The organism is Streptomyces sp. SDr-06 (assembly GCF_003324565.1).
Classification (GTDB): domain Bacteria; phylum Actinomycetota; class Actinomycetes; order Streptomycetales; family Streptomycetaceae; genus Streptomyces.
Genome location: NZ_QOLA01000004.1, coordinates 57,672 through 285,002 on the forward strand (window position 1 = coordinate 57,672; position 227,331 = coordinate 285,002).

General features: G+C 71.8%; 203 protein-coding genes, 6 tRNA genes and 2 riboswitches (2 of these 211 running past the window's edge). Of the genes, 116 read left to right on the forward strand and 93 right to left on the reverse strand.

What is annotated here, in order from left to right:
- From DT019_RS11135 to DT019_RS11175, 9 genes are all read left to right on the forward strand, one after another.
- Positions 1 to 1,083, forward strand: the 3' portion of a protein-coding gene (locus DT019_RS11135) for an acyltransferase family protein (protein ID WP_114036597.1). The gene continues 75 nt to the left of window position 1, outside the view; only the last 1,083 of its 1,158 coding nucleotides appear in the window; the start codon falls outside the window, past its left edge; its stop codon occupies positions 1,081 to 1,083.
- A 142-nt stretch (positions 1,084 to 1,225) separates the two neighbouring features.
- On the forward strand, positions 1,226 to 2,563 hold the full coding sequence (locus DT019_RS11140; protein WP_114036598.1) for a nitrate/nitrite transporter: 1,338 nt from the start codon (positions 1,226 to 1,228) through the stop codon (positions 2,561 to 2,563).
- A 104-nt stretch (positions 2,564 to 2,667) separates the two neighbouring features.
- Positions 2,668 to 3,825 carry a uroporphyrinogen-III synthase gene (locus DT019_RS11145; RefSeq protein ID WP_114036599.1) on the forward strand — a complete coding sequence of 386 codons (1,158 nt, stop codon included), beginning with the start codon at positions 2,668 to 2,670 and terminating at the stop codon, positions 3,823 to 3,825.
- A gap of 78 nt (positions 3,826 to 3,903) precedes the next feature.
- Positions 3,904 to 4,464 carry a CGNR zinc finger domain-containing protein gene (locus DT019_RS11150; protein ID WP_114036600.1) on the forward strand — a complete coding sequence of 187 codons (561 nt, stop codon included), beginning with the start codon at positions 3,904 to 3,906 and terminating at the stop codon, positions 4,462 to 4,464.
- 111 nt (positions 4,465 to 4,575) lie between these two features.
- Positions 4,576 to 5,163, forward strand: coding sequence for a sigma-70 family RNA polymerase sigma factor (locus DT019_RS11155; protein WP_114036601.1), 588 nt, complete (start codon positions 4,576 to 4,578; stop codon positions 5,161 to 5,163).
- Complete coding sequence (locus DT019_RS11160; RefSeq protein ID WP_114036602.1) at positions 5,160 to 5,921, forward strand: anti-sigma factor family protein; 762 nt, start codon at positions 5,160 to 5,162, stop codon at positions 5,919 to 5,921. Before DT019_RS11155 ends, DT019_RS11160 begins: the two co-directional genes overlap by 4 nt.
- A 129-nt stretch (positions 5,922 to 6,050) precedes the next feature.
- The gene (locus DT019_RS11165; protein ID WP_114036603.1) at positions 6,051 to 8,444 is read left to right on the forward strand and encodes a HelD family protein; all 2,394 of its coding nucleotides are present in this window, start codon (positions 6,051 to 6,053) and stop codon (positions 8,442 to 8,444) included.
- 408 nt (positions 8,445 to 8,852) lie between these two features.
- Complete coding sequence (locus DT019_RS11170; protein ID WP_114036604.1) at positions 8,853 to 10,286, forward strand: NAD-dependent malic enzyme; 1,434 nt, start codon at positions 8,853 to 8,855, stop codon at positions 10,284 to 10,286.
- Positions 10,287 to 10,658: 372 nt separating this feature from the next.
- Positions 10,659 to 10,940, forward strand: a complete 282-nt coding sequence (locus DT019_RS11175) for an HU family DNA-binding protein (protein WP_003968811.1) — start codon at positions 10,659 to 10,661, stop codon at positions 10,938 to 10,940.
- Positions 10,941 to 11,851: 911 nt separating this feature from the next.
- Here DT019_RS11175 and murA read toward each other — a convergent pair.
- Positions 11,852 to 13,192 carry a UDP-N-acetylglucosamine 1-carboxyvinyltransferase gene (murA, locus tag DT019_RS11180; RefSeq protein ID WP_114036605.1) on the reverse strand — a complete coding sequence of 447 codons (1,341 nt, stop codon included), beginning with the start codon at positions 13,190 to 13,192 and terminating at the stop codon, positions 11,852 to 11,854.
- 309 nt (positions 13,193 to 13,501) lie between these two features.
- Between murA and DT019_RS11185 the strand changes: the two genes are divergently transcribed.
- The 12 genes from DT019_RS11185 to DT019_RS11240 all read left to right on the forward strand — a co-directional run bounded on the left by DT019_RS11185 (position 13,502) and on the right by DT019_RS11240 (position 28,888).
- Positions 13,502 to 14,062 (forward strand): YqgE/AlgH family protein, encoded by a 561-nt coding sequence (locus tag DT019_RS11185; RefSeq protein WP_114036606.1) that lies wholly within the window; start codon positions 13,502 to 13,504, stop codon positions 14,060 to 14,062.
- Between the two features lie 55 nt (positions 14,063 to 14,117).
- On the forward strand, positions 14,118 to 14,405 hold the full coding sequence (locus tag DT019_RS11190) for a DUF3039 domain-containing protein (RefSeq protein WP_078966510.1): 288 nt from the start codon (positions 14,118 to 14,120) through the stop codon (positions 14,403 to 14,405).
- A gap of 191 nt (positions 14,406 to 14,596) precedes the next feature.
- Positions 14,597 to 15,895: an extracellular solute-binding protein gene (locus DT019_RS11195; RefSeq protein WP_114036607.1), complete on the forward strand. Its 1,299-nt coding sequence runs from the start codon at positions 14,597 to 14,599 to the stop codon at positions 15,893 to 15,895.
- A 5-nt stretch (positions 15,896 to 15,900) separates the two neighbouring features.
- A complete protein-coding gene (locus DT019_RS11200) occupies positions 15,901 to 16,851 on the forward strand; it encodes a carbohydrate ABC transporter permease (protein ID WP_223279422.1) in 951 nt (316 codons plus the stop codon).
- Positions 16,848 to 17,684 (forward strand): carbohydrate ABC transporter permease, encoded by an 837-nt coding sequence (locus tag DT019_RS11205; RefSeq protein WP_114036609.1) that lies wholly within the window; start codon positions 16,848 to 16,850, stop codon positions 17,682 to 17,684. Before DT019_RS11200 ends, DT019_RS11205 begins: the two co-directional genes overlap by 4 nt.
- Positions 17,685 to 18,512: 828 nt before the next feature.
- Entirely contained in the window at positions 18,513 to 20,213 is a 1,701-nt protein-coding gene (locus DT019_RS11210) for a beta-N-acetylhexosaminidase (RefSeq protein ID WP_114036610.1), read from the forward strand.
- Positions 20,214 to 20,557: 344 nt separating this feature from the next.
- Positions 20,558 to 21,457 carry an FAD binding domain-containing protein gene (locus DT019_RS11215; RefSeq protein ID WP_114036611.1) on the forward strand — a complete coding sequence of 300 codons (900 nt, stop codon included), beginning with the start codon at positions 20,558 to 20,560 and terminating at the stop codon, positions 21,455 to 21,457.
- Positions 21,454 to 23,097 (forward strand): 2Fe-2S iron-sulfur cluster-binding protein, encoded by a 1,644-nt coding sequence (locus DT019_RS11220; protein WP_411292699.1) that lies wholly within the window; start codon positions 21,454 to 21,456, stop codon positions 23,095 to 23,097. Before DT019_RS11215 ends, DT019_RS11220 begins: the two co-directional genes overlap by 4 nt.
- Complete coding sequence (locus DT019_RS11225) at positions 23,094 to 25,412, forward strand: xanthine dehydrogenase family protein molybdopterin-binding subunit (protein WP_114036612.1); 2,319 nt, start codon at positions 23,094 to 23,096, stop codon at positions 25,410 to 25,412. The genes DT019_RS11220 and DT019_RS11225 overlap by 4 nt, the downstream gene beginning before the upstream one ends.
- 151 nt (positions 25,413 to 25,563) lie before the next feature.
- Positions 25,564 to 25,923, forward strand: a complete 360-nt coding sequence (locus tag DT019_RS11230; RefSeq protein WP_114036613.1) for a hypothetical protein — start codon at positions 25,564 to 25,566, stop codon at positions 25,921 to 25,923.
- A 17-nt stretch (positions 25,924 to 25,940) separates the two neighbouring features.
- Entirely contained in the window at positions 25,941 to 28,247 is a 2,307-nt protein-coding gene (locus tag DT019_RS11235; protein ID WP_189389441.1) for a DUF6571 family protein, read from the forward strand.
- Between the two features lie 194 nt (positions 28,248 to 28,441).
- The gene (locus tag DT019_RS11240; protein WP_147267297.1) at positions 28,442 to 28,888 is read left to right on the forward strand and encodes a hypothetical protein; all 447 of its coding nucleotides are present in this window, start codon (positions 28,442 to 28,444) and stop codon (positions 28,886 to 28,888) included.
- Between the two features lie 12 nt (positions 28,889 to 28,900).
- Here DT019_RS11240 and DT019_RS11245 read toward each other — a convergent pair.
- Positions 28,901 to 28,975, reverse strand: a tRNA-Cys gene (locus DT019_RS11245).
- A 184-nt stretch (positions 28,976 to 29,159) separates the two neighbouring features.
- Between DT019_RS11245 and DT019_RS11250 the strand changes: the two genes are divergently transcribed.
- From DT019_RS11250 to DT019_RS11265, 4 genes are all read left to right on the forward strand, one after another.
- Positions 29,160 to 30,617: an MFS transporter gene (locus DT019_RS11250; protein ID WP_114036615.1), complete on the forward strand. Its 1,458-nt coding sequence runs from the start codon at positions 29,160 to 29,162 to the stop codon at positions 30,615 to 30,617.
- A 445-nt stretch (positions 30,618 to 31,062) separates the two neighbouring features.
- Positions 31,063 to 32,850: a DEAD/DEAH box helicase gene (locus tag DT019_RS11255; protein ID WP_114036616.1), complete on the forward strand. Its 1,788-nt coding sequence runs from the start codon at positions 31,063 to 31,065 to the stop codon at positions 32,848 to 32,850.
- 479 nt (positions 32,851 to 33,329) lie between these two features.
- A complete protein-coding gene (locus tag DT019_RS11260) occupies positions 33,330 to 33,974 on the forward strand; it encodes an IclR family transcriptional regulator (protein ID WP_114036617.1) in 645 nt (214 codons plus the stop codon).
- A gap of 58 nt (positions 33,975 to 34,032) precedes the next feature.
- Positions 34,033 to 34,821, forward strand: coding sequence for a S16 family serine protease (locus tag DT019_RS11265; protein ID WP_114036618.1), 789 nt, complete (start codon positions 34,033 to 34,035; stop codon positions 34,819 to 34,821).
- Here the strand turns inward: DT019_RS11265 and DT019_RS11270 are convergent.
- From DT019_RS11270 to DT019_RS11305, 8 genes are all read right to left on the reverse strand, one after another.
- Entirely contained in the window at positions 34,754 to 36,064 is a 1,311-nt protein-coding gene (locus DT019_RS11270; protein ID WP_114036619.1) for an MFS transporter, read from the reverse strand. The genes DT019_RS11265 and DT019_RS11270 overlap by 68 nt on opposite strands.
- Complete coding sequence (locus DT019_RS11275; protein ID WP_114036620.1) at positions 36,061 to 36,240, reverse strand: hypothetical protein; 180 nt, start codon at positions 36,238 to 36,240, stop codon at positions 36,061 to 36,063. The genes DT019_RS11270 and DT019_RS11275 overlap by 4 nt, the downstream gene beginning before the upstream one ends.
- Positions 36,241 to 36,253: 13 nt before the next feature.
- On the reverse strand, positions 36,254 to 36,862 hold the full coding sequence (locus DT019_RS11280; RefSeq protein WP_114036621.1) for an ArsR/SmtB family transcription factor: 609 nt from the start codon (positions 36,860 to 36,862) through the stop codon (positions 36,254 to 36,256).
- A gap of 99 nt (positions 36,863 to 36,961) precedes the next feature.
- Complete coding sequence (locus DT019_RS11285) at positions 36,962 to 37,945, reverse strand: glycine betaine ABC transporter substrate-binding protein (RefSeq protein ID WP_114036622.1); 984 nt, start codon at positions 37,943 to 37,945, stop codon at positions 36,962 to 36,964.
- Positions 37,945 to 38,817: an ABC transporter permease gene (locus DT019_RS11290; RefSeq protein WP_114036623.1), complete on the reverse strand. Its 873-nt coding sequence runs from the start codon at positions 38,815 to 38,817 to the stop codon at positions 37,945 to 37,947. The genes DT019_RS11285 and DT019_RS11290 overlap by 1 nt, the downstream gene beginning before the upstream one ends.
- Positions 38,814 to 40,016, reverse strand: a complete 1,203-nt coding sequence (locus tag DT019_RS11295; protein ID WP_114036893.1) for an ABC transporter ATP-binding protein — start codon at positions 40,014 to 40,016, stop codon at positions 38,814 to 38,816. The genes DT019_RS11290 and DT019_RS11295 overlap by 4 nt, the downstream gene beginning before the upstream one ends.
- Positions 40,017 to 40,092: 76 nt before the next feature.
- On the reverse strand, positions 40,093 to 40,740 hold the full coding sequence (locus tag DT019_RS11300; protein WP_114036624.1) for an ABC transporter permease: 648 nt from the start codon (positions 40,738 to 40,740) through the stop codon (positions 40,093 to 40,095).
- 26 nt (positions 40,741 to 40,766) lie between these two features.
- On the reverse strand, positions 40,767 to 41,252 hold the full coding sequence (locus DT019_RS11305; protein WP_114036625.1) for an Lrp/AsnC family transcriptional regulator: 486 nt from the start codon (positions 41,250 to 41,252) through the stop codon (positions 40,767 to 40,769).
- Positions 41,253 to 41,373: 121 nt separating this feature from the next.
- On the opposite strand from DT019_RS11305, the gene hppD reads away from it, so the two are divergent.
- Positions 41,374 to 42,516 carry a 4-hydroxyphenylpyruvate dioxygenase gene (gene hppD / locus DT019_RS11310; RefSeq protein WP_114036626.1) on the forward strand — a complete coding sequence of 381 codons (1,143 nt, stop codon included), beginning with the start codon at positions 41,374 to 41,376 and terminating at the stop codon, positions 42,514 to 42,516.
- A 108-nt stretch (positions 42,517 to 42,624) separates the two neighbouring features.
- On the opposite strand, the gene DT019_RS39505 is transcribed toward hppD, so the two are convergent.
- The gene (locus DT019_RS39505) at positions 42,625 to 44,265 is read right to left on the reverse strand and encodes a tetratricopeptide repeat protein (RefSeq protein WP_189389445.1); all 1,641 of its coding nucleotides are present in this window, start codon (positions 44,263 to 44,265) and stop codon (positions 42,625 to 42,627) included.
- Between the two features lie 98 nt (positions 44,266 to 44,363).
- Here DT019_RS39505 and DT019_RS11320 point away from each other — a divergent pair, with 98 nt between their 5' ends.
- Positions 44,364 to 45,731, forward strand: coding sequence for an FAD-binding oxidoreductase (locus DT019_RS11320; RefSeq protein WP_114036627.1), 1,368 nt, complete (start codon positions 44,364 to 44,366; stop codon positions 45,729 to 45,731).
- 10 nt (positions 45,732 to 45,741) lie between these two features.
- Here the strand turns inward: DT019_RS11320 and DT019_RS11325 are convergent, their stop codons facing one another.
- Both DT019_RS11325 and DT019_RS11330 read right to left on the reverse strand, forming a co-directional pair.
- The gene (locus tag DT019_RS11325) at positions 45,742 to 46,230 is read right to left on the reverse strand and encodes an SsgA family sporulation/cell division regulator (protein ID WP_114036628.1); all 489 of its coding nucleotides are present in this window, start codon (positions 46,228 to 46,230) and stop codon (positions 45,742 to 45,744) included.
- 200 nt (positions 46,231 to 46,430) lie between these two features.
- Entirely contained in the window at positions 46,431 to 47,597 is a 1,167-nt protein-coding gene (locus DT019_RS11330; RefSeq protein WP_114036629.1) for a glycosyltransferase family 39 protein, read from the reverse strand.
- A 279-nt stretch (positions 47,598 to 47,876) separates the two neighbouring features.
- Here DT019_RS11330 and DT019_RS11335 point away from each other — a divergent pair, with 279 nt between their 5' ends.
- Both DT019_RS11335 and DT019_RS11340 read left to right on the forward strand, forming a co-directional pair.
- Positions 47,877 to 49,220 (forward strand): RDD family protein, encoded by a 1,344-nt coding sequence (locus DT019_RS11335; protein WP_114036630.1) that lies wholly within the window; start codon positions 47,877 to 47,879, stop codon positions 49,218 to 49,220.
- Positions 49,221 to 49,321: 101 nt separating this feature from the next.
- The gene (locus DT019_RS11340) at positions 49,322 to 50,122 is read left to right on the forward strand and encodes an RDD family protein (RefSeq protein WP_114036631.1); all 801 of its coding nucleotides are present in this window, start codon (positions 49,322 to 49,324) and stop codon (positions 50,120 to 50,122) included.
- Here DT019_RS11340 and DT019_RS11345 read toward each other — a convergent pair.
- A complete protein-coding gene (locus DT019_RS11345) occupies positions 50,108 to 50,434 on the reverse strand; it encodes a hypothetical protein (RefSeq protein ID WP_114036632.1) in 327 nt (108 codons plus the stop codon). The genes DT019_RS11340 and DT019_RS11345 overlap by 15 nt on opposite strands.
- 420 nt (positions 50,435 to 50,854) lie before the next feature.
- On the opposite strand from DT019_RS11345, the gene DT019_RS11350 reads away from it, so the two are divergent.
- Together DT019_RS11350 and DT019_RS11355 are read left to right on the forward strand one after the other, a co-directional pair.
- Positions 50,855 to 53,245, forward strand: a complete 2,391-nt coding sequence (locus DT019_RS11350; protein WP_189389455.1) for an immune inhibitor A domain-containing protein — start codon at positions 50,855 to 50,857, stop codon at positions 53,243 to 53,245.
- 136 nt (positions 53,246 to 53,381) lie between these two features.
- Complete coding sequence (locus tag DT019_RS11355; protein WP_114036633.1) at positions 53,382 to 53,681, forward strand: hypothetical protein; 300 nt, start codon at positions 53,382 to 53,384, stop codon at positions 53,679 to 53,681.
- A gap of 8 nt (positions 53,682 to 53,689) precedes the next feature.
- Here the strand turns inward: DT019_RS11355 and DT019_RS11360 are convergent, their stop codons facing one another.
- Positions 53,690 to 54,277, reverse strand: a complete 588-nt coding sequence (locus tag DT019_RS11360) for an isochorismatase family protein (RefSeq protein ID WP_114036634.1) — start codon at positions 54,275 to 54,277, stop codon at positions 53,690 to 53,692.
- Positions 54,278 to 54,401: 124 nt separating this feature from the next.
- Positions 54,402 to 55,730: a nicotinate phosphoribosyltransferase gene (locus DT019_RS11365; RefSeq protein WP_114036635.1), complete on the reverse strand. Its 1,329-nt coding sequence runs from the start codon at positions 55,728 to 55,730 to the stop codon at positions 54,402 to 54,404.
- Between the two features lie 236 nt (positions 55,731 to 55,966).
- Here DT019_RS11365 and clpS point away from each other — a divergent pair, with 236 nt between their 5' ends.
- The 10 genes from clpS to DT019_RS11410 all read left to right on the forward strand — a co-directional run bounded on the left by clpS (position 55,967) and on the right by DT019_RS11410 (position 63,730).
- Positions 55,967 to 56,272, forward strand: coding sequence for an ATP-dependent Clp protease adapter ClpS (gene clpS, locus DT019_RS11370; RefSeq protein WP_114036636.1), 306 nt, complete (start codon positions 55,967 to 55,969; stop codon positions 56,270 to 56,272).
- Positions 56,272 to 56,853 (forward strand): DUF2017 domain-containing protein, encoded by a 582-nt coding sequence (locus tag DT019_RS11375; protein WP_114036637.1) that lies wholly within the window; start codon positions 56,272 to 56,274, stop codon positions 56,851 to 56,853. The genes clpS and DT019_RS11375 overlap by 1 nt, the downstream gene beginning before the upstream one ends.
- Before the next feature lie 319 nt (positions 56,854 to 57,172).
- Positions 57,173 to 58,630, forward strand: a complete 1,458-nt coding sequence (locus DT019_RS11380) for an amino acid permease (protein WP_114036638.1) — start codon at positions 57,173 to 57,175, stop codon at positions 58,628 to 58,630.
- Between the two features lie 85 nt (positions 58,631 to 58,715).
- Positions 58,716 to 59,138: a Mov34/MPN/PAD-1 family protein gene (locus tag DT019_RS11385; RefSeq protein ID WP_100578666.1), complete on the forward strand. Its 423-nt coding sequence runs from the start codon at positions 58,716 to 58,718 to the stop codon at positions 59,136 to 59,138.
- An 11-nt stretch (positions 59,139 to 59,149) separates the two neighbouring features.
- A riboswitch (cobalamin riboswitch) is annotated at positions 59,150 to 59,289 on the forward strand.
- Between the two features lie 37 nt (positions 59,290 to 59,326).
- Complete coding sequence (locus tag DT019_RS11390; RefSeq protein ID WP_114036639.1) at positions 59,327 to 60,307, forward strand: ABC transporter substrate-binding protein; 981 nt, start codon at positions 59,327 to 59,329, stop codon at positions 60,305 to 60,307.
- An 83-nt stretch (positions 60,308 to 60,390) separates the two neighbouring features.
- The gene (locus DT019_RS11395) at positions 60,391 to 61,383 is read left to right on the forward strand and encodes a FecCD family ABC transporter permease (protein ID WP_223279460.1); all 993 of its coding nucleotides are present in this window, start codon (positions 60,391 to 60,393) and stop codon (positions 61,381 to 61,383) included.
- A complete protein-coding gene (locus tag DT019_RS11400; protein WP_114036641.1) occupies positions 61,380 to 62,195 on the forward strand; it encodes an ABC transporter ATP-binding protein in 816 nt (271 codons plus the stop codon). Before DT019_RS11395 ends, DT019_RS11400 begins: the two co-directional genes overlap by 4 nt.
- Positions 62,196 to 62,261: 66 nt before the next feature.
- Positions 62,262 to 62,387: a putative leader peptide gene (locus tag DT019_RS40725; RefSeq protein ID WP_262985321.1), complete on the forward strand. Its 126-nt coding sequence runs from the start codon at positions 62,262 to 62,264 to the stop codon at positions 62,385 to 62,387.
- Between the two features lie 112 nt (positions 62,388 to 62,499).
- Positions 62,500 to 62,778 (forward strand): MoaD/ThiS family protein, encoded by a 279-nt coding sequence (locus DT019_RS11405; protein ID WP_114036642.1) that lies wholly within the window; start codon positions 62,500 to 62,502, stop codon positions 62,776 to 62,778.
- Position 62,779: 1 nt separating this feature from the next.
- Positions 62,780 to 63,730 (forward strand): PLP-dependent cysteine synthase family protein, encoded by a 951-nt coding sequence (locus DT019_RS11410; RefSeq protein WP_114036643.1) that lies wholly within the window; start codon positions 62,780 to 62,782, stop codon positions 63,728 to 63,730.
- A gap of 40 nt (positions 63,731 to 63,770) precedes the next feature.
- Here DT019_RS11410 and DT019_RS11415 read toward each other — a convergent pair whose 3' ends face one another.
- Entirely contained in the window at positions 63,771 to 64,232 is a 462-nt protein-coding gene (locus tag DT019_RS11415) for a type II toxin-antitoxin system PemK/MazF family toxin (RefSeq protein ID WP_114036644.1), read from the reverse strand.
- A gap of 337 nt (positions 64,233 to 64,569) precedes the next feature.
- On the opposite strand from DT019_RS11415, the gene DT019_RS11420 reads away from it, so the two are divergent.
- The gene (locus DT019_RS11420) at positions 64,570 to 65,322 is read left to right on the forward strand and encodes an MBL fold metallo-hydrolase (RefSeq protein ID WP_114036645.1); all 753 of its coding nucleotides are present in this window, start codon (positions 64,570 to 64,572) and stop codon (positions 65,320 to 65,322) included.
- Positions 65,323 to 65,399: 77 nt separating this feature from the next.
- Here DT019_RS11420 and DT019_RS11425 read toward each other — a convergent pair whose 3' ends face one another.
- Together DT019_RS11425 and DT019_RS11430 are read right to left on the reverse strand one after the other, a co-directional pair.
- Entirely contained in the window at positions 65,400 to 66,665 is a 1,266-nt protein-coding gene (locus DT019_RS11425) for a PTS transporter subunit EIIC (protein WP_114036646.1), read from the reverse strand.
- Positions 66,666 to 66,986: 321 nt separating this feature from the next.
- Positions 66,987 to 68,282, reverse strand: a complete 1,296-nt coding sequence (locus tag DT019_RS11430) for a PTS transporter subunit EIIC (protein WP_114036647.1) — start codon at positions 68,280 to 68,282, stop codon at positions 66,987 to 66,989.
- Positions 68,283 to 68,514: 232 nt separating this feature from the next.
- Between DT019_RS11430 and DT019_RS11435 the strand changes: the two genes are divergently transcribed.
- The 4 genes from DT019_RS11435 (at position 68,515) to rdgB (ending at position 70,776) form a co-directional block, all read left to right on the forward strand.
- Positions 68,515 to 68,748 (forward strand): glucose PTS transporter subunit EIIB, encoded by a 234-nt coding sequence (locus tag DT019_RS11435; protein ID WP_114036648.1) that lies wholly within the window; start codon positions 68,515 to 68,517, stop codon positions 68,746 to 68,748.
- A 150-nt stretch (positions 68,749 to 68,898) separates the two neighbouring features.
- Positions 68,899 to 69,636: a ribonuclease PH gene (gene rph, locus DT019_RS11440; RefSeq protein ID WP_114036649.1), complete on the forward strand. Its 738-nt coding sequence runs from the start codon at positions 68,899 to 68,901 to the stop codon at positions 69,634 to 69,636.
- A gap of 118 nt (positions 69,637 to 69,754) precedes the next feature.
- Complete coding sequence (locus DT019_RS11445) at positions 69,755 to 70,129, forward strand: hypothetical protein (protein WP_114036650.1); 375 nt, start codon at positions 69,755 to 69,757, stop codon at positions 70,127 to 70,129.
- A 44-nt stretch (positions 70,130 to 70,173) separates the two neighbouring features.
- Positions 70,174 to 70,776: an RdgB/HAM1 family non-canonical purine NTP pyrophosphatase gene (gene rdgB, locus DT019_RS11450; RefSeq protein ID WP_114036651.1), complete on the forward strand. Its 603-nt coding sequence runs from the start codon at positions 70,174 to 70,176 to the stop codon at positions 70,774 to 70,776.
- 43 nt (positions 70,777 to 70,819) lie between these two features.
- Here rdgB and DT019_RS11455 read toward each other — a convergent pair.
- Together DT019_RS11455 and bcp are read right to left on the reverse strand one after the other, a co-directional pair.
- Positions 70,820 to 70,906: transfer RNA gene (locus DT019_RS11455), tRNA-Leu, on the reverse strand.
- A gap of 96 nt (positions 70,907 to 71,002) precedes the next feature.
- A complete protein-coding gene (gene bcp, locus DT019_RS11460) occupies positions 71,003 to 71,470 on the reverse strand; it encodes a thioredoxin-dependent thiol peroxidase (protein ID WP_114036652.1) in 468 nt (155 codons plus the stop codon).
- Positions 71,471 to 71,605: 135 nt separating this feature from the next.
- On the opposite strand from bcp, the gene DT019_RS11465 reads away from it, so the two are divergent.
- From DT019_RS11465 to DT019_RS11475, 3 genes are all read left to right on the forward strand, one after another.
- Positions 71,606 to 71,926 (forward strand): DUF3618 domain-containing protein, encoded by a 321-nt coding sequence (locus tag DT019_RS11465; RefSeq protein WP_114036653.1) that lies wholly within the window; start codon positions 71,606 to 71,608, stop codon positions 71,924 to 71,926.
- A 43-nt stretch (positions 71,927 to 71,969) separates the two neighbouring features.
- Positions 71,970 to 72,302 carry a GroES family chaperonin gene (locus DT019_RS11470; protein WP_114036654.1) on the forward strand — a complete coding sequence of 111 codons (333 nt, stop codon included), beginning with the start codon at positions 71,970 to 71,972 and terminating at the stop codon, positions 72,300 to 72,302.
- Between the two features lie 45 nt (positions 72,303 to 72,347).
- Positions 72,348 to 72,418, forward strand: a riboswitch (guanidine-III (ykkC-III) riboswitch).
- A gap of 33 nt (positions 72,419 to 72,451) precedes the next feature.
- Positions 72,452 to 72,772 (forward strand): DMT family transporter, encoded by a 321-nt coding sequence (locus DT019_RS11475; RefSeq protein WP_053729493.1) that lies wholly within the window; start codon positions 72,452 to 72,454, stop codon positions 72,770 to 72,772.
- 21 nt (positions 72,773 to 72,793) lie between these two features.
- Here DT019_RS11475 and DT019_RS11480 read toward each other — a convergent pair whose 3' ends face one another.
- Positions 72,794 to 75,328, reverse strand: coding sequence for a transglycosylase domain-containing protein (locus tag DT019_RS11480; protein ID WP_114036655.1), 2,535 nt, complete (start codon positions 75,326 to 75,328; stop codon positions 72,794 to 72,796).
- 158 nt (positions 75,329 to 75,486) lie between these two features.
- Between DT019_RS11480 and DT019_RS11485 the strand changes: the two genes are divergently transcribed.
- From DT019_RS11485 to DT019_RS11500, 4 genes are read left to right on the forward strand one after another with little or no spacing between them, the layout of a single operon-like run.
- Positions 75,487 to 76,287, forward strand: a complete 801-nt coding sequence (locus DT019_RS11485) for an ABC transporter permease (protein WP_114036656.1) — start codon at positions 75,487 to 75,489, stop codon at positions 76,285 to 76,287.
- 4 nt (positions 76,288 to 76,291) lie between these two features.
- Entirely contained in the window at positions 76,292 to 77,113 is an 822-nt protein-coding gene (locus tag DT019_RS11490; protein ID WP_114036657.1) for an ABC transporter permease, read from the forward strand.
- A gap of 42 nt (positions 77,114 to 77,155) precedes the next feature.
- Complete coding sequence (locus DT019_RS11495; protein WP_114036658.1) at positions 77,156 to 78,184, forward strand: ATP-binding cassette domain-containing protein; 1,029 nt, start codon at positions 77,156 to 77,158, stop codon at positions 78,182 to 78,184.
- Positions 78,185 to 78,227: 43 nt separating this feature from the next.
- Positions 78,228 to 78,884, forward strand: coding sequence for a DUF1707 domain-containing protein (locus DT019_RS11500; RefSeq protein WP_114036659.1), 657 nt, complete (start codon positions 78,228 to 78,230; stop codon positions 78,882 to 78,884).
- Positions 78,885 to 78,950: 66 nt separating this feature from the next.
- On the opposite strand, the gene DT019_RS11505 is transcribed toward DT019_RS11500, so the two are convergent.
- Entirely contained in the window at positions 78,951 to 80,291 is a 1,341-nt protein-coding gene (locus tag DT019_RS11505; protein ID WP_114036660.1) for a DUF445 domain-containing protein, read from the reverse strand.
- A 273-nt stretch (positions 80,292 to 80,564) separates the two neighbouring features.
- Between DT019_RS11505 and DT019_RS11510 the strand changes: the two genes are divergently transcribed.
- Complete coding sequence (locus DT019_RS11510; RefSeq protein ID WP_114036895.1) at positions 80,565 to 81,824, forward strand: GDSL-type esterase/lipase family protein; 1,260 nt, start codon at positions 80,565 to 80,567, stop codon at positions 81,822 to 81,824.
- Between the two features lie 446 nt (positions 81,825 to 82,270).
- Here the strand turns inward: DT019_RS11510 and DT019_RS11515 are convergent, their stop codons facing one another.
- Both DT019_RS11515 and DT019_RS39125 read right to left on the reverse strand, forming a co-directional pair.
- Entirely contained in the window at positions 82,271 to 82,573 is a 303-nt protein-coding gene (locus tag DT019_RS11515; RefSeq protein ID WP_114036661.1) for a hypothetical protein, read from the reverse strand.
- Positions 82,574 to 83,222: 649 nt separating this feature from the next.
- Positions 83,223 to 83,477 carry a hypothetical protein gene (locus DT019_RS39125; protein WP_147267298.1) on the reverse strand — a complete coding sequence of 85 codons (255 nt, stop codon included), beginning with the start codon at positions 83,475 to 83,477 and terminating at the stop codon, positions 83,223 to 83,225.
- Between the two features lie 1,236 nt (positions 83,478 to 84,713).
- Here DT019_RS39125 and DT019_RS11525 point away from each other — a divergent pair.
- The 4 genes from DT019_RS11525 (at position 84,714) to DT019_RS11540 (ending at position 89,972) form a co-directional block, all read left to right on the forward strand.
- A complete protein-coding gene (locus DT019_RS11525) occupies positions 84,714 to 85,403 on the forward strand; it encodes a hypothetical protein (RefSeq protein WP_223279423.1) in 690 nt (229 codons plus the stop codon).
- Positions 85,404 to 85,471: 68 nt separating this feature from the next.
- Entirely contained in the window at positions 85,472 to 86,881 is a 1,410-nt protein-coding gene (locus DT019_RS11530) for a transcriptional regulator (RefSeq protein ID WP_114036897.1), read from the forward strand.
- Between the two features lie 6 nt (positions 86,882 to 86,887).
- Positions 86,888 to 88,723 (forward strand): DEAD/DEAH box helicase, encoded by a 1,836-nt coding sequence (locus DT019_RS11535; protein WP_114036663.1) that lies wholly within the window; start codon positions 86,888 to 86,890, stop codon positions 88,721 to 88,723.
- Between the two features lie 193 nt (positions 88,724 to 88,916).
- Positions 88,917 to 89,972 (forward strand): DNA cytosine methyltransferase, encoded by a 1,056-nt coding sequence (locus DT019_RS11540; protein ID WP_114036664.1) that lies wholly within the window; start codon positions 88,917 to 88,919, stop codon positions 89,970 to 89,972.
- A gap of 3 nt (positions 89,973 to 89,975) precedes the next feature.
- Here DT019_RS11540 and DT019_RS11545 read toward each other — a convergent pair whose 3' ends face one another.
- Positions 89,976 to 90,428: a very short patch repair endonuclease gene (locus tag DT019_RS11545; protein WP_114036665.1), complete on the reverse strand. Its 453-nt coding sequence runs from the start codon at positions 90,426 to 90,428 to the stop codon at positions 89,976 to 89,978.
- Positions 90,429 to 90,679: 251 nt separating this feature from the next.
- Between DT019_RS11545 and DT019_RS39130 the strand changes: the two genes are divergently transcribed.
- Positions 90,680 to 91,468 carry a hypothetical protein gene (locus DT019_RS39130; protein WP_147267299.1) on the forward strand — a complete coding sequence of 263 codons (789 nt, stop codon included), beginning with the start codon at positions 90,680 to 90,682 and terminating at the stop codon, positions 91,466 to 91,468.
- Between the two features lie 5 nt (positions 91,469 to 91,473).
- Here DT019_RS39130 and DT019_RS11555 read toward each other — a convergent pair whose 3' ends face one another.
- Complete coding sequence (locus DT019_RS11555; RefSeq protein ID WP_114036898.1) at positions 91,474 to 92,481, reverse strand: NaeI family type II restriction endonuclease; 1,008 nt, start codon at positions 92,479 to 92,481, stop codon at positions 91,474 to 91,476.
- Between the two features lie 19 nt (positions 92,482 to 92,500).
- Positions 92,501 to 93,514: an SEC-C domain-containing protein gene (locus DT019_RS11560; protein ID WP_114036899.1), complete on the reverse strand. Its 1,014-nt coding sequence runs from the start codon at positions 93,512 to 93,514 to the stop codon at positions 92,501 to 92,503.
- A 137-nt stretch (positions 93,515 to 93,651) separates the two neighbouring features.
- Here DT019_RS11560 and DT019_RS11565 point away from each other — a divergent pair, with 137 nt between their 5' ends.
- Genes DT019_RS11565 through DT019_RS11575 form a run of 3 tightly spaced genes read left to right on the forward strand, consistent with a single transcriptional unit; the run spans position 93,652 to position 96,158 of the window.
- Positions 93,652 to 94,419 (forward strand): class E sortase, encoded by a 768-nt coding sequence (locus DT019_RS11565; RefSeq protein WP_114036667.1) that lies wholly within the window; start codon positions 93,652 to 93,654, stop codon positions 94,417 to 94,419.
- Between the two features lie 9 nt (positions 94,420 to 94,428).
- Positions 94,429 to 94,662, forward strand: a complete 234-nt coding sequence (locus DT019_RS11570; RefSeq protein WP_189389458.1) for a DUF3311 domain-containing protein — start codon at positions 94,429 to 94,431, stop codon at positions 94,660 to 94,662.
- Entirely contained in the window at positions 94,659 to 96,158 is a 1,500-nt protein-coding gene (locus tag DT019_RS11575; protein ID WP_114036668.1) for a sodium:solute symporter, read from the forward strand. The genes DT019_RS11570 and DT019_RS11575 overlap by 4 nt, the downstream gene beginning before the upstream one ends.
- A 125-nt stretch (positions 96,159 to 96,283) precedes the next feature.
- On the opposite strand, the gene DT019_RS11580 is transcribed toward DT019_RS11575, so the two are convergent.
- Positions 96,284 to 97,654 (reverse strand): MFS transporter, encoded by a 1,371-nt coding sequence (locus tag DT019_RS11580; RefSeq protein ID WP_114036669.1) that lies wholly within the window; start codon positions 97,652 to 97,654, stop codon positions 96,284 to 96,286.
- A 265-nt stretch (positions 97,655 to 97,919) separates the two neighbouring features.
- Between DT019_RS11580 and DT019_RS11585 the strand changes: the two genes are divergently transcribed.
- The 5 genes from DT019_RS11585 (at position 97,920) to DT019_RS11605 (ending at position 102,726) form a co-directional block, all read left to right on the forward strand.
- Entirely contained in the window at positions 97,920 to 98,453 is a 534-nt protein-coding gene (locus tag DT019_RS11585; RefSeq protein WP_114036670.1) for a winged helix-turn-helix transcriptional regulator, read from the forward strand.
- Positions 98,454 to 98,585: 132 nt separating this feature from the next.
- Positions 98,586 to 98,909 carry a DUF6412 domain-containing protein gene (locus DT019_RS11590; protein ID WP_114036671.1) on the forward strand — a complete coding sequence of 108 codons (324 nt, stop codon included), beginning with the start codon at positions 98,586 to 98,588 and terminating at the stop codon, positions 98,907 to 98,909.
- A gap of 106 nt (positions 98,910 to 99,015) precedes the next feature.
- Positions 99,016 to 99,783, forward strand: a complete 768-nt coding sequence (locus tag DT019_RS11595; protein ID WP_114036672.1) for a YidC/Oxa1 family membrane protein insertase — start codon at positions 99,016 to 99,018, stop codon at positions 99,781 to 99,783.
- Between the two features lie 133 nt (positions 99,784 to 99,916).
- Positions 99,917 to 100,774 (forward strand): fumarylacetoacetate hydrolase family protein, encoded by an 858-nt coding sequence (locus DT019_RS11600; protein ID WP_114036673.1) that lies wholly within the window; start codon positions 99,917 to 99,919, stop codon positions 100,772 to 100,774.
- 377 nt (positions 100,775 to 101,151) lie between these two features.
- A complete protein-coding gene (locus tag DT019_RS11605) occupies positions 101,152 to 102,726 on the forward strand; it encodes a choice-of-anchor A family protein (protein ID WP_114036674.1) in 1,575 nt (524 codons plus the stop codon).
- A 3-nt stretch (positions 102,727 to 102,729) separates the two neighbouring features.
- Here DT019_RS11605 and DT019_RS11610 read toward each other — a convergent pair whose 3' ends face one another.
- On the reverse strand, positions 102,730 to 103,197 hold the full coding sequence (locus DT019_RS11610; RefSeq protein ID WP_114036675.1) for a heme-degrading domain-containing protein: 468 nt from the start codon (positions 103,195 to 103,197) through the stop codon (positions 102,730 to 102,732).
- 74 nt (positions 103,198 to 103,271) lie between these two features.
- Positions 103,272 to 104,369, reverse strand: a complete 1,098-nt coding sequence (locus DT019_RS11615; RefSeq protein WP_114036676.1) for a Gfo/Idh/MocA family oxidoreductase — start codon at positions 104,367 to 104,369, stop codon at positions 103,272 to 103,274.
- Positions 104,370 to 104,425: 56 nt separating this feature from the next.
- Between DT019_RS11615 and DT019_RS11620 the strand changes: the two genes are divergently transcribed.
- The 13 genes from DT019_RS11620 to DT019_RS11680 all read left to right on the forward strand — a co-directional run bounded on the left by DT019_RS11620 (position 104,426) and on the right by DT019_RS11680 (position 117,239).
- Entirely contained in the window at positions 104,426 to 105,526 is a 1,101-nt protein-coding gene (locus DT019_RS11620; RefSeq protein WP_114036677.1) for an ROK family transcriptional regulator, read from the forward strand.
- 211 nt (positions 105,527 to 105,737) lie between these two features.
- On the forward strand, positions 105,738 to 106,526 hold the full coding sequence (locus DT019_RS11625; RefSeq protein ID WP_114036678.1) for a hypothetical protein: 789 nt from the start codon (positions 105,738 to 105,740) through the stop codon (positions 106,524 to 106,526).
- A gap of 246 nt (positions 106,527 to 106,772) precedes the next feature.
- Positions 106,773 to 107,531, forward strand: coding sequence for a GntR family transcriptional regulator (locus DT019_RS11630; protein ID WP_114036901.1), 759 nt, complete (start codon positions 106,773 to 106,775; stop codon positions 107,529 to 107,531).
- A 332-nt stretch (positions 107,532 to 107,863) separates the two neighbouring features.
- Positions 107,864 to 108,985 (forward strand): TIGR03364 family FAD-dependent oxidoreductase, encoded by a 1,122-nt coding sequence (locus tag DT019_RS11635; protein ID WP_114036679.1) that lies wholly within the window; start codon positions 107,864 to 107,866, stop codon positions 108,983 to 108,985.
- 14 nt (positions 108,986 to 108,999) lie between these two features.
- Positions 109,000 to 109,695: a phosphonatase-like hydrolase gene (locus tag DT019_RS11640; RefSeq protein ID WP_114036680.1), complete on the forward strand. Its 696-nt coding sequence runs from the start codon at positions 109,000 to 109,002 to the stop codon at positions 109,693 to 109,695.
- Positions 109,692 to 110,759 carry an ABC transporter ATP-binding protein gene (locus DT019_RS11645; RefSeq protein WP_114036681.1) on the forward strand — a complete coding sequence of 356 codons (1,068 nt, stop codon included), beginning with the start codon at positions 109,692 to 109,694 and terminating at the stop codon, positions 110,757 to 110,759. Before DT019_RS11640 ends, DT019_RS11645 begins: the two co-directional genes overlap by 4 nt.
- Positions 110,752 to 111,675, forward strand: coding sequence for a 2-aminoethylphosphonate ABC transporter permease subunit (locus DT019_RS11650; protein WP_114036682.1), 924 nt, complete (start codon positions 110,752 to 110,754; stop codon positions 111,673 to 111,675). The genes DT019_RS11645 and DT019_RS11650 overlap by 8 nt, the downstream gene beginning before the upstream one ends.
- The gene (locus DT019_RS11655; protein WP_114036683.1) at positions 111,662 to 112,459 is read left to right on the forward strand and encodes an ABC transporter permease; all 798 of its coding nucleotides are present in this window, start codon (positions 111,662 to 111,664) and stop codon (positions 112,457 to 112,459) included. The genes DT019_RS11650 and DT019_RS11655 overlap by 14 nt, the downstream gene beginning before the upstream one ends.
- 79 nt (positions 112,460 to 112,538) lie before the next feature.
- On the forward strand, positions 112,539 to 113,615 hold the full coding sequence (locus DT019_RS11660; RefSeq protein ID WP_114036684.1) for a 2-aminoethylphosphonate ABC transporter substrate-binding protein: 1,077 nt from the start codon (positions 112,539 to 112,541) through the stop codon (positions 113,613 to 113,615).
- 145 nt (positions 113,616 to 113,760) lie between these two features.
- Positions 113,761 to 114,540, forward strand: coding sequence for an HAD-IIA family hydrolase (locus DT019_RS11665; RefSeq protein ID WP_114036685.1), 780 nt, complete (start codon positions 113,761 to 113,763; stop codon positions 114,538 to 114,540).
- Between the two features lie 101 nt (positions 114,541 to 114,641).
- Positions 114,642 to 115,217 (forward strand): hypothetical protein, encoded by a 576-nt coding sequence (locus DT019_RS11670; protein WP_114036686.1) that lies wholly within the window; start codon positions 114,642 to 114,644, stop codon positions 115,215 to 115,217.
- 1 nt (position 115,218) lies between these two features.
- The gene (locus tag DT019_RS11675) at positions 115,219 to 115,902 is read left to right on the forward strand and encodes a class F sortase (RefSeq protein ID WP_114036687.1); all 684 of its coding nucleotides are present in this window, start codon (positions 115,219 to 115,221) and stop codon (positions 115,900 to 115,902) included.
- Between the two features lie 335 nt (positions 115,903 to 116,237).
- The gene (locus DT019_RS11680) at positions 116,238 to 117,239 is read left to right on the forward strand and encodes a glycoside hydrolase family 6 protein (protein WP_223279424.1); all 1,002 of its coding nucleotides are present in this window, start codon (positions 116,238 to 116,240) and stop codon (positions 117,237 to 117,239) included.
- A 64-nt stretch (positions 117,240 to 117,303) separates the two neighbouring features.
- Here DT019_RS11680 and DT019_RS11685 read toward each other — a convergent pair.
- Positions 117,304 to 117,377, reverse strand: a tRNA-Lys gene (locus DT019_RS11685).
- Between the two features lie 193 nt (positions 117,378 to 117,570).
- Here DT019_RS11685 and DT019_RS11690 point away from each other — a divergent pair.
- From DT019_RS11690 to DT019_RS11710, 5 genes are all read left to right on the forward strand, one after another.
- Complete coding sequence (locus DT019_RS11690; RefSeq protein ID WP_114036902.1) at positions 117,571 to 118,914, forward strand: peptidoglycan-binding protein; 1,344 nt, start codon at positions 117,571 to 117,573, stop codon at positions 118,912 to 118,914.
- A gap of 17 nt (positions 118,915 to 118,931) precedes the next feature.
- Positions 118,932 to 120,083 carry an SPFH domain-containing protein gene (locus tag DT019_RS11695; RefSeq protein ID WP_411292700.1) on the forward strand — a complete coding sequence of 384 codons (1,152 nt, stop codon included), beginning with the start codon at positions 118,932 to 118,934 and terminating at the stop codon, positions 120,081 to 120,083.
- A gap of 168 nt (positions 120,084 to 120,251) precedes the next feature.
- Complete coding sequence (locus DT019_RS11700; protein WP_114036903.1) at positions 120,252 to 120,851, forward strand: lytic polysaccharide monooxygenase; 600 nt, start codon at positions 120,252 to 120,254, stop codon at positions 120,849 to 120,851.
- A 26-nt stretch (positions 120,852 to 120,877) separates the two neighbouring features.
- Complete coding sequence (locus DT019_RS11705; protein WP_114036690.1) at positions 120,878 to 122,611, forward strand: AMP-binding protein; 1,734 nt, start codon at positions 120,878 to 120,880, stop codon at positions 122,609 to 122,611.
- A gap of 52 nt (positions 122,612 to 122,663) precedes the next feature.
- Complete coding sequence (locus tag DT019_RS11710) at positions 122,664 to 123,596, forward strand: SGNH/GDSL hydrolase family protein (RefSeq protein ID WP_189389462.1); 933 nt, start codon at positions 122,664 to 122,666, stop codon at positions 123,594 to 123,596.
- A gap of 76 nt (positions 123,597 to 123,672) precedes the next feature.
- On the opposite strand, the gene DT019_RS11715 is transcribed toward DT019_RS11710, so the two are convergent.
- From DT019_RS11715 to DT019_RS11750, 8 genes are all read right to left on the reverse strand, one after another.
- Positions 123,673 to 125,262, reverse strand: a complete 1,590-nt coding sequence (locus tag DT019_RS11715) for an MFS transporter (protein ID WP_114036692.1) — start codon at positions 125,260 to 125,262, stop codon at positions 123,673 to 123,675.
- Between the two features lie 174 nt (positions 125,263 to 125,436).
- Positions 125,437 to 125,510, reverse strand: a tRNA-Lys gene (locus DT019_RS11720).
- Positions 125,511 to 125,583: 73 nt separating this feature from the next.
- Positions 125,584 to 126,342 (reverse strand): IclR family transcriptional regulator, encoded by a 759-nt coding sequence (locus tag DT019_RS11725; protein WP_114036693.1) that lies wholly within the window; start codon positions 126,340 to 126,342, stop codon positions 125,584 to 125,586.
- 210 nt (positions 126,343 to 126,552) lie between these two features.
- Complete coding sequence (locus DT019_RS11730) at positions 126,553 to 127,332, reverse strand: amino acid ABC transporter ATP-binding protein (protein WP_114036694.1); 780 nt, start codon at positions 127,330 to 127,332, stop codon at positions 126,553 to 126,555.
- Positions 127,322 to 127,972, reverse strand: coding sequence for an ectoine/hydroxyectoine ABC transporter permease subunit EhuD (ehuD, locus tag DT019_RS11735; protein ID WP_114036695.1), 651 nt, complete (start codon positions 127,970 to 127,972; stop codon positions 127,322 to 127,324). The genes DT019_RS11730 and ehuD overlap by 11 nt, the downstream gene beginning before the upstream one ends.
- A complete protein-coding gene (gene ehuC, locus DT019_RS11740) occupies positions 127,969 to 128,709 on the reverse strand; it encodes an ectoine/hydroxyectoine ABC transporter permease subunit EhuC (protein WP_114036696.1) in 741 nt (246 codons plus the stop codon). Before ehuC ends, ehuD begins: the two co-directional genes overlap by 4 nt.
- On the reverse strand, positions 128,706 to 129,584 hold the full coding sequence (gene ehuB, locus DT019_RS11745) for an ectoine/hydroxyectoine ABC transporter substrate-binding protein EhuB (protein ID WP_114036697.1): 879 nt from the start codon (positions 129,582 to 129,584) through the stop codon (positions 128,706 to 128,708). The genes ehuC and ehuB overlap by 4 nt, the downstream gene beginning before the upstream one ends.
- Positions 129,585 to 129,660: 76 nt before the next feature.
- Positions 129,661 to 131,061: an amidase gene (locus DT019_RS11750; protein ID WP_114036698.1), complete on the reverse strand. Its 1,401-nt coding sequence runs from the start codon at positions 131,059 to 131,061 to the stop codon at positions 129,661 to 129,663.
- 160 nt (positions 131,062 to 131,221) lie between these two features.
- Between DT019_RS11750 and DT019_RS11755 the strand changes: the two genes are divergently transcribed.
- A complete protein-coding gene (locus DT019_RS11755) occupies positions 131,222 to 132,319 on the forward strand; it encodes an LLM class flavin-dependent oxidoreductase (RefSeq protein WP_114036904.1) in 1,098 nt (365 codons plus the stop codon).
- Positions 132,320 to 132,603: 284 nt separating this feature from the next.
- On the opposite strand, the gene DT019_RS11760 is transcribed toward DT019_RS11755, so the two are convergent.
- Positions 132,604 to 133,161 carry an NADPH-dependent FMN reductase gene (locus tag DT019_RS11760; RefSeq protein ID WP_114036699.1) on the reverse strand — a complete coding sequence of 186 codons (558 nt, stop codon included), beginning with the start codon at positions 133,159 to 133,161 and terminating at the stop codon, positions 132,604 to 132,606.
- 271 nt (positions 133,162 to 133,432) lie between these two features.
- Between DT019_RS11760 and DT019_RS11765 the strand changes: the two genes are divergently transcribed.
- On the forward strand, positions 133,433 to 135,133 hold the full coding sequence (locus DT019_RS11765; protein WP_114036700.1) for a glycosyl hydrolase family 18 protein: 1,701 nt from the start codon (positions 133,433 to 133,435) through the stop codon (positions 135,131 to 135,133).
- 75 nt (positions 135,134 to 135,208) lie between these two features.
- Here DT019_RS11765 and DT019_RS11770 read toward each other — a convergent pair whose 3' ends face one another.
- On the reverse strand, positions 135,209 to 137,215 hold the full coding sequence (locus DT019_RS11770) for a putative bifunctional diguanylate cyclase/phosphodiesterase (RefSeq protein ID WP_388978689.1): 2,007 nt from the start codon (positions 137,213 to 137,215) through the stop codon (positions 135,209 to 135,211).
- Between the two features lie 339 nt (positions 137,216 to 137,554).
- On the opposite strand from DT019_RS11770, the gene DT019_RS11775 reads away from it, so the two are divergent.
- Positions 137,555 to 138,823 (forward strand): M6 family metalloprotease domain-containing protein, encoded by a 1,269-nt coding sequence (locus DT019_RS11775; protein ID WP_114036701.1) that lies wholly within the window; start codon positions 137,555 to 137,557, stop codon positions 138,821 to 138,823.
- Positions 138,824 to 138,894: 71 nt separating this feature from the next.
- On the opposite strand, the gene DT019_RS11780 is transcribed toward DT019_RS11775, so the two are convergent.
- The 7 genes from DT019_RS11780 to DT019_RS11810 all read right to left on the reverse strand — a co-directional run bounded on the left by DT019_RS11780 (position 138,895) and on the right by DT019_RS11810 (position 145,270).
- Positions 138,895 to 138,968, reverse strand: a tRNA-Lys gene (locus DT019_RS11780).
- Positions 138,959 to 139,675, reverse strand: coding sequence for a bifunctional DNA primase/polymerase (locus DT019_RS11785; RefSeq protein WP_114036702.1), 717 nt, complete (start codon positions 139,673 to 139,675; stop codon positions 138,959 to 138,961). The genes DT019_RS11780 and DT019_RS11785 overlap by 10 nt, the downstream gene beginning before the upstream one ends.
- Before the next feature lie 117 nt (positions 139,676 to 139,792).
- Positions 139,793 to 140,140: a hypothetical protein gene (locus DT019_RS11790; RefSeq protein WP_114036703.1), complete on the reverse strand. Its 348-nt coding sequence runs from the start codon at positions 140,138 to 140,140 to the stop codon at positions 139,793 to 139,795.
- Between the two features lie 265 nt (positions 140,141 to 140,405).
- Positions 140,406 to 141,737 carry an AAA domain-containing protein gene (locus tag DT019_RS11795; protein WP_114036704.1) on the reverse strand — a complete coding sequence of 444 codons (1,332 nt, stop codon included), beginning with the start codon at positions 141,735 to 141,737 and terminating at the stop codon, positions 140,406 to 140,408.
- Positions 141,734 to 143,320 (reverse strand): hypothetical protein, encoded by a 1,587-nt coding sequence (locus tag DT019_RS11800; protein ID WP_114036705.1) that lies wholly within the window; start codon positions 143,318 to 143,320, stop codon positions 141,734 to 141,736. Before DT019_RS11800 ends, DT019_RS11795 begins: the two co-directional genes overlap by 4 nt.
- Positions 143,311 to 144,462 (reverse strand): hypothetical protein, encoded by a 1,152-nt coding sequence (locus DT019_RS11805; protein WP_223279425.1) that lies wholly within the window; start codon positions 144,460 to 144,462, stop codon positions 143,311 to 143,313. Before DT019_RS11805 ends, DT019_RS11800 begins: the two co-directional genes overlap by 10 nt.
- Positions 144,383 to 145,270, reverse strand: a complete 888-nt coding sequence (locus tag DT019_RS11810) for a phosphatase PAP2 family protein (protein WP_114036707.1) — start codon at positions 145,268 to 145,270, stop codon at positions 144,383 to 144,385. Before DT019_RS11810 ends, DT019_RS11805 begins: the two co-directional genes overlap by 80 nt.
- Positions 145,271 to 145,473: 203 nt before the next feature.
- Between DT019_RS11810 and DT019_RS11815 the strand changes: the two genes are divergently transcribed.
- Positions 145,474 to 146,079 carry a histidine phosphatase family protein gene (locus tag DT019_RS11815; protein WP_114036708.1) on the forward strand — a complete coding sequence of 202 codons (606 nt, stop codon included), beginning with the start codon at positions 145,474 to 145,476 and terminating at the stop codon, positions 146,077 to 146,079.
- A 494-nt stretch (positions 146,080 to 146,573) separates the two neighbouring features.
- Here the strand turns inward: DT019_RS11815 and DT019_RS11820 are convergent, their stop codons facing one another.
- A complete protein-coding gene (locus DT019_RS11820; RefSeq protein ID WP_223279426.1) occupies positions 146,574 to 147,998 on the reverse strand; it encodes a tetratricopeptide repeat protein in 1,425 nt (474 codons plus the stop codon).
- Between the two features lie 324 nt (positions 147,999 to 148,322).
- Here DT019_RS11820 and DT019_RS11825 point away from each other — a divergent pair, with 324 nt between their 5' ends.
- Together DT019_RS11825 and DT019_RS11830 are read left to right on the forward strand one after the other, a co-directional pair.
- On the forward strand, positions 148,323 to 148,712 hold the full coding sequence (locus DT019_RS11825) for a hypothetical protein (protein WP_114036906.1): 390 nt from the start codon (positions 148,323 to 148,325) through the stop codon (positions 148,710 to 148,712).
- Between the two features lie 54 nt (positions 148,713 to 148,766).
- Entirely contained in the window at positions 148,767 to 149,624 is an 858-nt protein-coding gene (locus DT019_RS11830; protein WP_114036710.1) for a spermidine synthase, read from the forward strand.
- A gap of 38 nt (positions 149,625 to 149,662) precedes the next feature.
- Here the strand turns inward: DT019_RS11830 and DT019_RS11835 are convergent, their stop codons facing one another.
- A complete protein-coding gene (locus tag DT019_RS11835) occupies positions 149,663 to 150,229 on the reverse strand; it encodes a hypothetical protein (protein WP_114036907.1) in 567 nt (188 codons plus the stop codon).
- Between the two features lie 99 nt (positions 150,230 to 150,328).
- Here DT019_RS11835 and DT019_RS11840 point away from each other — a divergent pair, with 99 nt between their 5' ends.
- From DT019_RS11840 to DT019_RS11850, 3 genes are all read left to right on the forward strand, one after another.
- The gene (locus tag DT019_RS11840) at positions 150,329 to 151,018 is read left to right on the forward strand and encodes a response regulator transcription factor (protein WP_114036711.1); all 690 of its coding nucleotides are present in this window, start codon (positions 150,329 to 150,331) and stop codon (positions 151,016 to 151,018) included.
- Entirely contained in the window at positions 151,015 to 152,409 is a 1,395-nt protein-coding gene (locus DT019_RS11845; protein ID WP_114036712.1) for a sensor histidine kinase, read from the forward strand. Before DT019_RS11840 ends, DT019_RS11845 begins: the two co-directional genes overlap by 4 nt.
- Positions 152,410 to 152,696: 287 nt before the next feature.
- Positions 152,697 to 154,178 carry a cellulose binding domain-containing protein gene (locus DT019_RS11850; protein ID WP_114036713.1) on the forward strand — a complete coding sequence of 494 codons (1,482 nt, stop codon included), beginning with the start codon at positions 152,697 to 152,699 and terminating at the stop codon, positions 154,176 to 154,178.
- Positions 154,179 to 154,242: 64 nt separating this feature from the next.
- Here DT019_RS11850 and DT019_RS39510 read toward each other — a convergent pair whose 3' ends face one another.
- From DT019_RS39510 to DT019_RS11875, 6 genes are all read right to left on the reverse strand, one after another.
- Positions 154,243 to 154,395: a hypothetical protein gene (locus DT019_RS39510; RefSeq protein ID WP_189389464.1), complete on the reverse strand. Its 153-nt coding sequence runs from the start codon at positions 154,393 to 154,395 to the stop codon at positions 154,243 to 154,245.
- Entirely contained in the window at positions 154,392 to 155,159 is a 768-nt protein-coding gene (locus DT019_RS11855; protein ID WP_114036714.1) for a MerR family transcriptional regulator, read from the reverse strand. The genes DT019_RS39510 and DT019_RS11855 overlap by 4 nt, the downstream gene beginning before the upstream one ends.
- Positions 155,160 to 155,241: 82 nt before the next feature.
- Positions 155,242 to 156,645, reverse strand: coding sequence for a GH1 family beta-glucosidase (locus DT019_RS11860; RefSeq protein WP_114036715.1), 1,404 nt, complete (start codon positions 156,643 to 156,645; stop codon positions 155,242 to 155,244).
- A 39-nt stretch (positions 156,646 to 156,684) separates the two neighbouring features.
- On the reverse strand, positions 156,685 to 157,566 hold the full coding sequence (locus DT019_RS11865; protein WP_114036908.1) for a carbohydrate ABC transporter permease: 882 nt from the start codon (positions 157,564 to 157,566) through the stop codon (positions 156,685 to 156,687).
- Complete coding sequence (locus tag DT019_RS11870) at positions 157,524 to 158,519, reverse strand: carbohydrate ABC transporter permease (RefSeq protein WP_114036716.1); 996 nt, start codon at positions 158,517 to 158,519, stop codon at positions 157,524 to 157,526. The genes DT019_RS11865 and DT019_RS11870 overlap by 43 nt, the downstream gene beginning before the upstream one ends.
- A 2-nt stretch (positions 158,520 to 158,521) precedes the next feature.
- Complete coding sequence (locus DT019_RS11875) at positions 158,522 to 159,856, reverse strand: extracellular solute-binding protein (protein WP_114036717.1); 1,335 nt, start codon at positions 159,854 to 159,856, stop codon at positions 158,522 to 158,524.
- A 234-nt stretch (positions 159,857 to 160,090) separates the two neighbouring features.
- On the opposite strand from DT019_RS11875, the gene DT019_RS11880 reads away from it, so the two are divergent.
- Entirely contained in the window at positions 160,091 to 161,122 is a 1,032-nt protein-coding gene (locus DT019_RS11880) for a LacI family DNA-binding transcriptional regulator (RefSeq protein WP_223279427.1), read from the forward strand.
- 87 nt (positions 161,123 to 161,209) lie between these two features.
- Here DT019_RS11880 and DT019_RS11885 read toward each other — a convergent pair.
- The 4 genes from DT019_RS11885 to DT019_RS11900 form a co-directional block, all read right to left on the reverse strand.
- A tRNA-His gene (locus DT019_RS11885) sits at positions 161,210 to 161,282 on the reverse strand.
- A 134-nt stretch (positions 161,283 to 161,416) separates the two neighbouring features.
- Positions 161,417 to 162,019, reverse strand: coding sequence for an oligoribonuclease (gene orn, locus DT019_RS11890; RefSeq protein ID WP_114036719.1), 603 nt, complete (start codon positions 162,017 to 162,019; stop codon positions 161,417 to 161,419).
- 10 nt (positions 162,020 to 162,029) lie between these two features.
- Positions 162,030 to 163,280: a helix-turn-helix domain-containing protein gene (locus DT019_RS11895; protein ID WP_114036720.1), complete on the reverse strand. Its 1,251-nt coding sequence runs from the start codon at positions 163,278 to 163,280 to the stop codon at positions 162,030 to 162,032.
- Positions 163,281 to 163,667: 387 nt separating this feature from the next.
- Positions 163,668 to 164,003 carry a hypothetical protein gene (locus tag DT019_RS11900; protein ID WP_114036909.1) on the reverse strand — a complete coding sequence of 112 codons (336 nt, stop codon included), beginning with the start codon at positions 164,001 to 164,003 and terminating at the stop codon, positions 163,668 to 163,670.
- 445 nt (positions 164,004 to 164,448) lie between these two features.
- Here DT019_RS11900 and DT019_RS11905 point away from each other — a divergent pair, with 445 nt between their 5' ends.
- A complete protein-coding gene (locus DT019_RS11905) occupies positions 164,449 to 164,970 on the forward strand; it encodes a universal stress protein (RefSeq protein WP_114036721.1) in 522 nt (173 codons plus the stop codon).
- Positions 164,971 to 165,135: 165 nt separating this feature from the next.
- Positions 165,136 to 165,705 (forward strand): GPR1/FUN34/YaaH family transporter, encoded by a 570-nt coding sequence (locus tag DT019_RS11910; RefSeq protein ID WP_114036722.1) that lies wholly within the window; start codon positions 165,136 to 165,138, stop codon positions 165,703 to 165,705.
- Between the two features lie 104 nt (positions 165,706 to 165,809).
- Here DT019_RS11910 and glmS read toward each other — a convergent pair whose 3' ends face one another.
- From glmS to DT019_RS11925, 3 genes are all read right to left on the reverse strand, one after another.
- Positions 165,810 to 167,627 carry a glutamine--fructose-6-phosphate transaminase (isomerizing) gene (gene glmS / locus DT019_RS11915; RefSeq protein WP_114036723.1) on the reverse strand — a complete coding sequence of 606 codons (1,818 nt, stop codon included), beginning with the start codon at positions 167,625 to 167,627 and terminating at the stop codon, positions 165,810 to 165,812.
- 56 nt (positions 167,628 to 167,683) lie between these two features.
- Positions 167,684 to 167,965, reverse strand: coding sequence for a hypothetical protein (locus DT019_RS11920; RefSeq protein ID WP_114036724.1), 282 nt, complete (start codon positions 167,963 to 167,965; stop codon positions 167,684 to 167,686).
- 155 nt (positions 167,966 to 168,120) lie between these two features.
- Positions 168,121 to 169,008 (reverse strand): DUF4429 domain-containing protein, encoded by an 888-nt coding sequence (locus tag DT019_RS11925; RefSeq protein WP_114036725.1) that lies wholly within the window; start codon positions 169,006 to 169,008, stop codon positions 168,121 to 168,123.
- Positions 169,009 to 169,039: 31 nt separating this feature from the next.
- Here DT019_RS11925 and DT019_RS11930 point away from each other — a divergent pair, with 31 nt between their 5' ends.
- A complete protein-coding gene (locus DT019_RS11930; RefSeq protein ID WP_114036726.1) occupies positions 169,040 to 170,779 on the forward strand; it encodes a beta-N-acetylhexosaminidase in 1,740 nt (579 codons plus the stop codon).
- 59 nt (positions 170,780 to 170,838) lie between these two features.
- On the opposite strand, the gene DT019_RS11935 is transcribed toward DT019_RS11930, so the two are convergent.
- The 11 genes from DT019_RS11935 to DT019_RS11985 all read right to left on the reverse strand — a co-directional run bounded on the left by DT019_RS11935 (position 170,839) and on the right by DT019_RS11985 (position 184,990).
- A complete protein-coding gene (locus tag DT019_RS11935; protein ID WP_114036727.1) occupies positions 170,839 to 172,647 on the reverse strand; it encodes an IucA/IucC family protein in 1,809 nt (602 codons plus the stop codon).
- Positions 172,644 to 173,204 carry a GNAT family N-acetyltransferase gene (locus tag DT019_RS11940; protein ID WP_114036728.1) on the reverse strand — a complete coding sequence of 187 codons (561 nt, stop codon included), beginning with the start codon at positions 173,202 to 173,204 and terminating at the stop codon, positions 172,644 to 172,646. The genes DT019_RS11935 and DT019_RS11940 overlap by 4 nt, the downstream gene beginning before the upstream one ends.
- Complete coding sequence (locus DT019_RS11945; protein WP_114036729.1) at positions 173,201 to 174,496, reverse strand: lysine N(6)-hydroxylase/L-ornithine N(5)-oxygenase family protein; 1,296 nt, start codon at positions 174,494 to 174,496, stop codon at positions 173,201 to 173,203. The genes DT019_RS11940 and DT019_RS11945 overlap by 4 nt, the downstream gene beginning before the upstream one ends.
- Complete coding sequence (locus tag DT019_RS11950; RefSeq protein WP_114036730.1) at positions 174,480 to 175,922, reverse strand: pyridoxal phosphate-dependent decarboxylase family protein; 1,443 nt, start codon at positions 175,920 to 175,922, stop codon at positions 174,480 to 174,482. Before DT019_RS11950 ends, DT019_RS11945 begins: the two co-directional genes overlap by 17 nt.
- 905 nt (positions 175,923 to 176,827) lie before the next feature.
- Complete coding sequence (locus DT019_RS11955; protein WP_114036731.1) at positions 176,828 to 177,667, reverse strand: siderophore-interacting protein; 840 nt, start codon at positions 177,665 to 177,667, stop codon at positions 176,828 to 176,830.
- A 2-nt stretch (positions 177,668 to 177,669) separates the two neighbouring features.
- The gene (locus DT019_RS11960; protein ID WP_114036732.1) at positions 177,670 to 178,701 is read right to left on the reverse strand and encodes an ABC transporter substrate-binding protein; all 1,032 of its coding nucleotides are present in this window, start codon (positions 178,699 to 178,701) and stop codon (positions 177,670 to 177,672) included.
- A gap of 112 nt (positions 178,702 to 178,813) precedes the next feature.
- Positions 178,814 to 179,011, reverse strand: a complete 198-nt coding sequence (locus DT019_RS11965; RefSeq protein ID WP_114036733.1) for a hypothetical protein — start codon at positions 179,009 to 179,011, stop codon at positions 178,814 to 178,816.
- Positions 179,012 to 179,143: 132 nt separating this feature from the next.
- Complete coding sequence (locus DT019_RS11970; protein ID WP_114036734.1) at positions 179,144 to 180,304, reverse strand: acyl-CoA dehydrogenase family protein; 1,161 nt, start codon at positions 180,302 to 180,304, stop codon at positions 179,144 to 179,146.
- A 2-nt stretch (positions 180,305 to 180,306) separates the two neighbouring features.
- Positions 180,307 to 181,242, reverse strand: a complete 936-nt coding sequence (locus tag DT019_RS11975) for a hydroxymethylglutaryl-CoA lyase (protein ID WP_114036735.1) — start codon at positions 181,240 to 181,242, stop codon at positions 180,307 to 180,309.
- Complete coding sequence (locus tag DT019_RS11980; protein WP_114036736.1) at positions 181,239 to 183,182, reverse strand: acetyl/propionyl/methylcrotonyl-CoA carboxylase subunit alpha; 1,944 nt, start codon at positions 183,180 to 183,182, stop codon at positions 181,239 to 181,241. The genes DT019_RS11975 and DT019_RS11980 overlap by 4 nt, the downstream gene beginning before the upstream one ends.
- Before the next feature lie 170 nt (positions 183,183 to 183,352).
- Entirely contained in the window at positions 183,353 to 184,990 is a 1,638-nt protein-coding gene (locus DT019_RS11985; RefSeq protein ID WP_114036737.1) for a carboxyl transferase domain-containing protein, read from the reverse strand.
- Between the two features lie 110 nt (positions 184,991 to 185,100).
- Here DT019_RS11985 and DT019_RS11990 point away from each other — a divergent pair, with 110 nt between their 5' ends.
- Positions 185,101 to 185,697: a TetR/AcrR family transcriptional regulator gene (locus DT019_RS11990; RefSeq protein WP_114036738.1), complete on the forward strand. Its 597-nt coding sequence runs from the start codon at positions 185,101 to 185,103 to the stop codon at positions 185,695 to 185,697.
- An 83-nt stretch (positions 185,698 to 185,780) separates the two neighbouring features.
- A complete protein-coding gene (locus DT019_RS11995; RefSeq protein WP_114036739.1) occupies positions 185,781 to 186,548 on the forward strand; it encodes a phosphatase in 768 nt (255 codons plus the stop codon).
- A 269-nt stretch (positions 186,549 to 186,817) separates the two neighbouring features.
- Here the strand turns inward: DT019_RS11995 and tesB are convergent, their stop codons facing one another.
- From tesB to DT019_RS12010, 3 genes are all read right to left on the reverse strand, one after another.
- A complete protein-coding gene (gene tesB / locus DT019_RS12000; RefSeq protein ID WP_114036740.1) occupies positions 186,818 to 187,693 on the reverse strand; it encodes an acyl-CoA thioesterase II in 876 nt (291 codons plus the stop codon).
- Between the two features lie 24 nt (positions 187,694 to 187,717).
- Complete coding sequence (locus tag DT019_RS12005; protein WP_114036741.1) at positions 187,718 to 188,875, reverse strand: acyl-CoA dehydrogenase family protein; 1,158 nt, start codon at positions 188,873 to 188,875, stop codon at positions 187,718 to 187,720.
- Between the two features lie 69 nt (positions 188,876 to 188,944).
- Positions 188,945 to 190,627 (reverse strand): PucR family transcriptional regulator, encoded by a 1,683-nt coding sequence (locus tag DT019_RS12010; RefSeq protein WP_189389466.1) that lies wholly within the window; start codon positions 190,625 to 190,627, stop codon positions 188,945 to 188,947.
- Between the two features lie 188 nt (positions 190,628 to 190,815).
- Here DT019_RS12010 and DT019_RS12015 point away from each other — a divergent pair, with 188 nt between their 5' ends.
- The 6 genes from DT019_RS12015 to DT019_RS12040 all read left to right on the forward strand — a co-directional run bounded on the left by DT019_RS12015 (position 190,816) and on the right by DT019_RS12040 (position 200,992).
- The gene (locus DT019_RS12015) at positions 190,816 to 192,288 is read left to right on the forward strand and encodes a sodium:solute symporter (RefSeq protein ID WP_114036743.1); all 1,473 of its coding nucleotides are present in this window, start codon (positions 190,816 to 190,818) and stop codon (positions 192,286 to 192,288) included.
- A gap of 48 nt (positions 192,289 to 192,336) precedes the next feature.
- On the forward strand, positions 192,337 to 193,302 hold the full coding sequence (gene speB / locus DT019_RS12020; RefSeq protein WP_114036744.1) for an agmatinase: 966 nt from the start codon (positions 192,337 to 192,339) through the stop codon (positions 193,300 to 193,302).
- 93 nt (positions 193,303 to 193,395) lie between these two features.
- Positions 193,396 to 195,066: a thiamine pyrophosphate-binding protein gene (locus DT019_RS12025; RefSeq protein ID WP_114036745.1), complete on the forward strand. Its 1,671-nt coding sequence runs from the start codon at positions 193,396 to 193,398 to the stop codon at positions 195,064 to 195,066.
- 131 nt (positions 195,067 to 195,197) lie between these two features.
- The gene (locus DT019_RS12030; RefSeq protein WP_114036746.1) at positions 195,198 to 198,968 is read left to right on the forward strand and encodes an ABC transporter ATP-binding protein; all 3,771 of its coding nucleotides are present in this window, start codon (positions 195,198 to 195,200) and stop codon (positions 198,966 to 198,968) included.
- Positions 198,969 to 199,060: 92 nt separating this feature from the next.
- Complete coding sequence (locus DT019_RS12035; protein WP_223279429.1) at positions 199,061 to 199,453, forward strand: hypothetical protein; 393 nt, start codon at positions 199,061 to 199,063, stop codon at positions 199,451 to 199,453.
- A 132-nt stretch (positions 199,454 to 199,585) separates the two neighbouring features.
- Positions 199,586 to 200,992, forward strand: a complete 1,407-nt coding sequence (locus DT019_RS12040; RefSeq protein ID WP_114036747.1) for a S28 family serine protease — start codon at positions 199,586 to 199,588, stop codon at positions 200,990 to 200,992.
- Positions 200,993 to 201,484: 492 nt separating this feature from the next.
- Here the strand turns inward: DT019_RS12040 and DT019_RS12045 are convergent, their stop codons facing one another.
- From DT019_RS12045 to DT019_RS39135, 5 genes are all read right to left on the reverse strand, one after another.
- A complete protein-coding gene (locus DT019_RS12045; protein ID WP_114036911.1) occupies positions 201,485 to 202,096 on the reverse strand; it encodes a hypothetical protein in 612 nt (203 codons plus the stop codon).
- A gap of 118 nt (positions 202,097 to 202,214) precedes the next feature.
- Positions 202,215 to 204,038 carry a glycoside hydrolase family 3 protein gene (locus tag DT019_RS12050; RefSeq protein ID WP_114036748.1) on the reverse strand — a complete coding sequence of 608 codons (1,824 nt, stop codon included), beginning with the start codon at positions 204,036 to 204,038 and terminating at the stop codon, positions 202,215 to 202,217.
- 356 nt (positions 204,039 to 204,394) lie between these two features.
- Positions 204,395 to 205,063 (reverse strand): NAD(P)-dependent oxidoreductase, encoded by a 669-nt coding sequence (locus DT019_RS12055; RefSeq protein ID WP_114036749.1) that lies wholly within the window; start codon positions 205,061 to 205,063, stop codon positions 204,395 to 204,397.
- Positions 205,064 to 205,089: 26 nt separating this feature from the next.
- Complete coding sequence (locus DT019_RS12060; protein ID WP_114036750.1) at positions 205,090 to 205,545, reverse strand: carboxymuconolactone decarboxylase family protein; 456 nt, start codon at positions 205,543 to 205,545, stop codon at positions 205,090 to 205,092.
- A gap of 103 nt (positions 205,546 to 205,648) precedes the next feature.
- A complete protein-coding gene (locus DT019_RS39135; RefSeq protein ID WP_147267301.1) occupies positions 205,649 to 205,831 on the reverse strand; it encodes a hypothetical protein in 183 nt (60 codons plus the stop codon).
- 294 nt (positions 205,832 to 206,125) lie between these two features.
- Between DT019_RS39135 and DT019_RS12070 the strand changes: the two genes are divergently transcribed.
- Together DT019_RS12070 and DT019_RS12075 are read left to right on the forward strand one after the other, a co-directional pair.
- On the forward strand, positions 206,126 to 206,950 hold the full coding sequence (locus tag DT019_RS12070; protein WP_114036752.1) for a helix-turn-helix domain-containing protein: 825 nt from the start codon (positions 206,126 to 206,128) through the stop codon (positions 206,948 to 206,950).
- Entirely contained in the window at positions 206,937 to 207,233 is a 297-nt protein-coding gene (locus DT019_RS12075) for a DUF397 domain-containing protein (protein WP_114036753.1), read from the forward strand. Before DT019_RS12070 ends, DT019_RS12075 begins: the two co-directional genes overlap by 14 nt.
- Here DT019_RS12075 and DT019_RS12080 read toward each other — a convergent pair.
- A complete protein-coding gene (locus DT019_RS12080; protein WP_114036754.1) occupies positions 207,208 to 208,128 on the reverse strand; it encodes a LysR family transcriptional regulator in 921 nt (306 codons plus the stop codon). The two genes, DT019_RS12075 and DT019_RS12080, sit on opposite strands and share 26 nt — an antisense overlap.
- A gap of 97 nt (positions 208,129 to 208,225) precedes the next feature.
- On the opposite strand from DT019_RS12080, the gene DT019_RS12085 reads away from it, so the two are divergent.
- From DT019_RS12085 to DT019_RS12095, 3 genes are all read left to right on the forward strand, one after another.
- The gene (locus DT019_RS12085) at positions 208,226 to 209,203 is read left to right on the forward strand and encodes an EamA family transporter (protein ID WP_114036755.1); all 978 of its coding nucleotides are present in this window, start codon (positions 208,226 to 208,228) and stop codon (positions 209,201 to 209,203) included.
- Positions 209,204 to 209,295: 92 nt separating this feature from the next.
- Positions 209,296 to 209,664: a hypothetical protein gene (locus DT019_RS12090; RefSeq protein WP_114036756.1), complete on the forward strand. Its 369-nt coding sequence runs from the start codon at positions 209,296 to 209,298 to the stop codon at positions 209,662 to 209,664.
- Positions 209,661 to 210,341 (forward strand): nucleotidyl transferase AbiEii/AbiGii toxin family protein, encoded by a 681-nt coding sequence (locus DT019_RS12095; RefSeq protein ID WP_114036757.1) that lies wholly within the window; start codon positions 209,661 to 209,663, stop codon positions 210,339 to 210,341. The genes DT019_RS12090 and DT019_RS12095 overlap by 4 nt, the downstream gene beginning before the upstream one ends.
- A 35-nt stretch (positions 210,342 to 210,376) precedes the next feature.
- Here DT019_RS12095 and DT019_RS12100 read toward each other — a convergent pair whose 3' ends face one another.
- The 4 genes from DT019_RS12100 to DT019_RS12115 form a co-directional block, all read right to left on the reverse strand.
- Entirely contained in the window at positions 210,377 to 211,147 is a 771-nt protein-coding gene (locus DT019_RS12100; RefSeq protein ID WP_114036758.1) for a sugar phosphate isomerase/epimerase family protein, read from the reverse strand.
- A 221-nt stretch (positions 211,148 to 211,368) separates the two neighbouring features.
- Entirely contained in the window at positions 211,369 to 212,163 is a 795-nt protein-coding gene (locus DT019_RS12105; RefSeq protein WP_114036759.1) for a sugar phosphate isomerase/epimerase family protein, read from the reverse strand.
- Positions 212,164 to 212,225: 62 nt separating this feature from the next.
- Positions 212,226 to 213,380, reverse strand: coding sequence for a dihydrodipicolinate synthase family protein (locus tag DT019_RS12110; protein ID WP_114036760.1), 1,155 nt, complete (start codon positions 213,378 to 213,380; stop codon positions 212,226 to 212,228).
- The gene (locus DT019_RS12115; RefSeq protein WP_114036761.1) at positions 213,377 to 214,531 is read right to left on the reverse strand and encodes a Gfo/Idh/MocA family protein; all 1,155 of its coding nucleotides are present in this window, start codon (positions 214,529 to 214,531) and stop codon (positions 213,377 to 213,379) included. The genes DT019_RS12110 and DT019_RS12115 overlap by 4 nt, the downstream gene beginning before the upstream one ends.
- A gap of 252 nt (positions 214,532 to 214,783) precedes the next feature.
- Here DT019_RS12115 and DT019_RS12120 point away from each other — a divergent pair, with 252 nt between their 5' ends.
- The 4 genes from DT019_RS12120 (at position 214,784) to DT019_RS12135 (ending at position 220,508) form a co-directional block, all read left to right on the forward strand.
- On the forward strand, positions 214,784 to 215,827 hold the full coding sequence (locus tag DT019_RS12120; protein WP_114036762.1) for a LacI family DNA-binding transcriptional regulator: 1,044 nt from the start codon (positions 214,784 to 214,786) through the stop codon (positions 215,825 to 215,827).
- A 489-nt stretch (positions 215,828 to 216,316) separates the two neighbouring features.
- Positions 216,317 to 216,550 (forward strand): hypothetical protein, encoded by a 234-nt coding sequence (locus DT019_RS12125; RefSeq protein WP_114036763.1) that lies wholly within the window; start codon positions 216,317 to 216,319, stop codon positions 216,548 to 216,550.
- 257 nt (positions 216,551 to 216,807) lie between these two features.
- The gene (locus DT019_RS12130) at positions 216,808 to 219,030 is read left to right on the forward strand and encodes an ATP-dependent RecD-like DNA helicase (protein ID WP_114036764.1); all 2,223 of its coding nucleotides are present in this window, start codon (positions 216,808 to 216,810) and stop codon (positions 219,028 to 219,030) included.
- Between the two features lie 179 nt (positions 219,031 to 219,209).
- Positions 219,210 to 220,508, forward strand: coding sequence for a citrate synthase (locus DT019_RS12135; protein WP_114036765.1), 1,299 nt, complete (start codon positions 219,210 to 219,212; stop codon positions 220,506 to 220,508).
- Between the two features lie 433 nt (positions 220,509 to 220,941).
- Here the strand turns inward: DT019_RS12135 and DT019_RS12140 are convergent, their stop codons facing one another.
- The 5 genes from DT019_RS12140 to DT019_RS12160 form a co-directional block, all read right to left on the reverse strand.
- The gene (locus DT019_RS12140) at positions 220,942 to 223,380 is read right to left on the reverse strand and encodes a heavy metal translocating P-type ATPase (protein ID WP_411292701.1); all 2,439 of its coding nucleotides are present in this window, start codon (positions 223,378 to 223,380) and stop codon (positions 220,942 to 220,944) included.
- An 84-nt stretch (positions 223,381 to 223,464) separates the two neighbouring features.
- Entirely contained in the window at positions 223,465 to 223,773 is a 309-nt protein-coding gene (locus DT019_RS12145; protein WP_114036766.1) for a heavy-metal-associated domain-containing protein, read from the reverse strand.
- Positions 223,774 to 224,001: 228 nt separating this feature from the next.
- Positions 224,002 to 224,202 carry a helix-turn-helix transcriptional regulator gene (locus tag DT019_RS12150; RefSeq protein WP_114036767.1) on the reverse strand — a complete coding sequence of 67 codons (201 nt, stop codon included), beginning with the start codon at positions 224,200 to 224,202 and terminating at the stop codon, positions 224,002 to 224,004.
- A 271-nt stretch (positions 224,203 to 224,473) separates the two neighbouring features.
- Complete coding sequence (locus tag DT019_RS12155; protein WP_114036768.1) at positions 224,474 to 225,481, reverse strand: Gfo/Idh/MocA family protein; 1,008 nt, start codon at positions 225,479 to 225,481, stop codon at positions 224,474 to 224,476.
- Between the two features lies 1 nt (position 225,482).
- The gene (locus DT019_RS12160; protein ID WP_114036769.1) at positions 225,483 to 226,385 is read right to left on the reverse strand and encodes a sugar phosphate isomerase/epimerase family protein; all 903 of its coding nucleotides are present in this window, start codon (positions 226,383 to 226,385) and stop codon (positions 225,483 to 225,485) included.
- Positions 226,386 to 226,647: 262 nt separating this feature from the next.
- Here DT019_RS12160 and DT019_RS12165 point away from each other — a divergent pair, with 262 nt between their 5' ends.
- Positions 226,648 to 227,331, forward strand: partial view of a 5-dehydro-2-deoxygluconokinase gene (locus tag DT019_RS12165; RefSeq protein WP_114036913.1) — the 5' portion only. It continues 318 nt past the right edge of the window; the window shows 684 of its 1,002 coding nt (coding positions 1-684); it begins with the start codon at positions 226,648 to 226,650; its stop codon lies off the right edge, out of view.

A 227,331-nucleotide genomic window follows, 5' to 3' on the forward strand; every position in this document is an offset into this window, starting at 1 on the left:
CGGTACTTCGACTTCCTGCGTGCCCTCGCCCTGTTCCGGGTGGTGCTCTACCACCTGATGGGCTGGGCCTGGCTGCCGCTCGCCTTCCCGTCCATGGGCGTGATGTTCGCGCTCGCCGGGAACCTGATGGCGCGCTCCCTGAAGCGGCCCGCCGTCCAGGTGGTGCGCGGCCGCCTGCGCCGGCTGCTCCCGCCGATGTGGCTGCTCGGCGCGGTCGGCATCACCGGCATGCTCGCCCAGGGCTGGGGCCCCGACTCCGACGGGCACCCCGCCTGGTGGTGGGGGCACCTGCTGTTCTGGGTGGTCCCGCTCAGCGACCCGCCGTACGGGGCGGGCCTGCCCGGCATCCACCACGTCCTGGGCGAGAACTGGGGCGCCAACCTCGCCGAGCCGCTCTGGTACCTGCGCGCCTACCTGTGGTTCGTGCTGCTCTCGCCGCTGTTCCGGGTGCTCATGCGGCGCCTGCCGTGGCTGACGATCCTCGCTCCGGTGGCGATCGCCGCGCTGATGGACGCCGTGGACCTCGGGCTGCCCACCCGCGTCGACTCCGCGCTCACCGACTTCGCCACCTTCGGCGCCTGCTGGATCCTCGGCATGGCCCACCAGGCGGGCGTACTGCGGAAGTTGCCCGCCTACCTGGTGCCCTCGCTCGCCCCCATCGTGATGGCCCTCGGCTACTGGTGGGCGGTGCGCGGCGGATACTCGATCACGGGCAGCACCGAGCTCGACTCGATCCCGCTCGCACAGACCCTGTGGTCGCTCGGCGCCGTCCTCCTGCTGCTGCACATCAGCCCCTCGTGGCAGGTCTGGCCGGCCCCGCTGAGGCGATGGGACCGGCTGATCACACTGCTCAACTCGCGGGCCGTGACGGTCTACCTGTGGCACAACCTGTGCATCCTGGCCGCCGCCACGGTCTGGGACGACCTGTGGAGCATCGACGCACTGGCCGGCGCGGCCAAGTTCCTCAACAGCTCCTGGCCGGTCCTCGCCGTGACCTGGGTGCTGATCGGCCTGTGCGTGCTGTGCTTCGGCTGGGTCGAGGACGTGGCGGCCAAGCGCCGGCCCCGGCTCTGGCCCGCCTGAGGCGACCGGGCGGCGGCGCCTCACCGCCGCCGCCCGGATCCGGTGAAGACAAGGTTGCACCCCGGTCATCCGGCGGCACGCGACCGAAACCCGCCCTCCCTACGGTCGCCGGCACGACAAGCGACGCGACCGTGGAGGCGACATGGCAGGCCGTTGGATCGAGCGGTGGGAGCCGGAGGACGACACCTTCTGGCGCGAGACGGGCAGGAGCGTCGCCCGCCGCAACCTCTTCCTGTCCGTGTTCTGCGAACACGTCGGGTTCTCCATCTGGAGCCTGTGGTCGGTGATGGTGCTCTTCATGGGCCCGGCCTACGGGGTGGACCCGGCGGGCAAGTTCTTCCTGATCTCGGTGGCGACCCTCGTCGGCGCCCTGGTCCGCGTCCCGTACACCTTCGCCGTCGCCCGCTTCGGCGGCCGCAACTGGAGCGTCGTCAGCTCGCTGCTCCTGCTGGTCCCGGCGGCGGCCGCCTGGTTCGCCATGGAGCCGGGCACCTCGTACACCACCTTCCTCCTAATCGCGGCCGTCGCCGGGGTCGGCGGGGGCAACTTCGCTTCCTCGATGACCAACATCAACGCCTTCTTCCCGCTCCGCGAGAAGGGCTGGGCGCTGGGGCTCAACGCGGGCGGCGGCAACATCGGCGTACCGGTGGTGCAGCTCGTCGGGCTGCTCGTCATCGCGACCGCGGGCGCGGGCCACCCGCGCGTCGTGCTCGCCGTCTACCTGCCGCTCGTCGCCCTGGCCGGGCTGTGCGCGGCCCTGGGCATGGACAACCTGGCGCCGGTGCGCAACGACAAGGGCGCGGTCCGCGAGGCGCTGCGCGAGGCGCACACCTGGATCATGGCTCTCCTGTACGTCGGCACCTTCGGCTCCTTCATCGGCTACAGCTTCGCCTTCGGCCTCGTCCTGCAGACCCAGTTCGGGCGGAGTCCGCTCCAGGCCGCCTCGCTCACCTTCATCGGGCCGCTGCTCGGCTCGCTGGTCCGGCCGGTCGGCGGCCGGCTCGCCGACCGTTTCGGCGGCGCCCGCATCACCCTGGGCAACTTCGCCGCGATGGCGGCGGCGACCGGCGTCGTCCTGTACGCCTCGGTGGACGCGTCGCTGCCCGTCTTCCTCGCCGGGTTCATCGCCCTGTTCGCGCTCAGCGGCCTCGGCAACGGCTCCACCTACAAGATGATCCCCGCGATCTTCCAGACCAGGGCGCTCGCCCGCGGGCTGCGGGGCGAGGAGGCGGCGGCCTACGGGCGGCGCCTCTCCGGGGCCGCCATGGGCCTGGTCGGGGCGGTCGGCGCGCTCGGCGGACTCGCCATCAACCTCGCCTTCCGCCAGTCCTTCCGGGCCGCGGGCAGCGGCACCGCCGCCTTCGTCGCCTTCCTGGCCTGTTACGCGGTGTGCTCCGCGGTGACCTGGGCGGTATACGTGCGCCGACCCGCGCGAGCGGCCGCCTCCACCGCGCCCGAGCCCGCCTGGGCGAAGGTGTGATCCTGGCCGGCGGGGCCGGGACGTAACACCCGGGAAACCACGGTGAACCCCGGGCGTCACGCCCCGTTGGCACGCTCGGACGCCACCGCACCACCTGGAGAGTCATGTCCGCAGAACCAGAAGCGGTCGCACCGCACGGACCCCTCAGCGGATTCACCGTCGGGGTCACCGCGGCCCGCCGGGCCGACGAGCTCGCGGCGCTGCTCACCCGCCGCGGGGCCGCGGTGCTGCACGCGCCCGCACTGCGGATCGTCCCGCTCGCCGACGACAGCGAACTCCTCGCCGCCACCCAGGAGTTGATCGCCAAGACGCCCGACACGGTGGTGGCCACCACCGCCATCGGGTTCCGCGGCTGGGTCGAGGCCGCCGACGGATGGGGGATAGGGGATGCTCTCCTCGCCACCCTCAAGGGCGTCGAGCTCCTCGCCCGCGGCCCCAAGGTCAAGGGCGCGGTCCGGGCCGCCGGGCTCACCGAGCGGTGGTCGCCCTCGTCCGAGTCGATGGCCGAGGTCCTGGAGCGGCTGCTCGCCGAGGGCGTGGCGGGCCGGCGCATCGCGATCCAGCTGCACGGCGAACCGCTGCCCGGCTTCGTCGAGGCGCTGCGCGCGGGCGGCGCCGAGGTCGTCGGCGTGCCCGTGTACCGCTGGCTGCCGCCGCGGGATCCGGCCCCGCTCGACCGGCTCCTGGACGCCACCGTCTCGCACGGCCTGGACGCGCTCACCTTCACCAGCGCCCCGGCCGCGGCCTCCCTGCTCGGCCGGGCCGAGGAGCGCGGCATGCTCGCCGAGCTGCTGCTCGCCCTCCACCACGACGTGCTGCCCGCCTGTGTCGGACCGGTCACCGCGCTGCCGCTCCAGGCTCGCGGGGTGACCACCCTCGCCCCCGAGCGCTTCCGCCTGGGCCCGCTCGTCCAGCTCCTGTGCACCGAACTCCCCTCCCGCGCACGGTCGTTGCCGCTGGCCGGCCGACGCGTGGAGATCCGCGGCCAGGCCGTGCTCGTGGACGGCGAACTGCGCCCCGTGCCGCCCGCGGGCATGGCCCTGCTGCGCACTCTCGCCCGCCGCCCCGGCTGGGTGGTGCCGCGCGCCGAACTGCTCCGGGCGCTGCCGGGCTCGGGCACCGACGAACACGCCGTGGAGACGGCGATGGCCCGCCTGCGCACGGCACTTGGCGCGCCCCGGATCATCCAGACGGTGGTCAAGCGCGGCTACCGCCTCGCGCTCGATCCGGCCGCCGACGCGAAGTACGCGGACGGCCGGTAGGAGGGGTTCCGGGGGCGGCCGCGGGCGGGCACTCTGGGGGGAAGCACTCACCGGTAACCCCTAGGCGGTGACAGGCGCATGTTGCGGTTCGACTCCGGGCGGATCTGTCTGGATCTGGTGGCGACCGGGGCGTACGAGAGTGAACAGCTCGACACCGCCGCACAGGTGGGCCAGTGGCTGCTGGGCGTGGGCCTGGTCCCGCGCGGCACCCCGCTCGCCGGACTCGACGCCGACTGGCCCCGGCGATTCGTCGAACTGCGCCGCTGCATCGGCCAGTTGATCCAGGCCGAGCTGGGCGGGGCCCCCGGCGGGGCGCCCGCCGCCCTCGACCGGGTCAACGCCCTCGCGGCCGCCCCGCCCCCGGGGGTACGGGCGATCCGGAGCGCCGACGGCGGGCTCGTGCGCACCCTGAGCCGCGCCCCGGACTGCGGCGCGCTGCTCGCCGCCGTCGCCCGGGACGCCGTCGACCTGCTCACCGACCCCGAGGCCAGGGCCCGCCTGCGCCAGTGCGAGGGCGACAACTGCCGGCTGCTCTACCTCGACACCTCGCGCGGACGCCGGCGCCGCTGGTGCTCCAGCGAGGTGTGCGGCAACCGCGAGCGGGTGGCCCGGCACCGGCGCCGCGTCGCCGCCCTGTGACCTCCGGGGCCCCCGGGACGACCGCCGCGCGAAGAAAGTCGCCCGGCGTTTGAATGGATCCCGACAACCGCCCGTATGGAGAGACGAACCGGCTCGCAGCCGCGCGCCGGGATGGTCTCGACCTGGAGGTGCCGGTTGCGCAAGGATGCCGCCGTGGCCGATGACCGTCCGCGCGGGGCCCGGCACCGCTCCGTGCCCGACGAGGAACTGATGCGGGCGCTGTACCGCGAGCACGCGGGGCCGCTGCTCGGGTACGTCATGCGCCTCGTCGCCGGCGACCGCCAGCGGGCCGAGGACGTGGTGCAGGAGACGCTCATCCGTGCCTGGAAGAACGCCGGTCAGCTCAACAGGGCCACCGGTTCGGTCCGCCCCTGGCTGGTGACGGTCGCGCGCCGCATCGTCATCGACGGCCACCGCAGCCGGCAGGCCCGGCCGCAGGAGGTCGATCCGTCGCCGCTGGAGGTCATGCCCGCGGAGGACGAGATCGACAAGGCGTTGTGGCTGATGACCCTCTCCGATGCGCTCGACGACCTCACCCCGGCCCACCGGGAGGCGCTCATCGAGACGTACTTCAAGGGACGTACGGTCAACGAGGCGGCCCAGGCGCTCGGCGTACCCAGCGGGACCGTGCGGTCCCGGGTCTTCTACGCCCTGCGCTCCATGAAACTGGCACTGGAGGAACGGGGGGTGACGACATGACGACAGGCGACCACGCGGAGGACTCGCCGCACGAGGCGGTCGGCGCGTACGCGCTCGGCATCCTGGACGACGCCGAGGCCACCGCCTTCGAGGAACACCTCGCGGGCTGCGAGCTGTGCGCCGCCGAACTCGACGGCCTGGCGGGCATGGCGCCGATGCTGGCCACCCTCAAGGAGTTCCCCGGCCCCGCCGCCCAGCCGCTGCGGCCGGCCCCGCCCGGCATGACCACCACCCTGATCAACGAGGTCGCGGCCCAGCGCGCCCGGCGCCGGCGGCGCACCACGTACCTGGTGGCGGCCGCGGCCGCGCTGATCATCGGCGGTCCGGCGGTCGCGGTGGTGGCGACCTCCGGCGACACCGGCACCCAGCAGAGCGCCGAGGCGCACCCGACCAGCCCGGCCGAGGACGCCTTCTTCAACCACATGACCCGGAAGGTGTCGGCGACCGACCCGAAGACCCAGGTCACCGCGACCGTCGGCACCGAGGCCAAGGCCTGGGGCACCCACACCGTCCTGGAGCTGAAGAACGTCAAGGGCCCGCTGAAGTGCAGCCTGATCGCGGTCGGCAAGAACGGCGAACGGGAGACGGTGACCAGCTGGGCGGTGCCGAACTGGGGCTACGGCCTGCCCGACAGCCCGCACGAGACCGCCCGCTACCCGCTGTACGTGCACGGCGGCACGGGACTGGACCGCGCCCAGATCGACCACTTCGAGGTCCGTACCTCCGACGGGAAGGCGCTCGTGGACGTCCCGGCGTGAGCGCCGGGACGCGACGCGGGACGCGACAACCGTCCCGACATGCGGTTCGGCACCGAATTGTGGCCTGACATCGGGTCCCCCTTCGCGTACGGTTGACGGCTGCCCAATGCACGTCAGAAGGGGGCCTCGGTGGCCGCGCAGGATGCCGCTGTCGATTCCGCTGCCGGTACCTCCGAATCCGCTGTGGATTCGGTCCGGGAACGCGAAATCGCTGGGGAACAGGTACATCTCGATCAGGTGTACCGCCGCCTGGAGGAGAAGATCCACGAGGCGGAGTTCCTGATGAACGACGCCGCCAAGCGCGGTCAGGTCGGCACGCCCGGCGCCCTCGCCGAACGCGACGCCCAGGTCTTCCGGGCGGGGGTCCACCTGAACCGGCTCAACAACGAGTTCGAGGACTTCCTCTTCGGCCGGATCGACCTGCTGCTCGGCAAGGACGGCAAGAAGGGCCCGGACGGGGCGTACACCTCGGTCGAACCGGCCGAGGACGCCGTGCGGCCCGACCACACGGCCGACATCGCCGAGACCCTGCACATCGGCCGCATCGGCGTCCTGGACGCCGACTACTCGCCGCTGGTCATCGACTGGCGGGCGCCCGCGGCGGCCCCGTTCTACCGCTCGACGCCGGTCGACCCGGGCCGGGTCGTGCGGCGCCGGGTGATCCGCTCCAAGGGCCGCAAGGTGCTCGGCGTCGAGGACGACCTGATGCGCCCCGAACTCAAGGCGACCCTGGACGGCGCCGAGCTGCCCGTCATCGGTGACGGCGCCCTGATGGCCGCGCTCGGCCAGGCCCGCAGCCACAGCATGCGCGACATCGTGGCGTCCATCCAGGCCGAGCAGGACCTGGTCATCCGGGCACCCGCCGCCTCCGTGACGTACGTCGAGGGCGGCCCCGGCACCGGCAAGACCGCGGTCGCGCTGCACCGCGCGGCCTACCTCCTCTACCAGGACCGCCGCCGTTACGCGGGCGGCATCCTGATCGTCTCGCCGACCCCGCTGCTCGTCGCGTACACCGAGGGCGTGCTGCCCTCGCTCGGCGAGGAGGGCCAGGTCGCGATCCGCGCGGTCGGCAACCTGGTGGACGGCGCGGAGGCCACCGAGTACGACGATCCGGCGGTCGCCCGCGTCAAGGGCTCCTCGCGGATGCTGCACGTGCTGCGCCGGGCCGCCAGGGGCGCCCTGGAAGGCCCGGGGGAGCAGCCCAGACGCTCCCGGCGGCGCGGCGGGGAGCAGCTGGCCCTCGGCGAGGAGGCGCCCGCCCAGCAGCCCGCCCAGCGGCTCCGCGTGGTCGCCTTCGGCGCGCGGATCGAGCTGGAGGGCGAGGAGCTGCGGCGCATCCGCCAGACCGTCCTCGGCGGCACTGCCCCGGTCAACCTGCTGCGCCCGCGCGCCCGCAGGCTGCTCCTGGACGCGCTGTGGGCGAAGTCGGGCGCCGCCGGGCGCCACACCGACCCGGAGCTCGCCGCCGAACTGCGGTCCTCCTTCGACGACGACATCGCCTCCGAGGACGCCTTCGTCGACTTCCTCGCCGCCTGGTGGCCGGAGCTCACCCCGCGCGGGGTGCTCGCCGCGATGGCCGACGAGAAGCGCCTGGGCCGCTGGGCCCGCCGGGTCCTGAACCAGGGCGAGGTGCGCCGCCTGGCCCGTTCGCTGGCGCGCGCCGCCGACGGTGCCTTCTCGGTGCACGACGTGGCCCTGCTCGACGAGCTGGAGACGCTGCTCGGCGCCCCGGCCCGGCCGAAGAAGAAGCGCGAGTACGACCCGCTGGACGCGCTGACCGGCCTGGAGGAGCTGATGCCGCACCGCGAGGAGACCCAGCGCGAGCGCGCGGAGCGGCTCGCCCAGGAGCGCACCGAGTACGCGCACGTCATCGTCGACGAGGCGCAGGACCTCACGCCCATGCAGTGGCGGATGGTCGGCCGGCGCGGGCGCACCGCCACCTGGACGGTCGTGGGCGACCCCGCCCAGTCCTCCTGGTCCGACCCGGACGAGGCCGCCGAGGCCCGCGACGAGGCGCTGGGCAGCCGCCCGCGCCGCCGTTTCGAACTGACCGTCAACTACCGCAACCCCGCCGAGATCGCCGAACTTGCCGCCAAGGTGCTGGCGTTGGCGATGCCGGGCATGAAGTCGCCGGCCGCGGTCCGCTCGACGGGGGTGCGGCCGCGGTTCGCGGTGGTACGCGACGGCGACCTCGCCCGGTGCGTGCGGGAGGAGGCGGCGCGGCTGCTGGACCAGGTCGACGGAACGGTCGGCGTGGTGGTCGCGATGCGGCGCCGCGAACAGGCCGCGCGCTGGCTCGCGGGGCTCGGCGACCGGGTGGTGGCGCTGGGCAGCCTGGAGGCCAAGGGCCTGGAGTACGACGCCACCGTGGTGGTGTCCCCGGCCGAGATCGCGGACGAGTCCCCGGCCGGACTGCGGGTGCTGTACGTGGCGTTGACCCGGGCGACGCAGCAGCTCACGGTCGTCTCGGGGGAGCGGGACGAGCCCGACGCGGACGGGGTGGCGGACCTGCTCCGCGATTAAATTCGGGGTCAACTCGCGATGCGGGGATCACTTGGCGGGGTGGTTTGTTAGCCTGGGTGTGGCACCGGCTCGATCCAAGCCCCCGGGCCCAACCTTAGTCGCTCAGAGCGACCACTTGCCGCGAGGCGAGCATGGCGGGTCGGTGTCATTAACGTGAGCGACAGGCCCACGTCATCTTCGGATGACGTGGGCCTGTTGTCGTTGGTGCTCGGCCACGGCTCCAGCGGCGGGTTGTAGCTTTCGGGGCTTCCGCCGAAGCGACACTTTCTCGTATGGTGGAAACCACTTTCCGAAAAGGGTCGCCCATTATCGGCTACCAGCCAGTAGGTGCGACCATCGGATGGCGCCGCCACGCCACAGCCGGGGCGGTGCTAGCAACGAAGCTAGGGAAAGCAGAGGAACACGGTCATGGCAACGGCGCCCAGCGTCTCGTACTCGATGACGGTCCGCCTTGAGGTGCCCGCCAGCGGCACGGCGGTCTCGCAGCTCACCACGGCCGTGGAGTCCTCCGGCGGGTCGGTGACCGGCCTCGACGTGACCGCCTCCGGCCACGAGAAGCTGCGGATCGACGTCACCATCGCGGCCACCTCCACCTCGCACGCCGACGAGATCGTCGAGAAGCTGCGCGGCATCGAGGGCGTCACCCTCGGCAAGGTCTCCGACCGTACGTTCCTGATGCACCTCGGCGGCAAGATCGAGATGGCGTCCAAGCACCCCATCCGCAACCGTGACGACCTCTCCATGGTCTACACCCCGGGCGTGGCCCGGGTGTGCATGGCGATCGCCGAGAACCCCGAGGACGCCCGGCGCCTCACCATCAAGCGAAACTCCGTCGCAGTTGTGACGGACGGCTCCGCGGTGCTCGGCCTCGGCAACATCGGCCCGATGGCCGCGCTGCCCGTCATGGAGGGCAAGGCGGCCCTCTTCAAGCGCTTCGCCGGCATCGACGCCTGGCCGATCTGCCTGGACACCCAGGACTCCGACGCGATCGTCGAGATCGTCAAGGCGATCGCCCCGGGCTTCGCGGGCATCAACCTGGAGGACATCTCCGCGCCGCGCTGCTTCGAGATCGAGGCCCGTCTGCGCGAGGCCCTCGACATCCCCGTCTTCCACGACGACCAGCACGGCACCGCGATCGTGGTGCTGGCCTCGCTGACCAACGCACTGCGCGTGGTGGGCAAGGGAATTGGCGACGTACGCGTCGTCATGTCCGGCGCCGGCGCGGCCGGTACGGCCATCCTCAAGCTGCTGCTCGCGGCCGGCGTCAAGAACGCGGTCGTCGCCGACATCCACGGCGTGGTCCACTCGGGCCGCGAGGACCTGGTCGACGCGAGCCCCGGGTCCGCGCTGCGCTGGATCGCCGACAACACCAACCCCGAGGGCCTGACCGGCACGCTCAAGGAGGCCGTGGTCGGCGCCGACGTCTTCATCGGCGTATCCGCCCCCAACGTCCTGAACGGCGACGACGTGGCCGCGATGGCCGACGGCGCGATCGTGTTCGCGCTCGCGAACCCGGACCCCGAGGTGGACCCCGCAATCGCCCGCCAGACCGCGGCAGTTGTGGCCACCGGGCGCTCGGACTTCCCGAACCAGATCAACAACGTGCTGGTCTTCCCCGGCGTCTTCCGCGGCCTGCTCGACGCGCAGTCCCGCACCGTCAACACCGAGATGATGCTGGCCGCGGCCGGCGCGCTCGCGGACGTCGTCGCCGAGGACGAGCTCAACGCGAACTACATCATCCCGTCGGTCTTCAACGACAAGGTGGCCGGAGCGGTCGCCGGAGCCGTCCGCAACGCCGCCAAGGCCGCCGGTGGCGCTGTGACGGCGCCCACGTCGGCCTGAGCTCCGGCGCGTCGCGGGATGCGGGCCCAGTAACGCCCCCTTAGGGTGGCGGACCATGACCCGCCTGCACCGGCCCTGGCCCGGGAGTCCCCACCGTGTCGACGGAGCGTCACCTTGATGAGGCAGTGGCGCTTTTCGTGTGACTCGGTGTGACTCGGGAGGGTGCCGGATTGGCTTTCCCGCCGTAGGTGGGGGCAGGATGCTCCCCCAAGGACTTCGTCCAGGGGGGACCCCCAGGACGCGAGGTCGTGCAAGCGGACCCGGGTCCGGGGACTGTTCGAGGGCCCTGGCAGCATCGGCTTCGCTGTACTCAACATGCGGCTTCCGCCGCGTGGCACGCCTCACAGGCAAGAAGAACACGGGAGTAAGAACATGAACCGCAGTGAGCTGGTGGCCGCGCTGGCCGACCGCGCCGAGGTGACCCGCAAGGACGCCGACGCCGTGCTGGCCGCTCTCGCCGAGACCGTCGGCGAGATCGTCGCCAAGGGCGACGAGAAGGTCACCATCCCCGGCTTCCTGACCTTCGAGCGCACCCACCGTGCCGCTCGTACCGCTCGTAACCCGCAGACCGGCGACCCGATCAACATCCCGGCCGGCTACAGCGTGAAGGTCTCCGCGGGCTCGAAGCTCAAGGAAGCCGCCAAGGGCAAGTAAGCGTCCCTGGCTTTGCAAGGCGCTTAGCAGCAACAAGAAGGGGGCCACCCGTGCAGGGTGGCCCCCTTCCGCATCCCCCGGGCCCCTCATCTCCGGGCTTCCCCCGGGCCCTCGCATCCCCCTGGGCTCCGCCCCGGACCTCTTCAGCGATCCCTGGGCTCTGCCCCGGGCCCCTGCCGTATCCCCTGGGCTGGCGCCCCGGGCCCTTCCACATCCCCTGGGCTCCGCCCTGAGGCCCCCTGCGGGGACGGCGTCCCCTGGACCCCTCCCCGGGGCTCTGGCCCCGGCCCCTTCCGTGTCCCCTGGGCTCCGCCCCCAGGCCTCCTGCGGGGACAGTGGCACCTGCGCCCCTCCCCGGGGTGCTCCGGCCTGGGCCCCTTCAGCAACCCCCAGGGTCCGCCCTGGGCCTGCGCGGCTCCGGCCTCGTACCGAGCCTTCGAGGGGTTTCCCCGAGGTGGCCCTGCCAGCGTCTCCGCGCCGCCCTCGCTGGGGCCCTCCAGCAGCACTCCTGGGGCTCCGCCCCAGACCCCGCTCCTCAAACGCCGCAGGGGCTGAATTTGGCGCCTCCCCCTGCAACCGGCGCAGGGGATTTCGCGTACCGCATCCTTCGACCGCCGGGTGGGCTGGTGCCGCTCCCGTCACCCTCATCTGCCGGAGGGGCTGAATGTCGCGCCTGTCACCCTTCGACTGCCGGGCGGCCCCCCGGGCCAGTGCTCCTCCAGCGCTCGAACGAGTTCGTCGGGGTGTCAAAAAGCCGGGCGGGCTGGGGGATCCAGCCCGTCCGGCGTTTGAGGACGAGCGGCCTGAGGCCGTGGAGCAGCGACCGCGGGCCGCGGGTGGTGACCGGCCGGGAGGCCGTACCGGGTGGCGGCCGGAGGCCACCGAGGGGGCCGGGGCTGGGCCCCAGGGGGTTACACCAGGGAACCGTTGGGGAGTTCCACCTTCGCCCCGAGGCTCTCCAGCTTCTCCATGAAGTTCTCGTAGCCCCGGTTGATCAGGTCGATGCCGTGCACCCGGGACGTGCCCTGGGCCGCCAGCGCCGCGATGAGGTACGAGAAGCCGCCCCGGAGGTCCGGGATGACCAGGTCGGCGCCCTGGAGCTTCGTGGGGCCGCTCACGACCGCGGAGTGCAGGAAGTTGCGCTGACCGAAGCGGCAGTCCGAGCCGCCCAGGCACTCGCGGTAGAGCTGGATGTGCGCGCCCATCTGGTTCAGCGCCGAGGTGAAGCCGAGCCGGGACTCGTACACCGTCTCGTGCACGATGGACAGGCCGGTGGCCTGGGTCAGGGCGACCACGAGCGGCTGCTGCCAGTCGGTCTGGAAGCCGGGGTGCACGTCCGTTTCGAGGGCGATGGACTTGAGCGAGCCGCCGGGGTGCCAGAAGCGGATGCCCTCGTCGTCGATCTCGAAGGCGCCGCCGACCTTCCGGTAGGTGTTCAGGAACGTCATCATCGAGCGCTGCTGGGCGCCGCGGACGTAGATGTTGCCCTCGGTCGCCAGCGCGGCGGACGCCCAGGAGGCGGCCTCCAGACGGTCCGAGAGGGCCCGGTGGGTGTAGCCGCCGAGCTTGTCGACACCGGTGACCCGGATGGTCCGGTCGGTGTCCATCGCGATGATCGCGCCCATCTTCTGCAGGACGCAGATGAGGTCCTCGATCTCCGGCTCGACCGCGGCGTTGGAGAGCTCGGTCACCCCCTCCGCGAGCACGGCGGTCAGCAGGACCTGCTCGGTGGCGCCGACCGAGGGGTAGGGCAGCCGGATCTTGCAGCCGCGAAGGCGCTGCGGGGCCTCCAGGTACTGGCCGTCCGCGCGCTTCTCGATGGTCGCGCCGAACTGCCGCAGCACCTCGAAGTGGAAGTCGATGGGCCGGCCGCCGATGTCGCAGCCGCCGAGGCCCGGGATGAAGGCGTGGCCCAGGCGGTGCAGCAGCGGGCCGCAGAGCAGGATCGGGATCCGCGAGGAACCCGCGTGCGCGTCGATGTCGGCGACGTTCGCGGACTCGACGTGGGAGGGGTCGAGGATCAGCTCGCCCGGCTCGTCGCCGGGACGGACGGTGACGCCGTGCAGCTGCAGCAGGCCCCGTACGACGCGTACGTCGCGGATGTCGGGCACATTGCGCAGTCTGCTCGGGCCGCTGCCGAGAAGGGCGGCGACCATCGCCTTCGGCACGAGGTTCTTCGCGCCGCGGACGCGGATCTCGCCCTCGAGCGGGGTTCCGCCGTGGACAAGCAGTACATCGTCTGTGCCGGTCATGAATCTCGCGTTCCGGAGTGGTCGGGCAAGGGGCAGGGATAAAGGGTAAGGGGCTTTCACCCCTGCCCCATAAGGCCGAGGAGGGTTCAGAGACGTAATGAATTCGCTACAGCACGCTCCGCGCAGGGACTCCTGCACAGCGTCACGGCCCCCGGCCGCCGCTTCAGGGCGCGCCCGGCGGGCCGGTGGAGTGGCGTGCGCCCCACTGCTGCCGTGCGCCCTCCCGTCACCCGACCGCCGCCCCCTGGCGACGCTCTTCGCGCGGCGTCTTTCTTCCCGCGCCGCCCCGTTGTGCGGGATCATGTCCGCATGACCGAGGTGTCCTCGCTCACAGGGCGGCTGCTCGTGGCGACCCCCGCGCTCGCGGATCCGAACTTCGACCGCGCGGTGGTGCTGCTCCTCGACCACGACGAGGAGGGCACGCTCGGCGTGGTCCTGAACCGGCCGACGCCGGTCGGCGTCGGCGACATCCTGGAGTCCTGGGCGGAACTCGCGGGCGATCCGGGCGTGGTCTTCCAGGGCGGCCCGGTCTCCCTCGACTCGGCCCTCGGGGTCGCCGTCATCCCCGGTGACGAGGGGCCGCTGGGCTGGCGGCGGGTCTACGGGGCGATCGGCCTGGTCGACCTGGAGACGCCGCCGGAACTGCTGGCCGCCGCCCTCGGATCGCTGCGGATCTTCGCCGGGTACGCGGGCTGGGGGCCGGGCCAGCTGGAGGACGAGCTGAGCGACGGCGCCTGGTACGTGGTCGAGTCGGAGCCCGGTGACGTCTCGTCCCCCGAGCCCGAGAGCCTGTGGCGGGCGGTGCTGCGCCGCCAGCGCAGCGAGCTGGCGATGGTCGCCACCTATCCGGACGATCCCTCGCTCAATTGACGGTGTGGCGACGCCCTTCCGCCGCATCCGGTCGCCTTCAGTACCCTTGGTGGTTATGAGCACTCTTGAGCCCGAGCGCGGGGCAGGTACGGGGACCCTCGTAGAGCCGACACCCCAGGTGTCGAACGGCGACGGCGACCACGAGCGCTTCGCCCACTACGTCCAGAAGGACAAGATCATGGCGAGCGCGCTCGACGGTACGCCCGTCGTGGCGCTCTGCGGCAAGGTCTGGGTACCGGGGCGCGACCCGAAGAAGTACCCGGTCTGCCCGATGTGCAAGGAGATCTACGAGTCCATGGGCGCCGGTGGCGACAAGGACAAGGGCGGCAAGGACAAGAAGTAGCCCGCGGGGCGGTCCTTCCACCGAGGCGGTCCCTGGGGTGTGCGTCACGCACACCCCAGGGACCGTTCTGTGTTTCCGGGTTGTCCAGACCTCTTGCCGAGCGCTTTGCCTCCGCCATAACCTCCTCCCTGTTGTGCAGTATGCGAAACGCTCGTTGCGTATGTTGCAACGCGATGGAGGGGATCCCCGCCGTGAAGCTCTCTGCCCGAACTGCCCTGCCGCTGGCGGCACTTGCCCTCGCCGGCCTGACCGCCTGTGCCCCGGGGACCTCCGACAACAGCGCGAAGAGTGACGACAAGAGCGGCACGCTCCGGGTCTGGCTCTTCCAGGAGGTGAGCAACGGGCCCAAGCAGCAGGTCGTGGACAAGGCCGTGGCCGCCTTCAAACAGGCGCACAAGGGGGCCGAGGTGCAGGTCGAGTACATCCCCGTCGAGACCCGCGCGCAGAAGATCAAGGCCGCCTTCAACGACCCGGCGTCCGCCCCTGACCTGATCGAGTACGGCAACACCGACACGGCCGGTTACGTCAAGGACGGCGGACTCGCCGACGTGAGCGCCGAGTTCGCGGCCTGGCCCGAGGCGAAGGACACCGATCCGACGGCGAAGCAGTCCGTCACGGTGGGCGGGAAGGTGTACGGGGCGCCGCTGTTCGTCGGCGTCCGCGCGCTGTACTACCGCACCGACGTCCTCAAGGACCTGAACGTCGCCGTACCGAAGAGCCAGGACGAGCTGATCGCGGCGGCGAAGAAGATCCACCGGGCCAGACCCGACCTGTACGGGCTCGCCGTGGGCGGCGCCTACACCTACGGGGCGCTGCCGTTCCTCTGGGCCCATGGTGGCGAACTGGCCACCGAGAACGGCGGAAAATACACCTCGGCGATCGACAGCGCGGCCGCCCGCAAGGGCATCGAGGCCTACACCTCGCTCTTCGGGGACGACAACTGCCCCGCCGCCAAGTGCGCGCAGATGGGCGGCAACGCGACCGTCACCGCCTTCGCCAACGGCAAGGCGGCCATGGCGATCGGCGGCGACTTCAACCACGCCGCCGTCGAGGCGGGCACCGTCAAGGGCACGTACGCGGTCGTGCCGCTGCCGGGCCTGACGGCGGGCTCGGTCGCCCCCGCCTTCGCGGGCGGCAACAACATCGGCGTGCTGAAGAGCAGTTCGCACCGCACGCTCGCCGTGGGCCTCATGGAGCAGCTGGCCGGCAAGGCCACCCAGCGCGGGTTGTTCGACGCGATGGGCTTCCTGCCGACCTACACCGACGTGCGGGCGGACGTCGCGAAGAAGCAGCCGTTCGTCGAGCCGTTCGTACGCACCCTGGCGTCCGGCGCCAAGTTCGTTCCCGCGTCCCCCGGTTGGGGTCAGATCGACTCCTCGCTCGTGCTGCCGACGATGTTCCAGGAGATCGTCAGCGGCAAGAAGGACGTCGCGAAGGCGTCGACGGACGCCGCGAAGAGGATGAACGACGTGTTCGGGGCGGCGGGTTGAGCCCCGTGACCGCCGAGCCGGTCTCGGCCCCGCCGACGGCCTCGGCGCAGCCGCCCGGGCGCCCGCGCGTCCGCTCGCACCGGCAGGCGGGCTGGACCCCGTGGCTGTACCTGGCCCCCGCCCTCGTCGTCCTCGCCGCGCTCCTCGTCTACCCGATCTACCAACTCGGCCTGATCTCCTTCCTGGAGTACACCCAGGCCCAGGTCAGCGGCGGCGAGCCGACCAGCTTCCAGGGCCTGGGGAACTACGCCACGCTGTTCTCGGACGGCCAGTTCTGGTCGGTGCTGCTGGCCACCGTCGTCTTCGCGGCGGCCTGCGTCCTGAGCACCCTCGCCGTGGGCTGCGCGCTGGCCGTGCTGCTCACGCGGGTACGCACGCTGCCCCGGCTCGCGCTGATGCTGGCGGCACTCGGCGCGTGGGCGACGCCCGCGATCACCGGCTCCACCGTGTGGATGTTCCTGTTCGACCCCGACTTCGGCCCGGTCAACCGGGTCCTGGGCCTGGGCGACCACTCGTGGACGTACGGCCGCTCCAGCGCGTTCCTGCTCGTCCTGCTCGAAGTGGTGTGGTGCTCGTTCCCGTTCGTGATGGTCACGGTGTACGCCGGGATCCGCGCGATTCCGGGCGAGGTGCTGGAGGCGGCCGCGCTGGACGGGGCCTCGCAGTGGCGGATCTGGCGGTCGGTGATGGTGCCGATGCTGCGCCCGATCCTGACCGTCGTCACGATCCAGTCCGTCATCTGGGACTTCAAGGTGTTCACGCAGATCTACGTCATGACCAACGGCGGCGGCATCGCGGGCCAGAACCTGGTCCTCAACGTGTACGCGTACCAGAAGGCGTTCGCGTCCTCGCAGTACAGCCTCGGCTCGGCGATCGGGGTGGTGATGCTGCTGATCCTGCTGGCGGCGACGCTGGTGTACCTGCGGCTGCTGCGCGGGCAGGGGGAGGAGCTGTGAGTTCCGTACGGGTACGTCGTCCCGGGCGGCTCGCCGCCGAGGGGGTCGCGCTGGTGGTGGCGGGGGTCGTCGCCTTCCCCCTGTACTGGATGGTGCTCTCGGCCCTCAAACCGGCGGGGGAGGTGCAGTCGGCGCACCCCAGGCCGTGGACCCTCGCCCCCTCCCTGGACTCCTTCCGCCGTGTCTTCTCGCAGCAGGACTTCGGCCGCTACTTCCTCAACAGCCTGGTCGTGGCGGGGTCGGTGGTGCTCGCCTCCGCCCTCATCGCCTTCCTGGCGGCGACGGCGGTGACGCGCTTCCGGTTCAGGTTCCGCACCACGCTGCTGATCATGTTCCTGGTGGCGCAGATGGTGCCGGTCGAGGCGCTGACGATCCCGCTGTTCTTCCTGATGCGGGACCTGGGGCAGCTCAACACGCTGGGGTCGCTGATCCTGCCGCACCTCGCCTTCTCGCTGCCCTTCGCGATCTGGATGCTGCGGGGGTTCGTGAAGGGGGTGCCGGTCGCGCTGGAGGAGGCGGCGGCCCTCGACGGGGCGAGCCGTACGCGCTTCCTCTGGCAGATCCTGTTCCCCCTGGTCTTCCCCGGGCTGGTGGCGACGAGCGTCTTCTCCTTCATCTCGGCGTGGAACGACTTCCTGTTCGCGAAGTCGTTCATCATCAGCGACACGTCGCAGTCCACGCTGCCGATGGCCCTGCTGGTCTTCTTCAAGCCGGACGAGAACGACTGGGGCGGGATCATGGCGGCGTCGACGGTGATGACGCTGCCGGTCCTGGTCTTCTTCGTGCTGGTTCAGCGGCGGTTGGTGTCGGGGGTGGGGGGTGCGGTCAAGTGACCGGCTTGGCCCGGTTCCTGCGAGGGTGGGGCCCCTCGACCCCCTTCGGGGCTCGCCCCGTGGCGGGGGGCCGCCGACCCCGCGACGGGGGGTCGCCCTGGGCCCGGGGGGGTTTGCCTGCCCACCCGCCCGTGCAGGGGGTTGGTGGGTTCCGCCCCTGGGGCTCCGCCCCAGACCCCGGGGGGTTTGCCCACCCGCCCGCCCGTGCAGGGGGTTATGAGGACATTTCTGGGGCTGCGCCCCAGACCCCCGCGGGGGCTGCGCCCCCTGCACCCCTGCCGGGGGGGCGCCCCAGACCCCCTGCCGGGGCTTCGCCCCAGACCCCTGCGGGGGTTTCACCCCAGGCCCCTGCACCCCTGCGGGGGTTTCACCCCAGGCCCCTGCACCCTGCGGGGACTGCGCCCCCCTGCACCCCTGCGGGGGTTGCGCGCCCTGCACCCCTGCGGGGGTTCTCCCCCATCACCCCTGCGGGGGTTGTGCCCCAGACCCTGCGTGGGCTGTGCTCCCTGCACCCCCACCGGGGGTGTCGCCCCCTGCACCCCCGCCGGGGCCATGGCCCAGCCCCCACAGCGGTGCACCGCTGTGGGGGCTGGGCCATGGCCCCGTGTCTCTTGTGGCGCGCGCCGCTTCCTACGGCGGCCGACCACCCTCGGCCCCCGGCCCACCGATCCAGCCTCTCCGGTGTTTGAGGAGCCGGGAGTCGGGGGCGGCGCTCGGCTCCGGACCTCGGCCCGCTCGGCTCTCCCGGAGGGGCTCGGGTAGGGGTGGGGTGGGGAAGGAACAAAGTCGCAACCCAACCCAACGCATCGTCCAGCACGAAGGGACCCCATGAACACCGACGCCAGCAACCCTCCGACCCCCAGCCCCCTGGACACCAGCGCCCCCACCTTGATCCCCCACCCCCACACGTACCGCCCCGCCGGGCCCAACCGCCGCCCCCTGAGCCCCCGCACCACCCTCCACACCGCCCCCGGCACCGAAGCCCTCGCGCGTCTTGTGCGGGAGACGGTCGGGGCGGCGACCGGGTTCGGGTTGCCCGACGGGGACGCCGGGCCGGACAGCGTCGTGCTGCGGATCAGCGCCGAAGTGGGCGAGCGGCACGGGCCGGAGGGGTACCGGCTCTCCACCGACGGCTCCGTGGAGGACGTCGCCGCACTCATCGAGGGCGGCACCGCGGCCGGTGTGTTCCGCGGCATGCAGACGCTCCGTCAGCTGCTCGGCCCCGACGCCTTCCGGCGCGCGCCGGTCGAGGCCGGGCGCGCCTGGGACCTGCCGGAGGTCGTCGTCGAGGACCGGCCCCGGTTCGGCTGGCGCGGCCTCATGCTGGACGTCTCGCGGCACTTCATGCCGAAGGACGGCGTACTGCGCTACCTCGATCTCATCGCCGCCCACAAGCTCAACGTCTTCCACTTCCACCTCACCGACGACCAGGGGTGGAGGGTGGAGATCAAGCGGTACCCCCGGCTCACCGAGGTCGGCGCCTGGCGCGCCAGGAGCAAGTGGGGGCACCGCGCATCGCCCCTGTGGGACGAGAAGCCGCACGGGGGCTACTACACCCAGGACGACATCCGCGAGATCGTCGCGTACGCCGCCGAGCGGCATATCCGGGTCGTCCCCGAGATCGACATCCCGGGACACTCGCAGGCCGCCATCGCCGCGTACCCCGAACTCGGCAACACCGACGTCATCGACACCGCCTCCCTCTCCGTCTGGGACACCTGGGGCGTCAATCCGAACGTACTCGCCCCCACTGACACCACCCTCCGGTTCTACGAAGGGGTGTTGGAGGAGGTGCTGGAGATGTTCCCCGAGGCCACCTCGCCGTTCATCCACATCGGCGGCGACGAGTGCCCCAAGGAGCAGTGGCAGAAGTCGGACATCGCGCAGGCGCGGATCCGCGAGCTCGGGCTCGCCGGGGAGAACGAGCTCCAGTCCTGGCTCATCCGGCACTTCGACACCTGGCTCAGCGCCCGCGGCCGCCGGCTCATCGGCTGGGACGAGATCCTGGAGGGCGGCCTCGCCCCCGGCGCCGCCGTCGCGTCCTGGCGCGGCTACGGCGCCGGGATCGCCGCCGCCGAGGCCGGGCACGACGTCGTGATGTGCCCCGAGCAGTTCGTGTACCTGGACCACCGCCAGGCCGGCGGCGAGGACGAGCCCATGCCCATCGGCTACGTCCGCACCCTGGAGGACGTCTACCGCTTCGAGCCCCTGCCGCCCCGGCTCGCCCCCGAGGCCGCCGCCCGGGTGCTCGGCACCCAGGCCAACGTGTGGACCGAGGTGATGGAGAACCAGTCCCGCGTCGACTACCAGGTGTTCCCCCGGCTCGCCGCCTTCGCCGAGGTCGCCTGGAGCACCCTGCCCGCCCCCGCCGAGCGCGACTTCGCGGATTTCGAACGGCGAATGACCGCCCATTACCGGCGCCTTGACGCGCTCGGCGTCGACTACCGGCCACCCTCGGGCCCGTTGCCGTGGCAGCAGCGTCCCGGCGTGCTCGGACGCCCGATCGAGGGGGCGCCCCCAAACAGGTGAGCCCGGGCGCAAGGTGGGTGACCGGCGGCCGTGTCCCTGGGAGCGTGACCCCGGGTCACGGCCGCCCGGCCGCGACCGGCTGCGAGGAAGACCGCTGTGACGAACACCCGGCGTGCGGAACGAGGCGTACCGCATAAGTCGCACAAGCCGTGCAAGGCTTGCGAAACCGGCGCATTCCCCAGGTCGGGGACGGAAGCGCGCTTCGTGGACCCTGCCGTCGGCCGGTTCGGAAGATGTGCCAGAGTTGCCACGTCCGGGCTGTGAGCACGTACGGTACGGCCATCAGCAGGTGGCCACAGACGGCACAGTCGGTACGGCCGGGACACCGGGAAGGGGCAGCTGGGTTGACCACGCACGCACCGCAGGCGGCGCAGTCCGTGACGCTGCCTGCCTCACTGGACGAGGCCGTGGCGGCGCTCGCGGCCATGCCTGCCGCCGTGCCCGTCGCGGGCGGCACCGATCTGATGGCGGCGGTGAACCGGGGCCTGCTGCGCCCCGCGGGCCTCGTCGGACTCGGCCGCATCAACGAGATCCGCGGCTGGCAGTACCAGGACGGCCACGCCCTGCTCGGTGCCGGTCTGACGCACGCCCGCATGGGGCGCCCGGACTTCGCGGCGCTCATTCCGGCGCTCGCCGCGGCCGCGCGCGCCGCCGGGCCCCCGCAGATCCGCAACGCGGGCACCCTCGGCGGCAACATCGCCTCCGCGGCCCCGACCGGCGACGCGCTGCCCGTGCTCGCCGCACTCGAAGCCACCCTGGTCATCGCGGGCCCCGACGGCGCCCGGCGGGAGATCCCGGTGTCGCACCTGCTGGCCGGCCGCGACCTGCTCGCCCCGGCCGAGTTGATCGGATATGTCCGGGTGCCGCTGCTGCACGCGCCCCAAGTTTTCCTCAAGGCGACCGGCCGCACCGGCCCAGGCCGCGCCACCGCCTCGGTCGCGGTCGTCCTCGACCCGGCCCGGCGCGGGGTGCGCTGCGCGGTCGGCGCCATCGCGCCGATGCCGCTGCGCCCCCTGGAGGCCGAGCGCTGGATCGCCTCGCTCATCGACTGGGACGGCGAGCGCGCGGCTCTGGCCCCGGAGGCGCTCGGCGCGTTCGGCGAGTACGTGGCCGCCGCCTGCATCCCGGACCCGGAGCCACCGGTGGACGGCTCACCGCCCCCGCCCCTCTCGCCCGCCGTACTGCATCTGCGGCGTACCGTCGCCGCGTTGGCCCGACGAGCACTGGGGAGGGCGCTGTCGTGACTGACCAGAACAACGAGTACGAGTACGACCACGAGTCCGAGCGCGCGCACGAGCACGGCTACGGCCAGGTGCCCCGGCACGGCGGCTGGGAGCCCGTCCCGCACGGCGGCGAGTACGAGCCGGACGCCACGGCGTTCGTCCAGCTGCCCCCGGACATGGACATGATGGGCGCCCCGCTGGCGGCGCCCGGCCACGGCTACGTGCCGCCGATGATCGTGCCGCTCACCCCGGCCGCCGCGACCGACCCGGCCGCGACCGGCGTCTGGCGCATCCCGACCGAGCTGACCGGACAGACGGCGCCCGACGCCGAATCCGCGCCCGGCGCGCAGACCGTGGTGTGGCCCGAGCCCGCCGCGCCCGCGCCCCTGCCCGCGACCCCGTCGGAGCCCGCCCACGACCCCACCGCCACGGCCCAGTGGAACTTCGCCGACGAGCCCTCCCTCGCGGGCACCGGGCAGTGGACCATCCCCGTGGCCGAAGGGGAACTCCCGGAGGAATCGGGCGAGTTCACCACCTCGTCGCTGATCGAGCAGTGGGGCTCCACCCCGCCCGCCACCCTCCCCGGCGGCGCCCCCGCCCCCTGGGCGAACCACCTGCCCGACCCCGAGCCCCAGGAACCGGCCGCCCACGCCGCCGACCTCCCGGCCGTACGGGACGTACCGGAGCCCGTCGCTCCGGCGGACGCCGCCGCCCAGCCGCACCCCCACCCCGAGCCGCGGTCGGAAGCCTCGCCGGAGCCGGCACCGCACCCGGAGCCCGAGGCCGCGTCCGCCGGTGAGCCGCTGCCCCGGGCGTCCGCCGCCGAGGAGCCCGCCGCCGAAGCCGTACCGGAAGCGCACGTCGCGGCCGCAGCGCCCGAAGCGGTCGAAGCGCACGAGGGACGCGAAGCGGCCCCCACGGTCGAACCGGCCGAACCGGTCGAGGCCGTCGCGCTCCCCGAGCCGCGACCGGAGGCCGAGCCCGGAGCCCAAGGCCAGGCACAGCCCCACCCCGAGGCCGGACCGGAGACCGAGGGGGCCACCCCCTCCGAGCCCGTCTCGCAGACCCCGCCCGCCCCCGACCTGGAACACACCCGCGCCTCCTACGTGCTGCGCGTGAACGGCGCGGACCGGCCCGTCACCGAGGCCTGGGTCGGGGAGTCGCTGCTGTACGTGCTGCGGGAGCGGCTCGGGCTCGCCGGGGCCAAGGACGGCTGCTCGCAGGGGGAGTGCGGCGCCTGCAACGTCCAGGTGGACGGGCGGCTCGTCGCCTCCTGCCTGGTGCCCGCGGCCACCACCGCCGGGAGCGAGGTCCGTACGGTCGAGGGCCTCGCCACCGACGGCGAACCCTCCGACGTCCAGCGGGCGTTGGCCGAGAGCGGCGCCGTGCAGTGCGGCTTCTGCATCCCCGGCATGGCCATGACCGTGCACGACCTGCTCGAAGGCAACCACGCCCCCACCGAGCTGGAGACCCGCCAGGCGCTCTGCGGCAATCTGTGCCGCTGCTCCGGCTACCGTGGCGTCCTCGACGCCGTGAAGGACGTCGTGGCGGGCCGCGAGGCGGCCGGAACCCCGGTCGAAGAGGCCCGCATCCCGCACCAGGCACCCCCCGGGGCCGGCAGCGCCAAGCCCCCGCACACGCACGACGGAGGCATGGCGTGAGCAACGACGCAGCCACCGCGACGGTCGACGGCGCCCTCCCGGCGGCGGGGCCGGAGCAGCAGCCGCCCGCACACGGGATCGGAGCCTCGCTCGCGCCCGTCGACGCGCTGGCCAAGGCCGAGGGGACCTTCCCCTACGCGGCCGACCTGTGGGCCGAGGGTCTGCTGTGGGCGGCCGTGCTGCGCGCCCCGCACGCGTACGCCCGCATCGTCTCCATCGACACCTCGGCCGCCGTCGCCATGCCGGGCGTACGGGCCGTGGTGACCCACGCCGACGTGCCGGGCGACCCCGCGTTCGGCCGCCGCATCGCCGACCGGCCCGTGTTCGCCGCCGAGTTCGTGCGCCACCACGGCGAGCCCATCGCCGCCGTGGCCGCCGACCACCCGGACACCGCGCGCCTGGCGGCCGCCGCCATCGCGGTCGAGTACGAGGTCCTGGAGCCGGTCACCGACCCGGAGAAGGCGTTCGCCGCCGAGCCGCTGCACCCCGACGGCAATCTGATCCGCCACATCCCGCTCCAGTACGGCGATCCCGAGGTCACGGGCGAGGTCGTCGTCGAGGGCCTGTACCGGATCGGCCGCCAGGACCCGGCCCCGATCGGCGCCGAGGCGGGCCTCGCCGTGCCGCGCCCGGACGGCGGAGTCGAGCTGTACACCGCGTCCACCGACCCGCACAGCGACCGCGACCTGGCCGCCGCCTGCTTCGGCCTGGAGCCGGACCGCGTCAAGGTCGTGGTCACCGGAGTGCCCGGCGCGACCGGCGACCGCGAGGACCTCGGCTTCCAACTCCCGCTGGGACTCCTGGCGTTGAGGACCGGCTGCCCGGTCAAGCTGACCGCGACCCGCGAGGAGTCCTTCCTCGGCCACGCCCACCGCCACCCCACGCTGCTTCGCTACCGCCACCACGCGGACGCCGAGGGCCGCCTCGTCAAGGTCGAGGCGCAGATCCTGCTCGACGCGGGCGCCTACGCCGAGGCCTCCTCCGAGTCCCTGGCCGCCGCCGTCGCGTTCGCCTGCGGCCCCTACGTGGTGCCGCACGCCTTCGTGGAGGGCTGGGCGGTGCGCACCAACAACCCACCGTCCGGCCACGTGCGGGGCGAGGGCGCGATGCAGGTGTGCGCCGCGTACGAGGGCCAGATGGACAAGCTGGCCGCGAAGCTGGGCCTCGACCCGGCCGAGCTGCGGATGCGCAACGTGCTCGCGACGGGTGACCTGCTGCCCACCGGCCAGACGGTGACCTGCCCGGCCCCGGTGGCCGAACTCCTCGCCGCCGTACGGGACTTCCCGCTGCCCACCCTGCCCAAGGACGCGCCCGAGGACGACTGGCTGCTGCCGGGCGGGCTTGAGGGCGCGGGCGAGCCGGACGCGGTCCGGCGCGGCGTCGGCTACGCGCTGGGCATGGTCCACATGCTCGGCGCCGAGGGCACCGACGAGGTCTCCACGGCCACGGTCAAGGTGCAGGACGGCGTCGCCACGGTCATCTGCGCGGCCGTCGAGACCGGCCAGGGCTTCACCACGCTGGCCCGCCAGATCGTCCAGGAGACCCTGGGCATCGACGAGGTCCACGTCGCTCCCGTCGACACCGACCAGCCCCCGGCGGGCCCGGCCACCCACGGCCGCCACACCTGGGTGTCCGGCGGTGCGGTGGAGCGCGCGGCCAAGATGGTCCGCACCCAGCTGCTCCAGCCCCTGGCGCACAAGTTCGGCATGTCCACCGAGCTGCTCCAGATCGCCGACGGCAAGATCACCTCGTACGACGGCGTGCTGTCCACCACGGTGACGGAGGCCATGGACGGCAAGGAACTCTGGGCCACCGCCCAGTGCCGTCCGCACCCCACCGAGCCGCTCGACGAGACCGGCCAGGGCGACGCCTTCGTGGGTCTCGCGTTCTGCGCGATCCGCGCCGTCGTGGACGTCGACATCGAGCTCGGCTCGGTCCGCGTGGTCGAACTCGCCGTGGCGCAGGACGTCGGCCGGGTCCTCAACCCCCGCCGGCTCGCGGCCCGGATCGAGGCCGGGGTGACGCAGGGCGTGGGCGCGGCCCTCACCGAGAACCTGCGGACGGTACGCGGCCGGATCCGCCACCCCGACCTCACGGGCTACGCGCTGCCCACCGCGCTCGACGCCCCCGACATCCGCATCGTGAAGCTGGTGGAGGAGCGGGACGTGGTGGCTCCGTTCGGCGCGAAGGCGGCCAGTGCGGTCCCGGTCGTCACCTCCCCGGCGGCCATCGCCTCCGCGGTCCGCGCCGCGACCGGCCGCCCGGTCAACCGCCTCCCGATCCGGCCCCAGGCGGCGGTGGTCCAGCAGGCGTAGCCGGTCGAGCCCTGGGCCGGGTGACGTTCGGGACGTGAGTACGGGCGCGCATTCACCCCTGCGGGCCCGCCGTCCCCGGATCACCGCGGCCTCCCTGTCGTACGCTACGGCAAAGGTTCCGTAACGCACGCGTAGGGAACGGGAGTTGGGGATGGCGTCAGGGGCGGCGGCGCGGGGGCCGGGCGGCGGGGATCTCGTGGCGCACGCCGATGACCTCGGGGTGATCGGCGCGGACGCGTACAAGCTGTACGAGGGGTTCCGGCGCGACGGGGACCACGCGCGGGCGGCCACCTTCGAGGCGGCACGGGCGCTCGGCGCGGAGAACTTCACCAGCGGCGCGGCCCTCATGAAGGTCCACGACACCTGGCAGAGCCAGTACACGGCGCTCCGCGACGCCTGCGCGCAGATCTCCAACCACCTCGACCACTCCGCCGCCCTGCACGCCCAGGACGACGCCCGCGTCCAGGGTTCCCTGACCGCCGTCTCGGTGCTCAGCGGCTACTTCAACTAGCGGACGGGGAACGGTAGTTGCTGACGTACGCGGACGTCGTGAACGCGCCGGTCGACAAGCTCAGGACGGCGGTGGACGACTGGTCCGACATGGCGCTCCGGCTGCGGAAGCTCGCGGAGGAGGCCCACGACGGCCTGCGGGTGCACGCCGAGGCAGCCCGCTGGGCCGGGGTGAACGCCGGGGTCACCCGGGACTTCATCCGCAAGACCGTGAAGGAGTTCGCGGACGCGAAGCAGGAGGCCGAGGGGGTGCACCGGCTCCTGCTCGACGCGTACACGGAGTTCAAGAAGGCCAAGGACGGCTTGCGGGCCATCACCGACGGAGCCGGGCGCAGCGGCATCGCGATCGACGCGCGCGGCCGGGTCCTGGCCCGCCACACGCTCGCCGACGACACCGCGGCGCGGCACGACCCCGAGTACGCGGGGCTCACCGAGGACGTGCGGGCCGAGCGGGCGAACGTCGCCGCCTGGCAGCGCAAGGTCGACGCGCTGATCGCCGCGTGCGACGCGGCGGACGAGTCCCTGCGCCTCGCCCTCCTGGCGAACGTCCCCCACGCACACGATTTCACCGCGCCGCGGTACGCCTCCCTCGACGACGAGGAGGCCGCGCGGGCGGTCGACCTGGCCCAGCGCGTCACCGGGGAGGGCGGCACCGCCCGCAACGTCGAGGAACTGGCGCGGCTGCGGGCCCTGCTGGACGCCCACGCCCACGACCCCGGGTTCTCCACCGCCTTCTACCGGCGCCTGGGCGCGCAGGGCACGCTGGAGTTCTACACCCGGCTCTCCCTGGACGCGACGGCCCTCGGCCCGGCGGGCCTCGACCGGGCCGCCCTGGTCCACCACATCCAGGACGACCTGGGTCCGATGCTGGGCCTCGCCACCGACCCGCACACCCCCGGCCACCTCGGCGGCTCCTGGACGACCGACCTCATGCGGGCGGGCCGCCGGCCGATCGACGTCAGCGGTTTCGCGGGCGCGGGCGCGCGGGTGTACGGCTACCAGGCGCTGGGCGCGCTGCTGCGGCACGGGGCGTACGACAGGGAGTTCCTGCTGCCCGTAGCCCGTGACCTGGTGGGCTTCGAGCACCAGAATCCCGGGATCTTCGAGCGGGGCGTACCGCAGGTCCCCGGCACGGCGCTCAGCCTCGACCCGTCGGGCGGCCGGGGCTTCGACCCCCTCACGGGCCTCATGTCGGCCATGGCCAACAACCCGGATTCCGCCGCCCAGTTCTTCAACGAGCCGGTCCGTGCGGACAGCGACGGCAACGGCCTGGTGACGGCGGACGACGCGGCGGTCCTGGCCCCCGGGGGCGCCCCGCTCAGCATGGTCGACCACCTCCTGGACAGGCCCGCGACGGCCGACCTGTACGACGCCCTTCCCACCGCCCACACCCCCTACCAGTCCGCCCTGGGCAACGCCCTGGAAGCCGCCGCCACAGGCCGCACCCCCACCGACCCGTCGGCCCACCCGGTGGAGCACACGGCGGCGATGGCGAGCGTGATGGAAAAGGTCGTGGCGAAGATCGGCGCGGATCCTTCCCTGATCCTGGGGGAGGGGGACGTGCCGGGGAGGTTGAGCGGGCTTTCTGGGCACTTCGGGAACATGGCGGCGGAGTATATGGCGGATATGCAGGCGAGGGTGGAGAACGGCGCGGGCCAGGCCAAGCCATTCGGCGTTCTGGCCAAGTTCGCCGACAGCGGACAAGTGGCTCACTTCCTGGGGGCCGTGGCCCAGGACCCCGATGCGTATGGTGCGATCACCAATGCCCAGCAGGCCTATACGACGCTGCTGGTTCGTGACGTATTCGCCCACCCGGCAAATCATGGGTCCGATGTGGGCGAGGCTATTCGCAATGCGGTGTACCCGGGCGGGGAAATCGCGGGAATCATGACTCAGGCTCGCGTCGAGGCTATCTACGAGAAGCATTCGGCGGCAGACTCCCAGTTCAACAAGGCCGTCGAGGACACCGCAGAGTGGACGAACCGCATCATCGACGCGGTCGGCGCGAAGTACGTGGAGATGCTTCCGGTCGGAGGTGACGCCGTGGGTTGGTTCAAGGAAGAGATCACCAAGTCCGTCGTCGAGAATGCCCAACAGGACTCCTCTGGGGAGGCGGCCCAGGAAGCGGCGACCGCGTATTCGCAGGCGGAGGAGAGAGTGAAGCGCGCGGCGGCCGACGCCGTATCGACCGCCGGTCGAAGCGCGGGTGCCGCCGCCCATGACGTCCAGGAGTACAGGGGAACCGCCTCCACCGGCGCCGCCGCCGGGCATGTGGCGGGCCGGGGTTTCATGGCCAGTTCGACGGCCAGCGGCGCGGGTAAGTGACCCACCTTGCGCGGGGCGCTCGTTCTGCGGTCCTCTCACGTGGAGGCGGGAGAAGCAGGGGTGCGATCGCGCTTGCCCTTGCACTGATTGCGATCTCGACGGGCAGTGGGTGCTCGGGCATTGCGGAGGAGAACGACCAGTTCGTGCTTGCCCTGCCCCCTAAGGTCTGCTGGCGAGCATTCGATGGGGCCTCGGTGGTCGCTCTGCTGCCGAGGGCCAAGGTCCCGGACGCGGAGATCAAGGGCGACCTGGAATTCGACCTGTACGGACGCTTCAAGGCTGCGGGCTGCCAGGTCCAGCTCGACGGGGAGGCCCGGTTCACCGCGTGGGGTGATCGCTCGTGGTCCGACGGCAGCGACCTGGCGAAGAACGTATGGAACTCGCTGAAAACGCTTGAGCCCACCCCCATCGAGGCGGGTGACAAGGGCATCGTCTACCCCGGCGGCGCCAGAGCGTATTTCCGGTGTGAGCGTCCGAACCTGCCGCCTCTGCCGAGCAACGTCTCCCCAGCGGAGGCCGACATCGTCGAATTGGGGCTGAGCGCCAACAGTGCGCCCCGCACGCAGCGGGTTAAGGATCTGCTCGCCAGCCTGATGCAGCAATACGTAAAGTTCGCCAAGCGGCAGCTCAAATGCCGGTAGGCGGGAAGGAATTGGAGGCCGTGACCGGAATCGAACCGGCGTAACTCGCTTTGCAGGCGAGTCCCTCAACCACTCGGGCACACGGCCGTGTGCTGGTGCGTTGGGATGAACGTAGGCGGCCGGTCCCGGTGGGGGGAAGGGGGCGCGGGGGGTTGCAACGGGACTGCCATGGTGCGTTCATGTTCGGGCGCGGGGTCTACGACCATCGGTGTAGGCGTAGTCCCGTCCCTGGACAGGGGCCACGGCGCGGTACGGCTCCTACGCTGGGCGAATGAGCGCGCTTGAACCGTCCGATGCCGACATCGCCGTCCCCGTCGAGTTCCCCGCGGCGGGCGACGCGGGCGGGATCCTCGGCCGGGAGCATCGCGCGCTGAGCTTCGGGATCATCGCCGTCGTGCTGCTCATCGCCTTCGAGGCGACCGCCGTGGGCACGGCCATGCCCGTCGCCGCGCGGGAGCTCGACGGGGTCTCGCTGTACGCCTTCGCCTTCTCCGCGTACTTCACCACCAGCCTGTTCGGCATGGTGGTCGCGGGGCAGTGGGCCGACCGGCGTGGCCCGCTCGGGGCGCTCGCCGTCGGGATGTCGGCGTTCGCGGCGGGGCTGCTGCTGTCCGGGACCGCCCTGAACATGTGGACGTTCATCGCGGGCCGGGCCGTACAGGGGCTCGGCGGCGGGCTGGTGATCGTGGCGCTGTACGTCGTGATCGGACGGGCCTACCCCGCTCGGCTCCAGCCCACGATCATGGCGGCGTTCGCGGCGGGCTGGGTGGTGCCCTCGGTCGTGGGGCCGCTCCTGGCGGGTACGGCCACCGAACAACTGGGCTGGCGCTGGGTGTTCATCGGGATTCCGGTGCTCGTGGTGTTCCCGCTGGCGCTCGCGCTGCCCGCGACGCGGCGGATGGCGTCCGGGCCCGCCGACCCGTCGGCTCCCGTCGAGCCCTTCGACCGGCGCCGGATCAGGCTGGCCCTGGGTATCTCGGTCGGCGCCGGGCTCCTCCAGTACGCGGGGCAGGAGCTGAGGTGGCTGTCCCTGCTGCCGTTCGCGGCGGGGGTCGCGCTGCTCGCCCCGGCGGTCACGGGGCGGCGCGGACTGCTGCCGCCCGGCACGTGGCGGGCGGCGCGCGGGCTGCCCGCGGTGGTGCTGCTGCGCGGGGTGGCGGCGGGGTCGTTCATCGCGGCGGAGTCGTTCGTGCCGCTCATGCTCGTCAGCCAGCGCGGGCTGACCCCCACGATGGCCGGGCTCTCGCTGGCCGTCGGCGGGGCGACCTGGGCGCTCGGCTCGTACGTCCAGGCCCGGCCCCGGATGGAGGCGTACCGGGAGCGGCTGATGGTGGTCGGGATGGTGCTGGTGGCCCTCGCGATCGTGGCCGCGCCGAGCGTGCTGGTTCCGGTGGTGCCGGTGTGGGTGGTCGGGGTCGCCTGGGGCGTCGGCTGTTTCGGCATGGGCATGGTGATCGCCTCGACGAGTGTGCTGCTCCTGAAGCTGTCGGCGCCGCACGAGGCGGGGGCGAACTCGGCCGCGCTCCAGATCTCGGACGGGCTGTCCAATGTGCTGCTGCTCGCGGCGGGTGGGGCGGGGTTTGCCGCGCTGGGTGGGGGTGCGGTGTCGGGGGTTTCGGCTTCGCAGCCGGGGGCGTTCCTGGTGGTGTTTCTGCCGGTGGGGGTGGTGGCGTTGAGCGGGGCGGTTGTTGCTGCGCGTGTGCGGGCCCCCACCCCGCCCCTTCCCTAAACCCCTCCGGGGGTGGGGGCCGGTGCGGGTTGTGCGTGGTTTTGCGCAGTTCCCCGCGCCCCTGAAACCCGCTTTTGTCCGTCGGCCGTGCGTGGTTGTTCGCGCAGTTCCTCGCGCCCCTGGCGGGGTCGGTGCTGGGCACGCTCGTGGCCCCTGAAACCCGCTTTTGTCCATCGGCCGTGCGTGGTTGCTCGCGCGGTTCCTCGCGCCCCTGGCGGGGATGGTGCTGGGTGCCCTCGTGGCCCTGGGCGGCCCTGGCGGGGGCGGTGTGGGAGGGGTGTGAGGACTGTCTCAGGCGGGGGGTGGGGCGCGGTGTTCCGCCGGGGTTCGTCGAGGGGCCCCGGTAAGGTGGCCCGGTTGTCGTACGTAAGAGCAGCCGCCCCGCCGGGCCCCGCGGCCCGGATGATCGTGACCCCCGTACACCGAGAGCCCCGAACCGGAGACCGTGACTACTACCGCCTCCCACCACCTCTCGCCCGCCTTCCCGGGCCGCGCCCCCTGGGGCACCGCCAACAAGCTGCGTGCCTGGCAGCAGGGTGCCCTGGAGAGGTACGTCCAGGAGCAGCCGCGTGACTTCCTCGCCGTCGCGACGCCCGGCGCCGGCAAGACCACGTTCGCGCTGACGCTCGCGTCATGGCTGCTGCACCACCACGTGGTGCAGCAGATCACCGTGGTCGCGCCGACCGAGCACCTCAAGAAGCAGTGGGCGGACGCGGCCGCCCGCGTCGGCATCAAGCTCGACCCGGACTACAGTGCCGGGCCGTTGAGCAGGGAGTACCACGGAGTCGCCGTCACCTACGCCGGTGTCGGTGTGCGTCCGATGCTGCACCGCAACCGGTGCGAGCAGCGCAAGACCCTGGTGATCCTGGACGAGATTCACCATGCCGGGGACAGCAAGTCGTGGGGTGAGGCCTGCCTCGAAGCGTTCGATCCGGCCACCCGGCGGCTCGCGCTCACCGGCACCCCCTTCCGGTCCGACACCAACCCGATCCCCTTCGTCACGTACGAGGAGGGCAACGACGGCATCCGGCGGTCCTCCGCCGACTACACGTACGGCTACGGCAACGCGCTCGCCGACGGTGTCGTGCGGCCCGTCATATTCATGAGTTACAGCGGCAACATGCGCTGGCGCACCAAGGCCGGTGACGAGATCGCCGCGCGGCTCGGCGAGCCCATGACCAAGGACGCCGTCTCGCAGGCCTGGCGCACCGCGCTCGACCCGCGCGGCGACTGGATGCCCAATGTGCTGCGCGCCGCCGACCAGCGGCTGACCGAGGTCAGGAAGGCCATCCCGGACGCCGGCGCGCTCGTCATCGCCTCCGACCAGGACTCGGCCCGCGCCTACGCCAAGCTGATCCGCGAGATCACCGGCTCCAAGGCGACCGTCGTGCTGTCCGACGACACCGGCGCGTCCAAGCGGATCGACGAGTTCAGCGAGAGCGACGACCGGTGGATGGTCGCCGTCCGCATGGTGTCGGAGGGCGTCGACGTGCCGCGCCTGGCCGTCGGCGTGTACGCCACCACCATTTCCACCCCGCTGTTCTTCGCCCAGGCCGTCGGCCGTTTCGTGCGGTCCAGGCGGCGCGGTGAGACCGCCTCGGTATTCCTGCCCACCATTCCGATGCTCCTCGGCTTCGCGAACGAGATGGAGGTCGAGCGCGACCACGTGCTCGACAAGCCGAAGAAGGACGGCGAGGAAGAAGACCCGTACGCCGAGTCCGAACAGGAAATGGACGACGCGAACAAGCAGCAGGACGAGGACACCGGGGAGCAGGACATGCTCCCCTTCGAGGCCCTCGAATCCGATGCCGTCTTCGACCGGGTCATGTACAACGGCGCCGAATTCGGCATGCAGGCGCACCCGGGAAGCGAGGAGGAGCAGGACTATCTCGGCATTCCCGGGCTCCTCGAACCGGACCAGGTGCAGATGCTGCTCCAGAAGCGGCAGGCCCGGCAGATCGCGCACAGCCGCCAGAAGCCCGCCGAGCAGGCCGATCTGCTCGAAATGCCCGCCGAGCGGCGCCCGGTCGTGTCGCACAAGGAACTGCTGGAGCTGCGCAAGTCGCTCAACACGATGGTCGGCGCGTACGTCCACCAGAGCGGCAAGCCGCACGGCGTCATCCACACCGAGCTGCGCCGGGTGTGCGGCGGGCCGCCGAGCGCGGAGGCCACCGCGGGCCAGCTCCGCGAGCGCATCAAGAAGGTCCAGGAGTGGGCCACCCGCATGAAGTAGCGGGTGCGCACGGCGAACGGGGCCCGGCGTGCGTGGCCGGACCCCGTTCGATCCCATGGGATGGGGATGTGTACGAGGGTCGGCCCCCACGGACGCCCTCGAACGCCTGCCACAGTAATGTCCCGGCAAATCCATGCCGATCGCCCAAGGTCCCGGGTAAGACGGACTTAGGTCCCGAAGGTGATCGAACGGGATCAAATTCCGTCGCCCGTCGCCATTGTTTGTCCATCTGTTGGGTTCGTTCCGCCCATTCCATGGGGCGTGCAATTCTGCTCGCGCCCGGATTCTGGACGAGGTCTTCCGCTGAGCGGTGTCCGCTCGCTACTGTCCCCGCCATGCAAACGCCCCGTGGCAGCGTCGCCTCGGAGCGCAGCCGGTGCCTTGGCCTCGCCGGCGGGCTCTGCGCGCGATGCCGATGGGACCGGCGCCGCGAACCACGGAGAGCGCCGCCGCGACTCACCACTTAAGGAGTGGGTGTCGTGACCGCGGAGACCTCCCAGACGCTCGACCGGGGACTACGCGTCCTCAAGCTGCTCGCCGACACGGACCACGGTCTGACGGTCACCGAGTTGTCCAACAAACTCGGCGTCAACCGCACCGTCGTCTACCGCCTGCTCGCCACCCTGGAGCAGCACGCCCTCGTCCGCCGTGACCTGGGCGGCCGCGCCCGGGTCGGGCTCGGGGTGCTGCGCCTGGGCCGCCAGGTGCACCCGCTGGTCCGCGAGGCCGCGCTGCCCGCGCTGCGCTCGCTCGCCGAGGACATAGGCGCGACCGCCCACCTCACCCTCGTCGACGGCTCGGACGCGCTCGCCGTGGCCGTGGTCGAGCCGACCTGGACCGACTACCACGTGGCCTACCGGGCCGGGTTCCGCCATTCCCTGGACAAGGGCGCCGCGGGCCGGGCGATCCTCGCGGCCCGCCAGAACGGCGGCCTGGCCGAGCCCGGCTTCACCCTCACCCACGGCGAGCTGGAGGCCGGGGCGAGCGGCGCGGCGGCGCCCCTGGTCGGGGTCACCGGGATAGAGGGGAGCGTCGGTGTGGTGATGCTCGCCGACGCCGTGCCCGAACGGGTGGGGCCGCGCGTCGTGGACGCGGCCAGGGAAGTGGCCGACGCCCTGCGATGAGGGCGGGAGCGCGGGCCCGTGCCCCGGGCGGCCGGGTGCGTACGGCTAGATTGGAGCCGTGCTCACTCGTCACCCCCGCCTCCGCAACCTCGCCATCGGCGCCGCTCCGGTCGTCGCGCTGCTCGCCGTCGCCTGCTTCGCGCCGCTGCCGTTCGCGGTGGCCCAGCCGGGGCCGACCGCGAACGTGCTCGGTGACGACGGGGGCAAGCCGGTGATCACGATCTCCGGGGCGCCCACCCGCCCCACCAGCGGGCAGCTGCGGATGACCACCATCGTGGCGACCGGGCCCAACGCGGAGGTCGGCATCTCCGACGTGGTGGACGGCTGGTTCCGCACCGACCGCGCCGTGATGCCGCGCGAGGCGGTCTATCCGAGCGGCGGCAGCGAGAAGGAGATCTCCGAGCACAACCAGGCGGAGATGAAGCAGTCGCAGGACGCCGCCTCCGTCGCGGCCCTCGGCTATCTCGGCCTGAGCCCCGACAAGGTCAAGGTCGATCTGCACCTCGCCGACGTCGGCGGCCCGAGCGCGGGCCTGCTGTTCACGCTCGGCATCATCGACAAGCTGAACGGCGACGGCTCCGGCGGCGACCTCACCGGCGGCCGGAGCATCGCCGGTACCGGGACGATCACCGGCGGCGGCGACGTCGGCGCGGTCGGCGGGGTCGCCCTCAAGACGCAGGCCGCCGCCCGGGACGGGGCCACCGTCTTCCTCGTACCGAAGGCGGAGTGTTCGGACGCCCGGTCCGAACTGCCCAAGGGGCTGCGCCTGATCCCCGTGACTACGCTGAAGGGTGCGGTGTCCGCGCTCCAGGCGCTGCGGAAGGGCGGCCCGGTTCCGTCCTGCTGACGGCGTCCGGGTCCATGTCCTTCCAGGCGGGGAAGACCAGCGGGCTCAGCGTCGCGAGCAGGTAGATGCCGCCGACCGTGAGCAGCGCGCCCCGCACCCCGGCGGCCTCCACCAGGAAGCCCGCCGCGAGCCCGCCCAGCGGCATCGCCAGTTCGCAGCCCGCCGTGAGCACCCCGGCGACCCTGCTGCGCAGCGCGTCCGGCACCTTCTCGTAGATGACCGTCGTCAGGATCGGGTTGAGCGCCCCGCTCGCGAGCCCCGCGACCAGCATCGTGACGGCCAGCGGCATCGTGGTGCCGGTCAGCGCGGCCACCGCGTACCGGGGCGCCCCGCACAGCAGCACGCAGACGCTGAAGACCGTACGGCGCGAGAAGCGGTGGCCGAGCACGCCGTACAGGAGCGCGCCCGCCAGGCCTCCGGCCCCGAACAGGGCGGCCAGCAGGCCGAGTTGGGAGGCGCCGCCCAGGGCCCGCTCGGCGTGGACCGGCAGCAGGACGGCGGTCCAGCCCTGGTCGGTGCCGTTCATCAGCATCACCATCGTGACGACCGCGAGCAGCAGCCGGGTGCGCGCCAAGTAGGCGTATCCCTCGCGCAGTGCGGCCTTGTAGGTACGCATCGACACGGGCGGCGCGTCCCGCAGGGGCCGCGCCTCGCGGACACCGCGCAGGCCCGCCGCCACCAGCACCGCCGAGACGGCGAAGGTCGCGCCGTCGACGAGCAGGACGTTCCCGGCGCCGGTCAGCGCGATGAGCACCCCGGCCAGGGCCGCGCCGGTCATGCGGGCGCCGCGCGAGACGGCGTCGTACACGCTGGCGGCGCGCGCCAGGGTGGTGCCTGACTGCCGGGCGAGGTCCGGCAGGAGGACGTAGCGGGCGGTGACGCCCGGGGTGTGGGCGAGGCCGCCCACCGCCATCAGGGCGCAGAGCATCCAGAATTCGAGGTGCCCGGCGCTGTGCAGGAGCGGGATCGCGGCGACCGCGAGCCCGCAGACGACATCCGAGCCGACCGAGACCCGGCGGCGGCCGGCGCGGTCGATGACCGGGCCGCCGATCAGTGCCGAGACCACGATCGGCAGCGTCGCGCAGAAGGCGACGATCCCGGCCCGCCCGGCGCTGCCGGTGGTCTGGAGCACGAACCACGGCACCCCGATCAGGGTGAGTGAACTGCCGGCGGCCGAAACGGCGTTGGCGGTCAGTACGGCCGCGAGCGGCCTTCTGTCGCGGTGTCCCCCCGAGCCGCTCATGCGAGGCGGGCCTGCCGGTGCGGTGCCCCCTGCGTCAGCCGCAGCCCCAACTCGACCAATATCCAGCCCAGTTGAATCCGCAGGTCCCGGGCCTCGCGGGGGAGCGTCGCGCGGGCCCGCGCCTCCAGCTCGGCGGCGCGCAGGTGGTGCAGCAGGAGATGGGTGTCGCTGTGCATGGCGGCGGTCCTTTCAGCGGGGCGGGTTGGAGCGCGGGAAGGAGTGCAGATGGAGCCGGACCTGGGCGGCGTCGCCGGTCTCGGCGGGGGCGGCGGTGCGGTACGTCTCGACGACCGCGTGCAGCTTCTCGTTGAGCTCGTACAGCTGGGCGGCGGTGAGGTTCAGCGTGAAGTCGCTCAGGTCGCCGCTGGTGGACCAGGGCTCCGGCCAGTCGTGCCGGGTGCCGATCCAGGTCGCGAGCTCCTGGGTGTGGATGCTGGCGATCTCGTGCAGGAACAGGTCGGCCGCGCCCCGCGTCTCCGGGTCGGCGCTGGTGTGCAGGTCCTCGGCGAAGGAGGTGCCGTTGTGCAGCGCCTTCCACCACCGCTCCCGGCCCTTGCCGCGCCCCGGGTCGTCCTCGACGAAGCCGTGGGCGGCGAGCTGGCGGAGGTGGTAGCTGGTGGCGCCGCTGGACTCGCCGAGCCGCTCGGCGAGCTGGGAGGCGGTGGCCGGTCCGTCGTGGCGCAGCGACTTCAGGAGCCGGATCCGTAGCGGGTGGGCGAGGCCGCGCAGGGAGCGCGCGTCCAGGATGCGCTCCCCGGACGCGTTCTCCGGGTGCTGGGACTTGTTGCTCTCGGGCATGGTCCAAAGGTAGCTATGCAAAGACCAGGTTGCAACGTTTTCTTTGCATGAACCTCTTTGCATTGAGTTCTTTGCGAGCGCGGCCCCGGCGCGGCCCCCTCACCCCTTCTTGATGAACCCCTCCCGCACCAGCCAGTCGAGCGCCACGTCGTGCGGGTCGCGGCCGTCCACGTCGACCTGGGCGTTGAGCTCCCGGGCGACCTGGGTGGTGAGCTTCGCGCTGATCGGGTCCAACAGGCCCTTGATCGCCGGGTACTTGGCGTACGTCTTGCTGTGCAGCTCGGGCGCCGCGTTGTAGTTGGGGAAGAAGTGCCGGTCGTCCTGGAGGGTCGCCAGGTTCATCGCCTTGATGCGGCCGTCGGTGGTGAACACCTCGCCGAGCAGGCAGGAGCTGGACTTGGACACCTGGGTGTAGATGATCCCGGCGTCCATCTTCTGGATGTTGGAGGCCGGGATCGACATCCCGTACGCCTTCTCCATGCCGGGCAGCCCGTCCTCGCGCGAGGCGAACTCGTTCTCCACGCAGATCGTCACCGCCGCCGGGTCCTTCTTCGCCAGGGCGGCCACGTCGGACATCGTCCTGAGGTGGTACTTGGCGTTGTTGGCCTGGCTGATGCCGAGCGAATAGGTGTTGTTCAGGGTCGACTGCGGCAGCCAGGTCACCCCGTTTCGCAGGTCGGCGTCGTGCACCGCCTGCCACTGGGCCTGCGGATCGGTGATCGGCTTGCTGTTGCCCTGGTAGGTGATCCACGCCGTGCCGGTGTACTCGTACATCGCGTCCGCGTCGCCCTTGACGATCGCCTCGCGGGCGCTGATCGACCCGGGCAGGTTGGTCCGGTCGAGGACCTCGGCCCCGGCCGCCTTGAAGACCAGGCCGACCATCTGGCCCAGGACGATGTTCTCGCTGAAGTTCTTCGACGTGACCGTCAGGGAGGCCCCCTTGAGGGGCAGGCCCCTGCCGACCGAGCCCGGTGCCACGTCGTCCACCATCGGCGAACCGGACTTGAGCCCGCAGCCGGACACCGCGCAGAGCAGCGCCAGGGCGCCCCCGGCGGCGGTCAGTGTCGTACGGAGCCGACGCATCACCCCACCTCCAGTCCGCGCGGGGTCAGCGCCACCTCGGCCAGCGAGGCCAGCCAGTCCACGACCAGGGCGAGCGCGACCGTCAGGATCGAGCCGAGCACCAGGACCGGCATGCGCTGGGTCTGGATGCCGGAGGTGATCAGATCGCCCAGGCCGCCGCCGCCGCCGAAGGTGGCGAGCGTGGCGGTGCCCACGTTCAGGACGAGCGCGGTGCGCACGCCCGCGAGGATCAGCGGCACCGCCAGCGGCAGTTCGACCTTGCCCAGGGTGCCGAGGGCCGACATGCCGATGCCCCGGGACGCCTCGACGAGCTGGGGATCGATCGCCTTCAGACCGGCCACCGTGTTGGAGAGGACCGGAAGCACCGCGTAGATCACCATGCCGATGACCGCCGTGCCGGGCCCGATGCCGAGCCAGATCACCAGGAGCGCCAGCAGGCCGATCGCCGGGGTGGCCTGGCCGATGTTGGCGACGGCGGTGACCAGCGGCGCCGCCCGGCTCACCCCGCGCCGGGTCAGCGCGATGCCCAGCGGGATCGCGATGATCAGCACCCAGAACGTGGAGATCGCGGTCAGCTTCACGTGCTGCCACAGCCGCAGCTGGACGTTGCCGTTGTCGAGGGAGTTCTTCGCGATCGAGTCCAGGTGGGCGTTGGTGATCCAGAAGTACGTGATCACGAGGACCACCGCGATGACGAGCGGCAGGAAGACCAGCTTCTGCCAGGTGATCCGGCGGGCCGGCCGGCCCGGGGCCGGGCCCGGCTCCTCCTCGGGCTCGGCGAGCGCGTCGTCCAGCTCGTCACGGAAGGCGTGGCCCTTGACGTCGTGCTCGCCCGGCGGGCGCTCGGCGGGGGCGGGTCTCCTCGGCGTCATGACTCCTCCGCACCGCCCTCCAGCTCCTGTTCGGTCTGGTGGTGGCGGAGCTCTTCGAGGTCGTGCTGGTGCTCGATGGCGGCGAGCCGGTCGGCCTCCAGGAGTTCGTGCACGGAGTTCATCAGCGTCTCCATGTCGACGACGCCGATGTACTCGCCGCGCCGCCCGGTCACCGCGACCCGGCCGCCGGAGTCTGTGAGCACGGCCTCCAGGGCGTCGTGCAGGGTCGCGTCCCGGGTCACCGTGTCGTGCACCATCTGCCCGGCCCGCGCGAGCGAGCCCTTGGCGCGCATCAGGTCGCCGCGCCGCAGCCACTTGTAGGGCCGGTTCCTGCGGTCCAGCATGAGCAGCTCGTTGTGCGGGCCGCTGCGCAGCTTGTTGAAGATCGACTGGAGCGGGTCGTCGACGGTGACCGTGGGGAACTCCGCCATCTCCACGTCCCGTACGCGGGTGAGGTTGAGCCGCTTGAGGGCCGCGCCCGCGCCCACGAACCCGGAGACGAAGTCGTCGGCCGGGTTGGTGAGGATCGCCTCGGGGGTGTCGAACTGGGCGATGTGCGAGCGCTCGCGGAGCACCGCGATCCGGTCGCCCAGCTTGATCGCCTCGTCGAAGTCGTGGGTGACGAAGACGATCGTCTTGTGCAGCTCGTGCTGGAGGCGGATCAGCTCGTCCTGGAGGTGGTCGCGGGTGATCGGGTCGACCGCGCCGAACGGCTCGTCCATCAGGAGCACCGGCGGGTCGGCCGCCAACGCCCGTGCCACGCCCACCCGTTGCTGCTGTCCGCCGGAGAGCTGGCGCGGGTAGCGGCCGTGGAACTCGCGCGGGTCGAGGCCGACCAGATCGAGCATCTCCTCGACCCGGTCCTTCACCCTCGACTTGGACCAGCCCACCATCTTCGGTACGAGTGCGATGTTCTCGGCGACCGTCATGTGCGGGAAGAGCCCGGAGGACTGGATGGCGTACCCGACCTTGCGGCGCAGCTTGACCGGGTCGATGTCGGTGACGTCCTCGTCGTTGATCCGGATGCGGCCGGACGTCGGCTCGATCAGCCGGTTGATCATCTTGAGGGTGGTCGACTTCCCGCAGCCCGACGGGCCCACGAAGACGACGGTCTCGCCCGCCTTGATCTCCATGTTCACGCTGTCCACGGACGGGTTGGGGTTGCCCGGGTACCGCTTGGTGAGGTTCTCCAGCTGGATGGAGGCCCCCGAGGTTCTGGCGCCGTCGGGCGCGGACGCGGCGCCCGCGGGCTCGGGCCGTTCGGACGCGGATCGCTCAGACACGGATCCCCCTCGGGATGGTGAGACGGCCGATCAGTACGTACGCCGCGTCGAAGAGCAGGGCGAGCACCACGATGCCGAGGGTGCCCGCGAGCACCTGGTTGATCGCGTTGGCGCTGCCCAGCGAGGCGATCCCGCGGAAGATCTCGTTGCCGAGCCCCGGGCCGGAGGCGTACGCCGCGATCGCCGCGATGCCCATCAGCATCTGCGTGGAGACCCGGATGCCGGTGAGGATCGGCGGCCAGGCCAGCGGGAGTTCGACCCGTAGCAGGCGGGCGGCGCGCGACATCCCGATGCCCTTGGCCGCGTCCACCAGCGAGGGGTCGACCCCGCGCAGGCCCACGATCGAGTTCCGCACGATCGGCAGCAGTCCGTACAGGGTCAGGGTGACGACGGTCGGCGCGACACCCAGGCCCACCAGCGGGATCAGCAGGCCGATCATGGCCAGCGAGGGGATCGTCAGCACCGTCGAGGTGGAGGTGATGGCGAGGCTCGCCGCCCAGCCGCTGCGGTAGGTCACCACCCCGATGACGATGCCGAGCACGGTGGCGATCACCATGCACTGGAACACGGCGCTCGCGTGCTGGAGGGCGTCGGTGAGCAGTTGCTGGTGCCGGCCGGTCAGGTAGTCCCAGAAGCCCACGCCCGCTCACCCCTGTCCTGTCTCCGTCAGGCACCGCCGGGGACGGAGTCCTGAGCCGCCTGCTCCACCAGCGGGATGATCCGCAGCGGGACCGGGTTCTCCATGACGATCGCCGTGGAGGCCCGGACGATGCCATCAAAACCGACAACCCGGTCGATCACACGTTGGAGATCGGCGTTGGAGCGGGCCACCAGACGGCACAGCATGTCGCCGTGGCCGGTGGTGGTGTGCAGTTCGAGGACCTCGGGCACGCCCGCCAAGTGGGCCCGTACATCGGCCCCCTGGCCCTGTTTGATCTCCAGCGTGGCGAAGGCGGTGACCGGGTAGCCGAGCGCCGCCGGGTCGACGTCGGGGCCGAAGCCGCGGATGACTCCATTCGACTGAAGGCGGTCGAGCCGCGCCTGGACCGTGCCGCGCGCGACCCCGAGCCGCCGGGAGGCCTCCAGGACCCCGATCCGGGGCTCGCGCGCGAGCAGCACGATCAGGCGCCCGTCCAGATGATCGATCGACATGGCGGCCTCCGGATGGTCATCGTGTACAGAACGCCTCCTCATCCTGGCCGTTCGCTGTACGGATTGCCCAGTGAATGCGCGAACTATTGCGCAGCTTGCCTCCTGGGGCGACCCTCCCTCTATGACTGAGACCCTCGATCACACCCCCGGAACCGCGCGGCAGGCCGACCCCTTCCCGGTGAAGGGCATGGACGCGGTCGTCTTCGCCGTGGGCAACGCCAAGCAGGCCGCGCACTTCTACTCGACGGCCTTCGGCATGAAGCTGGTCGCCTACTCCGGACCGGAGAACGGCAGCCGCGAGACCGCCAGCTACGTGCTGACCAGCGGCGCCGCCCGCTTCGTGTTCACCTCCGTCATCAAGCCCGCCACCGAGCGCGGCCGCTTCCTCGCCGAGCACGTGGCCGAGCACGGCGACGGCGTGGTGGACCTCGCCATCGAGGTGCCCGACGCGCGCGCCGCGTACCGGTACGCCACCGAGCACGGCGCCACCGGCCTGGAGGAGCCCCACGAGGTCGAGGACGAGCACGGCACCGTCGTGCTCGCCGCGATCGCCACGTACGGCAAGACCCGCCACACCCTGGTCGAGCGCTCCGGCTACACCGGCCCCTATCTGCCGGGCTTCGTCGAGGCCGCACCCATGGTCGAGACCCCGAAGAGGTTCTTCCAGGCCATCGACCACTGCGTCGGCAACGTCGAGCTCGGCAAGATGAACGAGTGGGTGGCGTTCTACAACAACGTCATGGGCTTCACCAACATGAAGGAGTTCGTGGGCGACGACATCGCCACCGAGTACTCCGCGCTCATGTCGAAGGTCGTCGCCGACGGCACCCTCAAGGTGAAGTTCCCGCTCAACGAGCCGGCCATCGCCAAGAAGAAGTCGCAGATCGACGAGTACCTGGAGTTCTACGGCGGCCCCGGCGTCCAGCACATCGCGCTCGCCACCAACGACATCGTCGCCTCGGTGAAGGCCATGCGGGCGGCGGGTGTGCAGTTCCTCGACACCCCCGACTCGTACTACGACACCCTCGGCGAGTGGGCCGGCGAGACCCGGGTGCCGGTCGAGACCCTGCGCGAGCTGAAGATCCTGGTCGACCGCGACGAGGACGGCTACCTGCTCCAGATCTTCACCAAGCCGGTGCAGGACCGCCCGACCGTCTTCTTCGAGATGATCGAGCGGCACGGTTCGATGGGCTTCGGCAAGGGCAACTTCAAGGCCCTCTTCGAGGCGATCGAGCGCGAGCAGGAGAAGCGCGGCAACCTCTGACCAGCAACTGGTCACACCCGCACGGTAATTGAGTTACCGTCACTTGTCTGCGGCCCCACGGACCTGACCCGTGGGGCCGCGACTGCTTCACCCGGCCCGCGCGCTCCCTCAGCCGCGCCGCTTGGAAGGCCGGGGCTTGGCGGGCCGCCTCGACCCCGAGTTCGACGACGAACCCGAACCGCTCGACGAGCCCGATGAGGCCGACGAACCCGAGCCGGAGTTCGAGGAGGAGGAGCCGGCCGCGGCCTCCGCCCGGGCCGCCGCCACATAGCCGTACATGTCCCGGGGGCCGCCGTCCGCCGGCTCGCCGAGCGCCGCCAGTGCCTCCTTCGCCCTCGGCGCGAGCACCGGCGAGAAGTACGGGTTGGTGCGCAGTGCCTCCTGGTAGTGGCGCCGGGCCGCGCCCGAGCGGCCGAGATCCCGCTCGATGGTGGCCTGGTGGTAGGAGAACAGGGCGTCGCGCATCCCGGAGTCGCTCGCCTTGCGGGCGTGGGCCAGCGCCTCCTCCGGCTCGCCCGCCCGGTACATCGCCCAGGCCAGCGCGTCCTCCGCGGCCGGGCTCGGATGCGCCTTCCACTCCGCTTCGAGCCGGTCCACCGCCGTGTGCGCCGCCCCGTGGTCGGCCTCGAACCGGCCCAGCACCAAGGCGTCGTCCACCCCGTTGGAGCCGTCCCGCGCGGCCAGCTCGCGCAGCTTGTCGAACCAGGTCCGCGCGTCGCCGTCCAGGCCCTGCGCCTCGTACAACTCACCCAGTTCAAGGAGGTATTCGGGGCGCGGCAGCACCGCGACCGCCGCCAGGTAGTCCCGCTGGGCCTCCGCCCGCCGACCGAGCGCCGCCTTGGCCCTGGCCCGGCCCGCGAGCGCCGCGTGCGCGCCCGGATCGGCGCGCAGGGCCGCGTCGTAGTGGGCCACGGCCTTCTCCGGCTCGCCCCTCTCCCACGCCAGCTCGCCCACCGCGACCAGGGCGACCGCCTTCTGCACCGGCGAAGTGGCGTGCCCGACGGCCTCGTCGAGGGCCGCCGAGGCGTCCTCGCGCCAGCCGTGCTGCCGGTACACCTCGGCTGCCTGCGTCAACGCCTCCGGGCCGCCGCGCAGTTCGAGCACCTGCTCCACCGCCTTCGCGGCGGCCTTCGCCTCACCGAGCCCGTTGTACGCCTCGATCAGGACGGGGTAGAGCGTCCACCGGTCCGCCCGGCGGGCGCGTACCGACTCGGCCAGGGTGCGGGCCGCGGCGTAGTCGTGCCGGGCGTTGGCCAGGGCCGCGAGCCCGATCTCGGCGTCCAGGCTCTCCTTGCCGCCCTTGGGCCGCACCTGGAGCGAGCGCCGCAGTGCCCACTCGGCGCGCGGGTAGTACGAGGAGTCGGCGCCGCGCACGCCGCGTTCCAGATAGGCCGAGCCGAGCACCGCCCACTGCGCCTCGTCCGTGGGGTGGCCGCGCAGCCAGGCCGTCCGGTCGGTGATGAGGGCGCTCAGATCGCCCACCGCCGCGGGCGCCCCCGAGGCCACCGCGGTCAGGGCCCGCGCGGCCGGACCCGGCGCGGGCGGCGGCGCCTGCGGCCCCTCGGCGTCCGGCATGAGCAGCAGCACCCCGCCGACCAGCACGCTCGCCGCAAGGGCCACCAGCGCGGCGCGCTTCAGGACGGGCGGCGGCCCGGACCGCCGCGAGGTCCGCTGGGCCGCGGCCGAGGCCGACATCCAGGCCGCCCGCCGTGCCGCGTCCGCATCCTGTTCGGTCTTCGCGATCTCCATGGCGCTCACTGTGCGTCAATAGGAAGAGCGCGCCCGGCCCCGCCCGACCGACCGGGGAAAGGGTTCACACCGATGGCCCCGGGTGCCAGGCTGAAGACATGGACGATCTTCTCGAACGGCTGCGCGAGCACCTCCCGGCGGACGCCGTCATCACCGACCCCGACATCACCGCCTCCTACGCCCACGACATGGCGAGCTTCTGCGTGGCGGGCAGTCCGGCCGTGGTCGTGCTGCCGCGCACCGTCGAAGAGGTCCAGCACGTGATGCGCACCGCGACGGCGCTGCGCGTGCCGGTCGTGCCGCAGGGCGCGCGCACCGGCCTGTCCGGAGCGGCCAACGCGAGCGACGGCTGCATCGTCCTGTCCCTGGTCAGGATGGACCGCGTCCTGGAGATCAACCCGGTCGACCGGGTCGCGGTCGTCGAACCCGGCGTCGTCAACGCCGTCCTGTCGCGCCAGGTCCAGGAGCACGGGCTCTACTACCCGCCGGATCCCTCCAGTTGGGAGATGTGCACCATCGGCGGGAACATCGGCACCGCGTCCGGCGGCCTGTGCTGTGTGAAGTACGGGGTGACCGCGGAGTACGTCCTCGGCCTTGAGGTCGTACTCGCCGACGGGCGGCTCATGAGCACCGGCCGGCGCACCGCCAAGGGCGTCGCCGGATACGACCTGACCCGGCTGTTCGTCGGCTCCGAGGGCAGCCTCGGCATCGTCGTGAAGGCGGTCCTCGCGCTGCGCCCCGCGCCGCCGCCCCAGCTCGCGCTCGCCGCCGAGTTCGGCTCGGCCGCGGCCGCCTGCGAGGCCGTCGTACGGATCATGGAGCGCGGCCACGCCCCGTCGCTGCTCGAACTCATGGACCGTACGACCATCCAGGCCGTCAACCGCATGGCGAACATGGGGCTGCCCGACAGCACCGAGGCCCTGCTGCTCGCCGCCTTCGACACCCCGGACCCGGCCGCCGACCTCGCGGCCGTCGGCGAGCTGTGCATCGCCGCCGGGGCGACCGAGGTGGTCCCGGCCGTGGACGCGGCGGAGTCCGAACTGCTGCTCCAGGCACGGCGGTTGTCGCTCACGGCGCTCGAAACGATCAAATCGGCCACGATGATCGACGACGTGTGCGTGCCGCGGTCCAAGCTCGCCGAGATGATCGAGGGAACGTCGGCGATCGCCGCCAAGTACGGTCTGACCATCGGCGTCTGCGCCCACGCGGGCGACGGCAACACCCACCCCGTGGTCTGCTTCGACGCCGCCGACGAGGACGAGTCCCGGCGTGCCCGCGAGTCGTTCGACGAGATCATGGCTCTCGGTCTGGAACTCGGCGGCACCATCACTGGCGAACACGGCGTGGGCGTACTCAAGAAGGAGTGGCTGGCCCGCGAGCTCGGCCCGGTGGGTATCGAGATGCAGCGCGCGGTGAAGCACGCCTTCGACCCGCTGTGCCTGCTGAATCCGGGCAAGCTGTTCTGAACCGGGCTCCTCACGCACCCTCCTCCGGACGGGACTCGTCGGACGGCCACGGGTCGCGCAGCCACAGCTCGTCCACCCCGCGGCCGGTGGCCGGCGCGAGCAGCTCGGCGAGGCCGTCGTCGATGCCGAGCTGCTCGGTCTCGGAACCCGGCGGCACCGCCCGCAGCGTCCGCTCCAGCCACGCCGAGACCTGCGCGGCCGGCGCTTCGAGCAGCGCGTCGCCGTCCGGCGAACTGAGCGCCATCAGGACCACGCTGCGGCCCTCGACCTTGGTCGGCCAGATCCGCACGTCCCCGTGGCCGCACGGCCGGAACACGCCCTCGACCAGGAGCTCGCGCGCGAACGTCCAGTTGACGGGGGTCTCCGAGCCGATGTGGAAGGTGATGTGCACGGCGTAGGGGTCGTCGGTGCGGTAGCCGAGCCGGGCCGGCACGGGGATGCTGCGCTCGGGCGACAGCACCAGTTTGAGTTCGAGTTCGCGTTCCACCACGGTGTGCATGAGGGTCTCTCTTCCCTTTCCCGGTACGAGCTCACGGTCGAGCCCGTACGCGCGGTACGCGGCCCGGGAGCGGGCCGTCGAGGGTGAGAGCGCGTTCCCTCGCCGTCATTACGCGACTTCGGCAAGATTTTTTCGGCGAACTTCTCCCGGCGCCGGGCCGCGGCGGCGGCAGCCCGTGTCCGCGGCCCTCCCGGCCCGCCTCACGGCGGCCCCGAACCGTTGATCCAGCTCGCCCCGTACACCGCCGAGCCCACGGCGAGGACCGCGACCACCGGCACCGCGCGGGCCGCCCGCGTCCGCGCCAGCGCGAGCGCCACCGGCGCGAGCAGCGGGAAGGCGGGCAGCAGCAGCCGGGGCTTGGAACCGAAGTAGCCCGACGAGCACAGGGCCAGGGCCAGCACGATGCCGGTGTAGACGAGCAGCGGGAGCGGCTGGCGCCCGCGCACACAGGCCCCGTACGCCCAGAGGGCCAGTGCGGTGCCCGCGATCAGGCCGAGCCCGGCGAGCACCACGGGCCAGCCGCCGAGGTGGTCCACGATGAACTCCCCGTACGCCAGGCCCCCGTCGAAGCCGTTGCCCCACTCGGCCTGGACGTCGAGATAGCCGAGCGGGCCGCCCCGGTGGAGGCCCACCCACAGGACGTAGCCCGCCGCGCCGAGCGGGGCGAGCACCGCGCCGGTCAGCATCCGCGCCCCGATGTGCCGGGTGCGCCGGGCCTCGACGGCGGCCCCCGCCCACAGCGCGGCGGCGACCGCGAGCCCCACCGGGCGGGTCAGTCCCGCGAGGGAGGCGAGGACCCCGGCCTCCACCCAGCGGCGCCGCAGGATCGCGTACAGCGCCCAGGCGGCGAGCGCGACGAACAGCGCCTCGCTGTACGCCATCGACTGCACGATCCCCACCGGGACCGCCGCCCACAGCGTCACCAGGAGGAGCCCCGCCCGGTGGCCCCAGAGGTGATGTCCCATCAGATACATCCCCCAGGCGGCCGCCAGGCCCGCGAGCCCGCTGATCAGCAGGCCCGCGTCACCGGCGCCGAGCGGGCTCACCGCGGCGACGGCCTGCTCCAGCCAGGGCAACAGAGGGAAGAACGCCAGGTCGGACAGGACCCGGCCGTCGGGGGCGGTCAGCGTGAAGTCGTAGCCCGACTCGGCGACCCGCGCGTACCAGAGCGAGTCCCAGCGCGCGGAGAGCAGTTCGTGGGTGTCGTTGCCACTGGCCCGGGACCACAGGTCGAGGACCAGCAGGCCGAGCGCGCGGACCGCCGCGAAGGCCGCGACGGCGGACCAGGCCCGCCGCGGCGCGGAGACCGGCTCCGGGGAGCCGACGGCCGGTTCGTCGTGACCGGTCAGGCCGGGCCCCACACGCATTGCTCACTCACTTTCCCCGCCCGGTCCCGCCGGGTGCACCCGTTCGATGCGCCTCGACTGTACGCACTGGTGGGACCCCGCCGCTCCGCCCCGCCCCCGGCCATGGCACGGCGCCCGCCCGTCGCCCGTACGCGGGCTTCCTGTCCGGCTTCTTCCTACGGGCCCGGGGTTCTTCGTTACTGTCCTCCTGGGACAAGCGGAAGCGCCCGGTCGGTGCCAGGGCCGGGCGGCGTGCCGCGGCAGAGATCAAGTGTGCTGGATCGGAACGGAGTTGGAGACATGGCGACGGTTCCTCCTGACAGCGGCGGGAGCGTAGCCCGGGAAGGGTATTACCCGGACCCCTCCATTCCCGGATATGTCCGGTACTGGAACGGGGTCTCCTGGGTGCCCGGCACCAGCCGGCCCGCCCCCGGCCCGGGGGAGGCGCAGCCCGCGGTGCCGGCGGGCGCCGCCCCCGCGCCCGCCCCCGCCCTCGCCTCCGCGCCGCCCCTCCAGGTGCCGTCCGCCGAGGAGACCGGCCCGGTCTTCCTCGACGAGCCCGACCCCACGCCCGCCTCCACCGCGCAGGGCCAGGGCGCCCGGCCGCAGCCCGCCTGGCACGCGGACGCCGTCCACCAGTCGGGCTTCGGCGGCGACCAGGACCGCCGGGTCTCGTGGGGCCAGCCGGTCGATCCGCGCGGCCTGCCCGAAACGGCCGACCCGCGCCGCCTCCCCGACCCCCGCCGGCCCGACCCCGCGCGGCCCGCCGGACCGGTGCCGCACCAGCAGCGGTCCGCACGCCCGGCGGGGGCGGTGCCGCCCGCCGCCGTCGAGCCGCCGCCCGCGCGCGCCCAACTGCCCGCCCCGGCCGACCCGGTCCACCCGGCGCCCCTCCACCCGGCCCCGGCCGAGCGCGCGGCCGGTCCGTACGCCACGCCCGCCCAGGCCCCCGCCCCCGCGCAGCCGCAACCGCAGGCCGCCCCCTCGCAGGCCCAGCCCTCCGTGCCCGGTTCGCCGATGACGGCGGGGCCCGGGGGAGGGGCCGCGTCCTGGGCCCAGCAGGTGCACCAACTCGCCCGGCCCGACCCGCAGGAACCGGTCGTTCCGTGGAAGCCGCCCGTCGCCGACCCCTTCCTCCAGGCCGCCCAGGCCCAGGCCTCGGCCAGGCCCGCCGGGCTCGGCAGGCGCCTGATCGCGCGGCTCGTCGACAGCGTGCTGCTCGGCGCCCTCGTCGGAGGCCTCGCGGTGCCCCTGGTCGTGCAGGCCGCCGACCACATCCAGGAGAAGATCGACGCGGCGAAGCTGTCGGGGCAGACGGTCACCGTCTACCTCCTGGACGGCACGACCGCGGGCCTCCTCGGCATCGTGATCGGCGCCTTCCTCGTCCTCGGGCTGCTGTACGAGGCGCTGCCCACCGCCAAGTGGGGCCGCACGCTCGGCAAGAAGCTGTGCGGGGTGCAGGTGCGCGGCATCGAGTCGTACGAGCCGCCGACCTTCGGCCAGGCGGTCCGCCGCTGGCTGGTCTACGGGGTGCTCGGGCTGCTCGCGGTCGGCGTGGTCAACGTGGCGTGGTGCCTGTTCGACCGGCCGTGGCGCCAGTGCTGGCACGACAAGGCGGCCCGCACGTTCGTCGCGCAGGGCTAGCCGGACGGGGCGACCGCACCGTTGGCGCGATCGCGCCGGGCGGTACCCCGAACGGCGTCCGTACCGTTGCGGGCGCCTCGCGCGCGCGATGCACTACCGCCATGAGCACCGATCAGCCGCCGCCCGGTCAGCCGCCCGAGGACGACCCCTTCCGCAAGAAGCCGTCCGAGCCGCCGCCGAGCGGTTCGCCCTACGGCGGTGCGCAGCCGCCCCCCGGGCCGCCGCCCGGTGACTCGCCCTATGGTTCGGGGCCGCCGCCGGGCGGCGCGGGCCCCTACGGCGCTCCGCCGCCCCCGGCCGGTGGAGGCGGCGGTCCGTACGGCGGGCCGCCTCCCCCCGGTGGAGGCTCGCCGTACGGCAGCGCCCCGCCACCGCCCTCCGACCCCTACGGCGGCCAGTACGGCGGTGTCGACCCGCTGGCCGGGATGCCGCCGCTCGCCGATTTCGGCAAGCGGTTCCTGGCCCGTTTCATCGACTTCCTCATCATCGCGGTCCCGCTCGGCCTGATCGAGTGGGCGACCAGCAACCGCGTCGTCATCGCGACGGACAACGGCGACTCCGGCACCGAGGTGATCAGCAAGGCGTACTCCGGCAGCGGCCTGCTGTGGCTGCTGATCTCGCTCGCCGCCTACATCGGCTACGACACCCTGATGGTCTCCAAGTCCGGCCGGACGCTGGGCAAGAAGTGGCTGGGGCTGCGGGTCGCGATGCTCAACGACGGCAGTGTCCCCACCACCAACGCGGCGCTCGCGCGGGCCGCCGTGCTGTGGGCGCCGTTCGTGATCTGCTGCTACTGCCTGTGGGACATCGTCCTGATCATCACGATCGTGGCGGACAAGCCGTACCGGCAGGGCTGGCACGACAAGGCCGGCAAGACGGTGGTGGTCTCAGCCGCGCAGTGAGTGCTCGCGCGCCGGCCGCTGTTCGCGGGGGGCCGGAACGCGCAGGGCGGCGGAGGTCTCGACGACGGCCGCACGGTTCACCGGTGCCGCACCAGCGGCCGGGGCCGTGCGGTCGTTCGCGTCCGCCCGGGAGCGGCGGGGCAGGGGCATGGGGACCGTCACCGCGACGAGCAGGCCGAGCAGGAGCGCGGCGAGCACGATGACCGCGACCCCGACCCCGGACTCGGTGCGCGAGAGCAGCAGCATGGCGACGGTCGAGAAGACGACGGTGGCCGAACCGTAGGAGAGCTGTGCGGCTGTGGGACGCGGCATGGCGTTATCCGTCCTCATGGTTCGGATAGGGGTGGGCCTCTCAACCGTTCTCAACCGGCGGACGTGTCAGCCGGATCGCACTGTCAAGCGACTCTACGTCGGTCCATGCCCGAGGGGAACTGTTGGTAAGCGTGACCTAACCCACGGTGCCGGTGCACAGGGGGCGCACGGAGTCATTCGGCGAGGCGGCTCCGTCCGGATGCCGAGACGTGCGCACCGGATGTCCCGGTCTGTTAGCACAGTCTTTACGTTCGGATAGCGGAACTGGCCTACTGCATAATGTACTTGGCACGAACAAGTCAAGATCTGTCTTTTCTTTGGTAACTCCGGTCCAATGTCGTCACTTGAGACGCGTGTCGAGCACCGGAACCAGCCCCTCACCCCCCGGTTCCTGCCGGCCGCGGGGGAGGACATCATCAAGTGACCAGCAGCAGGAAGGCGGCAAGAGCCGCCGCCGTGCTCGTGGCTCTCGCCACGGCCGGCGCCACGGGCTCGGCATACGCCATGGCCCAGGCGGACTCGAAGGCCCCGGTGGCCGTCGTCCGCCAGGACCCGTCCACGGCCAAGGGCCAGGAGCACAACCTGAAGGGCCCGTTCAGCGACCAGCAGGCGCAGCAGCGCCAGGCGGCGCTGGAAGGGGTCATCTCCGGGAAGAACAAGGTCGAGAAGCGCAACGGCTCCGACGTCGTGAAGCTCGACGACAAGAAGTACGTCGAGCTGGGCCGCCAGAAGACCGACAAGATCTTCACGATCCTGGTGGAGTTCGGCGACCAGGTCGACAACACCACGATGTACGACCCGGACGGCCCCGACGGCCCCAAGCCGCCGCAGCCCAAGTACGGGGGGACGCCCGGTCCCGCGCACAACCAGATAGCCAAGCCCGACCGGGCGAAGGACAACTCCACGGCCTGGCAGGCCGATTACAACCAGAAGCACTACCAGGACCTGTACTTCGGTGCCGGCCAGGGCGTCAACTCGCTGAAGACCTACTACGAGAAGACCTCCTCGGGGCGCTACTCGGTCGACGGCCAGGTCACCGACTGGGTCAAGATCCCTTACAACGAGGCCCGCTACGGCTCCAACTACTGCGGCCAGACCAACTGCGCCAACGTGTGGGACACCGTCCGCGACGGCGTCAACGCCTGGGTCGCCGACCAGAAGGCCAAGGGCCAGACGGACGCGGAGATCAAGGCGACCCTGAGTCAATACGACCAGTGGGACCGCAACGACTACAACAACAACGGCAACTTCAACGAGCCCGACGGCTACATCGACCACTTCCAGATCGTGCACGCGGGCGAGGACGAGTCGGCGGGCGGCGGCGCCCAGGGCACCAACGCCCTGTGGGCGCACCGCTGGTACGCGTACGGCACGGACGCCGGCAAGACCGGCCCCTCGTACAACAAGGCCGGTGGCACGCAGATCGGCGACACCGGGATATGGGTCGGCGACTACACGATGCAGCCGGAGAACGGCGGCCTCGGCGTCTTCGCGCACGAGTACGGCCACGACCTCGGTCTGCCGGACCTCTACGACACCACCAACACCGCCGAGAACTCGGTCGGTTTCTGGTCCCTGATGTCGGCCGGCTCCTGGCTCGGCACCGGCAAGGACTCCATCGGCGACCTGCCCGGCGACATGACCGCCTGGGACAAGCTGCAGCTCGGCTGGCTCAACGCCGAGACGGTGAAGGCCGGTACGGACAAGACGGTCAAGCTGGGCGTCTCGGAGTACAACACCAACGACAAGCAGGCGCTGGTCGTGGAGTTGCCCAAGAAGGAAGTCACCACCACCGTCGTGAAGCCCGCCGAGGGCTCCAAGCAGTGGTGGAGCGGCATGGGTGACAACCTCAACAACACCCTGACCCGCGGCCTCGACCTCACCGGCAGGTCCAAGGCGTCCCTGGACCTCTCGGGCTGGTGGGACATCGAGAAGGACTACGACTTCCTGTACACCGAGGTCTCCACGGACAACGGCGCCACCTGGAACGCCATCGACGGCACCGCCGACGGCAAGGCCATCACGCGCGACTCCAGCAACAAGCCGGCCCTGACCGACGCCTCGGGCGCGTACAAGAAGCTGTCCTTCCCGCTCGACCAGTACGCGGGCCAGAAGATCCAGCTCCGCTTCCGCTACCAGACGGACGGCGGCGCGGGCGGCAAGGGCTTCACGGCCGACGCGATCACCGTGACGGCGGACGGCGCGGCGGTCGTCACCGACGGCGCCGAGGGCGACGACAACGGCTGGACGGCGAAGAACTTCTCCCGCATCGGCGAGTCCTTCACCAACGACTACCCGCAGTACTACATCGCGGAGAACCGCCAGTACGTCTCGTTCGACCAGACCCTCAAGACCGGCCCGTACAACTTCGGCTTCTCCAAGACCCGGCCGAGCTGGGTCGAGCACTACCCGTACCAGAAGGGCCTGCTCATCTGGCTCTGGGACACCTCGCAGAAGGACAACAACGTCTCGGCCCACCCGGGCCAGGGCCTGATCCTGCCGATCGACGCGCACGCCAAGCCGCTCAAGTGGTCCGACGGCACGCTGCTCCGCAACAAGGTCCAGCCCTTCGACGCGCCCTTCAGCTGGTACCCGACGGACAGCTTCACGCTGCACAAGGCGGACGTCGCCACGAAGATCAACTCCCAGATGGGCGTCCCGATCTTCGACGACCACCACGGCACCTACTGGTACGCCGAGAACCCGACCGGGAGCGTCAAGGTTCCTGACACCAAGACCCGCATCTCGATCGTCAACCAGCCGCTGGACGGCTCGACGATCACCGTGAAGGTCGGTTCCGCGATCAAGTAATTCTCAAAACCGCAGGTCAAACCATGATCGGCCGTCGCCCTCTAGCGGGGCGGCGGCCGGTCGTGTTTAGGTGCGTTCTACGAGTCCTTATTGACAGCGAGTCCAACGCGTCGTCCTACAGGGGGAGTGGTCCGGCATGCCCGGCGGAGGTTTCTGCAAGCTGCCAGGCGGCAGCGTGGTCGTCGCGCTCACGCTGCCGAACCCGGCCGCGCCCGGCACCGACGTGCGCGTCCTGGTGCACGCCGTCAACCGGGCCCGCGCCCTGACCAGGCTGCGGAACCTGGGGCTGCGGGCGGTGTACCTGCGCGGCCAGACCGAGCCGCCGACCCTGGACGAGATCACGGCCGTCCTGCACCATCCCGACGGCCTGCTGTGGCGCACGGCCCCGGAGACGACGGAAGAGCTCTGGCACCCTATACGCGCCCTGCTGAAGTAGCCGCGCGGCTACACCACGGGCTTGCCCGACAGCTCGATGCCCGCGGCCCGCATCTCCTCCAGGGCCGCCGAGGTGGTGTGCTCCGCCACCCCCGCCGTGAGGTCGAGCAGCACATGCGTGGCGAACCCGGCCCGCGCCGCGTCGAGCGCGGTCGCCCGCACACAGTGGTCCGTCGCGATGCCCACCACGTCGACCTCGTCGACCTGCCGGGCCCGCAGCCAGTCCGCGAGCGAGACGCCGTTCTCGTCGAGCCCCTCGAAACCGCTGTAGGCGGCCGCGTACGCGCCCTTGTCGAAGACGGCGTCGATCGCCCCGCTGGCGACCGCCGGCGCGAAGTTGGGGTGGAAGCCCACGCCCTCCGTGCCGGCGACGCAGTGCACCGGCCAGGAGTGCTCGAAGTCGGGGGCGTCGGAGAAGTGCCCGCCCGGGTCGATGTGGTGGTCGCGCGTGGCCACCACGTGGCGGTAGGCGGACCCGGCCGCCTGGCCCACCAGGTCGGTGATCGCGGCGGCGACGTCCGAGCCGCCCGCGACCGCGAGGGAGCCGCCCTCACAGAAGTCGTTCTGGACGTCCACGACGATCAAGGCGCGGTGCATGTCGGCTGTCCTTCGGTCTGCGGGCCCGGGATCTGGGGCTGTTCCTTGAGCGTAGAGACTTCGATCGGCGCGCGGCAGGGGGCAAACGGGGGCGGAAACCCTGCCGCGCGGACCGGGGCGGGGCTCAGACGTACTCGGTCGGGATGACCGGCTCGCCGCGCGAGAGCTGGCTCGCCGACATCGGCAGCGCGGCCAGCGCCTCGATGTGCCGCGCGCGGGCGCTGTCCAGCGGCTCGCGGGCCACCACCGCGCCGGCCTTGACCAGCTCGACCAGGAGCTGGCTGTCGGCGAGCGCGGTCGGCACCGCTCCGGTCCCGATGACCTCGGCCTCCGCGATCCCGTACGCGTCCGAGCGGCGCGCGGCCCACTTGCGGCCGCCCATCGACGACTTCGCGCCGAGCGACTTCTTGGCGACCGGCTGCAGCGGCGCCTTCGGGTCGGCGGACTGGGCGCGGGCGACCAGCTTGTAGACCATGGAGCAGGTCGGGTGTCCGGAGCCGGTGACCAGCTGGGTGCCGACGCCGTACGCGTCCACGGGGGCGGCGGCGAGCGAGGCGATGGCGTACTCGTCGAGGTCGGAGGTGACCACGATCTTGGTGTTGGTGGCGCCGAGCTCGTCGAGCTGCTGGCGCACCCGGTGGGCGACCAGGAGCAGGTCGCCGGAGTCGATGCGGACCGCGCCGAGCTCGGGCCCGGCGATCTCGACGGCGGTGCGCACGGCCTCGGCGACGTCGTACGTGTCCACCAGGAGGGTCGTGCCGCGGCCCAGCGAGTCGACCTGGGCCCGGAAGGCGTCGCGCTCGCTGTCGTGGAGCAGGGTGAAGGCGTGGGCGCTGGTGCCGACGGTCGGGATGCCGTAGCGGAAGCCGGCCGCGAGGTCCGAGGTCGAGCTGAAGCCGCCCACGTAGGCGGCGCGCGAGGAGGCGACCGCGGACAGCTCGTGGGTGCGGCGCGCGCCCATCTCGATCAGCGCGCGCCCGCCCGCCGCGGCCGACATCCGGGACGCGGCCGCCGCGATGGCGGAGTCGTGGTTGAGGATCGAAAGGATCACGGTCTCGAGCAGCACGCACTCGGCGAAGGAGCCCTCGACGCGCAGGATGGGCGACCCCGGGAAGTAGACCTCGCCCTCGGGATAGCCCCAGATGTCGCCGCTGAACCGGTAGGAGGCGAGCCAGCGCAGGGTGGGCTCGTCCACGATGTCGTGGTCGCGCAGGAAGCCGAGCACGCCCGCGTCGAACCGGAAGTTCTCGACGGCGTCCAGGACGCGCCCGGTGCCGCCCACCACGCCGTACCGGCGGCCCTCGGGCAGGCGGCGGGTGAAGACCTCGAAGACCGAGCGGCGCTCGGCCGTGCCCGCCTTGAGGGCGGCCTGCAGCATCGTGAACTCGTACTGGTCGGTGAAGAGCGCGGTCGACGGCACGTCCACCGGCAGCCCAAGGTCCGAAGCGTTCACAGCGAGCTACCTCGCACTTTCGTCCGGGCCGAGCACCGCTCGGCCGGGGTTCCGGGGATCGCCCCCGAGAGAAGGGGCATGTGGGGGATGCTACCCCGAATACTCGTCACTTTGACGATTTCTAGGGGCCCGTTTGTGCGATGACCCGTTCCGGGTGGCAGCATGGAGGCCGTGGCTGTGATTTCCGGGGGCGCCCTCCGGACCCCCGGCAGAAGAGACGAAGGTCGCCCAGCGCTGTGAGTGTTGCTCCCGTAGAGATCGAACGCCCCGAGTCGGCGGAGTCGAGCCGGCCCGTGGCCGAGCCCGATGTGCCCTGGGTGACGCTCGTCCACAACGACCCCGTCAACCTCATGAGCTACGTGCAGTACGTCTTCCAGACCTACTTCGGCTACTCGAAGGACAAGGCCCACAAGCTGATGCTCGACGTGCACCACAAGGGACGGGCCGTGGTCTCCAGCGGCAGCCGCGAGGAGATGGAACGGGACGTGCAGGCGATGCACGGCTACGGATTGTGGGCCACGCTGACCCAGGACCGCGGCTGATGGCCGGGCATTTCGAGGCTCTGCCGGGCGGCGGCGCGGCTGTCGCGCTCGACGAGGTCGAGATCGCCATCCTGCGTTCGCTCGCCGTGCAGCTGCTCGAACTCATCGGCCCGGGCGACGAACCGGCCGACGACGAGGACCCGCTCGCCGCGCTGTTCGCCGAGGGGCCGAGCGAGCCGCCCGCCGACCCGGCGCTCGCCCGCCTCTTCCCCGAGGCGTACGCGAGCGAGGAGAGCGACGAACTGCGCGCCAAATCCAGCGAGTTCAGGCGCTTCACCGAGAACGACCTGCGGGCGCGCAAGCGGGGCGACGCCCTGGCCGTCGTGCACGGGCTCGACGCGCTGAGCCCCCGGGGCGACGGCGGTGCCGTCCTGAAGCTGACCGCCGATGACTCGCGGCACTGGCTGGGCGCGCTCAACGACCTGCGCCTGACCATCGGCACCCGCCTGGAGATCACCGACGAGGACGAGAGCGGCGAGCTCTACCGGCTGCCGGACGACGATCCGCGCAAGCCGATGGTGATGGCCTATCTGTGGCTGGGTGTGCTGCAGGAAACACTCGTCGAAACGCTCATGCCCTGACCCGGTGACCCATGGATGGCCGTTCGCTCAGCGGACGCTCAAATCCGTATAACGATCCCATCACCACATCGACCTGCTTTGTCACGTCGAGGGACTTTTGTCCGCTTCTTCCTGTGGGGTGCGCCACAGTGGCCGGTGGGGATCACCCGTAAGGCCGTGATAAATCTTCACGACCACCCGGGGACGCCACCCATGTCCCCGGGGGCGCTTCGACCGGCTGACCGCCGGTGGCACTCCATCCACATCCGGGGGGATCAGGACCTGATCCGTCGCTTCGTGACCGAGGCGGACGGGTCAGCATGGAGAAAGGCGCACCACCATGACCTCAGCGCAGGTCGACAAGCACGACGACCGTCCTGCCGGCAATGAGGCCGCGGGGACCGCCCACGGTTCTGGCGAGGGCGAGGGTTACCAGCGGGGTCTCGGCGCCCGCCAGATCCAGATGATCGCGATCGGCGGTGCCATCGGCACCGGCCTCTTCCTCGGCGCGGGCAAGGCCATCTCGAAGGCCGGCCCCAGCCTCATCCTGGCCTACGCCATCGCCGGCCTGGTCATCTTCTTCATCATGCGCGCGCTCGGCGAGCTGCTCATGTACCGCCCGGTGTCGGGCTCCTTCTCGGAGTACGCCCGCGAGTTCGTCGGCCCGTTCTGGGGCTTCGTGACCGGCTGGACGTACTGGCTCTTCTGGGTCGTCACCGGCATCACCGAAGTCACCGCGGCCGCCCAGTACATGTCCTTCTGGACCCACGGCAGCATCCCGCAATGGGCCTACGCGCTGATCTTCACGCTCATCCTGTACGCCGTGAACCTCATCTCCGTGAAGCTCTTCGGCGAGCTGGAGTTCTGGTTCTCCATGGTCAAGGTGACCGCCATCGTCGGCATGATCCTGATCTGCGCCGGCATCCTGACCGTCGGCTTCTCGGACGCCGCGGACACCGCCACCGTCGCCAACCTCTGGAACGACGGCGGGTTCTTCCCCAAGGGCATCGGCGGCACGCTGATGACGCTCCAGATCGTCATGTTCGCCTTCCTCGCCGTCGAGCTGGTCGGTGTGACCGCGGGCGAGTCCAAGGACCCCGAGAAGACCCTGCCCAAGGCCATCAACACCGTGCCGTGGCGCATCGCCGTCTTCTACATCGGCGCCCTGATCATGATCCTCTCGGTCGTCCCGTGGCACGAGTTCCAGCCGGGCGTGAGCCCCTTCGTCGCGGCCTTCCAGAAGATGGGCCTCGGCATCGGCGCGGGCATCGTCAACTTCGTCGTGCTGACCGCTGCGCTGTCCTCCTGCAACTCGGGCATGTACTCCACCGGCCGCATGCTGCGCGACCTCGCGCTCAACGGCCAGGGCCCCAAGGTCTTCACCAAGCTGACCAAGAGCGGCACCCCGCTGGTGGGCACCTCGGTCTCCGCCGGGCTGATGCTGGTCGGCGTGTGGATCAACTACGTGGCGCCCGGCAAGGCCTTCGACTACGTGGTCTCCTTCGCCACCATCTCCGGCATGTGGGCCTGGATCATGATCCTGGTCTGCCAGATCCGCTACCGACGTCTGGCGAACACCGGCGCCCTGCCGCAGTCGAGCTTCCGCGCCCCCGGCGCCCCGTACACCAGCTGGTTCGCGCTGATCTTCATCTTCATGGTCATCGTGATGATGGGCATCGACAAGGACTCCCGCGTCTCGCTGTACTGCGCGCCGCTGTGGGCCCTGATCCTCGGCGTCTCCTACCTGGTCCTCAAGGCCAAGAACCCGGAGAACAAGGCGTTCGCGAAGCGCGCCTGAGTCTCTGACCTGGCGGTTCTCAACATCCGGGCCGTTCCGTATCGACACTCGATACGGAACGGTCCGTCTGCTTATCCTTGCCGACATGCTGACCATCACCCAGGCCCTGTACGACCAGCTCGTGGCGCACGCCCGCGCCGACCACCCCGACGAGGCGTGCGGTGTGGTCGCGGGTCCGGCGGGCACCGGCCGCGCCGAGCGCTTCATCCCGATGCTGAACGCGGCCCGCTCGCCCACGTTCTACGAGTTCGACTCGCAGGACCTGCTCAAGCTGTACCGGGAGATGGACGACCGCGACGAGGAGCCGGTGATCGTCTACCACTCCCACACCGCGACCGAGGCCTACCCCTCGCGCACCGACGTGACGTACGCGAACGAGCCGGGCGCCCACTACGTCCTGGTGTCGACGGCGGACACGGACGGCGCGGGGGAGTTCCAGTTCCGCTCGTACCGCATCGTGGACGGTGTGATCACGGAGGAAGACGTAAGGGTCGTAGAAGCGTACTGACGGATACTCGCGCATACTGTCCGTACGCAATCTTGATCATGGGGCGGCAGGACCCAGGAAGCCGGTGCGAATCCGGCACGGTCCCGCCACTGTGACCGGCGCCCTCGCGGGCGCCGGAAGCCAGGAACTGACCTGCCGCCTTCTCCCGACGACAGGGGACGTGGAAATCCCCTTGGAGGAGCTCCGTCATGCCCTGGCGCCGCGCGGCATTCGCCGCCGCCCTGCTGTTCCCGCTCGCCGCCTGCACCACCCAGGCGCAGCCCGAAGCCGCCGGGAGCACCGCCCCCGGCTTCCCGTACACGGTCACCAACTGCGGCGTGACCACCACCTTCACCGCGCCCCCGAAGCGCGCGGTCACGATGAACCAGCACGCCACCGAGGTGATGCTGGAGCTCGGCCTCGCCAAGTCCCTGGTGGGCACGGCCTATCTGGACGACAAGGTGCTGCCGAAGTACGCGGCGGACTACCGCGCGGCGCCGGTCCTGGCCGCCGAGTACCCCTCGTACGAGAAGCTCCTCTCGGCCAACCCGGACTACGTGTACGGCGGCTACGCCTCCGCCTTCGCGGCGAACGAGGGGCGCGGGCGCGAGGCCCTGGCCAAGAGCGGCATCACGTCCCGTCTCAACGTGGAGAACTGCCCCAAGGGCGCCACGACCACGATGGACGACGTGTACCAGGAGGTCCGCGAGGTCGGCCGGACCTTCGGGGTGGCCGACCGCGCCGAGTCCTGGGTGCGCGAGGCCGAGGCCACGAACGCGCGGACGCGCGCGGAGCACGCGGGCGCCGCGCCGGTCTCCGTCTTCGTCTACGACAGCGGCGACAAGACGGCGTTCACGGTGGGCGGCAAGGGCATCGGCAACGACATCGTCACCCGGGCCGGCGGCCGCAACATCGTGGCCGGTGACCTGAAGGACAAGTCCTTCGGCGACGCGAGCTGGGAGAACGTGGTGGCCCGCGCGCCCGAGGTCATCCTGATCCTCGACTACGGCGGCACGAGCGTGGAGGCCAAGAAGAAGCGCCTGCGCGACGACCCGGCCCTCGCCTCCGTCCCCGCCGTCAAGAACGGCCGCTTCGCCGTCCTGCCCCTCTCCGACATGGTGACCGGCGTCCGGGCGCCGGACGCGGTGGCCAAGCTGGCCGGGCAGCTGCGCGCCGGGGCGGGCCGGTGAGCGCGCCCGCGCCCGAGGACTCGGCACGCCGCCCCCGGAGCGGGCGCACGGCCTCGCGCCGGCGCTGCGCCACGCTCGTCGGCGTGCTCACCCTCGTGCTGCTGGCCGCCGCCGTGGCCGGGCTCGCGCTCGGGTCGGTGCGCATCCCCGCCGCCCAGGTGCTGGGGATCGTCACCGGGACCGCGGAGCCCGGCCCGTACCGGACCATCGTGCTCGACGTGCGGCTGCCCCGCGTCGTGCTCGGGGCCGTCACCGGCGCGGGCCTCGCCGTCATCGGCACCGTGCTCCAGGCCCTCGTACGCAACCCGCTCGCCGACCCCTTCCTGCTGGGGGTCTCCAGCGGCGCCTCCGCCGGGGCCGTCGCCGTCATCGTCCTCGGGGTCGGCGCGGGCGTGGCCACCACCGTCGCGCTGCCCGCCGCCGCCTTCGCCGGGGCGCTCGCCGCGCTGGTCCTCGTGTACGGACTCGCCGGGCGCGGCGGCGCCATGACCGGCGGCCGTCTCGTACTCGCCGGGGTCGCCGTCTCCTACGTCCTGTCCGCGCTCACCAGCCTGATCCTGGTCACCTCGGCGAGCGCCGAACACGTCCAGGAGGTCCTGCACTGGACGCTCGGCGGGCTCGGCGGCGCCCGCTGGGACATGCTCGCGCTGCCCGCCGCGGCCCTCACCCTGGGCACCCTCGTCCTGATCGCGCTGGCCCGCCCGCTCGACCTGCTGCTCGTCGGCGAGGAGGGCGCCACCGTGCTCGGCCTGGACACCGGCCGCTTCCGCGCGGGCGTCTTCGTGCTCGCCTCGCTGCTCACCGGCGTCCTCGTCGCGCACACCGGCGCGATCGGCTTCGTCGGCCTGATGGTCCCGCACGCCGCCCGCCTGGCCGTCGGCGCCGCCCACCGCACCCTGCTCCCGGTCGCGGCCCTCGGCGGCGCCGCCTTCCTCGTCCTCGCCGACCTCGCGGCCCGCACCGTCGCCGCCCCGCAGGACATCCCCGTCGGCGTGCTCACCGCGCTCACCGGCGGCCCGTTCTTCCTCTGGATGCTGCGCGGCCGCCGGGCCGGCGCGGAAGGCAGCCCCGCATGACGACCCTGCGCATCGAATCCCTCGGCCACACCACACCCCAGGGCCGCGCCCTGCTCCACGACATCACCCTGGAGGCCGCCGACGGCGAGACCGTGGGGCTTGTCGGCCCCAACGGCAGCGGCAAGACGACCCTGCTGCGCTGCGTCCACGGCACCCTGCGCCCCACCGCGGGGCGCGTCCTGCTCGACGGCGGCGATCTGCACGCCCTGCCGGTCAAGGCGCGCGCCCGGCGCATCGCGACCGTCCCGCAGGACTTCGGCGCCGGAGCCGTCGAGCTGACCGTCCGCGAGATCGTCGCCATGGGCCGCTCCCCGCACCACCGCTTCTGGGAGGCGGACACCGCCGCCGACGACGCCCTCGTGCGCGAGGCGCTGGCGAAGGTCGGGATCGCCGACCTCGCGGGCCGCTCCTTCCCGTCCCTCTCCGGCGGCGAACGCCAGCGCGCCCTGGTCGCCCGCGCCCTCGTGCAGCAGCCGGACGTCGTCGTCCTGGACGAGCCGACCAACCACCTCGACATCCGCTACCAGCTCGAAGTGCTCTCCCTGGTAAGGGAGTTGGGCACCCTCAACCTGTTCGCCCTGCACGACCTGAACCTCGCCGCGTACTACTGCGACCGGATCTATGTCCTGGCGGGCGGCCGCGTGGTCGCGTCGGGCCCGCCCGTCGAGGTCCTGACCGCGAGCCTCCTGCGCGAGGTGTACGGGGTGAACGCCGAGGTGAGCGTCCACCCGGCCACCGGGGCGCCGACCGTCGTCTACCTGCCGCCGACCCGGGCCGCGTCGGCGCCGACGGCGGCCACGACCACATCCTGAGCGATATCCGTCCAGAATCCGAGATCACATTCCGGGAAGCGGACCGGGAATCTATACGATGACCCCATGGTTTCGAACGACGTGAGCGACAAGACGCCGAGCAGCGGCCCCGCCCTGCTGCTCGTGGCGCGGCTGCACGTCGACCTGTGCCGTCTCGCCAGCGCGATCTGTACGGCCCGCGCAGCCGTCTGACGCCGCGCGCCACCCGCACCAACGCACCACCGCACGCCCCGGGCGTGCGGCGCGCGGACCCGAGCCCGACCCGCGCCCACCTGCCTCTTCCTTCCGATCAGGAGCCCACGCCATGGCCATCGAGGTCCGCATCCCGACCATCCTCCGCACCTACACCGACGGCGCCAAGGCCGTCGAGGGCAGCGGCGCCACCCTCGCCGACCTCTTCAACGACCTCGACGCCCGGCACGCCGGCATCCGCGAGCGCATTGTCGACGGCGACAACCTGCGCCGCTTCGTGAACGTGTACCTCAACGACGAGGACGTCCGCTTCCTCGACGGCATCAACACCAAGCTGTCCGACGGCGACAACGTCACGATCCTGCCCGCCGTCGCGGGCGGATCCGTCTGAGATGCGTTACGACTCCCCGCTCGCCGCGGTCGGCAACACCCCGCTGGTCCGCCTCCCGCGCCTGTCCCCCTCGGACGACGTACGGATCTGGGCCAAGCTGGAGGACCGCAACCCGACCGGTTCGATCAAGGACCGGCCGGCCCTCCACATGGTCGAACAGGCCGAGAAGGACGGCCGGTTGACGCCGGGCTGCACCATCTTGGAGCCCACCAGCGGCAACACCGGCATCTCGCTCGCGATGGCCGCGAAGCTCAAGGGCTACCGCATCGTGTGCGTGATGCCGGAGAACACCTCCCAGGAGCGCCGCGACCTGCTGGCGATGTGGGGCGCGGAGATCGTCTCCTCCCCGGCGGCGGGCGGCTCCAACACGGCCGTACGGGTCGCCAAGGAGCTGGCCGGGCAGAACCCGTCGTGGGTGATGCTCTACCAGTACGGGAACCCGGACAACGCGGGCGCCCACTACGCCACGACGGGCCCGGAGATCCTCACCGACCTGCCCTCGATCACCCACTTCGTGGCGGGCCTCGGCACCACCGGAACGCTGATGGGCGTCGGCCGCTACCTGCGTGAGAACGTCCCCGGCATCCAGATCGTCGCGGCCGAACCGCGCTACGACGACCTCGTCTACGGCCTGCGCAACCTCGACGAGGGCTTCGTGCCCGAGCTGTACGACGCCTCCGTGCTGACCACCCGCTTCTCGGTCGGCTCGGCCGACGCGGTGACCCGCACCCGCGAGCTGCTGCAGCAAGAGGGCATCTTCGCGGGCGTCTCCACGGGCGCCGCCCTGCACGCGGCGATCGGGGTCGGCAGGAAGGCCGTCAAGGCGGGCACCCCCGCCGACATCGTCTTCGTCGTCGCCGACGGCGGCTGGAAGTACCTCTCGACCGGCGTCTACACCGCGCCCACCACCGAGGCCGCGATCGAGACCCTGCACGGCCAGCTCTGGGCCTGAGGGCTCCGCGCCTTCCGGGTCCGGGAGGGGCCGGGGCGCGTCACCCCGCCAGGTGGCGCACCTGGTCCCACAGGGTCGGGTCCACCACCCCCACCCGGCGGCGGAACGCCCACGCCCCCACCTCGCGCAGCTCGTCGGTCTCCAGGAAGCTCGGCCGGCCGTGCGCATCGGCGACCGTGCCGGGCGGCAGCGGAATGACCCCGGCCCGCTCGTCGTGGTACTTGCTGGTGATCTTCGCGACGGTCACCGCGTCACCCCGCACCCGCAGCACCAGACACGGCCGGTCCTTGCCGCCCGGGACGTCCTCGTAGGGCACCTCCGCCCACCAGATCTCCCCGGCCTTCGGCAGCCGCCCGGGCGCCCGCTCCGGCCCGGCCGGACGGCCCGGCGGACGCGCCCGCCCGCCCGGCCGGCGCCGCGAACGCCCGCGCCCGTCCATCAGAGCCGCGACGGCCGCGAGGGCCACCACGGCCCCCAGCGCCAGCCACCACGACGTGTCCATACCCCAGACGTTACCGGCGCACCACCCAGCGCGCGCGCTCCATGGCAACACCATCCGAACCGGTGACAGCGCAGGTGAGTTCCCCCACAACGGCCCGCTCCAAAGGAGCGGGAGGCCTTGTGGCGCCTTACGCTCAACCCACCGCAGCCCTTCCCCGCCGCCACCCCGCCCGCCCCCAACGACAGGCTTCGCCTGTCCCACCCGTCGCCCGACCACCGCCCCTCAACGACAGGCTTCGCCTGTCCCACCCGTCGCCCGACCACCGCCCCTCAACGACAGGCTTCGCCTGGCCCCCCTTGTCTTCTTTTCTTTTGTTGCCTCCGGAGGTTCGCGCTCCATGAAGCTCACCGTCGTCGGCTGTTCCGGGTCGTTCCCCTCCGCGGAATCGGCCTGCTCCAGCTACCTCGTCGAGGCAGACGGCTTCCGGCTGCTCCTCGACATGGGCAACGGGGCCCTCGGTGAGCTGCAGCGCCACATCGGCCTGTACGACCTGGACGCGATCTTCCTGTCGCACCTGCACGCCGACCACTGCATCGACATGTGCGGCTACTTCGTCGCCCGCTACTACCGCCACGAGGGCGGCCGCTGCGCGCCGATGCCGGTGTACGCGCCGGAGGGCGCCGAGCAGCGCCTGACCACGGCGTACGCCGACACCCCCTCCGCGTCCTCGATGAGCGAGGTCTTCGACTTCCACACCCTGAAGCCGGGCTCGTTCGACATCGGCCCCTTCTCGGTGCGCACGGAGCGGGTCTGCCACCCGGTCGAGGCGTACGCCCTCCGGGTCGAGCACGCCGGGCGCGCGCTCACCTACTCCGGGGACACCGGGCCCTGCGCCGCCCTCGACGAACTGGCCGAGGGCACCGACCTGTTCCTGTGCGAGGCCTCCTTCACGTACGGCAAGGAGGACATCCCGGCGCTGCACCTCAACGGCCGCGAGGCCGGTGAGCACGCCGCCCGCGCGGGCGCGGGGCGCCTGGTCCTCACGCACATCCCGCCGTGGACGGACGGCGAGATCAACCTGGCGGACGCCCGAGCGGTCTACACCGGCCCGACGGAACTGGCCGCGGCGGGCGCGGTGTACGAGGTCTGAGCCCACGCCCTGTTTTCGCCATGCGAAAGGCCCCCGGAACCGTTCGGTTCCGGGGGCCTTCAGCAGGCTGCGGGGGCCTACTTCGCCTCGGCCTTGAGCAGTTCGGCCAGCTCCTCGTCGGACTCGCGTCCGGGCGTGGGCAGGTTGAACTTGGTGATCGCGAACCGGAAGATCACGTAGTAGACCACCGCGAAGCAGAGGCCGACGAGCGCCAGGCCCCACGGGTTGCTGGCGATACCCAGGTTGAGGAAGTAGTCGACCGCGCCGGCGGAGAAGCCGAAGCCGTCCTTCATGCCGAGGGCCCAGGTCAGCGCCATGGAGACACCGGTGAGCACCGCGTGGATCGCGTACAGGACCGGCGCGATGAACATGAAGGTGAACTCGATGGGCTCGGTCACGCCGGTCACGAAGGCGGTGAGCGCGAGGGACATCATCATGCCGCCGACGACCTTGCGGCGCTCGGGACGGGCGCAGTGGGTGATCGCGAGGCAGGCCGCCGGGAGGGCGAACATCATGATCGGGAAGAAGCCGGTCATGAACTGTCCGGCGTGCGGGTCACCGGCCAGGAAGCGGGCGATGTCGCCGTGCTTGCCGTTGTAGTCACCGGCCTGGAACCAGGGGAAGGAGTTGAGCAGGTGGTGCATGCCGATCGGGATCAGCGCACGGTTCGCGATGCCGAAGATGCCGGCGCCGACGGCGCCCGAACCGACCAGCCACTCACCGAAGTTGTGCAGGCCTGCGCCGAGCACCGGCCAGATCAGACCGAACACGATGCCGATGAGCAGGCCCGCGAACGCGGAGAGGATCGGGACGAGACGGCGGCCGCCGAAGAAGCCCGCCCAGTCCGGCAGCTTGGTCCGGTAGAACTTCTGGTACAGCAGGGCGACCACGACACCCATGACGACACCGCCGAGGACACCGGCGTTGACGGGCGCGTCATTCATGACGATCTTGCCGTCCACGACCGCCGCGACCTTCGGCAGCTTGCTGTCGGTGAACGTCGCCAGGACCTTCTGGAAGACGAGGTAGCCGGTGACGGCGGCGAGCGCGGTCGAACCGTCCGACTTCTTGGCGAAGCCGATCGCGATGCCGACGCAGAACAGCAGCGCCATGTTGTCGAGGATCGCGCCACCACCGGCCGCCATGTAACCGGCGATCTTGGTGATGACGGTCGGGAACGAGTCCCGGCCCAGCATGTCGTTGTTGCCGAGGCGAACCAGCAGCGCTCCGGCGGGCAGCACCGCGACGGGCAGCATCAGGCTGCGGCCGATGCGCTGCATGACAGCCATCACGCCGGAGCCCTTTTTCTTGGCAGCCGCGGGGGCGGCGCTAGCCGTACTCACAACATCCTCCAGTAGGCAAGGCGCCGCCCGGGGGCATGGGAAAATACGGGGGGACGGCGGCGTCTCGGGGGGAACGCGGTCAAGCCCGCGTGGTCTACACCAATGAGTGGTGTAGACCAGTTGTAGCACGGTGAGGGTTAGATAAGGAACCTTCGTTTTTTGTGGTGTGAGCCATATCTGGCAATACGGGCAACACCGACACCGCGCCGTGACCTTTCCGTGGCCGCGCCGAGGCGGGACAACGTGCCGAGGCCCCCGGACCGAAGGGGTCCGAGGGCCTCGCGGGACCGGGCCGGAAGGCCCGGCGCAACAGGGGGAGGGCTACGCCTTGACGTTCTCCTTCTCCAGCTCGTCCTCGTCCGGCTCCCGCCCCGGCGTCGGCAGGTTGAACTTGGTGATCGCGAAGCGGAACACCGCGTAGTAGACGACGGCGAAGCACAGGCCGACCGGGATGATCAGCCAGGGTTTGGTCGCCAGGCTCCAGTTGATGACGTAGTCGATCAGACCGGCCGAGAAGCTGAAGCCGTCCTTGATGCCGAGCCCCCAACTCACCGCCATGGAAACGCCGGTGAGCACCGCGTGGATCGCGTACAGCAGCGGGGCGATGAAGACGAAGGAGTACTCGATCGGCTCGGTGATGCCCGTGACGAACGAGGTCAGGCCGACCGAGAGCATCATGCCGCCGACCTCCTTGCGGCGGTGCGGCTTGGCGCAGTGCGCGATCGCCAGGGCCGCCGCGGGCAGCGCGAACATCATGATGGGGAAGAAGCCGGTCTGGAACTGGCCCGCCGTCGGGTCGCCCGCCAGGAAGCGCGGGATGTCACCGTGCACCACCGTGCCGTCGGCCTTGGTGAAGTCGCCGAACTGGAACCAGATGAAGGTGTTCAGGAACTGGTGCATGCCGATCACCAGCAGCGCGCGGTTGGCCACGCCGAAGATGCCCGAACCGGCCGCGCCCAGGTCGACGAGCCACTTGCTGAAGCTGGTCAGCGCGTCACCGACCGGCGGCCACACCCACAGGCACAGCACCGAGAACACGATCGCGATCCCGGCCATGATGATCGGCACGAGCCGGCGCCCGTTGAAGAAGCCCAGCCAGTCGACCAGCTTCGTGCGGTGGAAGCGCTGCCAGAAGTACGCGGTCAGCAGGCCCATCACGATGCCGCCGAAGACACCCGGGTTCTGGTACGTGGCCAGCACGGCCGAGCCGTCCTTGGCGACACACGCGCCGGCCGCCAGCGTCGACCCGGCGGCGCAGTCCTTGGGGAACTGCTGGAGCACCCCGTAATAGACGAGGAATCCGGCCACCGCGGCCAGCGCGGTCGAACCGTCCGCCTTCTTCGCCATGCCGATCGCGACACCCACGCAGAACAGCAGCGGCAGCCCGAGCGAGCCGTTGAGCAGGGCGCCGCCCGCGCCCGCGAACACCTTGGCCACGTCGTTCCAGCCGAGGCCGGTCTTGCCGAACACGTCGTCCTGGCCGAGCCGGTTGAGGATGCCCGCCGCGGGCAGCACGGCGATCGGCAACTGGAGGCTGCGGCCCATCTTCTGCAGCCCCTGGAACAGCCCGTTCCACCACTTGGGCTGCGGTACTGCGGCCGCACTGCTGGCGCTCATCGGCAACCTCCTGGCTTGCGGAACAAGCCGGCTCGGACGGTCGTTGCACACTGGTGTAGACCAGTTGCGGTATCGTCCGGAGGGACCCCTCGCGGGGGCATGGCTCCGGTGATCGCCATCCTTGGTCAGGCACAATGCGCTCGCGCGCATAGCTGGGCCAAACGTGGGTTACCGTGACAAAGCGGACCTACCGTGGGCCGACACAGCGTTCTTCACGAACCAGGAGAGACACATGGCCAGCAAGGCTGAGAAGATCGTCGCCGGCCTCGGCGGTATCGACAACATCGAAGAGGTCGAAGGCTGCATCACGCGCCTGCGCACCGAGGTCATCGACCCGAGCAAGGTCGACGAGGCCGCCCTCAAGGCCGCCGGCGCCCACGGTGTCGTCAAGATGGGCACCGCGGTCCAGGTCGTCATCGGCACGGACGCCGACCCGATCGCCGCGGACATCGAAGACATGATGTGAGCGACCCGCTCAGCGAAAGGCCCCCTCCCCGACCAGGAGGGGGCCTTTCGCGTCCAGGGACGCGGCCCCGCCCGGACCGACGGCCCACCATCGAACGGGTGCCCGGGCGCGGCCCCGGAGCCCGCGCCGCCACGGGCTAGGCTCAGGGGCATGTCTCGAATCGACGGCCGCACCCCCGAACAGCTCCGCCCCGTCACCATCGAACGCGGATGGAGCAAGCACGCCGAGGGCTCCGTCCTCATCTCCTTCGGTGACACCAAGGTCTTCTGCACCGCCTCCGTCACCGAAGGCGTCCCCCGCTGGCGCAAGGGCAGCGGCGAAGGCTGGGTCACCGCCGAATACTCGATGCTGCCCCGCTCCACCAACACCCGCGGCGACCGCGAGTCCGTGCGCGGCAAGATCGGCGGCCGCACCCACGAGATCTCCCGCCTCATCGGCCGCTCGCTGCGCGCCGTCATCGACTACAAGGCGCTCGGCGAGAACACCATCGTCCTGGACTGCGACGTCCTCCAGGCCGACGGCGGCACCCGCACCGCCGCCATCACCGGCGCCTACGTCGCCCTCGCCGACGCCATCACCTGGGCCCAGGGCAAGAAGCTCGTCAAGCACGGCCGACAGCCGCTGACCGGCACCGTCTCCGCCGTCTCCGTCGGCATCGTCGACGGCGCCCCCCTGCTCGACCTCTGCTACGAGGAGGACGTCCGCGCCGAGACCGACATGAACGTCGTCTGCACCGGCGACGGCCGCTTCGTCGAGGTCCAGGGCACCGCCGAGGCCGAGCCCTTCGACCGCAAGGAACTGAACGCCCTCCTCGACCTCGCCACCGGCGGCTGCGCCGACCTCGCCGCCCTCCAACTCCGCGCCCTGGCCGCGGTGTCGGGAGAGTAGACAAGCAACCCGGGGGAAGGCTCCCCGCGTCACCACGAGTACGGGCGCACGGACCGACCGCGCGCCCGTCCGTCGCTTCCGGAACCCTTTCCGGAACCCCTGGGGGAGGACCCGACCGATGCGCCGAACCGTGCTCGCCGCCGCCACCGCGGCCCTGGCCGTCACCGTCACCGCGGGCTGCGGAGCGGTCGACAAGGCCATGGACTGCGTCAAGACCGCGGACGCCATCGGCACCAGTGTCGACAACCTCGGCAAGGCGGTCGGCAACGCCACCGACGACCCCACCCGGGCCGACCGGGCGCTCGACGACATCGACAAAGAGCTGTCGTCCCTGAAGAACAAGACGGGCGACGCCGACCTGTCCAAGGCCGTCGACGACCTCAACAAGGCCGTCGGCAACGTCCGTACGGCCATCAGGAACGGCGACCACACCCCCGACATCAGCGGCGTCACCAGCGCCGCCAAAGAGGTCGGCAAGGTCTGCACGCCCTGAGGCCCCGGGGCGGTGCGATCCCGCGCTCCCCGGATACTGGGACCATGACGCGCCTGATCCTCGCCACCCGCAACACCGGCAAAATCACCGAACTCCACGCCATCCTGGCCGCGGCCGGGCTGCCGCACGAACTCGTGGGCGCCGACGCGTACCCCGAGGTCCCCGACGTCAAGGAGACCGGCGTCACCTTCGCCGAGAACGCGCTCCTCAAGGCGCACGCGCTGGCCCGGGCCACCGGCCTGCCCGCCGTCGCCGACGACTCCGGCCTCTGCGTGGACGTCCTCAACGGCGCCCCCGGCATCTTCTCGGCCCGCTGGTCGGGCACCCACGGCGACGACCGGGCCAACCTGGACCTGCTGCTCGCCCAGCTCTCCGACATCGCCGACGAGCACCGCGGCGCCCACTTCGCCTGCGCGGCGGCGCTCGCCCTGCCCGACGGCACGGAACGCGTGGTGGAAGGCCGCCTCCTGGGCACCCTGCGCCGCACCCCGGCCGGGACGGGCGGCTTCGGCTACGACCCGATCCTCCAGCCGGAGGGCGAGACACGCACCTGCGCGGAGCTGTCGGCCGACGAGAAGAACGCGATCAGCCACCGCGGCCAGGCCTTCCGTGCACTGGTGCCGGTGGTGCGGGAGCTGCTGGGCTGAGACACGGGAAAGGGCGCCCCGTTGTCCGGGGCGCCCTTCGCCGTGGTGCGGCCGATGGGATTCGAACCCACATGGGCGAAACGCCCAGAGGCACCTAAAACCTCCGCTTATACCATTCAGCAACGGCCGCCAGCCGCCTGCCATGGTACTGGCAAGCTGCCGATCCGGCGCAGGAGTTCCCGCCTCGGGGCGCTGCGCCGGAACGTACTGCCGCAGAGCGGTGGGCTCAGATGCCCAGGTCCTTGATGATCTTGGCTACGTGGCCGGTCGCCTTCACGTTGTACAGGGCGCGCTCCACCTTTCCCGCCTCGTCCACGACGACCGTGGAGCGGATGACTCCCGTGACCGTCTTGCCGTACAGCTTCTTCTCGCCGTACGCCCCGTACGCCTCCAGGACCTCCTTCGAGGGGTCGCCCACCAGCGTGACCTTCAGGGACTCCTTCTCGCGGAACTTCGCCAGCTTCTCCGGCTTGTCCGGGGAGACGCCGATGACGTCGTACCCGGCGCCCGCGAGCAGCTCCAGGTTGTCCGTGAAGTCGCACGCCTGCTTGGTGCAGCCGGGGGTCAGGGCGGCCGGGTAGAAGTAGACGATGACCTTGCGGCCCTGGTGTGCGGCGAGCGAGACCTCGTTGCCGTCGGCGTCGGGCAGGGTGAAGGCGGGGGCGGGGTCGCCGGGCTGAAGTCGCTCGCTCATGGGAATTCCTCCGGAAAGGCCGAGGGTGGGGCGTACACCGACAGAGCCTAATGGGGGCCTGTGACAGTGCATCGGCCACAGAGCTGACAGACTGTGGATGACGGATGACCCCATACGACCACCGGAGGCGGCGCAGTGTCGGATGCCAGGACCCCTGCGCAGATCGAGGCGGACATCAGGAGCCGGCGGGACCAGCTCGCCGTGACCCTCGACGAGATCGGGGTGCGGCTGCACCCGTCCACGATCGTCGGCGATGCCAAGGCCAGGTTCGCCTCGGCCGTGGACCACACGGCGGGCCGGGCCTACGTCGCGGTGAACCGCACGGTGAGCGACGTGAAGGCGCAGTTCGTGTCCGAGGACGGGGCGCCCCGCGTGGAGCGGATCGTGCCGGTCGCGCTCGTCGCGGTCGGCCTGGTGGGACTGCTCGCGCTGTCCGCGAGGAAACGGCGGGCCTGACCCTTCGGCGTACGTCCGGCGCCGGGCCGGGTAGGTTCGACCCGTGAGCGAGAACACCCACGACAAGCTGCCCATCCGGATGCTGCACGACCGTGTGCTGGTCCGGTCAGACACCCCCGAGGGCGAGCGGCGTTCGGGCGGCGGCATCCTCATTCCGGCCACCGCCGCCGTCGGTAAACGGCTGGCCTGGGCCGAGGTGGTCGCGGTGGGCCAGAACGTGCGCACCGTGGAGCCGGGCGACCGGGTCCTGTACGACCCCGAGGACCGGGCCGAGGTGGAGGTGCGGGGCGTCGCGTACGTGCTGATGCGCGAGCGCGACCTGCACGCCGTGGCCTCCGAGCGGGTGTCGGTGGACGCCACCGGGCTGTATCTGTAACCACGTCGCACGAAAGGGCTGGTGACCGCGGTCACCAGCCCTTTCGCATGCCCTTTGCTACCGTGGTGGGACCCCGACGAGACGCGTCGTACCGGGTCAGGACAAGACGACGCACCCCGTATGTGTTCGCGTCCTTCGGAGGTGCCGTCATGGCATGGGTCCTGCTCGTCGTCGCCGGTCTGCTCGAGGTGGGCTGGTCGATCGGGATGAAGTACACCGACGGTTTCACCCGGCTCGTGCCCAGTGTGCTCACGGGCGCCGGGATCGTCGCTTCGATGTTGCTGCTCTCGCAGGCCGCCAAGACGCTGCCGATCGGCACCGCGTACGGCGTGTGGGTCGGGATCGGCGCGGCCGGGGCGGCGGTGCTCGGCATGGTGGTGCTCGGTGAGCCGGCCACCGCCGCCCGGATCTTCTTCGTCTGTCTGCTCCTCGTCGCGGTCGTCGGCCTGAAGGCGACGAGCGGGCACTAGGCGCCGGGAGACATCCGCGGGCTACGGGTTGCGCGGACCGCGGGGGCGGTCGGCGAGGCCCGTGGTGGTGCCGCCCGTTCCGGCGGTCGTGCCCGTGTTGGTGGCGCCGCCGTTGTCGGTGCCCCCGGTGTTGGTGCCTCCGTCCGTGGCGCCGCCCTGGGTCTGCCCCTGCGTCTGGCCCTGGTTGAGGCCGCCGTTGGTGCTGCCGCCGTTGTCGGCGCCGCCCTGCGTCTGCCCCTGGGTGGGGCCCTGGTTCTGGCCCTGGGTCTGTCCCTGATCGCGGCCGCCGGTCCGGCCCTGGTCCTGGCCCTGGGTCTGTCCCTGGTTGCGGCCGCCGGTCCGGCCCTGGTCCTGCCCCTGCGTCTGGCCCTGGTTCTGCCCCTGGGTCTGGCCCTGGTTGCGGCCGGGTGTCTGCGACTGGAACGGGTTCGGGGCGGGCGGTTCGACGGGGGCGTTCGCGCCGTCCTGGAGTTCCAGGTCGAAGTCCTTGGCGTCGCTGCCCCGCAGGGCGCCCTTGGTGTACTGGGCCCAGATCTGCGCGGGCGGTCCGCCGCCGTTCATGCGAGGGAAGCCGAGGGCCCCGTACAGCGGCTGCTGCACCGCCGTGTCGGGGTCGGCGCCCATCAGCGCGACCACGGTGGCCAGGTCGGGGGTGTAGCCCGCGAACCAGGCGGCCTTGTCCTGTTCGGCGGTGCCGGTCTTGCCCGCGGCGGGCCGCCCCGCGGCCTGTGCGGCGGTGCCGGTGCCGCCCTCGACGACGCTCTGCAGCATGGACGTCGTGGTGTCGGCGGCCTCCCGGCTGACGGCCTGTTTGTCGTCCTGCGAGGGCAGTTCGGTCTTCTCGCCGTCCTTGGTGACCGATTCGACCATCGTGTACGTGCCGTGGCGGCCGTGGCCCGCGAGCGTCGCGTACGCCTGCGTCATGTCGAGCACGCTCGCCGTGGCCGGGCCGAGCGCGATCGAGGGGGAGGCGGTGAGGTCGGGGGTCTCGGCGGGGATGCCGAGGTCGACGGCGGTCTGCTTGACCTTGGAGGGGCCGACGTCGACGGCCATCTGCGCGTACACGGCGTTGACGGACTTGTCGGTGGCGGTGCGCACGGTGATCTGCCCGTAGGAGGCGTCGTCCTCGTTGGCGGGTGCGTAGGTGCCGCCGTCCCAGCCCTGCACGGGGCGCTTGTTGGTGCCGTCGTAGACGGTGTTGGGGGTGATGGTGCGGCCGTCCTGGGTCTTGGAGCCGTTGACGACCGCGGAGGTGAAGACGAACGGCTTGAAGGTGGAGCCCACTTGGAAGTCGCGCCGGGTGGCGTTGTTGACGTACTGCTTGGTGTAGTCGATGCCGCCGTACATCGCGAGGACCTTGCCGGTCGCCGGGTCGATGGAGGCGCCGCCCACACGGACGTTGCGGTCGGCCTTGCGGTCGGTGCTCAGCTTGGAGTTGACCGTGTCGTCGACGGCCTTCACGAAGGCGTCCTGCTTGTCCTTCTGGAAGGTGGTGGTGATGCGGTAGCCGCCGGTCGCGAGGGTGTTCTCCTCGATGATCTTGTTGCTGGTGAGGTAGTCCTTGACGGCCTCGACGAGATAGCCGCGCTGGCCCGCGAGTCCGGCCCGCGGCTTGACCTTTCCGGGAACGGGGAAGGTGGTCGCGGCCCGCTCGGAGGCGCCGAGCCACTTCTTCTTGACCATGCCGTCGAGCACGTAGTTCCAGCGGGCGAGGGCTCTCGGCTTGTTCTCCGGGTGCGCGATCACGTCGTACGCGCTGGGGGAGTTGAGCAGCGAGGCGAGGTAGGCGCCCTCGGCGGTGGTGAGCTTCTCGACGTCCTTGCTGTAGTACGCCTGGGAGGCGGCCTGGATGCCGTAGGCGTTGCGGCCGAAGTAGCTGGTGTTCAGATACCCGGCCAGGATGTCCTCCTTGGTCTCCTCGCGATTCAGCTTGATCGCGATGAAGAACTCCTTCACCTTGCGGGTGACGGTCTGCTCCTGGCCCAGGTAGTAGTTCTTGACGTACTGCTGGGTGATGGTGGAGCCGCCCTGGGTGCCCTTGCCGGTGAGCGTGTTCCAGGCGGCGCGGACCATGGCCTTGGGGTCGACGGCGCGCTCGGAGTAGAAGTCCCGGTCCTCGGCGGCCAGGACGGCGCGCTGCACGGTGAGCGGGACCTGGGAGAGCTGGACGTTCTCGCGGTTGATCTCGCCGTCGGAGGCGAGCTGGGTGCCGTCGGCGTACAGGAAGACGTTGGACTGGGCGGTGGCCCCCGCGTTGGCGGCCGGGATCGACACGAGCGTGTAGCCGGCGATGAATCCGCCGATGAGCAGCAGGGCGCAGAGCAGGACGAGGCCGAGCACCAGGCGCCAGCGGGGCACGAAGCGGCGCCATCCGGTGCGCCGGGGCGGCTTGCCGTCGCCCGGGGGAGGCCCGCCGGGCGCCGCTCCGTCCTGGCCGCCGTCCGCCGCGTCGGCGGCCCGCTGGGCGGGTCCTTCGGCGGCGGGGTCCCGGGGCGCCCACTTCCGCGGCGCCTCGTGTCCGGGCTGCGGGGGCTCCGGCTGCTCGTCGTCGCTCATGTCTCTCCGGCCGTGCTTCTCGCGTCGTGTGGGCGGTATGGGGTGATTCGTTCTGCAAGGACATCTTGCATGCCGCGCGGCGGAAATTCCGTCGCGAAGGGCCGTGGGGCTGGGCTAGGCTCCTGCGCTTTGGTGTCCATGGCGGGGAGGGGGCGTTCGTGCGGCTGTACGGAGTCGTGGCCGCGGGTGGGTTCCGGCGCTATACGACGTACCGGGTCGCCACCGCGGCAGGGGTGTTCACCAACACTGTCTTCGGCGTCATCGTGGCCTACACCTATATAGCCCTGTGGGACCAGCGCCCCAACCTCGGCGGCTACGACCAGTCCCAGGCGCTCACCTATGTGTGGATCAGCCAGGCCATGCTGATGACGGTCAACATGTTCGGCGGAGGCTTCGCGGACGAGCTGATGGAACGCATCCGTACGGGTGACATCGCGATCGACCTCTACCGTCCCGCCGACCTCCAGCTGTGGTGGCTCTCGGCCGATCTGGGCCGGGCGCTGTTCCACTTCCTGGGGCGCGGGGTGGCCCCGCTCGCCTTCGGCGCCCTGCTCTTCGACCTCGCGCTGCCCACCGAGCCGCTGACCTGGCTCGCCTTCCTCCTCGCGGTCCTGCTCGGCGTGGTGGTGAGCTTCGCGCTCCGCTTCCTGGTGGCGCTCACGGCGTTCTGGCTGCTCGACGGGACCGGCGTCGCGGCCCTCGTGTCGATCGCGGGCCTGTTCTTCTCCGGGATGATGCTGCCGCTCAACGCCTTCCCCGGGCTGCTCGGCGAGGTGGCCCGCGCGCTGCCGTGGTCCTCGCTGCTCCAGATCCCGGCGGACGTCCTGATGGGCCGGCACCGGGGCTGGGGCCTGCTCGGCGCGTACGGCTTCCAGCTCGGCTGGGCGGCGGCGCTGCTCGGGGCGGGCCGGATGCTCCAGTCCGCGGCCGTGCGCAGGGTGGTGGTGCAGGGTGGCTGACCCGATGACCGAACGGCGGCCCGCGCCGGGTGTGTGGGCGACATACCGGATGATCGCCGGCATGTGGATCCGCTCCACACTCGCCTACCGGGCGTCGTTCGCGATGATGCTGGTCGGGAACTTCCTGGTGACCGCGTTCGACTTCGTCGTGATCGCGCTGATGTTCTCGCAGGTCCGCTCCCTTGGCGGCTACTCCTTCGCCGAAGTGGCGTTCCTGTACGGGACGTCGACGACGGCGTTCGGCCTCGCGAACGCGGTGCTCGGCTCGATCGACCGGCTGGGCGCGCGGGTGCGCGACGGCACGCTGGACACCCTGCTCGTGCGCCCCGCGCCGGTGCTCGCCCAGGTGGCCGCCGACCGCTTCGGCCTCCAGCGCCTGGGCCGCCTTCTGCAGGGCGTCATGGTCCTGGTCGGCGCGGTGATCGCCCTGGACCTGCACTGGACGGTTCTGAAGGTGCTGCTGGTGCCGATGATGCTGCTCAGCGGCACCGTGATCTTCTGCGCGGTGTTCGTGGTGGGCGCGGCCTTCCAGTTCTGGGCCCAGGACGCGGCCGAGGTGCAGAGCGCGTTCACCTACGGCGGCCAGACGCTGCTCCAGTACCCGCCGACAGTGTTCGCCAAGGACATGGTGCGGGGCGTCACCTTCATTTTGCCGCTGGCCTTCGTGAACTGGCTGCCCGCGCTGTACGTCCTGGGCCGCCCCTACCCGCTGGCCCTGCCGCAGTGGCTCGCCTTCACGCCCCCGCTCGTCGCGGCCGCCTGCCTCGCGCTGTCGGGCCTCGCCTGGCGGCGAGGCATCCGCGCCTACCGCAGCACGGGAAGCTGACCGTGCCCCTCATCTCGCCTGCCCAGAACGGGAGTTGACCCGATGGACCACGTGACCCCGGACAGGGGAGCGGACAAGGACACGGACCTGATCGAACTCGACGGCGTGGAGAAGGTCTTCGACGTACGCCGCAAGGTGGGTCGGCTCCGCCGGGAGAAGCGGCAGGTCAGGGCGGTCGACGGGATCAGCTTCCGGGTGCCGCGGGGCGAGGTGGTCGGCTACATCGGACCCAACGGGGCCGGAAAGTCCACCACCATCAAGATGCTGACCGGCATCCTCACGCCGAGCGGGGGCCGGCTGCGGGTCGCGGGCCTCGACCCCTCGCGCGAGCGCACCAGGCTGGCCCAGCGCATCGGCGTCGTCTTCGGCCAGCGCACCACCCTGTGGTGGGACCTGCCGCTGTACGACTCCTACCGCCTCGCCCACCGCATGTACCGCATCCCCGACGCCCGCTTCCGCGAGAACCTCGACCGCTGCGTGGAACTCCTCGACCTGGGCAGCCTGTTGGACGTCCCCGTACGTCAGCTCTCGCTCGGTCAGCGGATGCGCGGCGACATCGCGGCGGCGCTGCTGCACGATCCGGAGGTCCTCTACCTCGACGAGCCGACGATCGGGCTCGACGTCGTCAGCAAGGCGAAGGTGCGGCAGTTCCTGCGCGACCTGAACGCCGAACGCGCCACCACGATCCTGCTCACCACGCACGACCTGACCGACATCGAGCAGCTCTGCCGACGCGTGATGGTCATCGACCACGGGCGTCTGATGTACGACGGCGCTCTGGCCGGGCTGCACGAGGCGGGCGAGAGCGAGCGCACCCTGGTGGTCGACCTGGAGCGTGAACTTCCGCCGGTGGAGGTCGAGGGCGCCCGCGTGGTGAAGGTCGAGGGCCCCCGCCAGTGGCTCGCCTTCCCGGCCTCGGCGTCGGCGGCGCCGCTGGTCGCGCGCATCGCGGAGGCCTATCCGCTGGTGGACCTGTCGGTGCGGGAGCCCGACATCGAATCGGTGATCGCCCGCATGCTGTCCTCGATGGAGACGGTCCCCCAGGCTCCCGACGACCGGGCCCTTCACTAGGCTTCGCGCTATGACGAGTGAACCAACGGGTGGGCTGCCGGAGATGCGTGCCTCGGACGCCGAGCGGGAGCGGGTCGCCGAGTCGCTGAGGGACGCGGTGGCCGAGGGGCGCCTCGACATGGAGGAGTTCGAGCAGCGCCTCGAGGCCGCTTACACGGCGCGTACGCACGGGGAGTTGGAGCCGCTCGTCCGCGATCTGCCGGCGCCCGGCACGGTGGCTCCGGCGGCCCCCGCCCCCCGCCGCACCGGGGACGAGACCGAGATCCACTGGCCGTCCCGCATCGGCCACCCGCCGACCTCCAAGGGAGGCTTCGCCCTCTGGAGCGGCTTCTCCCGCAAGGGAAGCTGGACGGTGGCGAAGAAGTTCACCGCGTTCGCCATGTGGGGCGGCGGCGCCATCGACCTGCGCGAGGCCCGCTTCGAGGACCGCGAGACCGTGCTGCGGCTCTTCACGATCATGGGCGGCATCGGCGTGACCGTACCGCCCGAACTGAACGTCCGCGTCAAGGGCTTCGGCATCATGGGCGGCGTCGACGGCAACAAGGCCAGCGGCGAGGGCACCCCCGGCTCCCCGAACGTCACGATCGTGGCGTTCGCCCTGATGGGCGGCATCGGAGTGGACCGCAAGCTCCGCAAGGCGCAGAAGGAGAAGCTGCGCCTGGAGAAGCGTGAGGAGAAGGGCCGCAAGGAGCTGGGGTGAGGCGGGGGCGGGTCTGGGCCCCTCGACTCCCCTGATCGGGCGGCCGGTTGACGGCGCGAGGCCGACCTACCCGCCCAGGGCGTGCGACACGGTGTAGATCAACAGGCCCGCCAGTGCGCCGACCACCGTGCCGTTGATGCGGATGAACTGGAGGTCGCGGCCGATGTTCGCCTCGATCTTGCGCGAGGTGTCGTTCGCGTCCCACGAGGCCACCGTGTCCGTGATCAGGGACGTGATCTCGGCGCGGTACGTCGACACCACGTAGGCCGCCGCGTCCTCCAGCCAGCCGTCCAGCTTGGACTGGAGGCGGGGGTCGGTGGACAGGCGGGTGCCCAGGGAGAGCAGTGACGCCCGTGCGCGCAGGCGCAGTTCGCTGTGGTCGTCCTCCGCCGCCGCGATGATCATCGACCGTACGGAGGACCACGCCGAGGCGATGATGTCCTGCACCTCGGGGCGGGCCAGTATCTCGGACTTGTAGCGCTCCACCCGGGTGCGCGTCTCGGTGTCCGACTGGAGGTCGGCCGCGAAGTCGGCCAGGAAGCGGTCCAGGGCGCCGCGCGCCGGGTGGGCCGGCATGTCGCGCATCTCCGTCACGAAGCGCAGCAACTCCTTGTAGACGCGCTCGCCCACCTTGCGGTCCACGAAGCGCGGCGTCCAGCCGGGGGCGCCGCCCTGCACCGCGTCCATCACCGAGTCGCCGTGCAGCACCAGCCAGTCGTGGGCCCGTACGCAGACGAGGTCCACGGCCCTGCGGTGGCTGCCGTCGGCGACGACCTTCTCCAGCGCCTTGCCGAGGCCCGGCGCGATCTCCGCGGCGTCCGCCCGGCGCGTGATGGCCTCGCCCACCACGGCCTGCACATCGGAGTCCCGGAGCACGGTGAGCGCGCCCCGCAGGGCCGTGGCCAGCTCCGATGTGACCCGGTCCGCGTGCGCGGGCTCGGCGAGCCAGGTGCCCAGGCGGCGGCCGATCCCCAGGGCCTGGAGGCGGGCGCGGACGACGGCCGCCGACAGGAAGTTCTCGCCGACGAAGGTGCCGAGCGAGGCGCCGAACTGGTCCTTCTTGTTCTGGATGATCGCCGTGTGCGGGATGGGCAGGCCCAGCGGGCGGCGGAAGAGGGCCGTCACGGCGAACCAGTCGGCCAGCGCACCCACCATGCCCGCCTCGGCCGCCGCCGCGACGTACCCCGCCCAGGGGCCCGCGCCCGAGCGGCCCGCCCAGGTGGCGAGGCCGAAGACGACCGCGACCAGGAGCAGCAGACCGGTGGCGGTGGCCTTCATGCGGCGCACGCCCCGGCGCTTCTCCTCGTCCGCCGCCGTGTAGGCGAAGGGCGACGAGCGGGGCGTGCGCGCGGCCTGGTCCACCGCGCCGGCCGCCTCGGCCTCGGGCCCCGTTCTCGTACGTTCCATTCGCTCCACCTGTCCGCGCGTACCCACGCCCTGACCGTCCCCGTCCCCGTCTGCGTACGGACCGGTCGTTCGCGTACCCACACCCCGACCGTTCACGTCCCCGTCCTGACCCGCCGCCAGGGCGGGACCACGGCCCCAGCCACACCCACGACCACGATCCATTCCGTACGACCTCTACAGGAAGTACTGATGGGGCGCACATTCAGTTCCCGTGCATCCGTACGACCACTCGTTCGCGTGGCCCCGCCGGCCTTCGCTCCGTACATTCGGATCATGTCCCTGCGGACGCTGAGGACGCACGCCGAGCGTGTGGCCCTGCTCGTGCTGGTGGTGGCGCTGCTGCTCGTCGCCGCCCTCTACGCCGTGATCGCGCCCGCCCGGGCCGGGGCGGGCGCGGGCGAAGACCGGGATGGCGCGTGGGCCGGGACGTGGTACGCCGCGCCCGTCGGGGCCGAGCCGTTCGGGACCTCGGCGGGGGCCGCGCGCGGGGGCGGCCCGCAGTGGACCGTACGCAATGTGGTGCACACCTCGCTGGGCGGCAGCCGGGCCCGTGTCACCGTCTCCAACCTGTTCGGCAGCGTCCCGCTCGACCTGCGCCACGCCACGCTCGCCACGGTCGCCGACCCGGGCCGGACCATGCGGACGCTGACCTTCCGTGGGCAGGCGCGGACCTCCGTACCGGCCGGAGGCCAGGCGGTCAGCGATCCGCTCGCCTTCGAGGTGCCCGCGCTCGCCGACCTGTACGTCTCCGTGTACGCGGCGGGGCCCGTCACCTGGCACCCCGGCGCGCAGCAGACCTCCTCCATCGCGCCGGGCGCGACCGACCGGGCCGCCGACCCCGGGGTGTTCACCCGGATCACCGGGGCCTGGCGGTATGTCACCGCCGTCGACGTCCAGGGGTCAGGGGCGGCGGACGGCAGCATCGTGGTGTTCGGCGACTCGATAACCGAAGGGGTCGGTTCCACTCCGGGGGCCGATCACCGCTGGACGGACATCCTGGCGAACCGCCTGAGCGGCCAGCACGCGGCCCTGGCCGCCGACGCCGCGCCCCGTGCCGTCCTCAACGCCGGGATCGGCGGCAACGCTCTGCTCGGCCGGCTCGCGGGACCGAGCGGGCTCGAACGCTTCGAGCGCGACGCGCTGGCGAGAGCCGGGGTGCGCACGGTGGTGGTCGAGCTGGGCATCAACGATCTGCTCGGCGGCGGACAGCGGGACCCGGCCGCGCTGCTCGCCGGGATGCGGGAACTGGTCCGGCTGGGCCACGCCCGCGGGGTGCGCGTCCTGGGCGCCACGCTGTCGCCCTGCGGCGGGCTGCACGCCTGCACGAAGGGCGTCCAGGAGGTACGCGATCGCGTCAACGCCGCGATCCGCGACGGCGGGGTTTACGACGGAGTCATCGACATAGACCGCGTTCTCCGGGACCGCTACAAGCCGCTCGCCCTGTGGGGCCCGTACGACTCGGGCGACCGGCTGCATCCTGGCGACGCGGGGTATCTGGCGATGGGGAGGGGGGTGGACCTGGGGGCGCTCTGAGGAGCCGAGCGCGCCCGGTCGCTCGCTGAGACCCTGGGGGCTCGTGGGGGCCCCTCGGCATGGGCATGCGGCCGAGGGGAATGGATCTGGGGGCCCTGTGAGGGGCTGAGCGCGCCCGGTCGCTCGCTGACACCAGGGGGCTCGTGGCTTCCCCTCGCCTCGGCACGGGCGCGCGGCCGTGGGCGGCGACCCCCTGGCCCCCTCGCGCGAAAGGCTGCGCGCCGGGCCCGCATCTCTCCCCGCCGGGCGCACGACCGACGGCGCCTGTCCGTCCCTGCCGCAGGTCATGCGCCCGACCACCATGGGGAGTTGCCCCTATGTACGGGCGGGGAGCGGGGTTTGCTCAGCGGGGGGCGAAGTTTCTTCGGCGGGGTTCAGCGGGTGGGCCGCCCGGCCGGGCGGGCCCCGGCGGGCTCGCGTCATGGACAGCGCCGAGCCCGGGCGCCTTATCGAGCCCGGCGCGTGACGGCCCAGGAGGCTACGGCGACGGCCCCGGCCACGCCGAACACGGAGGGCCAGGCGCCGACCTTCTTGGCCAGGGGATGCGACCCGGCGAAGGCGGCGACGTAGGCGGTGGTCAGCCCGACGGCCGCCTTGGTCCCGGCCGCCTGCTGCCACTGCCGAGCCGCCAGAGCCCCGGCCCCGGCAAGCGCCACCCCACCGAGCGGCCGCCTCTTGGTCCACCGGGCAACCCCATACCCCCCAATGAGCCCCCCGGCCGCGATCACAGTTGCGGGAACCTTCGCCATGGTTTGCCTCCTGAAGTGCGGTTTCTCCGAGGCTAACGCGGGGGGTTTGTGGGGGGTGGAGGGGGGCGGGGCTCCTGGGGGCGGGGCGGGGCCCCGTCAAGAGGGGCGCAGGGCCAGTCCGGCGATGGGCTGGCGGAGTTGCACGCGCCGCCAGCCCATCGCGTGTGTCATGCGTTATCGCCCGTGCTGGCTCCATGTGGCACGGGCCAACTGTGCAACCGCCAGGGCAACGAGGACCCACAGGGCGTTCGGGTCCTGAGGCGCGCATCCCGAGAGGATGGCGTAGCTGAGTGCGTGACTTCCCGCGGTCGATGGGTCTCGGGGAAATGCGGTGCGCGGGGAGGGCACCTGCAGGCTGACCTGGGCGACGATCACGCGCTTGTGCGGTAGCGGTGGGGAAGCCGGTTCGTGCCCGTCGGGAGAGGCCTCTCCCCGAGGCATGTCATTGTTGGTCATAGCGTCCTTTCCTCTGTGCACTCGGATGGAAATACGGGGCGCCGTGCCCGCTGCTCCGTGCGTCTCCAAACCTCGGAGCAGCGGGTCACTCTTGGTGGGACGTCCCAAGGGGGCAGTTGTGCGGCCCATGGGCGGGTCTCTGCCGCTGAAGTCGGCCACCGTGGGAGTCAGCCAGTACTTGCGCATGGCCAGGTCAGTCGAGGCGCTGGATCGAGGCCTGTACAAGGGCGGCCGCGTCCTCGTAGCACTGCGCTTCCAAGAGGGAGGCGGTGATCCGCAGGACGTCTTCAGCCTGTCGCTCCGAAGCGCTGGCCAGGACAGCATCGGCCGCGTCCCGTTCCTGCGAGATGGTGTAGGAGGCGACGACGTCCCGGATCTCGGCCGGTGTGTGTGTCTGACCGATATGCCAGAACAATGTGAAGGCGTCGTTCTCACGCCCTGCCTTCAAGTGCCGTATGGCATCGTCCGCTCCAGGGGGAGCCGGCCGTAAAGCGACGGTGCCCTCTCCTCTCGGCACCGCGGTGTTGTGCCCACGCCGGGCAGCCTGGAGGCGGGCGATCTGCGACCGCACCGCGTCGTCCCCCAGGCCTCGCCGCGAGACTGATGCTGCCCTCCAGGTCTCGAGGACCCTGTCCAGCGGCGGTAGACGACGCGGGTCCTCGCCTTCACAGTCGAGGGCGATCTCATAGAGCCGCCTCATCACGTCCGGCGGTGGCACAGAGCGCCCGCGAACGTACGCTGACAAGGCGGAACGGGCGGTCGGCACCTCCCGCGCGATGGCGTTGTGGCTGCCGTGGGTATTGAGCGAATGGTCGCATAATTCGCGCACCAAGACAGCGCATTCCCGCTCCTCGGGCGTTGCGGTAGCGCAGAAGCCGAGAGCGATCTTTCCTCGGGGGGGCACCAAACCTCTTTTCCTCGGACGGACAGCAGACCGCCTGTCCGCTTTGCTGGATTTCCCTGGTTATGCACCTTGAGTGTGCCCGGGGATGACCTTTTTCCTTTCCTTATGATCACTAAGCATCGCCCTGCTGCGAAAAAAGTCAACCGCATGCATGTTCGTGGAGCTGCGGCCATGCGATTCGCAGTTTCGACCGCTCCGTAGCGTGCCCATGTGGTAATGGAGAGCGAGCCGCATAAACGGAATTTATTCCTCCGTTTCCTGCTGTGGCAGGCACTGGAAGGCGCTAAGCCGGCCGATTCGCGCTTCAGTGCTGAAGCGGGACGGGGCCGACCGGCCCTACCGGCCATAAATCGGCGGGCAGGATCCCTGCCGGTCCGGCAGAGAACGCCCGCCGGTCGGTCTGCGCGGCCGGACTCGTAGCACGCCCCGCAGAGCAGACGTGCGGGCGACCTGTTCTTCGAGCGGCGGCCAGCGCGTCCGGAGCGCCTTGATCGCGATACGTCCGGCTGGCATCGCCGGTCGGGCAGAGAAAGGGGGGCGGCAGCCCGTTGCCGCAGCGCGACCTGTGTCGATGTGAGCCAATCTCGTTACGCTCCGTGGCGAATGCGGCACCTCGAATACAGGATTCTTGATGTGTAGTCAATAGTTCCGTGTGCATGGATCGGTGAACACAAATCACCGGTAAAGAGTTGCCGCCGACCGGCGGCCTAGGGGTAAATGGGGGAGCCTGGGCCCGGGTGTCGTGTCTGTGGCCTGCAATTCTTCCGAAAGGTGACTGTCGTGGTGTTGCCCTCGTGGACAGATGAGAAGTTCGGCACCATGAAGCGGGCCGGGCTTTGGCTGGTGAGTGTCGTAGGCGAAGGCAGCATTTTCACGAAGGATGAGTTGCGGCAGGCGTTTCCCGGCGTCTCTCAGATCGACCGGCGCATGCGGGACCTTCGCGACCACGGCTGGCAAATCGACACAAACCGTGACGATATCGCGCTCGAGCCCCATGAGCAGCGTTTCGTCAGGCAGGGAGAACCGGTCTGGGAGCCAGGAAGAGGGCGAGCCAAGTCCACGGTCTCAGTCACCGCCACGCAGCGCCGGGAGATCATGACCAGAGATGGCAATTTCTGCAGGTCATGCGGGATCTCTGGGGGGCAGACCTACGCCGGCACATACGAGATCGCACAGCTGGACATCGCCCGTCGGCAAGTGAGGCAGCCCGGCGGTGCAGTCACGGTGGAACTGGTGACGGAGTGCAACCGGTGTCGCATCGGTGGCCGTCAGCTCACAGCTGAGCCCGCCGACGTTCTCGCCCAGGTGCGCCAGCTCGGACGCCTGGAGCGCCGGGTTCTGGCCGGCTGGATCGCCGACGACCGACGCCCCTTCAGCACGGTGGAGCGACTGTGGGCGGAGTACCGGTCGCTTCCAGAAGAGTCTCGGATCAAGATCCGGCAGGCGCTGGAGACTGAAGGCACTGACTGAACGCGGTCGGCACAGCTGCGGTGGCTGAGCTCGCCGCCCTGTTCCTCGCTTCGACCCGAGAGAGAGAAATGAGCAAGGATTTCGGAAGGCCGCCGCGGGCGGAGGAGAACCAGGACCTGGTCCGTCAGCGCCTCGCGGAAGTTGGCACCGCAGGCGGCGCGCAAGAGACGCTGACGGTTGAATGGCGAGGCGTCCCGCTGCACGTGGAAGTCATCAACATGCCGGTGACTGCGCTGTACTACAACCCGGGTACTCACCGCGTCCGTGCTCAGCGTAGTTATGACCTTGTGCGGGACCGTCAGCTGGACGAGGACCCCTGGAGCGCTACCAGCCAGTCGTACCTCCACCACTTGCTCAAAGCCCTGCCGGCCGATCCGTCCAAAGAGGACCCGGACTACCAAGTCCTGAAGGAGAGCCTTCAGGAGTTCAAGCAGAACGATCCTGGCCTCATCACGCGCGACGGGGTGCTGGTTAATGGCAACACGCGCCGGGCCGCGCTCGCAGAGCTGGGCATCGCTCACATCCGGGTGGGCGTGCTACCGGAGTCGTGTACCTGGGCCGATATAGACGCGGTAGAGCTGTCTCTGCAATTGCGCAAGGACCACCGTCGTGAATATTCGTACGTCAACAGACTTCTTGCTATCGACGAGCAGTTCAGCCTGGGACGGCAGCCTGCGGACATCGCCCGTGACTTCCGTATTCGTACGGCGACATGCGAGCAGGACCTGTGGATCCTCACCTGTCTCCGCGACTTGATCGAGCGCAGCCGGGATGGAGACGTAGCGCTGCGGCTCCTTGACTTCGAAGACCACCAAGAGAAGCTGCGCGAGCTACACCGGCGTTACGTGAAGGAATCGGCTGTCAGCAGGGAGAACGCAGATCTGCTCAAGGAGAACCGCCTTACCGCGATCTTGCTGGGCTTCTCCAAGACGGATGTCCGCCTCATTGAGCCCGACTTCAAGGCGAGGTATCTCGACAAGCGTTTGCCTGCGGAGCTGAACCCTGTCACGACTGCGCCTGCGGTCACAATCCCCGGTCTAGGCCGGACCGTTCGCGCGGCAGATCCCAAGGTAGGAGCTGCGAGAGCGCTTACGGACTCAGTCCTTAAGGCCAAGGCGGTCGAGGGAGCGTCAGAAGTGGTTGCCGCTGCCCGGGTGGTGGCTGCCAGTACGACGTTCCGGGCGGCACGTGAAGCCGTCGAAAGTGCGCTGGAGCCGGCGGGTAAAGACGCACGGGTTCGCAAGCGGAAGCAGGCGGCTCCGGACCGGATCAATGACGCATGTCAGGATCTGGAGCAATGCATCACGGACCTGGTGATGTCCCGGGCGTCCCGCAGCCTGGACGAGGAGGCCCTAGATGAAGCTGTGGTCAAACTGCGGGACACCCTCGGCAAGCTGGCCGCGCAGTGTGCTCGGAGCATCTCTGAGCCTGGCGAAGGTGTCCTGTGGCTACTCGATGCGACGACTCAGAAGGAATGAGGGCTGATGGCTGACGGGGGTGCGCCTTCTCTGCGTATCGGGTTCGACGTGACGCGGACCAAGGCCGTCCTCCGTGCCGAGCCCCGGTACCAGAAGGACCTTGCTCAGCTGGCAGCTCAGTTCCCCGCGGTTGGCCAGCGCGAGCTGCTGGCGACAGAGGTCGCTCTCGATGACTTCCTGGTGGGACTCGACGCTTTGGGAGCGTGGCCTTCTCCGCAGGACGTTGAGTGGGAGGAAGCCCTCGCCGAGTTGGTCGGAGGCGTGCTCGATGATGCGGCGAGCGCTGAACGGTCGCTTCATGAAGGAGGCCTCGACAGCCGGGATCAGGTGGCTGAAGAACAGGTACCGACCCTACTCGGCTCAGGGTGGCGAGCAGGGCTGACATCTTTCCAGCAGCGCGATATTGCCCACCTGCTCTCCATGCGCCATGGCGCTAACTTCAGCGTGCCCGGTGCAGGCAAGACCAGGGTCGCACTCGCTGTCTACGCCGCGTTGCGGGAACGGGGAGAGGTCAGTCGCCTTCTGGTCGTGAGCCCGAAGTCGGCCTATGAGGCATGGCACTTTGAGACGGCAGAGTGTCTCAACCAGCCCTTGGCTTCTGAAGTGATGGGAAAGAGGCCTCAGCTGGGTACTGAAGTGCTGATCGTTAACTACGAACGCCTCGACCGATCGCTTTCCACGCTCGCGTCGTGGCTGCGAGCCGCCCCTTCCATGATCATTCTGGATGAAGCGCACCGGATGAAGCTGGGTGTACAGGGGACTTACGGAAGCGCCTGTATGGCTCTCGGGCCACTGGCTCGCAAGCGGTTGATCCTGACTGGCACTCCTGCCCCGAACGGCGCTCGAGACCTGGAGAATCTGCTGTCCTTTGTCTGGCCAGGCCATGGCCGACGTGTAGTCACCAGTGCCGTAGACGGCGGCGACCTGAGCCATGCCAGTAAGGTGCTCCGTCCGTTGTTCACCCGGACTACGAAGCGTGAGCTGGGCCTGCCAGCGATCACGACGAGGATCCGGTACGTGGACTTGCCGCCGTTGCACCGCGAGATCTATGACGCACTGGTGGGACGGTTCACGGCTAGGGCGGCGGCCTCGCGCGATGACTTCGATGCGCTCGGTAAAGCGCTCCTGCGTCTTTTGATGGCGGCCACGAGCCCTGCTCTCCTCAGCAAAGGCACCAGCCGGTACGAGCCCCTCTCCTACCAGCTGCCACCGCTGGAGGTCCCGCAAGGCGACTCCTTGTACTCGCTTCTGCATGAGTTGCCGAGCTATGAGCTGTCCCCGAAGTATGCGGAAGCATTGAGTCTGGTAGCAGCGAACGCAGCGCAGGGCCACAAGACGCTGGTGTGGACGACCTTCGTGCGAAGCCTGACCACGATGGAAAAGATGTTTGCGGACTACAGGCCGGCGGTCGTGCACGGGGGGACACCCGACCGGGACGAGCAGATCAGGCGTTTCCGGGAGGACCCCGACTGTCTGGTATTGCTCTCCAATCCAGCCACGCTCGGAGAGGGCATCAGCCTCCATCAAGTCTGCCATGACGCCGTCTACGTCGACAGGGACTTCATGGCCGGACGATTCCTTCAGAGCCTCGACCGCATCCACCGGCTGGGCCTCGCCCCCGGAATAGAAACGCGTGTGACGGTCCTTGCGGCGGCGGGCACGATCGATGAGGTAGTCGCGAACCGCCTGGAGGAAAAGGTCAACTTCATGGGACGCATCCTGGACGACCCATCGGTACGCCAGCTGGCCGACCTGGAGGAAGAACCCTCGGTGGCCGGGGGCATGGACGCCTTGGACATCCAGGCTCTACTCGGGCATATGAAGGCCCTCAGCACCGGTTGAGGCCGATCACCCTGGTCCGCCACGGCCCGCACGGGAAGACGGGTCTGGCGAGAGCATGGATGCTCCCGAGTGTTCAGGGAATGGTGCGGCGTGCGGCAAACTGGTCCGGTCTCGTTGTCAGTGGGTTCTGTCACCCTCTGTGATGGTGGATCGCTTGGAGTGTCCACCGTTGTCGATCGGAAAGTGAGGGGACATGGTCCGCACGAATGAGCTCAAGTACTCGTCGGTGGAGATCTGTGCGGGAGCTGGCGGGCAGGCAGTCGGCCTCCACCAGGCAGGCTTCAGGCACGTTGCCTTGATCGAGATCGACAAGGACGCGTGCCAGACGCTCAGGGACAACACGAACGAAGACGCAGAGTGGTCGGGCTGCCGGGTGATCCAGGCTGACCTCAGGGAGTTCGACTCGCAGGAGCTGGGGCTTCGGCCCGGCGAGCTGGACTTGCTTGCAGGCGGAGTCCCGTGCCCTCCGTTCTCTGCTGCAGGCAAGCAGCTGGGTGCGGACGACGAGCGGGATCTTTTCCCCACCATGCTGGAACTCGTTGATCAGCTGGAACCAAAAGCTGTGATGATCGAGAATGTCCGAGGCTTGGTCGATCTGAAATTCGCTGAATATCGCGCCGATATTGTCAAGCGTCTGGAATCACTGGGCTACGAGAAGTGCTACTGGGAGGTGCTGGAGGCGAAGGCGTATGGCGTTCCCCAGCTGCGTCCGAGGGCCATCCTCGTCGCGATGAAGCCTGAGTACGCGCAGCACTTCGAGCACCACAGGCCTGAGCCTGTTGCAGAGGTCACCGTGGGCGAAGCCCTGCACGACTCGATGCGGGAGCGCTTCGACGCGGTGGCTGACGACCCACGCACGGAGAAGGCGTTCAAAGCCTGGTACGAGAAGGCACTTGAAGGAGTAGCGCCGACACTGGTCGGCGGCTCGAAGAAGCACGGGGGGGCCGACCTTGGTCCCACCAGGGCCAAGCGGGCCTGGCAAGATCTTGGGGTGTGTGGGCTGGGCGTTGCCAACAACCCCGAGGATCTCAAGGACAAAGAGCGTGACCTTTTCGCGGAAGCCGGCCCCAAGCTGACCGTTCAGCAAGCAGCGATTATCCAGGGCTTCCCGCCAGAGTGGGACTTCGCCGGCCGTAAGACTGCCGCGTACCGGCAGGTTGGTAACGCCTTCCCTCCGCCGGTTGCGAGGGCAGTCGGCGAGCAGATCTATGCGGCGTTCGAAGCTGCTGCCCGGCAGCGGAACGGCTGACGGTTACCTCTCCTGCTGAGCCCTCAGCCGGTTCACCGTGGCCGCGATCTGGACTGCGCACTCCTGGGGCGGCTCGTGCTCCCAGAACCGGAGTACGGTCCACCCCGCAGAACGCAATTTTTGATCAGTATCGCGGTCACGGCTCACATTTCCGGCGACTTTCTGGGACCAGTAGCCGGGGTTTGTCTTCGGGGATACATAGTGCTCCGGGCACCCATGCCAGTAACAGCCGTCAATGAAAACGGCTACCTTCGTGGGGCGGAAGACCAGGTCGGCGGTCCGGCGCAGTTCGGGCAATGGCTTCGCTGAGACCCGATAGCGGAGTCCCTGGGCGTGTACCAGCCTGCGAATCAGCTGCTCGGGCTTGGTGTCCCTGCCACGGATCGCCTGCATATTCCGGCGCCTCCCTGCAGAGGAGGCCCAGGACCCGGGAGGGGGGATCCAGTCGTCTGTCATGTTCGGTGCTGCTCGCTTTACCGGCTTCGCCCCGAGGGGGCGGACTTCACTGAGTGGTCGACCGGGCCCATCATCGCAGCGATACCAGCCCAGAAGGACGTGAGCTCGCTGCTGGACCCAGCCTCCGGCGGTGCAGGCGCTCCGTCCCCATGCGGGGCGCCGCCGCCCCATTCTGGCATGCTGAAGCAAGCGATGGGGTCAACTGCCCGCCGAAGCAAGGCGGTTTAAGGTGGCTGAGGAGGGGCGTAGTCATGGAGACGACGGCTGATGATGTGCTTCTGCAGTTCTGCAGGTCGCCCAGGACGCACAACGAGTACAGGCAATGGGAACAGGACAGCCGTCGGCGTGAGGTAGTGCCGGTGGTGCGGGGGCATGTTGTGCGCGTGGTCTACGAGGCGACGAGCGCTGATGTGGAACGCATCTGCAGGCGGACGGAGCACGCCCTTGGTGAGGTGCGCAGAAAAGATGGCGAGGCCGTTCGGTCGATTGTGGACTGGCATCCTGACTTCGCGTTCACTCAGATGTTCCACATATGCATGGAACGATTAGGCACGCCGCCCACTTATCAGGATTTTAGAAGCTTTGCCGAGAATGACCGCCTTGGGAACCGTATGATCTCAACGCCTGCCCGGGCTAAGGTAAGCGAGGTTATTCGTTCCGGAGTTCCTGAGAGCTTAGCGAAGGATGCCATGCGGTGGCGTATTGGTAACGCCTATTACAGCTTTCTTCGAGAGATATACAGTGTTGTGGAGCTGCGAAAAAGAGGAGTGCCTCTCCAGATGCACCCCCTTGCAGACGCTCTCTTCCGTGTGGATGCGTGGACTCGGCAGGTGGCGCTCAGCCTTCGCGTGAAGAACGAAAAATTCCGGGAAGGACAGCGAGGTCGGAAAAGGCCCGCCGCCGATCTTCTAGCGGATCTGCGGCCTCCGATTGAGTTCACGGATGTCGAGTTACAACCTGCCGCCGTGTATGGCCGCGTGCACCTGCCGACGCAGGAGCAACTCGATGAGACGGCGGTAGCCCTGCTCAGCAGGGAGTGAGACGGTTACCTGGGCTGTCGGGTGTGGGCGGGCAGGTCGGGGGCCGGCTGCGGTGCTTCTGAACCGGTCGCTACCACCCAGCGGCGCCCGTCGAGGCTCACACTGGGCCGGGAGTCCATTCCGGGAACGGCTTCGGCTACCCGTACGCTGACGAATTCCCCTTCCGCTGGCACTGGGACTCCCAGCTGGGCGGCGATCTGCTTGTGACTCTCGTAGTCACCCATAATCAGGATCCCCTCGTCGCGGAGAGCTGATCTGGAGCCGCCATTGCCGCGCACACGCTTCATGTAATCCTTCTGCTGGGCGACAGTGCGCACCACATTGCGCCCGATGCGCCGCTGCTGGACGCGCCGGAAGAGCTCATTGAGGCGGCCCTGGCCTGACGGAGGAGCAAAGACAGCGATGCGGTCGCTCTCGCTCAGGTGCAGAAGCACATTCTCTGGAAGCGGCGCGCTGTGCCAGAGCCAGAGAATCTTGTTCCGGTGCTCCGCTCTGATGGTGAGTTTCATGTCCCGGTTATTACCCCGGTTGAGCCACTCGGGCTTTATCCGCAGGAGTCCGGCGCTCCACTGGCTCTTGTAGTCGTCCGCCCAGACAAGCAAGCAGAGGTGACCCAACGCCTCCGGTGGAATCATCCATCCGCCGAACTGCTGAGAGTACTTGCAGTCAACGTCCGTGCCAGCGATGCGGTAGTCCATGTCCACGCCATCGTCGAACCTGAACTCGCGCTGGAGATTGATCTCGACAACCGTTCCGGCGTGGGTCTTCTCGGTCTTGAAGAGCGTTTTCCAGTCGTACCTGCCAGTGACTTCGCCGTTGAGCAGTTGGTCAATCGTGTCGCGAAGCACCGTGGCGAAGCGCTGACCGGCAGGGTCGAGCTGGCGGAGGCGCTCGTACACGGCGGCTAGCTCGGCGTCTTCTTGTAAGAAGGCCTGCGAGTGGATGTTGGCCGCGGCAGCGACGTCAAGCGGGAGCAACGGGTAGACCTCGTTCTTCTTGGCGTTGGTTGTCATAACACTGCGGAGGAGGGCCTCAGGCCGCCCCGTGGCAGTCCCCATAGTTGATTCCCGAGCCGCACCAGCAGTCCGCGCCGCGGCCGGGGGGCCAGGCTGTGGCTCGGCCTCGGGCTGCCAGGGTTGTTGCGTATTGGGGGAGGAGGTCCGCGTTGGCGGGGGAGGAGGATTCCGAGGCCGCGAAGGCTTCGTAGGAGGGGACCGTCGCCGTCACGATGCCCAGGTTCGGGGTGCCCGCCGTCGCCAGTTCGCGCAGGGACGCCTCGATGTCGAGCAAGTGGGCGGTGTGGGTGGGGTATTCGGACTGGAGCTCCGGGTACGCCGTGAGGAGTTCGTCCAGTTCCGGTTCCGGCCAGTGCAGGACCGCCACCGGGAACGGGCGGGACAGGGCCGCGCGGTAGCTGCCCAACTCGGCGCGCAGGCGGGCGAGTTCGGCCCGGAGCTCGGCCGGGTCCTCCGAGCCGAGGGACCACAGGCGCTTCGGGTCGTGGAGTTCGTCCAGGGAGATCGGCGCCGTGTGCAGCTCGTCGGCCAGGGTGTCCCACGTGTCGTGGGCCAGGGCGAGGAGGCGGCGCACCCGGTGGCGCGTGGTGAGGAGGGACTGGGTGCTGTAGGGGATCGCCGTCGGGTCGACGGCCGCCTCCGCAACTCCCAGGAGCGTGAGGGCGGTTGTCAGGGAGGCGTGGGCCAGGTCCAGCTCGTCGTGGGCCTCCAGCGTCTCGGCGACGATCTCCCAGGCGGCCGGGTCGAGCGGGGCCGCCGTGCGGATGCCCTGGATGATGGCGCGGGCCTCCGGCTCGTGGCCGTACTCCCACAGGTTCGCCGCCTTGAACGCCTTCACCAGGTGGGGGTGGTCCACCTTCGAGGCGAGCAGGCGGTCGTAGAGCGTGGTGGCCCTGGGGCGGTCGCCGGCGAGCTCCAGATGGGCCGCGGCCTGCAGAAGCAGGGGTTCGTGGTCCTCCGGGTACTGCGCCGCGGTGCGCAGCAGACGCTCGGCTTCGGCAGTGTGATCGGCAGGCGTGTCGGGGCGCATGAGGGACACCGTACTGCTGTACGGCGGCCCGGCGGAGGGGGCTTCCGGTCCTGGTGGGTCGAGGCGGTTGTGTTGCGGGCCTGGTGAGTTGTGGTCCCGGCACCTACCCTGCGCCCGTGCGCACAGGGATACCGGTGATGGTGCAGGGCGGGCGCGGGCGTCGGGCCTGGGCGGCCCGGGGGCTGTGGACCGGTGCCGAGCTCGCCGTGACGCTCGGGCTCCTGGTCCTGCTGCTCGTCGTGCACCAGCTGTGGTGGACCAACCGCGAGGCCCGCGCCGCGGCCGGGCACACCGTCCAGTCGCTGGAGCGGGAGTGGGGCGGATCTCCTCGCCCCGCCCCCACCTCCGCCACGGTGCCCGACGAGCAGGTGGCCGTCGGGGACGGTCCCGCGCTCGACGGGCCCCAGCCCACCGGGGCAAGGGCCGCCCCGGCGACCCGAAGCACCCCGCGCGGCGACCAGGCGTACGCCGTGATCCGGATTCCCCGGATCTCGGTCACCGCGCCCGTCGCCCAGGGGATCAGCAAGGCGGGCGTCCTCGACAAGGGATACGTCGGGCACTACGTGCAGAGCGCCCAGCCGGGGCAGGCCGGGAACTTCGCGCTCGCCGGGCACCGGAACACGCACGGGGAGCCGTTCCGCCACATCGATGAGCTGGAGCGCGGTGACCGGTTGATCGTCGAGACCCGGGACACCGTCTTCACGTACGTGGTCGATTCCACGCTGCCTCAGACCTCCGCCCGTGACGGCGGGACCATAGCCGCCATTCCCCGGAGCGATGTCAAGCCCTCGTACGGGTACAGCGAACCCGGGCACTACATCACGCTCACCACCTGCACACCCGAGTTCACCTCCACCTACCGTCTGGTCGTGTGGGGCAAGTTGGTGGCGAGCCGTCCGCGCTAGCGTTCGGGGATGCGTCGTCGTCGATCCCATGTGCTCTGGCTGGGGGTGCCCTACCTCCTGTACCTCGGGGCGCTGCCCTTCGTGAACAAGGTGCGGCCCGTGGTCTTCGGGCTGCCCTTCCTCTTCCTCTGGCTGCTGATCGCGACGCTGGCCACGCCGCTCGCCATCTGGCTCACCTGGCGGGGAGACAAGCGGGCCAGGAGCAAGGGCGCCCGGACCGGGGCTCGGGGAGGCGTGCGATGAGCGGTGCCGCTGTGGCCACCACCATCTTCGGCGCCTTCATGGTGGGCACCGTCGCGCTCGGGCTCTTCGCCGTACGCGGGCGCGGGGGCGGAGGCGGCGGGCTCACCGAGTGGTCCGTGGGCGGGCGGAGCCTGGGGACGGGATTCATCTGGCTGCTGATGGCGGGCGAGAGCTACACCAGTTTCAGCTATCTGGGTGCCGCGGGCTGGGGATACAACTACGGCGCCCCCGTGCTGTATGTGGTCGCCTACCTGTCCTGCGGCTACGCGGTGGGCTATGTCGTCGGGCCCATGTTGTGGGCGTACGCGAAGAAGCACGGGCTTGTGGGGATCACCGACATGGTGGCCCACCGGTACGGGCGGCCGTGGGTCGGGGCGCTCGTCGCGCTGCTCGCGACCGTCTTCCTGCTGCCCTACATCCAGCTCCAGATCACCGGCATGGGCGTGGTCGTCTCGACGATCTCCTACGGTGCGGTCTCGCTCAACTGGGCCTATTTCATCGCCTTCGCCGTCACCACCGGGTTCGTGGTCGTCAGCGGGCTGCGCGGCAGCGCCTGGGTGTCGGTGCTCAAGGACGTCCTCGTGATCGCCACCCTGGCCTTCCTCGCGATCTATGTGCCGCTGCACTACTTCGGCGGGTACGGAGACTTCCTGGACCGGGTCGTCAGCGAGAAGAGCGACTGGCTCACGTTGCCGGGACACGGTGGAGCCTTTGGACAGGCGTGGTTCGCCACCACCTCCGTCCTCAACTCCCTCACCGTGGTCATCTTCCCGACGACCGTGGCCGGGTACCTCGGCGCGCGCAACGCCGATGCCCTGCGGCGCAACGCCATGCTGCTGCCCGCCTACAACGTGCTGCTCTTCGTGCCGATGCTGCTCGGGATGGCGGCGATCTTCGTGGTCCCCGGACTCGCCGGCGCCGACTCCAACCTGGCGCTGTTCAAGCTGGTGGTCGACTCCCTGCCCGCCTGGACCGTCGGGCTCATCGGGGTGGCCGCGGCGCTGTCGTCCATCGTGCCGATGGCCGTGTTCATGCTGGTCATCGGCACCATGTGGGGCCGCAGCGTGCTCTCCCTGGTGCCCCGGCTGCGGGAGCGGCAGAAGGCGGCTTCGCAGGTCGTGGTGGTGGTCGCGGGGGCGCTCGCCCTGCTCATGACCTACACCGTGCCCAACACCCTCGTACGGCTCTCGCTCATCTCGTACGAGGGGATGGCACAGCTTCTGCCGATGCTGCTGCTGGGGCTGGTGTGGCGGAGGCTGACGCTGGTGGGCGGGCTCGTGGGGCTCGCGGTGGGGGTCGGGACGGTCTGCGGCTTCGTGTTCACCGACCACGACCCGGTGTGGGGGGTCAACGCCGGGATCGTCGCGCTCGGCCTCAACCTCCTTGTGGCGCTTGCCCTTTCCTGCCTCGGGCCGAAGGGAGAACCGGTCGGTGACGAGGTGCTGGCCCGGGACCCCATTCATGAGGAGGCGGAATCGGACTCCCTGCGGGTCTGAGCACCACCAGGGACCCGGGATTCCGGGCAGGTCTGAGCACACGGACTCGTGCGGGTCCGAGCGCCATCGAGCATTCCGGGACATTGCGAAGGCTCCCCGCACTTCCGCGGGCGCCGCCCCTGCCCTCAGCGGCGGGTGCGCAGGACCGTCGTCAGGGCGGCGGCCACCGCCGCCAGGGCCGCCGACAGCACGATCACCGTGTCCGGGCCCGCCGGGGCCACGGCGATCGTCAGGGCGACGCCCGCCGATGAACCGATGTAGCGGGCCGTGTTGTTGGCGCCCGAGCCCATCGCCGCGCGCTCGGCCGGGACGGACTCGACGGCGAGGCGGGGGAGCGCGGCGTTCAGCAGGCCGCTGCCGATGCCCGCGATCAGGAGGCCGGGGAGCAGGCGGGACAGCGGGCCCGCGGCGAGGGCGCCGAGCATCGCGAGGACCCCGGCCGCGTGCAGGGCGAAGCCGATGGCGAGCTGGTGCCGGGCGGGGACGCGGCCCGCCAGGCGCCGGGCCTGGAGCGCCACCACGAACGCGGTGCCCGACCACAGGACGAACAGCCAGGCCGCGTTCATCGGCGAGATGCCGAGCGACTGGGCGAGCAGGGCGGGCAGATAGCTGAAGAAGCCGATCACCGCGAGACCGGTGAACAGGGCGCCCGCCGACGAGGCCAGGAACTCCGCGCGCCGGAAGAGCGCCAGGTCGATCATGGGGTTCGTGGCCCGGCGCTCCACGTGGACGAACGCGGCTGTCAGCACGGCGGCGGCGAGCAGCAGGGCGAGCACGCCGGGGCGCAGCCAGCCGTCGCGGCCGAGGGTCAGCGCGCCGATGAGGGCGGTGAAGGCGAGGCTCAGGGTGATGGCGGCCGTGACGTCCGGGCGGCCGCCGCGCGGGGCCCGGGACTCGGCCAGGGCGCGCACCGCGAACCCGGCCGTGGCCAGTGCGGGGACGGCCAGGACCGCGTACACCAGGCGCCAGTCGAGGGTGGCCAGGCTGCCCGCGAGGAGGGGGCCGAGGGCGATGCCGCCGCTGACGAAGGCGCCCCACACGCCGGTGGCGCGGATGCGGGCGGCTCCCGCGGGGAAGGCGGCGACCAGCAGGCCGAGGCTGCTCGCGAGGACGGCTGCGGACGCCATGCCCTGGGCGACCCGGGCGAGCGTGAAGGTCAGGGTGGTGGGGGCGAGGGCGCCCAGCGCCATGGTGATGCCGAGGGCGAGGGTGCCGGCGAGGAAGACCCGGCGGCGGCCGTGGTCGTCGGCGAGGCTGCCCGCGATCAGGAGCAGCGCGGCGAGACCGAGCGGGGCGCCGTTGAGGAGCCAGGCCTGGGCGGAGAGCGCGGTGTGGAACGACGCGGTCATGCCGGGCAGCGTCAGCATCGGGGCGGTGTAGTTCATCAGCGCGACCGCGGTCGCCGCGCTGGTGACGGCGAGCGTGGCGCCGGGGCGACCGTCGGCCCCGGGGACCCGGGCGGGCCGCTTCGTGGTGGTGCGTACTGCCTGCGTCATGGCATCCCTCATGGCTGGCCCCGGAGTGCTGCCCCCCTGGGGGGCGGGTTCTGGGCGTACGGGTCACGGAATCGGGCGGGGCTTCGTCGGTGGGCGTCCGTCCGTGCGGGAAGCGCGGTCGCCGCCCCTGGCAGGGGCGGCTGTCGGTAGGTGTCCTCGCCGGCAGGCGCCCCGGTTGGTGGGTTCGGTGAATGAACCTGCTTCCTGTGGCCGACCCTAGCACTCAAGGTTCGTTCAGTGAACCCACCCCGGTAGGCTGGGGCACATGGCTCTCGGCAAGGACTACGACTACGCGGCGCAGGAGTGCTCCATCGCCCGCGCGCTGGAGATCGTCGGCGAGCGCTGGACGCTGCTCGTCGTGCGGGACGCGCTCTACGGGGTGCGCCGCTACAACGACTTCCTGGTCCACCTCAAGATCCCGCGGGCCGTGCTCGCCGCTCGGCTCGCCTCGCTCACCGAGGCCGGGGTGCTGGAGAAGCGCCGGTACCAGGAGTCGCCGCCGCGGGACGAGTACGTGCCGACGGAGCTCGGGCGGGCGCTGTGGCCCGCGCTGCGTGCGCTCGGGCTCTGGGGGCGGGCCTTCAATCCGGACGCGCGGCCGATGCGGACCTTCCACCATGCCGAGTGCGGGACCGAGCTCGGGTCGTACGGGCAGTGCCCGGCCTGCGGGCGGGCCGTGGCCCCCGAGGACGTCGAGATGAGGCCCGGGGCCGGACTCGGCCCGGCCGAGGACGCGGTGAGCCGCGCGCTGCGAGCACCCAGGCGGCTGTTGCAGCCACTCGAACTCCAGGCGCCGTGACGTCACCGAATTCCGGGGGCGTCGAGGACATTCGCTCGGCCGGCGGCCGTTGTTCGGGCATCGTGTATAACGGCTGGAGGGAAAGAGGCGGCGCCTGAGGGACGGGCGCGCGAGGGACTGAGGGAGGGCGGCATGGGCGGCGTACTCACGCGGTGTGCCCGGCTTGCCCGGCCGTTGTTCGGTCTCTTCCTCTTCCTGCTCGCCCAGGCCGTCCTCGTCGAGGGCGGCATGCTGTCGGCCGCCGTCGCGCTCGCCGCGACCGCCGCCGCGGGCTCCGCGCTCGCCGTGTGTGCGTCGCTCGCCTCGCGGGCGGTGCCGAAGGTGGCCCGGACGCGGGTGCGGACCGCGATCCGCGACCGGGAACGGCGCACCGCCTTCCTCCCGCAGCGCGACCCCGACGCCTCCGGGCGGCCCCGCCCCCGAGCGCCCGGGGCTCTCGTCCCGACGGCCGCGTAGGGGCACTTCCGTACCTCCGCACCTCGCGGCTCGTCACGCCGGTAGCCGTGCGCCTCAGGCGCACGCCCGTGTCACTCCCTGACGAGACGCCCCGGAGGGCCTCCTCATGTTCACGTCCCTTTTCAGTGCTTTCGCGAACCTCACCGAACACCTCGCCGGACTGCTCGACCCGGTCTTCCACGGCGCTTCGACGGCTGCCGCGATCGTTCTCTTCACTGCTTTTGTACGTCTCGCTGTGCACCCACTGTCGCGGCAGGCAGCGCGGGGTCAGAAGGCGCAGGCCCGGTTGCGGCCGCAGCTGGCCGCGCTGCGCGAGAAGCACGGCAAGGACAGCAAGGCACTCCAGAAGGCGGTCATGGAGCTGCATGCCGCGGAGAAGGTGTCGCCGCTGTCCGGCTGCCTGCCCAGCCTGCTCCAGATGCCCGCGTTCTTCCTGCTCTACCACCTGTTCTCCAGCACGACGATCGGCGGGAAGGCGAACGCCCTGCTGGACCACACCCTCTTCCGGGCGCCGCTCGGCGGGCGCTGGGCGGACGCGCTCGCGCACGGCGGGATGTTCGGGACGCAGGGGCTGGTGTATGTCGCGCTGTTCGCGGTCGTCGCGGTCGTGGCCACCTTCAACTACCGGCGGACGAAGCGGCAGATGGCGGCCACGCCCGTGGTCGCGCCGGGCGGGCAGGACGCGGTGCCCGGGATGGCGGCGATGGGCAGGTTCATGCCGCTGCTGTCCTTCGCCACGCTGTTCACGGTCGCCGTGGTGCCGCTCGCCGCCGCGCTGTACGTGGTGACCAGCACCACCTGGTCCGCCGTCGAGCGGGCCGTCCTCTACAAGGACATGCTGCCCGCGCCCGCCGCGCTGGCGACCGCCGCATAGCAGGCCGGACCCTGGTTACGGTCCAGTTTGTGAACGGGGTCTTGCGGAGTGGACGTCTTCCTTGGAGGATCGGACGATCCTCCGATGGCCGCTACCCATCGGCCGGGCCCGGCTCGACCAAGGGAGACTGACCATGAAGCTGCTGCGTGTAGGCGACGCCGGCGAAGAGCGTCCGGCGCTGCTCGACGCCGACGGGACCCTGCGGGACCTGTCCGGCCTGGTGACGGACATCGACGGTGAGCTGCTCGCCGACGAGTTCGCCCTGGACCGGATACGGGCCGCGGCCGACACCGGCGTGCTGCCCGCGCTCGCCGACGCCGGAGCGCGCATCGGGCCGCCGGTCGCACGGATCGGCAAGGTCGTGTGCATCGGGCTGAACTACCACGACCACGCCGAGGAGACCGGCGCCGCGATTCCGGCCGAGCCGGTCGTCTTCTTCAAGGCGGCGGACACGGTGGTGGGGCCCAACGACACGGTGCTCGTGCCGCGTCGCTCGGTGAAGACGGACTGGGAGGTCGAACTCGCCATCGTCATCGGGCGCACCGCGCGGTACGTGGCCGACGACGAGGACCCGCTGGCGTACGTCGCGGGGTACGCGGTCTCGCACGACGTGTCCGAGCGGGAGTTCCAGATCGAGCGCGGCGGCACGTGGGACAAGGGCAAGAACTGCGAGACGTTCAACCCGCTCGGGCCGTGGCTGGTCACCCGGGACGAGGTCCCCGACCCGCAGGCCCTCTCGCTCAAGCTCTGGGTCAACGGGGAGCTCAGGCAGGACGGGTCGACCGCGCAGCAGATCTTCCCCGTCGCGGAGGTCGTGCGGTACGTCAGCCAGTTCATGACGCTGTACCCGGGGGACGTCATCAACACCGGGACGCCCGCGGGGGTGGCCATGGGGCAGCCGGAGCCGAAGCCGTATCTGCGGGCGGGGGACGTCGTGGAGCTGGAGGTTTCCGGGCTGGGGCGGCAGAGGCAGGGCTTCAAGGACGCGTGAGCCCTCCGGGGGTGGGGGGTTGGGGGGGGCTTGGGCCATGCGGCCCTCGCCCTTTCCCGCCCGCCCGCCCGTTCGGCGGCGTGGGATGGCTGAGGGACCTGTGGCGGGTGGCCGCTTCGTGGCGGCCGCCCGCCGGTGGTCGTGGCACCCGCCTGGCGGCGGGTCGCTTCTTTCCCGCCCGCCCGCCGGTGGTCGGGGCACCCGCCTGCGGCGGGTCGGCGCTCGTGGGGAGGAGGGGTGGCCTCCATGCCCCGGAGCCCCTCGCACCGGCGTGATACTCCCACCGGTGCTGCGCCGGATGGGGTTCACGCTGTGCGTGTCTCAGGGCTGTCGAGTGGACGGGTTCGCATATTGCGTATATGCGAAATATGCCAGGAATGCGGAAAAGGGCGGCGACCGCCTCCGCCGTCGTCGTCGGGGCGGCCGTCGTGGTCGGGGTGCTCGCCTCGTTCGGGTTCGCCGATCCGCTGCCCGACGGGCTCGGGCCCTGCAAGGGGAGCAACTGCCCCGTCGACCCGTATCCGGAGCCCCACAACGGCTCGCTCGCCGGGCGCGACAACAACATCAACGTGTTCGTCGGCGGCGACTTCCTCGTGCGGCAGGCCGCCGCCGAGGCCGAGGGCAAGGTCGTCGTGCTCGGCGGCTTCGACCAGCACAAGGCGACCGGCGTCTCCCAGGTCTACAACGTGGGCGTGGCCGGTGTCGGCTCCCGCGTCCCGCCGGACAACGGCACCGACTTCCTCACCGCCGGCCAGAACGTCACCGTCGCCCCCGGCCAGCGCCTCCTCGCCGAGGAGGGCTCGGTCTCCGGCGTCGTCCGCTACGGCGGCACCCTCAGCGGCACCGTCCTGCCGAAGGCCGTCCACGACCCCGGCGCGGCCACCCCGTACGCCCGGCTCAGGCCCAACCTCGCCGCCGCCAGCCAGTGCTACGCCTACGTCGACGGCAAGCCCCGGCCCGCCACCGGCACCGCCCGCAACAACGGCAGCGAGACGGTGTTCACCGGGGACGGGACCTCCGCGATCCAGGTGTTCAACGTCGACTTCGATCTCGCGAGCCCCAGCGGCGGGGCCCAGGGGTTCCGGTTCACCGGGATTCCCTCCGGGGCCACCGTGCTGGTCAACCTCACCGGTGACGTACGCGAGATCAACACCTACATGGGCATGCTCCCGGCCGCCCTCCGCGACCGGCTCCTGTGGAACTTCCCCGACGCCGACACCGTCCGGCTCCGGGGCAGCGGGCAGTTCTCCGGCAGCATCCTGGTCGGACAGACCGACAGCACGACCACCGTCACCCTGCCCGGGCTCAACGGGCGCTTCTTCACGGTCGGTTCGCTGATCCACACCTCCGTCGTGGGAGGCGGCGGCGGGCAGGAGATCCACGCCTACCCCTTCAACGGCGATCTCCCCGCCTGCGGCGGCGAGGAGCCCACGCCCTCTCCGACACCGCCCACCCCAACGCCCACGCCCGAGCCCCCGACCCCGACACCCGAGCCTCCGACTCCCACGCCCACCCCCGAGCCTCCGACGCCCACCCCCACTCCGGAGCCCCCGACCCCGACCCCGACACCCGAACCCCCGACCCCGAGCCCGAGCCCCACGGACGACGACGGCGGGACCACGACCGGAGGCACCACCGGCGGAAACACGGGGGGTACGTCCGGAGGCAACACGGGCGGCACGTCCGGCGGAGACAGCGGTGGAACCTCGGGAGGTACCAGCGGCGGCCACACCAATGGTGGGACCTCCGGTGGGCACACCAACGGTGGGCACACCGGCGGCACCACGGGCGGAGGCGACTCCGGGTACGGGACCGACGGCGGTGGCGGTGAGCTGCCCGACACCGGCACGCCCTCCGAGACGATGATCCTCGTCGGCGGGCTCGCCGTGACCCTCGTCGCGGCCGGCGGCATCACGCTCGCGGTGACCCGCAAGCCCAAGGGTCTGAGCTAGGACTCAGCCTCCGTGGTGGCCGGGGCGCCCGACGAGTCGGGTCAGCGCCTCGGCCACCAGCGCGTGGTCCTCGGCCTGCGGCAGGCCGGACACCGTCGCGGTCCCCACGACCCCGACCCCCGCGACCGTCACGGGATACGAACCCCCGTGCGCGGCAAAGGAGTCGGGGTCCAGGCGGGAGGATTCCTCGAACGTCGTGCCCTTGGCGCGGAAGCGCGCGCCGACCAGGAACGACGGCGCCGCGTAGCGTTCGGCGACCCGGCGCTTGCGGTCGATCCAGGCGTCGTTGTCGGCGCTGGACCCGGGCAGCGCGCAGCGGAACACCTGACGCGCCCCGTGCCGTACGTCGATGACGACGGGCGCCCCGCGCTCGACGGCCAGCGTGCGCAGCAGCATGCCGAGCTCCCAGGCGTCCTCGTATCCGAACCGGTCGAGCACCAGCCGCCGCTGTTCGGCCTCCAGGGCGGCCACACTGTCGGAGGCCGGGCTCCCTCCGGCCGACGCCGCTCCCGGCGTCTCGGGGTGTGTCGCCGTGTCCCGGGCCCTCACAGCGCCAGCTCCACCGTCACGCCCTCGCGGGCCGAGCGGCGGGCCGCCTCCAGGACGTCGAGCGCGGCCGCGGCCTCGTGCGCGGTGACCGGCGGCTCGCCGCCCTCGCGCAGGGCCTTGGCGACGGCCGCGTAGTACGCCGGATAGTCGCCCGGCACCGTCTCCAGCGGGCGGCCGCCGCCGGTCAGCGGGGACTCGCCCGAACCGACCCGGCCCCACATCGACTCGGGCTCCACGCCCCAGGGTTCGCCCGTGGAAGGCCGCTTGCCGTCCCGCAGCGCCGCCTCCTGCGGGTCGAGGCCGTACTTCACGTAGCCCGCGGACGATCCCAACACCCGGAAGCGCGGGCCCAGTTGGGCGGTCGTGGCGCTGACGTGGAGGTGCGAGCGGACGCCGCTCGCGTGCGTGATCGCGATGAAGGTGTCGTCGTCGGCCTGGGCGCCCGGTCGGCGCACGTCGGCCTCGGCGTAGACGCGCAGGGCCGGGCCGAACAGGACGAGCGCCTGGTCGACGAGGTGACTGCCGAGGTCGTAGAGGAGGCCCCCGATCTCGACCGGGTCGCCCGACTCGCGCCAGCCGCCCTTGGGCTGCGGGCGCCACCGCTCGAAGCGCGACTCGAAGCGCTGGACCGCGCCGAGCTCGCCGTCCGCGAGGAGCCCGCGCAGGGTCAGGAAGTCGTTGTCCCAGCGGCGGTTCTGGAAGACCGAGAGCAGCAGGCCGCGCTCCTCGGCGAGCGCGGCGAGCGCGCGCGCCTCGGCGGCCGTGCCGGCCAGCGGCTTGTCCACGACGACCGGCAGACCGGCCTGGAGCGCCTCGGTGGCGATCGGGACGTGGGTCTTGTTCGGCGAGGCGATCACGACCAGGTCGAGGCCCGCGTCGAACAGCTCCTGGGGGGTCTCCACGAGGCGCAGGCCTTCGCCGTACTCGGCACGGGCCTGCGCCTGGCGCTCGGGGTTCGAGGTGACCACGGCGTCGAGGACCAGGCCCTCGGTCGCGGAGATCAGCGGGGCGTGGAAGACGGAGCCCGCGAGGCCGAAGCCCACGAGTCCCACGCGGAGGGCGGCGGTCTGGTCAGCGTTCAGGGGATCCTTCATGGGATCCACTTAAGCAACGCTGTTGCCAAAGTGCAAGCAAGAGGGACAATGGGTCGGTGAACAGGAGCAATACGGGTGCGAACCTGCCGGCGCTGCGCCACCACAACGCCGCGCTGGTCCTCGACCTGCTGCGGGCCGCGGGCGAGAGCGGCATCAGCCGTCTGGAGCTCGCCGAGCGCACCGGGCTCACTCCGCAGGCGGTCAGCAAGATCACCGGACGGCTGCGCGACGAGGGCACGGCCACCGAGGCGGGCCGCCGCGCCTCCACCGGCGGCAAACCGCGCACCGTGCTCAAGCTGGTGCCGTCCGCCGCGCACGCCATCGGCCTGCACCTGGACCGCGACGAACTGACCGCGGTCCTCGTCGACCTCGCGGGCACCCTGGTGGGCGCCAGGACCGTGCCGCTGGACCTCGGCGCGGAGCCGTCGGACGTGGTGGAGACGGCCGCCGCCGAGGCCGAGGCGCTGACCGGCCGGCGGCGGGTCCTCGGCGTCGGCGTCGCCATGCCGGGCCCGCTCGACCACGACAGCGGGGTGCTGCACCGCGTCACCGGCTTCCCGCACTGGAACGGCTTCCCGCTGCGCGACGCGCTCGCCGAGCGGCTCGGCCGGAAGGTGTTCCTGGACAAGGACACCAACGCCGCCGCACTCGGCCTCGCCCTCCGCGGCGCGGGGCGGGCGGGCTCCTTCGCGTACATCCACCTCGGCAGCGGTCTCGGCGCGGGGCTCGTGCTCGGCGGGTCCCTGCACCGCGGTGCTCGTACGGGCGCGGGCGAGTTCGGCCACCAGACGATCCTGCTCGGCGGGCCCGTGTGCGGCTGCGGCGGGCGCGGCTGCATCGAGGCGCTCTGCCTGGCGGCCGTCGCCCGGGGGGACATCGCGGCCGCGGCCCGCTTCCTCGGGGTGGGCGCGGCCAACCTGGTGGGGCTGCTCGACATCGACGAGGTCCTGCTCGGCGGCCGCACGGTCGGCGCGGACCAGGACACCTTCGTACGGGGCGTGACCGCGGTGGTCGAGGAACGCGCCCGGCGCGGCGGCTCCCCCGAGGTTCCGGTGCGCCCGGCCGCGGGCGGTCCGCACGCGGTGGCGGAGGGCGCGGCCCAGCTCGTCCTCGTCCCCGTCTTCGGCCGGGCGGACGTGGCCTACCCGCAGCCGTAGGGCCCGCGCCGGAGCGCTGATATGACGGCCCGATATTGGGCTGATAGGGCGGTCTTCGGCCGCCGGTCCGGGCATGGCGGGCGGGGCGTGCCCGGTGGGCGGCCCGGGACGTGGCAGGCTCGCGGGCCACGACCGGGTCCGATCGGGAGGCGCCGACTCCGGACGGGCAGCGGCCCCTGACCCCGAACGCCGCGAGCAGCAAAGGCCCCTCATGCGACTGCGCACTGCCCTCGTCACCGCGGTGGCCGCCGCCACGATCACCGCGCTCGCGGGGGTGGCCGCGGCCGACGACGGCGGACGGCCCCCCGGCCGCCACGACCTGGCGCCGCGCAAGCCGGTGGTCGCGGTGCCCGTCGACCCGCCGCTCCAGCTGAAGCTGCCCCTCTGTGCCGGCCGCACCGGCTCCGCGTTCCCGCTCGACACGAAGATCCACGGCGGGCCCGCCGCGTACGTTCCCGGCGGCGGCAGCCGGGCCTGGTCCCTGGACCTCACCAACACCTCCGGCGAGACCTGCGACAGCATCCACCCCGTCCTCGTCCTGGTCGACCGGGACCGCACACTCAGGAACTCCCAGCTCACGATGGAGTTCGACGACCCGGCCACCGGCCGCAGGCACCCCGTGACGTTCCTCAGGACCGACGAGGACGAGCACATCGGCGTCTTCGACGACGGCTTCCCCGGGTTCGTCATCGGTCCCGGCAAGACCCTCACCGTGCCGGTGCGGCTCGGCTTCGCCGACGACACCGTGCCCGGGCAGATCACCGCCAACGCCGCGATCGTGCAGCGGCGGGGCACCAATGGCCAGTGGGTGGGGGAGTCCGGCGACTACCGCTTCGAGGTGGTGGCCGAAGGCGATCCGCCGCACGAACCGGCCCCCGAGCTCGCCGCGACCGGCCGGGGCAGCGCCCTGGCCCCCCTCGGCCTCACCGCGGGCGCCCTCCTCCTGGCGGGCGGCGCCCTGCTGGCCGTGTCCCGCCGACTGCGTACGCGCCGCGGCTGACCGGCTCCGCGTGAACCGGTGCCGGGTATGCCGGTGCCGGTCCGCGTGCCGGTCTCCTGAGGGCGGCTACGCCCGACTCCCGTGCGAGCCGCCCCGCGGGTCCGGCCCCGGGAGTACCCCGGCTGTTCACGTGCCCGTGCGAGCATCGGGCCCGTGGAAAACCCGAACGACTCCCTGAGCGGCGCCTCGAACAACGCCCCGGGCGGCACCCCGAACGACTCCCTGGCCGACACCCCGTACGACTCCCTGACCGGCTACCCGGAGAACCAGGCGCCCGGCGCCCCCATCCGCTCCGGCATCCCGGAGCACGGACGCATCCCGAAGTACTACGCCGTCAAGGCTCAAGTTTCCCTGCTCATCGACGAGTTGGGGGTGGGGGGCCTGCTGCCGACCGAGCGCGATCTGGCCCTGCGCTACGAAGTCGCCCGCGAGACGGTCCGCCAGGCGCTGCGGGAGCTGCTGCTCGAAGGGAGGCTGCGCCGACAGGGCCGCGGCACCGTGGTGGCCGGGGCCAAACTGGAGCAGCCCCTCTCGCTGGCCAGCTACACCGAGGGCGTGCGCCGCCAGGGCCGTACGCCCGGACGTCACCTCATCACCCTCGAACGCTTCCCCTGCCCGCCCGCGCTCGCCGCCGAGACCGGGCTCGGGCGGGGCGAGCCCGTCTGGCACATGGAGCGGGTGCTGCTCGCGGACGACGAGCGCATGGGTCTGGAGAGCACGTACGCGGCGGTGGCCCGGATGCCCGACCTGGACAAGGAGTTCACGCCGGACTCCTCCTTCTACGCCTACCTGCGCGACCGGCTCGGCATCACCCTCGGGGACGTCGACGAGCGCATCGAGACGGTGCTGGCCACGCCTCGCGAGGCGCTGCTCATCGGTACGCCGCCGGCCTTGCCGATGCTGCTCATTCATCGGGTTTCGCGGGATTCTTCGGGGGGGCCGGTTGAGCGGGTCCGGACGCTGTACCGGGGGGACCGGTTCTCCTTCACCACCCACCTCGGGTAGGCGGGGTTCGACTGCGGGCGTCGGGGCCGTTTGCGCCGTTCCCCGCGCCCCCCTTGGTTCGCTTTCGGCTGCGGGCCGTGCCGCTGTTCGCGCAGTTCCCCGCGCCCCTCAACCCCCTTTTGTCCGTCCGCCGTGGGGGGTTCTCGCGCCGTTCCTCGCGCCCCTCAACCCCCTTTTGTCCGTCCGCCGTGGGGGGTTCTCGCGCCGTTCCTCGCGCCCCCTGGGGGGTGTCACGGATAGGTAACGGGTCTAGGCCAAGTTTGGGCGGTCGTTCACCGGCTCGTTGCTGGGTGGACCGGTGTGGGACACCGGTGCCGAGGAGCGTGACCGGCGTGAGAGTCATCGTCGTTGGAGCCGGCGTGGTGGGAACCATGCACGCCTGGCACGCAGTGGAACGCGGCCACGAGGTCGTACACATCGAGCGCGAGAGCGAGGCGCGCGGGGCATCGCTCCGCAACTTCGGCCAGATCTGGGTCAGTGGCCGCGCGGGCGGCGAGGAGCTGGACACCGCGCTGCGGGCCCGCGAGCTGTGGGAGGGGATCGGCGCGCGCGTCCCCGGGCTCGGCTTCCGCCCCAACGGTTCGCTGACCCCGCTGCGCACCGGCCTCGAACTCGCCGTGGCGGAGGCCGCGTTGGCCCGGCCGGACGCCGCCGCCCGGGGCTACAAGCTCCTGACCGCCGACGAGGCCCGCGCCCTCAACCCCGCCCTGCGCGGAGACTTCGAGGCCGCCCTGTGGTGCGAGCGGGACGCGGCCGTCGAGCCGCGCACCGCGCAACTCGCCCTGAAGCAAGCTCTGTTGGCTTCCGGCCGGTACACCTTCCTGGGTGGGCGGGAGGTCCGCGACGTCGTCGGCGCCGGAGCCGTCCGTGACGACCACGGTGACGTGCACACCGGTGACGTCGTCGTGCTGTGCACGGGGGCGTGGCTCGGCGGGCTCGTCCGCGAGCTCGTGCCCGACCTGCCCGTGCGCCGCGTACGGCTCCAGATGATGCAGACCGCGCCGCTCGGCGAGCCGCTGACCACGTCCATCGCCGACGCCGACAGCTTCCGCTACTACCCGGCGTACGCGAGTGAGGCGCTCGACGCGCTGAACGCCGGGCAGGCGCAGGACCCGACCGCCGCCGCCCACAAGATGCAGCTCCTGATGGTGCAGCGCGAGGACGGCGGGCTGACCATCGGCGACACCCACGAGTACGAGCACCCCTTCGCCTTCGACGTCCTGGAGGAGCCGTACGAGCACCTCGTCCGGGTCGTCGAGTCCTTCCTCGGGCGGCCGCTGCCCACGATCCAGCGGCGCTGGGCCGGGGTCTACGCCCAGTGCACCGACACCTCGCGCGTGGTGCACCGCCAGCGGGTGCGGGACGGGGTGTGGCTGGTGACCGGGCCGGGCGGGCGCGGCATGACCTGCTCCCCGGCCATCGCCGAGCAGACCGCGAACGAGCTGGGCTGGTGAGGGAGTTGACCACGATGAACGCGTACCACCTGGTGGTGCTCGACATGGCGGGCACCACGGTCGCCGACGGCGGGCTCGTCGAGCGGGCCTTCGCGAGCGCCGCCGCCCGGCTCGGCGTCGAGCCGGGATCCGCCGAGCACGCCACCATGCTCGACCACGTCCGCGCCACCATGGGCGAGTCCAAGATCTCCGTCTTCCGTCACCTCTTCGGCGACGAGGCCAAGGCGCGGACCGCGAACACCGCCTTCGAGGAGGCGTACGGCACGCTCGTCGACGGCGGGCTCATCGCCCCGGTGCCGGGTGCCCGGGAGGCCGTCGAGCGGTTGAGGGCCGAGGGCCGGACCGTCGTCCTGTCCACGGGGTTCGCCCGCGTCACCCAGGACGCCATCCTCGCCGCGCTGGGCTGGCAGGACCTCGTCCCGCTGACGCTGTGCCCGGCCGACGCGGGGGGCCGCGGCCGCCCCTACCCCGACATGGTGCTCAGCGCCTTCCTGCGCACCGGCGCGGTGGACTCGGTGCGCGACATCGCGGTGGCCGGCGACACCTCGTACGACATGCTCAGCGGGGTGCGGTCCGGCGCGGGCATCGTCGCGGGCGTGCTGACGGGGGCCCACGACAAGGAGGTGCTCGCCGGGGCGGGCGCCACCCATGTCCTCGGCTCGGTCGCCGAACTCCCGGACCTGATAGCAGAGTTGGAGGCCGGGAGGTGACCGGCGCCGCCCCGCGCAGCGGCATCCGCTTCGACGGCGTCAGCGTCGCCTACCACGGCAACGTGGTCCTCGACTCGCTCGACCTCGCCGTCGAACCCGGCGAGGTCATGGCCCTGCTCGGCCCCTCGGGCTCGGGCAAGACCACCGCGCTGAGGGCCGTCGCCGGGTTCGTCCAGCCTGCCCGGGGCCGGGTCTTCATCGGCGACCGCGACGTGACCCACCTGCCGCCCCATCGGCGCGGCATCGGCATGGTCGTCCAGCAGTACGCGCTCTTCCCGCACATGCGCGTCGAGGACAACGTGGCGTTCGGCCTCAAGGCCCGGAAGGTCCCCAAGGGGCAGATCCCCGGCCGGGTCGCGGAGGCCCTCGCCATGACCGGCATGGACGCCTACGCCCGGCGCTTCCCGCGCGAGCTCTCCGGTGGCCAGCAGCAGCGCGTCGCCATCGCCCGCGCGCTCGCCATCCGCCCCGACGTCCTCCTCCTCGACGAGCCGCTCTCCGCGCTCGACGCACAGCTGCGCTCCGGCATGCTCACTGAACTCGCCCGGCTGCACCGCGAGTTGCCCGACGTCTCCATCCTGTACGTCACCCACGACCAGGTCGAGGCGCTCACCCTGGCCGACCGCATCGCCGTCATGGACAAGGCGCGCCTCCAGGACTGCGGAACCCCACAGGACCTCTACCGGCGGCCCCGCACGGAGTTCACGGCGTCGTTCGTCGGCAACGCGAACCTCCTGCCGGTGCGGGTCGGCGCCGGGTCCGTGCTGTTCGGGGACACCGAACTGTCCGTGGCCACCGACGAGGCCACCTGGGGCGCGATGGCCACGCTGTGCGTGCGGCCGCACCTGGTCGGGCTCGGGGCGGGCCCCAACGCGCTGCGCGGAAGGATCGTGGAGGTGCAGTGGCGCGGAGCCACGCACCGGCTGTACGTCGAGGTCGCCGGGCACCGCGTGAAGGCGGACGTCCGCGAGCTCCGGGTCACCCCGGCCCTGGGCGACGAGGTCACCCTGCACTTCGCCCGCGAGGACGCGGTGCTGCTGACGGCGGGGGTGTCGGATGGCTAGGCGCGGCCCGGCGGTGCTGGGCAGCGGCCCGGCGCCGAGGGCGGTGCCCAGCGGTCCCGCCCCGCGGAACGACGCCCCGCACCAGGGCGGTGGGCGTCAACTCCCCACCTCTGTCTGGGCGTTGCCGCCGGTGGCCGTGCTCGCCGCCGTCTTCCTCTACCCTCTCGTCCTCGTCGTCCAGCAGTCCCTCTCGCCGGACTCGGGGGGAACCTCCCTCCAGCCGTACGCCGACGTCTTCGGCTCCGCGGCGTTCCGGGACGCGCTCGCGACCACCGTCTGGCTCGCGGTCGGGGCGACCGCCGGGTGCCTCGTGCTCGGGTTCGTGCTCGCGCTCGTCATCGCGTTCGTGCCGTTCCCCGGCGGGAAGGCCGTCGCGAAGTTCATCGACGTCTTCCTCTCCTTCCCGTCCTTCCTGATCACGCTGGCCCTGCTGTTCGTCTACGGCACGGTCGGCATGGCCAACGGGCTGTGGACGGACGTGACCGGCGCGCACAGCGGGCCCTTCCAGTTCCTGACCACGCCCTGGGGCGTGCTGCTCGCGGAGATCACGTACTTCACGCCGTTCGTGATGCGCCCGCTGCTCGCCGCGTTCTCCCAACTGGACACCGCCCAGCTGGAGGTGGCGTCCTCGCTCGGCGCGCGGCCGGCCAGGATCGTCCGGCGGGTGATCCTGCCCGAGGCGCTGCCCGCGCTCGCGGCCGGCGGCTCGCTCGTCCTGGTGATGTGCCTCAACGAGTTCGGCATCGTGCTGTTCACCGGTGCCAAGGGGGTCACCACGCTCCCCATGCTCGTCTACAGCAAGGCGATCCTGGAGTCGGACTACCCGGCCGCCTGCGTCGTCGCCGTCGTCAACATCGCGATTTCCGTGGGCCTCTACGGCCTCTACCGGGTGGTGAGCCGTCGTGTTGGTGCATAGCCGGGGCGGCCGCTGGGCCACCTGGACCGTCTTCTTCGTCCTGTTCCTGCCGATCTTCGCGCTGCCGCTGCTCGTCATCGTGGCCGCGTCGTTCGCGACCAGCTGGTCGAGCGCCTTCCCCTCCGGGTTCACCACCGGCCACTACGCGGCCGCCACCGGCGGCGACTCGCTCCGGGCGCTCACCACGAGCCTGGTGACCGCCCTCGCGGCGAGCGTCCTCGCGCTGACGGTGGGCTCGTGGGCCGCGCTCGCGGCGGCCGCCCTCAAGAAGGGCGGGCGGCGGTTCATGGACGCCCTGTTCGTGCTGCCGGTCGCCGTGCCGTCGGTGGTCGTCGGCCTCGCGGTGCTCGTCGCGTTCTCCAAGCCGCCGGTGCTGCTCAACGGGACGCGCTGGATCGTGATCCTGGCGCACACCATCCTGGTGATGGCGTTCGCCTACCAGTCGGTCTCGGCCGCCGTCCTGCGCCTCGACCCGATGTACGAACAGGCCGCCGCCAGCCTGGGCGCCCGGCCGCACGTGGTGCTGTGGCGCGTGAGGCTGCCGCTCCTGCTGCCGTCCCTGACCGCGGCCGCCGGGCTCTGCTTCGCCCTGTCCATGGGCGAGTTGAGCGCCACCATGATGCTCTACCCGCCGGACTGGACCCCGCTGCCGGTGCAGATCTTCGCGGCCACCGACCGCGGCTCCCTCTTCACCGGAGCGGCCGTCGCCGTGGTGCTCATGGGCACCACGCTGCTCGTCCTGCTCGCCGTCTCCCGCATCCGCACCAGAGCCTCCTTCCGCTGACCCGGAACGCCACCGATCCGCCACCCCGCAGACCCAGCTGAGCCCTGCCGACCCGAGAACCTCAGGAGCCCCGAACGTCATGCCCAGAAACACCCTCACCGCGCTCAAGCCGATCGCCGCCGTCACCGGCAGCCTCGCCCTCGCCGCCACCCTCTCCGGCTGCGGCGGCGACTCCTCCGCCGACTCCGGCGCGAAGACCGTCACCGTCTACAGCGCCGACGGCCTCAAGGGCGAGAAGGGCGACGGCTGGTACGACAAGGTCTTCAAGGACTTCGAGGCGAAGACCGGCATCAAGGTCAAGTACGTGGAGGGCGGCTCCGGCGAGATGGTGCAGCGCGCCGTCCGCGAGAAGTCCAACACCCAGGCGGACCTCCTCATCACCCTGCCGCCGTTCATCCAGCAGGCGCAGAGCAAGGGGCTGCTCCAGAAGTACGCGCCGGCCGGCGCCGACAAGGTCGACGGCGGCGCCAAGTCGCCCGACGGCATGTGGACCTCGGTCGTCAACAACTACTTCGGGTTCATCTACAACAAGAAGGAACTGAAGGACGCGCCCAGGAACTGGGACGACCTCCTTGAGGCCAAGTACAAGAACAAGATCCAGTACTCCACGCCGGGCGTAGCGGGCGACGGCACCGCCCTGGTCATCAAGGCCATGCACGACTTCGGCGGCAAGGAGGCCGCCATGGAGTACCTGCGCAAGCTCCAGGCCAACAACGTGGGGCCGTCCGCCTCCACCGGCAAGCTCGCGCCCAAGGTCGACAAGGGCGAGCTGCTCGCCGCCAACGGCGACGTGCAGATGAACTACGCGCAGGCCAAGACCATGCCCAACCTCGGCATCTGGTTCCCGGGCACCGCGAGCGGCACCAAGCCGTCCTCCTTCGGACTGCCGTACGCGGCCGGCCTGGTCAGCAAGGCCCCGCACAGCGCCAACGGCAAGAAGCTCCTCGACTACATGCTGAGCGACGACGCCCAGAAGGAGGTCAGCGCGATCGGCGGCGGCTTCGCGGCGCGCACCGACATCAAGGCCACCGACGCCAACGCGGTGTCGCTCGGAAAGCTGATGCAGGGCGTCGACGTGTTCCAGCCGGACTGGATGGACATCGCCAAGAACCTGCCCGAGTACGTCGACGCGTGGAAGAACGCCACCGCGAGCTGATCGGTCCCGATCGGTGATCGACCGGGCCGGGATCGGCGGATCCTGACTAGGCTGGGGGCGCCGGCAACGCACAGTGCGGTGCGCCGGCGTCCCAGCTCATCGCTCAGCAGCGCGAAGACCGCGCAGAACGCAGGAGTCCGCACCCATGGCAGAGCGCAAGCCGATCGAATCCTGGCTCACCGACATGGACGGTGTCCTCATCCACGAGGGCACCCCCATCCCCGGCGCGGACGCCTTCCTGAAGGGCCTCAAGGAGTCCGGGAAGCCGTTCCTGGTGCTCACCAACAACTCCATCTACACCCCGCGCGACCTCCAGGCCCGGCTCTCGCGGATGGGGTTGCAGGTGCCGGTCGAGAACATCTGGACCTCGGCGCTGGCCACCGCGAAGTTCCTCGACGACCAGCGCCCCGGCGGCACCGCCTACGTCATCGGCGAGGCGGGCCTGACCACCGCGCTGCACGACATCGGGTACGTGCTGACCGACCACGAGCCCGACTACGTCGTCCTGGGCGAGACCCGTACGTACAGCTTCGAGGCGCTCACCAAGGCGATCCGGCTGATCAACGGCGGAGCCCGGTTCATCTGCACCAACCCGGACGAGACCGGACCGAGCCAGGAGGGCCCGCTGCCCGCCACCGGCGCGGTCGCCGCCCTGATCACCAAGGCGACCGGCAAGAAGCCGTACTTCGCGGGCAAGCCCAATCCGCTGATGATGCGCACCGGTCTCAACGCGATCGGCGCGCACTCCGAGACCAGCGCCATGATCGGCGACCGGATGGACACGGACGTGCTCGCGGGCCTTGAGGCGGGCATGCAGACCTTCCTGGTCCTGACGGGGCTGACCCGGCCGGACGACGTGGAGCGGTACCCGTTCCGGCCGTCCAAGATCGTCGACTCGATCGCGGACCTGGTGAAGCTGATCTGACCTCCGGCCGGGCGGGCCGTTGGTCCGTCCGGCCGAGCCGCCACGCCCTCGGGATGCGGAATGCGGCGCCACGCGTGAATCTCGGTTGCAGGAGGTTCACGATGCGCATCCGTCCCATCACCTTGTGTGCGGCCCTGGCGGCCGCCGCCCTGACCGTGCTGCCCGCGTCCCCCGCGGCGGCCGAGTCCGAGCCGCACGGATCGGTGCGGGCGACCCCGAGCACCACGGCCCCCGGCGGGGAGGTGGACCTGCGGGTCAGCGTGTGCAGCGGCCGCGAGGCGACCGGCACCTCCGACGCCTTCGTGTCGGAGGCCCGCTTCACGCCCGCGGCCGACGGCGGCCTCTTCGCGCAGGCCCGCATCCGCTCGGACGCGCAGGACCGCGACTACGACATCTGGGTCAACTGCAAGGACAGCTCCGGCAAGGCGAGCGGCCGGCTCACCGTGGTCCACGGCGACTCGCACCGCGACCGGGACCATGACCGCGACCACTCCCGGCCCACCCCGTTCCGGCCCGTGCACGCGGGTGGCGGAGGCACGGCGACGCTCGCCGCGGACGGCGCCGAGGAGCAGGGCCCGGGCATCCGGCACGAGATGATCGGTCTCGCCCTCGCGGCCGTCGCGGCGGTGGCCGTGGCCTCGCGCAGCGTGCGGCGCCGACGCGGCGGCGGCGACTGAGATGTCCTCGGCACGGGGCAGTGGGCGGCTGGTCACCGGCCTCGCCTGGGCCGTGCTGCTGCTCGGCCTGTGGCTGTGGGGCCGGGACGTCTCCGGCGGCTCGGGCAGTACGTCCGGGCCCATCACGGGCGACATCGCGGCCGTCGGCCGGCCGCTGGGTGCTCCGCTGCCGCCCGCGCACGACCCCCTGCGGGGTGCGGCGCCGCAGCGCGTGGAGATCCCCTCCATAGGCATCGCCGCGCCGGTCGTCCCACGCGGCCTGGACGCGGAGGGCGCGGTCGACCCGCCGCCCTACAACCGGCCCGGCACCGTCGGCTGGTTCGACGGCGGGGCCCGGCCCGGTGAGGCGGGCGCGGCCCTGCTGGTCGGGCACGTCGACACCGAGAGCAAGCCGGCCGTCTTCTACGGCCTGAGCGCGGCCCGCGCCGGTCAGCAGGTCAAGGTGACCGCCGCCGACGGCACGGTCGCGGAGTTCACCATCGACGACGTGCGGGTCTTTCCCCGCAGCCACTTCGACGCGGCCACGGTGTACGGGCCCCGGCAGCGGGGCCGCGCCGAGCTGCGCCTGATCACCTGCGGCGGAACGTACGACCGCAGGACGAAGGCCTACACCGCCAACGTGGTGGTCTCGGCCTATCTGACCGACGCGAGGGAAGCGGCCCCTTCGAAGCCGCCGAAGCCCTGACCGCGCGGCGCGGGTGGCCGGGCCCGGGCTCCGGACGGCCGCCGGGCACCTGGCCCGGCCGACGGCCCGCTCCCCCCGGAGCCGCCGGCCGGGCTGGTCCTCGACCGCGCGGGCACGGGCTGCGGGAGAAGCCCGGCACTACCGCGGGAGGTTCAGTGGGGTCGAGAGGTCGTGGGGCGAACCGGGCTTCGGTCGACACCCCCACTCTAGAGCCGATGGGCGTCCCTGGCCTAGGTATGGATAACGCCAAGTCGCCTTGCGGCTGCGCTGCGTTGAGGGCCCGGGGCGGTGTCGATCCGGGCCCGGATCCGGCCCGCCGGTTCAACCGCCTTGCCGTGTGCGGCAGGTGGGCGCTGGTCGCGGCCCTCTCGCTGTCGGCCGCGGGCTGCGGTGCCTCCGGTGGCGGGTCGGCGCCCGCCCCGAACCCGAGTCCCTCCGGTGCGGTCCGGCAGGCCGACCCGGCGAGCCCGTTCTGGGTGAACCCCCACACCAACGCGGCGCGCCAGCTGGCCGCGTACACACGGGCCGGTGACGGCGCGAAGGCCGCGCTCATCAAGAAGATCGCCGAGCAGCCGGTGGGCGAGTGGATCGCCGGGAACAACCCCGAGGCGACCGTGCGCGGCTACACCGAGGCGGCGGCGAGCCAGGGCCGCACGGCGCTGCTCGTCCTCTACAACATCCCGCACCGCGACTGCGGCCAGTTCTCCAAGGGCGGCGCCCCCGACAGCGAGGCCTACCGGGACTGGGTCGACCAGGTCGCCCGGGGCATCGGGCAGCGTCCCACCATGGTGGTCCTGGAGCCGGACGCCGTCCTGCACCTGGTGGACGGCTGCACCCCGGCGGCCTTCCACGAGGCGCGGTACGCCCTGCTGAAGGGCGCCGTCGAGCGGCTCAAGCGCCAGCCCACCACCAAGGTGTACGTGGACGCGGGCAACGCCGGGTGGCGCTCGCCGGGCGCCCTGGACGAGCCGCTGCGGCGGGCGGGGATCGACAGCGCCGACGGGTTCGCGGTCAACGTGTCCAACTTCCAGACGACACGGGCGAGCCGGGAGTTCGGCGAGCGCCTGTCGGCGAAGGTCGGCGGCAAGCACTTCGTGATCGACACCAGCCGCAACGGCAACGGTCCCTACACCGGGGGCGACCCGGCCGAGAACTGGTGCAACCCGCCGGGCCGGGCCCTGGGGGAGCGTCCCACGACGCGGACGGGGGGCGGCGCGGTCGACGCCTACGTGTGGGCGAAGCGGCCCGGGGAGTCGGACGGCCCGTGCAAGGGCGGCCCCCCGGCGGGCGCCTGGTGGCCGGAATACGCCCTGGCCCTCGCGGGCAACTCGCGCTGAGCGACCCGCCGCCCGGGAACGACCGAGGCCCCCTCGCGCTGGGCGAGGGGGCCTCGGTGGTGCGTGCGCCGCCAGGGACTCGAACCCCGGACCCGCTGATTAAGAGTCAGCTGCTCTAACCAACTGAGCTAGCGGCGCCTGCTGACCTGGAAAACCTTACCGGACTCCAGAGGGTGGTTTTGACCAGCGCCACGCTGTCAGATGTTCGTTTTATCCCTTCCGTTCCGTCAAAATGCGACGAGTTAGGACAATCGCGGCGCCGCTCTCCGTGCGGCAGCCCGCAAAAGATCTTCGAAGTCTCCGAGAACGGAACGAACGGGAGGGGATGCGGATGAAGGCCAGTACGCCGGGGCCGGTGTTCGAGGACTACGAGCCCACGGGGGAGTGCGGCTGTCCCGGCTGCGCCGACCGCAGGCGCTCGCGGCTGCTCCCCGTGCGCGACGGCGGCCTGCCCGCGGCGAACGGCGGCGCGCGCCGGGCGCTGGTGGCGGCCACCGCGGCCTCGATGGTGCTCGGCGGCGGCACCGTGGCCGCGGCCGCCCCCGCCCCGCTGCCCGAGGGAACCGGCGCCAACTCCGCCGCCGACCCCGGGCCGCCCACCGAGCAGGGCGCCCGGACAGGACTGCACGGCGCGCCCGGCCAGGCCGCGGTCGCGCCCACCAAGCTGCGGCCCATCACCCGGGCCGAGATCATCAACCGGGCCAAGGTCTGGGTCGCCGCCTCCGTCCCGTACAACATGGAGGCGTACTGGACGGACGGGTACCGGCAGGACTGCTCGGGCTATGTGTCCATGGCCTGGGACCTCGGCACCAACGAGTGGACGGGGAGCCTGGACCGGTTCGCGGTGCGGGTGACCCGCGACGAGCTCCAGCCCGGCGACATCCTGCTCTTCCACAACCCGACCAACCCCACCAAGGGCTCGCACGTCGTGATCTTCGGGGGCTGGACCGACTACACGCACACCTACTACACCGCCTACGAGCAGACCCCGCCCGGCACCCGCAAGCAGGCCACCCCGTACGCGTACTGGAAGAACTCGGCGAGCTACCTGCCCTACCGGTACAAGGGGCTCGCCACCGGCAGCGGGGGCGGGGAGCCCGGCAACGACAGCGAGGGGGCTGAGTCTGTTGCGTTCCCCGGCGCGGACAAGTTCGGGCCCGGCGCCGACAACAGCTACGTCACCCGCCTCGGCCAGATGCTGATGCGGCGCGGCGGCAGCCGCTTCTACACCGAGGGCCCGGGACCGCGCTGGGGCTCGGCCGACCTCAACGCGACCCGCGCCTTCCAGCAGGCCCAGGGCTGGACCGGCGCGGACGCCGACGGGATCCCGGGCGCGCGCACCTGGGCGCTGCTGGTGCAGGGGACCGGCAAGGACATCGCCCCCGCCACACCCGCGCCGCCCGCGACCCCGGCCCCGGGCGGACCGGGGGCGGCGCGGCCCGCCTACCCCGGCATGAGCCACTTCCGGCCGGGCCAGGACAACCCGTACGTCACCCAACTCGGCCGGCAGCTCGTGAAGAAGGGCTTCGGCAGGTACTACACCTCAGGTCCCGGGCCGCGCTGGGGCGAGGCGGACCGGCGCAACGTCGAGGCGTTCCAGCGGGCCCAGGGCTGGTCGGGCGCGGAGGCCGACGGCTACCCGGGCCCCGAGACCTGGCGGCGGCTCTTCGCATGACGGAGGCAAGGACGAGCATGCAGACCCCCATCGAAGGCGCCGGAGCGCCCCGGGACCCCGCGTTCGGCGGGGACGCCGGGCGCAGGGTGGCCGTGATCCGCAGCGAGAACACCGCCGAGATCCCGGTCCACCTGCTGTTCCGCGACGACACCGGCCCCAACCCGGTCGTCCCCGCCGCCGCCCCGGCCGCCCCGCGCCCGGGGCCGCCCCGGCAGGCCGGGACCCGCCCGGTCGTCAAGCCCCCGGTCAGACCCGCGACCCCGGCCGACCCGCGCATCGCGGAGCGGCCCGGCCCGGTGCTGCCCGGCCGGGCGGCCCTGGGGGCCGGGATCCTCGCGCTCGCCGGGTGCGGGGCCGTCCTGTGGTGGGCGGGCGTCCTGCCCCGGCGGGTCACCGCGCCGCTGCGGCTGCCCGCGTACCCGTACCACGGGATCGCCCCCGAACAGTGGGGGCTGCTCGCCCTCGGGGTGAGTGCGGCGGTCCTCGCCTTCGGCGGGCTCGGCCGCGGCCAGGTCGGGCACGCCTGGGTGCTGTCGCTGTTCGGCGACTACCGCGGCAGCGTGCGCCGCACCGGTCTGGTGTGGATGAGCCCGCTGCTCCTGCGCCGCCGCGTCGACCTGCGTCTGCGGCACTGGCGCAGCGAGCCGATGGGCGCGGTCGACGCGAACGGCACCGCGCTGCGGGTCGTGGTGCTGGTGGTGTGGCGGATCCGGGACACCGCGCGGGCCACGCTCGCCGTCGCCGACCACGAGACGTATCTGCGCCAGCAGGTCGAGGCGGCGATGGCCCGGGTCCTCTCGCAGCTCCCGGCCGACGCCTTCCACGAGGACGCGCCCACCCTGCGCGACGCGGAGGCCGTCGGCGACGCGCTGACCCGGATGCTGAAGGCGGAGGCGGAGCCGGTCGGCATCGAGCTGTACTCGGCGCAGCCCACCGGGATCGAGTACGCGCCCGAGGTGGCGGCGGCGATGCGCAGACAGCGGATCGCGGCGATCGACGCCCGCCACCGCGACCAGGTGCTGACCTCGGTGGTGGACGCCGTGGACGACACGGTGCGCCGGCTGACCTCACGCGGTCTGGTGGACCTCGACGACTACGAGCGCAAGGCCCTGGTGAAGGACCTGACGGTCGCCTTCTGCACGGGACGGGGCGCGGGGGAGAGCGCCTGAGCGGGCCGCGCCGGACGGAACGGGGCCGCCGGACCCGATCGCGTACGGGGCCTGGACACGGCCAAGTCCCGTCCATAGTCTGGGAGTTGGTCTAGACCGGAACATGAAATACCGCACGCGTGCAGCTCCATCCAAGGAACTCCCCCACGTTCTCCAGGAGTGGTCAGCATGCGACACAAGCAGCGGCTCGGTGCCGCCGTGGTGGGGCTCGCCGTCGTCGGCGCGTCCCTGCTCGCGACCGGCAGTGCGAGCAGTCACGGCTACACCGACCAGCCGATCAGCCGACAGAAGCTGTGCGCCAACGGCACCGTCGCCGACTGCGGCGAGATCCAGTGGGAGCCGCAGTCCGTCGAGGGCCCCAAGGGCTTCCCGGCCGCCGGCCCCGCCGACGGAACGATCTGCGCGGGCGGCAACGACAGATTCGCCGAGCTGGACGACCCGCGCGACGGGACCGGCTGGCCCACCACGCAGCTGACGGGCGGTCAGACCTACACCTTCCGCTGGCAGTTCACCGCCCGCCACGCGACGACCGACTTCCGCTACTACCTCACCAAGCAGGGCTGGGACCCCACCCAGCCGCTGACCCGGGACGCGCTCGACACCCGGCCGTTCCTCGTCGTGCCCTACGGCGGCAAGCAGCCACCGGGCACCGTCTCGCACCAGGGAACCATCCCCACCGGCCGCACCGGTCACCACATCGTCCTCGCCGTGTGGACGATCGCCGACACCGGCAACGCCTTCTACGCCTGCTCGGACGTTCAGTTCTGACGCTCCGTCAACTACGGTGCGGCGCCATGACCAGAGTCGCGTCGACCGTGTCGGAGTACGTACAGCGCCAGTGGGGCGACGGGCGCAGGGGACTGCGGTACGGCGGCCTGGAGCTCACCCACCACCAGGTCGCCGCGGGCTCCGCCGCCCGTGCCGCGCTCCTCGCCGAGCTGCTGCCCCGGGGTGTCGAGCCGCACCTCGGGGTCCTGCTCGACAACACCCCCGAGTTCCCGCTCTGGCTCGGCGCGGCCGCCCTGGCCGGGGCCGCCGTCGCGGGCATCAACCCCACCCGGCGCGGCCCCGAGCTGGCCCGCGACATCCTGCACACCGAGTGCCGGGTCCTGGTCACCGGACGCGTCCACCTTCCCCTGCTCGACGGGCTCCATCTGCCGGGCGTACGCGTCCTGGTGACCGGCACCGAGGAGTACGAGCGGCTCCTCGCCCCCTACGAGGGCGCCCGGCCCGGGGAGTGCGCGGTCGGTCCGGTCGGCCCGGCCACCCGCCTGCTGCTGTACTTCACCTCCGGCTCCACCGGCGCCCCCAAGGCCGCGATCTGCACCCAGGGCCGGCTCGCCGCCGCGGGCGAGGCGCTGGTGAGCCACTTCGGGCTCGGACCGGACGACGTGCACTACATCTGCATGCCGATGTTCCACGGCAACGCGGTGATCGCCAACTGGGCCCCGGCCCTGACGTCGGGCGCCACCGTCGCCCTGCGGGACCGCTTCTCGGCGTCCGGGTTCCTCGACGACGTACGGGCCTACGGCGCCACGTACTTCACCTATGTGGGCCGGGCCGTCCACTACGTGCTGGCCACGCCCGCCCGGCCCGAGGACCGCGAGCACCGGCTGCGGATCGGATTCGGGACCGAGGCGGGCGCGGTCGACGCGGACCGGTTCGCGCGGCGGTTCGGGGTGGAGCTGGTCGAGGGGTACGGATCGTCCGAGGGCGGCGCCGCGATCCAGCGCACCCCGGGCACCCCGCCGGGCGCGATCGGCAGGCCCGCGCCGGGCGGCGACCTCGCGGTGGTCGACCCGGAGACGGGCCGCGAGTGCGAGCGGGCCCGCTTCGACGAGGCGGGCCGCCTCCTCAACGGGGGCCGCGCGGTGGGGGAGTTGGTGAACCGGGGCCCGAACCCCTTCGAGGGCTACTGGCGCAACCCGGCGGGCGACGCGGAGCGCCGCCGGGGCGGCTGGTACTGGACGGGCGATCTGTTCTTCCGCGACGAGGACGGCTTCCTCTACTTCGCGGCCCGCGCGGACGACCGCCTGCGCGTGGACAGCGAGAACCTGGCCGCCGCGCTGATCGAGAACATCCTGGCGCGGTGGGAACCGGTCACGGGCGCCGCGGTGTACGCCGTCCCGGACCCGGTCACCGGCGACCAGGTCATGGCCGCCCTCTCGCTGCCGGACGCGCCCTTCGACCCGGCCGCCTTCCTCGCATTCCTGTCCGCGCAACGGGACTTGGGCACCAAGATGGCGCCGCGCTTCGTACGGGTGATGCCGCGCCTCCCGGTGACGGCGACCAACAAGGTGCACCGGGCGGTGCTGCGCGAGGAGGGGTTCTGGTCCCAGGGAGAGGTGTGGTGGCGCCCGCCCGGTGAGGCCGCGTACCGGCCCCTGTCGCCGGTCGACCTCACGCGGCTGCGCGAGGAGTACGCGGCGCACGGCAGGGCCGTGGTGCTCGGCGCGCAGGCGGACGGGGGCAGGGCGGGACGGCCGGAAGGGGCCGGGCCCGGGGGACCTGGTCACGCGAGCGGGTGAATCACCGGCCAGGGTCCCCCGGCGCCCCGCCCCGCGATGGATGGATGGGCCCGTGAACTCCCGCCTCCTGCTCACCACCCTCGCCCTGGCCTCCGTACTGTTCGCCGCCCCGGCCGCCGCCGCGGACGCCGCCGCCCGCCCCGCGCCGCCCAGGACGGCCGCGCGCTTCCACGAGTACGTGGCCCTCGGCGACTCCTGGTCCGCGGACGTCACCGTGCTCGGCATCGACCGCACCTACGCCCCCTTGGGCTGCGCCCAGAGCACCTGGAACTACCCCAAGCAGGTCGCCGCCCGGCTCGGGGTGCGGGTGTTCCGGGACGCCACGTGCGGCGGCGCCACCACCGCCGAGATGACCAGGCCGCAGGACGTCGGCCGCGTACCGCTGCTCGGGCCGGGCGTGAACCCGGCCCAGTTCGACCGGCTGACGCCCACCACCGACCTGGTCACCGTCGGCATCGGCGGCAACGACGTGGGGCTCGCGGACGCGGTGCTCGGCTGCGTCAACCCGCTGCCCGTCCCGTTGGCCGCCCCGTGCCGGAACAGGTTCACCGGCCCCGGCGGCACGGACCTGGTGGCGCGGCGGATCGCCGCCACCCGGCCCCGGATCGCCGGGGTGCTCGCGGGCATCCACCGGCGCTCGCCCCGGGCCACCGTGCTGGTCGTCGACTATCTGGCCGGGGTCGCCGCCGACCGCGGCTGCTACCCGCGGGTGCCGATCCTCGACCAGGACCTGACATGGCTCGGCGCCCGTCTCAGGGAGCTGAACGCCATGCTCGCCTCCGCCGCCGAGAAGGGCGGGGCCGAGTTCGCCGACACCTACCGCGGAAGCGTCGGGCACGACATCTGCGAGCCCGCCGGAACGCGGTGGGTCGAGGGCCTGGTGCCGGTGTCCAGCAACCCGCCGGGGCCCGCCGTCCCGTTCCACCCGAACCGCCTCGGCGCCGACCACCAGGCCGCGACCGTGCTGTCCGCACTGGGGAGTTGACCCCTTCCGCGGAACCCCGGAGGGCCGGTCATCGGGACGATGGCCGGCCCTCCGCTCGCGCGGGGAGAGGTACGGGTCACACCACCGGTTCCGCGACGCGGGCCGGAGCGCTCGCGCCGCTCTCGTCCTCGGCACCTCCCGCCTGCGCCTCGGCCTCGGCCCTGGCCGCCGCGGCCGGGCCCCGCAGCATCCCGGCCGCCAGCACCGCGGCGACAAGGAGGACCACGGCGCCGCCGACCGCCGCGTCCTGCATGCCGTGCACGAAGGCCTGCTGGGCGAGGGAGGCCAGGGCCCGGTCGGCGCCGGCGACGGCCGCGCCCAGGGTCTCGCGGGCGGCGGCGGGCGCCGAGGCCGGCAGGTCGGAGCGGTAGACCGCGGTGCCGATCGAGCCGAGCACCGCCATGCCGAGCGCCCCGCCCAACTCCTGCCCCGTCTCGAGCAGCGAGGCCGCCGAGCCCGCCTTCGCGACGGGGGCCGAGGCCAGCGCCATGTCGGAGACGAGGGCCATCACCGTCACGATGCCCATGCCGATGACCGCGGCAGCGGCCAGCACCGTCCACAGCGAGTCGGTCCCGGCGAGCGCCAGGAGCGCGTATCCGGCGGCGCCGAGCACGCAGCCCGCGGCGACGACGTAGGCCCGGTTCACCTTCTGCGCCAGGGCGGACGCGGTGGGGGCGGCGGCGCCGATGGCGAGCGAGGGGGCGACGCTCCACAGCGCGGCCCGCAGGGTGCTCATGTCGAGCACCGACTGGAGGTACTGGGTGGTGAAGTAGGCCGAGCCCATCATCGCGAAGGCGGCGATCGTGTTGAGGGAGATCGCGGCGCCGAACCCGCGGCCGGGGCGGAACAGTTCACGGCTGATCATCGCGTCGCGCCGGGTGCGCTGACGGCGTACGAAGACCGCGCCGAGCAGCAGGCCCGCCACCACACAGAGCGCGCTCGGGGTGGAGAAGCCGTCGGCCGCGAACTCCTTGAGGCCGTACACCACAGGCAGCACCGCGCCCATCGACAGCGGCACGCTCAGCAGGTCGAACTTCCCGGGCGCCGGGTCCTTGAACTCCGGGACCAGCAGCGGCGCGAGGACCAGGAGCAGCACCATCGCGGGCACGTTGATCAGGAAGACGGAGCCCCACCACAGGTGCTCCAGCATGATCCCGCTCATCACCGAGCCGAGCGCGATCCCGCCCGCCATCGCGCCGGACCAGACGCCGATGGCCCGGCTCCGCTGCTTGTCGTCGCGGAACATGGTGCGGACCAGGCCCATCGTCGAGGGCATCAGGGTGGCCCCGCCGAGGCCGAGCAGGGCCCGGGAGGCGATGAGCATCCCGGCGCTGGTGGCGTACGCGGCGGTCACCGAGGCGATGCCGAAGGCGGCGGCGCCGAACAGGAGCAGCTTGCGGCGGCCGATCCGGTCGCCGAGCGAGCCCATCGTGATCAGCAGCCCGGCGAGCGCGAAGGCGTACACGTCGATGATCCACAGCTGCTGGGTGGCGGAGGGGGCGAGTTCGCGGCTGATGGAGGGGAGCGCGAAGTAGAGGACGGAGACGTCCATCGAGACGAGGAGGAGGGGCAGCAGGAGGACCACGAAGGCGGTCCATTCCCGGCGCCCGGCGCGGCGGGAGGCGCCGCCGGTGGTGCTCGCTGTGGTGTGCGTCGCGTTCGTCATGACAGCAATGTACGAGCGTCTTAAACGTCTGTCTAGTACTAGCGTTTAATACGTCCGTATAAATTTCTGGGCAGGGGTGGGCGCGATGGCCGGGCCCGTGCGGGTGCGCTGCTCGCGAGGTCGCCGGGGGGCACGAAAAAGCCCCCCGCTTTCGCGAGGGGCTTTCTCTGTCTGTGCGCCGCCAGGGACTCGAACCCCGGACCCGCTGATTAAGAGTCAGCTGCTCTAACCAACTGAGCTAGCGGCGCCTGCTGACAGAGAAAATACTACCTGGTCCTCCGGGGTGCTCATGACCACCCCGGGGCCGGGCCGCGCGGGCGGTCAGATGGCCAGCGAGAGCACCACGGGGGCGGCCCGGCGGTTGAGGGTGTCGGCCGCAGCGCGCAGCCGGTGGGCGTGCTCGATCGGCATCGACAGGGCCAGGCAGCCGACGGCCGAGCCCGCGGTCAGCGGCACGGCCGCGCAGACCGTGCCCACCGCGTACTCCTGGAGGTCGAGCACCGGCACGGTGGCCGGCTGGCTGTCGAGCTTGGAGAAGAGGACCTTCTCGCTGGTGATCGTCCGGGAGGTGAGCCGGGCGATCTTGTGGCGCGAGAGGTGGTCGCGGCGGCCGTTCTGGTCGAGCTGGGTGAGCAGGCACTTGCCGACCGCGCTCGCGTGGGCCGCCGACTTGAAATCGACCCACTCGTTCACCTTCGGCGCGGTCGGCCCGTCCGCGTACTGGGTGATCTTGACCTCGCCGTCGATGTAGCGGCTGATGTAGACGGCCGCGCCCACCGAGTCGCGCAGCGACGTGAGGGTGTCCTGGAGCTTGGTCTCCAGGGCCTGCTGGCGGGCGGCGCCCGAGCCGAGCAGGACCATCGAGTCGCCGATCACATAGGCGCCGTCGGCCACCTGCTCCACGTACCCCTCGCGCCGCAGCATGAGCAGCATGGAGGTCAGATGGGCGGTGGGCAGACCCGTCTCCCGCGCGATCTGGACATCGGTCACACCCCCGCCGTGCCTGGAGATCGCCTCCAGGACCCGCAGGACGTACTGCACCGAGTGGAACGGCGCGGTCGGCTCCGGCTTCAGCGCCACGGTTTCCCCCTAGCAGGTCGAACTGCGAAGGTGGCAGGTCTGCCCTTCCACGATAGCCGCCAAGACCCGTTTCCGGTGGGGATGTTGACAAGATTGGTGGCGCGCTTCAGGGCTCTGTCCTGGGGCGCGCCACCATGGCATATGCCAGAGTCATGATCGGGGGCGCTTAGATGGCCGGAACGTGAGGTCAGCGTCGCGCACGGCGCGTGCTCAGGCGATCGCGCCCAGGAACTCCCGCGTACGCTCGTGTTCCGGTTCGCCGAAGATCTGCTCCGGCGAACCGGCCTCGATGACCTTGCCCGCGTCGAACATCATCACCTCGTCCGAGATGTCCCGCGCGAAGCTCATCTCGTGCGTGACGCAGAGCATCGTGATGTCGGTCGTCCGGGCGATGTCGCGCAGCAGGTCGAGCACGCCGGCCACCAGCTCCGGGTCGAGCGCGGAGGTCACCTCGTCAAGGAGCAGCACCTCGGGCCGCATCGCGAGCGCCCGCGCGATGGCGACGCGCTGCTGCTGCCCGCCGGACAGCTGCGCGGGCTTCGCGTCGCGCTTCCCGTCCAGGCCCACCAGGTCGAGCAGTTCGCGCGCCCGCGCCTCGGCCTCGTCGGGGCTCATGCCCAGCACCCGCACCGGCGCCTCGGTGATGTTGCGCAGCACGCTCATGTTGGGGAACAGGTTGAACTGCTGGAAGACCATCCCGATCTTCTTGCGGGCCTCCCGGCGCTCCTTCTCACCGGCCGGGTACAGCCGGGTCCCGTTGACCTGGATGATGCCGGAGTCGGGCGTCTCCAGAGTCATGAGGAGCCGCAGGATCGTGGTCTTGCCGGAGCCCGACGGGCCGATCAGGGTGACGTGCCTGCCCTTGCGGGCGGTGAAGCAGAGGTCGTCGAGGACGGTGTTGTCGCCGAAGCGCTTGGTGACGTTCTCGAAGCGGATCAGCTCGGCGCCGGTCTGCCGGACGGGGTTCTCGATCTGGGTTTCAGCGGACAAGGCGGCGCTCCAGGGCTCGTACGAACAGCGAAGCCGGATAGGCGATGAGGATGAAGGCGACGCCGACGACGGTCAGCGGCTCGGTGTACTGAAAGGTGCTCGCCCCCGCCAGGCGGGCCTGCTGGAGCATCTCCAGGACGCTGATCCCGGCGAGCAGCGGAGTGTCCTTCAGCATGGAGATGACGTAGTTGCCGAGCGCGGGCGCGATGCGGCGGACCGCCTGCGGCAGGATCACCGCGAACCAGGTGCGGTGCGCGGGCAGGCTCAGCGCGGTCGCCGCCTCCCACTGGCCCTTGGGCACGGCCTCGATGCCGGCCCGGTAGACCTGCGCGGTGTACGTCGAGTAGTGCAGGCCGATGGCGAGGACGCCGGTGGTCAGCGCGGAGAACTTCACGCCCCACTCCGGCAGCACGAAGAACAGGAAGAACAGCTGCACCAGCAGCGGCGTGGTGCGGACGAACTCCGTGATCAGGTTGACGGGCCAGCGAACGAAGCGGGTCGGGGCCCGGAAGGCCAGCGCCCACACCAGGCCCAGGCTGAAGGAGATGAGCGAGCCGAGCGCCAGGATCTGCAGCGTGGTGAGCACGCCCTCCCAGAAACGCGGCATGAAGTCCCAGACGGCGGACCAGTCCCAGGTCATCGGAGGTCACCTCGCGCTGTCGTGCCGCCCACGGCGACGGGCTTGTTCGCCTTCACGCCCGGTGAGCCGCCACCCGGGGGCGCGGTGCTCACCCCGAGGTTCGCCTTGGTGCGGCGTTCGAGCGCCTTCATCCCGCGCGTGATGCCGAAGGCGAGCACGAAGTAGATGAGCAGCGTGAGGGAGTAGATCTGCGCGCTGTCCTGCGTCGCGAGCCGCACCAGGTACGCGGCGAACGACACGTCGCCCACGCCGAGCAGCGAGACCAGGGCGGTCCCCTTGAGCAGCTCGATCAGCAGGTTGCAGAACGGCGGGATCATCTCCGGCACCGCCTGCGGCAGCAGCACCAGACGCATCCGCTGCCACGGCGTGAAGCTGAGCGCGATGCCCGCCTCGCGCTGGGCCGGGGCCACCGAGTTCAGCGCGCCGCGCACGATCTCCGCGCCGTACGCACCGTAGGACAGGCCCAGCGCGAGGACCGCCGCCCACATCGGGACCAGCTGCCAGCCCGCGAGCGGCGGCAGCACGAAGAACAGCCAGAACATCAGCACCAGGGCCGAGGTCCCGCGGAAGATCTCCGTGTAGACGGCCGCCAGGAAACGGACCGAGCGGGAGCGGTGGGTGCGGGCGATGCCGACACCGAAGGCGACGGCCGCGGCCAACGCGGCGCTGTACACGGTCAGTTGGACCGTGATCCAGATTCCCGGCAGCACCCAGTGCTGCCACAGTCCCGCCGTCATCGGCACAGCTCCTTGGCGGTCAGGGTGGTCATCTCGTCCTGGGTGAAGCCGAAGGGCTTCAGGATCCGGAACAGCTCGCCGCTCTGCTTCATGCGGTGGATCTCGGCGTTGAACGCGTCGCGCAGCTCACCGTCGGTGGGCCGGAAACCGAAGCCGCCGCCGTCGATCTTCTTCTTGCCGTCGACGACCGCCGCGAACGGCTGGGTGGCCTCGGCCTTCGCGCTCTTCTTCACGACCTCCCGCACGGTGAGGGAGGTGCCCGCGAACACGTCCACCCGGCCCGACTCGACCGCGTTCAGGCCCGCCACCTGGTCCTGGAGGATGACGATGTCGCCCTCGGGGTAGCCGGCGGCGGTGGCGTGGCCGATCTCCGCGTAGCCGGTGCCCGTCGCGAACCGCGCCTTGGCGCGGACCACGTCCTCGTAGCTGTGCAGGTTCTTCGGGTTGCCCTTGCGGACGATGAACGCGTCCAGCATCTGGTATTCGGGGTCGGCGAACAGGACCTGCGCGCAGCGTTCCTTGTTGATGTACATCCCGGCGGACACGACGTCGAACTGCTGGGAGTTGAGCCCCGGGATCAGCGAGGAGAAGTCGGTGGCCACGGGCTGCACGCGGTCGATGCCGAGCCGCTTGAAGATCACCTTGGCGAGTTCGGGAGCCTCGCCGGTGAACTCGCCCTGCTCGTTCACATACCCGTACGGAACCTCACCGGCGATGCCGAGGCGCACCGTCCCCTGCGACTTGAGGCGGGCGAGGGCGCCGCCCTGGGGGACGCGTGAGCAGGCGGCGGCGCCGGTGAGCGCGACGGCGGCGGCGCCGGTGAGCAGGGTTCGCCTGGGTATGGAGGGTCTGGGGCGTGAGGTAGCTCGGGCCATGGCGGCGCGGCTACCCCCCTTTATGCGGCCCATGCCCCCTATTTTTCGAGACGCGGCCCGGCGCCGCCTCCGGGACTCACCCCCTCGGGCGCTCCCCGAACGCCGCGGCGGCCCGCAGCGCCACCTCGTCCCGGTGGCGCGCCGCGATCAGCTGGAGGCCGATGGGGAGGCCGTCCGCGTCCGTGCCGACCGGGACCGACACCGCCGGCTGCTGGGTCAGGTTGAACGGGTACGTGAACGGCGTCCACCCCGTCCAGCGGCGCGGCCCCGGGCCCGCGGGGGTCTCCCGGCCCGCCGCGAAGGCGGTGATCGGCAGGGTGGGCGTCGCCAGCAGGTCGTAGCGCTGGTGGAAGCGGGCCATCCGGTGGCCCAGACCGGTGCGGGCGGTCTCGGCGGTCAGGAGCTCCAGGGCGGACAGCCGGGCGCCCTGTGCGGCGATCTCGCGCAGCCCGGGGTCGAGCAACTCCCGCTGCCGTGCTCCCAGTCGGGCGACGATGTGGGCCGCCCCCGCGTTCCACAGGGTGTGGAAGACGTCCACCGGGTCCGCGAAGTCGGGGTCGGCCTCCTCCACGTACGCCCCGAGGTCGGCGAGGCGGGTCACCGCGGCCCGTACCGCCGCCGCCACCTCGGGGTGCACCGCCACCTGTCCGCCGAAGGAGGGCGAGTAGGCGACGCGCAGCCCCTTGACGCCTGCCGCCGGGTCCTCGGGAAGGGCCGCCGCGTACGACCGGGCCGGGGGTTCGAGCGCCGTGGGGTCGCGCCAGTCCGCGCCGCTGATCACGTCGAGGAGCAGGGCCGCGTCCGCCGCGTCCCGGGCGATGGGGCCCACGTGCGCGAGGGCGCCGAACGCGCTGGCGGGGTGCAGCGGGACCCGGCCGTACGTCGGCTTGAGGCCGAGCACCCCGCAGAACGAGGCCGGGATGCGGATCGAGCCCCCGCCGTCGGTGCCCAGCGAAAGCGGCGCCGCCCCCGCCGCGACCGCCGCCGCGCTGCCGCCACTGGAGCCGCCCGTCGTGCGTGCCGCGTCGTGGGGGTTGCGAGTGATGCCGGTACGCGGCGAGTCGGTGACGCCCTTCCAGCCGAACTCGGGGGTCGTAGTCTTGCCGACCAGGACCGCGCCGTGCTCGCGCAGCCGGGCCACCGCCGGAGCGTCCTCCTCCCAGCGCCCGCTCGTGGAAACGGTGTTGGACCCTCTCAGGGTCGGACCGCCCGCCTGGAGGAGCAGGTCCTTCACGGACACCGGAACCCCGTCGAGGAGCCCCTGCGGTTCCCCGGCGCGCCAGCGCTCGGTGGCGGCGCGGGCCTGGGTCAGGGCCGCTTCGGTGTCGATGCGCACGAACGCGTTCAGGCGGGGCTCCACGGCCTCGATCCGGGCCAGTACCGCCCGGGTCGCGTCGAGGGGGGAGAAGGTGCCCGCCCGGTAGCCGGACAGAAGTTGACGTGCCGTCAGGTCGGGAAGTTCGCTCGGCTCGGTCATGAACGATGTCGTACCCACCTTTCCGTCCCGCCACGTGGCCGGGCGGCGGGGCTTCCGGAGAGGGTTCACCTTCGGCCCGGCGGCCGGGAATAAAACGGAGACAGCCTCCTGTTCAGCCCCACGGACGCGGAATGCGAAGGACGCGACGCACGTGAACGACATGACGAACTGGAGGCGCGGACCGGTGGACGTGGATGCGATTCGAGGGACGGCGGCCGGCACCGCACCCGTACCCCTGTCGGTGCTGGACCTGGTGACGGTCGGCAGCGGATACACCGCGCACCGTGCGCTGCGGACCAGCGTGGAGATCGCGCGGCTGGCGGAGCGGCGCGGCTTCCACCGGCACTGGGTCGCCGAGCACCACTCCATGCCCGGCGTCGCCTCGTCCGCGCCGGCCGTGATCCTCGCCCACCTCGCCGCGCACACCAGCCGCATCCGGCTCGGCTCGGGCGGGGTGATGCTGCCCAACCACGCGCCGCTGGTGATCGCCGAGCAGTTCGGCACCCTGGAGGCGATGGCCCCGGGCCGCATCGACCTCGGGCTGGGCCGGGCGCCCGGCACGGACGGCGCGACGGCCGCGGCCCTGCGCCGCACCGACCGGCTGAACGAGGGCGCCGAGGACTTCCCCCAGCAGCTCGCCGAACTGACCCGCTTCCTCGACGACGACTTCCCGGACGGGCACCCCTACGCCCGCATCCACGCGGTGCCGGGCCCGGTGCAGGGCCCCTCGGCCCGCCCGCCGATCTGGCTGCTCGGCTCCTCCGGCTTCAGCGCCCGCCTGGCCGGTGCGCTGGGCCTCCCGTTCGCCTTCGCGCACCACTTCTCCGCGGCGAACACCGTGCCCGCGCTCGACCTCTACCGCGACTCCTTCCGGCCCTCCGAGCTCCTGGACGCGCCGTACGCCCTGATCGGCGTCTCGGCGCTGGCCGCGGACGACGAGAAGGAGGCCAGGCGGCAGACCCTCACCAACGCCCTGTCGATGGTCCGCCTGCGCACCGGCCGCCCCGGCCTCGTGCCGACTCCGGAGGAGGCGGAGGCGTACCAATTCAGCGCGCTGGAGCGGGAGTTCGTCGACAGCTGGCTCGCCAACGTCATCTCCGGCACGGCCGAGGAGGTGCGCGCCGGACTGGACGCCCTCCAGAAGCGCACGGGCGCGGACGAGCTGATGCTGACGGCGAACGCGCACGGCCCCGAGGTGAGGGTCCGCTCCTACGACCTGATCGCCAACGCATACGCCCTGCCCACCCTGACCCCCTGACCCCACCGACCCGGCCGCCCCGAACCCCGCCAGGGATGCGGGTAGCCAATCGGCGCGCCTGCCCCGAACCCCGCCAGGGGCGCGGGGAACTGCGCGATCGGCCCCTACGGTCCGCAGGTGATCGGGCAGGGGCGGGAGCGCCTGGTCCCAACCTCCGCGGGGGGACCCGGGGTCGCACCCCGCTCCCGCGTCGCCGCGTGCGCCCGCGGACCGTGCGTGGCTCGTCGCGCAGTTCCCCGCGCCCCTGGGGATCGGGGCCCGGCCCGGCCGGAGAGGTGACCCAACTACGCTGAAAGCGGGGCGGGGTCGGCCGAGAGCAGGGTGGTGAGCACGCCGGTCAGGGCGCGCCGCAGGGCGGGGTCGGTGATGAGCCCGGCCGGGCCGACGGCGCCCCGCGGCACCGGAACATGAACCGTCGCGGCGTCGACGACGTACGCCCCCGTGTAGCCGAGCACCGTCCGCAGCGCCGCATGCGCCCCCGCCGCCCCGGTCGGGTTGACCGAGGCGTTGACCCAGCCGACGGGCTTGTCGGAGATCTCGGTGCCGCCGACCGTCCAGTCGAGCAGGTTCTTGAAGGAGCCGGGCAGGTCACCCGCGTACTCCGGGGTGCAGATCAGGATCGCGTCCGCCGAGGCGATGAGGGCGCGCAGACGGGCCACCTCCGCGGGCAGCGGATCGATGTCGTCGTCCGGGTTGAAGTGCGGGAGCGAGCCCATCCCGTCGTACGTGACGGGCTCCGCGAGGCCCTCGGCGAGGTCCGCGACCGTGCGGACCACGGCCGAGTTGGTGGAGGCGGCGCGCAGGCTGCCGCTGATGAGCGCGAGGGTGGGGAGACCGGCCATGGCGCCGATCGTACGTCGGTAAAACCTGGGTCACCGCGGCGGACTGGTCCAGCGCCGTTCCCGATGCGCGGGCGGGCCGCGGATGGCCTGTCGTGACCGGTCGCGGACGACCCAAAGCATCCCAACTCGGCCCCTGACAAGCACGTTCACCGCCAGATTGGTCTAGTCCTCAATTTGGTTCAGACCATTGACGTGGCCGGGATCCGATCGCTATCACTTCCTCAACCGCCTTCCCCGCACCCCCTGTGCCCCCATCCCCCCGGAGGTCGTCTTGCAGCGCCGCAGACCCCTTGTTGCCGCCTTGAGCACCGCCGTGCTCGCCGCCGGCGCCCTGGCAGCCTTCGCGGGCCTCGGCACCGCGTCGGCCGCGACCACCACCCAGAACGCCGCCGCACCCTCGACGGGCGGCGTGAAGATCGCGTACTACGACCAGTGGAGCGTGTACGGGAACGCCTTCTACCCCAAGCACCTCGACACCCGGGGCATCGCGGGCAAACTGGACGTCCTCAACTACTCGTTCGGCAACATCGACCCCACCAACCTCACCTGTTTCGAGGCGAACAAGGCCGCGGGCGACGACAACAACCCCAACGCCGGTGACGGCGCGGGCGATTCGTTCGCCGACTACCAGAAGTCGTTCTCGGCCGCCGACAGCGTCAGCGGCGTGGGCGACACCTGGAACCAGCCGATCGTGGGCGTCTTCAACCAGTTCAAGGAACTGAAGGCGAAGTACCCCAAGCTGAAGATCAACATATCGATCGGCGGCTGGACGTACTCCAAGTACTTCCACGACGCGGCCCTCACCGACGCCAGCCGCAAGAAGTTCGTCTCGTCCTGCATCAACCAGTACATCGCCGGAAACCTGCCGGTCGACGGCGGGTTCGGCGGCGCGGGCACGGCGGCCGGGATCTTCGACGGCGTCGACATCGACTGGGAGTACCCGGGCTCGCCCGACGGTCACCTCGGCAACCACTACGGCGCGGAGGACAAGGCCAACTACACCGCCCTGCTGGCCGAGTTCCGCTCGCAGCTCGACGCGTACGGGGCCGCGCACGGCGGCAAGCACTACCTCCTGACGGCGGCGCTCCCGGCCGGCCAGGACAAGATCAAGAACATCGAGACGGACAAGGTCGGCGCGTACCTCGACTACGCGAACATCATGACCTACGACATGCACGGCGCCTGGAACGCGACCGGCCCCACCTACCACCAGTCCCCGCTGGTCTCACCCGCGAACGACCCGACGGACGTCATCAAGCCCGGCACCCAGAAGTACTCGGTCTCCAACGCGATCGACTCCTGGATCGACGGCAACGCGGCCTACGGCATCGCGGGCGGCTTCCCCGCCAACAAGATCACGCTGGGGTACGAGTTCTACTACCGCGGCTGGAAGGGCGTCCCGGCCACCAACAACGGGCTCGCGCAGACCGCGACCGGCCCCTCCAACGCCCGGCCCACCAGCCAGGTCGCGGGAACCGCGCTCTACAAGGAGCTCGGCGGCCTCGTCGACAACCCGGCGACCACGTTCTGGGACGCGGACGCGAAGGCCTCGTACTTCTACAAGGACGGCGAGTTCTTCACCGGCCTCGACAAGCAGTCCGTCCAGGCCCGCGCCGACTACGCCCACCAGCGGGGTCTGGCGGGCGCGATGATGTACAGCCTGCTCGGCCTCGACGACAACACCACGCTGCTCAACTACATCGTGGACGCGGTCGGTTCGTCCCCCTCCTCCTCCCCGGACCCGAAGCCGACGGCCACCGGCTCCCCGTCGCCGACCCCGACCGCCACCAACAGCCCGACCCCGACGCCGGGCGGCTGCACGGCGGCGGCCTGGGACAGCGGCGCGACCTACACCGGAGGCAACCTGGTCTCCTACGGCGGTCACACCTGGAAGGCGCAGTGGTGGACGAAGGGCGAGCAGCCCGGCACCACCGGACAGTGGGGCGTCTGGCAGGACCTCGGCGCCTGCTGACCCGGCCTCCCCGCACAGCCGGCCGCCCCGCCCCTCCGCAGTGGAGGGACGGGGCGGCCGTCGTCGTGGGGAGCCTCAGGCGTTCTGCGGGCTGGGGGCGATCATCCGGGCGATCCGGTCCGGCGCGACCGCGCGGGAGTAGAGCCAGCCCTGGCCGGTGTCGCAGCCGATCCGGGCGAGCCGGCCCGCCTGCTCGGCGGTCTCCACGCACTCGGCGGTCACGGTGAGCCCGAGCCGGTGCGCGAGCTGGACCATGGCCTCGACGATGGTCTCGTCGGCCGGGTTGGGATGGGCGCCGCCCTCGTCGTACTGGAAACCGCGCACGAACGACCCGTCCAGCTTGAGGACGGAGACGGGCAGCCGGCTCAGATAGGCGAGGTTGGAGTAGCCGGTGCCGAAGTCGTCGATCGCGATGTGCACGCCCATGTCGGACAGCGCCTGGAGGGCCTGGAGCGGGCGGCCCGCCGAGCCCATCACCGCGGACTCGGTCAGCTCCAACTGGAGCAGGTGCGGTGCGAGTCCGGTCTCCGCGAGGATCTCCGCCACGTCCGCCACCAGGTCGGAGTCCCAGACCTGGCGGACGGCGACGTTGACGCTGACGAAGATCGGCGGCACGTCCGGGTGCTCGATCTGCCAGCGCCGGGCCTGCCGGCACGCGGAGCGCAGCACCCAGCGGCCGAGCTGGACCACCGAGCCGTCTTCTTCAGCAATTCCGATGAACCGATTCGGCGGAAGCAAGCCGAACTGCGGGTGGTTCCAGCGCACCAGCGCCTCGACCCCGTGCACGACCCCGTCGGCCATCCCCACGAGCGGCTGGTACTCCAGCGTGAACTCCCCGCGCTCCACGGCCGGGCGGAGCGTGGAGGACAGCGCCTGGCGGGTCATGCGGTGGGCGTTGCGCTCGGGGTCGAAGAGCGTCCAGCGAGCCTTGCCGTCGGCCTTCGCCCAGTACAGCGTGGTGTCGGCGGCCTGCATCAGACCGGTCGCGGTGGTCCCGGCGCTGGCCCGCTCCACCACCCCGATCGACGCCGAGACCGACAGGCGCTGGCCCGCCAGGTCGAAGGGGCGCTGGAGCGCGTTCAGGACGGAGCGGGCGAGCTCGGCCAGCTGCTCGGTGCCCGTGGAGTCCTCGACCAGGACGGCGAACTCGTCGCCGCCGAGCCGGGCCACCAGGTGCCCGCCGCCGCGCGCGTACCCGGACTGGTCGGCGCACTCGGTCAGGCGGGCCGCGACCGCGCTGAGCAGCCGGTCGCCGACCCGGTGGCCGAGCGTGTCGTTGACCGCCTTGAACCCGTCGAGGTCGAGGTAGCAGATCCCGATGCGGCCGGTGCCGCCGTTGTCGTACGCGGACGCTTCGAGCGCGGAGTTGAGCCGCTCGAAGAACAGGGTGCGGTTGGGCAGGCGGGTCACCGGGTCGTGCATCTGGAGGTGGCGCAGCCGGGCCTGGAGCTCGCGCCGGTCGCTGATGTCCGCGATCGAGAGCAGCACGCTGGGGCTGTCGGGCACGGGCGCGACGGTGACCTCGGCCCAGAGCGAGTGGCCGTCGGGGTGCTTGAGGCGGCGGGTGCAGCGGAACCGGGTGCGGGCGCCGCGCAACACCTCGCGGTAGGCGTGCCAGGTGCGGTTGTCGGCGGCGAGGTCGACGAGGTCGGCGGCGTCCTGCTCGTGCAGTGCGGCCGGGTCGGTGCCGAGGAGTTCGGCGAGCGCCTCGTTGGCGGCGACCACGGTGCCCTCGCGGTCGACGACGGCCATCGCGAGGTGGGCGGCGTTGAACGCGGCCTGGTAGTCGCGCAGTTCCCAGGCGCCGCGCCCGGCCGTGTGCCGCGCGGTCTGCTCGGCGCGCTCGGCCCGCAAAGCGGCGAGGAGCTCGGCGGCCCGGGTGGCGAGCGGGCCCGGACGCGGGGGTGCGGGGGTGTCCGGGGCGGGGTCGCCCTGCTGCGGCGGGTGCTCGGGCAGGGGGTTTCCGGCGTGTTCCGGAGTGCGCTCCGCCACGGCGCCCGCGGTGCGGTCCGTATGACGCTCTGTGACGGGCGACCGGATGGTTCCGGGCGCTTGGCCCGGTCCTTCGGGGGTTCCGCTCACCGCTGGCTCCCGCAGTGCGATCGAGTTGTGCAGAGGTAGTACGGAGTTGCTCGGGTCTTCGGTTGGGGTGGACGACAGCCTCGGGAGGCCGCTTCCACGCGGGAAAGTGTGCCGATCATAGAGGCTGGCGCGAGCCACGATCCAGCTTCGTCTTCGTGATCAAGAGCACCCGGAGTTCCGGGTCGATCGTTGGCCGATCGTTTCTGCGCGGCTGTGGCCGGGCTCGGCCCGTCGGTGATCGGTCGTGACTTTGCGTAAGTCATCGGGGTGTCGGGCGCCTCACCCTTCTGGGGCAGCGGAACAGGGCATTTCCGTATAAACCTGCACAAAGTGGGTGGGATGTTCCGCATCCCGCTCCCGGAGGTCGACGTGCAGCGTCAGCAGACACCCGGGGGAGTGGAGCGTGTCCGGCTGCGCAGTGCGGCGGCGGCGCTCACCTCCCTCATGGCGCTCGCCGCCATCTCGCTGGTGTCGGGTCCCGCCGTCGCGGCGGACTCCGCGGTGCCGTGCGCGCTGCCCCGGACCAAGGCCCACCACTCGCTCGGCGTCGACACCTGGAACGCCGCCTACCCGCGGCCCGTCCGCTCCCTCAGCGCGGTGATGGTCTTCCTGTCCTTCCCGGACTCCAAGCCGACCACCGCCCCCGCGGACCTGGCCGCCGACTACTTCCCCGCCACGAGCCGCTTCTTCGAGCAGGCCTCGTACGGCAAGTTCCGGCTCGACGCCGAGCCGCAGCGCCAGTGGGTGCGGATGCCCGCCGCCTCGACCTCGTACCGCATGGAGCGCGACTGGGACCCCGACCAGCGCACCCGCTATCTGCAGGACGCGATCCGGGCGGCCGACCCGACCACCGACTTCTCGAAGTACGACATCATCTACCTGGTCGCCGACCCCGACGCGCCCGGCGTCGACTCCGACGCCACGAAGGTCGTCAACTTCGACCGGCCCGTACGCGCCGACGGGCGGGACATCAACCGGGTGGTGACGGTCTTCGAGCACCACCCGCCGGACCGCAACGTGCTGGCCCACGAGACCGGGCACGTCTTCGACCTGCCGGACCTCTACCACCGCCCCCAGGACGGCAAGAACGGCGACTGGGACACCTACGTCGGCGACTGGGACGTCATGGGCAGCCAGTTCGGTACGGCGCCGGACCTGTTCGGCTGGCAGAAGTGGAAGCTGGGCTGGCTGGACCGGCAGGAGGTCAGCTGTGTGACCGGCGACGGCACGACCCGGCTCACCCTGGAACCGCTGTCCGCGTCCCCCGCGAAGGCGGGCACGGGCAAGCGGCTCGCGGTGATCCGCACCGGCGAGGACCGCGCCATCGTCATCGAGGTACGGGACTCGGCGGGCCTGGACCGGGCGAGCTGCAACCAGGGCCTCCTGGTCTACCGGGTCCGCAGCGGCTCGGCCTCCGGCGGGGGACCGGTCCAGGTGCTCGACGCGCACCCGGACACGGCGGCGTGCTGGGAGAAGTCGGTGTACCCGCCGCTCGCGGACGCGCCGGTCGCGCTCGGCGAGACGTACACGGTGCCCGGCGAGGGCATCAGGATCGAGGCCGAGGGCCGGACGAAGTCGGGCGCCTGGACGGTCAAGATCTCCCACTGACCGGCCCCGCGGCGCTTTCGGCCCCGGACACGAAGAAGCCCCCCGCTCGCGCGAGGGGCTTCTTCCGTCTGTGCGCCGCCAGGGACTCGAACCCCGGACCCGCTGATTAAGAGTCAGCTGCTCTAACCAACTGAGCTAGCGGCGCCTGCTGACGTCGTAGACATTAGCATCCTGATCGGCGCGAGGAAAAATCGATATCCCGGGGACGTCCGTGGACTCGTTCCTGGCCGCCCGCACGCAGGCCCACAGCAGTACGTCGGGCCCCGGCAGCCAGGGGCGCCGGGTGTCGGGGGCCACCAGCCAGCGGGCCGCGCCCGCGTTGTCCCGGGCCGGGCGGACCAGGGCCGGGACCGTGACGGCGTCGCCCGCGCCGTGGCACAGGAGCGGCGGGACCGGCACGTCGGCGCCCTGCCACTCCTCCCACTCCAGGAGCGAGGGCAGCCGCTGCGCGGTGCCGGGCGCGGCGAACAGCAGCATGCGGCCCCGGTGCACCGCGACCGGCCCGGAGCCGGGTCCCTCGGCCCACAGCCGGTCGAGCATCCGGCGCCCGAAGATCGACGGCACGTTCACGACGTCGAAGACCGTCCCGCAGGGCAGCACGCCGGGCGCGGTCGGCCGCGACTCCCAGAGGGCGAGGGTGCTGCGGGGGTGGGTGGCCGCCGACGACAGCCAGGCGGCGCCGGCCGCCGTCACCTCGCCGACCTGGTGACCGCCCTCGTCGCGCAGCGCCCGGAAGATGTCGTACGCGTCCTCGCCCCGGGCGGGGCCGCCGGGGCGGCCCACCGTCGAGAGCGGGCCGCCGCCCGTCCTGGTCACCCGGGTTCCGCCGCCCGTGCCGTTGTCGCTGCTCATGCTCTACGTTTACCGGCTGGACAGGTTCCGCTTCGGCGGCTTGGCGGAAACCGGGACAGGGCCGGGCGGGAGGGCGTATCTTGCCCCCCGGCATATGCCCGAGGCTCTTGGGGGCCCCTACGGCACTTCCCCCGCCCGCAGCAGGTCCCGGCCGAACTCGATCATCTTCTTCGCGTAGTCCTCGGTCCACTGGGCCCGGTCCGCCACGTCCGCGGGGGTCAGCCGGTCGAAGCGGCGGGGGTCGGCGAGCTGGGCCGCCGCGACCGCCTGGAACTCGACCGCCCGGTCGGCCGCCGCACGGAAGGCGAGGGCCAGCTCGGTCGCGCGGGAGAGGAGCGCCCGGGGGTCCTCGATGGACTCCAGGTCGAAGAAGTGCTCCGGGTCGGCGGTGGCCTCGGAAGGCTCGAAGAGCAACGGCGCGGGCCTCAGCCGCTGCCGCTCCTCCTTCCGCTCGTGCTCCGGCATGTCTGTCCTCCCAGGGCAGGTCGTGGTTCACGGTCCGGGCGCCCGGGCCACCGTCCATTCTCCCGCCCCGGCGCAAGGGGGCCTTCGGAAGCTTCGCGCCGGGGGTGGCGGGATGTCCGGCGGCCTGGATGGATGTCCGCCGTGGCGGTCAGGGGCGCCAGGGGATCCGGTGTTCGGCGAGGTGGGAGAGGACCGCGTGGTTCGCCTCCCACCCGTCCGGGCTGTGTTCATGGGCCGCCTCCGGCGGCGTGCCGGACTCCGTCCGTCAGGGGCGCCAGGTGATGCGGTGTTCGGCGAGGTGGGAGAGGACCGCGTGGTTCGCCTCCCACCCGTCCGGGAACTTCACCGTCACTCCCAGTTGGACCGGCTCGGTCGAGGGGTGGTCGTCCAGGAGGTCGGCCACCCCGGCCCGGGACACCACGATGCAGGCGTGCCGGTGGCGCGAGGCCAGGACGCACAGGCGGCCCGTCTCCAGGTGGAAGGCCGTCGCGTCCGGGCGTCCCGAGAGGGGGTGGAGCACGACCGTCACGTCGAACTCCCTTCCCTGGAGCCGGTTCGCGGTGTCGACGGCCACCCCCGTCACGCCGAGCTCCGCGAGCTCCGCCCGGATCGCGGCCGCCTGGTCGCGGTGCGCGGTGCCGACCGCGATCCGGGCGGCGGTGAGCGGAACCGGCTCGGGCGAGCGCTCGCTCGTCGCCGCCCCGCCCCGGTCCAGGAGGCGCCGTACGACGTGGGCGACGGCGCGGACCGCCTCCGGGTCGGTGCGCGGGGTGTGCCGGGCGGGCAGTTCGAGCAGGGCCCAGCCCGACTCCGCCGCCTCGTCGAGCGCCCGGTCCGCCGCCGAGCCGTCCGGGGCGACGCCGAAGGCGAGCCGCCGGTCACCGGGGCCGGTGCCGCTGCGGAACGGCGTGAACGGATAGAACGCGTCCGAGACCAGCGGCGCCGCCGACGCGGGCAGCCGCCACGAGACGGGCAGCCGGTGCTGCGGCAGCTCCGGGTTGTGCGCGAGCAGCGTCGAGACCGCGCTCGCCGACGGGTCGTAGGAGAGCCCCGCCCACTGCTCGGCGTCGGCGATCGCGAAGGGATCGAGCTGCCCCGGATCGCCCACGAACAGCGCCCGCTCGAAGAGCCCCGCCACGGCGAGCAGCGCGTCGGAGCGCATCTGGTACGCCTCGTCGACGATCGCGTGCCGCCACGGCTCGACGTCATTCACGTGCGCCCACTTCGCCGCCGTCGAGATCACGACGTCCAGCCCCGCGAGGTCGCCCGCCTTCGACGACTTGCGTACGTTCTCCAGGTCGTCGAGGGCCTTGTCGTACGGGTCGCTGTCGCTGCTGTGCAGGCGGCCGACCGGCAGGTCCGGGGCCTTCTCCGCGAGGCGGACCACCAGGTCGTCGACCTGCGAGTTGGTCTGCGCGACCACCATCAACGGGCACCCCGCCGAGGCCAGTTCGAGCGCCGCGCGCACCACGAGCGTGGACTTGCCGGCGCCGGGCGGCGAGTCGACGACGACGCCGCGGGCCGAGCCGTGCAGGGTGTCGGCGAGGATCGCGTCGGTGGCCCCGGCCGCGGCCGCGCTCGGATCGAAGGCGGTCACAGGAGGTCCTCGGGGGTCAGCGGGTCGGGCGGTTCGGCGGCGCCGCCCGGCGGGCCGCCGTGCGTCCACGGGGTGGCCTCCGGGTCGGGCAGCCTGGGGGCGCCGCGCTGCTCGTGCTCGAACAGCGTCCAGCAGATCCGGTCGCCCTTCTCGGGCACGGAGCCCGGCGCCGGGTCCTTGCTCCGCCCCATCTTGTCCAGGAGGCGCAGCACCAGCACGCCCTCCGCCTCGTACGCCACGAACTCGGCCTTCTGCGGTTTGCCGTCCAGGGCGCGGTAGACCTTCGCGCCCTCGGCCAGGTGCGGGGCGTCGTCCGTGCGCAGGGACACCAGCGGGCGCGGGCTCGGGCGCTTGGACTCCGTCCACGCCTGTGTCACCTCGACGACCTCGCCCACGAACGCCTCGCCCGCGAGCCTGCGGGCCGCCATCACGAGCGGATCGTCCAGCGCCTCGCCCGCCTCCAGCTCGGCCTGCGCGCGCTCGCGCCGCAGCAGCTTGGTGGCGGCCGTCACCGCGTCGTCGCGGCGGGGCTGCGGCGGCTCGCCCGCGGTGACGCGGTCCCGGTGGCCGGTGAACGACCAGCGGTCGCTCGTCCAGCGCGCGGCGGCCCGCTCGCCCTCGGGGAGCTCGCGCAGCAGGTCGAGCGCGTGCCACACCGCCGTCCAGGTGGGCATGAGCTGTGCCGCCAGCAGACGCCGTATCTCCCTTTCCGCCGCGGTCAGTTGGCCCAGGCGCTCGTCCGCGGCCAGTCCGTCCTCGGCCGACTGCAGGGCCTGGCGGGCCCGGTCGTAGCGCTCCACGGCGGGGGCCAGCAGGCGGTTGTCGAAGGCAGGGTCGGTGGCGGGTCCGGCCGGTGGGCACAGCAACTGGCCGTCCGCGCCGCGCGCCAGCTCGGCCCGCAGTGCCGCCTGCGCCCCGGACTCGCCCGCGGGCGGGTCGATCCAGGCGAGCAGCGCGCCCAGGTGCTGGTCCTCCAGGCTGGACTGGCCGGTGGCCCAGTGCCGGTTCAGCAGGTCGGTCGCGGCCAGCAGCAGCGCGGCGCCGGGGGTACGGGCGCGCTCGGCGTAGTGCGTGAACCAGCGGCCGAGCAGCGGGACGCGGGGCGGCGCCGGATAGGGCGCGTCCGGGTCCTGCTCGGCGGTGCGGCGGAACCGCATCGAGCGGCCCAGCAGGCGTACGAAGTCGATGCCCGCCCGGCCGGGGACGATCAACTGCGGCGCGTCCGCGCACAGTTCGACCTCGACCTTGGTCTTCTTGCCGGTCTCCGGGTCGGTCTCGGAGCGCTCGGTGAGCTCGACGTCACCGGCGTACGCCTCCAGGTACGGCAGGACGGCTTCCGCGAGGTCGGCCAGGAACGTGAAGCGCAGATCGCGGTCGCGGGGCTGGGGCACCACGAGCAGGGTCGGTGCCTCGCGGTCGGTGCCGACCAGGGCGCCGAGCGGGGCGCCCGCCTCGCCCGCCGTGGTGAGCGGCACGAACACGAGGGGCCGCTCGGACAGATGGCGGTGGCGGACGGTGGTCAGCGGCCGGGCCCGGCCGGACTCGACGGCCTCGAGGCGGGCCAGGGTGGCGATCAGCGACATGGCACACCCGCCTCCGCGCGCAGGGCGGCCGCGCGCCGCACCGCCGCCACCGTGGGATCGGCGGGGTCGCCCGACTCGCCGCGCGCGGCCGCGAGGACCTCGCCGATCGTCGTCAGGCCGCCGAGCTCACCGCGCAGGGAGCGGCCGAGCGCGGTCACCGCGCCCTCCTCACGGGCCCGGCCGCGGCAGTGGAAGGCCAGCTCGCAGGCGGCCAGGCACTCCGGCGCGTACACCGCGGGAACCGCCTCGACAGCGGCGGCCAGGGCCTCGCCGGACTGGCCGTCCAGGTCGAAGGTGGTGCCCGGCGGCAGCGCGTCCGCGATGTCCTCGATGCGGGCCAGGCGGTCCAACTGGCGCCGGGTGACCGACCGTTGCTTGCGTACGTCGACGACGGAGGCGGTCGGCAGGTTGGAGAAGTCCTTCGGGCCGACCAGCAGGACCGAGTGGTCCACCGAGGCGCCCTCGGTGCGCGCCGCGACCCGCTCAAGGGCCAGCACGTACACCGCGGACTGGCGGGCGGCGGCGCCCACCTTCGACGGGTCGGCCGCCGCGTCGATCAGCGGGAAGGACTTGATCTCGACGACCGTCCAGCGGCCGTCGGGGTGCACCACCACCGCGTCCGGCTCCAGGTAGGCGGGGGAGCCCGCCACCTCCAGGGCCAGCATCGGATGGTCGAGCAGCGCCCAGCTCCCGGCCGCGGTGGCCTCGCGCAGCGCGAGCGCGGTGCGGGCCGCGCGGCCCTCGGGACCGGCCGCCGCGAGATCGGGGGCCGTCGCCTCGCCGGGCGGCTCGGAGCCCGCCGCGCCCATCCGCTCGTGCAGCAGACGGAGCAGCTCGGTGCCGCCGTCACCCTTCACCTTCGCCTCGAAGGCGTTGCCCCGCATGAACGCGAACTGGGACTGGCCGAACGCCGCCGAGGGCGCGCCGATCGCCTCGGCGAGCGCGCCCTTGTCCACCCCGGCGCCGTCGAGCAGGGCGCGTCTGCGGCAGCCCGGGTTCGCCGCGAGGGCCGCCAGCGCGCGAGCGTCCAGCGGCCGGGCCGCCAGGGCCGGGCCGCGCAGCTCAGCGAGCCGTCGACGCAGTGCTGTCGTCGGCTTCTGCGGGGGTGTCGGAGGAGGTCCGCTGCCCAGGGATTCGCTCACCCGCCGAAGTCTCGCATCCGGCACTGACAATCGAGGCGCGGGTGGAGGAAGAGACGGGTGCGAAACGGGTGCGGACGCGCTCGGCGAGCCGCATCAGCGGCTTCGAGAGCAGCAGTCCCAGACCCATCACCGCGGCGCCCGCGACCGCGTCGAGGAGGTAGTGGTTGGCCGTGCCCATCACCACGAACGTGATGGTCAGCGGGTACGCGACGGCGACGGTCTTCGTCATGCGGCTGCCGCCGAACCGCCACAGCATCACCCCGCACCACAGGGCCCACCCGACGTGCAGGCTGGGCATCGCGGCGAACTGGTTGGTCATGCCGCCCATGCCGCGCGGAGCGCTCGCCTCGCCGCCCCACCAGCCGTACGAGCTGTACTGGGCCATCGTGTCGGTGAAGCCGTGCACCGCCGGGAGCAGTCGGGGCGGGCAGGTCGGCAGGAAGGTGAAGCCGATCAGGCCGAGCAGGGTGGAGGTCATCAGCCAGCCGCGGGCGGCCCGGTACCGGGTGGGGCGCCGGTGGAACAGCCAGATCAGAACGGCCGGGGTGACCAGGTAGTGCAGTGACCCGTATATGAAGTCGGCGGGTATGCCCAGCGCCGGGGTGTGCGTGAACAACCGGTTCAGCGGGTGCTCGGCGTTGAGGTGGAGGGCCTTCTCGATGCGCAGGATGGACAGGCCGTGCTCGACGGCGAGCGGTTCGTTGCCGCGTACGATCAGGCGTCCTGCGGTGTAGGCCCCGTACACGAGCGCGATCAGCGGGAGTTCGGTCCACCAGCGTGGTCGCGTGGCGTGCTGCGGTGGCTGCATCCGGCAGGTTCCCCCAACTGGTTCTCGGGCTGCCCGCTCGGGGCCTCCGGTTTTTTGGCGTGCGTTCAACCGTACGGTGTAAGTGATCGCCTTCACGCAGCACCCCGGTGTTCGGTCAGACGTTGGGATCCGGCTCGAGGTTGCCTCAAGCGATACGCGATGATGGTGAGGGAACATTTCGTACAGATCGGGAGAGAACACTCATGGCAGCCGCCGCACCGCGCATCCTGCTGGCCCGGCACGGGCAGACCGAGTGGTCGCTCGCCGGCAAGCACACCGGCCGGACCGACATCCCGCTCCTGGACGAGGGCCGGCGCGGCGCGAAGCTCCTCGGCGAGCGGCTGCACCGGGAGCCCTGGGGCGGGCTGCCCGGCGTCGAGGTCCGCACCAGCCCGCTGGTGCGGGCGTCCGAGACGTGTGAGCTGGCCGGGTTCGGGGACCGGGCCGAGCCGTGGGACGCGCTCATGGAGTACGACTACGGCGCCTACGAGGGCATGGCCCCGCCCGAGATCCAGGCCGTGCGGCCCGGCTGGTTCATCTGGCGCGACGGGGTGCCGGAGGGGGAGACCCTGGCGCAGGTCTCCGCGCGGGCGGACGAGGTCGTCGCCTGGGCGCGGTCCGCCGGGCGGGACGTGCTGGTCTTCGCCCACGGGCACATCCTGCGGTCCATCGCGGCGCGCTGGCTGGGCGAGGACATCTCCTTCGCGGCCCGCATCCGGCTCGATCCGACGTCGCTGTCGGTACTGGGGTGGGCGTACGGGGCGCCGGCGCTGGAGCGCTGGAACGACACGGGCCACCTCGAGCGGTAAGCCCCGGGAGCTCCGCCCCCGCCCCTCTGGCCTCTGGAGCGCCGCCCGGCCCCGACCTCGTGGGGCTCCGCCCCAGACCCCGATCGCGCCTGAAGGGCGCTCGTCCTCAATCTCCCCCAAGGCCTTAAGGGCCAGGGGGCCCCCCATGACGGGCTGAAGACGCCAGCACTGGCCCGCACCTGTACTGCCAGGGGCGCGGGGAACTGCGCGATCAGCCACGCACGGTCCGCGGGCGCCCCTGGGGCTCCGCCCCAGACCCCGTTCGCGCCTCAAGGGCGCTCGTCCTCAATCGCCGGACGGGCTGAGGGTGTCCATGCTGGCCCCCTTGAAGGGGCGCGGGGAACTGCGCGGGAAGGGGGCACGGTCCGCGGGCGAAAGCGGGGTTGGGGGCGCGAGCACGTGCGCGCGGGCCGCGGATGGGGGGCACTCCCCGTGCTCAGCGCCCGGCCTTCCTCGCCCCCGCCCCGAAGGGTTTCGTGGGGGACGGACCCGGGTCAGACCGCTACCGCGGCCCGCCGTTCCAGGAAGGCGGCGACCTCCGGGGAGGCCCGGTGCGGGGCCAGGATGCGCGACGTGTCCGCCAGCATCGCCTGGATCCGGGTGGACTGGACCTGGTTCAGCAGGTCCAGGACCTGCTGCCCCGCCGCGGCGGATTCGGCGGGCGCCCCCGCCCGCGCGAGATCGTCCGCCAGCTCGGCCCGGTACAGCGCGAGGTTGCGGGCGAAGTGCGGATCCTGCAGCGCCGCCGCCCGGTGCGCGTGCCGGGCCGCCCGGGACCAGTCGCCGAGCGCCGAGAAGCACTGCGCCTGGAGCATCTCCAGCTCGGCCTCGACGAAGAACGTCATCCACTCCGGGTCGGCGGGCGAGGCGCCCCGGGCGAAGTGGTGGTGGGCGCGCGCCAGCGACTCCTCGCACGCCGAGCGGTCGCCGAGCCCCGACCAGCCCCCGGCCTCGCGCAGCGCGAGCAGCGAGAGGAGCCGGGGCGAGCCGAGCGGGCGCGCCGCGCGTTCGCCCGCCTGCGCCGCCCGCATCGCCTCGCGCGGCCGGCCCATGTCCCTGGCCAGGAAGGACATGTTGCAGAACGCGTGGGCCTCCAGGCCCGGATCGCCCGCGAGGCGGGCCGTGGCGAGGGCCTCGGCGTAGTGCGAGCGGGCCTCGCCGAAGCGGCCCGAGTCGTGCGCCAACCAGCCCACGGAGATGGCCAGTTCACCCGCCCCGGTGTGCAGCCGCTCCTGCGTCGAACGCCGGGCCGCACTGGCGTCGAGCAGCGCGTACGCGGTGCGCAGCGGCTGGGCGGCGCGCTGGTAGAGCCCGTCCGCGCCGTGCCGGTCGTCCAGCAGCCTGATCCGGCGCACCGCCTCTTCGACGGCGCTCACCTCGGCCTCGCCGACGCGCTGGATGGCCTGTGCGGGTACCGGGCCGATGCCCAGCGAGACGGCCGCCACCGTGGCGGTGGAGCCCGTCATGAATGCGCGACGCAGCACGTCGCTCTCCTCGTGGTTCTGGGGGTCGTGATGGTCGGGCGAATCGTGGTCCGGATGCTCGGGGCGGGGTGCGACCTGAAGCAGGGGCGCACCGGAGAGGGGGCGCGCCCCTCGGCCCCGTACCGCCTCCCTTGCCGAGAACCCCAGATCGGCCAGGGTCAAACCGGGGAACATGTGCCGGAAGACCCTTTCGTACGCATAGTTGGGGCAGCGGATCTCGCCGTTCTCCACGCGTCCGATGTACCGGGCGTCGCAGGCGACCTGTTCGCCGATCTCGCGGGCGGCCCGGCGGACCGCGGCCGCGAACTCGCCCGGTGACCGGGCGCCCCTCAACTGCCGGAAGGCCACGTTGGGTTCCCGCGTGAGCCGGCGCGGCGTCCGGGGGGTCCGCGCGTTCACCGGGGGGTCTGCCTGGGGATCGGGTGACGGCGCCATGGCTCGACAGCTCTCTCTGGCGGGGTGGTGCGGAGCAAGAACGTACCTGCTGTGACGAGGCGTTCACACAGTGTTTGGCTACAAACCGGATATCTCACCCGCGATCCGCCATGAACTGCCATCCTTTGCGGCGGCGCGGCGCCGTTCCCCTTGACGCCCAAGGGCGTTGAACCATGTGGAGAGCGCCAGACACCGCAGAGACGCGGAGGGCTTGCCTTGTTGGAGGACTGCGTGAACACCGACACCGACATCGACTTCACCGGCTCCGGTACGCAGACGACGGCCGTCCGGCATCCGCACTCGCCGCAGGCCAGCGCCCCGCCGGTGCTCGGATGCCCGGTCGAGGAGCCCTGCGACCTGGTCACGGTGCCCGCCCGCCAGGGCCTTGAGGCCGTGGACATCATCCGCCGCGGCGCCGCCCCGGCCGCCGTCGGCCCCGTCCTGCACGACGGGACCTGCGACACCCTCGGCTTCCTGGTGCCGTCCGGCACCGCCGCCGCCTGGGACGTGCCCGGCAGCGCCTGTACGGAGACCAACGGGCGGGGGCTGCGCATCGAGGGCCTGCCCGTCGCGCCCCCCGTCACCGGCTCGGGCTGGCTCCTCCCCCCGGACACCACCGAGGTCACCGACCCCGGGCTGCTGCGCGCGGCCCTCGGCGAGGCGGCCCGCATGATCGAGGCGGCCGACGGCATCCGCGAGGCCGAGGGCCGCTGACCGGCGCCGCGGCGCGGGAAGGCGGCACCCGTCCGGCCGGTCGATAATGGCCGGATGGCGAAAAGCAGCAGGCGGCGCGGGCCCGAGCCCGTCGTCGAGACGGTGGACGGCGGACTCGCCGAGCTCATACCCGACCGGGACGGGACCGGCGGGTGGACCCTGCTGCTCGACGGGGCGCCGCAGTCGCACGTGGACCTTGATGCCCCGGAGCGGCTGACCTTCGAGTACCAGCGCCGCCTCGGCCATGTCATCGACCTCGCCGCCCCGTCCGGTCAGGCCCTGAACGTGCTGCACCTCGGCGGCGGCGCCTTCACCCTGGCCCGCTACATCGCGGCCACCCGCCCCCGCTCCACCCAGCAGATAGTCGAGCTCGACGCCGCGCTCGTCCAGCTCGTACGCCGCGAGCTGCCGCTCGACCCCGGGGCCCGGATCCGGGTGCGCGGCGGCGACGCGCGGGCCGGGCTCGCCAAGCTCCCGGACGGCTGGGCCGACCTCGTCATCGCCGACGTGTTCAGCGGGGCCCGCACCCCGGCCCACCTGACCAGTGCCGAGTTCCTCACGGACGTGCGCAGGGTGCTGCGGCCGGGCGGCACGTACGCCGCGAACCTCGCCGACGGGCCGCCGCTCGCGCATCTGCGGGGCCAGATCGCGACCGCCGCCCAGGTCTTCCCCGAACTCGCGCTCGCCGCCGACCCGACGGTGCTGCGGGGCAAACGGTTCGGCAACGCGGTGCTCGTCGGCTCGGCCGTGCCGCTGCCGGTCGCCGAGCTGACCCGGCGGATCGCGGGCGACCCGCACCCCGGCCGCGTCCAGCACGGGCGGGAGCTCGCCGGCTTCACGGGCGGCGCCGCCGCGGTGAGCGACGCCAGTGCCAAGCCCTCGCCCGCGCCGCCGGCCGGCGCGTTCCGCTGAGGACGCGAGGGCGGTGACGGGCCCGTTCGCTCCCCGCGTCAGGTGTTGTTGATCTCCACCGAGGGCGGGTGGCCGTTCCAGGTGCAGAACACCGAGACCGTCTCGCTGCCGCGCGTGAACGTGACCCGGATCCACTGCGTCTGGATCCAGCGCTCCATCTGCCAGCCCGACGCGGGCGTCGCGGAGACGAGCTGCGCGGAGGTGTCACCGAGGTCGAACACCACCCGGCCGCCCGAGACGTTGTACCCCTGCACCGCGCCCGAATTGGCCGGATTGCCGGAAGGGGTCGATGTCGAGGGCGACTTGGCGCCGGACGGGCCGGACGACGGCGCGTGGCTGTCCGAAGCCTTGCCGTCCCCGGTGTCCTTCGACGGTTTCCGCGCGGGCGAGGACGAGGGGGAGGGCGGTGGCTCCTGGGGGCGCTGGGTCGAGGAGGCGTCCGGCCGCGAGCCCTGCGCGATGTGCGCGTCGCCACTGATCGGCAGGGCGCGGGGCGGGTCGTACACCGTGCCCGCCATCACCGTGTGGACACCCCACCAGGACAGCGTCACCGCCGCTCCGGTGGCGAGCGACCACGCCAAACCGTGTACGAGTCCTCTGTGCATCCGGGCCATACTGCACCACGGGCCCCATCCGTGTCCCGCCACCGCCGGCTCCCCTCCCACGAGGGACTCCGCTCCTGCGGATGGCGTACGGTGCGGGCCATGGCAAGTGTGCTCGTGGTCGAGGACGACCAGTTTGTCCGCTCCGCCCTCATCCGCCACCTCACCGAGGCCTCCCACACGGTACGGAGCGTCGGCACGGCACTCGAGGCGCTGCGCGAAGTGGCCCATTTCCGTTTCGACGTGGTCATCCTGGACCTCGGACTGCCCGACCTGGACGGGTCCGAGGCGCTGAAGATGCTGCGCGGCATCACCGACGTACCGGTGATCATCGCGACCGCGCGGGACGACGAGGCGGAGATCGTCCGGCTGCTCAACGACGGCGCGGACGACTACCTCACCAAGCCGTTCTCCGTGGAGCACCTCTCCGCGCGGATGGCCGCCGTGCTGCGCCGGGCGCGCGCCACGGCCGGGGCCGAGCCGCCGTCCCGGGTGCTCCAGGTCGGCGGGCTCCGGGTCGACCCGCTGCGCCGCCAGGCCGAACTCGACGGCGTCCAGCTCGACCTCACCCGGCGCGAGTTCGACCTGCTCGCCTTCCTCGCCGGGCGGCCCGGCGTCGTGGTCCCCCGCAGGGAACTGCTCGCCGAGGTGTGGCAGCAGTCGTACGGCGACGACCAGACCATCGACGTCCATCTGTCCTGGCTGCGGCGGAAGCTGGGGGAGACCGCGGCCCGGCCGCGCTATCTGCACACGCTGCGGGGCGTCGGCGTCAAGCTGGAGCCACCGCGGTGAGGTGGGCGCTCGTCAGGGTCTGCCTCGCCGTCACCGTGATGGTCGTGGTCGCCTTCGCGGTGCCGCTCGGCATGGTCATCAAGGAGATGGCCCGCGACCGGGCGTTCTCCAACGCCGAGCGGCAGGCCGCGGCGATCGGGCCGACCCTGTCCATCACCACCGACCGCGACGCGCTGGAACGCGCCGTCGCCTCCACCCAGTTCGGCGCCGAGAACCGGATGGCCGTGCACGTTCCGGCGGACCCGGCGGTCCCCGGCAGCGCGCCGGTGGAGATCGGCAAGCAGCGCGCCGCCGACCGGGACCTCGAAGCCACCCGCAAGGTCATCAAGGCCTCGACCACCGACGTGGCGGGCGGTTCCGCGCTGCTCCAGCCCACCGCGCTGAGCTCCGGCCAGATTGCCATCGTCGAGGTCTTCGTGCCGGAGGCCGAGGTCACCAACGGCGTGACGACCGCCTGGCTGGTCCTGGCCGGGGTCGGCATCGGCCTGATCATCGGCTCCGTGGCCGTCGCCGACCGGCTCGGTGTACGCATGGTCCAGCCCGCCCAGCGCCTCGCGGGCGCGGCGCAGGACCTGGGCGAGGGCAAGCTCGGCGCGCGCGTCCCCGAGGAGGGGCCCACCGAACTGCGCTCGGCGGCCGTCGCCTTCAACTCCATGGCCGACCAGGTGGTCCAACTCCTCGCGAACGAAAGGGAGTTGGCGGCCGACCTCTCGCACCGGCTGCGTACGCCGCTCACCGTGCTCCGGCTGAACGCGGCCTCCCTCGGCGACGGGCCCGCGGCCGAGCAGACCCGCGCGGCGGTCGAGCAGTTGGAGCGGGAGGTCGACACGATCATCCGCACCGCGCGCGAGGCCAAGCCCAAGACCCAGCCCGCCGGGCCGGGGGCGGGGTGCGACGCCTGCGAGGTCATCCTGGAGCGGATGGAGTTCTGGTCGGCGCTGGCCGAGGACGAGGGCCGCGAGGTGCGGCTCGCGGGGGTCGACCGGCCCGTGCGCATTTCGGTGGCGCGGGCCGACCTCGTGGCCGTGCTCGACGCGCTGCTCGGCAACGTGTTCCGGCACACGCCGGAGGGGACGGCCTTCTCGGTGGACGTCCACAACGGGGAGGACGCGGTGATCGTGCTGGTCTCCGACGCGGGGCCCGGCATCTCCGATCCCCGGGCGGCGCTGGCGCGGGGCAACAGCGGGGGGCGGCCCGGGTCCACGGGGCTGGGGCTCGACATCGTGCGGCGGGTCGCCGAGTCGACGGGGGGTGACGTCCGGATCGGGCATTCCGTGCTGGGCGGCACGGAGGTTCGCCTCTGGATCGGGCTCGGGCCGGCGTCGCCGGGGCGCCGCGGTCACCGGGTCCGCGGCCGTTCCCGCCGCCCCCGCCGGGGCGCAACGGCCTGACCTTTTCCCCGCCGGGGTGGAAGGACCCTGGGGCTCCGCCCCAGACCATGCCGGCCAGCACCAGTACCGCCAGGGGCGCGGGGAACTGCGCGACCAGCCACGCACGGTCAACAGCCGAACCCCCTGGGAGTGCCGGGCTTAACCTCCCCCCATCGCATCCTTAAGCCCACCCTAAGATCCCCAACCCCCGCCCTGAACTGGGCATTTGTCCGGTTCGGCCTCGCTAGCGTGCTCCCGCACCCCGGAAACGGAATCCCGCACCCCCGCAACGCAGAGGCAGGCACGGCATGGGCAGCAGTACGCATCGGCGCAAGGCGAGCGGCACGACCAAGGTGATCGGCACGGTGGCCGCCGCCGCGGTCGTCGGCGGCGCGGCCTTCGCGCTCACCGGCACCGCGCAGGCCGCCTCGGTCGGCGCGGCGTACACCAAGACCAGCAGTTGGACCGGTGGTTACACCGGGCAGTACGTCATCACCAACGACACCGCCAAGACGCTCCCCGACTGGACCCTGGAGTTCGACCTCCCGGCCGGCACCACGCTCTCCTCCCTCTGGAACGGCGACCAGAGCGTGCGGGGTCAGCACGTCACCGTGAAGCCGCCCAGCTGGGACAAGGCTGGACTCGCCCCGGGCAAGTCGGTCACCGTCGGCTTCGTCACCTCGGCCCACGGCACCGCGGGCGACCCGACCGGCTGCCTCATCGACCAGGAGAAGTGTTCCGTCGACACCGGGGCCACCCCGCGGCCCAGCGGCCGCCCCACCGGACAGCCCACCCCCCAGCCCTCCGGCCCGGCGAGCACCAGGCCGACCGCCCAGCCGTCGAAGCCGCCCACTGCGATACCCACCCCCAGCAAGAGCACCGGCGGCGGTAGCGCGAGCGGCGCCGGGTTCGCGCCGTACGTCGACACCTCGCTCTACCCGGCGTACGACCTGGCGGGCACCGCCGACAAGACCGGCGTGAAGCAGTTCAACCTCGCCTTCGTGACCTCCGGCGGCGGCTGCGCCCCGCTGTGGGGCGGCGTCGGCGACCTCGGGAGCGACAAGGTCGCCTCGCAGATCGGCGCGCTGCGCGCCAAGGGCGGCGATGTGCGGGTCTCCTTCGGCGGCGCCTCCGGCTCCGAGCTCGGCCTCGTCTGCAAGAGCGCGGACGAGCTGGCTGCCGCGTACGGCAAGGTCATCGACGCGTACAAGCTCACCAAGGTCGACTTCGACATCGAGGGCGCCGCGCTGCCCGACACCGGCGCCAACGCCCGCCGCGCGCAGGCCATCGCGACGCTCCAGCGGTCCCACCCCGGGCTCGACGTCTCCTTCACGCTGCCCGTGATGCCCGAGGGCCTCACCCAGCCCGGCGTCGACCTGGTCGCCGACGCCAAGAAGAACGGGGTGAAGGTCTCCGCCGTCAACATCATGGCGATGGACTACGGCCCCTCCTACAGCGGTGACATGGGCGACTACGCGATCCAGGCCGCCAGGGCGACCCAGGCCCAGATCAAGGGAGTTCTGGGTCTGTCCGACGCCGCCGCGTGGAAGGCCGTCGCCGTCACGCCGATGATCGGCGTCAACGACGTCGGCGTGGAGAAGTTCACCGTGGCCGACGCCGCCAAGCTGGTGGACTTCGCGAAGTCCAAGGGCCTCGGGTGGCTCGCCATGTGGTCCGGTGCCCGTGACAAGGAGTGCCCGGGCGGCGCCAAGAACTCCGCCGACCCGACCTGCTCCTCGATCGCCCAGGAGCCGCTCGCCTTCACCAAGGCGTTCGGCGCCTACAGGTAGCCGTCCGTCCACCCCTCAGCTCCCCGGCCGGGACCGCCCTTCCCCCACCCCGGCCGGGGCCCGCTCATTTCCCCGCCGATCTGGCAGCGAGCGCCAGGACCCCGGCCGCGATCAGCACGGCGAGCACCACGCCCCACCCGATCACCCCGAACGCGGCGAGCGCGGCCGTCAGCGGCACGACGATCAGCAGGAACGGCAGCACCGAGTACCGGTTCATCCCTCGGCCCCCCGCCGTGCCGCGTCCAGGTAGGCCGTCAGCCCGTCCCACCGGCCCGGCCGCGCCGAGGCGTCGCCGGACAGCGCCGCCGGGTCCTCGCGCCAGGCCTCCCGCACGCCGGCGGAGAGCGACCGGTCGCCGCCGCTGAACAGCGTGCCCAGCTCGTCCATCCGGGCCGCGATCCGGCGTACGCGCGGATCCGTCGGCGGGGTGTCCGCTGCCCTCAACTCCTCGGCCCGCCGGTACAGTTCGGGCCATTCGACCTCCAGCAGGTAGTGCGCGGCCGGGCCGAGGGCCGCGGTGTGGGCGCCGAGCGCCCGTATCTGGTCGTCGTCGAGGTGGCGGCGCACGGCCTGTTCGGCCGCCGGTCCCGCCGTGCCGGTGGCGCGCAGCGCGTCGAGCACCGCGGAGGTCGTCGGCGCCCGGCCGTCCGCCACCTCCCGCTCGATGTGCACGAGCCGGTCGCGCAGGGTGGTGAGGGCGGCCAGCCGCGCCTCGACGCTCTCGCGGTGGTCGCGCAGGACACGCGCCGGGTCGACGCCGGAGTCCAGGCAGACGGCGATGGATTCCAGGCCGAGGCCCAGGCCGCGCAGGGCCAGCACCTGGTAGAGCCGGGCGATGTCGTCCTCGGTGTACTCCCGGTGCCCGCCCGCGGTGCGGCGCGATGGCGAGAGCAGTCCGATGGTGTCCCAGTGGTGCAGCGTGCGGACGGTGAGCCCGCTGGCCTCGGCCAGGGGGCCCACCTTCCAGGTGGATGCGGTCATGGCTCCACTGTGCGTCCTCACGCGGCGTGAGGTTCAAGCCCGGCGCCGGGTCGGTCCGCCGGCGCCCCCGCCCCTCGGGGTGTCACGTCCCGGGCAGCTCCCCGGTCCGGGCCAGCTCCGCGTACCAGCGGGCGCTCGACTTCGGGGTGCGGGCCAGCGTCTCGTAGTCCACGTACACCGCGCCGAACCGCTTGCCGTACCCGTACGACCACTCGAAGTTGTCCATCAGCGACCAGAGGTAGTAGCCCCGCACGTCCGCGCCCGCCTCCATCGCCCGGCGCACCGCCGCGAGGTGGTCGCGCAGATAGCGGATGCGGTCCGGGTCGTGCACCGAGCCGTCCGGGCCCGGCTTGTCGTCGCAGGCCGCGCCGTTCTCGGTGACCAGGAGCGGCAGCCCCGGGGCCTCCTTGGTGTAGCGCATCAGCAGGTCGTACAGGCCCGAGGGGTCGATGCTCCAGCCCATCGCGGTCCGCTCGCCCGGCGGCTGGTGGAAGGCGATGCCGGTGGCGCCCGGCCAGGGCGAGTGCGCGCTCGCCCCGTGGCCGTCCGCGCGGGCGTCGGCCCGGCCCGGGTCGGACGCCGAGACCAGGGAGGTCGTGTAGTAGTTGAGGCCGAGCGCGTCGAGCGGCTGGCGGATCGCGCGCAGGTCGCCGTCGTGCACGAAGGACCAGTCGGTGACCGAGGCGGTGTCCGCGAACAGCCGCCTGGGGTAGGCGCCGTGCAGCATCGGGCCGTGGAAGACGCCGTTGGCCAGGTCGTCGATCCGGCGCACCGCCGCCAGGTCCTCCGGGTCATCGGACAGCGGCCTGATCACCGCCGAGTTGAGGCTGACCGCGATCTGGTCGCGGGCGGGCAGCACCGCTCGCAGGGCCGAAGCCGCCTGTCCGTGACCGAGGTTGAGGTGGTGGGCGGCGCGCAGCGAGGCCGCGGGGTCGGTGCGGCCCGGCGCGTGGACGCCGGAGGCGTACCCCAGAAAGGCGCTGCACCACGGCTCGTTGAGCGTGGTCCACCGCTCCACCCGGTCGCCGAGCGCGGCGCCGACCAGTGCCGCGTACTCGGCGAAGCGGAAGGCGGTGTCCCGGGCGGGCCAGCCGCCCGCGTCCTCCAGCTCCTGCGGCAGGTCCCAGTGGTAGAGGGTGAGCGCGGGCGCGATGCCGTGGTTCAGCAGCTCGTCGACCAGGCGCCGGTAGAAGTCGAGGCCCAGCTGGACGGCGGGCCCGCGTCCGGTGGGCTGCACCCGCGACCACGAGACGGAGAAGCGGTACGAGGTGAGCCCGAGCTCCGCCATCAGCGCGACGTCCTCGCGCATCCGGTGGTAGTGGTCCACCGCGAGGTCCCCGGTGTCGCCGTCGGCGGTCCGGCCGGGCGTGTGGCTGAAGGTGTCCCAGATCGACGGGGTGCGGCCGTCCTCCGCCACCGCCCCCTCGATCTGGTAGGCGGAGGTGGCGGCGCCCCAGAGGAACCCGGGCGGAAAGCGGTCCAACATACGACACTCCCAACGAGCCGAAGAATGAGGGGACTTGGATCAGCCCTTGACCGCGCCCTGCATGATGCCGCCGACGATCTGCCGCCCGAACAGCACGAACGCGAGCAGCAGCGGCAGCGTGCCGAGCAGGGCGCCGGCCATGATGACCGACTGGTCGGGGATGTAGCCGCGGCCGAGCCCGGTGAGCGCCACCTGGACGGTGGGGCTGCCGTTCTGGGTCAGCGCGATGATCGGCCAGAAGAAGTCGTTCCAGGCCATCACGAACGTCAGCATCCCGAGCACCGCCATCGCGGGCCGGGCGACCGGGAACACGATGTGCCACACCACCCGCCAGCTGCTCGCCCCGTCCACCCGGGCGGCCTCGACGAGCTCGGTGGGCAGCGCCTCGACGAGGTACTGCCGCATGAAGAACACCCCGAACGCGCTGACCAGGGTCGGCAGGATGACGGCCTGGAGCTGGTCGGTCCAGGACAGCTTGGCGACCATCATGTACAGCGGTACGACACTGAGCTGCGGCGGCACCATCATCGTGCCGATCACCAGGAGCAGCAGCAGGTTCTTGAAGCGGAAGCGGAGCTTGGCGAAGGCGAAGCCCGCCAGGGTGGAGAAGAACACGGTGCCCGCGGCGATCGAGCCCGCCACGATCGCCGTGTTGAGCAGGGCCGTGCCCATGTTGGCGTCGGTCCAGGCGATCCGGAGGTTCCTGAACAGGTTCCCGCCGAACCAGAACGGCGGGGGTGTCTGGGCGAGCCGGGTGTTGGTGCGGGACGCGGCCACCGCCGTCCACACCAGCGGGAACAGCGATCCCGCGGTGAACACGATCAGGACGGCGTAGGTGAGGCGGCCGCCGTGCAACTGACGGCCGGCACGCTGGGCCCTCAACTCATCTCCCCCTTGCGCAGCTTGTGGGAGACGAGCCAGTTCACCGCGCCGATGAGGAGCAGGATCAGGAACATCGCCCAGGCGATGGCCGAGGCCCGGCCGAGGTGCAGGTTCACCCAGCCCTGTTCGTACAGATACAGGCCGAGCGTCTGGAACTGGTGGTCCGAGCCGCCGGTGGCGCCCGCCGAGCCGTTGAACAGGAGCGGCTCCCCGAACAGCTGGGTCGCGCCGATCGTGGAGACGACCGCGGTGAACAGGATGGTCGGACGCAGCGAGGGGATCGTCACGTGGCGGAACTGCTGCCACCGCGAGGCCCCGTCGAGCGCGGCCGACTCGTACAGATCGGCGGGCACCGCCTGCATCGCGGCCAGGTAGATCAGCGCGTTGTAGCCGGTCCACCGCCAGATGACGATGGTGGAGACGGCGAGCTGCGAGGTCCAGCCGCCGTTCTGCCAGTCGACGTGCCCGAACCCGACGAGCCCGAGCGCCCAGTTGACCATGCCGTAGTCGCGCCCGAAGAGCAGCACGAACACGAGCGTCGCCGCGGCCACGCTGGTGGCGTACGGGGTGAGCACGGCGACCCGGAAGAACATCGAGCCGCGCAGCTTGTAGTTGAGCAGGTGCGCGATGCCGAGCGCGACGAGCAGCTGCGGCACGGTGGACAGGACGCCGATGGTGAAGGTGTTGCGCAGCGCGTTCCAGAAGAAGTCGTCCGACAGGAGCCGCGAGAAGTTCTTCAGGCCCACCCACGTCATGTCGTTCGGCGAGGTCAGCTCGACCTGGTGCAGCGAGGCCCAGCCGGTGTAGAGGAGGGGGAAGAGGCCGAAGGCCGCGAAGAACACGAAGAAGGGCGCGACGAACGCGTACGGGCTCCAGCGCACGTCGCGCCGGTAGCGGCGGCTGCGCCGCTCCTCGGCGCGGGCCCGGCCGGGGGCCGTGCCCTCCTGCCCGGGACCGGGGGAGGGCACGGCGGCCGTGGTGTCGCTCGCCATCGTCACTGGTCCAGCGCGTTGTCGATCGCCTTCACCGCGGCGTCCCAGCCCTGCTGCGGCGACTTGCCCTTCTGCTCGACCTGGAGCATGCCGATGTCCGAGAGGTTCTGCTGGATGATCTGGTCCTTCGGGCCGAGGGGCTGCACCGGGGTGCCCTCGGCGGCCCGCGCGAAGATCTGGCCGATGGGGGCGTTGCCGAAGTAGGCGTGCTTGGCGTCGGCCACGGCGGGCAGCGCGTAGGCGGCCTTGGCGCTCGGGAAGCTGCCGCGCTTCTCGAACAGGACGGCCTGCTGGGCGGGCGCGGTCAGCCAGGCGGCGAGCTTGGCGGCCTCGGCCGTGTGCTTTCCGGCCGACGGCACGGTGAGGAAAGAGCCGCCCCAGTTGGAGGGCTGGGGGGCGGCGGCCACGTCCCACTGGTCCTTGCCGGAGGCGCCCGCCTTGTCCTGGATGTAGCCGAGCATCCACGCCGGGCAGGAGACGGTGGCGAAGGAGGCGTTGGCGAAGCCCTGGTCCCAGGTGGGCTGGAACTGCTGGAGCTTGGCGGTGAGCCCGTCGGTGGCGAACGCGGCCGCGGTGTCCCAGGCCTGCTTGATCGCCGGGTTGGTCTTGTAGACGACCTTTCCGTCGGCGTCGTAGTAGCGGGTGGCGCCGGCCCCGGTGATCGAGTTCAGCACGCCGGACGCGGAGTCCACGAAGGCGGCGCCCTGGGGGGCCTTCGCCTTGTACTGGCGCCCCACCGCGAGGTACTTGTTCCAGTCGCCCGCCCACAGCTTGCCGACGGCCTCGCGGTCGGTGGGCAGTCCGGCCTTGGCGAACAGGTCCTTGCGGTAGCAGATGCCGGTGGGCCCGGTGTCGGTGCCGAGGCCGACCGTCTTGCTGTCCTTGGTGGTGGCCTGCGCCCACTTCCAGGGCAGGAAGTCGTCCTTGTTCACCCCGGGCGCCTTGGACAGGTCCTCCAGCTTGCCGCTCTGGGTCGCGGTGACCTCGGCGATGTTGCTGACCTCGACGGCCTGGATGTCGGCGAGGCCGCTGCCGGACCCGAGGTGGGTCAACAGCTGGGGGTAGTAGTTCTCGTTCCGCTCGATCGAGGTCTGCTTGATCTCGATGTCCGGGTGGAGCTTCATGTACGCGTCGTAGAGCCCGGCCTCCTTCAGGCCGAAGGCGCCGAAGACGCCGACGGTGAGGGTGGTCTTCGCGCCGCCCCCGCCGCCGGCCGACGGACCGTCGGCCGCCGGGGCCTTGCCGTCGTCGGCGCAGCCCGCGAGCAGCCCGGTACCGAGCGCGGCCACGGCCGCGAGGGCCGCCAGCCGCCTGGACATACGTGTACGCGTGCGCATGTGCTTCCTCCAACTGTCGTCCGGGCCAAGCCAGTTGAGGCGCGTCGGCGCGGGCGGAAGGTATGCGAAAGGTGTAGGGACCTACTAGTGTGGGAGCGCTCCCAGCTGTGATGTGTTGAAGGGTCGCGGCTGACTGTTGGACTGTCAAGGGACCGCGCAATGACTGTGGATGAGGTTCCCCGCCCGGCCGGGACTGTTACTTTCAGCGGAGTTGCGCGAGTGGGGGAGGCAGACGTGACGGCAGCTCGCACGATCAGGGGCCGCGGTGCGGGGCGGCCCACTCTCGAAGAAGTGGCGGCCAGGGCCGGGGTCGGCCGGGGCACCGCGTCCCGGGTGATCAACGGTTCGCCGCGGGTCAGCGACGAGACCCGGGCCGCCGTCGAGGCGGCCGTCGCCGAGCTCGGCTACGTGCCCAACCGGGCGGCCCGCGCCCTCGCCGCCAACCGCACCGACGCCATCGCCCTGGTCGTCCCCGAGCCCGAGGCCCGCTTCTTCGCCGAGCCGTACTTCTCCGACATCGTGCGCGGGGTGGGCGCGGCCCTGGCCGACACCGAGATGCAGCTCCTGCTCACCCTGGTCGGCGGCGACCGGGAGCGGCGCAGGCTCGCCCAGTACCTCGCCTCGCACCGCGTCGACGGAGTCCTGCTCGTCTCCGTGCACGCGGACGACCCGCTGCCCGACCTCCTCGAACAGCTCGGGATTCCCGTGGTCATCAGCGGCCGGCGCAGCGAGGACGAGCCGCTCGCCTCGGTCGACTCCGACAACTACGAGGGCGCCCGCACCGCCATAGCCCACCTCGTGGCCCGCGGTCGGCGCACCATAGCGATGATCACCGGTCCGCTGGACGTGTACGGCGCCCGCCGCCGCCTCGACGGCTACCGGGCGGCCCTGGCGGAGGCGGGCCTTCAGGAACTGTCGGTTCCCGGCGACTTCACCGAGGAGGGCGGCCGCCGTGCGATGACCGAGCTGCTGGCCCGCCGCCCGGAGCTCGACGCGGTCTTCGCCGCCTCCGACGTCATGGCCTCCGGCGCCCGCCAGGTGCTGCGCGAACAGGGCCGCCGCATCCCCGAGGACATGTCCCTGATCGGCTTCGACGACTCGGTGATAGCCCGCCACATGGACCCGCCGCTGACCAGCGTGCGCCAGCCGATCGAGGAGATGGGCCGCACGATGGCCGAGCTGCTCCTCGCCGAGATCACCGCCACCGAGCCGAGCCGCCCGAGCCTGGTCCTGCCGACGGAACTCGTCGTACGCGCGTCGTCCTGACAAGCCTGACGAGGGGGAGGGCGTCGGGTCGGGCCGGGACGCGAAGAAGGCCCGCCCCGCTCGCGCGGGACGGGCCTTCTTCATCAGGGTGAGTAACGGGACTCGAACCCGCGACATCCTGGACCACAACCAGGTGCTCTACCAGCTGAGCTATACCCACCATGCATGACCGGACTGTTGTGGTCTTGGGAAGTCCCTGGGGGCTTTCCCTACCGGCCGAGAAAAAGTGTACAGGGTCCGGGAGGGTGCTCGCGCACATGTTTCGGGGCACCCTCCCGGACCCCCTGCGCAGGGCTACTCCGCAGGCAGGACGTACTTCGCCGCGATGGCCTTCGCGGTGTCCGAGTCCGGGCCCGGCTGCGGGACGAAGACCGCCTCGCGGTAGTAGCGGAGCTCCGCGATGGATTCACGGATGTCCGCGAGCGCCCGGTGGTTGCCGTTCTTGTCCGGGCTGTTGAAGTACGCCCGCGGATACCAGCGGCGGGCGAGCTCCTTCACCGAGGAGACGTCCACGATCCGGTAGTGGAGGTGGGACTCCAGGCTCGGCATGTCCCGCAGCAGGAAGCCGCGGTCGGTGCCGACCGAGTTTCCGCACAGCGGCGCCTTGCCGGGCTCCTTGACGTGTTCACGTACGTACGCGAGGACCTGCTCCTCGGCGTCGGCCAGCGTGGTGCCGCCGGCCAGCTCGTCGAGGAGCCCGGAGGTGGTGTGCATGGCGCGCACCACCTCCGGCATGGTCTCCAGCGCGGCGTCGGGGGGACGGATCACGATGTCCACCCCTTCGCCGAGTACGTTCAGCTCCGAGTCGGTGACCAGTGCGGCCACCTCGATGAGTGCGTCGTCCGTCAGCGAGAGCCCGGTCATCTCGCAGTCGATCCACACCATGCGGTCGTTCATGTGTCTTACCCTACGGGGCGCTCCGCTGGCCGGGCAGACTCGGACGGCCACCGGTGTAGCCGGAGGCGTACAGATCGGAGCTGGGCTTCCCCGGCTCCGGTGCGGTGTGCGAGGTCGCTGTCGGCCCCACCACCGCGCTGGCCGCCGCCGTCCGCCGGGCCTGGGGGAGCGCCTGGGGCGGAACGGTCTCCGGCACCGGAGCGGGCATGGGCACCGCGATGGGGCCCGCACTCGGTTCCGGTTGCGGCCGCCGTGCCCGGTAGGCCGCCCGGTAGGACGCCGGGGACGAGCCGAGCTGGCGGCGGAAGTGCCCGCGCAGCGCGACCGGGGAGCGGAAGCCGCAGCGGCCCGCCACCTCGTCCACGGAGTAGTCGGACGTTTCGAGCAGGCGCTGGGCCTGCAGGACCCGCTGGGTGATCAGCCACTGGAGCGGGGCCGAGCCGGTCAGCGAGCGGAAACGGCGGTCGAAGGTGCGACGGCTCATGTACGCCCGCGCGGCCAGGGTCTCCACGTCGAACTGCTCGTGGAGGTGTTCCAGCGCCCAGGCGACGACCTCGGCCAGCGGGTCGGAGCCGATCTCCTCAGGTAAAGACCTGTCGAGATAGCGCTCCTGGCCTCCGCTGCGGCGGGGCGGCACGACGAGTCGGCGGGCCAGCGCGCCGGCCGCCTCACTGCCGTGGTCCGTCCGCACGATGTGGAGACAGAGATCGATTCCGGCCGCGGTTCCGGCCGAGGTGAGGACGTCCCCGTCGTCGACGAAGAGCTCCCTCGGATCCACGTGCACCGATGGATAGCGTTTGGCCAGTGTCGGCGCGTACATCCAGTGCGTCGTCGCCGGGCGGCCGTCGAGCAGACCGGCCGCGGCGAGCACGAACGCGCCGGTGCACAGCCCGACGATCCTTGCCCCTTCCTCGTGTGCCCGGCGCAGCGCTTCGAGCGCGGCGGCGGGGGGCGGTGAGGTGATGGAACGCCACGCGGGCACCACCACCGTTCCCGCCCTGCTGATGGCTTCCAGACCGTAGGGCGCGGTGAGTTCGAGTCCCCCTGTGGTCCGCAGGGGGCCTTCCTCGCCGGCGCACACCAGCAGTCTGTAACGCGGAACTCCCGCGTCCTGACGGTCGATTCCGAACACGGAGAGCGGAATGGAACTTTCGAAGATGGGGCCGCCACTGAACAGCAGTACGGCGACGACTTCTCGGCGTCGGCGGCCGGCCAGCTTCCTTGCGGTCTCCGGTGATGCGGCAGCGGAGTCCTGGCTCATGGCGCTAAGCCCCCCTCGGTGTTCGCGGCTCCCCGTTCTTGTCGGGCCTGTCGCTCCTGCACTTTTCCCCTCGGTTTTGCACGAGTCCCCAGCCTTCGATACGCATGATCGAATCTACTGCGTCCCGTGGTGCCGGCGTGACAAGTCCGGCACCCAGCGCTATGTCGACAAGGCAACTTGGCGCGAAGCTTTCGATCACGAAGCGTTTCACCCGTGGGCCCCGCAGGGGAAGTGCGCCTTCTGGGGATGGCCCGTACCCGTATGGTGCCAGAGGCCGCAATGGTCCTTTCATCCCTGGTGGCAAGGGGGTTGGCAGGCCATTTACCCAAGGAATCCGCCACCAGGGGAACTTGGCCGAAAACATATGGGTCCAGGTGTGCGATCGCCTCATCCGGCGGGTGTACGTCCCCCTCCGTGACGCCCACCGCGCTGCCCCTCGCGGCCCCCTTCGGGGGCCCCTCGGCCGTGCCGCCCGGGCGCCGGGAGCGACCGCCGCGCGCGTTCCTCGGCGGCCGCTCGCTCGGACTGCCGCAGCAGCAGCCGGCACACCGCCGTCACGGCCGTCAGGCCCAGCGCCGAGCCGGCCGCCCCCGCGAACGACGACCCGTACACGACGAGCACCACGGGCACGAGCACGCAGCTGAACGCCGCCCAGCGGACGACGTCGCCGGCCGGGTCGGCCGGGGGCCGGCCGGTCGCCGCCCAGAGTGGTTCTGCGTTCACGGACCGGTTGGTACGTACGGTTTCGGCCGCGGACGGCGGTCCGGGCGTCCGGCGGCGGGAGCCGGGCCGCGCGAGTCGGGCGGAAGGGTGGGCGACCGGGGGAGGGGGCACGAGGAGGTGCTTCCTTGATCGGGGTCGGGGTGATCACGCGTCTAACGCGGAAGCGGCCGATCCGGTCACTGGAAGATCATCGCCGCCCGGCCGGGACCGGCCGCGAGGGGGACGGCTGTAGAGGGCACCGGGCATTGCCATCCGGGGCGGGCTCGTGCATGCTCCGGGGAACGCCGAGTAGCTTCGGCGGCTCTGGGCAGGAGAGGAGTGTCGCCGTACCCTTGGGGGTATGGGGTTGGGAAGATGATTCCCGGACACAGCTCCGCCGCCGACTCGTTGTTGCTCACTCGTCCCCGCTGTCCCCCGACTGAGGACCTCCTTCGCCGAGACACCCATGGCCGGTCACGAATTCTCCGAACCCGCGGACCGCAAGCAGGTAGCCGACCCCACGTCGGACCTCCAAGCGGCGACAGAACCACGACACTCCTGCGATCCCGCATTCCGGCACGGCGTCGTCGTCGGCTTCGACGGCTCGACCTCCAGTGAGCGGGCCCTCGCCTATGCCATCGGCATGGCCAAGCGCTCGGGTTCCGGGCTGATCATCGTGCATGTCGCCAACCGGCTGCCCACCACGGTGTGGGCGGGCTGCGAGCCGCCCGTCTTCGTGGACGTCCCGGACCACCGCACCGAGGTCCTCGGGCTCGAACTCGCCTGCGCCGACTACCTCGCCGAGGTCCCCTGGATCCTGGTCGAGCGCGGCGGCGACATCTGCCACGAACTGGAAGAAGTCGGGCGTGAGTACGCGGCGGACGCGATCGTCGTCGGCTCCACGCACGGCCTCGTCGGGCGGATCTTCGGCTCGGTCGCGGGCCGGCTCGCGCGGCGTGCGCAGCGGCCCGTCGTCGTCATCCCGTAATCGCGCGTTGTCCCAGTCGAGACCCGGTCGGCGTTTGCCTGACGTGGCGTCAACTTCCTTGCCCGGCAAGTGAATCTACCCACGCGTAGGGGTGGATTGTGCCCTTGTGAAGGGTACGTAAGTATCGCTGGGAAGCAGCACAAACGCGCACGAAGGGAGCCCGCCGTGGACAACGAAGTCTCCGCGGGAAGCACCACCTCCACGCTCGGTCACCTCGCACTCGGACTCACTCTGCTGGCCTTCGGCCTCGGCAACACCCGCGTGATCGACGGCGTGACGGTGGCCGACTCGGTCTCGATCGCGACCTACGTCGGCGGCATCGGCCTGTTCATCCTCGGCGTCCTCGCCTTCCGCGATCAGGACGCGTTCACCGGCACCGCCTTCGCGGGCCTCGGGGCCTTCTGGTTCACGTGGGCCGCGGGCGCGAACACCAAGTTCTCGGCCAACGCGGCCGGCCTCTTCCTGGTGCTCTTCGCTCTCCTGGCGCTGAGCCTGGCGGCGGGCTCGGCGGGTGCCGGGCTCTTTTGGCAGGGCACGTACGGCCTGCTCTTCCTGGCCCTGGTGCTGCTGGCCATCGGCCAGTTCGCGGACAGCGGCTCGCTCGGTAAGGCGGCGGGCTGGGTCGCCGCCGTCGCGGGCGCCGTCGCCTGGTACGGGGCGACCGCCTCGCTCGCCAAGTGGCCGACCGCGATGCCCCGACGCGCTGCCGGCCGGGGGGTGACGGCCACCGGCTGATTCGGCAGCCGCGGGCCCGGTGCCTGGGCAGCGCCCGGCCCGCAGAAGGGCGACCCCCGCCGATGGCAGGGGTCGCCCCTTTCTGTGCGTACGGAGCGTACGGACTACTCGACCGTGACCGACTTGGCCAGGTTGCGCGGCTTGTCGATGTCGCGGCCCATCGCCAACGCCGTGTGGTACGCGAAGAGCTGGAGCGGGATGCCCATGAGGATCGGGTCCAGCTCGTCCTCGTTCTTCGGCACGACGATGGTGTGGTCGGCCTTCTCCTGGTTCTGGTGGGCGACCGCGAGGATGCGGCCGCTGCGGGCCTTGATCTCCTCCAGGGCGGCGCGGTTCTTCTCCAGGAGGTCGTCGTCGGGGACGATGGCGACCGTCGGCAGCGCGGGCTCGATGAGCGCGAGCGGGCCGTGCTTCAGCTCGGAGGCGGGGTAGGCCTCGGCGTGGATGTAGGAGATCTCCTTGAGCTTCAGGGAGGCCTCCAGGGCGACCGGGTAGCCGCGCACGCGCCCGATGAACATCATCGACTGGGCGCCCGCGTACTCCTGGGCCAGCTTCTCGATCTCCGGCTCCATGGCCAGGATCTCCTCGATCTGGCCGGGCAGCTTGCGCAGGCCCTCGATGATCCGCTTGCCGTCGGCCACCGACAGGTCGCGGATGCGGCCGAGGTGCAGGGCGAGCAGCGCGAAGGCGACCACCGTGTTGGTGAAGCACTTGGTGGAGACGACGCAGACCTCGGGCCCGGCGTGCACATAGGTGCCGCCGTCCGCCTCGCGGGCGATGGCGGAGCCGACGACGTTCACGACGCCGAGCACCCGGGCGCCCTTGCGCTTGAGCTCCTGCACGGCCGCCAGCACGTCGTAGGTCTCACCGGACTGGGAGACCGCGATGTACAGGGTGTCGGGGTCCACGACCGGGTTGCGGTAGCGGAACTCGGAGGCCGGCTCGGCGTCCGCGGGGATGCGGGCGAGCTCCTCGATGAGGCCGGCGCCGATCAGGCCCGCGTGGTAGCTGGTGCCGCAGCCGAGGATCTTGATGCGGCGCACGCCGCGCGCCTCGCGGGCGTCCAGGTTCAGGCCACCGAGGTGAACGGTCGAGAACCGGTCGTCGATGCGGCCGCGCAGGACCCGGTCGACGGCCTCGGCCTGCTCGCTCATCTCCTTGTGCATGTACGTGTCGTGGCCGCCCATGTCGTAGGAGGCGGCCTCCCACTCGACGGTCTCGGGGGTGGCGTTGGTCTGCGTGCCCGAGGTCGTGTACGTCCGGAAGTCGTCGGCCTTCAGGGTCGCCATCTCGCCGTCGTTGAGGGTGACGACCTGGCGGGTGTGGGCGATGAGGGCGGCGACGTCGGAGGCGACGAGCATCTCCTTCTCGCCAATGCCGAGGATGACCGGGGAGCCGTTGCGGGCGACCACGATGCGGTCGGCGAAGTCGGCGTGCATCACGGCGATGCCGTAGGTGCCCTCGATGACCTTGAGCGCGTCGCGGACCTTCTCCTCCAGGGAGTCGGCCAGGGAGCGGGCGATCAGGTGGGTGATGACCTCGGTGTCGGTCTCGGAGGCGAAGACGACGCCCTCGGCCTCCAGCTTGGCGCGCAGGTCGGCGGCGTTGTCGACGATGCCGTTGTGGACGACGGCGACCTTGTTCTCGGGGTCGAGGTGCGGGTGCGAGTTCTCGTCGGAGGGGGCGCCGTGGGTGGCCCAGCGGGTGTGGGCGATGCCCGTGGTGCCGGCGAAGCGCTTGGGGACCCGGGCCTCCAGGTCACGCACGCGGCCCTTGGCCTTGACCATCTTCAGGGCCGCGGACTTGGGGCTGTTGACGACGACGCCCGCCGAGTCGTAACCCCGGTACTCCAGCCGCTGCAGGCCTTCCAGCAGCAGCGGAGCCACATCACGCTTGCCGATATAACCGACGATTCCGCACATAGAGTCTCTGCCCCTCCATCGACGTACAAAAGTTCCGGTGTGCCCGGCCGTGGCGCTCAGCCGTAGACGATGCGGCGCAGCTGCCGGAGCGAGAGCTCCGGTGGCGCCACGGCGCGATGCGGCAGCTCGGCCGCGATCCGCTCGAAGATCTCCGTGTTCACGGCGCCGCCGGACTGCAGTTCGCGGTGGCGCCGGCGGACGAATTCCTCGCACGTCTCGTCGAAGTACGCCAGCACATCGAGGACCACCCGGGCCGCCTCACCGCGCTGGAGCGCGGTGCTGCGCACCAGATGATCTACGAGGTCGTCGTGCGACGACGGGCTGCGGCGTTCGAGCACCCGTCGATACTGCGGGGTCTCGCGGCCGTACGCAAGAATCCTGCCCGATTCCGGGCAGGATTCGCATGATCATCCTTCTGGTCTGGACCAGGAGGGTGTCCCAGTGCGCCGCCCGCCGAGCCGCCTGCGCATCCCAGGGGCGTCCGGCCCCGGATTCACAGGCGCTTGAGGACCGCCTGCTTGGCCGCCGAGAACTCCTCGTCCGTCAGGATGCCGCTCCGGTGCAGCTCGCCGAGCTCGCGCAGGCGGCGCAGCAGCACGTCGTGGTCCTCCGCCGCCGGGGCGGCGGCGGGCCCGGCTTCCAGGACCTTGGGCGCCGCGGCCTCCAGCTCGCGGTGCGGTGCGTGGGGATGCGGCATGCGGGCCACGACCGCCGAGGCGAGCAGCGCCATCAGCGGGTCCTTCTTGAAGCCGTTCAGCTCCACCGCCAGCGGGTCGTGCTTGGGGGCGAGCCGCGGGGCGTTCGGCATGGTCACGAAGCGCAGGTAGCCGTCGGCAAGACCGCGCGCGGGCTGCCACACCACCCCCGTCAGATCGTCGAGGTCGAGGGTGACCGGACCGGCCGCCGTCTTCTTCTCGTCGGTGTGCCAGGTCCACTCCAGGTGCACGGTGCGCCCGTCGAATGTGACCGTGGCGTCGCCCGCGCCCACCGTCATCGGCAACGCGGGTCCCGGCAGGAGATACGCATCGACCGGGCCGTCCGGCACCTCGTCGAGCAGCAGGGCGTTGCGGACCTCGTCCACCATGTACTCGGCCACGGCGGCCGTGCGGGTCTCCACGGTCAGGACGTACGGGTCCGAGCCGTCCGGCAGCTTTCCGGCGGTGACCTGGAGCAGCGGATCGGCCCCGTCCCGCAGCCGCAGCCTGAGCCGCCCCGACTTGCGCCCCGGCTCGTACGCGATGCCCGCCACCGCCCGCAGCGGCACCACCGTCTCGCCGAGCGTCCTGCGCAGCAGGCCCACCGACTTGTCGCTGCCCGGCACGATGCGCAGCGTCTCGCCGTCGAAGGTCCAGGTGCCGTCCTTCTGGATGATTTCCGCCATGCGGCGATTCTTTCACCGACCCACTGGTGTGATGATCGACTTGCGGACTTCCCGCCGTACCGTTCCGGCCCGTCGTGCCGGTCCCCGCCTTGACCACGGCTGGGGTCCCCGGGTCCCATGGGAAGTGTTCGGTTGCTCAGCCCCCACAGTTGCGCGACCCCTTGGAAGGGAACCGCTTGTGAGACAGAGACAGCGCAGGACATTCGCCCGGCTCCTCGGCTCGCTGGTCCTGGTGACGGCCGCCGGGTTCGCCGGCATCGGCGCCTCGGCGGCCCCCGCGGCTGCGGGCGCGCCCCGCCCGCTCGGCCAGATCGTGCCCGCCCCCGCCTCCGTCTCGCCCGGCGGCACCCCGTACACCATCGGCTCGGCCACCCGGATCAGGGTCGCCCCGGGCTCGGCCGACGCCCGGCGGATCGGCGACTACCTCGCGGGCGTGCTGCGCCCCTCCACCGGATACGCCCTGCCGGTCACCGACGCGGCGGGAAGCGACGGGATCCGGCTGCTGCTCGGCGCCGGTGACAGCGGCCTCGGTGACGAGGGCTACCGGCTCACTTCGGCAAGCGGCGCGCTCACCGTCACCGCCAGCAAACCCGCCGGGCTCTTCCACGGCGTGCAGACCCTGCGGCAGCTGCTGCCCGCGGCCGTGGAGAAGCGGACCCGGCAGACCGGGCCCTGGAAGATCGCGGGCGGCACCGTCACCGACTCCCCGCGCTATGCCTACCGGGGCGCGATGATCGACGTCTCGCGGCACTTCTTCACCGTCGACCAGGTCAAGCGGTACATCGACCAGCTGGCCCTCTACAAGATCAACGAGCTGCATCTGCACCTCAGCGACGACCAGGGCTGGCGGATCGCCGTCGACTCCTGGCCCAAGCTGGCCACGTATGGCGGCCAGACCCAGGTCGGCGGCGGCAAGGGCGGCTCCTACACCAAGGCCGACTACCAGGCGATCGTCACCTACGCCTCCTCCCGCTATCTGGAGGTCGTCCCCGAGATCGACACCCCGGGACACACCAACGCGGCCCTCGCCTCCTACGCCGAGCTCAACTGCAACGGCGTCGCGCCCCCGCTGTACACGGGCACCAACGTCGGCTTCAGCTCGCTGTGCGTGCCCAAGGACGTGACGTACCGGTTCTTCGACGACGTGGTGCGCGAGGTCGCCGCCCTCACACCCGGCCGGTACGTCCACATCGGCGGTGACGAGGCGCACTCCACCTCCCACGCCGACTACGTCACCTTCATGGACAAGGCACAGCCGGTCGTCGGCAAGTACGGCAAGACCGTGATGGCCTGGCACCAGATCGCCGGGGCGAGCCCGGTGAAGGGGGCCGTCGCCCAGTACTGGGGGACGCTCGGCAACGAGGCGGACGTCGCCGCCGCCGCGCAAGCCGGCACCCGGCTCGTGATGTCGCCCGCCAACCACGCGTACCTCGACATGAAGTACGACGCGAAGTCGCCGCTCGGCACCAGCTGGGCCGGGTACGTCGAGGTCGACAAGTCGTACGCCTGGGACCCGGCCACCTTCGTCAAGGGGGTGCCCGCCCAGGCCGTGCTCGGCGTGGAGGCGCCGATCTGGTCGGAGACGCTGACGAACTCCTCCCAGATCGAGTACATGGCGTTCCCGCGGCTCCAGGGGATCGCGGAGATCGGGTGGTCGCCGGCGTCCACGCACGACTGGGCGTCCTACAAGACCCGGCTCGCCCAGCAGGGGCCGAGGATGACCGCGCTCGGCATCAACTTCTACCGCTCGCCGGTGGTGCCCTGGGTCTGATGCCCCGCAGCCACCGGGGCCGGTCCGGGCGGGACCGGCCCCGGTGGCGGGGCGCCGCGTCAGGCGATCGGGTTCCGCAGGGTCCCCACCAGTTGCAGCGCACCCGCCGGGTCCGCCAGGTCCACCATCTGCTCGTTGTTGCGCAGCTGGAGGCGGTTCAGGCAGGACAGTGCGAAGTCCGGCGCGAACAGGTCGTACTGCTTGAACCGGTCGGCCAGTTCCGGCTTGGACTCCTGGTAGGCGGTGACGCACTCGGCCACCGTCCCCCAGAACGCGGACTCGTCGAGCACGCCCTCCGTCACCAGCGCCGCGTTCAGGAAGCGCAGGAAGCAGTCGAAGACGTCGGTGAAGACGGACAGCAGCTTCATGTCCTCGGGGACGTCCGCGCGGATCCGCTCGACGGCCGGCGGGAGCGCCGCGTCCGGGTCCATCACCGCGATCTCCTCCGCGATGTCCTTGAAGATCGCCCGCGAGACCGTGCCGTCCTCGGCGAGGACCAGGATCACGTTCTCGCCGTGCGGCATGAACACCAGGTCGTACGCGTAGAACGAGTGCAGCACCGGCACCAGGTACGCGTCGAGATAGCCCCGCAGCCACTCGGCGGGGGTGCGGCCCGACCCGGCGATCAGGGCGCCCGCGAAGGAGGCGCCCTCGCGGTCGGTGTGCAGCAGCGAGGCCATGGTGGCCAGCCGCTCGCCGGGCGCGAGGGACGGCACCGGGCTCTCGCGCCACAGCGCCGCCAGCATCTTCCGGTACGGCGAGTAGCGGTCCGTCGCGCGCTCGTACTGCTCGTGGCGGTAGCCGATCGCGGCCCGCTCGCGGATGATCGAGAACCGGGCGGCCCGGAAGGTGTCGTCGGCCGCGACCAGGTCCGCGAGCCAGTCGTTGATGGCGGGCGTCGCCTCCATGTACGCGGCCGAAAGTCCGCGCATGAAGCCCATGTTGAGGACCGAGAGGGCCGTTTTGACGTAGTGCTTGGCCGGGTCGCTGGTGTTGAAGAAGGTGCGGATCGACTGCTGGGCGAGGTAGTCGTCGTCGCCCTCGCCCAGCAGCACCAGGCGCTCCTGGGCGATCTCGGCCGCGAAGGTGACGGACAGCTTGTTCCACCACTGCCAGGGGTGCACCGGCAGGAGGAGGTAGTCGGCCATGTCCAGACCGCGTTCGGCGAGCCGGGCCGCGAACCGGTCGAGGGTGTCGGGGCCGAGTTCGTCGCGCATCAGCGTCTCGTGGTCCAGGCCCGCGCCCGCCGTGAAGGTGGCGCGGTCGCGGCGGGCCGCGAGCCAGAGCAGCCGGACCGGGCTCGCCGTCTCGGGGGCGTACGCGAGGTACTCGTGGATGCCGAAGCCGAGCCGGCCGTTGTTGGCCACGAAGCAGGGGTGGCCCTCGGTCATGCCCGTCTCGATGGCCTGGAAGCCGGACCGGGCGAGTTCCCCGGAGCTGATCTGAGGCTTCGTCAGCTTGTAGGCGGTGCCGGAGAGCGTGGAGGAGATCTCCTCCAGGTACACCGGCAGGATGGCGTCGCTCAGGCCGAGCGCGCCCCGCAGATCGAGCAGGAAGTCCAGCGCGTCCAGCGGGAGTTCACCCTCCGCGCCGTGCCGCGTTATCGACTCCGCCGACACCTGCCAGTGGTCGAGGGCGAGCCGGTCGGCGGTGAAGCGGTACTCGACCGAGCCGTCGTCGGAGCGGACCCGGAATGGGGTCCCCCCTGCTCGAGCGGAGCCGAGAGCTTGGGGAAGGTCGTCGCCGAGCGGCTCGGGGGTCAGCAGGCGCTCGTGGGCGAACTCGGCGAGCGCCTTGCGGACCAGCAGCCGGTTGGCCTCGGCCCACAGCTCGGGGGTGAGGTGGGTGACCGTGGTGTCGGGGGTCATCGTGCTGCGGCCTCTCGGGATCGAACCGTACGGAACTGCTGTCGGGTGCAGAAGGACAGGTAGGCGTCCTTCTCGGGCTTGGTGATCCGCTCGGCGACCTCGAAGCCGACGGCCGCGTTCAGCGCGTGCACCGCCTTGTTGCCGACGTCGGGCTCGACCACGACGCGCTCGGTGGCCGGGTCGGCGAACAGCTCCTCCATCACGGCGGTGATGACGGCCCGGGTGAAGCCGTGCACCGGGGTGTCGGTCGGGGCGACCAGGAAGTGCATGCCGACGTCGCCGGGCAACGGCTCGTACAGGCCGACGAGTTCGACGTGCGCGGGGTCGTAGCGCTCCATGAGGAAGGCGGGCTCGCCGTCGTGGAGGCCGATGAACGCGTGGTGGTGCGGATGGGCGGCGATCGCCATGTACTCGCGCTCGACGTCCTGGAGCTTCGCGTCCTGCATCAGCCAGAACGCGGCCTTGGGGTGGGTCACCCAGGAGTGCACGAGCCCGGCGTCGGACAGGGGGTCGAGCGGCCGGAAGGTGAAGGCTCCGAGGTCGGTCCGGGGACTCATATGGCGAACTCCTGGAAGGCGATGGACTTCTCGACCGGGTAGTACGCGCGGCCGAGCAGCTCGCCGATGATGTACGCGTTGCGGTAGGCGCCCATGCCGAGGTCGGGCGAGGTGATCGAGTGGGTGTGCACCGCCGCGTTCTGCAGGAAGACGCCGCGGCCGGTGGTGTCGATGGCGTAGTTGCGGGCCACGTCGAAGCGCCCCCGCGCGTCGCGCCGCAGCCGGTGGGAGACGGGCCCCAGGAACTCCGGCTCGGCGTAGCGGTAGCCGGTGGCCAGGATCAGGCCGTCGGTGGTGAGGGTGTAGTCCTTCTCCTGCTCCTCCTGGCGGAACCCGAGCGTGTACGTACCGCTGGTGGTGTCGTAACTCGCCGATTTCAAGGCGGAATTGGTGAGGAGGCGGGTGGGGACGGGGCCCTTGAGGTTCTTCTGGTACAGCAGGTCGAAGATGGCGTCGATCAGCTCGGAGTCGATGCCCTTGAAGAGCCCCTTCTGCGCCGATTCGAGCCGGTAGCGGGTGGCCTCGGGCAGCGCGTGGAAGTAGTCCACGTACTCCGGGGACGTCATCTCCAGGGTGAGCTTGGTGTACTCCAGCGGGAAGAAGCGGGGCGAGCGCGTCACCCAGTTCAGCCGGTAGCCGTGGACGTCGATCTCGGAGAGCAGGTCGTAGTAGATCTCGGCGGCGGACTGCCCGGACCCGACGAGCGTGATCGACTCCTTCCGCTGGAGGCTCTCCTTGTGTTCCAGATAGCGGGAGTTGTGCAGGAGGTCGCCGCCGAGGCCCCGGCAGGGCTCGGGGAGGTGCGGCGGTGTGCCGGTGCCCAGCACGAGACGGCGGGCGCGGAAGGTGTCGCCGGTCGTGGTGGTGACGGCGTACGTCTCGTCCCGCTCGTCGTACGTCACCGAGGCGACGGTCTGGTTGAAGCGGACCGAGCTCAGTTTCCCGGCGGCCCAGCGGCAGTAGTCGTTGTACTCGGTGCGCAGCGGATAGAAGTTCTCGCGGATGTAGAACGAGTACAACCGCCCCGATTCCTTCAGGTAGTTGAGGAAGGAGTACGGCGAGGTCGGGTCGGCGAGGGTGACCAGGTCGGACAGGAACGGCGTCTGGAGGTGGGCGCCCTCCAGGAACATCCCGGAGTGCCACTCGAAGTCGGGCTTGGTCTCCAGGAAGAGGCCGCTGAGCTCGTCGATGGGCTCGGTGAGACAGGCGAGCCCGAGGTTGAAGGGGCCGAGCCCGATCCCGATGAAGTCGTACGCCTCGGACGTGCCGCGGGCTTCAGGACGCGTGGACAAGGTTCTCTCCCAGGTACTGCTCGGCGTGGCCGGCGATCAGATCGAGTACGGCGGCGATGTCGTCGACGCTCGTCTCGGGGTTGAGCAGGGTGAACTTCAGGTACTGGCGGCCGCCGGACTTGGTCCCGGCGACCACGGCCTCGCCGGACGCGAAGAGCGCCTTGCGGGCGTAGAGGTTGGCCCGGTCGATCTCGGCGGGCGAGGTGACGGATGCGGGGATGTAGCGGAAGACGAGGGTGGAGAGGCTGGGCCGCACGACCACGTCGTACCGCGGGTCGGCGGCGAGCAGCCGCCAGCCCTGCTCGGCCAGGTCGCACACCTCGTCGAAGAGCGAGCCGATGCCGTCGGCACCCATGGTGCGCAGGGTCATCCACAGTTTCAGGGCGTCGAAGCGGCGGGTGGTCTGGAGCGACTTGTCCACCTGGTTGGGGATGCGCTCCTCGACGGCCCGGCGCGGGTTGAGGTAGTCCGCGTGGTACGTGGCGTGGCGCAGCGTGGCCCGGTCGCGGACCAGGACCGCGCTCGAACTCACCGGCTGGAAGAAGGACTTGTGGTAGTCGACGGTGACGGAATCGGCGCGCTCGATGCCGTCGAGCAGGGCCCGGCGGGTGGGCGAGGCGAGCAGCCCGCAGCCGTAGGCGGCGTCCACGTGCATCCAGGCGCCGTACTGGGCGCACAGCTCGGCGATGCCCGGCAGCGGGTCGATGGAGCCGAAGTCGGTGGTGCCGGCGGTCGCGACGACCGCCATCGGTACGTTGCCCTCGCTGACACAGCGCTCCAGGGCGCGCGCGAGCCCGACGGTCTGCATCCGCTTGTCGTGGTCGGTGGCGACGGAGACGACCGCGTCCCGTCCCATCCCGAGGAGTTGGGCCGACTTCTGCACGCTGAAGTGGCTGCACTCGGAGGCGAAGACGCGCAGTCTCGCGAGGTCGGTCGTCTTGGCCTCCTCGCGGGCCAGCAGCAGGGACTGGAGGTTGGACTGGGTCCCGCCGCTGGTGAACACGCCGTCGGCGGCGGGCCCGAGACCGATGCGCTGCGCCGTCCAGTCGATGAGGCGCCGCTCGATCAGGGTGCCGCCCGCGCTCTGGTCCCAGGTGTCGAGCGAGGAGTTCACCGCGGACAGCACCGCCTCGCCGAGCACGGCCGGGATGACGACCGGGCAGTTGAGGTGGGCGAGGTAGCGGGGGTGGTGGAAGTACACGGCGTCGCGGAGGTAGACGTCCTCCAGCTCGTCCAGGACGGCGGAGGCGTCGCCGAGCGGGGCGTCGAGGTCGATGCCGTCGATGACGGGCGCGAGGTCCTCGACCCCCACCCCGGTGAACGGCCGCCGCGTGGCGGCGAGTTTGCGTGCCACCCGCTCGACTCCTTCGGTCACGGAGCGTCGGTAGTGCTCCGCGGTCGTGTCGTTGAGCAGATGCGAACGCATGGGGGTGTCCTCCCGGGTCGGGGGAGCGCGGACCCTCCGGGCAGAAGGGGTGTGGGCGAGGGCCGCGATCTCTCGTGGTGAGGTTAGCCTAACCTAAGTTGCAGGGGTGGGGTGAGGGTGGGAGTTCTCCCACCCGCCCGCCCGTTCAGCCGGGTTGGAGGGTTCGGCCACCAGTGGGTGGCTGGTCACCGTCGGCGGCGCACGGTGGGGTGGCGGGCCGCACCTCGCGACGCCGGGCGCCATCGAGCCCGCCGTCCAGTTCGGGCTGGTTGCCGTTGGCGGTGGGGGATTTGGCGGGGCCGCGTCGCGCGATGGCGGGGTGCTTTCCCGCTTGCCTTCTCGTTCGCGCTGCTTGCCGTTGGAGGTGCCCGGCGAGGGCGCGTGGCGGTCCTTGGGGAGAGGGGCGCGGGGCGGGGCTTTGGGAGGGGAGGGATGCGGGGCGGGGCTTTGGGAGGGGAGGGGTGCGGGGCGGGGCCTTGGAAGGAGTACGGGGCGGGGTCTTGGAAGGGGTGCAGGGGACGGAGTCCCCGCGGGGGTTCGAGGGGCGCAGCCCCTCAGGGGGTCTGGGGCGCAGCCCCAGAAGCAGAACCTTCCAACCCCCTGCACGGGTGGGCGGGTGGGCAACCCCCCGGGGTCTGGGGCGGAGCCCCAGGAGCGGAACCTTCCAACCCCTTGGACGGGCGGGCGGGTGGGCGAATCCCCCGGGGTCTGGGGCGGAGCCCCAGGAGCGGAACCTTCCAACCCCTTGGACGGGCGGGCGGGTGGGCGAACCCCCCGGGGTCTGGGGCGGAGCCCGAGGGCTCAGCCATCCACCCCCGGGTTGGGCGAACCCCGGGTCTGGGGGCGGAGCCCCCGGCGGCCCCGGCGAGGCGCCCGGCCACGGCTGGGCGGGGTGCGGGGACCGCCTACGCCGCCGCGCGGAGCTCGTCCTCAGACCGCCCCCGCCGCCAGTACCCCACGAACGTGACCCGCCCCCGGTCCACCCCCCGCTCACCCACGAAGTGCCGCCGCAGCGACCGCACTTGGGAGGCCTCGCCCGCGATCCAGACGTACGGGGAGGCGCCGGGCAGGGGCGCCGCCCCGATGGCGTCCAGGGCGGACGCGTCCGGCAGCCACGTCACCTCCGCGTCCGCCGCCGTCGCCAACGGCATCGCGTCCCCGGCCGACGGCACCGTGATCCAGACGCGGGCCGGCATGCCCGGGGGGAGCCATTCGAGGATGGCCGCCGCGGCGGGCAGCGCCGTCTCGTCGGCCCAGATGACGACCGAGTCGGTCCCGGCCGGCGGTCGGAAACGTACTGCCGTGTTGTCCTCGACGGCGGGACCCAGCACGGTGACCCGGGCGCCCGGCCGGGCCGAACCCGCCCAGCGGCAGGCGGGCCCGCCGTCGTCGTGCAGGGCGAAGTCGATGTCGATCTCACCCGGCCCGCCCGCGGGATCGCGCCGCTGCGCCCGGACCGTGTACGAGCGCATCACGGCCCGTACGTCCTCGGGCAGCGCCCGGTACGCGCCCCACCATCCGGCGGCGTCGTCGGCGGGCGGCAGGACGGGGGCCTCCTGGCCGGGGTGCGGCAGGAAGAGCGACAGGCTCTGGTCGCGGCCCCCGGCGGCGAACGCCGTGAGGTCCTCGTCGCCGAAGCCGCCGAAGGTGACCCGCGTCAAGGACGGGCCGAGCCGCCGGGCCCGTACCACGCGCAGGTCGAAGAGGCGGAAGGGGGCAGGGGCGGTCTCGGCCGGTGCGGGCATCGTCAGGCGACCTTCTTCGCGTTCTCGATGGCCTGGGCGAGCGCGCCGACGATGGGGGCGACGCGCGCGTACGAGTAGATCGGTTCGGTCAGGCGCGGCACGACCTGCTTGGCCTTGACGGCGGGCAGCTGCCCCCAGGTCGGCTTGTTGCCGAGGTCGCCGGGCTGCAGGGTGCCGGTGCGGTTGTCCATGAGGATCAGGTCGGCCGGGTACTTGGCGACGTTCTCCCAGCTGAGCGACTCGAAGAAGCCCTGCGAGTCGACCTTCGGGGTGACGAACCGGACCCCCAGCTCCTGGAAGTACCGGGTGTCGCAGCTGCGCTTGGCCTCGGAGACGTAGAACAGGTCGGGGCTGGCGGAGCCGAGCAGCACCCTGATGCCGGGGTTGGCCTTCGCGGCGGCGCGCAGCCGGGCGGACGCCTTCTCGAAGGCGGCCTTCGCGTCGGTGACCTGCTTCGCGTTCAGGTCCGCGCCAAGGGACTTGGCGAGGTCCGCGCGGCGCTGGAGTGCGGCGGGCATGCTCTGGTCGGCCGCCCACAGGGCCACGCTCGGCGCCAGCTTGAGGATCTTGTCCTTGCTGTTGTCCGGCACGAACCAGAGGACGTCCTTCTGCCACATGTCCGTGATCAGCACGTCGGGCTGGAGCGCGGCGTACTTCTCGACGCTGAACTCGCCGTAGGTGTTGCCGATGATCTCGACCTTGCTGATGTCGAGCCCGCCGGCCTGCACATCGGCCTTGCCGTCCTTGGTCTTCGTCGGGCCGAAGACGCCCTTGACCTGAATCCCGTAGTCGAAGAGGGCGGCCGCGGTGCCGGTGTAGGCGACGATGTTCTTCGGCGTCGTCCTGGTCTCGGCCGTCTGGCCGCGGTCGTCCTTGAACGACCAGGGCCCCGACTTCGCGCTGGTCGCGCCGCTGCCCGAGGAGTCGCTCTTCTTGCCGCCCCCGCAGGCGGTCAGCGCGGCACCGATGCCGATCGCGCCGCCCATGGCCAACAGGCCGCGACGGGTGGGCAGGGACGCTCGGGCGAGGGGCATGACGGTGTCCGCTTTCGTACGTACGGTGCCGGGGACCGGCCACTGGCTGATGCGAACAAAGGTTAGCCTAACCTCATCAGCTGTCCAGTGGTCGACCCCGCCCCGCCGCCCCCTACCTGCCCAGCAGGGAGGCCTGCCGGTGCAGGGGTGCGTAGGTGAACCGCACCTTGTGCGAGGGGCTCGGCTCGTACGTTCGCAGACAGCCCGCGCAGTGCCAGTGCCAGCGGTCGGCGGCGCCCGGCGCGGTGGCCGAGGTGTCCTTCCACAGGGGTGGACGGCTGTCGCAACTGGGGCAGTTCGGGGGGATCACCCTGACAGGGTGCGTCCCCCCGCCTCCGGGCGCGGGGACGACGCGGTCCGACCACTCCTTCGGGGGACCCGGCCCCGAGCCCGGCGCCCCGGGGCCGGGCGGGGCCGCCTGCCTCCGCCCGGCCCACAACTCCTAGGCGGGCAGCCCCAGTTCGCGGGCGATCAGCATGCGCTGCACCTCGCTCGTGCCCTCGCCGATCTCCAGGATCTTGGAGTCGCGCCACATGCGGGCCACCGGGTACTCGTTCATGAAGCCGTAGCCGCCGAAGATCTGGGTGCCCTCGCGGGCGTTGTCGACCGCCACCGTCGAGGAGTACAACTTCGCGAGCGCCGCCTCCTTCTTGAAGGGCTCGCCGTGCACCAGGCGGGACGCCGCGTCGCGCCAGCCCACCCGCGCCATGTGGGCGCGCAGCTCCATGTCGGCGATCTTGAACTGGATCGCCTGGTTCTCACCGATGGGCCTGCCGAAGGCGTGCCGCTCCTTGGCGTACTTCACCGACTCGTCCACGCAGCCCTGCGCGAGCCCGGTCGCCAGCGCGGAGATCGCGATGCGGCCCTCGTCCAGGATGCGCAGGAACTGGGCGTAGCCGCGGCCCTCCTCGCCGAGCAGGTTCGCCGCCGGGACGCGTACGTCCGAGAACGCCAGCTCGCGGGTGTCCGAGGCGTTCCAGCCGACCTTCGAGTACGGCGCCGCCACCGTGAAGCCCGGCGTGCCCGACGGGACGATGATCGACGAGATCAGCGGGCGGCCGTCGTCCTTGCGGCCGGTGACCGCGGTGACGGTGACCAGGCCGGTGATGTCCGTACCCGAGTTGGTGATGAAGCACTTCGAGCCGTTGATCACCCACTCGTCGCCGTCGCGCACCGCCGTGGTGCGGGTGCCGCCCGCGTCCGAGCCGCAGTCCGGCTCGGTCAGGCCGAACGCGCCCAGCATCTCGCCCGAGCACAGCCGCGGCAGCCACTCCCGCTTCTGCTCCTCCGTGCCGAAGCGGAAGATCGGCATCGCGCCGAGCGAGACGCCCGCCTCCAGGGTGATGGCCACCGACGAGTCGACGCGGGCCAGCTCCTCCAGGGCGATGCCCAGCGCGAGGTAGTCGCCGCCCATGCCGCCGTACTCCTCGGGGAAGGGCAGCCCGAACAGGCCCATGCGGCCCATCTCGCGGATGATCTCGTACGGGAACTCGTGGCGCTCGTAGAGGTCGCCGATCTTGGGCGCGACCACGTCGTGCGCGAACTCCTCGACGGTACGGCGGAGTTCCTCGTGTTCGGGGGTGAGACGGTGGTCGAGGGGCATGGCTACGACTCCTGGTGGGAGAGGGCACGTACGGTGCGGGACGGGCTGGGGCGGCCCAGCTGTTCGGCCATCCACACGCTGGTGGCGGTGAGCCGGCCGAGGTCGACCCCGGTGTCGACACCGAGGCCCTGGAGCATCCACACGAGGTCTTCGGTGGCGAGGTTTCCGGTCGCGGACTTGGCGTAGGGGCAGCCGCCCAGGCCGCCCGCCGAGGCGTCCACCGTGCTCACCCCGTGCTGGAGCGCGGCGAGCGTGTTGGACAGCGCCTGACCGTAGGTGTCGTGGAAGTGCACCCCGATGGTGCTGGTGCGCACGCCCTCCTCGTTGAGCTCGGCGAGCAGGGCCTGCACGTGGGCGGGCGTGGCCACGCCGATGGTGTCGCCCAGGCTCAGCTCGTCGCAGCCCAGGTCCATCAGGGCCTTGGCGACCCGTACGACCTGGTGCACCGGCACCGCGCCTTCCCACGGGTCGCCGAAGCACATCGACAGATAGCCCCGCACCTGCGCCTTGTGCGCCTTGGCCCGGGCCACCACCGGCTCGAACATCGCGAGCGACTCGTCGACCGTCCGGTTCAGATTGGCCTTGGCGAAGGACTCGGTGGCGCTGGCGAACACGGCGATGCGGTCGGCGCCGAGCGCGAGCGCCCGGTCCAGGCCCCGCTCGTTCGGCACGAGGACGGGGAGCGCCACTCCTTCGAGGTCGCCGAGCAGCGGGAACAGCTGCTCCGCGTCGGCGAGTTGGGGCACCCACTTGGGGTGCACGAAGCTCGTCGCCTCGATGGTGGTCAGGCCCGCCGCGGCCAGCCGGTGCACGAACTCGGCCTTCACCTCGGTCGGCACGACGGACTTCTCGTTCTGCAGCCCGTCGCGGGCCCCCACCTCGTGGATGCGGACCCGGGCCGGGAGGTCCGGCGCCGGTACGACCATGGGGAGCGTCATGCGGACTCCTCGGAGGTCGCCGGGGTGACGACGGCCAGCACCTGGTCCATCGCCACCGTCGAGCCGGGGGTGACATCGAGCTCGGTGACGGTGCCCGCGTGCGGGGCGGAGATGAGGTGCTCCATCTTCATCGCCTCGACCACCAACAGGCCCTGTCCGGCGGCGACTTCGTCGCCCACCGCCACCTTGACGACGGTGACCGTGCCGGGCATCGGCGCGGCCAGGGTGTCGGCGCCGCCGCGGACCGCACCGGTCAGCGCGGCCTCGACGGGGTCGTGGTCGACCACGTGCCAGCTGTCGCCGTCCCGGCCGAGCCAGCCTCCCGCGCGGTGGAAGGTGTGGGTGACGCCGTCGAGTTCGACCGTGACCCGGTCCGCCGCGACGGTCGCCGCCGCCGGGGCGGACCGAGTGACGGGTTCGTGTCCCGCTACGCGCAGGGGGAAGGCGAGCGGCGCCGCCGCACCGCCCATCCGCCACCCGCTCGGCACCGAGAACGGGTCGGTCCAGCCGTCGGCGGGCTCGGGCCTCAGCGCGTCGAGCCGCACCGCGGCGGCCGCCGCGTACACCTCGTCGGGCACGCCGTCGGGGACCAGCGTCTCGGCCTCGCGCTCCACCAGGCCGGTGTCCAACTCGCCCGCCACCACGGCGGGGTGGGCCAGCAGGCGGCGCAGGAACCCGGCGTTGGTGGGCACGCCGAGCGTCACCGTGTCGGCGAGCGCGGCGCGCAGCTTGCGCAGCGCGGTCGCGCGGTCCGGTCCGTACGCGATCACCTTGGACAGCATCGGGTCGTACAGGCTGCCGACCTCGGTGCCCTCGCTCAGCCCCGAGTCCGTGCGCACTCCGTCGCCCTGCGGCTCGCGCAGTGCCAGGACCGTGCCCCCGGACGGCAGGAAGCCGCGGGCGGGGTCCTCGGCGCAGAGGCGGGCCTCGACGGCGTGACCGGTGAGCGCGATGTCCTTCTGCTCGTACGGCAGTCGCTCGCCCGCGGCCACCCTGAGCTGCCACTCCACCAGGTCCATGCCGGTGACGAGCTCGGTCACCGGGTGCTCGACCTGGAGGCGGGTGTTCATCTCCATGAAGTAGTACGAGGAGGGGTCGCGGCCCGGCACGATGAACTCGACCGTGCCCGCGCCCGAGTAGCCGCAGGAGCGGGCGGCCTGGACGGCGGCCTCGCCCATCGCGGCCCGCGTCGCCTCGTCGAGCAGGACGCTGGGCGCCTCCTCGATGATCTTCTGGTGGCGGCGCTGGAGCGAGCACTCGCGCTCGCCGAGGTGGATCACGTGGCCGTGGCCGTCGGCCAGGACCTGGATCTCGATGTGGCGCGGCCGGTCGACCCAGCGCTCCACCAGCAGCGTGTCGTCACCGAAGGAGGAACGGGCCTCGCGGCGTGCGGCCGCGATCTCGTCGCCGATCAGCGCCTCGTCGCGGACCAGGCGCATGCCCTTGCCGCCGCCGCCCGCGCTCGGCTTGAGGAGCACCGGCATGCCGATCTCCCGCGCGGCGTCGGCCAGTTGGGCATCGGTGAGCCCGCTGCCCGACGAGCCCGGCACGACCGGCACCCCGGCCGCCCGCACGGTCTCCTTGGCGCGGATCTTGTCGCCCATCAGGGAGATCGCGTCGGCGGGCGGGCCGATGAAGACAAGGCCCGCCTCGGTGCAGGCCCGCGCGAACGACGCGTTCTCGGCGAGGAAGCCGTAGCCCGGGTGGACGGCCTGGGCGCCGGTGCGCAGCGCCGCCTCGATGAGCCGCTCGGGGCGCAGATAGCTCTCGGACGCGGCGGCGGGGCCGATGCGGACCGCCGTGTCGGCCTCGTGGACGTGGCGCGCGTCCGCGTCCGCGTCGCTGAACACGGCGACCGAGCGGACGCCGAGCCGGCGCAGGGTGCGGATCACGCGGACCGCGATCTCGCCCCGGTTGGCGACGAGCACTGTCGTGAACATGGGAGCCCTCAACATAGAAGTCGACATGGACGGCGTAGGGATCGGCGTGGGGGTTTGCGGGGACGGGAGAGGGGTCGACCCGGACGCCGTCGTATCCGTCGCGTCCGGGGCGTCCACCGGGGTCGTTCCCTTCGCCCCGTCCCTCGCGTCCCTCACGTCTTTCACATCCGTCACATCCGGAAGACGCCGAAGGCGGGGTCGGCGAGGGGGGCGTTGGCGCAGGCGGTCAGGGCGAGGCCCAGGACCTGGCGGGTGTCGACCGGGTCGATCACCCCGTCGTCCCAGAGCCGGGCCGTGGCGTAGTAGGCGTTGCCCTGCGTCTCGTACTGCTCGCGGATGGGGGCCTTGAAGGCCTCCTCGTCCTCGGCGCTCCAGTCGTCGCCCAGCTGGTCCCGCTTGACCGTGGCGAGGACGGACGCGGCCTGCTCGCCGCCCATCACCGAGATCTTGGCGTTCGGCCACATCCACAGGAAGCGGGGGCTGTAGGCCCGGCCGCACATCGAGTAGTTGCCCGCGCCGTAGGAACCGCCGACGACCACCGTCAGCTTCGGCACCCGGGTGCAGGCGACCGCCGTCACCATCTTGGCGCCGTGCTTGGCGATGCCGCCCGCCTCGTAGTCCCGCCCGACCATGAAACCCGAGATGTTCTGAAGGAAGACCAGCGGGATGCCGCGCTGGTCGCACAGCTCGATGAAGTGGGCGCCCTTCTGGGCGGATTCGGAGAACAGGATGCCGTTGTTGGCGACGATCCCGACCGGGTGGCCGTGGATCCGCGCGAACCCGGTGACCAGCGTCTGCCCGAACTCCGACTTGAACTCCTGGAAGCGTGAGCCGTCGACGACCCGGGCGATCACTTCCCGGACGTCGTAGGGCGTGCGCGAGTCGACCGGCACGGCGCCGTACAGCCCGAACGGGTCGGCCTTCGGCTCCTCGGCCGGCTCGACCGACCAGGGCAGCGGGCCGCGCCCGGGGAGGGTGGCCACGATGTTGCGGACGATCCGCAGCGCGTGGGCGTCGTCCTCCGCCAGGTGGTCGGTGACGCCGGAGACCCTGGAGTGGACCTCGCCGCCGCCGAGCTCCTCGGCCGTGACGACCTCGCCGGTCGCGGCCTTCACCAGGGGCGGGCCACCCAGGAAGATCGTGCCCTGGTTGCGGACGATCACGGCCTCGTCGCTCATCGCGGGCACGTACGCACCGCCAGCCGTGCAGGAGCCGAGGACGGCGGCGATCTGCGGGATGCCCGCGCCCGACATCCGGGCCTGGTTGTAGAAGATCCGGCCGAAGTGCTCGCGGTCGGGGAAGACCTCGTCCTGCATCGGCAGGAACGCGCCGCCCGAGTCGACCAGATAGAGGCAGGGCAGCCGGTTCTCCAGCGCCACCTCCTGGGCGCGCAGGTGCTTCTTCACCGTCATCGGGTAGTACGTGCCGCCCTTGACCGTGGCGTCATTGGCGACGATCACGCACTCGCGGCCGCTGACCCGGCCGATCCCGGCGATCACCCCGGCGGCGGGCGCCTGCCCGCCGTACATCCCCTCGGCGGCCAGCGGGGCCAGCTCCAGGAAGGGCGAGCCCGGGTCGAGCAGGGTGTCCACCCGGTCCCTTGGCAGGAGCTTGCCGCGCGCGACGTGGCGCTCGCGGGATCGCTCGCCCCCGCCGAGCCGGGCGGCGGCGAGCTTCGCCCGCAGCTCCTCGCCGAGCGCGCGGTGCGCCGCCTCGTTGGCCCGCCAGGCCTCGGAGGCGGGATCCTCCCCCAAGGACTCCGTCCAGGGGGGACCCCCGGCACTCCCCAGGACCGGTGCCTGCTGCATCGTGTCGAGCCCCCTTGCCCGTACGCGGCGTGGTCAACGGATGTTAATGACCGTTAACTCGTTTCCCTCAGGTTAACGAGCGCTAACCGCGTTGTCTAGAATGAATTCCCATGAGCACCCGTACCGACGCCCCTACCCGGCGCGAGCAGATCCTGCGCGAGGCCGCCCGCCTCTTCGCCGAGCGCGGCTTCCACGGCGTCGGCGTCGACGAGATAGGGGCCGCCGTCGGCATCAGCGGTCCTGGCCTGTACCGGCACTTCGCGGGCAAGGACGCGATGCTGGCCGAGCTGCTCGTCGGCATCAGCGGGCGGCTGTACGACGGCGGGCGCAAGCGGGTCACCGAGGCGGCGGGCGACCCCGAGCGGCTGCTCGGCTCGCTCATCGACGGCCACATCGACTTCGCCCTCGACGACCGGGCGCTGATCACCCTGCACGACCGCGAGCTCGACCGGCTGCGCGACAGCGACCGCAAGCTGGTGCGCCAGCTCCAGCGGCAGTACGTCGAGCTGTGGGTCGGCGTCGTGCGCGAGCTGTACCCGCCGGTGCCCGAGGCGGAGGTACGCGGGGCGGTCCACGCCGTGTTCGGACTGCTCAACTCGACGCCCCACCTCGGCTCGTACGGCACCGGGCTGCCGGGGCGCGCGGCCACCGAGGCCCTGCTGCGCCGCCTGGCGCACGGCGCCCTCGCCTCCCTGGACGCGCGCTGAGCCTCTTCCGCCGCGCACCGAAACCCCGTCCGGTGCGCGGGACGGCCCGGTCCCGGGCGCGGCGGGCGGGGCAGAATGGCCGCATGCCGATACCCAGCCGTGCCGCCCTCGTCGACCACCTCGTCCGCACCCGTATCGCCGGTGACGTCGCGACGCCCCGCGACAACAACCTCTCCCACTACCGCAAGCTCGCCAACGGCGACCGCCACTACTGGCTGGGCCTGGAGCTGGGGGACCGCTGGGGCGACGAGCAGGACGTGCTGGCCGTGATGGCCGAGCGCTGCGGCGTCGTGGACGACCCCGGGCACCGCACCGGCCAGGACACCATCGACCCCGAGCTGACGGTGGACGGCCTGGAGCGGATGGCGGCCCGGCTGCGCAAGGCGGCCGCCGGGCGGGAGCGGGTGCTGTTCGCCACGGGGCACCCCGGCGCGCTCATCGACGTGCACAGCCGGACCGCCGCGGGGCTGCGGGCGGCGGGCTGCGAGATCGTACGGATCCCTGGCGGGCTCACCGCCGACGAGGGGTACGTCGTGCAGTTCGCGGACGTGGCCGTCTTCGAGCGGGGCGCGTCGCTGTGGCACACCCACTCGCCGGAGCCGATGCGGGCGATCCTGGCCGCGCTGGACACCCCGCCGGACCTCGTGGTCGCCGACCACGGCTGGGCGGGGTGCGCGGGGCAGCTCGGGGTGGACGCGATGGGGTACGCGGACTGCAACGACCCCGCGCTGTTCATCGGCGAGGCGGAGGGGACGCTCCAGGTGACCGTGCCCCTGGACGACCACGTCCTGGACCCGCGCTTCTACGAGCCCCTGACGGCCTACCTCCTGAACGCGGCGGGCCTGACGTAGAGGCCCCGGGGCTCCGCCCCGGCCCCCCTCGCGGGGGCTCCGCCCCCACACCCCCGTTCGCGCCTGAACGGCGCTCGTCCTCAAACTCCCCCAAGGCCTCAAGGGCCAGGGGGGACCCCCATGACGGGCTGGGTATGCCTGTGCTGGCCAGCACTAGTACGGCCAGGGGCGCGGGGAACGGCGCGAGAAGCGGGCACGGTTCGCAGCCGAGAGCGGGTTCAGGGGCGCGGGGAACTGCGCGAAAGGCGACTCCCGGGCGCCCCCGGGGTTCAGGCGCGGGGGATGCGGACGACGCCCTCCTGGATCACCGTGATCGCCAGACGGCCGTCCGCCGTGTAGATCCGCGCCTGACCGAGCCCCCGCCCCCCGGACGCGGACGGCGACTCCTGGTCGTACAGGAGCCACTCGTCGGCCCGGAACGGCCGGTGGAACCACATCGCGTGGTCGAGCGAGGCGCCCACCACGTCGCCGACCGCCCAGCCGCCGCGCCCGTGGGCGAGCAGCACCGAGTCGAGCAGGGTCATGTCGGAGACGTACGTCGCCAGGCAGACGTGCAGGAGCGGATCATCCGCCAGCTTGCCGTTCGTGCGGAACCACACCTGCGAGCGCGGCTCGCGCGGGGTGCCGACGGTGCCCCAGGGCGGCGCGTCCACGTACCGCAGGTCGACGGCCGCGCGGGCCTCGATCAGGCGGTCCACCACCCCCTCGTCCCGGAAGGCGGACGCGTACCGCGGCAGCATCTCGGCGGCCGTCGGCAGGGACTCCGGGTCCGGCGCCGGCGGCATGTCGGCCTGGTGCTCCATGCCCTCCTCGTACGTCTGGAACGACGCGGAGAGGTGGAAGATCGGCTGCCCGTGCTGGATGGCGACGACGCGGCGGGTGGTGAAGGAGGCCCCGTCGCGGATGCGGTCGACGGTGTAGACGATCGGCGCGCCCGGGTCACCCGCGCGCAGGAAGTAGGCGTGCAGCGAGTGCGCCATCCGCTCGGCGGGCACGGTGCGACCCGCGGCGACCAGCGCCTGGGCCGCGACCTGGCCGCCGAACACGCGCGGCACGACCGCCGAGCGGGACCGGCCGCGGAAGATGTCCTCCTCGATCCGCTCCAGGTCGAGCAGATCGAGGAGGCTCTCAAGTGCCTGATGCATGAAGGTAGTTGTACCCGAGGACGGCTACAGGCCCATGTCCTTGGCGATGATCGACTTCATGATCTCGCTGGTGCCGCCGTAGATCCGGTTCACCCGGTTGTCGGCGTACAGGCGGGCGATCGGGTACTCGTTCATGAACCCGTAGCCGCCGTGCAGCTGGAGGCAGCGGTCGATCACGCGGTGCGCGACCTCGGTGCAGAACAGCTTCGCGGACGCGGCCTCGGCCGGGGTCAGCTCGCCCGCGTCCAGGGCTTCGAGGGCGCGGTCGGCGACGGCCTCGGCGGCGTCCACCTCGGCCTGGCAGGCGGCCAGTTCGAACTTGGTGTTCTGGAAGGAGGCCACCGGCTTGCCGAAGACCGTGCGGTCCTGCACGTACTCCTTGGCGAACCGGACGGCCGCCTTGGCCTGCGCGTACGCGCCGAACGCGATGCCCCAGCGCTCGGAGGCCAGGTTGTGGCCCAGGTAGTAGAAGCCCTTGTTCTCCTCGCCGAGCAGGTCCTCGACCGGGACCTTCACGTCGACGAACGCCAGCTCGGCGGTGTCGGAGGTCTTCAGGCCGAGCTTGTCGAGCTTGCGGCCGATCGAGTACCCCTCGGACTTGGTGTCCACGGCGAACAGCGAGATGCCGTGGCGGCGGTCCTCGGCGGAGGGGGCGTCGGTGCGGGCGCAGACGATCACGCGGTCGGCGTGCACGCCGCCCGTGATGAAGGTCTTCGAGCCGTTGAGGATGTAGTGCGAGCCGTCCGCGGAGAGCTTGGCGGTGGTCTTCATGCCCGCGAGGTCGGAGCCGGTGCCCGGCTCGGTCATCGCCAGGGCCCACATCTCCTCGCCGGAGACGAACTTCGGCAGGAAGCGCTTCTTCTGCTCGTCGGTGGCGAGCATCTTGATGTAGGGCAGGCCGAGCAGCACGTGCACGCCGGAGCCGCCGAACTGGACGCCCGCGCGGGCCGTCTCCTCGTACATCACGGCTTCGAACTTGTACGAGTCGATGCCGGCGCCGCCGAACTCCTCGTCCACGCGGATGCCGAAGATGCCGAGCTCGGCGAGCTTGTAGTAGAAGTCGCGCGGCACGATGCCGTCGGCGAACCACTCGTCGTACGCGGGGACGACCTCGGCCTCGATGAAGGCGCGCAGGGTCTCCCGGAACGCCTCGTGGTCTTCGTTGAATACCGTACGGCGCACGGTCGTCCTCCTCGGCTCACACATTCGTCTAAGCGCTTGCTCAGGTTGAAATACGAAGTTACCCGGCGGTCACCGGCACTGTCCAGAGTGAGCCTCAGCACTTCTGAGTGCCAGCCAGAGCTCCGTGCGGACGTCCATGTCGTCGAGATCCATGCCGAGCAGCGCCGCCACGCGGCCGATCCGCTGGCGGACGGTGTTGCGGTGCACCCCGAGCGCGACGGCGCTGCGGTCCCAACTCCCGTGCAGCGAGAGCCAGGTGCGCAGGGTGGTGCGCAGGGGGTCGGGGAGCGGGGCGAGCAGTACGCGGGCGTACGCGGCGGACTCCTGCGGGTCCATCAGCGCCCCGAATCCGGTGGGGCGGTGGCGGGCGAGTGAGGTACGGGTCGCCTCCGCGCGCTCCAGGGCGCGGGCGGCCTGGGTGTCGGCGACGGTCAGGGCGTCAGGCCCGGCAGGGGCGCTGACGCCGAGGGTCCAGCCGGGGTGCGCGATGACCTCGTGATCCGCCGGTACGAGGGCCCGTACGCTCGGCCCGCCCTGGTCGACCAGCGGGGTCCCGAGGTCCGGCGGGCTCCCCGTGCCCCGGGCGTGCACCACCACCCAGGGCCCCTCGCCGAGCAGCGCCGCCGCGTCCTCGGGGCCGCCTCCGAGCATCATCCGCACCAGTGCGGCCGAACGGGCGGCCTCGTCCGCGCCCTGCCGCTCGGCGGTGAGCAGGGTGAGGAGCACGGCGGCGACGCCCGCGATCGTGTGGTCGCCGGGCGCGCGGTGGGGGGTGGCGAGGGCGAGGACCCGGGGGCCCGCGAGGGCGTACGCGGCGAGGTGGAACCCGCCCACGGTGTCGGTGGCGCTCAGGGCGCTCCCCCCGCCCCGCCCCTTCCCGAGACCCGCCGGGGGCGAGTCCCCGGGCCCCCGCTCCTCGAACGCCGGAGGGGCTGAAGATGCCGGAGTGTCAGGAGTGTCGGAGGGGCCACTGAGGCCCGCACGCTCAAAACCGGGCGTGGGAGGCACATCAAGGCCCTCCGGCGGTTGAGGAGCAGGGGTCCGTGGGCGGAGCCCCTGGGCTGCCCACCGGCCCGAGTCCGGGCCATGATCCGCCGGAGGCTTTCGGGAAGGGGCGGGGCGGGGGAGATCCGCCGCGGGCGCCACCACCCGCACCAGCCCCCGCACCCCCGCCCACACCGGCCCCGACGGTGCGGGTCCTGCCGAGTCCACCACCGCCCCCTCCGGCGTGAGCACCCCCGCCCAGCCCCCCAGCCGGGCCGCGAGCTGATGGAGGACCGCCGGGACCGGGCCGGGCCGGGTCGCCGCGCTCGCCAGGCTCCGCTGCGCCTCGCTCACGCGCCGCAGCTCGTCCTCGCGGGCCCGCGCCATCAGGAGCCACACCGCCCGCGCCACCCCGGAGAACGTCGTCTGCGGCGGCACCTCCAGGAGCGGCAGGCCGTGCCGGGCGCACGCCTCCACCAGCGCGGGCGGCACCGCGTCGTACACCGGGGCCACCCCGAAGCCCAGCGCCGCCGCGCCCGCCGCCACGACCCGCGACACATAGCGCTCGGGGTCGGTGAGCTGGACGCCCGCCGTCATGAGCAGCTCGCCGCCGAGCAGATACGGGTACGGGTCGGCCATCTCCGAGGTGTGCACCCAGCGGATGGCGGCGTCCGCGGGCCCCGCGATCCGACGCAGGCCGAGGTCCGCGCGGGCCAGCAGCGCGGCGAGCGCGACAGGCGGAGTGGGCGGGGCGGTCGGTTCCGGCATGGTGGACGATCCATCCATCAGCAGCGTCAGGAGTGGAGGAAACGTACACTTCAGCGTTGCTTTCCGGCCACCTAGGGTCGTGCCGACCGGCGGCCGCGGGTACGGGCGGATGTCCCCGCGAACAGCCGACGGAACTCGATTCCCCCTGCACGACACGCCACCGAGTGAGCGCGAAGGAGGGCCCCCGTATGGCCGTCGACTACACAGTGATCGTCGTCTATCTGGCCGGGATGCTGGCGATGGGCTGGTGGGGCATGCGCCGCGCCCGGTCGAAGTCCGAATTCCTCGTCGCGGGGCGGCGGTTGGGCCCGGCGATGTACTCCGGCACGATGGCCGCCATCGTCCTCGGCGGCGCCTCCACCATCGGCGGCGTGGGCCTCGGCTACCAGTACGGCCTCTCGGGCGCCTGGATGGTGTTCACCATCGGCCTCGGCCTGCTCGCGCTCTCCGTGTTCTTCTCCGCCCGCATCGCCCGGCTCCGCGTGTACACCGTCTCCGAGATGCTCGACCTGCGCTACGGCGGCCGGGCGGGGCTCATCTCGGGCGTCGTGATGTGGGCCTACACCCTGATGCTCGCGGTCACCTCGACGATCGCGTACGCCACCATCTTCGACGTCCTCTTCGACCTGAACCGCACCGTGGCGATCGTCCTGGGCGGGGCCATCGTGGTCGCCTACTCGACGCTCGGCGGCATGTGGTCGATCACCCTCACCGACATGGTGCAGTTCGTCGTCAAGACGATCGGGGTGCTGCTGCTCCTGCTGCCCATCGCCGTCGTCAGGGCCGGGGGGTTCGGCGCGATGCGGGCGAAGCTCCCCACCGCCGCCTTCGACCCGCTCGGCATCGGTGGCGAGACGATCTTCACGTACGTCCTCATCTACACCTTCGGCATGCTGATCGGGCAGGACATCTGGCAGCGCGTGTTCACCGCGCGCAGCGACCGCGTCGCCCGGCTCGGCGGCACCGTCGCCGGTACGTACTGCCTGCTGTACGCGCTCGCGGGCGCCGTCATCGGCACCGCCGCCAAGGTGCTCTACCCGACCCTGCCCAGCGCCGACGACGCGTTCGCCACCATCGTCAAGGACGAACTACCCGTCGGCGTAAGGGGGTTGGTGCTCGCCGCCGCGCTCGCCGCCGTGATGTCCACCTCCTCCGGCGCCCTCATCGCCTCGGCCACCGTCGCCAACAACGACATCTGGGCCCGGATCCGGGGGAGGAGCGGGGAGGGTCGGGCCGACCACGACGAGGTCCGGGGCAACCGGGTCTTCATCCTGCTCATGGGGCTCGCCGTGATCGTCATCGCGACCCGGCTGAGCAGCGTCGTCGAGGGGCTCACCGTGGCCTACGACCTGCTCGTGGGCGGGCTGCTCGTGCCGATCCTCGGCGGGCTGCTCTGGAAGCGCGGCACCGCCGCCGGGGCGCTCGCCTCCGTCGTGGTCGGCGGCCTCACGGTCGTCGCCCTCATGGCGAGGTACGCGATCCTCGCCAACGAGCCCGTCTACTTCGGACTGCTCGCCTCCCTCCTCGCCTACGTCCTGGTGTCGTACGCGACGAAGCCGACCGACGCCGCAGTGCTCGCCGTCTGGCGCGAGCGGCTCGCCGGGGCCGGTCCCGGCACAGGAGAACCGGCGGCCGCCGAAGCGGCGCCGGCGCACAGCTAGAGTCACACTGATAAAGCGCATAAATCGCTGAAACGAAGGGCAATTCCGATGAGCAGCAACGAAACGCCGCGCGGTCCGATCGACTCGTCCCGCATCCCGCGGTACGCCGGGCCCGCGACCTTCGCCCGGCTGCCCCGCCTCGACGAGGTCGGCACCGCCGATGTCGCCGTCGTCGGTGTGCCCTTCGACAGCGGTGTCTCCTACCGGCCCGGCGCCCGCTTCGGCGGCAACGCGATCCGCGAGGCCTCCCGGCTGCTGCGCCCCTACAACCCGGCGCAGGACGCCTCGCCGTTCGCGCTCGCCCAGGTCGCCGACGCCGGTGACATCGCGGCCAACCCGTTCAACATCAACGAGGCCGTCGACACCATCGAGGCCGCCGCCGACGACCTGCTCGGCACCGGCGCCCGCCTGATGACGCTCGGCGGCGACCACACCATCGCGCTGCCGCTCCTGCGCTCCGTCGCCAAGAAGCACGGGCCGGTCGCCCTGCTCCACTTCGACGCGCACCTCGACACCTGGGACACCTACTTCGGTGCCGAGTACACCCACGGCACCCCGTTCCGCCGCGCCGTCGAGGAGGGCATCCTCGACACCGAGGCGCTCTCCCACGTCGGCACCCGCGGCCCGCTGTACGGCAAGCAGGACCTGACCGACGACGAGAAGATGGGCTTCGGCATCGTCACCTCCGCCGACGTCTACCGGCGCGGCGCCGACGAGGTCGCCGACCAGCTCCGCCAGCGCATCGGCGACCGCCCGCTCTACATCTCCATCGACATCGACTGCCTCGACCCGGCCCACGCCCCCGGCACCGGCACCCCCGAGGCCGGCGGCATGACCTCGCGCGAGCTCCTGGAGATCCTGCGGGGCCTGTCCTCCTGCAACCTGGTCTCCGCCGACGTCGTCGAGGTCGCCCCGGCCTACGACCACGCCGAGATCACCTCGGTCGCCGCCTCCCACACGGCGTACGAGCTCACCACGATCATGTCCCGGCAGATCGCGGCCGCCCGCGGCTGAGGCACGGCAGGACCGGGAAACGACCCGCGTCCGCGGCCCGGCGGGCGGGAAGCCGCCGCCGGGCCGCGGGCCGAGCTCCACGGAGAGGACGCGATGACCCACGACCACGACGTCGTGCTGCGGCCCACGCCGCGCCAGGTGGCGGCGGCCCTGAACCCCCCGCCCGGACGCAATGGCGGTGACCTGGTCGTCGAGACGCTCCAGGGCCTCGGCGCCACCACCGTGTTCGGACTGCCGGGCCAGCACGCCCTCGGCATGTTCGACGCGCTGCGCCGCTCGGACCTCGCCTATGTCGGGCTGCGGGTCGAGAACAACGCGGGCTTCGCGGCCGACGCGTACGGCCGGATCACCGGCGAGGCGGCCCCGCTGCTGCTGTCGACCGGCCCCGGCGCGCTGACCTCGCTGGCCGCCCTGCAGGAGGCGGCCGCAGCCTCCTCGCCGGTGATCGCGATCTCAAGTCAGGTCCCCACGGCGGGACTTGGCGGCGGACGGCACGGCTATCTGCACGAGCTGCGCGACCAGAAGGCGTCGTTCCGCGATGTCGTGAAGTCCGTCCACACCGTGCGCAGCCAGTCGCAGATCCCCTCCGCGATCGCGGCCGCGTGGGAGTCGGCGCTGAGCGCCCCGCACGGGCCGGTGTGGGTGGAGATCCCGCAGGACGTGCTGCTCGCCGAGACGGCGCTGCCCGTCGTCACCGCGATGGACGCCTGTCCCGAGGACCTGCTCCCGCGCCCCGAACTGACCGCCGTGGCGGCCGAGTTGCTGGCGGGCGCGGCCCGGCCTGCGATCATCGCGGGCGGCGGGGTGGTCCGCGCCGACGCCTCGGGCAAGCTCCTCGCGCTCGCCGAGCGGCTCGACGCGCCGGTCGTGACGACCTTCGGCGGCAAGGGCGCCTTCCCCTGGGAGCACCCGCTCTCGCTCCAGTCCTGGCTGGAGGACCGGCACACCACGGACTTCCTGGAGGACGCCGACGTCCTGCTCGTGGTCGGCTCCGGGCTCGGCGAGCTGTCGTCGAACTACCACACGTTCCAGCCGCGCGGCCGGATCATCCAGATCGAGGCCGACCTCGGCAAGCTGGAGTCCAACCACCCGGCGCTCGGCATCCACGCCGATGCCCGCATCGCCCTCCAGGCCCTGCTCGAAACCGTCCCGGAGCGCCGGGACGAGAGGGCGGCCGAGCGGGTGCGGACCGTCCTGGACCGGGTCCGGGCCCGCATCGAGGCGCAGGACCTCGGTGAGGAGCGGCGCGTGCTGGCCGCCGTCCGCGAGGCGCTGCCCGCCGGGGCGCCCAGCTTCTGGGACATGACGATCCTCGCGTACTGGGCCTGGTCGGCGTGGCCCGGCTCGATGCACTCGGCGCAGGGCGCGGGCGGCCTCGGCTACGGCTTCCCGGCGGCGCTCGGCGCGGCCGTCGCCGACCCGGGCCGCCCGGCCCTCGCGGTCTCCGGCGACGGCGGGGCCATGTACTCGATCGCGGAGCTCGCCACCGCCCGGCAGTACGACCTGCCGGTCACCTGGCTGATCGTGGACGACGGCGGCTACGGCATCCTGCGCGAGTACATGACGGACACGTTCGGTGAGGCCACCGCCACCGAGCTGGCCCGCCCCGACTTCGTCGCCCTGGCCGAGTCCTTCGGCGTCCCGGCCGTCCGCACCACCGCGGACACCCTGACCGCCGATCTGGCGAAGGCGCTGGCCGCCCCCGGCCCCTCGGTGGTCGTGCTGCCCGCCCTCCTGAAGATGTTCGCCCCGACCCACCTCTGAGCCCCCGGGCCGGGGAAACCGGCCCGGCCAGGACCTGGTCCTCGCGTCCCGTCTTTTGTTGCGGCGGGATGAAATCCGCAGGCCCCCGTGTTGGGGCTTGCGGCAGGGCAGGTACCAACGGGAGGAATCACGTGACGGAGGGTGCGCAACAGGGGTGGGCGCGCAGGCTGACCGGGTACGCCTGGCGGTACCGGCGCAATGTGGTGCTGGCCCTCGGGTCCTCGCTCGGCGGCATGGCCGTCATGGCGCTCGTCCCCCTGATCACCAAGGTGGTCATCGACGACGTCATCGGACACCACACCCGCTCGCTCGCCGTGTGGACCGGGCTGCTCATAGCCTGCGCCGTCGTGGTGTACGGGCTCACCTACATCCGGCGGTACTACGGCGGGCGGCTCGCCCTCGACGTCCAGCACGACCTGCGCACCGAGATGTACGGGACGATCACCCGGCTCGACGGGCGGCGCCAGGACGAGCTGTCCACCGGCCAGGTCGTCGGGCGCGCCACCAGCGACCTCCAGCTGATCCAGGGCCTGCTCTTCATGCTGCCGATGACCATCGGCAACATCCTGCTCTTCGTGATCTCCATCGTGATCATGGCGTGGCTCTCGCCGCTGCTCACCCTCGTCGCCCTCGCGGTCGCGCCCGCCCTCTGGTTCATCGCCAAGCGCAGCCGCACCCGCCTCTTCCCCGCCACCTGGTACGCCCAGGGCCAGGCCGCCGCCGTCGCCGGAGTCGTCGACGGCGCCGTGTCCGGGGTCCGGGTCGTCAAGGGCTTCGGCCAGGAGGACCAGGAGACCGGCAAGCTCCGCGAGGTCGGCCGCAGGCTCTTCGCCGGACGCCTGCGCACCATCAAGCTCAACTCCCGCTACACGCCCGCCCTCCAGGCCGTCCCGGCCCTCGGCCAGGTCGCCATGCTGGCGCTCGGCGGCTGGCTCGCCACCCGCGGCGAGATCACACTGGGCACGTTCGTCGCCTTCTCCACCTACCTCGCCCAGCTCGTCGGCCCCGTCCGCATGCTCGCCATGGTGCTCACCGTCGGCCAGCAGGCCCGGGCCGGCGTCGAGCGCGTCCTGGAGCTCATCGACACCGAGCCCTCCCTCCAGGACGGCACGAAGCAGCTGTCGCCCGACGCCCCCGCGACCGTCGAGTTCGACGACGTGAGCTTCGGCTACGACGACGAGCGGCCCGTCCTGAAGGGGTTCTCCCTCGACATCCGGCCCGGCGAGACCGTCGCCGTGGTCGGCTCCTCCGGCTCCGGCAAGTCCACCGTCTCGCTGCTGCTGCCCCGCTTCTACGACGTCTCGCACGGCGCCGTCCTCGTCGGCGGCCACGACGTGCGCGAGCTGACCCTGGACTCGCTGCGCGCCGCCATCGGCCTCGTGCCCGAGGACTCCTTCCTCTTCTCCGACACCGTCCGCGCCAACATCGCGTACGGAAAGCCGGACGCCACCCAGGAAGAGATCGACAAGGCCGCCCGCGCCGCCCAGGCCGACCGGTTCATCGCCGAGCTGCCCGAGGGGTACGACACCACCGTCGGCGAGCACGGCCTCACCCTCTCCGGCGGCCAGCGCCAGCGCATCGCGCTCGCCCGCGCCATCCTCACCGACCCCCGCCTGCTCGTCCTGGACGACGCGACCTCGGCCGTCGACGCCCGCGTCGAGCACGAGATCCACGAGGCCCTGAAGTCGGTCATGGCCGGGCGCACCACCCTGCTCATCGCGCACCGCCGCTCCACCCTCGGCCTCGCCGACCGCATCGCCGTCCTCGACGGCGGGCGCCTCGCCGCGATTGGCACCCACGAGGAGCTCCAGCGCGACAGCGCCCTCTACCGCCGCCTGCTCACCGACCCCGACGAGCTCGGCGCGGTCTCGCCCGGCCACCTCCCCACCATCCCCGTCGCCGAGGAGGAGGACCACACCGTACGGGACGAGCTGGACGCGGAGTTCGACGCCGAGCGCGGCATCACCCCGCCGCTGTGGGTCCGTGAGGAGAAGGCCGAGTCGGCGGCCCCCGGCGGCATGCCCTTCCCCAAGCTCTCAACTTCGTTCGAGCAGGGGAGGCCCCAATCCCCCGAACTGCTCGCCCAGGTCGAGGCGCTGCCGCCCGCCACCGACACCCCCGGCATCGACGAGGCCAGGGCCGTCCAGCCCGAGGACTCCTACGGCCTGCGCAGACTGCTGCGCGGCTTCGGCCTTCCCCTGCTCGTCAGCCTCCTCCTCGTCGCGGTCGACGCGGGCATGTCGCTGCTGCTGCCGGTCCTGATCCGGCACGGCATCGACCAGGGCGTCACCCGGCTCGCGCTCGGCGCGGTCTGGGCCGCCGCCGGGCTCGCGCTCGTGACCGTCGCCATCCAGTGGCTCGCCCAGACCGGCGAGACCCGGATGACCGGCCGCACCGGCGAACGCGTCCTCTACACCCTGCGCCTGAAGATCTTCGCCCAGCTCCAGCGGCTCGGACTCGACTACTACGAGCGGGAGTTGACCGGCCGGATCATGACCCGCATGACGACGGACGTGGACGCGCTCTCCACGTTCCTCCAGACGGGCCTGGTCACCGCGTTCGTCTCCGTCGTCACCTTCTTCGGCATCATGGTGGCGCTGCTCGTCATCGACCTCGAACTCGCGCTCGTCGTCTTCGCCACGCTTCCGCTGCTGGTCGTCGGCACCTACGTCTTCCGCAAGAAGAGCGTGCGGGCCTACGAGCTCGCCCGTGAGCGGGTCTCCGTCGTCAACGCCGACCTCCAGGAGTCGGTGTCGGGCCTGCGCATCGTGCAGGCCTTCCGGCGCGAGCACGACGGGGCCGAACGGTTCGCCGGACGCAGCGACCACTACCGCCAGGCGCGCGTGCGCGGCCAGTGGCTGATCTCGGTGTACTTCCCGTTCGTGCAGCTGCTCTCGTCGGTGGCCGCGGCCGCCGTGCTGATCGTGGGCGCGGGCCGGGTCGACCACGGCACCCTCACCACCGGCGCCCTGGTCGCCTACCTGCTGTACATCGACCTGTTCTTCGCCCCCGTGCAGCAGCTCTCGCAGGTCTTCGACGGCTACCAGCAGGCGGCCGTCTCGCTGGGGCGCATCCAGGAACTCCTCCAGGAGAAGACCTCCACCGCCGAGGCCCCCGAGCCGCTCGACGTCCTGTCGCTGCGCGGCGAGATCGCCTTCGAGAACGTCGACTTCGCCTACGGGTCCGCCGACGAGCCCGAGGAGGCGCTCAGCGGGGTCGATCTGCGGATACCGGCCGGGCAGACCGTCGCGTTCGTCGGCGAGACCGGCGCGGGCAAGTCCACCCTGGTCAAGCTGGTGGCCCGGTTCTACGACCCGACGGGCGGGCGGGTCACCGCCGACGGCACGGACCTGCGCGACCTGGACATCACCGCCTACCGCCACCGGCTCGGCGTGGTCCCGCAGGAGGCGTACCTCTTCGAGGGCACCGTGCGCGACGCCATCGCGTACGGCCGCCCCGACGCGAGCGACGCCGAGGTGGAGGCCGCGGCCCGCGCGGTCGGCGCCCACGACATGATCGCCACCCTGGACGGCGGCTACCTCCACGAGGTCGCCGAGCGCGGCCGCAACCTGTCCGCCGGGCAGCGCCAGTTGATCGCGCTGGCCCGCGCCGAGCTGGTCGATCCGGACATCCTGCTGCTCGACGAGGCGACCGCGGCCCTCGACCTCGCCACCGAGGCGCAGGTCAACCAGGCCACCGAGCGCCTCACCGGCCGCCGCACCACGCTGGTCGTCGCACATCGCCTGACCACGGCGGCCCGCGCGGACCGGGTGGTCGTGATGGACCACGGCCGGGTCGTCGAGGACGGCACCCACGACGAGCTCCTCGCACTCGACGGCCAGTACGCCCGGCTGTGGCACACGTTCATCGGCACTCCCGAGCCCGCCCGTACGGCAGGCTGAGCCGGGCGCGAGTCCGCAGAGGCCGCTGAGAACCGTCGGGCGGCTTCTCGCGTCCCACCCCACATACGCTCAAGTGGCGGAAGGGTGCAAGCGTGTTCGGTGGGGTGGGCAGCAGGAGGCTTCTGGGGCCGTCGCTGGCGGTGGTCGCGGCGGCGGGCGGGCTCGTCGTGTTCGGGCCGGTGAGCGGCAGCGCGGACGCGGCGGCGGCGTGCGCCGGGCGGCCGGTGCGGACGGTCGGGTTCAGCACGGGCGAGCTGCGCCTGTACAAGGGCAACGGGTACGCGTGCGCGGTGACCGCCGCCAAGAACCCGGGCGCCCGGCGCCAGATGTCGGTGACGATCCAGGCCCGCGGCAGCGCCCCGGCCGGCGACTCGGGCGCCTACACGAAGCTGGCGGGTCCGGTGACGGTGCACTCCGGCGGCCGCTGTGTGCGGGCGACCGGGTCGGTGGCGGGGAGTTCGGCGGAAACGGGCTGGGTCTGCTGACCGGCGCGGCCCGGCGCGTGCCCGGGTGAAGGTCGCTGTGGAGATCAACCGGGTCTGGCGGGGCGGGTGTTGCCCCCGCTAGGTTCGCGGAACCACGTTCCGTACCCACAGGGACTCCACAGGGGAGTGTGCATGCGCAAGGCGCTCAGATGGCTGCTGTCGCTCGTCGTGCTGATAGGCACGATGACCGCGACGGGAGCCGCGGCGGGGACGGCCACCGCCGCCGAGCCGGACATCAAGGACCGCATCCTGGCGATACCCGGGATGAGCCTCATAGCCGAGAAGCCGTACAACGGCTACCGCTACTTCGTACTGAGCTTCACCCAGCCCGTCGACCACCACAACCCGTACAGCCGGGCCACCTTCCAGCAGCGGATCACCGTGCTGCACAAGGACACCGACCGGCCGACCGTCATGTACACCAGCGGGTACGAGGTCTCCACGACGCCCGGCCGCAGCGAGCCGACGCAGATCGTCGACGGCAACCAGGTCTCCGTCGAGTACCGCTTCTTCCCGATGTCCCGGCCGCAGCCCGCCGACTGGTCGAAGGACGACATCTGGCAGGCGGCCAGCGACCAGCACGCGATCTACCGCGCCCTCAAGCCGGTCTACCGCAAGAACTGGCTGACCACGGGCGGCTCGAAGGGCGGCATGACCGCCACCTACTACAAGCGGTTCTACCCCCGCGACATGGACGGCGTCGTCGCGTACGTCGCCCCCAACGACGTGGTGGACAACGAGGATTCGGCCTACGACCGCTTCCTCGCGACGGTCGGCACCAAGGAGTGCCGCGACAAGCTGGCGGGCGTGCAGCGCGAGGCGCTGGTGCGGCGGGCGTCCCTGGAGAAGAAGTACCAGGAGTACGCCACCGCCAACGGGTACACCTTCACCACGGTGGGCACCCTGGACAAGGCCTACGAGGCGGTCGTGCTCGACTACGTGTGGGGCTTTTGGCAGTACCACCTGCTGGCCGACTGCTCCACGATCCCCGCGGACGCGGCGCACGCCACCGACCAGGCGATCTGGGACTCCGTCGACACGATCTCCGGCTTCTCCTTCTACACCGACCAGGGCCTGGCCCCGTACACGGCGTACTACTACCAGGCCGGTACGCAGCTCGGCTCGCCCACCATCAAGCAGCCCTGGCTCGGCAAGCTGAGCCGCTACGGCTACCAGCCGCCGCGCACCTTCGTGCCGCGGGACATCCCGATGCGGTTCCAGCCGTGGGCGATGCGGGACATCGACACGTGGGTCAAGCACCACGCCGAGCACATGCTGTACGTGTACGGCTCCAACGACCCGTGGGGGGCCGAGCGGTTCTCGCTGGGGGCGGGGGCGCGGGACTCCTACGTCTACACGGTGGCGGGGGGCAACCACGGCTCCAAGGTCGCGATGCTCGCGGCCGCCGAGAAGTCCTCGGCGACGGCGTCCATCCTCCGCTGGGCGGGCCTGTCCTCTGTACCCGTGCGGCCGCAGGCCCAGTTCGACGCGAAACTGGACGCGACCCCCCTGACGAAGGAGCCCACCCTCCACCCCTGACCCTGGGCACCCCAGCCCTGGGGCCCTGGCCCTGGGGCCCTGACCCTGGACACCCCGGGGGCCCCTGACGCTGGGGGCCACACCCCCGGGGCCCCCAGGACCGCGCCACGCCCCTGGGGCTCCGCCCCAGACCCCGGAGGGTTCCCCACCCCGCCCCTTCCCGAGACCCTCCGGGGGTTGGGAAGGGGCGGGGCCGACCTCTTACCCGCGGACCGTGCGTGGCTGGTCGCGCAGTTCCCCGCGCCCCTTAAAACCCGCCTTCGTCCGCAGACCGCAGGCGGTTGCTCGCGCAGTTCCTCGCGCCCCTGTAGGGGGGCCGGCATCGGCATCCCTAGCCCGTCGTGGGGGTCCCCCCTGGCCCTTAAGGCCTTGGGGGAGATTGAGGACGAGCGCCCTTGAGGCGCGAACGGGGTCTGGGGCGGAGCCCCAGGAGGCCTCGTCAGCCCACCCACACCCCCGGAGGGTCTCGGGGAGGGGCGGGGTGGGGGAAGGTCACGTGCGCCTGGCGCAGCCCACTGGGCCCTGGCCGCCCGTCAGTTGGACGTACAGCGCGGTCGAGGCGGGGCACCCCGCCCGGCTCGGGGCGGCCGAGACGACCCGGTACTGGGGAGCCCGCGCCCCGGACCCGTCACACGCCGTCTCCCGAACCTCGTCCACCCCCGCCGCGTACACACAGTCCCCCACCACGGTGTACGGCCCACCCCCCTGTCCCGGATCCCCCGGATGCGGCGGCTCCAGGTTCCGCATGCAGGCGTAGCCCGGCGCCCCACCACCCCCGGCCGACGCCACGTACAGCACGAAGTCCGTGGGGAGCGGGCAGTCGACGGCCGCCCCCTTCGCCGTCGCCCCCACCCGCCGCACCAGCACCCTCGCCACCGCCCGCTCGCTCGTGCAGGGCACCTCGTGGAAGTCCTTGGTGTCGCCCGCCGCCCCCTCGCGCGAGGCGCAGCCGCCGGTGGGGAGGAAGGTCGCCGCGGGGCCGGGCGCGGAGGCGGACGCCGTCGACTGCTTGCCCTCCGTCGCCGAACCGCCTCCCGCACCCCCGCACCCCAGCGCCGTGAGCAGCAGCAGACACCCCAACCCCGCCAAACGGTACGTACGCATACGGCCCCCCAGAACCCCCCGGATGCGACCAAGCGTGACCCGCCGGAGCGGGTGCACGCCAGGAGTCCGGGGGGCTTTGCGTCACTTGGGGGTGGTGCGCCGGGTCCCCGGCGTACGGCTAGTACGACAGCCCGTAACCGATCGGGCAGAGATCTTGCGTAGGGTCGTCGGCCCGGGGCACCGCGACCGGCAGGCGGCCGCGCGGCCGGGCCCGGCCCGCCAACACCCGTGCGGCGGCCCGGAGTTCGACGTCCGTCCAGGAGTAGGTGGCGAGCGAGGCGGCGTACCCGCTCAGGTACGCGATGTCGTACGGGTTGCGCAGGGCGAGGTGGACGACCGGCACGCCGGTCCTGCCGAGCGCCGCCACCAGCCTGCTCTGCGCACCGCCCGCCCCCGCGTTGTACGTCCCCACGATCACCGCGTCCTGCCCCGCCGTCGCCGCCACCGCCCGGTCGATCAGTGCCTGGGACGGCAGCGTGCCCGTGGGCAACACCGTGGTGCGGAAGCCGAGTTGGTTCAGCGCGCGGGCCAGGACCGTGGTGGGCGGGCCGGTGGTGCCGGAGGGGGAGTCCGGGTCGGCGCCCACGACGAGGAGCCTGCGGTGGTGGTGCCGGGAGAGCGGGAGCAGCCCGCGCGGATTGGCGAGCAGGGTCGTGGTCCGCTCGGCGATCTCGTCGGCGGCGGCCAGATGGGTCCGGGTGCCCACGATCCGGTCCACACCCCCGGCGCTGACGTACGGGCGGGCGAACAGGCCGCGCCGGTCCTTGAGCCGGAGGATGCGCAGGATGGATTCGTCGAGGCGGGACTCGGGCAGTTCGCCGCTCGCCACCGCCGCCCGCACCCCGTTGAAGGCCACGTCCAGCTTCGGCGGGTCGAGGAGTTGGTCCACGCCCGCCTTCAGCGCGAGCACCGGCACCCGGTCGTCGCCGTACTTGTCGCGCACGCCCTTCATGCCGAGCGAGTCCGTGATGACGACCCCCTCGAAGCCGAGCTGTTCGCGCAGGATGCCGGTGAGGATGGGGCGGGAGAGCGTCGCCGGGTCGTTGCTCGGGTCGAGCGCCGGGAACTGGATGTGGGCGGTCATGATCGCGTCGATCCCGGCGGCGATCGCGGCCCGGAACGGCGGCGCGTCCAGCCGCTCCCACTCCTCGCGGGTGTGTGTGATCACCGGGATGCCGGTGTGGCTGTCGACGCTGGTGTCGCCGTGCCCCGGGAAGTGCTTGGCCGTTGCGGCGACCGAGGACTCCTGGTAGCCGCGCACCTCCGCCGCGACCATGCGGGCCACGGCGGCCGGGTCCGCGCCGAAGGACCGTACGCCGATCACCGGGTTGGCCGGGTTGATGTTCACGTCCGCGTCGGGGGAGTAGTCCTGGCGGATGCCGATCGCCGCGAGTTCCGCGCCCGAGATCCGGCCCAGCGTGCGGGCGTCGCCCGCCGAGCCGCCCGCGCCCATCGCCATCGCGCCGGGGAAGAGCGTGGCGGGCTTGCCGACCCGGCAGACCGCGCCGTGCTCCTGGTCGGTGGCGATCAGCAGCGGCAGCGGCACGCGCTGGGCGAGCCCGGCGGCCTGGATGCCGTTGGAGAGCCCGGCGATCTGGTGCGGGTCGCGGGTGTTGTGCGCCCAGGTGAAGTAGATGATGCCGCCGACGTGGTACCGGGCGATCAGCTCGGCGGCGTCGCGCACCCCGAGCTCGCGGAGGTTGGCGTCGATGTCCGCCTGGTCGGGGGCAGTAGCGGAGTGCCCGTAGACCCGCGTGACGAAGAGCTGGCCGATCTTCTCCTCGACCGACATGCGGGCGATGATCGCGCGGAGCCGGCGGTCGGTGCCGGAGGCCTCCGCGACCTCCGTGGCACGGGCGGGGAGCCGGGGGCCGAGGGCGGTCATGGCGGCCGCCGCGGCGGTGGTGGTGAGGAGGCTGCGTCTTGAGGTGCGGTGCTGCACGTGCGCTCCTTCCGGTAAGGGTGCCCGGGAAGCCAGGGAACTGGAAGAAACTTCCAAGGCGAACCGTTATCCGGAAAGTAATTGCCAGTCAAGGCTATGCGCACGAGGCAGCGCGGCGTGGCTCGCGCGGGGGTGCCGCCACCGGTGCGGTCGGAGGGGTTCGCACCGGTGGCGGCGTGCTGCCGGCCGCAGGCGGCTGGAGAGGGGGTCGGCGCTCGCGGCCAGCAGCGATGCCGACACCGCTCTGCGGAGACTCACCGGCAGTACGTGCGTTGGACGGGCGCACCCCCGCGCGGGTTCCCGGCGAGCCGCCAATTCGGCGAAATGGTAGGGGAGTTACGGAAGTGGCGGGCCGGTCAGTCCGAGAGGCCGACCGTCTGGCCGAACGTCGCCGGATCGTCCAGGACCTCCAGCATGCAGTGCGCGACATCGGCCCGCGAGATGATGCCGCCGCCCCGCACGTTGCGCCCCACCTCCGTGCGGTATCGCCCGGTCAGCTCCTTGTCGTTGAGGCGCGGCGGCCGCAGCGCCGTCCAGTCCAGGGAACTCGCGCGCAGCACGTCCTCCATCCGCGCGAGATCGGCGTACCGCTTCTTCAGGATCGCCTTCACGATCGGGTACGCGATGCTCCGCTGCACGAACGCGTCCCCCGGGTCGCGCCGGGGCGGGTTCGGCCGCCCCGGCGACGGTACGGTGCCGATCGGCGCGGCACTGATCACGACGATGCGGCGCACCCCCGTGGCGCGCATCGCCTCACATATGGCCCCGGTGCCGCGCTCGGCGACCCCGAAGTCGGCCTTGGTGGCCGCGCCCAGGCCCGACAGGACCGCATCCGCCCCGGCCAGCGCCGTGCGCAGCGCGTCCGGGTCGGGCCGGGACAGATCGACGGCCACGGTACGGACGACGTCGGACGCCACCTTGGCGGGGTCACGGACCACCGCCGTCACGTCGTGACCGGCGGCGACCGCCTGGAGCAGGGCGAGGCGGCCGATCCCGCCGCTCGCCGCGAAGATGGTGAGCTTCATGAACCCGCCTCCCGCGCGCCCCGCCCCTACCAGGTCACCCCGGCGACCTGACGGGTCGTGGCGTTGAGCCGGTTGAAGAGGTTGGTCACCGCGACCATGAGGACGAGCGAGGCGAGCCCCTTCTCGTCGTAGTGCCGGGCCGCCTCGTCCCAGATCTCGTCCGGCACCGCGTCCGCCCGGTCCGCGATCCGGGTGGCGGCCTCGGCCAGCGCGAGCGCCGCCCGCTCGGCGTCGCTGAAGTACGGGGCCTCCCGCCAGGCCACGACCGTCGACAGCTGGTCCTCGCTCACGCCGTGCTTACGGGCGCTGGCCATGCCGCCGTAGACACAGGGGGCGCAGCCGTTGATCTGGCTGGCCCGCAGGTGCACCAGCTCCAGGGTGGACTCGGGAACCCCGCCCTCCTTGGCGGCGTTCAGCAGATCCAGGATGGACTGCATCGCGCCGGGAAGGACCTGAGCGGGGTTCGTCATACGTGCCTGCATGGCTGCGACTCCTGTGTCATGGGCAGTGGACTGCTTCGTTGTTCGCCTTCACTGCCCTGACACCCGGGGCCACGGAGATGTGACAGCCCCGCCAAAATTCTTTTCAGCCCTCCTCGCCCTCGCGGTGCGGGTCCCGCGCGGCGGGCTCGCTCTCCAGCCTCTCCAGCCCGTGCCGCCGCATGACGTACGGCTCCCACGTCCGCCCGCCGTCCCGCGACACCCGCAACGCCAGGGCGGGCCCCGCTACCAGTTGCCCCCATGCCGGGCGCTCTTCCGCGTCAGCCATGCGCGTACCTCCGCTTCCTCCTGCGGAGAGGCGGTCCGCAGATCACCTGCGGCGACCGAGGCGACGAAGTACACGAACCGAACGCGCCGCCAGTCACCGTCCGTGCCGATCACCTTGCCCGGCCCGTACACATCGGTACCGGTGTGGGCGACGTACGCCCCCACGCCGTGCGCTCCCATCGCGCCCCACCTCTCACTGTGTGTGCTGTTCCGCTCACAGCGTGGCGTCACGTTCCGTACGCTGAACAGTGCACGGAGCGTGACAATCGAGCCTGCACAGAGGGGAGTTGATGACGTGGCGATCGAGGACAACCCGGTGTCCCGCATCAAGTACGGCGAGGAACTCAGGGCGCGGCGGGAGGCGGCCGGTCTCACCCAGGAGGAGCTGAGCCAACTGGTGGTGATGTCGCGCACGCACATCGCCCACATCGAGGCGGGGAGGAGGCGGCCGACGCTGGAGGATGCCCGTCGTCTGGACAGGGTGCTGGGGACCGACGGGTTCTTCGAGCGGTTCCTGCCGACCCTGGACGGTCGTGTGGTCGCGGAACACTTCGCTGAGGCGCTGGAGTTTGAGCAGCAGGCGACTGTGATTCGCCAGTACGCACCCAAGCTGGTACCGGGGTTCCTACAGACGGAAGCGTACGCGCGGGAGGTGCTCGGCTCGGGCTACCCGCCCAAGAGCGATGAGGAACGTGACCGGCTGCTCGGAACGCGGTTGGCGCGCGGGCGGGTTCTCCATGACTTCGACAAGCCCGTGGTGTGGACGATGCTCGACGAGGCGGTGCTGCGGCGCCCCATCGGCGGGCCTCTCGTCATGTGCGAACAGCTTCGGCACCTGCTGGCGTTGGGTGAATGCCGTCGCGTCCGCTTCCATGTGCTCCCCTACGAGGCGGGCCCTCATGCCCTGTTGGAGGGCCACGTCTCGCTGCTTTGGTTCAGTGACCTCCCGCCCATCGCGTACGTGGAAGGGCTGAAGACGGGCAGGGTGTGGGAGCTTCCGTCCGTGGTGCGGCAGTGTCAGGAGGTCTACGACCATGCACTCGGCGACGCGTTGTCGCACAGTAGGTCTCTGGCGCTCATGCGGTCTGTGGCGGAGGATTACGAGAATGAAGCGCAATGAGCAGATCGTGCCCGACGCATCGGTGCTGACGGGCTGGCGGAAGTCCAGCCACAGCGGTGGCGACAGCGGTGAATGCCTCGAAGTGAGCGAGGCGTACGCGACCTGGCGGAAGTCGACCTACAGCGGCGGAACCAGTGGGGACTGCCTGGAGTTCAGCGACAGCTGCGCGGCATGCGTGCCGGTGCGGGACAGCAAGAACCCGGCCGGGCCCGCCGTGGTGTTCGGGCCGGGGGCGTGGACGTCGTTCGTGGACGGGGTCAAGGGCGGGGCCCTCGGTCGCTGAGGGTCTCCCACGCTTCCCGGAGGGCGTGGACCGTTGCCGTGATCGCCGGGCGGCGGGCCGCTCCGGTGCGCCACAAGGCGTACAGGTGACGGGTCGGGACCGGGTCGAGGCGTAGGGCCACGACGCCCTCGGGAAGCGGGCCCCGGCCAAGCCGTGGAACGAGCGCGATGCCCAAACCGGCTGCCACGAGGGCGAGTTGGGTGTGGTACTCGGCGGCCTGGTGACGCAGGTCGGGCTCGTGGCCGTCGGCGCGCAGGGTGCGGACGAGCCAGTCGTGGCAGACCGAGCCGGGCGGCTGGCAGATCCAGGGCTCGCGGACGAGGTCGCGCCGGTGGATGACGGGGCGGGTCGCGAGAGGGTGGCCCGCCGGGACCAGTACGTCGCAGTGGTCGTCGCCGATGGCCGCGTGCTCGACGCCCTCGGGGGCGGGCAGGGGCGCGATGTCCCAGTCGTGGGCGACGGCCATGTCGATGACGCCCTTGGCGACGAGGTCGACGGAGACGTGCGGATCGACTTCGGACAACCGGGTTTCCAGGGTGGGGTGTTGGCGGCCGAGGGAGGCGAGGGCGGCCGGGAGGAGCCCGCGCGCGGCCGTGGCGAAGGCGCCGATGGTGAGGCGTCCGGTGGGCAGGCCGCGCCGCTCTTCGAGGGTGGTCTCCGTGCGCTCGACCAGGGAGAGCAACTCCTGGGCGGCGGAGGCGAGATGGAGGGCGTCGTCGGTGAGCGCGATGCCGCGCCCCCGGCGTTCCAGGAGGGTCGTGCGGGTCTCGCGTTCCAGCTTGGTGATCTGCTGGGAGATCGCGGAGGGCGTGTAGCCCAGGGCGGCGGCAGCGGCGGCGACCGAGCCGTGGACGTGGACGGCGTGCAGGGCGCGAAGGCGGGCCAGGTCGAGCACGAGAGCCTCCCTGGGCCTCTGGATTAAGCGATGCTTCATCCCATCATCCATGAATCCGCGCTGGTGCTGAATGGTCGGGGGCGGTGATGCTCGACGCATGCGTCCCGTACACATCGCGCTCGCCGTGCTCGTCACCGCCGTCTGGGGGGTCAACTTCGTCGTCATCGACGTGGGTCTGGGCCACTTCCCGCCGCTGCTCTTCTCCGCCCTTCGCTTCCTGGTGGCGGCGCTGCCCGCCGTGTTCTTCGTGGGGCGGCCCAAGGTCGCGTGGAAGTGGGTCGTGGCGGTGGGTCTGGTGCTGGGGGTGGCGAAGTTCGGGCTGCTGTTCATCGGGATGAGCCAGGGGATGCCCGCCGGTCTGTCCTCCCTCGTACTCCAGGTGCAGGCGGTGTTCACGGCGGTCGTCGCGATGGCGGTACTGGGTGAACGGCTCGGTGGCGTGCGGCTGTTGGGGATGGGTGTGGCGCTGGCGGGGATCGTGGTGGCGGGGGTGGACGAGGGGACGGGCGGCCCGCTGCTCGCCTTCGCGCTGACGGTGGGAGCGGCGGCGTGCTGGGGCGTGTCGAACGCCCTGACCCGCAGGGCGGCCCCGCCGGACGCGCTGAACTTCATGGTGTGGGTGTCGGTCGTCCCCGTACTCCCGCTGCTCGTCCTGTCCCTCCTGTTCGAGGGGCCGGGCCGGGACGCGGAGGCGCTGTCGGGGTTCGACTGGAGCGGGGCGGGGGCGCTGGTGTACGTGGCGTGGATCAGCACGGTGTTCGGGTTCGGGGCGTGGGGGATGCTGCTGCGCCGGTACCCGGCGTCGTCGGTGGCGCCGTTCAGCCTGCTGGTGCCGGTGTTCGGAATGTCCTCGGCGGCGCTGCTCCTGGGAGAGTCGGTGACACCCCTGCGCTGGTGCGCGGCGGCGCTGCTGGTGGGCGGGGTGGGGCTTACGTCGCTGGCGCGGTCAGGCGGGCGAGGTGGTCGCGTCCTGCGGCGAGGAGTCCTGGCAGGGGCGCGGCCCGCGGATACCACCGCTTCTCGTACTCCCAGCACAGCCAGCCGTCCGGCGGGAGCGGGGCGAGGCATGCGGTGAGGGGGAGGACCGGGCGCGCGGGCTGTCGGTTCGCGCCCCGGGCCCGGATGTTCACGGTGACCGTCCCAAGGCTGTCGGGCCATACTGGGTGAATGGCTGAGGTGACCTCCCGTTTCCCGGTGGCGAACGCGTTCGAGCTGCTCTGCGCGCAGTACGCCGAGCGGCTGCCCGCTCGCCTGGAGGATCTGGCCGGACCCGTCGACGGCACGGTGGACCTGCCGCTGCACGTGGCGTGGTCGGGCCGCCGCTCCTACGACCTGGCAGGAACCAGGTCGCGGATGGGCGTGTACCGGACGGTCCTGGCCGAGGGCCAGCGCCAGGACCTGATCGACTTCCTGGACCGGGAACTCCTCGTCGCCCAATGGCCCGTACTGCGGACGTTGATCGGCCGCCCGGTCCGCCATGTGTGGGAAGCGGCCTTCCCCGAACTGGCGACGGCCGGAAGCACGCGGGCCGCGTGAACCTGACCGACCTGCACCGGCGCCTCCTGGCCGACGTCCTGACCATCGGCACGCCCTACCCCTTGGTCATCACCGGCGGGTACGCCGTCCAGGCGCACGGCCTGGTGGACCGTCTGAGCCAGGACCTCGACGTGGCGACCGAGAGCCCGGCCCCCATCGCCGACATCGTCCGCACGGTCTGTGACGGTCTCGCGGCGCGTGGCTGGGGTGTGCGCCGGATCGAGACGGGCGCACTCTCCGGCCGGCTCATCGCCGGCGATCCGGCCAGCGGTGAGGAGTGCGAGCTGGACATCCTCAAGGAGGCGTTCTGGGCTCCTCCGGCCGTCACCGAGTACGGGCTGGTCCTGGCGCTCGATGACGTGATCGGTACCAAGGTGCGCGCCCTCGCGGATCGGGGCGCGGTGAGAGACCTGATCGATGTCCACGCGGCGTCGCGTCAGCGCAGCAACGCCGACCTCGAAACGCTCGGTCGGCGGCACGCCCGTTTCGAGTTCAGCCTCCAGGAGCTCCGCGACCGCCTGGCAGGCGCCGAATGGTGGGACGACGAGGACTTCACCGACTACGGACTCGGTCCGGAGCAGTTGTCCGATCTGCGAGTGTGGGCGAACGCCTGGGTGAGCGACTTGGATGCCCGGCTGCACGAGGCAGAAGACGTCGGCGGCGAGGCCGACGACTGATTGAGGCCATGTCGCTGCTGGTGGGCGGGGTGGGGCTACGTCGCTGGCGCGGTCAGGCGGGCGAGGTGGTCGCGTCCTGCGGCGAGGAGCCCTGGCAGGGGCGCGGCCCGCGGATACCACCGCTTCTCGTACTCCCAGCACAGCCAGCCGTCCGGCGGGAGCGGGGCGAGGCATGCGGTGAGGGGGAGGACGCCGGTGCCCAGGGGGAGGGGGGTGGTGTCCTCGGCGGACGCGACGTCCTTCACCTGTACGTAGCCGAGGTGGGGGGCCAGGTGGGCGAAGGACTCGGCCGGGGTCTCGCCGCCGAGCCAGGTGTGCAGGACGTCCCAGAGCGCGCCGACGCTCTCGTCTCCGACGCGGTTCAGGACGCGGGCGGTGGCCTCGCCCGTGCGGTGGGAGTCGTGGGTTTCGAGGAGGATGCGGATGCCCGTGCCGGTCGCTTGTCGGGCGGCCTCCTTCAGTCTGCGGACGGCTGTGTCGTCGTCCCCGGCGGTGCTTCTGCCGCCCGGGAAGACGCGGATGTATCTCGCCCCCAAGTCCCCTGCGAGGTCCAGGAGGTGCGGGATGTCCGTGGTGTCGTCCGGGTCTGCGACTCGGGCGTAGGTGGCGAGGGCCAGGATGTCGATGCCGGAGGCCTTGAATTCGGTGGTGATGGCCCTTCTTCGGGTGGGGGTGAGGTGGGGGTGGACGTCGGTTTCGGGGTGCGTGCGGAGTTCTACGCCTTGGTAGCCGGATTCGGCTGCGAGCCGGGCGATGGTGGGGAGGGGGGTGTCGGGGAGGCCGAGGGTGGAGAGAGCGAGCTGCATGGTGTTCCCTTCGCTATGAGATCCTTTCCCCACCCCGCCCCTTCCCGAGACCCTCCGGGGGTGTCATTCGGCTGCGGACCGTGCTCGCTTCTCGCGCAGTTCCCCGCGCCCCTTGGCGGCATGGTGCTGGCCCGCATGCGCATCCTCAGCCCGTCCGGCGTTTGAGGACGAGCGCCCTTTAGGCGCGAACGGGGTCTGGGGCGGAGCCTCAGGGGTGGGGGTTACGACAGGGTTGTGAAGCGGTGGGCGGTCTGGTGCAGCAGGGCCACCCCGTCCCCCGCCCACAGCGCCTCGTTGAACAGCTCCACCTCGATCGGCCCCGCATACCCCGCCGAGTCGACCAGCGAACGCCACCGCGCCAAATCGACACAGCCGTCCCCCAGCTGACCACGTCCCTTCAGGACGCCCGCCGGCAACGGCGTGACCCAGTCCGCCAGTTGGAACGCGTGGATGCGACCCGCCGCCCCCGCCCGGGCCACGGCCGCCGGAGCCGTGTCGTCCCACCAGACGTGGTAGGTGTCGACCACGACCCCCACCTGGGAAGGGGGGAAGCGCGAGGCCAGGGCCAGCGCCTGGTCCAGCGTGGACACCACGCACCGGTCGGAGGCGAACATCGGATGCAGGGGCTCGATGGCGAGGCGCACCCCCCGCGAGGCGGCGTACGGCCCCAGCGCGGACAGCGCCTCCGCGACCCGCTCCCGCGCGCCGACCAGGTCCTTCGATCCGGCCGGGAGCCCGCCCGAGACCAGTACCAGCGTGTCCGTGCCCAGGGTCGCCGCCTCGTCGATCGCGGCCCGGTTGTCGGCGAGCGCGGCGGCCCGGTCGGCCGGGTCGAGCGCCGTCAGGAAGCCGCCCCGGCACAGCGTGGTGACCTCAAGACCCGCCGCCCGCACCAGCTTGGCCGTCGCGTCGAGCCCGTACTCCGCGACCGGCTCGCGCCACAGCCCGACCCCCCGCACCCCGAGCCGTACGCACGCGTCCACCAGCCCCGGCAGGGACAGCTGCTTCACCGTCATCTGGTTGATGCTGAAGCGGGAAGAGGGGGAAGAGGGGGAACAGGGGGAATAGTGGGAAGGGGTCACTGGGCTACTCCGTACACGTCCAGGAGGGACCTCATGCGGGACTGGGCCAGCGCCGGGTCGGGGAGCAGGCCGAGCCGGTCGGCCAGTTCGTACGCCCGCGCCAGATGCGGCAGCGACCGCGCCGACTGGAAGCCGCCCACCATCGTGAAGTGCGCCTGGTGCCCGGCCAGCCACGCCAGGAACACCACGCCGGTCTTGTAGAACCGGGTGGGCGCCTGGAAGAGGTGGCGGGAGAGCGGGACCGTCGGGTCGAGCAGGGCGCGGAAGGCGTCGGTGTCGCCCTTGTCCAGGACCCGGACCGCCTGCGCGGCCAGCGGGCCCAGGGGGTCGAAGATGCCCAACAGGGCGTGACTGAAGCCTTGTTGGTCGCCCGCGATCAGCTCGGGATAGTGGAAGTCGTCGCCGGTGTAGCACCGTACGCCGTCCGGAAGGCGGCGCCTCAGCTCCACCTCGCGGCGGGCGTCGAGGAGCGAGACCTTGATGCCGTCGACCTTGTCGGGATACGCGGCGATGACCTCCAGGAAGGTGTCCGTGGCCGCGTCCAGGTCGGCCGAGCCCCAGTAGCCGTCGAGCGCGGGGTCGAACATCGGGCCCAGCCAGTGCAGGATCACCGGCTTGGATGCCTGGCGGAGCAGGTCGGCGTAGACCGTGAGGTAGTCCTCGGGGGAGCGGGCCGCCGCCGCGAGGGCGCGCGAGGCCATCAGGATCGGCTGCGCCCCGGCCCCCTCGACGACGGCGAGCTGCTCCTCGTACGCGGCCCGCACCTCGGCGAGCGTTCCGGTCGGGCCGAGCTGGTCCGTACCCACCCCGCACGCGATGAGCCCGCCAACCGCCTTCGCCTCAGCCGCACTTCGGGCGATCAGCTCGGCCGCGGCCAGCCAGTCCAGGCCCATGCCGCGCTGCGCGGTGTCCATCGCCTCCGCGACGCCGAGCCCGTGCGACCACAGGTGGCGGCGGAAGGCGAGCGTGCCGTCCCAGTCGATCGCGGCGGGCGAGTCCGGCGAGATGTCCGCGTACGGGTCGGCGACGACGTGCGCGGCCGAGAAGACCGTACGGGAGAGGGGCGCCGGGCCCGGCGGCAGCGCGAGCGGGGTCGCGCGGGGCTCGTACGCCCGCGTCGTGCCGTCGGCGCGCGGAAGCAGCAGGCTCACAGCGCGATCTCCGGCACGTCGAGGCGGCGGCCCTCGGCGCAGGAGCGCAGGCCCAGCTCGGCGAGCTGGACGCCGCGCGCCCCGGCGAACAGGTCCCAGTGGTACGGCTCGTCCAGCGCGACGTGCCGCAGGAACAGCTCCCACTGCGCCTTGAAGCCGTTGTCGAAGACCTCGTTGTCCGGCACCTCCTGCCACTGCGCGCGGAACGGCTCGGTGGCGGGCAGGTCCGGGTTCCAGACCGGCCGGGGAGTCGAAACGCGGTGCTGGACCCGGCAGTCGCGCAGGCCAGCGACGGCCGAGCCCTCGGTGCCGTCCACCTGGAACTCGACCAGCTCGTCGCGGTGGACGCGCACCGCCCAGGAGGAGTTGATCTGCGCGACCGCGCCGCCCTCCAACTGGAAGATCCCGTACGCGGCGTCGTCGGCGGTCGCCGTGTACGGCTTGCCCTGCTCGTCCCAGCGCTGCGGGATGTGGGTGGCGGTGTGCGCGGTCACGGAGGTGACCCGGCCGAACAGCTCGTGCAGCACGTACTCCCAGTGCGGGAACATGTCCACGACGATGCCGCCGCCGTCCTCGCGCCGGTAGTTCCACGACGGGCGCTGGGCGGACTGCCAGTCGCCCTCGAAGACCCAGTAGCCGAACTCGCCCCGCACGGACAGGATCCGGCCGAAGAAGCCGCCGTCGATCAGGCGCTTGAGCTTCAGCAGGCCCGGCAGGAAGAGCTTGTCCTGGACGACGCCGTGCTTGACGCCCGCGTCCCGGGCGCGCCGGGCGAGGTCGAGCGCGCCGGCCAGGCCGGTGGCGGTGGGCTTCTCGGTGTAGACGTGCTTCCCGGCCGCCACGGCCTTCCCGAGCGCGGCCTCGCGTGCGGAGGTCACCTGGGCGTCGAAGTAGATGTCGACGGTCGGGTCGGCGAGGACCGCGTCCAGGTCGGTCGACCACTCGGCGAGGCGGTGCCGCTCGGCCATCGCCCTGAGCGCGTGCTCGCGGCGGCCGACCAGGACCGGCTCGGGCCACAGGGCGGTGCCGTCGCCGAGGTCGAGGCCGCCCTGCTCGCGCAGGGCGAGGAGGGAACGTACGAGGTGCTGGCGGTAACCCATGCGTCCGGTGACGCCGTTCATGGCGATCCGCACGGTCCTGCGTGCCGTCATGTGATCCCTCCGGGCTGTGCGAGATGCGGGTCCCCCTTGGGCCGTGGGGCGGTTCGAGCCCGGGGGCAGGGGGCGGGTGGGCGAGGTGAAGCGGAGTCGGGGCGCAGCCGATGCCAACCGGGTCGGCACCGGGTCGTTCATGGATAGCAAGCGCTTTCTACGGGGTAGGACGCTAGCCTGCGCACAGCGCCTCGGACAAGGGGCCGAATGCTTGAACGGCGCCACTGGGGCCCGACCGGTTCGGAGGCAGAGATGACAGCGACCCTGGCGGATGTGGCGGCCCGGGCCCAGGTGTCCCCGGCGACGGTCTCGCGGGTCCTGAACGGCAACTATCCGGTGGCCGCGGCCACGCGTGAGCGGGTGCTGCGCGCCGTCGACGAGCTCGACTACGTCCTGAACGGGCCCGCGAGTTCGCTCGCCGCGGCCACCTCGGACCTGGTCGGCATCCTGGTCAACGACATCGCCGACCCGTTCTTCGGGATCATGGCGAGCGCGGCCCAGGCCGCGATCGGTGAGGAGCGGGGGGCCCGCGAGAAGCTCTCCGTCATCTGCAACACCGGGGGCTCACCGGAACGCGAACTCACCTATCTGACGCTGCTCCAGCGCCAGCGCGCGGCCGCCGTCATCCTGACCGGCGGCGCCCTGGAGGACCCGGCGCACGCGGCGGCCGTCGGCGCGAAGCTCGCGCGGCTCGCGGACGCGGGCACTCGCATCGTGCTGTGCGGCCGGCCGCCGCTGCCCGGCGACAGCGTCCGCGCGACCCTCGCCTTCGACAACCGGGGCGGCGGGCGGCGCCTCACGGACCACATCCTCGGCCTCGGCCACCGCCGGATCGGTTACGTGGCCGGGCCCCCCGAACGCACCACGACCCGGCACCGCCTGGAGGGCCACCGGGCCGCCCTCGACGCCGCGGGCCTCGACCTCGACCACCTCGTGGTGCACGGCTCGTACGACCGGCGCTCGGGGTACGACGCGGCGCTGGAACTCCTGCGCAGGGAGCCGGAGTTGACGGCCGTGGTGGCCGCCAACGACACGGTCGCGCTGGGGGCGTGCGCGGCCTTGCGGGACCGGGGCTTCTCCGTCCCCGAGGACGTCTCGGTGGCGGGCTTCGTGGACCTTCCCTTCAGCGCGGACGCGGTCCCGGCGCTCACGACGGTGCGGCTGCCGTTGTCCGAGGCGGGGGCGCGGGCGGGGCGGCTGGCGCTGGGTCTTGAGGGGGTGCCGCCGGGGGGGATCGCGACGGTGCACGGTGAGCTGATGGTCCGGGCCTCCACGGGCCCGGCCCGCCCGCGCTGACCCCGCCCCCGTCACGTTCCGCGCGCCTCTTGAAGTCCGCGCTGCGCGCGGGGGCTTGTGGTTCGCCCTCGGACCGTGCGCGGCTGCTCGCGCAGTTCCCCGCGCCCCTTGGCGGCATCGTGCTGGCCCGCATGGGCATCCTCAGCCCGTCCGGCGATTGAGGACGAGCGCCCTTAAGGCGCGAACCGGGGTCTGGGGCGGGGCCCCAGGGCGCCTGCGGACCGTGCGGGGTCGCTCGCGCAGTTCCCCGCGCCCCCAACCCCCTTTCGTCCGTCTGCCGTGCCCGCTTGCTCGCGCAGTTCCCCGCGCCCCTTGGCGGCATTGTCCTGGCCCGCATGGGCAACCTCAGCCCGTCCGGCGATTGAGGACGAGCGCCCTTTAGGCGCGATGCGGGGTCTGGGGCGGAGGCTCAGGGGGCTGATCGGGGGGGCTTGGAGCATGGGGGGCCAGGATGGGGGAAGTGATGCCGGGACACGATCGGAGGCAGTCATGGCAGGTTTTCTCGACCGGGCCAAGGAGCAGGCGCAGAGCGCACTGAACCAGGGCAAGCAGAAGGTGGACGAGGTCCAGCAGCAGCGCGCGGGCAACGACCTGCTGAAGAAACTCGGCGCCGCGTACTACGCCGAGCGCCGCGGCAGCGGAACCCCGGACGCCACCCAGCAGGCCCTCTCGGCCCTGGAGGCCCACATCGCCACGCACGGAGACGGATTCCTGCGGGCCTGAAGCGGGGCCCGGTTCCGGCCGCGCCTCGGAGGCCGGGAAAAAATTACCGCCCGCAGTCGTGCAACCCTTCCGGGGTGACGGAGGTCTAAGGGGCGTCAGTGCTTCAGGGGAGGGATCCGGGGGGATTTCGGGAAGCGCTGACGGGGAGGGAATCGAGGGGCCCGGTCGACGGACCGGGCCCCCTTGACTTGGCCTCCGCCTCCCGGACTCCCGCCGCGCGTGGCGGTGTTGTCAGTGCGGGACGGTAGCGTCGGGGCATGGGCAGTCTCGTGGGTGCGACCGTGGTGGAGGGGGTCCTCGAGCGGATCACGTACGCCAATGAGGAGAGCGGGTACACGGTCGCGAGGGTCGACACCGGCCGCGGCGGCAACGACCTGCTCACCGTGGTCGGCTCGCTGCTCGGCGCGCAGCCCGGCGAGTCGCTGCGGATGGAGGGCCGCTGGGGGTCCCATCCGCAGTACGGCAAGCAGTTCACCGTGGAGAACTACACGACCGTCCTGCCCGCCACCATCCAGGGCATCCGCCGCTACCTCGGCTCCGGTCTGATCAAGGGCATCGGCCCGGTCTTCGCCGACCGCATCACGCAGCACTTCGGCGCGGACACCCTGGACATCATCGAGCAGGACATCGGGCGCCTGATCGAGGTGCCGGGGCTCGGTCCCAAGCGGACCAAGAAGATCGCCGCCGCTTGGGAGGAGCAGAAGGCCATCAAGGAGGTCATGGTCTTCCTCCAGGGCGTCGGGGTCTCCACGTCGATCGCCGTGCGCATCTACAAGAAGTACGAGAACGCCTCGATCTCGGTCGTGAAGAACCAGCCCTACCGGCTCGCCGCCGACGTCTGGGGCATCGGGTTCCTCACCGCCGACCGGATCGCCCAGGCCGTCGGCATCCCGCACGACAGCCCGGAGCGCGTGAAGGCGGGCCTGCAGTACGCGCTGTCCCAGTCCACCGACCAGGGCCACTGCTTCCTGCCCGAGGAGCGCCTGATCGCCGACTCGGTGAAGCTGCTCCAGGTCGACACCGGCCTGGTCATCGAGTGCCTCGCCGAGCTGATCGCCGAAGAGGGCGCCGTACGGGAGAAGGTGCCCGGGCCCGACGGGGGCGAGCCCGTCGCCGCCGTCTACCTCGTGCCGTTCCACCGCGCCGAACTGTCGCTGGCGGCCCAGGTCGGGCGGCTGCTGCGGACCGGGGAGGACCGGATGCCGTCCTTCGCCGGGGTCGACTGGGACAAGGCGCTCGGCTGGCTAGCCGGGCGCACCGGCGCCGAGCTCGCGCCCGAGCAGCAGGAAGCCGTCAAGCTCGCCCTGACCAGCAAGGTCGCGGTGCTCACCGGCGGCCCGGGGTGCGGCAAGTCCTTCACGGTCCGCTCGGTCGTGGAGCTCGCCCGCGCCAAGAAGGCCAAGGTGGTGCTCGCCGCGCCGACCGGCCGGGCCGCCAAGCGCCTGGCCGAGCTGACCGGCGCCGAGGCCTCCACCGTGCACCGCCTGCTCGAACTGAAACCGGGCGGCGACGCGGCGTACGACAAGGACCGGCCGCTGGACGCGGACCTGGTCGTCGTCGACGAGGCCTCCATGCTCGACCTGCTGCTCGCCAACAAGCTGGTCAAGGCGGTGGCCCCCGGCGCCCACCTGCTCATGGTGGGCGACATCGACCAGCTGCCCTCGGTCGGCGCCGGGGAGGTGCTGCGCGACCTGCTCGCCGAGGGCGGCCCGGTGCCGAGCGTGCGGCTCACGCGGATCTTCCGGCAGGCCAAGCAGTCCGGCGTCGTCACCAACGCGCACCGCATCAACTCCGGCTCGCAGCTCATCACTTCGGGCCTGGACGACTTCTTCCTGTTCGTGGAGGAGGAGACGGAGGACGCGGGCCGCCTCACCGTCGACGTCGCCGCCCGCCGCATCCCCGCGAAGTTCGGCCTCGACCCGCGCCGCGACATCCAGGTGCTCGCCCCGATGCACCGGGGCCCGGCCGGCGCCGGGGCCCTCAACGGGCTGCTCCAGCAGGCGATCACACCCGCCCGGCCAGACCTGCCGGAGAAAAGGTTCGGTGGAAGGGTGTTCCGCGTCGGCGACAAGGTCACCCAGATTCGCAACAATTACGAGAAGGGCGCCAACGGCGTCTTCAACGGCACCGTCGGCGTGGTCACCGCGCTCAACCTCGACGACCAGCGCCTGACGGTCCGCACCGACGAGGACGAGGAGGTGCCGTACGACTTCGACGAGCTGGACGAGCTGGCCCACGCCTACGCGGTGACCATCCACCGCTCCCAGGGCAGCGAGTACCCGGCCGTCGTCATCCCGGTCACCACCGGCGCCTGGATGATGCTCCAGCGCAATCTGCTCTACACGGCGGTGACCCGCGCCAAGAAGCTCGTCGTCCTGGTGGGGTCCCGCAAGGCGATCGGTCAGGCGGTGCGTACCGTCTCCGCAGGCAGACGCTTTACCGCACTCGCGCACCGGCTGTCAGGGGGCACTTTGGTGTGAAAGATCACCCAGGACTTTCCTAAGTGGGGCGAACGGGGCAGGATGAGCAGGTTGACGGCACTGAGTGCCGTGAATAAGCCCAATGGGCGACCCCGAGTGCACTCTGCTGAGCCAAATGGGGGATGGTAGAGACAGTCAGGGCACCTCGAAGAAGAGGCACTACGTCGGTGAGGGATGACGTGAGCGAGAACGCGAACAACGCTGTAGTACTGCGGTTCGGCGATGGCGAGTACACCTACCCGGTGATCGACAGCACCGTCGGCGACAAGGGCTTCGACATCGGGAAGCTCCGAGCCCAGACCGGACTGGTCACCCTCGACAGCGGATACGGCAACACGGCCGCCTATAAATCCGCCATTACCTACCTGGACGGTGAGCAGGGCATCCTGCGCTACCGCGGGTACCCGATCGAGCAGCTGGCGGAGCGCTCGACGTTCGTCGAGGTCGCGTACCTGCTGATCAACGGCGAGCTGCCGACCGTCGACCAGCTCGCCAGCTTCAAGAGCGAGATCACCGGGCACACGCTGCTGCACGAGGACGTCAAGCGGTTCTTCGACGGCTTCCCGCGCGACGCCCACCCGATGGCGATGCTGTCGTCCGTGGTCTCGGCGCTGTCCACGTTCTACCAGGACAGCCACAACCCGTTCGACGAGAAGCAGCGCCACCTGTCCACGATCCGGCTGCTCGCCAAGCTGCCGACGATCGCGGCGTACGCGTACAAGAAGTCGATCGGCCACCCCTTCGTCTACCCGCGCAACGACCTCGGCTACGTCGAGAACTTCCTGCGCATGACGTTCTCGGTGCCGGCCCAGGAGTACGAGCTGGACCCGGTCGTCGTCTCGGCGCTCGACAAGCTGCTCATCCTGCACGCGGACCACGAGCAGAACTGCTCGACCTCCACGGTGCGCCTGGTCGGCTCGTCGCAGGCGAACATGTTCGCCTCCATCTCGGCCGGCATCAGCGCCCTCTGGGGCCCCCTGCACGGCGGCGCCAACCAGTCCGTCCTGGAGATGCTGGAAGGCATCCAGGCCAACGGCGGCGACGTGGACTCCTTCATCCGCAAGGTGAAGAACAAGGAGGACGGCGTCCGCCTGATGGGCTTCGGCCACCGGGTGTACAAGTCCTTCGACCCGCGCGCCAAGATCATCAAGGCTGCCGCGCACGATGTCCTCTCGGCCCTCGGCAAGTCCGACGAGCTGCTCGACATCGCGCTGAAGCTGGAAGAGCACGCGCTGAGCGACGACTACTTCGTCTCGCGCAACCTGTACCCGAACGTGGACTTCTACACGGGTCTGATCTACCGCGCGATGGGCTTCCCGACCGAGATGTTCACGGTCCTGTTCGCCCTCGGCCGCCTGCCGGGCTGGATCGCCCAGTGGCACGAGATGATCAAGGAGCCCGGCTCCCGCATCGGCCGCCCGCGCCAGATCTACACGGGCGAGGTCCTGCGCGACTTCGTGCCGGTCGAGGGTCGCTGACCCCGATCGCCCGGGTCCGGGGGCTGCCCCCGGGCCGACCTGGCGGCCCCGGTGAGGTCCTGCGCGACTTCGTACCGGCCGACGCCTGCCGAACTCCCGCCGGAACGCGGGCAGTTCGCGCCCAGTACAGCGGAAAGCGCCCCGCTGCCGATCCCCCCACGGGTCGGCAGACGGGGCGCTTCCCTGTTTCCCGGTGCGGATTCCCCCCACGGGATCCGAGCCGGGCGTCTAGGCGGTCTGCCGGGGTACGTACCTGTCGGGTGGGCCGCTCAAAGCTCCCGACGTACGTGCCCCGGCCAACGCGTTGCCTGGAACGTCCCCCAAGACATTCCATGGACGTCCCCCAAGACATCCGTGGCATCGCCCACTTAGACTCCCGACCCCTCCCGATGGTTACCTCAAAACCTCTGTGATCTAGATCTCTTTGTGGAGGTCAGGTGAAGGAACGCAACCGTAGGCTGTTGGTTACCACGAACACCGAGGAGAACGCCATAGCCGCGCCCGCGATCATGGGGTTCAGCAGGCCGGCGGCGGCCAGTGGCAGCGCGGCCACGTTGTAGCCGAATGCCCAGAAAAGGTTGCCTTTGATGGTGGCCAGGGTGCGCCGCGACAGCCGGATCGCATCAGCGACAACCCGCAGGTCACCGCGGACGAGGGTGAGATCACCGGCCTCGATCGCCGCGTCCGTGCCGGTCCCCATGGCCAGACCCAGATCGGCGACGGCCAGAGCGGCCGCGTCGTTGACGCCGTCCCCCACCATGGCGACGACGCGGCCCTGCTCCTGGAGGCGCCGGACGACGGCGGCCTTGTCCTCGGGCAGGACCTCCGCGTACACGGCGTCCGCGGCGATGCCGACCGCCGCGGCCACGGCCCCGGCGACCGTCCGGTTGTCGCCGGTGAGCAGGACGGGGGTGAGCCCCAGCGCCCGCAGCCGGGCGACGGCCTCGGCGCTGGTCTCCTTCACGGCGTCCGCCACGGCCAGCACGCCCCGCGCCGCCCCGTCCCACGCGACGACGACCGCCGTACGCCCCTCGGCCTCGGCGGCGCTCCGGGCCGCGGCGAGCCCGGGCGGCAGCTCAAGGGCGCTGTCCCGGCCCACATACACGCGGTGGCCCTCGACCACGCCCTCCACGCCCCGGCCGGGCAGCGAGCGGAAATCCTCGGCGGGCGGCAGCACCCCGGCCCGATCCTCGGCTCCGGCCACGATCGCGCGGGCGATCGGATGCTCCGAGGCGTGCTCCAGCGCACCGGCCAGGCGCAGCAGTTGCTTCTCGTCGACCCCCTCGGCGGCGTACGCCTCGTGCAGGCTCATCCGGCCGGTGGTCACCGTGCCCGTCTTGTCGAGGACGACGGTGTCCACCCGGAGGGTCGATTCGAGCACCTCCGGGCCCCTGATCAGGATGCCGAGCTGCGCGCCGCGGCCGGTGCCGACCATCAGGGCGGTCGGGGTGGCCAGGCCGAGCGCGCACGGGCAGGCGATGATCAGTACGGCGACCGCGGCGGTGAAGGCGGCGGTGGCGTCGCCGGTGACCAGGAGCCAGGCCGACAGGGTGACCAGCGCGATCGCGAGGACCACCGGCACGAAGACGCCCGCGACGCGGTCCGCGAGGCGCTGCACCGCGGCCTTGCCGTTCTGGGCGTCCTCCACCATGCGGGCCATGCGGGCCAGCTGGGTGTCCGCGCCGACCCGGGTCGCCTCCACGACGAGGCGGCCGCCCGCGTTCACCGTGGCGCCGGTGACCGCGTCGCCCACGCCCACGTCCACCGGGACGGACTCGCCGGTCAGCATCGAGGCGTCCACCGCCGAGGCGCCCTCCACGACGGTCCCGTCCGTGGCCACCTTCTCGCCGGGCCGCACCACGAACCGGTCACCGGTACGCAACTGGCCCACCGGGACGCGTAGTTCGGCCCCGTCGCGCAGCACGGCGACGTCCTTCGCGCCCAGCTCCATCAGGGCGCGCAGGGCGGCGCCGGACCTGCGTCGGGCGCGGGCCTCCAGATGGCGGCCGAGCAGGATGAACGTGACGACCCCGGCGGCGACTTCGAGGTAGATGGTCCCGGCGCCGTCCCCGCGCCCGGTGGCGAAGGCGAACCCGTGGCGCATGCCGGGCCTGCCCGCCGTGCCGAAGAACAGCGCCCACAGCGACCAGCCGAACGCCGCGAGCGTGCCGGTCGACACGAGGGTGTCCATCGTGGCGGCGCCGTGCCGGAGGTTGGTCCACGCCGCCCGGTGGAAGGGGAGGCCACCCCAGACGACGGCGGGCGCGGCGAGGGTGAGCGAGAGCCACTGCCAGTTGTCGAACTGGAGCGGGGGGATCATCGCCAGCGCGACGACGGGCGCGGAGAGGAGGGCCGTGACGATCAGCCGCGCTCTTGGCGTGGCCGGCCGCGTCGTGCCGGGGTCATCACCCGGGGGCGGCCCGGTGGTGGCCTCCGGGGGCTCTGCCCCCGAATCCCCGCTCGGATTGCTTCCCGGGTGCGGCCCGGTGGCCGTTCCTGGGGCTTCGCCCCCGACCCCCTTCGCGCCTGAAGGGCGCTCGTCCTCAATCTCCCCCAAGGCCTCAAGGGCCAGGGGAGACCTCCCGTGGCGGGCCGGAGCTGCCCGGACCGGCGCCGGGTCCGACGATGCCGACTCCTTTGCGGGGGGTTGCACGGGCTCGGCCGTGTAGCCCGTCTTCACCACCGTCGTGACCAGGTCCGCCACCGCCACCCCGGGTTCGAAGGCGACCCGGGCCTTCTCCGTGGCGTAGTTGACCGTGGCGGAAACCCCCTCCATCCGGTTCAGCTTCTTCTCGACGCGGGCCGCGCACGACGCGCAGGTCATCCCGCCGATGGTGAGTTCGACCTGCTGAGCGGGGTCGGGGGTGCGCACGATCAGCTCCAGAAAGGGGCCGGGCCGCACGGAGCCGGCGGAGGCCGGCCGGGTGCGGCCCGAGGCGGTTCGAGGGGGGCGGGGTCAGGCGCGGCCGACCAGTTCGTAGCCCGCCTCGTCGACGGCGGCGCGGACCGTCTCCTCGTCGAGCGGGGCGACCGAGATCACGGTGACCTCGCCGGTGGCGGCGACGGCCTTCACCGAGCTCACGCCCTCGATCCCGGAGAGCTCGCCGGACACCGCACCCTCGCAGTGGCCGCAGGTCATGCCGGACACCCGGTAGACGGTGGTGACGGCGCCCACCTGGACGTCGGTCGCCTCTCCGCTGTGGCAGCCACCGGCGGGCGAGCAGCAGGAACCGGTCGCGGCGGGGGTCTCGATCTCGGCGGTCATGGCGTTCTCCTCTTCACGGGCGTACGGATCCATGGTGCATCAGAGGGCCACGGGGAAGCCGGGGCACCCTCACACCCACAGACTATACCCCTGGGGGGTATGAAGCGAGCCTGTGTCAGGGTGATAACGACGGGGGTGCCCGCCGAGAACAGGGTGAACGGGTGTTTCCGCCCCTTCGGCGCCGCTACCGGGCGGGCGGCCGGGGCGCGGGCCGCCCGCGTGGCCGGGTCACAGGTCGCGGCGGCCTCTGTTGCCGGGGCGCCGGGCGACCCACGCCCGGATCGTGTCCGCGAACCAGTAGGGCTTGCCGTTCTCCACCAGGTCCGGCGCGGGCAGGAGCCCATGCTTGCGGTAGGAGCGCACGGTGTCCGGCTGCACCCGGATGTGCGCGGCGATTTCTTTGTAGGACCAGAGCCTGCGGTCGGTCATGTGGGGCACCTCCCTGCGTACGTCGCAGCGGCGGCCGGAAGGTCGTCGGGGGAGCTGCGACGCGAACGCTTGGCGATCACTCAGCCTGTGCCCGTTGAACGACGGAGAGTGAGGGCAGGGTGGCTCCTGTCGACCGCCTGTGACGCAAGACCCGCGTAATCGAGACATGTGTGACGGGAGGGAGATCCTTGTAACGCATCGGGCGAACAGGGTGGTTGGGGCGAATGGGTGAAGTGCCCGCCGGCTCCTTGTGCGTGCTGTCCCGCCCGGCCTACTCGTACAGCGCGGGCCGCTCGGGCAGCTCCACTTCGACCCGCTCTCCCGTCCGCTGTGCGCGCACCCCCGCCTCGCAGACCAGCGCCGCCGCACAGGCGTCCCAGGTGCTCGCCCCCTCGGCGCGGCCCCGCCGGACCGCGTCCACCCACGCCTGCACCTCGCGGTCGTATGCCTCGGCGAACCGGACCGTGAAGTCCTGCGGGACGTCCTGCCTCGCCCCGCCCGCCGCCCGCGTCACCAGCCCGCCGCTCTCGCCGATCGAGGCGGTGCCGCGTTCGCACACCGCCTCGCACCGCACCTCGTACCCGAAGCCGCAGTTGACGAAGATCTCGACGTCGACCACCACCCCGCCGGACGTCTCGAAGAGCACCAGCTGGGGATCGCCGAGCCCCTGCGGCGCGTACGAGGACGGGCGCGGGCGCAGCACCTGGACGGCCGTGATCTCCTGGCCGAGCAGCCAGCGGGTGGCGTCCGCCTCGTGCACCACCGAGTCGCGGATCAGCATCTCGGTGGTGAAGAAGGAGGGCGAGGACGCGTTGCGGTGGCGGCAGTGCAGCATCAGGGCCCGGCCCAACGCGCCTTGTTCCAAGGTGCGTTGGAGCTGCTGGTGCTCCCGGTCGAAGCGGCGCATGAAGCCCACCGTGACCAGTCGGCGGCCGAGCCGCTGCTCGGCCTCCAGGATGCGCAGGGTGCCCGCCGGGTCCGGGGTGAGCGGCTTCTCGCACAGGACCGGCAGTCCGCGCGCGAAGGCTTCGAGCAGCGCCGCCTCGTGGGCAGGCCCCGAAGAGGCGATCAGGACGGCGTCCACGCCGGGCGCGGCCATCGCGGCGCCCGGGTCGGTGTGCACGGCGCACCCCTCGATGCCGTGGGCCACGGCATCGGCGCGCTCCGGCTCCAGGTCGGCCACGGCGGCCACGCGGGCGCCGCCGATGACGGAGTCGATGCGGCGCACATGGTCGGCGCCCATATGGCCGGTTCCGATGACGGCGATGCCCAGGGTCATGTCAAGCCCCGCAGGAGCGCAGGAAGGCGCGGGTGCGTTCGGCGATCGGGAGGGGGGCGTCCGGATCGCACGGGTACATGTCCTGCTCGACGATCGCGAAGAGGTCGACGTCCAGGTTCTGGGCGGCGGCCAGGACCGGTTCGAGCGCGGGCACCCCCTTCGGCGGCTCGCACATCACGCCCTGCGCGACGGCGGGCCCGAACGGCGTTCCGGCGGACCGCACGTGGGCCAGCACCTCCGGATCGACCTGCTTGAGGTGGAGGTAGCCGATCCGCTCCCCGTACGTCTCGATCAGCTTGACGCTGTCGCCGCCGCAGTACGCGTAGTGCCCGGTGTCCAGGCACAGCGAGACCAGGTCGGCGTCGGTGGCGTGCAGGAAGCGGGCCACGTTCTCCTCGCTGTCGATGTGGGTGTCCGCGTGCGGGTGCACCACGACCCGCAGGCCGTGGCGGTCCCGCACCTCGCGGGCCAGGCGCTCGGTCTGACCCGCGAGGTCGCGCCACTGCGCGGCGGTCAGGGTGCTGTCCTCCAGGACCTCGCCGCTCTTGTCGTCGCGCCAGAACGACGGGATGACCACGAGGTGCCGGGCGCCCATCGCCTGGGTGAGCGCGGCCACCCGCGACACGTGCGCCCAGGTCCGCTCCCACACCGCCGGGCCGTGGTGCAGCCCCGTGAAGACGGTCCCGGCCGAGACCCGCAGGTCGCGCCGGCCGGTCTCCTCGGCGAGGCGTGCCGGATCGGTGGGCAGATAGCCGTACGGTCCGAGTTCGATCCACCGGTAGCCCGCCCCGGCGACCTCGTCGAGGAAGCGCTGCCAGGGGACTTGGCGAGGGTCGTCGGGGAACCAGACGCCCCAGGAGTCGGGGGCCGAACCGATCCGGATGCGGGTCTTCGCCGTCGTCATGGCAGCCAGCCTTCCGGGGGTGCGCGAGGAGTGTCAAGGCCACGTCCGAATGTAAGGACAAAAGATTGACAGGGGTGGCAGGAGGCGGCTAGACCTGGGGGCACCGGCGATCCGGCGACCCGAGGGGACGTGCATGGACGAGGCTCCGTACTCCACCGAGCACGGCCGCGGGCGTGACCCCGGGGACGCGCGGCCCGGCTCCACCGCGGAGCGCGGCCCCGCTTCCGGTGCTGGGTCCGGCGGACCGTACGACGTGATCACCATGGGGCGGATCGGTGTCGACCTCTATCCCCTCCAGACCGGGGTCCCGCTCGCGCAGGTCACCTCGTTCGGGAAGTTCCTCGGCGGCTCGCCCTCCAACGTGGCGGTCGCCGCGGCCCGGCTCGGCCGCCGCACCGCCGTCGTCACCCGTACCGGGCGCGATCCCTTCGGGGACTATCTCCGTGCGGAGCTGGGGGAGTTCGGGGTGGACGCGCGCTGGGCCACCCCCGTGGACGGGCTGCCCACGCCGGTCACCTTCTGCGAGGTGTTTCCGCCGGACGACTTCCCGCTGTACTTCTACCGGCTGCCCAAGGCGCCCGATCTGGAGCTGCGGGAGGGGGAGTTGGACCTTGAGGCGATCCGGGGGGCGCGGATCTTCTGGGTGACCGGGACGGGGTTGTGCGCGGAGCCCAGCCGCGGGGCGACGCTGGCCGCGCTGCGGGCGCGGAGTTTCCCGGGTGCGGGCCGTGCGCCGGAGGCGCTGCCCCCGGACCCCCGCTCCTCGAACGCCGGAGGAGCTGAATGCGCGGCTCGCTTCACCGTCTTCGACCTCGACTGGCGGCCCATGTTCTGGGGGGATCCCGAGGAGGCTCGGGGCAACTACCGGGAGGCGCTCGGCCTCGCCACCGTCGCCGTCGGCAACCTCGACGAGTGCGAGGTGGCCACCGGGGTGCGGGAGCCGCGG

Excerpts from the sequence above, each read along its gene's own strand:
- DT019_RS11140 (WP_114036598.1), top strand. The coding sequence starts at position 1,226 with ATGGCAGGCCGTTGGATCGAGCGGTGGGAGCCGGAGGACGACACCTTC.
- DT019_RS11145 (WP_114036599.1), top strand. The coding sequence starts at position 2,668 with ATGTCCGCAGAACCAGAAGCGGTCGCACCGCACGGACCCCTCAGCGGA.
- DT019_RS11150 (WP_114036600.1), top strand. The coding sequence starts at position 3,904 with ATGTTGCGGTTCGACTCCGGGCGGATCTGTCTGGATCTGGTGGCGACC.
- DT019_RS11155 (WP_114036601.1), top strand. The coding sequence starts at position 4,576 with ATGGTCTCGACCTGGAGGTGCCGGTTGCGCAAGGATGCCGCCGTGGCC.
- DT019_RS11160 (WP_114036602.1), top strand. The coding sequence starts at position 5,160 with ATGACGACAGGCGACCACGCGGAGGACTCGCCGCACGAGGCGGTCGGC.
- DT019_RS11170 (WP_114036604.1), top strand. The coding sequence starts at position 8,853 with ATGGCAACGGCGCCCAGCGTCTCGTACTCGATGACGGTCCGCCTTGAG.
- DT019_RS11175 (WP_003968811.1), top strand. The coding sequence starts at position 10,659 with ATGAACCGCAGTGAGCTGGTGGCCGCGCTGGCCGACCGCGCCGAGGTG.
- murA (WP_114036605.1), bottom strand. The coding sequence starts at position 13,192 with ATGACCGGCACAGACGATGTACTGCTTGTCCACGGCGGAACCCCGCTC.
- DT019_RS11185 (WP_114036606.1), top strand. The coding sequence starts at position 13,502 with ATGACCGAGGTGTCCTCGCTCACAGGGCGGCTGCTCGTGGCGACCCCC.
- DT019_RS11190 (WP_078966510.1), top strand. The coding sequence starts at position 14,118 with ATGAGCACTCTTGAGCCCGAGCGCGGGGCAGGTACGGGGACCCTCGTA.
- DT019_RS11210 (WP_114036610.1), top strand. The coding sequence starts at position 18,513 with ATGAACACCGACGCCAGCAACCCTCCGACCCCCAGCCCCCTGGACACC.
- DT019_RS11230 (WP_114036613.1), top strand. The coding sequence starts at position 25,564 with ATGGCGTCAGGGGCGGCGGCGCGGGGGCCGGGCGGCGGGGATCTCGTG.
- DT019_RS11250 (WP_114036615.1), top strand. The coding sequence starts at position 29,160 with ATGAGCGCGCTTGAACCGTCCGATGCCGACATCGCCGTCCCCGTCGAG.
- DT019_RS11270 (WP_114036619.1), bottom strand. The coding sequence starts at position 36,064 with ATGAGCGGCTCGGGGGGACACCGCGACAGAAGGCCGCTCGCGGCCGTA.
- DT019_RS11275 (WP_114036620.1), bottom strand. The coding sequence starts at position 36,240 with ATGCACAGCGACACCCATCTCCTGCTGCACCACCTGCGCGCCGCCGAG.
- DT019_RS11280 (WP_114036621.1), bottom strand. The coding sequence starts at position 36,862 with ATGCCCGAGAGCAACAAGTCCCAGCACCCGGAGAACGCGTCCGGGGAG.
- DT019_RS11285 (WP_114036622.1), bottom strand. The coding sequence starts at position 37,945 with ATGCGTCGGCTCCGTACGACACTGACCGCCGCCGGGGGCGCCCTGGCG.
- DT019_RS11290 (WP_114036623.1), bottom strand. The coding sequence starts at position 38,817 with ATGACGCCGAGGAGACCCGCCCCCGCCGAGCGCCCGCCGGGCGAGCAC.
- DT019_RS11305 (WP_114036625.1), bottom strand. The coding sequence starts at position 41,252 with ATGTCGATCGATCATCTGGACGGGCGCCTGATCGTGCTGCTCGCGCGC.
- hppD (WP_114036626.1), top strand. The coding sequence starts at position 41,374 with ATGACTGAGACCCTCGATCACACCCCCGGAACCGCGCGGCAGGCCGAC.
- DT019_RS39505 (WP_189389445.1), bottom strand. The coding sequence starts at position 44,265 with ATGGAGATCGCGAAGACCGAACAGGATGCGGACGCGGCACGGCGGGCG.
- DT019_RS11320 (WP_114036627.1), top strand. The coding sequence starts at position 44,364 with ATGGACGATCTTCTCGAACGGCTGCGCGAGCACCTCCCGGCGGACGCC.
- DT019_RS11325 (WP_114036628.1), bottom strand. The coding sequence starts at position 46,230 with ATGCACACCGTGGTGGAACGCGAACTCGAACTCAAACTGGTGCTGTCG.
- DT019_RS11330 (WP_114036629.1), bottom strand. The coding sequence starts at position 47,597 with ATGCGTGTGGGGCCCGGCCTGACCGGTCACGACGAACCGGCCGTCGGC.
- DT019_RS11335 (WP_114036630.1), top strand. The coding sequence starts at position 47,877 with ATGGCGACGGTTCCTCCTGACAGCGGCGGGAGCGTAGCCCGGGAAGGG.
- DT019_RS11340 (WP_114036631.1), top strand. The coding sequence starts at position 49,322 with ATGAGCACCGATCAGCCGCCGCCCGGTCAGCCGCCCGAGGACGACCCC.
- DT019_RS11345 (WP_114036632.1), bottom strand. The coding sequence starts at position 50,434 with ATGCCGCGTCCCACAGCCGCACAGCTCTCCTACGGTTCGGCCACCGTC.
- DT019_RS11355 (WP_114036633.1), top strand. The coding sequence starts at position 53,382 with ATGCCCGGCGGAGGTTTCTGCAAGCTGCCAGGCGGCAGCGTGGTCGTC.
- DT019_RS11360 (WP_114036634.1), bottom strand. The coding sequence starts at position 54,277 with ATGCACCGCGCCTTGATCGTCGTGGACGTCCAGAACGACTTCTGTGAG.
- DT019_RS11375 (WP_114036637.1), top strand. The coding sequence starts at position 56,272 with ATGGCCGGGCATTTCGAGGCTCTGCCGGGCGGCGGCGCGGCTGTCGCG.
- DT019_RS11380 (WP_114036638.1), top strand. The coding sequence starts at position 57,173 with ATGACCTCAGCGCAGGTCGACAAGCACGACGACCGTCCTGCCGGCAAT.
- DT019_RS11385 (WP_100578666.1), top strand. The coding sequence starts at position 58,716 with ATGCTGACCATCACCCAGGCCCTGTACGACCAGCTCGTGGCGCACGCC.
- DT019_RS11390 (WP_114036639.1), top strand. The coding sequence starts at position 59,327 with ATGCCCTGGCGCCGCGCGGCATTCGCCGCCGCCCTGCTGTTCCCGCTC.
- DT019_RS11400 (WP_114036641.1), top strand. The coding sequence starts at position 61,380 with ATGACGACCCTGCGCATCGAATCCCTCGGCCACACCACACCCCAGGGC.
- DT019_RS40725 (WP_262985321.1), top strand. The coding sequence starts at position 62,262 with ATGGTTTCGAACGACGTGAGCGACAAGACGCCGAGCAGCGGCCCCGCC.
- DT019_RS11405 (WP_114036642.1), top strand. The coding sequence starts at position 62,500 with ATGGCCATCGAGGTCCGCATCCCGACCATCCTCCGCACCTACACCGAC.
- DT019_RS11410 (WP_114036643.1), top strand. The coding sequence starts at position 62,780 with ATGCGTTACGACTCCCCGCTCGCCGCGGTCGGCAACACCCCGCTGGTC.
- DT019_RS11415 (WP_114036644.1), bottom strand. The coding sequence starts at position 64,232 with ATGGACACGTCGTGGTGGCTGGCGCTGGGGGCCGTGGTGGCCCTCGCG.
- DT019_RS11420 (WP_114036645.1), top strand. The coding sequence starts at position 64,570 with ATGAAGCTCACCGTCGTCGGCTGTTCCGGGTCGTTCCCCTCCGCGGAA.
- DT019_RS11430 (WP_114036647.1), bottom strand. The coding sequence starts at position 68,282 with ATGAGCGCCAGCAGTGCGGCCGCAGTACCGCAGCCCAAGTGGTGGAAC.
- DT019_RS11435 (WP_114036648.1), top strand. The coding sequence starts at position 68,515 with ATGGCCAGCAAGGCTGAGAAGATCGTCGCCGGCCTCGGCGGTATCGAC.
- rph (WP_114036649.1), top strand. The coding sequence starts at position 68,899 with ATGTCTCGAATCGACGGCCGCACCCCCGAACAGCTCCGCCCCGTCACC.
- DT019_RS11445 (WP_114036650.1), top strand. The coding sequence starts at position 69,755 with ATGCGCCGAACCGTGCTCGCCGCCGCCACCGCGGCCCTGGCCGTCACC.
- rdgB (WP_114036651.1), top strand. The coding sequence starts at position 70,174 with ATGACGCGCCTGATCCTCGCCACCCGCAACACCGGCAAAATCACCGAA.
- bcp (WP_114036652.1), bottom strand. The coding sequence starts at position 71,470 with ATGAGCGAGCGACTTCAGCCCGGCGACCCCGCCCCCGCCTTCACCCTG.
- DT019_RS11475 (WP_053729493.1), top strand. The coding sequence starts at position 72,452 with ATGGCATGGGTCCTGCTCGTCGTCGCCGGTCTGCTCGAGGTGGGCTGG.
- DT019_RS11480 (WP_114036655.1), bottom strand. The coding sequence starts at position 75,328 with ATGAGCGACGACGAGCAGCCGGAGCCCCCGCAGCCCGGACACGAGGCG.
- DT019_RS11490 (WP_114036657.1), top strand. The coding sequence starts at position 76,292 with ATGACCGAACGGCGGCCCGCGCCGGGTGTGTGGGCGACATACCGGATG.
- DT019_RS11495 (WP_114036658.1), top strand. The coding sequence starts at position 77,156 with ATGGACCACGTGACCCCGGACAGGGGAGCGGACAAGGACACGGACCTG.
- DT019_RS11500 (WP_114036659.1), top strand. The coding sequence starts at position 78,228 with ATGCGTGCCTCGGACGCCGAGCGGGAGCGGGTCGCCGAGTCGCTGAGG.
- DT019_RS11505 (WP_114036660.1), bottom strand. The coding sequence starts at position 80,291 with ATGGAACGTACGAGAACGGGGCCCGAGGCCGAGGCGGCCGGCGCGGTG.
- DT019_RS11510 (WP_114036895.1), top strand. The coding sequence starts at position 80,565 with ATGTCCCTGCGGACGCTGAGGACGCACGCCGAGCGTGTGGCCCTGCTC.
- DT019_RS11515 (WP_114036661.1), bottom strand. The coding sequence starts at position 82,573 with ATGGCGAAGGTTCCCGCAACTGTGATCGCGGCCGGGGGGCTCATTGGG.
- DT019_RS11530 (WP_114036897.1), top strand. The coding sequence starts at position 85,472 with ATGAGCAAGGATTTCGGAAGGCCGCCGCGGGCGGAGGAGAACCAGGAC.
- DT019_RS11535 (WP_114036663.1), top strand. The coding sequence starts at position 86,888 with ATGGCTGACGGGGGTGCGCCTTCTCTGCGTATCGGGTTCGACGTGACG.
- DT019_RS11540 (WP_114036664.1), top strand. The coding sequence starts at position 88,917 with ATGGTCCGCACGAATGAGCTCAAGTACTCGTCGGTGGAGATCTGTGCG.
- DT019_RS11545 (WP_114036665.1), bottom strand. The coding sequence starts at position 90,428 with ATGACAGACGACTGGATCCCCCCTCCCGGGTCCTGGGCCTCCTCTGCA.
- DT019_RS39130 (WP_147267299.1), top strand. The coding sequence starts at position 90,680 with ATGGAGACGACGGCTGATGATGTGCTTCTGCAGTTCTGCAGGTCGCCC.
- DT019_RS11555 (WP_114036898.1), bottom strand. The coding sequence starts at position 92,481 with ATGACAACCAACGCCAAGAAGAACGAGGTCTACCCGTTGCTCCCGCTT.
- DT019_RS11560 (WP_114036899.1), bottom strand. The coding sequence starts at position 93,514 with ATGCGCCCCGACACGCCTGCCGATCACACTGCCGAAGCCGAGCGTCTG.
- DT019_RS11565 (WP_114036667.1), top strand. The coding sequence starts at position 93,652 with ATGGTGCAGGGCGGGCGCGGGCGTCGGGCCTGGGCGGCCCGGGGGCTG.
- DT019_RS11570 (WP_189389458.1), top strand. The coding sequence starts at position 94,429 with ATGCGTCGTCGTCGATCCCATGTGCTCTGGCTGGGGGTGCCCTACCTC.
- DT019_RS11575 (WP_114036668.1), top strand. The coding sequence starts at position 94,659 with ATGAGCGGTGCCGCTGTGGCCACCACCATCTTCGGCGCCTTCATGGTG.
- DT019_RS11580 (WP_114036669.1), bottom strand. The coding sequence starts at position 97,654 with ATGACGCAGGCAGTACGCACCACCACGAAGCGGCCCGCCCGGGTCCCC.
- DT019_RS11585 (WP_114036670.1), top strand. The coding sequence starts at position 97,920 with ATGGCTCTCGGCAAGGACTACGACTACGCGGCGCAGGAGTGCTCCATC.
- DT019_RS11590 (WP_114036671.1), top strand. The coding sequence starts at position 98,586 with ATGGGCGGCGTACTCACGCGGTGTGCCCGGCTTGCCCGGCCGTTGTTC.
- DT019_RS11595 (WP_114036672.1), top strand. The coding sequence starts at position 99,016 with ATGTTCACGTCCCTTTTCAGTGCTTTCGCGAACCTCACCGAACACCTC.
- DT019_RS11600 (WP_114036673.1), top strand. The coding sequence starts at position 99,917 with ATGAAGCTGCTGCGTGTAGGCGACGCCGGCGAAGAGCGTCCGGCGCTG.
- DT019_RS11605 (WP_114036674.1), top strand. The coding sequence starts at position 101,152 with ATGCGGAAAAGGGCGGCGACCGCCTCCGCCGTCGTCGTCGGGGCGGCC.
- DT019_RS11615 (WP_114036676.1), bottom strand. The coding sequence starts at position 104,369 with ATGAAGGATCCCCTGAACGCTGACCAGACCGCCGCCCTCCGCGTGGGA.
- DT019_RS11625 (WP_114036678.1), top strand. The coding sequence starts at position 105,738 with ATGCGACTGCGCACTGCCCTCGTCACCGCGGTGGCCGCCGCCACGATC.
- DT019_RS11640 (WP_114036680.1), top strand. The coding sequence starts at position 109,000 with ATGAACGCGTACCACCTGGTGGTGCTCGACATGGCGGGCACCACGGTC.
- DT019_RS11650 (WP_114036682.1), top strand. The coding sequence starts at position 110,752 with ATGGCTAGGCGCGGCCCGGCGGTGCTGGGCAGCGGCCCGGCGCCGAGG.
- DT019_RS11660 (WP_114036684.1), top strand. The coding sequence starts at position 112,539 with ATGCCCAGAAACACCCTCACCGCGCTCAAGCCGATCGCCGCCGTCACC.
- DT019_RS11665 (WP_114036685.1), top strand. The coding sequence starts at position 113,761 with ATGGCAGAGCGCAAGCCGATCGAATCCTGGCTCACCGACATGGACGGT.
- DT019_RS11670 (WP_114036686.1), top strand. The coding sequence starts at position 114,642 with ATGCGCATCCGTCCCATCACCTTGTGTGCGGCCCTGGCGGCCGCCGCC.
- DT019_RS11675 (WP_114036687.1), top strand. The coding sequence starts at position 115,219 with ATGTCCTCGGCACGGGGCAGTGGGCGGCTGGTCACCGGCCTCGCCTGG.
- DT019_RS11690 (WP_114036902.1), top strand. The coding sequence starts at position 117,571 with ATGAAGGCCAGTACGCCGGGGCCGGTGTTCGAGGACTACGAGCCCACG.
- DT019_RS11695 (WP_411292700.1), top strand. The coding sequence starts at position 118,932 with ATGCAGACCCCCATCGAAGGCGCCGGAGCGCCCCGGGACCCCGCGTTC.
- DT019_RS11700 (WP_114036903.1), top strand. The coding sequence starts at position 120,252 with ATGCGACACAAGCAGCGGCTCGGTGCCGCCGTGGTGGGGCTCGCCGTC.
- DT019_RS11705 (WP_114036690.1), top strand. The coding sequence starts at position 120,878 with ATGACCAGAGTCGCGTCGACCGTGTCGGAGTACGTACAGCGCCAGTGG.
- DT019_RS11715 (WP_114036692.1), bottom strand. The coding sequence starts at position 125,262 with ATGACGAACGCGACGCACACCACAGCGAGCACCACCGGCGGCGCCTCC.
- ehuD (WP_114036695.1), bottom strand. The coding sequence starts at position 127,972 with ATGACCTGGGACTGGTCCGCCGTCTGGGACTTCATGCCGCGTTTCTGG.
- ehuC (WP_114036696.1), bottom strand. The coding sequence starts at position 128,709 with ATGACGGCGGGACTGTGGCAGCACTGGGTGCTGCCGGGAATCTGGATC.
- ehuB (WP_114036697.1), bottom strand. The coding sequence starts at position 129,584 with ATGGCCCGAGCTACCTCACGCCCCAGACCCTCCATACCCAGGCGAACC.
- DT019_RS11750 (WP_114036698.1), bottom strand. The coding sequence starts at position 131,061 with ATGACCGAGCCGAGCGAACTTCCCGACCTGACGGCACGTCAACTTCTG.
- DT019_RS11755 (WP_114036904.1), top strand. The coding sequence starts at position 131,222 with ATGACGAACTGGAGGCGCGGACCGGTGGACGTGGATGCGATTCGAGGG.
- DT019_RS11760 (WP_114036699.1), bottom strand. The coding sequence starts at position 133,161 with ATGGCCGGTCTCCCCACCCTCGCGCTCATCAGCGGCAGCCTGCGCGCC.
- DT019_RS11775 (WP_114036701.1), top strand. The coding sequence starts at position 137,555 with ATGTTCCGCATCCCGCTCCCGGAGGTCGACGTGCAGCGTCAGCAGACA.
- DT019_RS11785 (WP_114036702.1), bottom strand. The coding sequence starts at position 139,675 with ATGAGCAGCGACAACGGCACGGGCGGCGGAACCCGGGTGACCAGGACG.
- DT019_RS11790 (WP_114036703.1), bottom strand. The coding sequence starts at position 140,140 with ATGCCGGAGCACGAGCGGAAGGAGGAGCGGCAGCGGCTGAGGCCCGCG.
- DT019_RS11800 (WP_114036705.1), bottom strand. The coding sequence starts at position 143,320 with ATGTCGCTGATCGCCACCCTGGCCCGCCTCGAGGCCGTCGAGTCCGGC.
- DT019_RS11810 (WP_114036707.1), bottom strand. The coding sequence starts at position 145,270 with ATGCAGCCACCGCAGCACGCCACGCGACCACGCTGGTGGACCGAACTC.
- DT019_RS11815 (WP_114036708.1), top strand. The coding sequence starts at position 145,474 with ATGGCAGCCGCCGCACCGCGCATCCTGCTGGCCCGGCACGGGCAGACC.
- DT019_RS11820 (WP_223279426.1), bottom strand. The coding sequence starts at position 147,998 with ATGGCGCCGTCACCCGATCCCCAGGCAGACCCCCCGGTGAACGCGCGG.
- DT019_RS11830 (WP_114036710.1), top strand. The coding sequence starts at position 148,767 with ATGGCGAAAAGCAGCAGGCGGCGCGGGCCCGAGCCCGTCGTCGAGACG.
- DT019_RS11835 (WP_114036907.1), bottom strand. The coding sequence starts at position 150,229 with ATGCACAGAGGACTCGTACACGGTTTGGCGTGGTCGCTCGCCACCGGA.
- DT019_RS11840 (WP_114036711.1), top strand. The coding sequence starts at position 150,329 with ATGGCAAGTGTGCTCGTGGTCGAGGACGACCAGTTTGTCCGCTCCGCC.
- DT019_RS11850 (WP_114036713.1), top strand. The coding sequence starts at position 152,697 with ATGGGCAGCAGTACGCATCGGCGCAAGGCGAGCGGCACGACCAAGGTG.
- DT019_RS39510 (WP_189389464.1), bottom strand. The coding sequence starts at position 154,395 with ATGAACCGGTACTCGGTGCTGCCGTTCCTGCTGATCGTCGTGCCGCTG.
- DT019_RS11855 (WP_114036714.1), bottom strand. The coding sequence starts at position 155,159 with ATGACCGCATCCACCTGGAAGGTGGGCCCCCTGGCCGAGGCCAGCGGG.
- DT019_RS11860 (WP_114036715.1), bottom strand. The coding sequence starts at position 156,645 with ATGTTGGACCGCTTTCCGCCCGGGTTCCTCTGGGGCGCCGCCACCTCC.
- DT019_RS11870 (WP_114036716.1), bottom strand. The coding sequence starts at position 158,519 with ATGGCGAGCGACACCACGGCCGCCGTGCCCTCCCCCGGTCCCGGGCAG.
- DT019_RS11875 (WP_114036717.1), bottom strand. The coding sequence starts at position 159,856 with ATGCGCACGCGTACACGTATGTCCAGGCGGCTGGCGGCCCTCGCGGCC.
- orn (WP_114036719.1), bottom strand. The coding sequence starts at position 162,019 with ATGAACGACCGCATGGTGTGGATCGACTGCGAGATGACCGGGCTCTCG.
- DT019_RS11895 (WP_114036720.1), bottom strand. The coding sequence starts at position 163,280 with ATGAGCCAGGACTCCGCTGCCGCATCACCGGAGACCGCAAGGAAGCTG.
- DT019_RS11905 (WP_114036721.1), top strand. The coding sequence starts at position 164,449 with ATGGCCGGTCACGAATTCTCCGAACCCGCGGACCGCAAGCAGGTAGCC.
- glmS (WP_114036723.1), bottom strand. The coding sequence starts at position 167,627 with ATGTGCGGAATCGTCGGTTATATCGGCAAGCGTGATGTGGCTCCGCTG.
- DT019_RS11925 (WP_114036725.1), bottom strand. The coding sequence starts at position 169,008 with ATGGCGGAAATCATCCAGAAGGACGGCACCTGGACCTTCGACGGCGAG.
- DT019_RS11930 (WP_114036726.1), top strand. The coding sequence starts at position 169,040 with ATGATCGACTTGCGGACTTCCCGCCGTACCGTTCCGGCCCGTCGTGCC.
- DT019_RS11935 (WP_114036727.1), bottom strand. The coding sequence starts at position 172,647 with ATGACCCCCGACACCACGGTCACCCACCTCACCCCCGAGCTGTGGGCC.
- DT019_RS11940 (WP_114036728.1), bottom strand. The coding sequence starts at position 173,204 with ATGAGTCCCCGGACCGACCTCGGAGCCTTCACCTTCCGGCCGCTCGAC.
- DT019_RS11950 (WP_114036730.1), bottom strand. The coding sequence starts at position 175,922 with ATGCGTTCGCATCTGCTCAACGACACGACCGCGGAGCACTACCGACGC.
- DT019_RS11955 (WP_114036731.1), bottom strand. The coding sequence starts at position 177,667 with ATGCCCGCACCGGCCGAGACCGCCCCTGCCCCCTTCCGCCTCTTCGAC.
- DT019_RS11960 (WP_114036732.1), bottom strand. The coding sequence starts at position 178,701 with ATGCCCCTCGCCCGAGCGTCCCTGCCCACCCGTCGCGGCCTGTTGGCC.
- DT019_RS11970 (WP_114036734.1), bottom strand. The coding sequence starts at position 180,304 with ATGCCCCTCGACCACCGTCTCACCCCCGAACACGAGGAACTCCGCCGT.
- DT019_RS11975 (WP_114036735.1), bottom strand. The coding sequence starts at position 181,242 with ATGACGCTCCCCATGGTCGTACCGGCGCCGGACCTCCCGGCCCGGGTC.
- DT019_RS11980 (WP_114036736.1), bottom strand. The coding sequence starts at position 183,182 with ATGTTCACGACAGTGCTCGTCGCCAACCGGGGCGAGATCGCGGTCCGC.
- DT019_RS11985 (WP_114036737.1), bottom strand. The coding sequence starts at position 184,990 with ATGCAGCAGGCACCGGTCCTGGGGAGTGCCGGGGGTCCCCCCTGGACG.
- DT019_RS11990 (WP_114036738.1), top strand. The coding sequence starts at position 185,101 with ATGAGCACCCGTACCGACGCCCCTACCCGGCGCGAGCAGATCCTGCGC.
- DT019_RS11995 (WP_114036739.1), top strand. The coding sequence starts at position 185,781 with ATGCCGATACCCAGCCGTGCCGCCCTCGTCGACCACCTCGTCCGCACC.
- tesB (WP_114036740.1), bottom strand. The coding sequence starts at position 187,693 with ATGCATCAGGCACTTGAGAGCCTCCTCGATCTGCTCGACCTGGAGCGG.
- DT019_RS12010 (WP_189389466.1), bottom strand. The coding sequence starts at position 190,627 with ATGCCGGAACCGACCGCCCCGCCCACTCCGCCTGTCGCGCTCGCCGCG.
- DT019_RS12015 (WP_114036743.1), top strand. The coding sequence starts at position 190,816 with ATGGCCGTCGACTACACAGTGATCGTCGTCTATCTGGCCGGGATGCTG.
- speB (WP_114036744.1), top strand. The coding sequence starts at position 192,337 with ATGAGCAGCAACGAAACGCCGCGCGGTCCGATCGACTCGTCCCGCATC.
- DT019_RS12025 (WP_114036745.1), top strand. The coding sequence starts at position 193,396 with ATGACCCACGACCACGACGTCGTGCTGCGGCCCACGCCGCGCCAGGTG.
- DT019_RS12040 (WP_114036747.1), top strand. The coding sequence starts at position 199,586 with ATGCGCAAGGCGCTCAGATGGCTGCTGTCGCTCGTCGTGCTGATAGGC.
- DT019_RS12045 (WP_114036911.1), bottom strand. The coding sequence starts at position 202,096 with ATGCGTACGTACCGTTTGGCGGGGTTGGGGTGTCTGCTGCTGCTCACG.
- DT019_RS12055 (WP_114036749.1), bottom strand. The coding sequence starts at position 205,063 with ATGAAGCTCACCATCTTCGCGGCGAGCGGCGGGATCGGCCGCCTCGCC.
- DT019_RS12060 (WP_114036750.1), bottom strand. The coding sequence starts at position 205,545 with ATGCAGGCACGTATGACGAACCCCGCTCAGGTCCTTCCCGGCGCGATG.
- DT019_RS39135 (WP_147267301.1), bottom strand. The coding sequence starts at position 205,831 with ATGGCTGACGCGGAAGAGCGCCCGGCATGGGGGCAACTGGTAGCGGGG.
- DT019_RS12075 (WP_114036753.1), top strand. The coding sequence starts at position 206,937 with ATGAAGCGCAATGAGCAGATCGTGCCCGACGCATCGGTGCTGACGGGC.
- DT019_RS12085 (WP_114036755.1), top strand. The coding sequence starts at position 208,226 with ATGCGTCCCGTACACATCGCGCTCGCCGTGCTCGTCACCGCCGTCTGG.
- DT019_RS12090 (WP_114036756.1), top strand. The coding sequence starts at position 209,296 with ATGGCTGAGGTGACCTCCCGTTTCCCGGTGGCGAACGCGTTCGAGCTG.
- DT019_RS12100 (WP_114036758.1), bottom strand. The coding sequence starts at position 211,147 with ATGCAGCTCGCTCTCTCCACCCTCGGCCTCCCCGACACCCCCCTCCCC.
- DT019_RS12105 (WP_114036759.1), bottom strand. The coding sequence starts at position 212,163 with ATGACGGTGAAGCAGCTGTCCCTGCCGGGGCTGGTGGACGCGTGCGTA.
- DT019_RS12115 (WP_114036761.1), bottom strand. The coding sequence starts at position 214,531 with ATGACGGCACGCAGGACCGTGCGGATCGCCATGAACGGCGTCACCGGA.
- DT019_RS12120 (WP_114036762.1), top strand. The coding sequence starts at position 214,784 with ATGACAGCGACCCTGGCGGATGTGGCGGCCCGGGCCCAGGTGTCCCCG.
- DT019_RS12125 (WP_114036763.1), top strand. The coding sequence starts at position 216,317 with ATGGCAGGTTTTCTCGACCGGGCCAAGGAGCAGGCGCAGAGCGCACTG.
- DT019_RS12130 (WP_114036764.1), top strand. The coding sequence starts at position 216,808 with ATGGGCAGTCTCGTGGGTGCGACCGTGGTGGAGGGGGTCCTCGAGCGG.
- DT019_RS12145 (WP_114036766.1), bottom strand. The coding sequence starts at position 223,773 with ATGACCGCCGAGATCGAGACCCCCGCCGCGACCGGTTCCTGCTGCTCG.
- DT019_RS12150 (WP_114036767.1), bottom strand. The coding sequence starts at position 224,202 with ATGACCGACCGCAGGCTCTGGTCCTACAAAGAAATCGCCGCGCACATC.
- DT019_RS12155 (WP_114036768.1), bottom strand. The coding sequence starts at position 225,481 with ATGACCCTGGGCATCGCCGTCATCGGAACCGGCCATATGGGCGCCGAC.
- DT019_RS12160 (WP_114036769.1), bottom strand. The coding sequence starts at position 226,385 with ATGACGACGGCGAAGACCCGCATCCGGATCGGTTCGGCCCCCGACTCC.